This window comes from Microbacterium oleivorans, assembly GCF_013389665.1.
Taxonomy (GTDB): domain Bacteria; phylum Actinomycetota; class Actinomycetes; order Actinomycetales; family Microbacteriaceae; genus Microbacterium; species Microbacterium oleivorans_C.
Genome location: NZ_CP058316.1, coordinates 1,131,294 through 1,360,744, shown reverse-complemented (window position 1 = coordinate 1,360,744; position 229,451 = coordinate 1,131,294). Strand labels below are relative to the sequence as shown.

Here is a 229,451-nt window from a genome sequence, read left to right as displayed (position 1 = left end):
CTTTCCGGTCGGTGGCGGTTCCGGCTCTCCCCGACGGCTCTCGGCACGGGGGAGGCCTTCGTCTCCGACGACTTCGACGACGGCGACTGGGATGAGATCCGGGTACCCGCCCACTGGGTGCTCGAGGAGGTCACCCCCCTCGCGGGCGGTCCCGCCCGGTCGCTGCGCGGCACCGCGGAGGGGCCGTTGTACACGAACACCGCCTATCCCATCCCGCTCGATCCGCCCCGCGTCGCGTCGGAGAACCCCACCGGCGACTACCGCCTCGAGTTCGAGGTCCCGGCGGGTTTCGAGCGTGCCGTCCTCCGGTTCCAGGGCGTCGACTCGTGCGCGAAGGTGTGGCTCAACGGGGTGGAGCTCGGCTGGTCGGGGGGCAGCCGGCTCCCCTTCGAGTTCGACGCCCCGACGCGGCCCGGGCGGAACGTCCTGGCGGTGCGGGTGCACCGCTGGTCGAGCGGCACCTACCTCGAGGACCAGGACATGTGGTGGCTGCCGGGCATCTTCCGCGAGGTCGAGCTGATCGCCCGACCCGACGAGGCCGTCGACGATCACTTCGTGCACGCCGATTACGCCCACGCCACCGGGCTCGGCACGCTGCGCGTCGAGGCCTCCGCCGACGGCGTCGTGGAGATCCCCGAGCTCGGCATCCGCATGCCCGTGGGGCACACGGCATCGGTCCCGGTCGAGCCGTGGAGCGCCGAGACGCCCCGCCTGTACCGCGGCACGCTGAGCTCGGGCGGGGAGCGGGTCGACCTCGCGGTCGGGTTCCGCCACGTCGAGATCGTCGACGGCGTCTTCACCGTGAACGGGCGGGCGGTCACGTTCCGCGGCGTGAACCGCCACGAGCACCACCCCGACACCGGCCGCACGCTCGATCGTGCCACGATGGTGCGCGACATCGTCATGATGAAGCAGGCGAACATCGACGCCGTCCGCACGAGCCACTACCCGCCGCATCCCGAGTTCCTGCGCCTGTGCGACGAGTACGGCCTGTGGGTCGTGGCCGAGTGCGACCTCGAGACGCACGGGTTCATCTACGCGGGCTGGGAGGGCAACCCCCCGGCCGAGCCGGCGTGGCGGGGAGCGCTCATGGACCGCCTGCGCCGCACCGTCGAGCGCGACAAGAACCACCCGAGCATCGTGGTCTGGTCGCTCGCGAACGAGAGCTGGGTGGGCGAGACCTTCGGCGAGATGCGCCGCTGGCTCGACCAGCGCGACCCCTCGCGGGCCGTGCTCTACGAGCGCGACCCCAGCTACCGCGACTCGGACTTCTACTCGCTGATGTACCCCTCGCTCGAGCTGCTCGATCAGATCGGCCGCCGCGAGGAGCCGCGGGGCGGGCGCCTGGGCATGCACGGCCTCGTGTTCGACGCCTCGGGTCGGGACGCGGATGCCGCCGCACCCGCGACTCCGCCGGCGGCGTCGCGCCCGGGGGAGGTCACCGACGCCGACGACGAACGCCGCCGCGGCCTGCCCTTCCTGCTGGTGGAGTACGCGCACGCGCAGGGCAACGGCCCGGGCTCGCTGCAGGACTACTGGCGCATCATCCGCGCCCACGACCGGCTCTGCGGGGCCTTCGTGTGGGAGTGGATCGATCACGGCCTCTCGGCGGCGACCCCCGACGGCATCCCGTTCGTGATGCACGGCGACGACGTCGACTACGAACCGCGCGGCGGCCGCTTCAGCCTGCACGGGCTCGTCTTCAGCGACCGGACGCCCACGCCCGGCCTCGTCGAGCTCGCGAAGGCGCATGCGCCGCTGCTCATCTCGATCGACGACGACGGCGTCGACATCGTCAACGAGAGGCACAGCGCCGACACCGCCGACATCGCCTGGCGATGGATCATCGAGGTCGACGGGCTCGAGACGGACTCGGGGGCGTGGGAGGTGCCGCTCATCGCGGCGGGCGATGCGGTGCGGATGCCGTCGCCCGCGCCCTCGCTCGGTCCGTCGGGCGAGGGCGCCCCGCCGCGCATCCTGACCATCGAGGCCGCGCTCGCGGACGCCACGTCGTGGGCCGAGGCCGGACACGTCATCGCCTGGGCGCAGCACGAACTCGTCACATCCGTCGCGCCCGCGCTCACGCGCCACACCGTCGAGACCTCCGCCACGGCTCAGCCGGCGAGCGGGACCGCAGCCCCGGATGCCGGTGGGATCCGCATCGGCCCAGGCGTCTTCGACGCCGACACCGGTCGGCTCCGGCGACTGGGCGATCTCGAGATCGACGGACCGTGGCTCGATCCGCATCGCGCGCCGACCGAGAACGACCACGGGCAGGGCGATCTCAACGATCTCGCCGCGGTGTGGCGCAAGACGGGGATGAACCGCATGCAGCACCGCGTCGACGAGATCGCCGTCGACGCCGGCATCCTGCGGGTCCGCGGCCGAACCGCGCCGTCGACCCACCCGCACGGCCTGCTGTGGACGATGCTCTGGCGCGCCGACGGCGACGGACTCGCACTCGATGTCGCCGTCGACTTCGACGGGTCGTGGGACGACACCCCGTACCTGCATCGCGACATCTGGCTGCCCCGGATGGGCCTGCTGTTCTCGCTGCCGGGCGGCGCCGACCGGGTGGAGTGGTTCGGTCGTGGGCCGGGTGAGACCTACGTCGACTCCTTCGAGGGCTCGCGGCTGGGCCGGTTCGCCCGGACCGTCGATGCGCTGCAGACCTCGTACCCGGTGCCGCAGGAGAACGGCAACCACATCGCGACGCGGTGGCTCCGCATCGGAGGCGACGCGGCGCCGGCCCTCCGCGTGGAGGGGCGTCCCGTGTTCGACTTCACGGCGCGGCGGTGGACCTCGCTCGACCTCGAACGGGCCGACAAACCCCACGAACTGCGCGACACCGGCCGGGTGTGGCTCAACCTCGACGCCGGTCAGCAGGGTATCGGCTCGGCATCGGTCGGTCCGGCGCTTCCCGAGCAGTACCGCCTGCGCCGGGAGCGCACGGAGTGGTCGCTGCGCCTGTCGGCGGGCTGACCGCCCCGTGCGCTGCCGGGTCTACCAGGCGTAGGCTTCGGGCGCCTGCCCGCCGGGGCCGGGGAACATCTCATCGAGCGCCGCCAGGTCGTCTGCGCTCAGGGAGATGTCGAGCGCCGACACCGCGGACTCGAGCTGCTGCACCGTACGCGGACCGACGATGGGGCCCGTGACGCCGGGCTGGTGCAAGAGCCAGGCGAGACCGAGCGCGGAGGGAGTCCATCCGCGCTCCCTCGCGAAGGACTCGTACGCGTCGAGTTGGGCTCCCCGCTCCTCGCGCTGCGATCTGATGCCCTCGGCCGCCGAACGTGCTTCGGCATCCTTCGATCCGCCGCTCAGGAGGCCGCCCGCGAGAGGCGACCAGGGGAGGATGCCGAGGCCGTAGCTCTGCGCGGCGGGGATGACCTCGAGCTCGATCGAACGCTGCGTCAGGTTGTACAGCGACTGCTCGCTGACCAGACCGAGGAAGTGTCGCTGCGCCGCGATCTCGTTCGCCTGCGCGATGTTCCACGCCGCGAAGTTCGAGCTGCCGGTGTAGACCACCTCACCGCCTGCGACGAGCACCTCCATCGACTGCCAGAGCTCGTGCCAGGAGATGTGCCGGTCGATGTGGTGGAACTGATAGAGGTCGATGCGGTCCGTCTGCAGCCGGCGCAGGGAGGCGATGGCCTCGCGCCGCACCTGCCACGCCGATGCTCCGCGGGCGTTGACGACGCTGCCGCCGCCGTCGCGGTCTCGCATGGGCGAGTGCACCTTGGTCGCCAGGACGAGGTCGTCCCTCACGCCGGGCCGCGCCGTCAACCACCGGCCGATGATCTCCTCCGTGGCGCCGCGTCCGCTCGCACCCCCGTAGGCGTTGGCGGTGTCGAAGAAGTTGATGCCGAGCTCCAGCGCCCGGTCCATGATGGCGAACGCATCCTCCTCGGAGGTGCGGTCGCCGAAATTCATCGTGCCGAGCACGATCCGGGAGACGGAGGTGCCGGTTCGTCCGAGCTGCTCATAGTCCATGGGCGACATCGTCACACGGAGCAGGCGTGTCGGCGACGGGATTGCGCGAACAGCCGAAAGGGCGCAGGGAGTGCCCGCGGGACCTGTCGGTGCGCGGACCCGGGCGCTACGGTGGGTCGACCGGGCGACCGACGAGGGGAGCGGCATGAGCACCGCGAAGATCATCACCGAGCTCGCGGGCCACGAGGTGTTCGTCTTCGGATCCAACGCGGCGGGTGCGCATGGCGCGGGGGCCGCGCGTGCGGCGTACGAGAGGTTCGGGGCGGTCTGGGGTGAGGGGCACGGTCACCACGGGCAGAGCTACGCGATCGACACGATGAGCGGCGCCGATGCGCTCGCCACCGGTGTCTCGCGCTTCTGCGAGTACGCGGCGGCGCATCCGGACCTGACGTTCCTCGTCACCGAGATCGGGTGCGGCATCGCGGGCTACGTGCCCGATGAGGTGGCGCCGCTGTTCGTCGGTGCCCCGGTCAACGTCGAGTTGCCGGAATCGTTCGAGCGCATCGTCGGCCCGGGCGCGCGGGCGGGCGGTGCGAACCGGGCGGGGCGCCGCCGCGATACACCGGAACGCTGACCCGGCCCGGGTGCGTCAGCGGGCGAGGTCCCGGACACGTTCGAAGAGGTCGTCGTCGCCGACCTGGCCACCCTTGAGCAACAGCTCCAGGCCGTCGACCGCCGGGTCGTCGGCGTGGGCGCGCAGCAGCACGACGTTGCTCCACGGGTTCGCGGCGATCGACAGCGAACGCGCGCCGAGTAGCGCCGTCACGCGGCTCGACGTGTCGCCGCCGCACACGATCACCCGCCGCGTCGCCCCCGCTCGGGCCGCGCTGAGCACGACGGATGCGGCGGCTGCAGCGATCGTCTCGAGCAGCGCATCGCCGGCCCCCGTCCCTGCGTCGCCCGTTTCGAGGGCATCGTCCGAGGTCAGCGCGACGCTCCGACCGGACGCGAGCGCGGTCAGCACGTCGTCGACGGTGTCGTGCGCGCCGAGCCCCAGCGGGCGCACCAGCCAGCCGGCGGCGTCGGCCGCGTCAGCCTGCCGGCGGGTGGTGGGCGATCTGCTGCCGGACACGACGAGCACCGGGCCGGTCGCGGTCGACCCCGTTGGGATCGGCTCCGCATCGCGGCGACCCGTGGCACTCAGCCCCCAGCTGAGGCCGCCCGAGCCGATGGCGAAGACCGGACCGTCGACCGAGGCAGCGAGGTGGGCGATCGCCGCACCGACCACCTCGAGGTGAGAGGCGTCGAGCGCGTCGAGAACGACCCCGGCGGCCGAGCTGCCCTCGAGCGCGGCTGCCAGCTCGGGGGGAGAGGTGTACGCCGGGAAGGCGAGGGACGCGATCGGCAGGTGGGTCTGACGCCCGAGGTGCACCGCGAGATCGGACTCCGTCATGGGCGTCGCCGGGTGGGTCGACATCGTCGGCTGGCGATCGAGGCGGTAGACGGTGCCGCGCTCGGCGGCGAAATGATGTCCGAAGGCCGTGTACCTCCCGAAGTCCGGCTGCGCGAACAGCAGCGGAACCGGAACCGCCGTGCCGCCGGCATCCGCGACGACCGACCGGCCGACCTCGATCACCCGGCCGAGACTGCCGATCTCGGGTGAGGAATCCGCGGTCGAGCACGCCTTGTACTGCAAGACGGCGGGATGCAACGACGCCAGCTGCGCGAGCGCCGGACGCAGCTCGGACTCGAGCTCGTCAGGGCGCAGCGAACGTGCGATCCCGGCGATGCCGACGACGTCGCTCGTTGCCGCGGCATCCGCCAGGTCGTCGGCGGAGGGGGTGCCGACGAACAGCCGGCCGCTCCATCCGTTGCGGGCGAACTGCAGCAGGGCGTCGACGCTGCCGGTGAAGTCGTCGCCGTAGAACGCCGCGGCGATCGATGCACCGCGGACATCAGACACGGACCGGACCGAACCTCTCCGCCGCGCGTCGGAGCGCGGACGATGATGCATAGGCGGCGTCGACGTGCTCGCCCCGCTCGGCCGACGCCCATGCCTCGCGCATGCTCGCGACGCCTGCGGCGGCTCCGTCGGGGTGCCCGTGGATGCCTCCCCCGGACAGTACCAGCAGGTCGGTCGAGCCGACCGCGGCGTAGGTCGCATGCGCGAGCCCGGCCCACTGGCCCGACGAGAGCACCGGCACCGTCGGGGTGAGGCCCAGCAGGGGCGTGCGCACGGCCTCGATCGAGTCGAGCACCTGGGCGTCGGATTCGTAGAACTTGTTGCTGATGCCGTTGGTGTGCAGGTGATCGGCGCCCGACAGGCGCGCCAGCTGCTGCCAGGCGCGGAAGGCGATGCCGACCTGCTCGCTGCGGGCGACGGCGCCGAGCATCGCGCGGTGTCCGTGGATCGGCACCTCGGCGTGGCCGCGCAGGAACTCCAGCCCCGCGAGGCCGACCATGTTGATGCAGGCCATGACGCACGTCCCGCCGTGGCGGACGACGAGATCGTGGTTGGCTTCGAGGCGCCCGAGGTCATCGGTGATGTTGAACGCGTACATGGGCTTGCGTCCCGTGCGGTCCGCGTAGCGCTCGAGCACCGGCATGACAGCCTTCACGCGGGCCTCCAGCGGCGTGTACGGGTTGTTGCCCTGCAGCTCGTCGTCCTTGATGAAGTCGATGCCCGCCTCGGCGAGCTCGCCCACCACCTCGGCGAGGTCTTCAGCCGCGAGGCCGATGCTCGGCTTGATGATCGTGCCGATCATCGCGCCCTCGCTCCGGCCCATGAGCTGCCGCGTCCCGGCGACGCCGAACTGCGGCCCGGCGTACCGGTCGGCGAAGGCCGGCGGCAGGTCGAGGTCGACGAGACGGATCGCCGCGAGCTCCTTGAGCTCGAACAGGTTTCCCGCGACGGCGGCGAGCAGATTCGGCAGCGATGGGCCGAAGTTGTCGAGCGGAAAGCGCAGCCGCAGCCGCGCCCGTCGGCGCTCGTTCGGATCGCCGACCGTGCCCGGCAGGGGCGACGCGCCCGTGAGGGGCAGCTCCTCGATGCTCTCGACCTGCGCGGCGAACCGCGCGCGCAGGTCGTCGGACTCGCGCTCGACGCGCACGAACGTCCCGGTGGACTGTTCCCCCGCCAGCACCTCGGCGGCGTGCGCGAGGGGGAGTGAGGTCTCGATGATGTACGTCGCGATGACGGATGCCGCAGCCATGGTCGCGCTCACCAGACCAACGGCAGCCACACCGACATCTCGCCGGGGCCGCGATTGCCCCACGCGAAATACGGGACGAGCCGCGCCGGGAGCGAACGCAGCGGTGCTTGCTCGAGGTCGCCGTAGAGCCCGGCGTCGGCGTCGAGGGGGAGGATCGTCACCTCGGTCTCGAGAGCGGTGAGTCGGGCGCCGTCGATCTCGATCTCCACCGGGGCGAAGGTGCCGCCGCGCCGGAGCGCGACCTGCTCCAGCAGCACGCCGTCCGGCAGGTCGGCGCTTTCGAGGGCGTAGACGACTGGGCCGCGCTGGACCGCGACCTGGTTGGTGAGCTCCTCGGCGAGGCGGTGGCCGCGCAGGACGCGCACCGGCATCGGGAGCGTCAGCTCGACCACGTCGCCGGCCGCCCACTCACGCTGGATGCGGGTGTAGGTCCCGGCGCCCGAGACCGGGACGGGCGTCCCGTTGACGGTGGCGACCGCCCCCGAGCACCAGCCCGGGATGCGCAGGTGCAGCGGGAGGGCGCCCGAGGCCGCGGCCACTGTGAAGGTCACGGTCTCGTGCCAGGGGTAGTCGCTGTCCTCGCGCAGCGCGAGCCGCCCGGCGTCGTCGGCGACGTCGATGTCGCTGCCGCCGTAGAGATGGACGAACAGGCCGTCGTCCGAGAGTGAGGCCGCGCGCTGGTGGAAGCTCGCCAGCGTGCGGGCGATGTTGGGCGGGCAGCAGAAGCACGACAGATAGCGCTCGCGGAGGCGCTCGTCCGAGGGTGGCGGCGGGGGGACGACGGCCTGTCCGGTGTCGCCGGGGCGGCGCAGGTCGTAGGGGAGGTCACGCACCTGTCGCAGGGCGTTGGTGTAGAAGTACTCCGAGCCGGCGAGGCTGACACTGCCGAGCAGGCTGTTGTAGGCGATCTGCTCGATCACGTCGGTGTACTTCGCGTCACCCGTGAGGGCGAGCATGCGCTCGCTCCAGAAGATCATGCCGATGTTCGCGCACGATTCGGCGTGGGCCGTGGTGTGCGGCAGCTGGAACGCCCGACCGTAGGCCTGGTGCACCCGGCTGATCTCGCTCTGCCACGGGTCGCCGTCCGGGGATGCGCCGTCGTAGAGGGCGCCGCAGCCGCCGGTGATGTAGAGCTTCGTGTCGACCACGTCGTGCCACAGCCGCTCGAGCACTCCGGTCAGCTCCTCGTCGCCGGTCTCGGCGACGAGGTCGGCCAGGCCCGCATAGAGGTAGTTGGCCCGCACGGCGTGCCCGGCCACGACGGTCTGGTCGCGCACCGCGATGCGGTCCTGATTGTCGTCGCCGCCCTCGTCGAAGGCGTCGCGGACGCGCACGAACGTCTCCGCCAGACGCAGGTACCGCTCGTCGTCCGTCGCGCGATACAGCTCGATCACGGCCATGTAGTGCGACGGGCAGATGGCGCTGCGGGCGAGTTCGAGCGGCTTCTGCGTCGCGAGGGTCTCGAGGAACGACGCGGCCTTCTTCGCGGCATCCAGCAGCGTCTCGCTGCCGGTGACCTGCCAGTGCCGCACGCCCGCCGTGATGAGGTGCCCGAGGTTGTAGGTCTCGAAGTTGAAGCGATCGGCCAGGGCGACGACGTCCTCGTCGTTGCGCTCCGCGATGACGGTGGGGGTGTGCAGGTAGCCGTCCGCGCGCTGGACCGAGGCGATCAGCTCGGCGATGCGCTGCAGGCGGTCGGCGAGTTCGTCGTCGGGGTCGGTCTCGAGGCGTGCCGTGGCTGCCTCGAACCATTTGTAGAAGTCGCCGTCCATGAAGGGCGGTCCGACGTGCGTGCCCGACTCGAGGCCCGCGGCGAGACGGAAGTTGCGCAGGCCCGGGCTGATCTCGGGATCGCTGAGGGAGTCCCAGATGCGGGGAACGGTGACGTCGCGGGTGCGATCGTGCACGGTCCCCCAGAAGCCGCGCGCCCAGCGGGCCTGCTCGGCGTCGAGCGGCCGCAGCTGTGCATGCGCGCGGAGCGCGGGGGTGACGGACATGGATCTTCCTTCCGAGGTGCGGTCCAGTCTCGTGCCGCCGCGACGGGGCGGCAAGCGAGCCTGCTCACCCGATTCAGCCACAAAGTGAATAGAATTTCAACCCCGACTGTTGACACACGTCGGGTTCGTCCCTACTGTCATCGGTGTACCCGCACCTTTGCATGGTCGTCGTCAAGGAGGACGCTATGAACATCCGCAGCCCGCGGCGCAGCATGATCGTGACCGGTCTCGCGCTCGCCTCAATCGCCTCGCTCGCCGCCTGCGCCGGCGGCGGCGCCCCGGCCGCTTCCGGCGGCGGTGAGGATGCCGGGAGCTTCTCCGGCACCGACCCCGAGACGTTCACCGTCCTCACGGCCAACGAGAACCCGACCCTCGAGGCGCAGCTGGACGCGCTCGCAGCGGATCAGTGCAAGGCCGAGAACGAAGCCCTTCCGCTCGTCCACGAGAAGACGGCGCAGGCCGACACCGTGCAGAAGGTCACCCTGCTGGCCAGCCAGGACGCCCTCCCGGCGCACTTCATCGCCGGAACCGCGATGGTGCGGCCCGACGGCGATCTGGGCGTCGCCGAGCTGGTGCTCGACTACGAGGAGTTCCTGACCGAGGCCGGCGCGTGGGACAACATCCTGCCCGCTGCGTCCTCGACGGTGAACAACGTCTACGGCCAGATGGTCTCGCTGCCCTACCAGTACAACCTCGAGGGCATCTGGTACAACAAGGCCGCCTTCGCCGAGGCCGGGCTCGAGGAGCCGCAGACCTTCGACGAGCTGACCGCCGCGAGCGAGAAGCTCGCCGCCGCCGGCTACCAGCCGTTCGCCCAGGCGGGTTCGCAGGGATGGCCGCTGACCCGCCTCATGGGCATGTACATCTTCCGCAACGTCGGTCCGGAGGCGATGACCGACATCCGTGACGGCAACGCCAAGCTGACCGACCCGGAGTACGTCGCCGGTGCGCAGGCGCTGCAGGACATGGCCGAGGAGGGCTTCTTCGGCGACGGCTTCAACTCCGTCGAGCCGGATGCCGCCACCGCGGCCTTCCTCACCGGCAAGGCCGCCATGAAGTACGACGGCACCTGGCTGCTGAGCAACATCAACGACGAGGAGCAGAACCAGATCGGCGCCGAGAACGTCGGCTTCATGCCGTTCCCGGCCGTCGACGGCGGTGCCGGGACGATCGACCAGTGGCCCGCCAACGCGGGGACGGCCATGGCCGCCAACCCCAAGCTCGCCGGGCCGAAGGTCGCGGACTGGTTCTCGTGCATCGCCGAGAACTACGGGCAGCAGGCGCTGCAGGACGCCGGCGTGCTGTCGGGCTTCAAGGTCAACGGCGAGGTCACCGACGTTCCCGAGACCACGGCCTTCGTGCAGGACAAGATCTCGGAGATCTCCGAGACCGTGCTGTGGTTCGAGGCTCTGCTGGACGCGAAGTCGAACTCGCTCGCATCGACCAACGTCACGCTGCTGACCACGGGGCAGATGACCCCCGAGCAGTACATGGCCGACCTCCAGGCCAGCGTCGAAGCCAACGGCTGATGTTCCCGGGCCCGGCCCCCGTCCGCGGGTGCCGGGCCCCCTCATGATTCCGGAAGGACGGCGCCGATGAACCGCGTCTACGGGGACCGCAAGACGATCCTCATCCTCCTCATCCCGCCCCTCGCCATCTACGTCCTGCTCAAGGTCGTTCCGGTGCTGTGGTCGCTGGGGCTCTCGTTCTTCCAGGGCAACACCCTGCGCGGGTTCGAGTTCGTCGGGTTCGACAACTTCACGACCTTCGCCACCGACGGCGCCGCGCTGCAGTCGCTGTGGGTCACGATCGGCTTCGCCCTGATCGCGACCGTGTCTCAGGTGACGTTCGGGTACCTGCTCGCGCTGCTGTACGTGTTCGTGCTGCGCAAGGGATCGGCGTTCGTGCGCACCGCGGTGTTCTTCCCCATGGTGCTGCCCACCGTCGCCGTGGCCCTGCTGTTCCGCAGTTTCGTGGCCGTGGGCGACAACCAGGGGCCTGTCAACGACGTCATCAACTTCTTCGGCGGCAGCAGCGTGGAGTTCATGGCCTCGACGGCCGGAACCATGGCCACCGCCATCGTCATGACGCTGTGGAGCTCGATGGGCTTCTACGCCGTGCTGCTGTACACGGGGCTCCTCGACATCCCCGACGAGATCATCGAATCGGCTCGCCTCGACGGCGCGGGCGGCCTGCGGCTGGTGCGGAACATCATCGTGCCGCTGTCGGCGCCGATCCTGCTCTCCTCGATCATCTTCAGCCTCAACTCCACGCTCAAGGTGTTCGACAGCCTGCTCGCCCTCAACGGCGGCGGCCCGGGGACCTCGACCTCGCCGCTGACCCTGTACATGTACCGCACCGCGTTCGAGTACGCCGAGTACGGCTACGGCAGCACGATCGCGCTCGTGCTGACCCTGCTGTGCCTCGTGTTCACGCTGACCGTGTTCCGCTCCTCGAGCAAGCGCGTGGAGGACTGAGATGACCGCCACCCAGACCCTGACCCAGGCTCGACCCCGGTCGCGCAAGGTCGCCGCCCCCGGCTCCGCGCCGAGCGCGGCGCGCCGCATCCGCCGCTCCCTGCGCCGCATCCCGGTGTGGCTGGTGGTGACGGTGCTGCTGATCGTCGTGATGTATCCGCAGCTGTGGATGATCCTCGGATCCTTCAAGACCCAGACGGAGTTCTTCGAGAACCCGACCTGGGCGCTGCCGGAGACCTGGACGCTCGACAACTACGTCTCGGCGCTGACCCGGGGCAACGTCGGCATCAACTACCGCAACAGCCTGCTGGTGACCATCCCCTCGGTGGCGCTGATCATCCTCCTGGGCGTGGCCGCGGGCTACGTGCTCGAGGTCATGATCTGGAAGGGCCGCCGCACGGTGCTGCTGTTCATCCTCGCCGGCATCATGGTGCCCGGGCAGATGATCCTCGTGCCGCTGTTCACCGTCTACTTCCGGGCGGGGCTGACCAACTCGCTCTGGCCGCTGATCCTGACCTACACGGCGATGGGCATCCCGCTGACGACGTTCCTCATGGCGGCGTACTTCCGATCCGTGCCGCGCGAGATATTCGAGGCGGCCACGATGGACGGCTCGAGCCCGCTGCGGTCCTTCTTCGTCATCGCGCTGCCGCTGATGAAGAACTCGATGCTCACGATCGGGCTCGTCCAGTTCTTCAGCGTCTTCAACGACCTGCTGATCGCGCTGACCTTCACGACCAAGCCCGACCTCGCTACCATCCAGGTGGGTCTGCTGAGCCTGTCCGACGAATACGGGTCGACGCAGTACGGGCCGCTGTTCGCGGCGATCAGCGTCAACATCATCGTTCTGCTCGTCGTGTTCGTGTTCTTGAACAAGAAGATCATGGCCGGCCTGGCGGCCGGATCGCTGAAGGGATGAGCCCGATGACGCGCATCGCGTTCCTGCACACCGGAGCGGTCAACATCGCCCCGTTCGGCGAGCTGGCCGGGGAGCTGCTGCCGGGTGCGGTGGTGGTGAACTATCTCGACGACAAGATCGTCGCCGACCTGCGCGACCCGCAGCGCTCGGCATCCGTTCCCGGCCGCGTCGATGCGCTCGTGCAGGCGGCGGCGTCCGGCGGCGCGGATGCGGTGATGTTCACGTGCTCGTCGATCTCGGAGCTCGCCGCCCCCGCCGGCGCCGCAGCGGGCATCCCGGTGCTGCGGGTGGACGAGGCGATGGCCGACGCGGCCGTTCGTGCGGGCCGTCGGGTGCGGGTGCTCGCGACGCTCTCGACGACCAGCCGGCCGACGATCGGCCTGCTCCGCGAGCGCGCCGCCCTGGCGGGTCTCGAGCCCGAGATCACCGACGAGGTCATCGACGGGGCCTTCGAGGCCGTGGCGTCCGGTGATCGCGCCACCCACGACCGTCTCGTCGGCGCCGCCATCGAGCGCGCCGCCGCCGAGGTCGACGTCATCGTGCTGGCGCAGGCCTCGATGGCCGGCGCCGCCGATGCGGTCTCGGTCGCGGTCCCGGTGCTCACCAGCCCGCGGCTGGGCGTCGAGCGCCTCGCGGCCGCGCTGACCTGAGCCGACGGAGCGAACCCGTCGACGATCAGTCCGCGAGGTTCTCGGCCGTGCGCAGATCGGTGACCAGGGTCGTGACCCAGTCCCCGGCGAGGGCCCCGCGGATCGCCTCGAGCTTGCGCGGGCCGCCGGCGATGCCGACACGGCGGGGGATGCGGTGCAGGTCGTCGACGGGGATCGCGATGATGCGGTCGTCGATGTCGCCGCGCACGAGGCTGCCGTCGGCTCGGAAGATCCGGTGGCAGATGTCGCCGACGGCGCCCGCGGCCAGCAGCGGCGATCGCTCCTCGTCCGTGAACGCGTTGCCGCTGGTGGCGAGCACGTCGGAGGGCTCGACGCTGCCGATGCCCATGATCGCCATGGTCAGCTCGCGCCACCGACGCGTGACGTCCTGCATCGAGGCTCCCGACAGCAGGCTGTCGCGGATGTCGGGTCCCGCGACGATGCCGGGCGCGGGAACGTAGACCGGCTCGGCGCCGAGCATGCGGGCGAGCTCGCCCAGGATGCGGTTGGAGTGGCTCTGCGCCTCGGCCGCGCCCATGCCGCCCAGCAGCTGCACGACCTCGGTGGCCCCCCGGGTGGGCAGCGGCCGCATCCGATCGACCATCGCGAGGATGGTCTGGCTCCACGACGAGACGCCGATGCGGTCGGTGCCCGAGAGGGTCGCCTCGAGGTAGGCGGCGGCGCCCGCTCCGATCGAGGCGAGGGTCTCGGCCTCGTCGGCCTCGGGGTCGACGTCGACGACGACGACGTCGGTCAGCCCGTACGCGGTCTCGAGGCGCTCCTCGAGCTCGGTGTAGACGCCCGGCGCGACCGTGACGATCGTGCGGACGATCCCGACCGCCTCGGCGCGCTTGAGCAGGCGCGACACCTTCGCCTGCGAGATGTTGAGCGCCTGGGCGATGTCGGCTTGCCGCGCACCCCGCTCGTGGTACATCCGAGCGATCTTCGTCATCAAGCGCACCTGCCCGTCGTGCGGACGGGTGTAGCGGCTCATCGACACGCGTGCTCCGTTCAAGATTCGACCCGGGGGAGGGTGGGGCCGTGTGCATCAAGGATGCCATCTGAGCTCGATGGCGGAGCCGGGCGGGCACCGGGTCCGGCAGTGACGTTCGCCATCCGACCTCCCAGGTAAACAATCTTCACTATAGAATGATTATGCACCGGCGCACCGCGCCGAAACCAGACCGGATCAAGGATGTGGCGATGACGATCGGCGTGACAGGCAGTGGCGGGAAGCTCGGTCGGGCGACGGTCGAGCGGCTGCGCTCGGACGGGCACGACGTGGTGGGGTTCGACACGGTGGGCACCCCTGGGCCCGGCTTCACCCGGGTCGACCTGGCGGACTACGGGCAGACCCTCGACGCGATGCTGGGCGTCACGGCCCGGCACACCGGGCTCGAGGCGCTGGTTCACCTCGCCGCGATCCCCGTCAACGGTCTCGTGCCGGACGCGGCGACGTTCCACACCAACGTCGCGATCACCTTCAATGTGCTCTTCGCTGCCCACCGCGCCGGCATCCGACGGGTCGTGTTCGCCTCGAGCATCACCGCCATGGGCTTCCCCTTCGACGAGGCGCCGCCGGCTCTCCCCGTCGACGAGACCTACAGCTCGGCCAACAACACGTACGGGCTCGGCAAGGTCGTCGAGGAGGCGATGGCCGCACAGATGGCGCGCTGGGGCGAGGACGCCTCGATCACCGCGCTCCGGTTCACCAACGTCGTCGCCCCCGACGAGTACGCCACCTTCGAGCGCGCGGGTGAGCCCGACTACCGCCGCGACCTCCTCGGATCGTGGATCGACGCGCGCGACGGGGCCGCCGCCGTCGCCCTCGCGCTCGCCGCCGCCCGCCCCGGATTCGCCGTCTACAACGTCGCCGCGCCGACCTCGGGTACGCGGGACGCATCGCGCGCGGTGGCGCAACGCTGGTTCCCGGGCACCCCGGTGGCGGACGATCTCGGCGAGTTCGAATCGCTAATGTCGACGCGCAGGATCCAGCGCGAGCTCGGCTTCCGCGCCGAGTACGACTGGCGCTGAGCGGCGTGCCGATGATCGACGCGGCGCGGGTGTACGCCCCCGTCGAGCTGGCGTTCACGGGTCCGGCGCGGCCGATTCCCGCCTCGCGCACCCCCTTCACCCTCGAAGCCCGCCTCGGCGACCGGTGTCTGCGGATCCCCGGGTTCTGGGACGGCGGCACGCGCTACCTCGCCCGCTTCCTCCCGGAGGAGGCCGGGGAGTGGTCGTGGTCTACGGCGAGCGAGGCCGCCGAGCTCCACGGCCGCACCGGCACGGTCGTCGTCGCCGGCACCGCGGGACGCGGCCCGGTGCGCGTGGCCGATCGCTTCCACTTCGCCCACGCCGACGGCACCCCCTACCGGCCGGTCGGGGCCACGGTGTACAACTGGCTCCACCAGGACGACGAGCTGTTCGCGGCGACGATCGATGCGGTGACGCAGGCGCGCTTCACGAAGCTCCGCTTCCTCGTCTTCCCGCAGGCCGGCGACTACGTGGAGCATCATCCCGCGCTGCTGCCCTTCGAGCGCGGCCCCGCCGGTTGGGACGTCGACCGGCCGAACATCGCGTTCTTCCGCCGGCTCGACGCCGCCGTCGCAGTGCTCGGCGAGCGAGGCATCCAGGCCGACATCCTCATCCTCAACGCATACGACGGTGGCCGCTTCGGCCTCGACGGGCTCACCGAGGAGCAGGACGCCGCGTACCTGCGCTACCTCGTGGCGCGGCTCTCGGCGTTCCCGCACGTGTGGTGGTCGCTGTGCAACGAGTTCGACCTCCTCGACCGACCCCGTTCGCGCTGGGACAGGCTGGGGATGCTCCTGGCCGAGAGCGATCCGCACGATCACCTGCGATCGATCCACAACTGGATCGAGCTGTTCGATCACAACCGGCCCTGGATCACCCACGCGTCGATCCAGAACGGCCACGTCACCACCGAGCTCGGGCGCGCGGGCCTGTACCGCGACGCCTACGACAAGCCGGTCGTGCTCGACGAGATCAAGTACGAGGGCGACATCCCCGAACGCTGGGGCCACCTGAGCGCGGCGGAGCTCGTGCATCAGTTCTGGGTCGCGACGGTGTCGGGATGCTACGCCTCGCACGGCGAGAGCTTCGCACTCCCCGGCGGGAGCCTGCACATCGTCGAGGGGGGACCGCTCGTCGGGCGGTCCCCGCAGCGCCTGGCCTTCCTCCGGCAGGTGCTCGAGGACCTGGTGATCCCCGGCATCGACCCGATCGACAAGTGGGACGACCCCGAGCACGTCGGCGGGGTGGCGCGTCGCCAGTACCTGCGCTATTTCGGGCGCTCCGCGCCGGACAGGTGGCGATTCCGGCTGCCGCAGGCGACGAATGTGGGCGAGCGACTCGAACCGGGCGACGCGTTCGCGGTCGACATCATCGACACCTGGAACATGACGGTCGTGCCCGTGGCGCGCCGTTTCGTGCTCGAGGACGTGCAGCGCAACGAGGCGTTCGCTGCGGATGCCGTCGAGCTGCCCGCGGGCGAGGCGATCGCGCTGCGCATCACCCGGCTGTGGGACTGAGCGCGCCGGGTCGTTCGTGATCCGGTGCGCGTGCGCGACACGACCTGGTTGACGCGGGCGCGCCCGATCGCGGGCGCGCCCGATCTGTGCGCATCGGACCCGCCCGATAGCGCTCAGGCGCGCGGAACGGTGCGCAGGTGCACCCCGTGCCCGAGCTCTTCGACCGGGGCCCCGGGCAGCTCGAGGACCGCGGTCGCACCCACCGGAACGGTGAGCTCGACGCGGAGCATCGTCCCCTCGACGCGCCACGAGATGGCTGCCTCGCCGTAGGGCGTCCGGTGGCGTGCCCCGGCGTGCGTCAGCCCGCCACCCGGCTGCGGCGCGAACCGGATGCGGCGGTACCCCGGCTCGGCGGGTGCGAGCCCCGCGACGACGCGGTGCATCCAGTCGGCCACGGCGCCCAGGGCGTAGTGGTTGAACGAGGTCATGGTGCCGGGGTTGACGGTGCCGTCGGGCAGCATCGAGTCCCAGCGTTCCCAGACGGTGGTCGCGCCCATCCCCACCTGGTATAGCCACGAGGGGCATTCACGCTCGAGCAGCAGCGCGTACGCCGCAGCGACCTCCCCCTCCGAGCTCAGCGCGTCGGTGACGTACGGCGTGCCGACGAACCCCGTCGCGATGCGGTTGCCCGAGGCCTCGACCAGTTCGGCGAGGCGACGGGCCGCAGGCCGGCGGAGGTCGGCGGGCAGCAGCTCGAAGCGCAGCGCCACGGCGTAGGCGGTCTGTGCGTCGGAGGTCATCCGACCCTCCGGTTCGACGTAGCGCCCGATGAACGCCTCACGGATCTCGTCGGCCAGGCGACCGTAGCGCTCGGCCGCCCCGGCATCGCCGAGGACGCCGGCCATCCGTGCGACCAGACGCGCCGACAGGGCGAAGTAGGCCGTGGCGACGAGGTACTTGTCGGTCATGCCGGCGGCCGGATCCTGCGGCGGGGCGGCGGGGTCGAGCCAGTCGCCGAGTTGGTAGCCGGTGTCCCACAGTCGCGAGGGGCCGGCGATGTCGGCGATGAGGTCGACCCAGCCCCGTGCGCTGTCGAACTGCGCGCGGAGGACCCCGGTGTCGCCGAAGCGCTCGTAGAGCGTCCACGGCACGACCGTCGCCGCGTCGCCCCACGCCGCGCCCGGGCGCATCGGCGTCCACATGGTGTCGGCCGGGATGACCGGGACGTACCAGGGCACGGTGCCGTCGGGCAGCTGCTCGGCGGCGAGGTCGCGCAGCCACCCCGCCAGCATCCCCGAGCTGTCGAACAGGAACGAGGCGGTCGGGGCGAACATCTGGATGTCGCCGGTCCATCCCAGCCGCTCGTCGCGCTGCGGGCAGTCGGTGGGGATGTCGACGAAGTTGCCGCGCATGCCCCACACGACGTTCTCGTGCAGGCGGTCGAGGTCGGGCTCGGACGAGGTGAACCAGCCGGTGCGTTCCAGGTCGGTGTGGACGACGCGGGCGACCAGGGCGCCCGCGGCGACGTCGGCGTCGAGGTCGCCGGGCCAGCCCTCGACCTCGACGTAGCGGAAACCGTGGAAGGTGAAGCGCGGCTCCCATTCCTCCGCCTCTTCGCGGCCGGCGAAGGTGTACCGGTCGGTGGACGCCGCGTCGCGCAGCGGGCGCCGGTAGAGCTCGCCGTCCTGCAGCACCTCGGCGGTGCGGAGCGTGACCACGTGGCCGGCTGCGGCGCGGGCGCGCAGCCGCACGACGCCGGTGAGGTTCTGCCCGAAATCGAGCACACGGCGCCCCGAGGGCGAGGTCAGGACGCTCACCGCACGCCGCTCCTCGGTGACGCGAACCGGTGGGGCGGTCGGGGCGACGAGGGTCGCCGGGTCGCGGCGGCGCACCTGCACGCGTCCCCAGTCGGCGTCGTCGAAGCCGGCGGCGGACCACCCGGGCTGCTCCTCGCGCGCGTCGTAGTCCTCGCCGTCGTAGATGCCCGAGGAGATGACGGGGCTCGGCGCCGCCCTCCACGAGGTGTCGGTCGCGACCGTCTCGCGCGAGCCGTCGGCGTAGGTCAGCTCGAGCTGCCCGAGGAACGACTGGTCGTCGCCGTAGACGTTGCGGAATCCGCCGCGCCACCCCAGTCGCCCGCGGTACCACCCGTCGCCGAGCCAGGCGCCGATGGCGTTCTCGCCCTCGGCGAGCAGATCGGTCACGTCGTAGGTGTAGTAGCGGAGGCGCTGACCGTACACGGTCCATCCCGGCGAGAGCACGTCGTCGCCGACGCGGCGGCCGTTGATCTCGGCCTGGTAGACCCCGTGGGCGCTGGCGTACAGACGGGCCCGCACGAGACCCGGCCGCACGCCGAACTCCGCGCGTACGAGGGAGGGCCGGCGGGTGTCGGTGAGGGGGTTCTCGTTGCGGATCGACCCGATGGGTCCCGCCGTCCAGTCCGATGGCGACAGGAGCCCGGCCTCGAGTCGGAGCGGCTCGCTCCACGCCGAGCGCTCGCCGTCCTCGCCGACGACGCGCACCCGGACCCGGACCTGCTCGCGCGAGCGCAGCGGCGCGACCGGCCAGGGGACGAGCACCTGGTCGGTCGAGGCGACGAGCCGGGTCTCCTCGGCTCCGTCGCCGCGACGGATCTCGACCTCGTACGCCTCCTGGCGCCAGAGGGCGGGGGCGCCGGTCACGATCCACGACAGGCGGGGCTCGGCCTCGCCGATCCCGATGGGCTCGCGGTGGTGTTCGGCGCGCACCGCGCGGACGGTCGTCGTCATGGCGCTCATCCCTTCACCGCACCGGCGGCGAGACCCTTCATGATCCGCTGGTTCAGGAACAGGTACAGCAGGAGGATGCCGCCCACGGTGATGCAGATCGCCGCGAACAGGGGACCGTAGTTGGTCGACCCGTACTCGCCCGAGAAGTTCAGCAGCCCGACCTGGATGGTGTTGAGGCGTCGCTGGCCGGCGAAGATGAGCGCGAAGAGCAGGTCGTTCCAGATCTGGAAGAACTGCACGATGGCCACGGTCAGGATCGCGTTGCGCATCATCGGCATGCCGATGGCGAAGAACGCGCGCACCATCGAGGCGCCGTCGATCGTGGCGGCCTCGAAGATCTCCCGGGGGATGGCACGGAAGTACGTGGCCATCATGAACACCGTCAGCGGCAGCCCGGACGCGGTGTAGATGAGGATCAGCGGCAGCAGCGAACCGGTCGCCCCGATCGTGAAGGCGGCGGTGAACAGGGGCAGCACGATCATCTGGCCCGGGATCATGATGCCCGCCAGGAACAGCAGCAGGATCGTCGCGCGCCCGCGGAACACCAGCACCTCGAGGGCGTACCCGGCGGCGGTGCCGAGGACGACGAGCAGGACGAGTGAGGGGAAGGTCACGATCACCGAGTTGACGATCGTGGTCGACAGGTTCGCCGTCTCCCACCCGGTGACGTAGTTGTCCCAGCGCCAGGACTCCGGCAGGGCGTAGGAGGGGTTGTTGAGGAAGTCGCTGTTGGACTTCAGCGAGTTGATGAACATCCAGAACAGCGGATACGCCGTGATGAGGATGAGGAACGCGATCGTCAGCAGCGCGGGGATGCGGCGGAGCCCGCGGGCGGCCGCGGCGCCGGCGCCGCCGGGACGCAGCCGGGGCGCACGGGGGGAGCGGACGGCGACGGTGTCGAGCGTGGCGGTCATGTCGGCTCCCTCAGACGGTGATGTCGCGACGCGACGAGCGGAAGATGAACAGGGTGATGACAAGGCACATGACCGTCAGCAGCAGCGCGATGGTGGAGCCGTACCCGTAGTCGCTGTACTGGAACGCGGTGCGGTACATGTACAGCGTCAGCGGCGTCGTCGAGCTGCCGGGGCCGCCACCGGTCAGGGCGAACACCGAGTCGAAGACCTTGATGGTGCCGTTGATCGAGAAGATGAACGACGCGAAGAGGATCGGCAGCGACATCGGCAGCACGATGTGGCGGAAGAGGCTCACGCCGCGCGCGCCGTCGAGGCGCGCGGATTCGATGATCTCGTCGGGGATGTCGAGCAGCCCGGAGAAGATGAGGATGCCGTAGAACCCGATCGAGCGCCAGACGTCCATGATCACGATCACGACGAACGCGGTGGTCCCGGCTCCGAGCCAGTCGACCGAGTCGAGCCCGACGTTGACGAGGAGCTCGTTGACGAAGCCGTCGCTGGGCGCGGACTGGAAGATCTTCTGGTAGAGCAGCGAGACGGCGACGGTGGGGAGCACGACGGGGAAGAAGACCAGGGTGCGCACGAGCACCGACGACTTGCGCAGCACGAAGTTGTAGAGCAGGGCGAGGCCGTAGCCGAGCACCACCTGGAGCAGCGTCACCAGCACCGCGTAGCGGACGGTGAACCAGAAGGCATCCCAGACCGCACTGTCGGCGATGAGGCGCTCGAAGTTGGCCAGGCCGGAGAACTCGAAGCCCATCAGCGGGCTTCCGGAGAAGAACGTGAGCCCGAGCGACCACACCACGGGGGCGAGCATGATCACGGTGTAGACGAGGAGGGCGGGCGTCAGCAGCAGGATGATCGCCTTGCGATCGCCGAGGACGGACTTCATCGCGGACCTTTCGGAGACGAGGAGGAGGGGGATGCGCGGGGGTGCCCTCGGCGTGCGATCACGCCGAGGGCACCGCGTCTCACGGGTTGTCGATCGCGTCCTGGACCAGGCCCATGAACTCCTCGGGGGTCAGCTGGCCGGTCACCAGCAGCGCCGCGTTGGTCGAGGAGATCTGGCTCGCCTTGGCCGGGAACAGCGCTTCGAACCACAGCACGCTGTCGGTGCTCGTGGCGATCGTGTCGGCGACCTTCTGCGAGATCTCGGGCAGGTCGGCCTCCTCGTCGGCGACGAAGCCGGTGATCTGGCCCTCCTGCAGCGCGGCGTTGCCGTAGTTCTCGGCGATGCAGCCGAGCCAGCCGGCCACGTCCTCCGAGTACGCGTCGGCGCTGAAGGTCGCGGGGAGTCCGACGTTCGAGGGGTACTGGTCGATCGACCCGGCCCCGCCGTCGACGGCCGGGAACGGGAAGAAGCTCATGTTCTCGGCGCCCACCTCGTTGCCGTCGCCGTTGATGTTGCCCAGGATCCAGCTGCCCATGTAGATCATGGGGGCCTGCCCGGTGAGGAAGAGGTTGTAGGAGCCGTCGATGTCGAGCGAGGTGACGTTGTCGCCGAAGTATCCCTGCGCGCCGAGATCGGCGATGGCCGCGGCGGCCTCCACGTACTCGGGATCGGTGAGCTTGGCCTCGCCGTCGGCGACCTTCTGCAGCGCGTCGGGCCCGACGGAGCGGAAGAGGTAGGTCGAGACGAGCCGGGTCAGCGGCCAGCCCTGTTCGCCCGACGCCGAGAACGGCGTGAGGCCTGCGGCCTTGGCCTCGCCGGCGATCGTGACGAGGTCGTCCCAGGTCTCCGGAACCTCCCAGCCGTTGTCCTCGAAGATCTGCGTGTTGTACCAGATGCCCTCGATGTTGTACTGGAACGGCAGGAAGTTGAATCCGCCGCCGTAGAGCTTCTCGATCGTCGAGACGGCCCCGGGGGCGATCTTGTCGCGCATGCCCAGGTCGGTCAGCGCCTCGTCGAAGTCGACGAGGGCGCCGGCCTCGGCCAGTCGCGCGCCCTCGGCGGGGTTGCCGCCGGCCGAGAACATCGGCGGCAGTCCGCCCTGGCTCGCCAGCAGCTGGATCTGCGCGTCGAGCTCGGCTTGGGGGACGGAGCTGACCTCGAGCGGCAGCGTCTCGTTCTGCTGGGCGCACGCGCCCTCGATCAGCGAATCGAGGACGGGCTCGGTCGTGGTGTTCTCGGAGTTCTTCAAGAACTCGAACGACGACGGGTTGTTTCCGCCGCCGCCACCGCCGCCGGAACAGCCGGCGAGCGCGAGCGCTCCCACGCTCACCAGACCGAGAACGCCGAGCAGCGGCTTGCGGAGCCGACGCGATGAAGCTGTGGACACGATTCCTCCTTGAACGGTGCGCGTCTCCGGCCGAGGTCGACGTTGAGACGTTTCAAAACAGGATGCTAGGTTGCCGCCGCACCGCTGTCAATAGTCCCGTCGTGGCGGAGAGGCGACCGATAGGACACGTTATTGAAACGTCACAATTTCTCACCGAACTCCATCCGCTGCGTTACTGTCGGATGACTGCGGGAACCGAGGAGGTCAGCGTGTCGAGAGTGGGGATCCGCGACGTCGCGGCGCTCGCCGGCGTGGCCGTCGGCACTGTCTCGCACTACCTGAACCACCCCGACCGGGTCTCCGACGAGAAGGCGCTGCGCATCCGCGGCGCCATCGAGACGCTCGGGTTCGTCCCCTCCAGTGCCGGCCGTCAGCTGCGGCTGGGAGTGAGCGCCGTCGTCGGGTACATCGCCCCGGACGTCAGCAATCCCTACTTCGCCGAGATAGCCGAGAGCGTGGAGCGACGGGCGTCGGAACTGGGCCTGAGCATCTTCCTGGCCAACTCCCATCGCAGCAAGGAACGCGAGGACGCGTATCTGAAGGTCTTCGAGGAGCACCGCGTGCGCGGGCTCATCGTCTCCTCGCACCATCCCATCGAGGAACGGCTCGAGGCGGTTCGGCTGCGAGGCACCCCGTCGGTTCTCGTGGGCCAACGCGCCCACTCCGCGCAGCAGGCCTCGGTCTCGGTCGACGACGAGGAGGGCGGTCGCCTCGTGGCCGCGCACCTGCTCGAGCAGGGGCGTCGGCGGCTGGCCTTCGTGGGCGGACCGCTCGACATCCCCCAGGTCGCGGCGCGCCTCGCGGGGGCGGGCGAGGCCGTCCGCACGGCCGGAGCGGCCACCCTCGAGATCCTGCCGCAGCCCGAGCGCACCATCGAGGGCGGGCGTGAGATCGGCGCGATCATCGCATCGCGTCCCGAGGACCTGCGCCCCCAGGGGGTCTTCGCCGCCAACGACCTCCTCGCCCTCGGCATCCTGCGAGAGCTCGCCCGGGCCGGCATCCGCGTCCCTCACGAGATCGCGCTCGTCGGATACGACGACAACGTCTACGCTCAGGCGTCGCTCATCCCGCTCACGACCGTCCGCACCCGCCACGTCGGATTCGGTGTGGCGGTGGTGGACCTGCTCTCGGACGTGCTGTCGGGTCGCGCGATCGACGAGCCGCACCGGGTGTTCCGGCCCGAGCTGGTCGTGCGGGACAGCAGCGTCTCGCCCGCGAGCTGACCGCGGCCGCTCAGAACTCCCAAACGGCCGGGCGCCCTTCGAGGAAGGCGATCATGTTCAGCACGAGGAAGTTCCAGTTCTGGAATCCGTGCGTGATGAGCGGCTCGCCGTTGTCGGGGTGGTAGTACTCGTGCAGCGAGCCGTTGGCCTCGAGGTCGGCGCCGAACAGCGCGACGGTGCGCTCCGCCAGGTCGTGGGCGTCATCGATGAACCCGTACTTGAGCAGTCCTCGGAAGACGAGGTAGTTGCTGATGCCCCAGACCGGCCCGAGCCAGTTCGAGGGGTTGTTGGAGGCGCGCAGGTCGAAGCCCTTCTCCAGCCGCGACAGCGTGCGGACCCCGTAGTTCGCGCGGAAGGTGCGGGTGTCGCGGTATCGCTCGACCATGCGCTCGGCCTGCGCCTGGGTCGCCAGCCCCGCCCACATCGGGAGGAAGCTCGACCAGTTGTCGACCCGCATCAGCAGCCCGGACCAGTGGCGCGGCGCGCCGCGGTGCAGCCAGTCGTCGGGGTCGATCTCGCGCAGCCCGATGTCGACGCTGTAGAACGTGCCGTCCCGCTCGTCCCATGAGGCGGCGTGCAGGGCGTCGGCGAGGTCTTGCGCCCGGCCACGCCACCGGTTGGCGGCGACGAGGTCGCCGAGCTCCTCGTGCAGGTAGCCTGCGGCCAGCAGCTCCCGGTAGAGCAGACTGTTGAGGAAGATCGCGGCGGTGCTGCGATCGGGGCGGTAGTAGACCGAAGGGTCGTTGTCGACCCCGACGGCGAAGTCGGTCTGCCAGTAGACGAGCCCCGTCGCGGCGTGCCGGTGGCTCTCGAGGTAGCGGTCCAGGAAGCGCTCGATCGTCGTCATGTGCGGGCGCACCCATTCGGCGCTCCCGGCCCGGCGCGACAGGAGCGCGGCGTGCTGGGCGAGCACCGGCTTGTGCATGTTCTGGCGGAACCCGCCCGCTCGTCCGGGCTCGCCGTGCTGGAGCGATCCCGCAGGGCTCAGCTGTATCGGCATCACCCCGTCGCCGTCGGTGTGCTCGAGGAAGTTCAGGATGCTGCCGCGTTCATGGGCGGCGAAGCGCCCGGGCTGGCCGGTGTCGCGTTCGACCTGACCGAGCGCGATGCTGATCGTCCAGGAGTCCCAGTCCCACAGGGCATGGGAGTAGTACGGCGAGTCCGGGTCGCTGGGCACCGTGTACGGGTGCGCGAGGATGCCCTCCGGCTCGCGCGTCATCCGCTCCGACCGGGTGCGGATGAATCCGCTCAGCTCGTCCCGCCAGCGTTCCTGCATCATCGCTCCTCGTCGAGGTCGACGCGGCGCCATGCGCCCGCCGAGAGGTCCAGGGTCGTGCGCCGGCCGGAGATCCGCAGCTCGACGCGGCGGTCGCGTCGATCGAGGTTCGCCGCGAGCACGCACCGGCCCGCGGCGGTCTCGGTCGAGAGCGCCCAGACCAGTCCGTCGGCCGTCCCGCCGCTGAGCGCCTCGCGGCCCGAGAGCGCGGTGATCGCGTCGATCGCCGCGGCGACAGGCAGCGCATCGCCCCTCGCCGTGACGATGCCGCGAGGCCCCCATCGCTCGAAGTAGGTCAGGCTCGCGACGCCGGGGACCGCGAGGGCCGCGGCGCTCGCGATCGTCCATGCCGCGAGTTCGCGGGCGCCCTGCCGCGGGTCGTCCGCGTCGATGAGGTGCGTGCCGTAGCCGCCCGCGAGGTCGGAGGCCGTGGGGCGCGGGGGCGGTGTGGTGGCGACATCGTTGACATGCGGGCGCAGCGTGATGGGTCCGACGTGCACCGGCACGCCGCCGGCGATGTCGACGGCCTGCCGGGCCACGAGGCGCTGCATCGCGAGCGATTCCACGAGCTGCTCGGTGTCGCGGCTGTGGAACAGCGGTGTGATGCTGAACACGATCCCGGCGAGGCCCGGCGGCAGGCGGTGCCGCTCGCGGTTGAGCTCGGTGAAATGGGCCCGTGAGCCGCCCACGACGGGCACGTCGATCCCGCCGTCGGCCAGTGCGCGGCGCAGGAGCGCGAGGGCGGCGGCATCCGAGATGTGACGTGCCGGCCCCGCCGGCTGGAAGGCGGTGATGCGCGCGACGCGATGCGGTGCGAGGGCCGCGACGACGTCCGCGAGCACCGCGCCCGATGCGGCGTCGGGGACGTCCGGCAGCGGCGAACCGGCGGGCGGAGCCTCGGCGGGCAGGACGATCCGCACGTCCAGCGGCGCTCCCGCCGATGCGGCTCGCGCCAGTGCCCGCGGCCACCCCGGCCAGGCGAGGTCGAGCTCGACGAGCGTGGTCGCGACCGCCGCGTCCCGCGGGGCTGCGATGGTCGGCGGCGCCGGGTCGGGTGCGGTCGAGGTCCCCAGCCCGATGGCCGGCAGGGGACCGCACGGCTGCAGCTCGATCCGTGCGTCGTCGGCGGTGGCGGATGCCGGCGCCAGCGCGTCCGCGGTGATCGTGATCGCCTGCATGACGCGTTCGCCGGCTTCGAGGCGGTAGGGGAAGGGCAGCGAGAGGGGCCGGCTGTAGACCTTGAACGAGGCGTCGGTCCAGTTGCGCTGATCCTCCATCTCGAACACGTCGCCGTCGAAGGCCAGCCCGATCGCCGCGCCGTCGTCCCGCCAGCGCAGGGTCGAGATGTCGGCCACCGGCTGGTGCGGGCTGATGGCCGCCGGAAGGATCGCGTCCGAGGTGCTGCCGTCGCCGTGGCCGACGGTCAGGCGCCTGCCGGCGGCGTTCGGGGGGATGAGGGCGACCAGGCCCGTGCGGTTCGTGTCGACCTGCCGCGCCGTCTCGAGATCGCACAGCACGAGGAGGCTTCCGGCGCGCGCCTCGGCCCGCACGCTGCCGCCCCAGTGCGCGCCGTCCTCGCGTGAGCGCACGTGCAGGGTCAGGCTCGTCTCGGTGCACACTGCGCGGTCCACGGCGAGGGCTGTCGTGTTCCAGTCGCGGTCGCGGATCACGGCGCGCACGCTCCGGAGCACGCATCTGCCGCCCCAGCGGATGTCGGCGAACTCATCGTCCCGCACCTCGAACTCCCACGGGCCGATGCGGTGGTGATCGACGCCGTCGCGCGCCCAGGTCGACGTCATCGTCAGAGCGACGTCATGCCGCCGTCGACCGAGAACGTGGCCCCGGTCGCGAACGAGCCCTCGTCGCTGGCGAGGTAGACCATGATCCCGGTGACGTCGGCGGGCGTGCCCGCGCGTCCGATCGGGATGCGCGAGACGATCGCGGCGCGCGACTGCGGGTCGTCGGTGATGGCCGACACGAGGGGTGTCTCGGTGTACGCCGGCTGCACCGTGTTGACCCGGATGCCCCGGTCGGCATATGCCGCTGCGACGGTGCGGCCGAGGCCGTGGACCCCCGCTTTCGAGGCGCTGTAGGCGGTGAAGTCGCGTCCCTCGCCGTTGACGCCCGTCGGGCTGCCGGTGAGGATGATCGACCCGCCGCCGCGAGAGAGCAGGGCCCGGACGGCGTACTTCACGGTGAGGAAGGTGCCGGTGAGGTTGATGTCGATCGTGCGCCGCCAGACGTCGAGGTCGAGGTCGGCGGCGGCCGCGTCCTGCCCGAAGAGCTGAACGCCGGCGTTGGCGACGACGACGTCGGGCGTCCAGTCCGCCGCATCGATCTCGTCGAACGCGGCCGCGACGGCGGTCTCGTCGGAGATGTCCATGGTGACCGCCCGGGCGCGCGGCCCGAGTGCGGCCGCGGCCTCGCGGACGGCGGCCGCGTTGCGGTCGGCGAGCACCACCCGCGCGCCCTCCGACACGAACCGCTCCGCGACCGCGCGGCCGATCCCCGTGGCGGCGCCCGTCACCAGCGCCGTCTTGCCCTGCAGTCGCATCGTCATCGTCGTCGTCCTCAGCGCTCGATGTGGTCCAGGTGCAGCATCCGCGCGAGGTTCTTGTCGAGCTCGTCGTCGCGGAAGATCTTCTTCCAGTCCTCCTTGATGATGCTCTCGCGACCGTAGTCCATCGCGATGAGGCACGCGTCGCTGAACGGGTTGTCGCCGCGCAGCCCGTTCGCGAGGGCCACCTGCGTGTGCCCGTAGAGGATGCTGCGTGCTGCGGCCTCGGGGACGCCCATCGTGTGGATCGCCTCCTCGAGCGCCTCGTTCAGGAGCGACCCGATCATGCAGGCGACCGTCTCCACGAGGGTCGGCTCGAGCTGCGCGAGCTGCTTGATCGTGACCCAGTGCACATCGATGACGGGTGCGTAGATCGCGCGGACCGTCTCTTCGACGATGCGCTGCTTCTCGGGGTCGTCCGACTCGATCGCCGCGATCGCGTCCTGCGGTGCGGCGATGCCTCCGAATGTGTCGGCCCACTCCTCCTTCGTCGTGCGCTCGAGGAAGACCGACGGATGACACGGGTGGGCGACGGCCTGCACGACGTCATCGCGCGTGGTGAGGAGCCCGGCGTATGCGGCCGCGGGGTCGAGCGTCAGCACGATCGCACCGGGGCGGAGCTGCGGCACGAGGTCGGCGGTCACCGGGCCCAGGGCGAGGTCGGGCACCGCGAGCACGACGATGTCGGCGTCGCCGACCGCGTCGGCGGCATCCGTCAGCTCGCGCCCCGCGGCGAGGGTGCGCTCGCGGCCGGCGGGGGAGTTCTCGACGTAGTGGACGGTGTGATCGGTCTTCACCAGGTTGTCGGACACGCGCATGCCCATCTTCCCGCCCGCGCCGATCACGGCGATGGTGTGGCTCATCGAATGCTCCTCAGGTAGTCCAGGGTGGTGCGGGTCCAGTCCCGCTCGGTTCGGATGGTCGTCTCGGGGTCGCCCTGCCAGGGCAGCCAGTGCTCGACGATCTCGTTGATGCCGCGCTCGCGCGGACGCACGGCCTCGAGCAGTCCGGGATAGTCGTGGAGCCCCTCGCCCATGCGGGCGCCGGAGTAGGTGAAGCCCACCCACCCCGGCTGTCGGTCGAACGCGAAGTCCTTGGCGTGCACGTTCACCACCCGCGCGGCGGTCTGCGCGACGCAGTCCTGCGGCAGCTCGAGGCGCGCGACGACATTGGCCGGATCGAGGCAGATGCCCAGGCTCGGGCTGTCGATCGCGGTCACGAGGCTCATCAGGTCGGCGGTGGCGACCTGCTCGTAGGTCTCGAGTGCGAGTGCGACCCCCGCGGCCTCGAAGCGGGGGAGCGCGCCGCGCAGCCATCGGTCGGCCTCTGCGAGGGTCGCGCGTCCGTCGGGGCCCGAGAGCATGCTCCGCACCAGCGAGGCATCGAAGACCCCCGCCAGGTCGAGGAAGCAGGCGAGCCGGTCCGGCGTCACGCCCTTCGTGCCGAGTTCGATGACGAGACCGAGATCGCGCGCCGCGGATGCCGCGTCGGCGAGCTCGGCGGCATCCATCGCCTCGAGCGGGGCGTAGTCGCAGATCTGGAAGAGGTCCGCGCCGAGCTCGCGCGTGCGCTCGAACGCGCCGACGAGCGAGAGCGGCGTGCGGGCGCGCTCGGAGTGCTCCCAGAAGAAGGCGTAGGTGCCGAGCCCGATCACCGTGCGTGCTCCGGTTCTGCTCGGCGCGCAGCCAGGGCGGTCGCCTCGTCGAGCACGCGCCCGAGGGCCGCGGGGTCGTGTGCGAAGCGCCCGAGGAAGAGGCCGTCGACGGCGTCGCCGAGTCGCGTCAGCAGGTCCGGTCCCGCCGAACCGCCGTAGATCACGGCCGAGCCGGCACGTCCCGGGTCGGCGTCGAGCGCCGCCCGCAGCGCCCGGGTCACCACCGTGATGTGCTCGACGGGTGCCGGCTGCGGCGCCCCGATCGCCCAGACGGGCTCGTAGGCCACCACGACCGGGCCTCCCGGCGCTCCGGCCAGATCCGTCCGGAGCTGGTCGAGCGTGGCGGCGGCTGCCGCCCCGGCATCCTGTCGCTGCGCCTCGCCCAGGCACAGCACCGGGGTCAGGCCGTGGCGGAGGGCCGCCGCGGCCTTGGCCGCGATCGTCCCGGCGGTCTCGCCGAAGAGCCGGCGCCGTTCGGCGTGACCGATCTCGGCGTACACGGCGCCCGAGTCGGCGGCCTCTGCGGCGGTGGTCTCGCCGGTGAACGCACCCGTCTCGTGGACCGACACGTCCTGCACGCCCAGGCGCACGCCGGCGTCGTGGAGGTAGCCGCGCGCGTCGTCGAGCTGCAGGTAGGTGGGGGCGACGAAGACCTCGACGGCGCCGCTGCGCACACCGGCGTGGGCGCGGACGAGCTCGGCGACCTCGCCGAACCACACCCGTGCCGAGCGGCGGTCGAAGTACGCCTTCAGGCTCACGCCCACCGTCACCCGCGGCATCAACGGCTTCCGGTGCTCTCGTACCGGTCGATGACGGCGACCTTCGCGGCCGAGGCCGACGCGGTGTCGAAGCGGTACGTCAGCCACTCGCGGACGAGGCGCCGCGCCAGCTCGATGCCCACGACACGCTGGCCCATCGTGAGCACCTGCGCGTCGTTGGAGAGCACGCCCCGCTCGACCGAGAACGAGTCGTGGGCGGTCACCGCGCGGATGCCGGCGACCTTGTTCGCGGCGATCGCGACGCCCAGACCCGTCCCGCAGATGAGCAGCGCGCGGTCCGCTTCTCCGCGGGCGACGCGTTCGGCCGCTTCGATCGCCACCGTCGGGTACGGCGTGTGTCCGTCAGCCCCTACCCCGACGTCGACGACCGAGGCGACGCCGTCGCTGGCCTCGAGATCGGCCTTGAGGATCTCCTTGTAGTCGAATCCGGCGTCGTCGCAGCCGATCACGATGCGCAGTGCGTCAGTCATGGTGTCCGTTCCTCTCCGTGGCGAGCAGGTCGCCGACGGCTGTGGCGATGAGGGCGAGCGAGTGCGCCCCGGGGTCGGGCGTCCCGACGCTGTGCTGCCCGTGAGTGCGGGCGCGGCCGCGGCGGGGCAGCAGATCGGCGGTGGCGGCGGCGGCCGAGGTGGCGGCCTCGGCTGCGGTCCGCCAGGCCTCGGCGAGCGGCGCCCCTGCGGCCACGGCGCGGCCGAGCTCGGAGCTGAACGGCGCGAGCGCATCGACCATGGTCTTGTCGCCGATCTCGGCGTGTCCGTAGGCCACCACACCGCGCGCGCCGGCGGCCACTCCGGAGACCACGGCCGCACGGTCGGGTCGTCCCGTGTCGCCGAGGGCCGTGGCGACCGAGGCGAGGATGACGCCCCACAGGGCTCCCGAGGTGCCGCCGGCTCGGTCGGACCAGGCATCGGCGGCGCAGGCGAGCGTCGTGCCGGCACCGGCACCGGCGGCCACCGCGTCGTGCGCGGCGGCGCGCGCGGCGTGCGCGCCGCGCTGCATCCCGATGCCGTGGTCGCCGTCGCCGGCGATCGCGTCCAGACGGCCGAGCTCGTCGACGTGGACATCGATCGTCGCCGCGACGGCGTCGATGACGCTCGTCACCACGCGGGCGGCCGCGCGCGACGCGTCGTCGCCCGGGGCGATCGGGTGGGAGCCCGCGTCTGCGGTGGCGGTGGCGGTCGCGCGGGCGGCTGCGGTCGCGCTGGCGGCTGCGCTTTCGGCCGCGGCGGTGGTGCTCACCGCCGCGGCGCCGCGGCGGTAGGCGGGTGTGTCGACGGGGGTCTCCCAGAGACCGGCGAGCTCGTCGTCGAGCCAGAAGAGGGTGAGCGAGGTTCCGGCCATGTCGAAGCTCGTGCAGTACTCGCCCACGTGGGGGTCGACGACCTCCAGTCCGGCGTCGCCCAGCAGCTCCGCGATGCGCCGGTAGACGACGAACAGCTCCTCGTACTTGAGCGACCCGAGTCCGTTGAGGATCGGCACGACGCGGCCGTCGGCCCCGGCGGGGCGTTCGGCCAGCAGCGTCCGCACCAGGAGGTCGGCGAGCTCGTCGGCGGTGGGGACGTCGGTCTCCTCGATCCCCGGCTCGCCGTGGATGCCGAGGCCGACCGCCATGCGGCCGGGCGGCACCGAGAACAGCGGCTCGGGGGCTCCCGGGAGGGTGCAGCCGGTGAAGGCCACACCGAACGACCGGGTGCGGTCGTTGGCATGCCGGGCGATCCGTGCGACTCCGGCGAGGTCGTAACCGGCGGATGCCGCGGCGGCCGCGGCGCGGAACACGGTCAGGTCGCCGGCGATGCCGCGGCGCCGCTCGTGCTCGTGGGGCCCCGCGCTGGCGACGTCGTCGGTCACCGTCACCGTCGCGCACGCGATGCCCTCGGCGCGCAGACGCTCTTCGGCGGCCGAGAAGTTCAGCACGTCCCCGGCGTAGTTGCCGTAGGAGAAGAACACGCCGCCCCCGGCGTGTGCGGCGTGCGCGACCGCGCGGATCTGCTGCGCCGACGGCGAGGCGAAGAGGTTGCCCATGGCCGCGCCGTGCGCGAGGCCCGGACCCACGAGGCCGCCGAACGCGGGGTAGTGCCCCGAGCCGCCGCCGACCACGACGGCGACCTGTCCCGCCGGCGTCCCGCCCGCCCGCACGACACCGCCGGTGACGCGGCGCACGTAGCGTCCGTTGGCGGCGACGAAGCCGTCGATCATCTCGTCGGCGAACGCGGCCGGGTCGTTCCACAGGCGCGTCATCGGCAGACTCCCCGCTCTCGGGCGACGGGGATCGCGCGGGGTGCGGTCACCGGCGCGGGCAACAGTGCGGACATCTCGACCAATCGACGGTGACGGAAGCGTGCGCGCCGGGCGCGCAGGTCGATTCTGACAAACCGGTTGACCAATTGCAAGCCGCAGCGCGGACATGCCCGCTAGGTTGTGACCATGCCCGCCTTCCGATCCGACGGCACGCCCGACCTCGCAGCATCCCTCGCCGCGTTGCCGGCGCGGACGCCGGTGTCGGAGGTCGCCCGACGGCTGCTCGACCTGTTCACCTCGGGCGAGGTGGCCCCGGGCACGCGGCTTCCTCCCGAGCGTCAGCTCGCGGCGACGCTCGAGGTCGGCCGGTCGGCGGTGCGCGAGGCGCTCGCGGCCCTCGAGATCCTCGGGATCGTCGACGTGCGCCCCGGCTCGGGCACGTACCTGCGGGGTGCGGCGAGCGAGCTGCTGCCGCAGACCCTCCGGTGGGGGCTGCTGATCGGGGAGCGCAACACGCACGAGCTGATCGAGCTGCGCTCGGGGCTGGAGATCTACGTCGCGCGGCTCGCCGCCGGGGCGGACGACGACGGCGCGGGCCTCGAGCGCCACGTCGAGCGGATGCGCGGGTCGCTCGCCGACCTCGCCGCCTTCGCCCGCGCCGACCTTGCCTTCCACCACGAGCTGGCCCGCGTGGCGGGCAACGCGATGCTGATAGACCTGCTCCACGTCGTCCGCTCGCTGCTGCAGGTCTACGCCGACCGCGCCGTCCACGACGACGAACAGGCCCTCCGGGCGCTCGCCGAGCACGAGGCCATCGCCCGTGCCGTCGTCGCCGGAGACGAGGATGCGGCGGCCTCGGCGATGGCCGCCCACATGGCCACCGCCGCCCGGCGCATCGCCCCCTGAGCAAGCCGCGCCGCCGAGCCCGCCGGGGTGTCACCTCGACCGGGTCGGTACCCCGGTCGGTTCAGTCGCCCAGGCGGGTGAGGCGGACGGCCATGAACTGTCGGCCGGGGAGCTCGACCCGCAGCTGGCCGCGGTGCTCGCCGGGCAGCGCGTCGACCGTCATGTTCCAGGTGTCGACCACCTCGACGCGCCACGCGCCCGCGTCGAGGATGACGTTGCGGAACCGGGGTCGGTTGAAGCCGAAGTATCCGACCTTCACCGCTCCCGCCACACCGCCCCACGGCACGTCCCAGTCGCCGGGCAGCGGGTCCCACACGCCGGTCGGCGACTCCGCCTGGAGCCGGTCGAGGAAGGCGATGCGCTCGGGCGACGACCCGTGCAGCGCCCCGCCCTTCGACCACCAGAGGATCTCGTCGTCGCGTCCCCGGGCGGGCGGGTAGTAGGTCTCGCCGTGCCCGACGTAGCCGCCGCGCACCGCACCCTCCCAGAACCGCCGCGTCATCTCCTCGCCGGTGATGTTCCCCCAGCCCTGGTCGATGTCGCCCTCGTAGGCGCACTCGTCGATGACGACGGGTTTGCGCCACTGCTCGCGCCACTGGTCGGTGTTCTCGGCGGTGCGGTACACATCGACCCGCTGGATGCTGACGTGGGTGATCCAGGGCTTGTCGTAGTCGTAGACCGGTCGGCAGTTGTGGATCGAGTTGAGGTGCTCGAAGGCGTCCTCCTCGCCGACGACGGCCGCGAGCCGCTCCCAGTCCTCGAGATCCTTCGACCAGAGCAGGTCGTACTCGTTGGCCATCGACCACCAGACGTTCGCGTAGCCCGACAGCCGCCGCACGACGTACCGCAGGTACCGCTCGTCGACGGCGGGCCCGAGGTCGGCGAAGCCCCACCGGTCGTAGGCGTGGAACAGGATGACGTCGGCCTCGATGCCGAGCTCGCCGAGCTGGGCGATCCGCCTTTCGAGACGGCGGAAGTGCGCCGGGTCGAAGCGCTCGAGGTCGAAGCCGTCGGCGAGGCTGCCGGCGAAGGGGAAGTCGGCGGGCTCGTCGGAGTTGTAGAGGTACGACTTCGGGAAGACGCACATGCGCAGCTTCGCGAAGGATGTCGCCGCCAGGGTCTCGAGGGTCTGCTCCTGCAGCTCGTCGGGCTGGTGGGTCCACGCGTAGGCCGTCGTCCCGAGCGGGCGGTGCCGCGTGCCGTCGGCATGACGGAAGTGGAACCCCTCGACACGCACCGGCCCGTGGGATCCCGCCCGTGCCGCCACGACCTCGGTGCTCCCGGTGATCCCGTCGAGCGAGCGCGACGTGGAGCGGGTGCGGAACGCCCACGTGCCCTCGACGTCGGCGAGGGCGCGGATGACATAGCTCCCCTCGCCGTCGTAGAAGCCGCCGACGCGTATCTCGCTCCCGTCCCGTTCGAAGACGGCGTCGAGCTCGACGTCGACGAAGGGGTTGCCGTGCGAGGGGCCCTGCAGACGGATCTCGAGCGGATCCCACAGGTGGGTCGAGGCCGGGGCGTGCAGAGCCGCCGACCCGCGGGGCACCTCGTCGCCCTCGTACCCGGCGTCGGGCTGCACCGCCGGAGCGTAGGGCGGACGCGGTGCGCCGTCTCCGACGGCGGCGAGGGCGGCGAAGAACCGTTCGCGCTCGGCCGGGTCCTCCAACGCCGGGACGATCGCCACGAGCTGGCCCAGCCGTCCGCCCCGGAACTGGGTCGCCATCGGCGACGCCGCGACCCCGGGCATGTACCGCTCGAGGATCGCCCGTGCGGCGGGGTCGTCGAGGGCCTCGCCGAAAGTGGTCGCTCGGTCGAACATGGATGCCTCCTCGGGCGGGGTGGGTCGGGTCGGTCGGGATGGACGGGGCGCGGCGGACCGCATCGGCGCGGTGCCGGTCGCGTCGCCGGTCAGCGGGCGGTGGCGTCTCGGATCGCGGCGTCGACGGCGTCGACGAGGTCGGGCGGGGCGAACATGAGCACCGAGGTGACGGTCCGACCCGCGCCCCAACGGGTCTGGTCGCGGACGCCCGGCACCCGGTCGGGGGCGCGTTCGGCGAGGGTGTCGATCAGGGCGCGGTAGGCCCGCGGGTCGTCCACGACGTCGGCCAACGCGGCTCGAATGCCATCGAGCGGCCGGCGTTCGAGCGGCGCGGCGGCGGGGAACCGCCATTCGTGAGAGCCGGAGCCGACCTCGTCGTGCCGGCCGGGGAGGCCGGCCGGCACGGGCAGGTCGACCTCGGCCCGCGTGTTCGGCGGCACGATCGCTCGCACGACGATCTCGTCGCCGTCGCCGTCGCCCCTGCGCACGCGCTGCCACGAAACCGCGGCCTCGCCGTACGGGGTGAGGTGGCGGGCCGATGCGTGGTCGAGCGACTCGAGCGGTCGCGGGGCGATCCGCAGCCGCCGGTAACCGGGGGCGGCCGGAGCGAGCCCGGCGACGGTGCGGTGCAACCAGTCGGCGACCGCGCCCAGGGCGTAGTGGTTGAACGAGGTCATCTCTCCCGGGTTGACGCTGCCGTCGGGCAGCAGCGAGTCCCAGCGCTCCCAGACCGTGGTGGCGCCCTGCGTGACGGGGTACAGCCAGGAGGGGGCCTCGGTCTGGGTGAGCAGCCGCTCGGCCACGGCGAGCCGGTCACCGTGGGCGAGGGCATCGGTGACGAGCGGTGTGCCCACGAAGCCCGTCCCGATGCGGTAGCCGCCCTCGCGGACGAGCTCGGCGAGGCGGGCGGCGAGGGCCGAGCGCACGTCCGGCTCGACCACGAGGCCGAACTCCAGGGCGAGCGCGTAGGCGGTGGGGGCGTCGCTGACCATGCGGCCCGCCGGCGTGACGTATTCGGCGACGAAGGCTGTTCGGCTGCGCTCGGCCATCGCGGCGTAGTGGGCGGCGTCGGCCTCGAACCCCAGCATCGCGGCGGCGTCGGCGACCTGGCGCAGCGACCGCGCGAAGTACGCGCTCGCCACGATGTCGGAGTCGACCTTGGCCTGTCCGGGCTTGTCGGGCGGTGCCGACGGATCGAGCCAGTCGCCGAGCTGCATCCGCCCCGCCCAGAGGCCGCCGTCGCCGGCGTCCGCGGCGACCGCGTCGACCCAGGCGCGCATGCTCGGGTACTGCGCGGCGACGACGTCCCGGTCGCCGAAGCGCTCGTACATGACGGTGGGAACCACCGTGGCCGCGTCGCCCCACGCGGCCGGGCTCACCCCGAACGCCCCGAAGCCGGTGAGGGCCGCGGGCACGACGACCGGCACCGAGCCGCCGTCGCGTCGCTGCTCGTGCGCCAGATCGCGCAGCCACGAGGTGAGGAACCCGGCGCAGTCGTAGAGGAAGGATGCCGTCGGCGCGAACACCTGCAGGTCGCCCGTCCAGCCGAGGCGCTCATCGCGCTGCGGACAGTCGGTGGGGATGGAGAGGAAGTTGCCGCGCATGCCCCATACGACGTTCTCGTGCAGACGGTCGATGAGGGGATCGGACGAAGCGAACCAGCCGGTGCGGGTCATGTCGGTGTGCACGACGACGGCTTCGACGTCGCCGGGATCGACATCGGTCCCGGTGACCTCGGCGTAGCGGAATCCGTAGAACGTGAAGCGCGACTCGAGCACGTCGTCGCCGCCGGACAGGTCGAACGTCGCCGTCGCGGCGGCGTTGCGCAGCGGTCGCAGCGCCAGCTCGCCGCCATCGAGCACCTCCGCGTGCCGGACGATCAGCCGCGTGCCCGCCGTGCCGCGCACGCGCAGCCGCAGTCGTCCCACGAGGTTCTGCCCGAAATCCAGCACGCGTCCGCCCGACGGCGTGGCCAGCACGCGCACCACCGGCAGGGTCTGCGTGCGGCGGACCGGGGGAGCGATGCGCGCTTCGGGAACGGGCACGTGCTCGTAGCCCGCGCGGGCCGCAGCGCCGACGCGGACCGGGGCGAACGACGCGGGTGCACGGCGGAGGTCCTGGTGCTCGCCGGCGTAGATGCCCGACGCGACGATCGGTCCATCGCCGGCCGCCTCCCAACCCGCGCCGGTGGCGGCGACGGTGTCGACGGATCCGTCGTCGTAGGTCACGCGCACCTGGGCGAGGAACGACGGCTGGTCACCGTACAGGCGGTCGGCGAAGGCGAAGAATCCGTACTTCTCGGTGTACCAGGCGCCCGCGACGGTGGCCGAGAGCTCGTTGTCGCCCGCTCGGACGAGGCCGGTCACGTCGACGCTCTCGTGCACGAGGCGGTCGCGGTAGGCCGTCCATCCCGGCGCGAGCACGTCGTCCGAGACCGGGATGCCGTTGACCTCCGGCTCGGCCGAGCCGAGCGCCGTCCACAGCAGCAGCGCACGGGCCACCGGGCGCTCGATGCGGAAGCGGCTGCGGACGACGGCCGGCTGCGCGGGACGGTCGGGGTCGGCCAGGCCCACGGGGAGGGCGACCCACTCGCCCTCCCCGAGGAATCCGGCGGCGACCGCGATCTCGTCGCTCCACGGCGTCACCGTGCCCGACGCGCTGTGCGCGCGCACGCGAACCCGGCGGGTCTCGCCGGTCTCGAGGGGAGCGAACGGCCAGGGCACCAGCGCGCTCTCGCCGCCCTCGACGGCGATCGGCCCCGAGCCGTCGTCGAGCTCGGCACAGGTTTGACGCCAGTCGGGCTCCCCGGTGGCGACGCTCCAGGTCAGGCGGGGCGTCGGCGTGGCGACGAACGGGCTGTCATCTCGCAGTTCGGCTCGCAGGCTCGCGATGCGCGGGCCGGTCATTCGTCGCTCCCGGACACCCGCCACCGCGTCACGGCGACCTCGCCGGTGACCGCGTACGCCCCGATGACGCGCCCGGTGAACGATTCGGCCGTCTCGGACGAGAGGAACCGGCCGTCCACCTCGGCGAGCTCGATCCGCTCGCCGCCCACCGTCGCCGCGAGATGGAACACATCGCTGGTGCGCGCCAGTCCTCCGGCGTCCTCGGGACGCCGCGAGGCGATGTGCAGCTGCAGCGGCATCGGGGCGGAGCCGATCTCGTGCCGCCATTCCTGCACGAGGCCCGCGACGACCGCGCGCGCCCGCACCGCGCCGTCGCCGGCTTCGACCTCGACGTGGAAGCGCTCGTCGTAGCGCACCGCGATGCCGCCCGTGCCGGACGAGACGTCGATGTCGACGGTCACCTCGTTGGTCAGGTGCTCCTGTCTGCGCCCGACGAAGACGGGTCGGGGATCGTCCAGGGTCGCGCCCGTCCCTCGCAGCACCAGACGGCCGTCCGCGACGCGGGCGACCTGCCCGGGCAGGGCGCGGACGGCGATCCATTCGCGGTCGAGGGGGACGTCGAAGGAGATCTCGCGCGCGGTGCCGGGCCGGGGGCTGAGCTGCACCGGGTCGATCTCGGGCCAGCCGTCGTCCCGCCACCGCACGGGTGTCACGAAGGTCTCCCGTCCCAGTGCCGAGAAGGCTCGCGTCATCGATCGCGGCCGGACGCCCAGCAGCACGCACAGCCAGTGACCGTCCGGCCCGACGACCAGGTCTCCGTGACCGGTGTTCTGCACCGGCCGGATCGTCGAGCGTGCCGACACGAGCGGGTTGTGGGGCGCGGTCTCGAAGGGGCCGTCGGGGCGGTCGCCGCGGGCGATGGAGATGCCGTGCCCACGCTCGGTGCCGCCCTCGGCGATCAGGACGTACCACCGGCCCTCGTGCGCGTACAGGTGCGGCGCTTCGGGGAACTGCCCGCCCGTGCCCGACCAGATCGATCGCACCGGCTCGGTGGCCCGGTGGGTGTCGAGGTCGACGCGGGCCTGCTGGATGCCCAGGTGCCGGCCACGCTCGGGCCCGTCGAGGATCAGCCCCGAGTAGGTGATGACGACGGTGCCGTCGTGGTCCCACGCGATGTCGGGGTCGATGCCGTCGAGTGGGCGGATCCCGTCCACGTCCAGGATGGACGCGCCGTCGCTCCACGGCCCCGCGGCATCCGTCGCGGTGAAGTGGAGCATGCCGCGGCCCATCGCGTCGCTGACGACGAGGTGGAAGACACCGTCGCGGTGACGCAGCGTCGGTGCCCACGCCCCGCCGGCGGTCGGAACGTCCTCGACCCCCAGCTGACCGGGGCGCGTGGCGACGTGGCCGATCAGCTCCCAGGTCTCGAAGTCGTGGGAGCGGTGGATCGGGATGCCGGGCAGGTACTCGAACGTGGACGTCGCGAGGTACCAGACGTCGTCCACCCGCACGACCGAGGGGTCGGGGTGGAAGCCGTTCACGAGGGGGTTGTACAGCGTCGTCATCATCGGCTCCGGTGTCGTCTCGGTCGCATGGTGCTCAGGTCAGGATGCGGCCGAGGTCGGCCGCCAGCGCGACGGCCCGCGGGTCGGCACCCCCGGGCCACGGACCCCGGGCGATCGTCCAGGCGAAGGCGAGGTCGGCGTCGGGGTCGACGCAGGCGAGCGCTCCGGCGGCGCCGTCGTGCCCGAAGGAGCGCGGTCCGCCGAACGCGAGCTGCTGCGAGGGCTTCTGGAACACGATCGCGTGCGCGCGGTCGTGCTGGTGGAGCACTTCGTCGTAGCCGCGCACCTGCTGCTGTCCGATCGCGGCGACCGTGTCGGCGCCGAGCACGGGCGGCTCGCCGTCGGCGCCGGTGACCATGACGGCGAATAGTCGGGCGAGACCGCGCGCCGTGCCCGCGCCGCTGCCGGCCGGGTGACCGTACCGCCAGCTGCGCGGGGAGTTGCCGAGGTCGACGTCCGTGCCCGAGCCGCCGAACACCTTCGGCCCGAGCGCCGAGAAGGCGCGGGTCGGCGCAGCCGAGACGGGCTGGATCATCGGCAGCACGTCGGCGCGGCGGTCCTCGAGCCGGGGCGGGAGTCCGAGGTGGAAGTCGATGTCGTGCGGCGCGCGGATCTCGCGCTCGTAGAACTCGTGCAGCGTGCTGCCGGTGACCCGGAACACGAGCTCGTCGCCGAGGTTGCCGATCGTGATCGCGTGATAACCGAAAGCGCTGCCGGGATGCCAGAACGGCGCCGTGTCGGCCAGGCGGGCCGCCGCGGCGTGGTGATCGAGCAGCTCGTCCCATGTCAACGGCAGGTCGGTCTGCGGAAGCCCGGCCTGGTGCGAGAGCAGCTGCCGCACGGTGACGGCGGACTTGCCCTTCGCGGCGAACTCGGGCCAGTAGTGCGCGACGCGTTCGTCGAGGTCGAGCTCGCCGCGCTCGACGAGCAGACCGACCGACAGTCCGATGGTGTTCTTGGTGACCGAGTAGGGCACGATCACCGCGTGCTCGGCGAGATGCGGGCCGCCCCACGCGTCCAGCACCGGCGCGCCGCGATGGAACGCGGCGACCTGGAACGACAGGTCGGGGTCCGCCTCGAGGAACCCCGAGAGTCGCGTGACGACGGAAGCGAGCCGCTCGTCGGCGCGGCCGTGCAGGATGCCGGTGAGCTCGATCATCGCGAGGTCACCTCCCATGCGGTCGTCAGGGGCCGCTCCGCGACCGACGAGCCGGCGCTGAGGGTGTACTCCCCGGGCTCGACGACCCAGCCGTCGCTCCAGTGCGCGAACCGGCGCGCCGCCACCGGGACCTCGACCGTCACGGTCGCGCCCGGCTCGGCATGCGCGGTCGCGAACCCGACGAGCCAGCGCGCGGGGCGTTCGACGCTCGAGTCGGCGCGCTCGGCGTACACCTGCACCACCTGCTTGCCGGCGCGTTCGCCGGTGTTGGTGATGGTCACCGCGAGCGTGTCGCCGCGACGCTCGGCGGCATCCCACCGCCAGGTCGTGTACCCGAGTCCGTGCCCGAACGGGAAGGCGGGCTCGGTCCCCTGGCGGAGCCACGCGCGGTAGCCGATGTGGATCCCCTCGTCGTAGCGCAGGACGCCGTCGGTCGGCACCGCCTGGGTCACCGGCACCTCGGCCAGCGACGCCGGCCACGTCGTGGGAAGGCGGCCGCCGGGCTCGGCGTCGCCCGTGAGGATGTCGGCCAGCGCATGACCGAACTCCTGGCCGCCGAAGTAGCCCTGCACGATCGCCGCGACCTCCCCGGCCCACGGCAGCACGACGGGCGATCCGGCGTTGACGATCACGATGGTCGGCGTGCCGGTTGCCGCGACCGCCCGCACGAGGTCGTCCTGGCGGCCCGGCAGATCGAGGTCGACGCGGTCGTACCCCTCGGACTCGACCTTCGCGTTCGTCCCGACGACGACCACCGCGACCTCCGCCGCGGCGGCCGCGAGCGCCGCGCGCGCGATGAGGTCGTCGGCGTCGGCGCGCTCGGGCGCGATCCCGACGGTCGCCGAGAACGCCCCGGCGATGGCTCCGGAGCCCTCGCGGTCGAACTCCACGCGCACCTCGATCGCGGTGCCCGCGGTCACCGGGACGGGCACCGTGAGCGACGGCGGGTTCAGGAATGCGGCACCCAGGTCCGTGCCGGTGAGCACGGGCGCGTCATCGAGCACCAGCTCGCCGTCGACGAACAGGCGTCCCGGGTTGGCGCCGGCGAAGCCGAGCTCGATCGCACCGGTGGTGTCGGGGGTCAGGCGTGTCTCGTAGACGATCGTCGCGCTCTGCGCGATCGGCGCGTCGCCTCCGAACCACACGAGGGCGGTGGAGCGGCGGTCCTCGGCGAACAGCTCGTCGCCGTCCGCGCCGAGGAAGGAGACGCGCACGCCCGGCTCGCCCGTGACGGGGTTCTCGAGCTGGGCCAGCGGGAGCTCGGCCACCCCCTCCTGCACGACGGCGCCGATCTCGAAACGCACCTCGGCGTCGCCGAGCGCGGCGCGCAGTCCGTCGACGGGCGAGACGACGTGCTCGGGCACGACGGTCGCCGACCCGCCGCCCTGGGTGCGCGCGTCGCGGGCGTTCTGCCCGATCACGGCCACGCGACGCAGCGCCCCGGCGTCGAGCGGCAGCACCCCGTCGTTCTGGAGGAGGACGGTGCCGGCGACGGAGGCCTCGCGAGCGAAGGCGGCGCCGTCCGGTGCGTCGGGCCGGGACGTCCCGTCGGCGTCGCCGAGGGCCCCGACGCGCTCGGCCAGCAGCAGGATGCGCAGCACCTTGCGGTCGAGGTCGGCCTCGTCGAGCCGGCCGTCGCGAACGGCCGCGGCCAGCTCGGCCCACGCCGGCGCGGGCCCGGGCATCGCGAGGTCCTGCGCTGCGGGCACGGCGTCGAGCGAACGCACCGCCGTCCAGTCGCTGACGACGACGCCGTCGAAGCCCCATTCGCTGTTCAACGGGGTCTCGAGCAGGTCGTTCTCGGTCATGGTCACGCCGGCCACGGAGTTGTACGCGCTCATGATCGCCCACGCGCCGGCCTCGACGGCCCGCTCGAAGGGGGCGAGGTACAGCTCGCGCAACGCGCGCTGGTCGACCTGGACGTCGACGGTGAATCTGTCGGTCTCGGAGTCGTTGGCGACGTAGTGCTTGGGCGTCGCCGCGACGCCGTGGTCCTGGAGGCCGCGCACATAGGCGGCGCCGAGCACGCCGGTGAGCTCGGGGTCCTCCGAGAGGCACTCGAAGTGCCGGCCGCCCAAGGGGGTGCGGTGCAGGTTGATGGTGGGCCCGAGGACGACGTCGACGTCTTTGCGGCGTGCCTCGGCTGCCGTGGCGGCGCCGTAGCGGTACGCCAGGTCGGCATCCCAGGATGCCGCGAGGGCCGACCCCGACGGCAGATTGAGCGACGGCTCGCGCTCGTCCCATCGCGGGCCGCGCACACCGGCGGGTCCGTCCGAGAGGGTCATGGCCCGCAGGCCGATGGCGGGCAGGGCGACCGTGGTCCAGAAGTCGGCGCCCTGCACGAGAGCGGCCTTGTCCTCGAGCGACAGACGCTCGAGCAGCGGACGGAGGTGGTCGGTGGATGCGGTCACGAGGACTCCAAGACAGAGGGGGTGGTCGAGGGGAGAGGATGCCGGGGCCCAGGGTCGGGCCCCGGCATCCGTTCAGGCTGCGCCGCGCGCGGCCTCGCCGTCGAGGAACGCCCGGCGGGCGGCCCGACGTTCCTCCTGCCGGTCGGGGTCGGGGACGGGCGCCGCCATGAACAGGCGCTGCGTGTAGGGATGCTCCGGGCGCGAGGTCACCCGGTCGGCATCGCCGGATTCGACGATCTCGCCGCGGTACATGACCGCGACGCGGTGGCTGACGTGACGGACGACGGCGAGGTCGTGGGTGACGAACAGGTAGGCGACGCCGGTCCGTTCCTGGATCTCGATGAACAGATCGAGCACGCGCGCCTGGGTCGACAGGTCGAGCGCCGAGACGGGCTCGTCGCACACGATCAGCCGGGGCCGCAGCGCCAGAGCCCGGGCGATCGCCACTCGCTGCCGCTGGCCGCCGGAGAACTCCCGGGGCAGGCGGCTCCGGGCATCGGCGGGCAGACCCACCTGGTCCAGGAGCTCGCGGACGCGGTCGCGCGCCTCGCGGGTGCCGACCCCGGCGGCGGTCAGCGGCTCGGTGAGGATCTGCTCGATCGTCATCGATGGGTTCAGCGACGAATAGGGGTCCTGGAAGACCACCTGGATGTCGGCGCTGAGGGGGCGGCGCTGTCGCCGGTTCAGATGGGAGATGTCCCGCCCGTCGAAGACGATGGACCCCTCCGTGACGGGGGCGAGGCCGAGAGCTGCGCGTCCGAGCGTCGTCTTGCCCGATCCCGACTCGCCCACCAGCCCCACCGTCTCTCCGGGCAGGATGTCGAGCGAGACGCCCTGCAGCGCCCGGAACGGCTGTGCACGGAGCCCCTTGCCGGGGTACTCGACGACGAGGTCGGTGATGTCCAGCAGCGGAACGCTCATGCGTTCGCCCCCTTCGTGGCCAGTGCGGGGCGGGCGGGACCCTCGTCGAGGATCGCCTCCAGCAGCGCCCGCGTGTACGGATGACGCGCGTCGTTGAAGATCGCACGGACAGGGCCCTGCTCGACGAATCGGCCGTTCTGCATGACGGTCACCCGGTCGCACAGGTCGGCGACGACGCCGAAGTTGTGCGTGACCAGCAGCATGGCCATGTGGTGCTCGGCCTGCAGATCGCGCAGCAGGTCGAGGACGTCGGCCTGGACCGTGACGTCGAGGGCCGTCGTGGGCTCATCGGCGATGATCAGCTCCGGGTCGGTCGAGACCGCGCCGGCGATGAGGACGCGCTGGGCCATGCCGCCCGAGACCTCGAACGGGTAGGCGTCGAACGTGCGCTTGGGCTGCGGGATGCCCACTCGGGCGAGCAGGTCGAGCGAGCGTTCGGTGGCATCCTTCTTCGACAGACCGAGCGTCGTGCGCAGCGGCTCGACGAGCTGGCTGCCGATGGTGAAGGAGGGGTCGAGGTTGCTCATCGGCTCCTGCGGGATGTAGCCGATGCGCTTTCCGCGCACCCCCGCGTAGACGCGGTCCGAGGCGTCGGCGAGCTCGATGCCGCCGTAGCGGATCGAACCGTCGGTCACCCGGCCGCCTCGGGGGAGCAGGCCCAGCACGCCGAACGCCGTCTGCGTCTTGCCCGAGCCCGACTCGCCGATCAGTCCGTGCACCTCGCCCTTGCGCACGTCCAGCGAGACGCCGTGGACGACCTCGATGTGCGATCCGTCGGGCTGGTCGTAGCCCACACGCAGATCCCGGATCTCGAGCACCTTCTCGGAGGCCTTGCTGCGGGCGTCCTCGCGGTGGATGGTGACGCCGGCGCCTTCGACGATCGGAAGCTCGTCGAGGTCCTCGATCGGCTCGCCGCCGCCGGTGGCCACCGAGGTGGTCACCGCTGCGATCGATCCCGTCGCCGTCGTCACGGCACGACGGCGCTTGCGGCGCACCGAGACGGTGCGCTCCAGCTCGTCGCGCATCACGTTGGCCAGCAGGGTCAGCGCGATACAGGTGAGGGCGATCGCGAGCGAGGGCCAGATCATCAGCACGGGCGTCTTGTAGATGTTCTTGAAGCCGTCCGTGAGCATCGATCCCCAGGTGGGCACGTTCACGTCGCCGAGGCCGAGGAACTCCAATCCCGACTGGATCGCCAGGGCGATGCCCGAGATGATCGCGCCCTGGATGATGATCGGCGCGCGGACGACGGCCAGCACATGACGTCCGATGATGCGGCCGTCGCCGAGGCCCGAGACGCGGGCCGCGTCGACGTAGAGCTCGCCGCGCACCGCCGTGACGGCCGCGTAGACCAGTCGGAAGAAGGCGGGCGCGAGCAGGATGCCGAAGATGAACATCGAGATCCACACCGACGGGCCGAGCACCGCTCGGGCCGCCAGGAGCACCACGATGCCCGGGAGGGCCATGTTCAGCTCTGTGACCCAGGTCGCGACGGTGTTGAACCAGCCCTGGTAGTAGCCGGCGATGAGGCCGCTGACCACGCCCAGGACGACGGCGACGACGACGGCGATGAGCGCGGCGGCGACGCTGGTCTGCGTCGCGGCGAGCAGCCGCGAGAGCACGTCGCGACCGCTGCCGTCGGTGCCCAGGAGGTGAGCGCCGCTCGGTCCCGCCAGCACGTTGCGGATGTCCGCGTAGTTCGGGTCCTGGGGTGCGATGAGCGGCCCCAGGATCGCGATCGCCGCGACGAGCAGGAGGAACAGCGCCGACACGACGCCGAGCGGCTTCGTGATGAGCCGACGGAACAGGCTGACCCGCACCGGGGCAATGGGGACGGCGGGAGGCACGTCGATGGCGGTCATGACAGTCTCACCTTCGGGTTCAGAGCGGCCTGGGCGAGGTCGATCAGGAGGTTCACGATGACGACGATGACCGCGAAGGCGATCACGAGCCCCATGACGACGGGGACGTCGCCAAGGGTGGTGGAGCGGACGCTCAGCTGACCCATGCCCGGGATGGCGAAGATCTGCTCGACGACGACCGCGCCGCCGAGAAGACCGACGAACTGCACGGCGAGGACGGCGAGGGCGGGTCCGCCGGCGTTGCGCAGCACGTGCTTGTAGATGACCGAGCCCATGCCGAGCCCGCGCGAGCGGAGCGTGCGGACGTAGTCGCGCGACATCGCGTCGATGACCGAGCCGCGCACTTGCGCCGCGACCGTCGCGATCGCCCCCAGCGAGAGGGCGACCACGGGCAGGGTCACCGATGCGAGCCAGCCCGTCGGCGATGTGGTGATGGGCACGTAGCCCGTCGCCTTGAACCATCCGAGGTTGATGGCGAAGACCAGCACGAGGAGCAGGGCGATGAGGAAGCCCGGAACGGCGAAGCCGACGAGCGAGAGGAACTGCACGGCTCCGTCGATGATGCCGCCGCGACGTGCCGCGAGCACGCCCAGGACGACGGCGAGGACGGCCGAGACGATGGTGGCGCCCAGGACGAGCGAGAGCGTGACGGCGAGGCGTCCGCTGACGCTGACCGAGACGAGCTCCCCGGTGAACCAGCTGCGTCCGAGGTTCCCGGTGAGGGCGGAGACGACCCAGTCGCCGTACTGCGCGAGCAGGGGGCGGTTCAGACCGAGTTCTTCGGTCTTCTTCGCGACGGTCTCGGCGGTCGCGTTCTCGCCGAGGATGCGGCGGGCGATGTCGCCGCCCCCCGCGTAGAGCAGGACGAACGCGAGGAACGAGATCACCGCGATCAGGACGACGCCCGAGAGGAGGCGACGCAGGATGAATGTGAGCATGATGCCTTCCCGAAGGTGGTGCCCCCGGACCGGGCGGCGCGAGACCGCCCGGCCCGGGGGAGTCGGATCAGTTCTTCGGCGAGAAGTCGAAGATCGACGGGTAGGCGTTGGTGGGCCAGAACTCGAGGTTCGTGTTCGCGTCGGTGGCGAACGTGCCCTGCACCCGGAAGAACGGCGCGAACCACGCCTGCTCGACGAGGTACGCGTTCAGGTCCTTGAGGGCCTGGTCCGACTCCTCGGGGGTGCCGAACTGCACGGTCTGGATGTAACCGTCGACGGTGGGGTCCTGGTAACCGAACGGGTTGAACGTCGCGTCGGGTCCGACCATGAAGTTGATCAGCTGCCAGTCGGGGTTCTGCTCGAGCGCCATCCACGTGGCGGGGTACTTCGGAGCCAGCATGTCGGTGATGAAGTTGCCCGTGCCGGGGTCGGTGTACTCGACGGTGATGCCGATGTCGGACAGCTGCTGGGCGACGAGGTCGAAGGTGGTCTGGAAGGCCGGCGTCGACATCATGCTGAGCGTGAAGCCGTCGGGGTAGCCCGCCTCGGCGAGGAGCTCCTTCGCGGCCTCCGGGTCGTAGGCGTACGTGGTGTCGAGCGCGGCGTCGTAGGCGACGGAGGTCTCGGGGAACACCTGCTCGGTGACGGTTCCGTAGCCGCTCTGCGTGGACTGCAGCAGCGCCTCGCGGTCGAACGCCATGTTGATGGCCTGGCGCACCTTCACGTCGGCCAGCTCCGGGGCCATCGTCCCGGCGCGGTCGAGCAGCAGCAGGCCCTGGAAGTCGAGCTCGTTCGACTCGATCGTCCAGCCGGCGCCTTCGACCTCCGAGATCGTGTTGTTGTCGGCGATCTTCGCGCCGTTCGCCTCGCCCGCGCGGATGGCGTTGGTGGTGGCGGTGACGTCTTCGAGGACGTTGATCGTGAGGTTGTCGTACTTGACGGCGTCCGCGTTCCAGTAGTCGGGGTTGGCGGTGTAGTTGTACGTGGTGCCGGTCACCGACGAGGCGGTGTCGAGGATGTAGGCGCCCGAGCCGATCGGGTCGGTCGCGGAGTCGGGGTCGTCGAAGGTCGACGGCGCCTGGATGAGGCCCGGGGCGATCGAGAGCAGGTTGATCAGCGACGGGTCCGGCGCCTCCTGCGTGATCGTCACCGTCGTGGCGTCCACGGCCGCGAACTCCTTGCCCGCCATCGTCGCCGCCTGCGGGGCGGTGCCGTCGCGGAAGTGCTCGAGGCTGGCGACGACGGCCTCGGCGTCCAGCGGCGTGCCGTCGCTGAACTCCACGCCCTCGCGCAGGGTGAGCGTGAGGACGGTGTTGTCGTCGTTGTACTCCCACTCGGTGGCGAGCCACGGCTGGGTCTCGCCGGCGGAGTCCTTCGACAGCAGGGTGTCGAAGACGGCCTGGAAGAACGGGCTGCGGTTGCCCCATTCCGCGCCCTGGCCGATGTCGTAACTGGTTGGAGCGGCGATCGCCGTGAGGGTGAGTCGATCAGCGCGGCCGCTGTCGCCGCCGCCCGATCCGGTGTCGCCGCTCGCGCATCCCGCCAGGGCGAGCGCCGCGACGACCGTGAGGGCTGCTGTGGCCTTCCATCGGAACATCATTGGTCCTTTTCTCGGGAGGCGATACCCCGGTGGATCGCCCTGGCGCTGGACGCTAGCAGCAAATCCGAGCGATGACTAGGTTTTGAAGACGAATTTCTACCGGTCGCTAGGTTTTCGATGCCGGAGCGGGCAGACTGGCCTCGCGATCGCCGACGAGGGCGACGACGGACAGGTGGACGACCATGATGACGACCGACACGACCGCCCCCGCGCGCGGCCGTCGGCGAGGCAGCTACGCCAAGACCGGAGCCACCCGGCAGGCGATCCTGGATGCCGCGCTGGAGGTGTTCTCGCAGTCCGGCTACCGATCCGGATCCCTGCGCGACATCGCCACCCGGGTGGGCATGAGCGAGGCGGGTCTGCTGCACCACTTCCGCAACAAGGGCGCCATGCTCGAGGCCGTCCTCGAGGAGCGCGACGATCGCGCCCGTGCTCTCGTCCCGATCGAATCCGACGACGGTGCGGAGGTGCTGCGCGGCCTCGTCGCACTCGCCGCCCACAACGCCTCCAGTCCGGGCGTCGTCGAGCTCTACACGACGCTGTCGGCCGAGGCGACCTCGTCCGACCACCCCGCCCACGGCTACTTCGTGCGCCGCTACGAGTACACCCGCGGCAACATCGAGCGCTCCTTCCAGTGGCTGCGCGACGAGGGTCTGCTCCGGCACGGCATGACGCCGCGACGCGCCGCGGTCGCGGCGGTCGCACTCATGGACGGACTCCAGGTGCAGTGGCTGCTCGATCGCGACTCGCTCGACATGGCCGAGGAGCTGCGCGCCCTGTTCGCGACCTTCGTCGACATCGACTGGACCCGCTTGCGCGATCAGTCCGACCCGGCGAGCGATCGGCCCGCGCCCGCGGGTCGCGACGAGGAGGTCGGTCCGTGATCCGCACGACCCTGCACGACGGGTGGACCGTCGGACCCAAGCTCGGGCCGTTCGAGACGGCGGAGGGCGACCGGAGTCCGGTCCCCGTCACGGTGCCGCACGATGCGCTGCGCGACCTTCCACGCAGCGCGTCCGACCCGCAGGGAGTGCATACCGGCTACACCCCGGGCGGCGTGTTCGAGTACGTGCGGTCGATCGAGGTGCCCGACGAGTGGCGCTCCCGCACCGTCGTGCTCGAGTTCGAAGGGGTGTACCGCGACGCCGTCGTCTTCGTCGACGGCCAGGTCGTGGCGCACGAGGCCAACGGCTACGCCGGATTCTCCGTCGTGCTCGACCCGTTCCTCGCGTTCGGGTCGGTCAGCCGCATCAGCGTCGAGGCCCGCGCGCACCGTGACTCGCGATGGTACTCCGGCGCCGGCATCTACCGTCCGGTGCACCTCGTGGTGGCCGATCCGGTGCACATCCCGCTCGACGGCGTCCACGTCGAGACCCCCGACATCGACGACGAGCGTGCTGTCGTGGCGGTCGCGACGACCGTCGCGAACACCACCCGCCACACGCGGACGACCCGGCTCCACTGGCGGATCGAGGCGCCCGACGGGGAACTCGCCGCGGCCGGCGAGTCCCCCGTCACGGTGCTTCCGGGGACGGCCGTCGTCGCCCGGGCGCGGCTCGTCCTGGACGACCCGCAGCGGTGGGACATCGACACGCCCGCGCTCTACCGGGTGCGGAGCGCCCTCGTGGATGCCGACGGCCGCCTCCTCGACGAGGACGTCACGGTCTTCGGCATCCGCTCGCTCCAGCTCGATCCGCAGCACGGTCTGCGGTTGAACGGGCGGTCGATCGATCTTCGCGGCGCCTGCGTGCACCACGACAACGGCCCGCTGGGCGCGGCGACCGAGCCCGCCGCGGAGGATCGTCGGGTGCGCCTGCTCAAACGCGCCGGCTTCACGGCGCTGCGCAGCGCCCACAACCCCATGAGCCGCGCGATGCTCGACGCCTGCGACCGGCACGGCATGCTCGTCATGGACGAGCTCACCGACGCCTGGACCCGGTCCAAGGCCCCGTTCGACGCGACCGCCACCTTTCCGGAGCGCTGGCGCGACGACGTCGCCGGCCTCGTGGCGAAGGACCGCAACCACCCGAGCGTCGTCATGTACTCGATCGGCAACGAGATCCTCGAGCTCGGCACCCCGATCGGCGCGACGTGGAGCCGCCGCCTCGCCGAGCGCGTGCGCGAGCTCGACCCCACACGGTTCGTCACCAACGGCATCAACGGGATCATCGCCAACCTCGACCGGATGACCGAGGCGCGCGAGCAGATGCCCGACGCGAACACGATGATGGCCGACATGGGCGAGCAGATGGGGCTGATGAACGCCTCGCCTCTCGTGAGCGCCTCCATCGAGGAGTCCGCCGCGGTGCTCGACATCGTCGGCTTCAACTACGCCGACTCGCGCTACCGGCAGGACGCGCTGGATCATCCCCACCGCGTCATCGTCGGCTCGGAGACCTTCCCCGAGCGCATCGACGTCATGTGGGCGCTCGTGACGGAGCTGCCCCACGTCATCGGAGACTTCACCTGGACGGGCTGGGACTACCTCGGGGAGGCCGGCATCGGCCGCGTCGACTACACGGACACGCCCGGGTACGTCCCGACCGGCACGGCGGGGCCCTACCCGTACCGCCTCGCGGGCTGCGGCGATATCGACATCACGGGGCACCGTCGTCCCATCTCCTTCTACCGGGAGATCGTCTTCGGTCGTCGCCGCGAGCCCTACATCGCGGTGCACCGGCCCGAGCACCACGGGCGCCCCACGGCTACGACGCCGTGGTCATGGACGGACTCGGTCTCCTCCTGGTCGTGGGCGGCGGCGGGAGCCCCCGTCACGGTCGACGTCTACGCCGATGCCGACGAGGTCGAGCTGCTCGTCGACGCGGTGAGTCTCGGCGTCGCGCCCGTCGGCGAGCCGAAGGCCTTCATGGCGCGGTTCGCGACCCGGTACCGTCCCGGTGAGCTCGTCGCGGTGGCGCGCAGGGCCGGCGTCGAGGTCGGCCGCCATGTGCTCGCGACGGCGGGCGAGCCCGCCCTCGCCGCGCGGGCCGAAGCGGCCACGGTCGGCCCGGAGGATCTCGCGTTCATCGCCGTGACGCTCGAGGATGCCGCGGGCGTCGTCGTCTGCGGACGTGACGTCCCGGTCACGGTGGAGGTGAGCGGTCCGGGCACGCTCGCCGGCGTGGGATCCGGGCGCACCGACAGCGAGGAGTCGTTCGCCGGACCGACCGTCACGACCTTCGACGGCAGGCTCCTCGCGATCGTCAAGCCGAGGGGTGCCGGCCGCGTCGTGGTGACGGCGTCGTCTCCCGGTCTCGCCCCCGCCGTCGTCGACGTCGTCGTCACCTCGTGACCCCTCGCGGATGAGAGAAGCCTCATCTGCGATTCCTGAGGCTGCGCATAGGCTCGTCGGAACGCAGGAAAGCGTATTCCGATGGGATTGATTCAATGACGAACAGACTCCGATCCACGCTGCTCGCGAGCCTCGCAGCGGGCACCCTCGCCGCCGGCGGGCTCGTGGCGGTCCCGGCGACGGCGGCACAGCAGCCGCACACGGGCGACGCCCCCGTTCCGCGTCTCGAGGCGCTGGACCGCGGTCTCGTCGCCGTGCCGACGCCTACGGGCGTCTTCCTCAGCTGGCGTCTGCTCGCCGGCGAGGCCGACGGGGCGGCTGAGAGCGGTCTGACCGGCACCGACTTCGTCGTGTACCGCGACGGCGCGGCGATCGCCACCGTCGATGACAGCACGAACTATCGCGACGACCAGGGCACCGCGGCATCCGTGTACCGCGTCGCGCCCGTCACCGCGGGTGTCGAGGCCGCGGCGAGCGCCGAGGCGATCGCGCTGGACGACGGCTTCCTCGACATCCCGCTGCAGCGCCCCGCCGACGGGGTGACCCCCGCGGGTGAGGCGTTCTCCTACGCGGCCGGCGACGTGTCGGTAGGCGACGTCGACGGCGACGGGCAGTACGAGTTCGTGGTCAAGTGGGATCCCTCCAACGCCAAGGACGTCTCGCAGGTCGGCTACACCGGCAGCGTGTACATCGACACCTACGAGCTCGACGGCACGCTGCTGAACCGGCTCGACCTGGGCCCGAACATCCGCGCCGGGGCGCACTACACCCAGTTCCTGACGTATGACTTCGACGGTGACGGTCGTGCCGAGACGATCCTCAAGACGGCCCCGGGGACGAAGTCGATCACCTACGCCGCCGACGGCTCGATCGAGAGCGAGCGGTACATCTCCATGCCCGAGGAGGACCTCGCCGCCGGGTACTCGCACGACGACGACTACCGCCTGAGCGCCGACGACTACTACGAGCACCTCGTCGAGATGTTCCGCGGGTGGGCGACGCGCGAGGAGGTCGTCTCGGGCCAGTGGCCGGCGACCCTCGAGCAGGCCTTCGGCATTGAGGCGCGCTACGACTACCCCCTCTCCGACGCCGACGCCCGCTCGCTCGTCGACCACTTCGTCGACGTCTACGCGCCCGCGCGGAGCAGCCGCAACGCGCTCCGCGCCTTCGAGGGCTTCATCCTCGACGGCCCCGAGTATCTGACGGTGTTCGACGGACGCAGCGGGGCCGAGTTGCAGACCGTGCGCTACGAGCCCGGTCGCGGCGACGACGGTCTGCTCTGGGGCGACTACGCGATGTCGCGCATCGAACCGGGCAACCGCGTGGACCGCTTCCTCTCCGGGGTCGCCTACCTCGACGGCGAGGAGCCGTCGGCCGTCTTCGCTCGCGGCTACTACACGCGCTCGACGATCGCGACCTACGACTGGGACGGTGAGAACCTCGCGCAGCGCTGGTTCGTCGACAGCGGACACGCGCCCATGTCGAACCCCTTCAACGACGGTCCCCACGGCGTGGACGGCACCGACCCGGTGTACGGCACCCTGACGACGCAGGGCTTCCACAGCCTGTCGGCGGCGGATGTCGACGGCGACGGCCGTCACGAGATCGTGTACGGCTCGGCGACGCTCGACGACGACGGATCGCTCCTCTACAGCTCGTTCGCCGAGATGCCCGAGGGATCGGCGACGCCCGGCGAGTCGGCCCGGCTGGGCCACGGCGATGCGATGCACGTGGCCGACATCGACCCCGACCGTCCGGGGCTGGAGATCTTCACCGTGCACGAGGGCGGTGCCTATGCCCCCTACGGAACGGCGCTGCGGGATGCCGCCACGGGCGAGGTGATCTTCGGTGCGTACTCCGGTCGCGACACCGGCCGCGGGATGATCGGCGACGTGCGAGCCGACACGCCGGGCATCGAGGTCTGGTCGAGCATGCCGGGCGGGACGGACGCCTCCGGACTGCTGTCGTCGACCGGTGAGGTGCTGTCGGCCGCCACACCGGGGACGAACCAGTCGATCCGCTGGGCGGGCGATCTCACCACGCAGCTCGTGAACGGAGCCGGTACCGTCACCCCGACGATCGACGACTGGACCCGCGGCACCGTGCTGACGGCATCCGGGACGCTGACGAACAACGGCACGAAGGGCAACCCCGGCCTCGTGGCCGATGTGCTGGGCGACTGGCGCGAAGAACTTCTGGTGCGTACCGCCGACTCGTCCGCGCTCCGGCTGTACACCTCGACCGAACTCACCGAACACAAGCTCTACACGCTCATGCACGACCCGCAGTACCGAGCCGAGGTCGCCCGCCAGCAGACCACCTACAACCAGCCGAGCTACACCGGCTTCTACCTCGCCTCCGACATGGACTTCGGCGCGGTGCCGCTGCGGCCCGCGCCGGCGCCCGTGGCGGCGCCGGGCATCGGCGTCGACACCGCCGGGGTCAACGTCACCTGGAAGGCGGCCGATGCCGGGGCCGCGGTCTCCGGGTACACCGTGTCGCTGCGTTCCGAGGGCGGCGAGACGATCGAGCAGCGGGTCGGTGCCGAGGCGCGGACCGCGCGGTTCGCCGGCGTGGCGCAGGGTCGGTGGACGGCCACCGTCTCGGCCGGAGGGCAGTACGGCACCGGGGCCGAGTCGCGACCCTCGGCGATCGCCGAGGTGCGCGCCGGGCAGCCGGTGCCGCTGAGGGTCAGCGCGCGTTCGCAGTGCGTGAACGGGTCGGTGCACGTCGCCGTCCACGCCGCCAACCAGGCGGACGCGCCCGCCGATGTGCGGCTGGCCGCGGTCGGCGGCGAGCATGCTCAGCAGAAGGTCGCCGCGGGCGACGCGGCGTACAAGCTCTTCACCTCGGGCCGCGACTCGCTCGTGTCGGGGACGGCGAAGGTCACCGCGTACCAATGGCTGGACGGCGTGGGCTACCACGCGACCTACGACGTGCCCTTCCTCGCCCGGATGTGCTGACGCCGGCTCCGGCTCCGGTGCCGGTGCCGGTTCCGGTGCCGATGCTGCGATAACTCCGCAGGATCGGCCTGCACCGGTGGCCGGTAGCCCATCCAGCAGCCGAACCGGGCGATTGTGAGGAGTTCGTGCGGTGCGGCACCGGGGAGAACGGGCCGGACCGGCCGGGGACGGGCGCGGCGGCGTGGGGTGGCGTCAGCGGGCGGGGCGGGCGCGGCGGTCGACGTTCTCCGCTGCGTCCGGCAGGGCGATCGGCGTCGTGCCCGCCACCTCGTCGCTGAACTCCTCGGGAGCCACGACCGAGATGGGCCGGGTCTCGTCGAGTGAGAGGGCGAACCGACGGGTCTCGGAACGGTGGACCCGACCCGACACCAGCATCCAGGTCACCCCGATACCGAACGCCACGAACGCGGCGATGGCACCGAGCCCGATGGCCGCACGGGGGCCGAACTGGTCGGCGACCCACCCCACGATGGGCGCACCGACGGGCGTGCCGCCCATGAGGATCGCCATGTACAGCGCGAGCACGCGTCCGCGCAGCGCCGGGTCGGTGGTGGTCTGCACGTAGCCGTTGGCCGTGGTGAGCGTGGTGACCACGGCGAAGCCCGTGAACATCAGGGTGAGCGCGTACAGCCAGTACGTCGGCATGAAGGCCGACACCGCCGCCGCGGCGGCGAAGAGCCCGGCACCGACGATTACAACCCGGATGCGCGCGCGGTCGCGCCGCGCGGCCATCAGGGCTCCGGCGAGCGACCCGATCGCGAGGATGGAGCTGAGCAACCCGTACCCGTCGGCGTCGCGCCCGAACTCGATCGCCATCGTCGAGGCGAAGATCGGGAAGTTCATGCCGAACGCGCCGAGCAGGAACACCATCGCGAAGGCGACCAGGAGGTCGGGGCGTCCGCGGACGTAGCGGAAGCCGTCCGCCAGCCGCGCGGCGCCGGGCGACTGGACGCGGGGGATGAGCTCGCCCGGTCGGATCAGGAACAGGGCGACGATCATCGCGAGGAACGTCGCGGCGTTGATGAAGAAGACCCACCCCGTGCCGACGGCCACGATCACGATCCCCGCGACGGCGGGGCCGATCATGCGCGCACCGTTGAAGGATGCCGCGTTGAGGGCGACCGCGTTCGCGGCGATCTCCCGCGCGACGATGTCGGAGACGAAGGCCTGGCGCGCGGGGTTGTCGAAGGCAGAGATGAGCCCCAGGGCGAACGCGAAGGCGTACATGAGCGGGAGGGTCATGACGCCCGTGAGCAGCAGCGTGCCGATCACGAGCCCGACCAGCATGAGCGCGCTCTGGGTGACCACCAGCAGGCGCCGACGGTCGAAGCGGTCGGCGACCCAACCCGTGACGCCCACGAGCAGCAGCGGCGGGGCGAACTGCAGCGCCATGGTGATGCCCATGGCGCCCGCGTCGTTGTCGGTCAGGCCCGTGAGCACGACCCAGCTGAGAGCGGTCGCCTGCATCCACGCGCCGACGTTCGAGACGAGGGCGCCGAAGAACCAGACGCGGTAGTTGAAGACCGAGAACGAACGGAACATCGCGGAGCTCATCGGTCGGCCATCCCGCGCATGATCGTCGCTGCGGCCGCGAGGGTCTCGCGCTGGTGGGGCTCCAGATCCTCGAGGGCGTGCTCGAGCCACGAGTCGCGGCGCCGCGTGGTCTCGACCACGACGGAGCGGCCCTCGTCGGTGAGGGCGATGTTGACCTTGCGGCGGTCGGTGTCATCGGGCGTGCGGGTGAGGTAGCCGAGCTCCTCGAGGTGGTTCACGGTGCGGTTCATGGACGGCGCGGAGACGCGCTCGCGCTCGGCGAGTTCGCCGAGCGTGTGCGGTCCGTGGACGTGGAGGTTCGCCAGGACGGCGAACTGCCCGTCGCTCATCGAATCGATCGCACGCTCGGCGCGCAGCCGCCGGGCCAGGCGGAAGGTCGCCATGCGCAGGTCGGTGGCGTCGTGGGCGAGGTCGGCGGCGGGCGGCGGGGCGGTCGTGGACGCGGTGGTGGGGGGAGGGGTGCTCATCGGTGTTATTTAGCATAGCTCATTAGTCTTGCTAAAGGATGGCTCGTCCGGACCCCTCCGGCGCGCCCGTAGAATCGCGACATGCCCGAGTTCACCGACGCGCACGGGGTCGCGATCGTCTACGACGTCCATCCGGCGCCGGGCCCGGCCCGGGGAGTGGTGCAGCTGCTGCACGGCGTCGGCGAGCACGCCGGTCGCTATCTCGAGATCATCGGCGTGCTCACGCGTGCCGGCTTCACCGTGTACGCCGACGATCACCGCGGACACGGCCGCACCGGCATCCGACAGCACGGCGGTCCGAGCCGACTCGGCAGGCTCGGCCGCGGTGGCCTGCGTGCCGCGCGCGATGCCTGCGCGCGGCTGACCCGCATCATCGAACAGGAACAGCCAGGACTGCCCATCGTGCTCCTCGGGCACTCCTGGGGCTCGTTCCTCGCGCAGATGCTGTTCGACGAGAGCCCGGAGGCCTACGCCGCCGTCGTGCTCTCGGGCTCGGCGCTGCGCTGGCCCGGGTCGCTGAACTCCGGCGATCTCAACGCGCCGTGGGCGGGGGCGGGCGCGAACGGCGTGGAATGGCTCAGCACCGACACCGCCGTGCAGCAGGACTTCCTCGACGACCCGCTCACCACCACCACGCCGTTGCTGCGCCTGTTCGGACCGATCGAGACGGCGAAGATGCTCGGACGCCCGCGCCGCGACCTCGGCGTCGACGTTCCCGTGCTCCTTCTGGTGGGGAGGGACGACACCGTCGGCGGACCGCGCAGCGTCCACCGTCTCGCCCACGCCTACCGCTCGCGGTCGGGGCTGCACGACGTCACCACCCTGGTCTATCCGGGCGCGCGCCACGAGATCTTCAACGAGGCCGTGCGGGGCGACGTCCACGCCGACCTCATCGCCTGGCTCGACGCGCGCTTCCCCCGCGCCTGAGCCTGTCGGCGTCGCCCTGGCCCGCTATCGCCGGCGCCGACGCACGACCGCGGCGGGGTCGGGGTCAGCGTGCGGCGCGACGGATCGCGGCGACGAGGGGGCCGGAGGCGAGCAGGGCCAGGGCCACGGCGCCGAACCCCGCGGCGAAGGTGACGGCGATGACCAGCAGCGTGAGCGGGGCGACGACGAGGCTGATGCCCACCACCGGCAGTGCCAGGGCCGCGCCGACGACGGCGCCCCCCGCCGCCGCCCAACGCAGCGGCAGCATCACGGTGATGCGGCGCGCACGGGCGAGCTCGGCGGGCGACATGCCGAGGCGGTCCAGTCCGACGATCAGCTCGCGGTCATCGAGCACCGAGGCCGCCTGACTGACGCCGACCGAGGCCGCGAGCAGCAGGAACCCGGCGCCGAGGGTGACGAGCACGCCGGTGCGGATGTCGGCGAACAGCGTCACGCCGGGCTCCGTCCCGGCCATGTCGGCGATCGCGATCCCGCTGCCGCCGACGACCGCGATGAACGAGATCATCGCGATGCTCGAGACCCGGCGCCACGCGGTCGCGGCATGCGCGGCGAGCTCGCGCCCCGCGATCAGCTGCGCCGCGGTCCGCGCCCGCCGAGCCATCGACCGCCCCCGGGCGGCGACGATCGGTGCGCCGATGAGGTTCACCAGGGCGAGCGCCCCGCCGAACAGGGCGAGCAGCACCACCAGCGCGGCCGCCGGTGCCAGCAGCGAGGCGACGCTGCCGAACTGGCCGACGACGATGCCCACCGCGACGATGCCGACGCCCGAGACGACCAGCGTCCTGACGCGGCGTGGTGGCGCCTGCGTGCGACGGCGGACGCCCAGCGGTGTCAGCCGCACCCGGCGCAGACTGGCCACCGCGCTGAGCGTGGCGATCAGCGCCACGCCCACGACGACGCCGGCGACGATCGGCCAGCCCGCCCAGACGGCGCCCGCTCCGACCGGGCCGCCGAAGAAGGGGAGGAGTCCCACCAGCGGCAGCGCGAGGCCGTATCCGGCGGCGCCGAGGAGCGCGCCCGCAGCGGCGACGACCGCGGCCTCACCGACCGCCATCGCACGGACCTCGGCGTTGGTCGCGCCCAGCAGCCGCAGGGTCGAGAGGCGATCGTTTCGGCGGCGACTCGACAGGCGGGCTGCGGCGGCCCCGAGCGTCGCGGTGGGGATCGCCAGCAGGATGAGCGCCAGCACGCTCAGCAGACCGTACATGAGGGACAGGTCGCCGGTGCGCGGGTCGGTGAGGAACATGCGCGTTCCTCCGGCCACGACGAGCATCAGCGTCGTCGTGACCGCGAAGGCGGCGAGCGGGAGCGCGATCGCGCCGGAGCCCTGCCCCTGGGGCCGCGCGAGCAGCACGGTGAGGGCGGCCAGACGCCGCACGGCGCCGGACGCGCTGCGGTCCGCGATCGGGGGAGCCGCGAGCGGTGCGACGGCGCTCATCGTGCCGCACCCGCACCCCGCGCGCCCGTCCCGCCGGGCGGGACGGCGGGGTCGCCGTCGACGATGCGCCCGTCGCGCATGCGCAGCACCCGGTCGCACCGTCGTGCGACGTCCGCGTCGTGGGTGACGACGACGAGGCTGCGGCCCTGCCCGGTCGTGGCGTGCAGGAGCGCGTCGAGCACCTCCGCCGACGTCGCCGTGTCGAGCGCGCCGGTGGGCTCGTCGGCGAACACGACCGGCGCCCCGGTCACCTGCGCACGAGCGATCGCGACGCGCTGGGCCTGTCCGCCCGACAGCTCGCCGATCCGGCGATTCTCCATGCCGGCCAGACCGAGGGCGCCGAGCCATGCCGCGGCGTGCGCCTCGGCGGCGGCGCGAGCGGTGCCCACCAGCAGCAGCGGCAGGGCGGCGTTCTCGACCGCGGTGAGTTCGGGAAGCAGCAGGTGATCCTGGAAGACGAAGCCGAGTCGATCACGCCGGATCGCCGAACGGGCGTCGTCGGGCATCCCGACGAGCTCCTGCGGCGGCACGCCCGGGGTCGACAGGCGCACCGAGCCGGCGTCGGGGGAGATGATGGCGGCCAGACAGTGCAGCAGCGTCGTCTTGCCCGACCCCGAGGCTCCCATGATGGCCACCGCCTCACCGGTGCCGACGGCGAGGTCGACACCGTCGAGGGCGGTGAGCGACCCGTAGCGCTTGACGAGCCCGCGGGCTTCGAGGACGGATGCGGGGGCGTTGGCGATCTCCATGCCCCCACTCTTCTCGGCGGTCACGGTCGTGGCGTCCCCCGCCGGATGTAGCGGCATCCGTCGCCCGACCGATCTTCGACCCGCCCGTGGTACCGCTCCGTCGCGGCGGTCCTAGGCTGGACCCATGCACGGCGAATACAAGGTGCCCGGAGGCAAGCTGGTCGTCGTCGACCTCGAGGTGCGGGACGGCAGGATCGTCGACTTCCATCTCGCCGGCGACTTCTTCCTCGAACCCGACGACGCGCTCGCCGACATCGACGCGGCCGTGAACGGGTTGCCCGCGGAGTCGGATGTCGCCGCGATCGCGGCCGCCGTCCGTTCGGCGCTCCCCGACGGCGCGCAGCTGCTCGGTTTCACGCCCGAGTCGGTCGGCACGGCGGTGCGCCGGGCGATGATCACCGCGCCCGGGTGGCGGGAGTTCGACTGGGAGGTCGTGCACGACCGGGCCGTCTCGCCGAGCATGAACCTCGCGCTCGACGAGGTGCTCACCACGCGCGTGGGCGACGGGCGGCGCAACCCCACCCTGCGCATCTGGGAGTGGAACGAGTCGGCCGTCGTCATCGGGTCGTTCCAGTCGCTGCGCAACGAGGTCGACCCCGAGGGCGCGGCTCGACACGGCTTCGACGTCGTCCGGCGCATCTCGGGCGGCGGCGCCATGATGATGGCGGCCAATTCGATCGTGACGTACTCGCTGTACGTGCCGGCGTCCCTGGTGGCCGGCCTGACCTTCGCGGACTCGTACGCCTTCCTCGACGACTGGGTGCTCGAGGCCCTGCGCTCGCTCGGCATCGAGGCGACGTATCAGCCGCTCAACGACATCGCCTCGCCCTCGGGGAAGATCGGCGGCGCGGCGCAGAAGCGCCTCGCGAACGGCGGCGTCCTCCACCACGCGACGCTCAGCTACGACATGGACGGCCAGGTGCTCACCGAGGTGCTGCGCATCGGCCGCGAGAAGCTCAGCGACAAGGGGACGGTCTCGGCGGCCAAGCGCGTCGACCCGCTCCGCAGTCAGACGGGTCTGCCGCGCGACGCGATCATCGAGCGGTTCATCGAGGTGTTCTCGAAGCGATACGGCGCCGTCGCCGGGAGCATCTCCGACGAGGAGTACGCCGAGGCCGAAGCCCTGGTCGAGTCGAAGTTCGCCACCGACGCCTGGCTCACGCGCGTTCCCTGAGCTCGCGGCCCGCCGCCGGGCGATCAGGCGATGAGCGCGCGGACCGACGCGTAGCCGTCGGCGTCGAGGGGATCCGGCGTCACGGGCCCGCCGAAGATGCGGGTCGCGCCGGGCCGCTCGCCCCACGCGGGCCAGCCCGGGTCGTGATCGCGCACGAACGACACCGCGGCGCCGTGCATGTCGTCGGCCAGCGATCGCGGCGGGTCCTCACCGGCGACGGCGGCCACGCCCGGAGCGTCCAGACGGTCCCACCAGAACGGCACGTCGAGGCAGTGCAGAGCCCACCGCCGGGTCGGCGACGGCCACGTGAAGCGGTACGCCCACGTCGCCGATCCGCCGCGCGCGTCGGCGACGCGCGGCACCGTCTCGCGGAACAGGCGATCGGTGGCGTAGCGGCCGAGGAAGGCGGCGGTTCCCCGGCGCCGCTGCTCGCCGTTGGCGCGGATGTAGCGCCACCGCGCGCCGTGGCGGACGCCGAGGAGCGCGAGGGCGAGGGCGGCGGGCACTGCGCGCAGCCGGTCGGCGAGGCCGTCGGTGATCATCGTGAACTCGTCGTCGGTGGTGCCGAGCACCAGCTGCTTGTCGGCGCCGACACCGCCCGCGATCGCGTCGAGGGTGGGGCGGGGCACCAGGTCGCCGTCGACGACGGGACCCCACGAGAGGCCGTCGGCCAGCCGCGCGCGCACCCACGAGAGGACGCCGCCGGTCCGCTCCGTCGCCATCTGCTGCTGCGCGTGCAGCACCGCGAGCTCGTCGACGGCTGCGAAGCCCGCGCGGGTGGGGGCGACGCCCAGGCGGTCCGCCAAGCGCGTCGTCAGCGCGGCGGCTCGCGCCGGGGCGACGACGGTGAGGGCTGATGACATCGCCAGACCGCGGCGGAACAGGTGCTGCGCCGCCGGCATCCCGAGAAGAGTCAGCACCGCGCCGCCGCCGGCGGACTGCCCGGCGATCGTGACGTCGTCGGGGTCTCCGCCGAACGCGGCGATGTTCGCACGCACCCATTCCAGCGCGGCGAGCCAGTCGCGCACACCGCGGTTCGTCGGAGCACCCGGGATCAGCCCGAACCCGTCGAAGCCCAACCGGTACGACACGGTCACCACGACGATCCCCGCGCGTGCGAAGGCGGCGCCGTCGTACCACGGGCTCGCCGGCGAGCCCTGCACGAAGCCGCCGCCGTGGATGTACACCAGCACCGGTCGCGCGGCGCTCCCCGGCGCCGTCGCGGCGAACACGTTGACCGAGAGCGTGTCGTCGCCGGGGATCGAGGGCTCGGGGATCAGCGTGGCGCCGTGGTCACCGCGCTGCGGGGTGGCGCCGTACTCGAGCGCGTCACGCACGCCGTCCCACCCGGTGACGGGCTCGGGCGCCCCGAAACGACGAGGTCCGACCGGGGGCTGCGCGTACGGGATGCCGAGGAAGGCGACCGTGCCGTCCGCGCGCCGTCGTCCTCGCACCCGGCCGGAGACGAGCCGGGCCACCGGGGCATCGACGCCCGCGTCGTGGAAGAGCGAACTCACGGCTCGACGGTAGCGCACCCGGGCGGGCGGCGGGCCTCGATGTCGTCCCGTCCGCGGATGGGGGCCGCCGGCGCGGGTCAGGCGATCCGGCGCACCTGCACGGTGATGCGGTCGGCCTCGGGATGCTGCGCCCGGATCTGGTCGGCCACGGCGCGCGCCACGTCGGGTGTGCGCGCGGCGACGCCGACGCTCACGGCCGCCGCGGCGGTCGTCCCGGTGGTATCCGAGGAGACGAACACGCCGTCGGACGGGGGCATGGTGTCGATCCGCAGCGCGGCCGACGCGGCGCCCAGGACACGCGAGAGAGGCGGGCGCGGATCGTGCACGGCGGCCACGCCGGGAAGCTCGGCGAGGGGGCGCGGGGCGGACGAGTCGACGACGGGGTCGGACGCGATCATGCGGGGTCCTTGGGCGGGTAGGGACGGTGGAGATCCTCGACGGTGACGTCGACGGCGACGATGTTGAGCTCGGTGTGCTGCGCCAGCGCATCGGTGACGGCGCGGCGGACGGCGCCGGCGGCGCTCGGGAGCGGCTCGCCCCAGGCGACGGACGCCGTGACGTCGATCGAGATCGGGGCCGCGGGCACCTCGACGTCGCCGACGATCTTGGAGTGACCGATGAACACCCCGTCGACGGCATCGCCGCTGGCACGGATGAGGGCCTGCACGGCGCCCTCGGTGACCGTGATCGACACCGCGGGGTCGGGATGCGACAGCGGGATGGACCGGCCGGCGCGCAGTTCGGCGCGCACCGCGGTCATCACGCCGTGGAACCAGCTCTCGGAGGGCTCGGGCAGGTCCGCGGCGTCGGCGGCGATGAGCTCCCGCGAGAGTCGTCCGGCGCGCGTCAGCGCGTCGAGGGCGTTGAGGCACTCCGGACACGTCTCGATCTCGGGGTCGTAGGGCGAGCGGCCCGACTCGAGGTACTCGCTGACCTCCTCGATCGTCTTCCCGCAGTCCAGCGTGACGTGGTCGGCGTCCATCATCGCCACCCCGCCATCTGGACGGTGATGCTCGCGCGGGCTCGAGACAGGTTGCCGCGAACGGTGCTGAGGGGAAGATTCATCTCTTCTGCGATCTCGGTATAGCTGAGTGACCCGACCTCTCGGAGCAGCCAGCAACGGCGTTGGGCTTCCGGCAGGGCGTCCAGCGCACGGGAGAGAGCAGTCAGCTGTGCGTTGCGGATGGCGGCGGCCTCGGGGAGGAGGCCCGTCTCCGCGGCCCTGTCGAACCCGACCAGTGTGTCATGAGCCGGTCGTTTTCTCAGGTGCGCATACGCTTCACGGCTCGCGATCTTCATGAGCCATGCCTTGACGGCGCTGTGATCGCGCAGTGTCGACAGCTGGCGCCACGCGGTGAGGAACGCATCCTGCACGACGTCATCGGTCTCGGTCAGCGTGCCGACGATGCGATAGACGAAGGCGCGGACGAGCGGGGTGTGCCGGTGCAGCAGCACGTCGAACGCATCGGCGTCGCCGCTGGCCGCACGCGCGGCGAGGATGCCGTCCGGGGCGGCCTGCAGGTCCGCATTCGACGCCTCGTCGTCGGCTCGCATCGTCCCCCCCCCCCCAGAAATCCGTCGAACTTTTTTGTGACGAATCCGAACCGGCCGCCCTCTTATCTGTAGAGCGAACGTAAACGCTCACCGAATGACGAGCCGAGAGCTTGCATCGGACCACGCAGACAGATAAGGAAACATCATGGCTGAGGACCAGAAGAACACGACCGCCGCCGCCGAGACCCCGAAGTCGCCGGCCGCCGCCCAGGCGTCCCGCGTCGACCGCACGTTCTCGTCGTCGCGGGTTCCGGCCGACACCGACGCCGCGGGCAAGACGACCATCTCCGATGGTGTCGTCGCCAAGGTCGCCGGTATCGCGGCCCGTGAGGTCGCCGGAGTGTACGCACTCGGTGGTGGCGGTGCCCGTGCCTTCGGCGCCATCCGCGATGCCGTCAACGCCACCGACCTGTCGCAGGGCGTCAAGGTCGAGGTCGGCGAGACCCAGGCCGCTGCCGACCTGACGATCGTCGTGGAGTACCCCGCGCCCATCCAGGAGGTCGCCGACAACGTGCGCGCCGCCGTCGCCGGTGCGATCAGCCGTCTGGTCGGTCTCGAGGTCGTCGAGGTCAACGTCGAGGTCAACGACGTGCACATCGCCGGCGCCGACGACGACAACGACTCGGAGTCGCGAGTCGCATGAGCGCCACCGTCTCGGGTGCACTGATCGGCGCGATCCTCGCCGCCGCCGCCCTGTTGTTCGGCTTCTGGGGATTCCTCCTCGTCGCCCTCTTCATGGCGATCGGTGCGGCGGTCGGTCGCATCGCGTCCGGCAAGCTCGACGTCCGCGGGCTGGCCGACGTGCTGACAGGTCGGCGCACCTCGTCATGACCGTCGCAGAGGCCATCCGTCCCGGTGGCGGCGTCACGGCCGCCACCGGCGCGACGTCCGGTGTCGCCGGACGGGTCGATGTGCGCGAGCGCGTGGTGCGGAAGGTCTCGGAACAGATCGCATCCCAGGTCATCGGAGTGGACGCCGACCGTGTGAAGGTCGCGGCATCCGATTACCGGGATGGGGTGGCCGTCCGCATCGACACGCCGATGCCCGTCCCGCCGCTGGACGACACCGCCGCGGTCCATGCCGCCGGTGCCGTCATCGACACCGTGCGCGAGATGCAGCGCCGGGTGCAGGAGCAGCTCGCCCAGGTGCTGGGCAAGCCGGTCACCCGCGTCGACATCACCGTGAGCGGTGCCACCACCCCCGTGAAGAGGAGAGTCAGATGAGCAGTCCGGTGCTGCGTCGCGTCGTGCGTCGGGAGACGCACTCGCCGCGCACGGTCGCGATGATCGTCGCGGTCGTGCTCGTGATCCTCGCCCTGGTGTACGTCGGTGTCGAGATCGTTCTGAACCTGCTCGGCCAGCCGGCCCTGCTGCTCGGCCCCGCCGCCTCCCTCGCCTGGGTCGTCGGGCTGCCGACGGAGGTGCCGGTGGGCGCGAGCATCGCCATCGGTGCGGTCATCGCCGTGCTGGGGCTCGTGCTGGTGCTGTTGGCCGTCACCCCGGGCCGGCTGTCCAAGCAGCAGCTGATGCTGGGTGAGAGCGCCGTCGTCGCAGACAACGGTGTGATCGCCTCGGCGATCGCGCAGCGCATCAGCGATGACAGCGGGCTGCCGCGCGATCAGGTGCGCGTGGGCGTCGGGCACCGGGCGGTCGATGTGACCGTCAGCCCGGCCGTCGGCGTCCCGCTCGACGAAGCGCGCGTGCGCGGCGTCGTCGACGACGAGCTGGAGTCGTACCGTCTGGCCACGCGCAAGCGCACCTCGGTGCGCGTCGAGCGTCCCCGTGATGGGGAGGAGAAAGCATGAACAACACCAATCGTGCCGTCAACCGCACGATCCTCCTGATCCTGGGTCTCGTGCTCGTGGCGATCGGCGGCGGCATCGTCACCAGCGCCGTCTGGCCGGCGGCCGCCGAGACGTGGACGAACATCGGCTCGGGTGCCGAGGGCTGGGCGAAGCAGGCGTGGGATGCCACGGTCATCGCCGGAACCAGCCTCACGTGGGTGGCCGTGGCCGTGCTCGCCGCTCTGCTCGTGCTCGTCGTGCTGCTGATCGTCCTCGTCGTCCGCAGCATCCACGGTCGGCGTCGGACCCCGCTGCGCGCGAGCGGCGCCGAGGGCGATCTCGGCCGCGTGACGGTCACCGAGGGGTTCGCCTCGGACGCCCTGAAGAACGCACTCGCCGAGCGCGACGAGATCCTCAGCGCCCGGGTGACGGCCAACGACGTTCGGCACGAGCCCGTGCTCCACATCAGCGTCACACCCCGACAGAACACCTCGCCCGTGCACGTCGCGGAGACCGTCGAGCGCCTCGTTGCCAATCTCGGCGTGCTCACCGGTCAGAAGCTGACCGCCTACATCTCGGTCCATACCGGACTGCGCGCGAAGCTGGCCCACGACCAGCGCCGCCTGTCCTGAGACCGCACCACCCCACCCGCCCCACCGGGGCATCAACCGCAGAGAGGAGCCCATCATGGGTCTCGACGACAAGATCAAGAACGCCGCCCAGGACATCGCCGGCAAGGCCAAGGAGGCCATCGGCAAGGCGACCGACAACGACAAGCTTCAGGCGGAGGGCAAGGCCGACCAGGTCAAGGCCGATGCCAAGAAGACCGGCGAGGACGTCAAGGACACCTTCAAGTAAGCAGCGACGAGAACGGGGGGATGCCGCTGCGGCATCCCCCCGTTCCGTGCGCGCCGGCACCCGACCGACCGGGGACGTCGCCGGGTCAGGACGATGTTTGGGGGATCGACCTGGCCCGACGAGGTCGCTCGGTCGCGCGCCGGCTCAGCCGTCGCGTCGGGCGCCGGCGGAGGGCGTGACGGGGAAGATCGTCGGGGCGGCGAAGCCAGCCGCGGTGAAGGCCTTCTCGACCGCGCGCGCGACAGCCTCGACGGACGCGGTCTCGACGAGGGCGATGGCGGCACCGCCGAACCCGCCGCCGGTCATCCGCGCCCCGATGGCGCCGGCACCGACGGCCGTCTCGACGGCGAGGTCGAGCTCGGGCACCGAGATCTCGAAGTCGTCGCGCATCGACACGTGCGAGGCGTCGAGCAGCGCGCCGATCGCGCGGGGGCCCGACGTGCGCAGCGTCTGCACCGTGTCGAGCACCCGCTGGTTCTCGGTCACGATGTGACGCACGCGCCGGAACGTCACGTCGTCGAGCAGCTCGGCGGCGCGGTCGAGGTCGGCGACCGCGAGGTCGCGCAGCATCGGAACGCCCATCACCCGGGCGCCCTTCTCGCACGATGCGCGACGCTCGCCGTAGCCGCCGGTCGAATGGGCGTGCTTGACGTTGGTGTCCATCACGAGCAGCGACAGTCCGGCCGCGGCGAAACCGAGGTCGACCTCCTCGGTCTGCAGCGAGCGGCAGTCCAGGAAGGTCGCGGCATCCGGTTCGCCGAGCATCGAGGCCATCTGGTCCATGATCCCCGTGGGGGCGCCCACCGCCTCGTTCTCGGCGCGGCGTCCCACCTGGGCCAGCGCGACACGGTCGAGGCCGAGGCCCCACAGCTCGTTCAGTGCCGATGCCGTCGCCCCCTCGATCGCGGCGGACGACGACAGGCCCGCCCCCACGGGCACGTCGGAGGCGAAGGCGAGATCGGCGCCGGTCAGCTTCGCCGGGTCCGCCTCGGTCGCCTGGATGAGCGCCCAGGCGACGCCGAGCGGGTATGCCGACCACTCGGGGACGGCGTGATCGCCGTCGACCGTGGGGAAGAGCGCGTCGAGGTCGGCGATCGCGACCTCGACCGGCACCGCGTCGAACGTCGAGATGACGCGCAGGCGGCCGTCGTCGCGCGTCGCGACGGCGACGTGGGTGCGATGCGGCGTCGCGAACGGGAAGACGAAGCCGTCGTTGTAGTCGGTGTGCTCGCCGATGAGGTTGACGCGTCCGGGCGCCGACCATTCGGATGACACCGCGCTGCCGAGGGAGGTCAGCAGGTCGCGGGCCTCGGCGCGCGGATCGGGCTCGGTCACAGGGTCACTCCTTCTACGGCGTCGCGGATGCGCGCGGCGGCGGTCTCGGGGGGGATGTCGCCGATCCAGGCGCCCATGGCTGCCTCGGAGCCGGCGAGGAACTTGAGCTTGTCGGCGGCTCGGCGCGGGCTCGTCAGCTGCAGGTGCAGGCGTGCGGTCTCGCGGGCATGGTTCACCGGCGCCTGGTGCCACGCGGCGATGTACGGGGTCGGTGTCTCGTACAGGGCATCGATCCCACGCAGTAGTCGCAGGTAGAGCGGCGCGAGCTCGTCGCGCTCGGCGGCCGAGGTCTCGGCGAAGTCGGCGACCTGGCGGTGCGGCAGGAGGTGCACCTCGATGGGCCAGCGTGCGGCGAACGGCACGAAGGCGGTCCAGTGCTCGCCGCGGAGGACGACGCGCGGCCCCGCCTGCTCGAACTCGAGGATGCGGGGGAACAGGTCGGGTGCCGTGCGGTCGATCGCGTCGAGCAGGCGCGTGGTGCGCGGGGTGATGTAGGGGTAGGCGTAGATCTGGCCGTGCGGGTGCGCCAGCGTCACCCCGATGGCCTCGCCGCGGTTCTCGAACGGGAAGACCTGCTCGATGCCGGGCAGCGCCGACAGGGCTGCGGTGCGATCCGCCCATGCCTCGATGACCGTGCGCGCGCGGGTCGCCGACTGCGTGCCGAACGAGCCGGAGTGCTCGGGCGAGAAGCAGACGACCTCGGTGCGTCCGACGCTCGTGCGGGTACGGCCGAGCCCGAGGTGCAGGAGGTCGTCGATGCCGCGCGGGGGGTCGGACGCCGCCGGGGCGCCCTCGAACGGGGTGGCGAGGGCGGGGCCGAAGGACGGCGACCTGTTCTCGAACACGGCGACGTCGTAGCGCGAGGGGATCTCCGACGGGTTGGTCGGGGTCTGCGGCGCGAGCGGGTCGAGTTCGGCGGGCGGGAGGAAGGCGCGGTTCTGCCGCGACGCGGCGATCGAGACCCAGTCGCCGGTGAGGATGTCCTGACGCATCGTCGCGGTCTCCGGGCGCGGGTCGAGCGTGCGCGCGTCGACGGCCCGTTCGGACCCGAGCGCGGTGTCGGGGTCGTCGTAGTAGATGAGCTCGCGACCGTCGTCGAGGCGGGTGGAGCGCTTGACGACGCCCGCGCCGAGCGGAACGGCGGGAGGATCGGGGATGTTCACGATAACACGCTACATTCCGCGCGTGATATCGTCAACACACTGCGGGGAGAGGGGTGGCCATGCGGGTGTCGATGAGTCAGGTGGCGGCTCACGCGGGGGTGTCGGCGCAGACGGTGTCGCGGGTGGCCAACGGCAGCCCGCGGGTCGACCCCGCGACGCGCGCGCGTGTCGAGGCGTCGATGGCGTCCCTCGGGTACCGCGTGCATCGTGCCGCGCGCGCCCTGCGCACCGGTCAGACCCGCACGATCGGCCTCGTCGTCTCGACCCTCGCCTCGGTCGGCAACTCCCGCATGCTCCAGGCCATCGCCGAGGCGGCAGGCGCCCGTGACTACGCCCTCGCGGTCGTGACGGTCGGCACACGCGAGATCGCCGAGGCCTTCGCGCGGCTGCGCGATCAGGGCGTCGACGGCGCCGTCGTCCTGAACGAGGCCACCCGCCTCGCCCGCGACACGACCCCGCCCCCCGACCTGCACCTCGTCGTGGTCGACTCGCCCCCCGACGACCGGTTCGCGATCGTCCAGACCGACCATGCCGCGGGGGCTCGGCTCGCGACCGAGCACCTGCTCGCGGCCGGCCACGCGACCGTGCATCATCTCGCCGGCCCCGAGACCTCGTTCGCTGCGCGCGAGCGCGAGCGCGGCTGGCGTGCCGCGCTCGTCGATGCGGGCGCGACGCCGCCCCATCCCGTGCGCGGGGACTGGACGTCGCGCACCGGGCACGCCGCGGGGGCGGCGCTCGCCGAGGCCACCGCCGTCTTCGCCGCCAACGATCAGATGGCCCTCGGCCTGCTGCGCGCCCTCGCCGACGCCGGACGACGCGTGCCGCACGACGTGGCCGTCGTCGGTTTCGACGACGTGGTGGATGCCGCGGAGTACCTGCCGCCGCTCACCACGATCCGGCAGGACTTCGACGTCCTCGGCACGCGCGCGGTCGAATCGCTCGTCGAGATGATCGAGAGCGGGGCGGCCGCGACGCTGCAGACGGTGCCCACCCGGCTCGTCGTGCGCGCCAGCTCGACCCGCTGACGCATGGCGGTCCGGTCAGGCGTTCGCCCGGCGGGCCTCCCACCCGGTGCGGACCATCTCGTCGACCGAGTAGCGGTTCGCCCACCCGAGGTCGCGTGCGGCCAGCTCGCCCGTGGCGACGATGCGATCCGGGTCGCCGGCGCGGCGCGGGCCGATCCGCGGGGTGAAGCCGATGCCGGTGACCCGGGCCATCGCATCCATGATCTCGCGGACCGACAGGCCGTTCTGCGAACCGAGGTTGTAGGCGGGCTCGATGCTCTCGCCGGCGGCGAGGCGCTGAGCGGCCACGACGTGCGCGGCGGCGATGTCGGCGACGTGCACGTAGTCGCGCACGTTGGTGCCGTCGGCTGTGGCGTAGTCGTCGCCGTTGATCTGCGGGATGTCGCCGGCGAGGAGCTTCTCGAAGACGATCGGGAACAGGTTGTGCGGGCTCGTGTCGTAGACCGACGGGTCGCCGGAGCCGACGACGTTGAAGTAGCGCAGCGAGGTGTGGCGCAGCGGCGCGAGGGAGTCGGCGGTGGCGACGGCCTGATCGCGCAGCAGCCATTCGCCGATGAGCTTGGACTCGCCGTAGGGCGAGGCCGGACGCTTGGGGAGATCCTCGGTCACGAGCGGCACGTCGGGGGTGCCGTAGACGGCCGCGCTCGACGAGAAGACGATCTTGTCGACCCCGGCCGTCGACATGGCCTCGAGGACGATGCGGGTGCCCTCCACGTTCTGCGCGTACGTGTGCAGGGGCCGGGTCACCGAGACGCCCGCGTACTTGTACCCGGCGACGTGGATGACGCCCTCGACGCCGTGCTCGCGAAGCGCGCCCTCGACGAGGGGTCGGTCGAGGATCGAGCCGCGGATGAACGGCACGCCCTCGGGCACGAAGCCCGCGTGTCCGCTCGACAGATCGTCGAGGACGACGGGTGCCAGACCCGCCGATGCGAGGGCGCGCACGACATGCGCGCCGATGTATCCGGCACCACCGGTGACCATCCAGCTCATGGCATCCATCCTGCCCGATGCGGGCGTCGGCCGATCACGCTCACTCCTCGCGGTGTCCGAGCTCGGGCCCGGCGACGAAGGCGGCGACGGGATCGACGACGTGCTCGAGCTCGACGACGACGATCTCGTTCGCCCCGGCGCGCGTCGCCGGTGCGGGGACGTACAGGGTGCGCTGCGGGCCGTTGCGCCAGTAGCGGCCGAGGAAGAACCCGTTGACGAACGCGTATCCCTTGCCCCAGGCATCGGTGTCGAGGAAGAGGTCGACGGGCTCGCCGAGCTCGAACGCGCCCACGAGGCCGGTCCGGCCGGCGCTCGCGTGATCCGCCGTGCCCGCGCCCGAGATCGCCGTCACCGTCTGCGGCAGCTCGACGGGGTGTGCCGACCATCCGGTCAGCTCGCGCCCGCCCAGGGTCACCGGACCGATGAGGCCCTTGCTCTCGCCGAGGCGGATGTCGTAGTTGACGCGTCCCTGGTCCTCGACGAGCACCGTCAGGCGCGATCCTCGGGGGACCGGCAGCGATCGCTCGTGCAGCGCGCGCTGCAGGCGCCCGATGGGCGCTCCGTCGACCGCGACCCACGCGAGATCGCGGACCTCCCCGAAGGCCAGCACGGCGGCATCGGCGTCTCCGAAGGCATCGGCGGGCAGCTCGACGTCGTAGCGCACGAGCGGTCCGAGCTGGCCGAGCTCCTCGAAGCTCGGCGGATGCGGCGCCGCCTCGGCGGCCTCGTCGCCGTGGTCGTGCCCCTCGACCAGCCAGTCGCCGGTGGGTCGCAGCGGCACCGAGAAGGCGGGGGCATCGGGGCGGGCGGGCGGAGCCTCTCCGGGCACGTCGGCGTAGCGGGCGATGACCTCGCGGAACGCGTGGTATTTCTCGGTCGGATGTCCCGACTCGTCGAGCGGGGCGTCGTAGTCGTACGAGGTGACGATGGGGGCGTAGCGGCCCTTGTCGTTGGCGCCGTTCGTGGTGCCGAAGTTCGAGCCGCCGTGGAGCATGTAGATGTTCACCGACGCTCCCGCGGCGAGCAGATCGTCGAGCTCGGATGCCGAAGCTGCGGCATCCGTGGTGTGGTGCACGCCGCCCCACCAGTCGAACCAGCCGTCCCAGAACTCCGAGCACATGAGGGGCCCGGTCGGCTGGTGCTCGCGGAGCGTCGCGAGGCGCGCGGTCGCGCGCGAGCCGAACGACCCGGTCGTGTGCAGGTCGGGGAGCGTGCCGGCCGCGAGCATGTGCGGCTCGGGCTGGTCGACGGTCGTCAGCGGCACCGTGATGTCGCAGTCGCGGGTGAGCTCGGTCAGCGTGCGGAGGTAGTCGTGGTCCGACCCGTAGGCACCGTACTCGTTCTCGATCTGCACCAGCACGACGTTGCCGCCGCGATCGATCTGTCGTGGGGCGACGATCTCGTAGACCCGGCGCAGGTAGGCGCTCACCGCCTCGACATACCGGGGCTCGGAGCGGCGCAGCCCGATGCCGGGCATGCTCGTGAGCCACACCGGCAGACCGCCGTTGTGCCACTCGGCGCAGATGTAGGGACCGGGACGGACGATCGCGTGCATGCCCTCGGCCGCGATGAGGTCGAGGAAGCGACCGAGGTCGTTCCAGCCCGTGGCATCCCACTCGCCGCGCACCGGCTCGTGGGCGTTCCAGGCGACGTAGGTCTCGATCGTGTTGAGCCCCATCAGCCGCGCCTTGCGGATGCGGTCGGTCCAGTGATCGGGATGGATGCGGAAGTAGTGCAGGGCACCGGCGATCACGCGGTGGGGGCGTCCGTCGAGGAGGAAGTCCGTCTCGCCGATGGTGAAGGTCGTCACGATGGTTCTCGATTCGTTCCGGGGCCGGGCGCGGTGAAAGCGCGTATGTTGACGTTAACACGGCGGCGCGCGCGGTGCCGGACCGCCCGGCGATCTGAGGCCGATCGCCGCTGCGACCGCCGCCCCGAGCGGGACGACGGTCGCAGCGGCCGGCTCTGTCGGCGCACGACGCCGGTCAGCGCACGACGACGGTCACCGGTCGCGACCGGGTGGCTCCCGCGTCGTTGGTGAACTCGGCGACGTACTCGTAGGTGCCGGGGCCCCGTCCGGTGACCGCGGTCTGCGCCCGTTGCGCCCCGGGCGAGGCGACCGTCAGCTGCTGCGTGTCGATCGCCTCGCCGTTCTCGTACAGCGTGTAGCCCGAGGCGTTGGTGCCCCACCACAGGTCGGTCGTCAGCGTGTAGGCGCCGTCGCGGTCGTGGTTGTCGTGCGAGACCACGGGGCGGCCGGGGGCGGCATCGGACACCGTGACCGTGGTGGACGCGGTCTGCGTCGTGCCCGCGGCGTTCACGAGCTCGCCGGTGTACACGTAGGTGCCGTTGGACCGTCCGGCGACCTCCACCGACGCCACCTGGGCCATCGGCGTGGCGGCCGACAACAGACGCGTCGCGATCAGCTCGCCGTTCTCGTACAGCCGGAACACCGACCCGTTCGTGCCCCACCACAGATTCATGGTGACGGTGAACGTGCCGTCGTGCAGACCGTCGTCCCAGCCGCTGGTGTTGTGCAGCGAGCCGCGGGCGGGGGCGCCAGTGGCCCCGTCGTCCTCGAAGACCACCACGCGCGTCTGCGCGGTGGCGACGAGGCCGTCGTGGTTCACGGCCCGCACGGTGAGCACGTGCTCACCGGTGAGGCCCGCGAGCTCGAGCAGCTCGTCCGCCGCGACGGGCTCGCCGTCCCAGGCGACATCCAGGGTGCGCACGCCCGATTCGGGGTCGTCTGCGGTGATGGCCAACGACAGCCGGTCGCTGTCGGCCAGGAGCAGCCCGTCCGCGGGGAGCCCCGAGATGACCGGGGCCGTCTCGTCCGTCGCTCCCGAGGAGTCGCCGGTCACCGCGATCGACGGCATCGGAGCGGGGGCCATGCCGTCGCCGATGAAGAAGCTCGGATGCGGGGGCTGGTTGTACCCGGTGTTCTGCCACGCGACCGCGACGCGGTACTGCATGTCGTGCATGAGCGTCGGGATGCGAAGCTCCGTCTCGTCGGTCGTGGCGTAGATGCGCAGCTCCGAGGAGTCGGCCGAACGCCACACGATCTCTTCGCGCCAGTCGCCGAACAGGTCGGCCTGCAGGTTGGGCGTGCCCTTCGTGCCGTTGTTCGAGCGCGCGCCCTCGTCCGAGAGCAGGAGCTCCTCGGCGCCCTCCTCCCAGTTCCACTTCGAGACCGTGGGGGTTCCCTGCGACGTCGCGGCGTTCCAGGAGTGATCGACGATCTCGCGCAGCGGGTCGCCGTCGAACCAGGCGAGGAAGTTCGCCGCGGGGATGCTGTCGCCGATGCGCTCGCCGGCGGCCGACATCAGATGCCCCTCGCGGGAGTTCCACGCGGCGTCGCCGCCGACGGCCCACCCCTCGGCTCCGGGATGCCGGGGATCGATGTCGCCCGACGCCGCTCGTCCGGTGTCGACGGTGGCGGGGATGTCCCACAGGATCTCGCCGGTGGCCGCATCGCGGAACGTCGCGCCGCGGTTGCCCGAGGCGGACATCGTCTCGTGGGCGGCGAAGACCTCGAGGCCGGGGCGCGCGGGGTCGAGGTCCGACACGTGCAGCGCGTCGCCGTGGCCGAGCCCGGTCGAGTACAGCACCTCGCCGTCGTCGTCGATGGTCGCCGAGCCGAAGACGATCTCGTCCTTGGCGTCGCCGTCGACATCGGCCACCGACATCGAGTGGTACCCCTGGCCGTAGACCGACTCCGACCCCTCGTCCTCGGTGTCGAGGACCCAACGCGTGCTGAGGGTCTGGCCGTCGAAGTCGAACGCGCCGATCACCGCACGGGTGTAGTACCCGCGGCTGAAGATCGCGCTGGGGCGCTCGCCGTCGAGGTAGGCCACCGAGGCGAGGAACCGGTCGACCCGGTTGCCGTAGGTGTCGCCCCACGACCCCACGTCGCCCCGCTGGGGGACGTAGTCGATCGTGTCGACGGCGGCGCCGGTGAGCCCGTCGAAGACGCTGAGGTACTCCGGTCCCTGCAGCACGTAGCCCGAGCTGTTGCGGTGGTCGGCGCCCGCGTTGCCGATGGGTCGGCCGGTGCCGTCGATCGTGCCGTCGGCCGTGCGGGTGATGAGCTCGGCCCGCCCGTCCCCGTCGAAGTCGTAGACCATCAGATCGGTGTAGTGGGCGCCGGCGCGGATGTTCACCCCCAGATCGATGCGCCACAGCCGCTCGCCGTCCATCCGGTAGGCGTCGACGTAGACGTTGCCGGTGTAGCCCGCCTGCGAGTTGTCCTTGGCGTTGGAGGGGTACCACTTGACGATGAGCTCGTAGGTGCCGTCGCCGTCGACGTCGCCGACGGTCGTGTCGTTGGCGGAGTAGGAGTACGGCTGGCCGTCCTTCGTGTAGGCGTCGGCCGGCTTCTGCAGGGGGACCGAGCGGTAGGCAGCGGTCTGCACCGAGACGGCATCCGACTCCGTCGTCTCGCGCTCGCCGTCGGCGCTCAGCCGGGTGACGAGGTAGGTCGCGTCGTCGGTCCCCTCGGCGTCGAGCAGGTTCGTCGTCTCGGTGACCGGCGCCTCGGTGATGCGCTCGCCGTCGCGGTAGACGTGGAACGCCGCATCGGCGGGGTCGGTTCCGAGCAGCCGCCACGACACGAGCACGCCGCCGTCGGTGCGGACGGCGGCGAGACCCCGGTCGAGGTACTCCGCCTGTCGCTGCAGCACCGTCGGTGCCGCCGTCTCGAGCTGCGCGGACGGTGTGCCCGCGCCTCCCGCGTTGACGGCGACCACGGTGTAGAAGTAGGGCACGGTGGTCAGCACGCCGCCGTCCACGAAGCGCGGCGCGTCGACGATCCCGACCAGCTCCCCGCGCTCGCCGGCGGTCTCGGAGCGGAAGACGAGCGTCGCCACGGCGTCGCCGGGGACCGTCCACGACAGTTCGATCTCGCGTTTGTCGATGCGTTCCGCGGTGAGGTCGGCGGGTGCCGCGGGCGCGGCGACGGCGGCGTCGATGAGGCTCGTCTCGACCGTCGCGGACGGGACGGACTCGAGGTCGGTCTGATCGATCGCGGTCACGTGGTAGGCGTAGTCGAGGCCGACCCGGGCGGTGCGGTCGACGTAGCCCGGCTCGGTGCTCGAGCCGATCAGCGCGGGGGCGGGGTCGAACTCCGAGCTGCGGTAGACGTTCCACCGCACTCCCGTCTCGGGCTCCCACGCGAGCGAGACGGTCGGAGCGGCGGGGTCGGCGTCGACGCCCGTCACGACCAGCCCCGACGGTCCGAGCAGGATGGGCGTGACCTCGAGGCCGTTGAGGCGGGTGCCGGCGGCCGCACCGTAGGCCTCGATGCTCAGCTGCCCGTCGGTGACGAGGAAGGGTCCGCGCAGCACCGCGGCGACCGACCCGCGGCCGGCGTTGCCGGAGCCTGCCTCCTTGCCCTCCACCCGGAAGCTGGTGCGGGTGGAGCCGATCCAGTCGCCCGAGAAGGTCTTGACCGAGTAGGTGCCGTTGGGCACGTCGAGGGCGAACGTCGAGCTGTCGCCGGGGAGGACGAAGTCGCGCACGAGGTCGTTCGACCCCTCGGCGGCGCCGCGGTCGCGTCCCGCGTTGGCGGGGAGCGTGTTCGTGAACCCGTAGCCGCGCTCGGCCGTGTAGCCCAGCGCCGGAGTGACCTCGGTGTATCCGGCGGCCAGCGGGTTGCCCGGCAGCTGGAAGTCGAAGCGGTACGCCGCCTGCTTGGTGGTGAACTCCACCGGCGCCGAGGGCTCGGACTCGCCGCGACCGTTGACGGCGACGACGCGGTAGCGCACGGTCGCCCCCTCGGGCAGGCCCTGCGCGAGGGTCGTCGGCTGGGTCACGGTTCCGACGAGCGTCCACGCGTCGGGGTCGTCGCCCGCCTGCTGGCGGAAGACCCGGTAGATGTCGGCCGTGGGCACGGCATCCCACTGCAGCGTCGCACCGGCGTTGCTGATCGCGCCGGCGACCAGGTTCTGCGGGGCGGCGGGAAGGTCGTCGGGCTGATCGGTGTCGGTGACCTTCTCGGCGAGCGGGTCGTCGAGTGCGGCGATGCCCTGGGCGACGAGGCGCGCCATCTGGATCGCGCCGTACTCCTGGAAGTGCGTGTCGTCGACCGTGCCCGCCGGGCGGTTGGGGAAGACGCCCGGGTCGACGTGCAGGAAGACCGCCTTGGCGGCCTCGGCGCCGATGCCGTCGAGGTACGCGCGGCTGGAGGCCGAGAGGTCGACGAGCGGCACGTCCTCCTCGGCGGCGAGCTCGGTCATCTTGGCGACGTACTCGGGGAAGCTGACGCGGAACAGGCCCGTGGCCGGGTCGACATCGCGCCGGGAGACGGGTGTGACGAGCACCGGGGTGGCGCCGCGCTGGCGCGCGCCGTCGACGTAGACGCGCAGATACTCCTTGTAGTCGGCCGGCGAGGCGTACCGGTCGTCGACGCCCTGCGTGGCGTCGTTGTGGCCGAACTGCACGAACAGGTAGTCGCCCGGGCGGATGGCGAGGAGCACCTCGTCGAGGCGGCCCTGCGTGATGAAGTTCTTCGAGGAGCGCCCGCCGATCGCGCGGTTGGTCACGGCGACGTCGTCGGCGAGGAACCGGTCGAGCATCTGCCCCCACCCCGCTTGCGGGGCGTAGGCGGTGGCGTCGTAGGTCTGCACGGTCGAGTCGCCGGTCAGGTAGGTCGTGGGGATCGATCCGGCCGGGCGTTCGCCCAGGCGCGTGATCGTCAGTGCGGCGAGGGATGCCGCGGTGCCGCCGACCTGCACGGTGAGGCGGCCGTCGACCAGAGCGATGGGGAAGGCCATCTCGAGGAACTCGCCGGCCGGCTTGGCGGTGGGCTGGACCTTCACGATGCCCTCGACGGTGAGGGTGATGTCGGTGGCGCCGCCGGCATCACCGGCGATGAGGGCGACGGAGTAGTCACCGGCGCCGAGGTCGACCTCGAACGTGCCGCCTTGAGCGGCCACGAAGTCCGACCGCAGCGCATCGTCGCCGCCGCGGTCGACGTCGGGTGTCGCCGCGGTCGGGGGTGCCGAGAAGCCGAAGCCCTGCTCGGGGTCGAACGCCGCGCCCGAGGTGACGCCGATCGCGTCCGCCGCGACCGCGCCCGGGCCGAAGTCGAAGGCGACCGCCTCGCCGGGGGCGAGGGGGCTCACCAGCGGCGACGCCGCGGAGACCGGGACGTCCTCCTCGGCGGCGGCAGCCGCGGCCGGGAGCAGCGTGCTGACGAGGACGGCAGCCGTGGTGACGGCGAGGGTGCGGTGGGTGGAGCGTCGGCGGGCGGGGACGGGGGGATGGCTCGCAGTCACGTTTCCTCCTGGACTTCATCGGCGAGAAGGGCATGCCGGACGACCTTCCCGAGAGCGGGAAGGGCGACAGGCGACCGGGGCGTCCGGAGGCGACCACGGGGCGGGGGATCGCGCTGCCGTCGATGGAAAGCGCATTCCGTACCGCGTGGACCGATCATCACACGTCGGCGGGCAAACGGCAACCGTCGGTGTCAGCGGGCGTCGAGGCGACCCCGCCGCCCGCTGCTCACGACGGGCGTCGCCAGGAACCCCGCACGCGCACCGACGCCTCGAGGCGCGTCGTCGCGGCATCGGCGCGTCGGGCCGCCGCCGCTGCAGCCAGGGCGACGGTCGATTCCGGGGCGAGCGCGAGCACCTGCACCGACACCTCGGTCCGATCCACGATCCCGACGTCGTGCAGCGACACCGACCAGCGCGTGCCGTCCCAGAAGCGGTCGTCCGCGATCGTGCCGTCCACGCGGAGCAGGCCGACGTCTCCGGCCCAGTCGAGGTCGAGCACGGCGTCGGCGTCCGGTTCGAGCGCTGCGGCGGGGATCCGCAGCCGGTACAGGGCCGCGCCGCGGTCGAGCGTCCCGGGGTCGGGTGCGCGGTGCCGCGGACCGGCGAAGCCGTAGTCCCGCGCGGCCGGACCGGCATCGCGGACGAGCTCGACGACGACGGGCATCCGCTCGGTCTCCGCAGGTCCCGTCCCGAGGTCGGTCCACCGGCGCGCGTCGGGGTCGTATCGGTCTGCGGCGGTGGCTCCCCGCAGCAGGGCGCCGTCGGCATCCCACGTCAGCTCGCCGTCGGTGAGCCACAGCTCGGGCCGCGCACCGGGGCGGACCCACAGCCGCTCGGCATCCGCGGCGCGGATCACGACGACGTCGAGATCGGGGTGACCGCGGTCGCCACCGGGCGCATCGCGCCCCGGCTCGACCGCTCGCGCGACGCCGTCGAGGCAGACCTCGACCGGCACGCCGGCATCCTCGAGCAGGACGAGCGTCGGGCGCTCACGACCCCGAAGCAGAGTGACCAACGACGCCGTCGCCCAGTCGACCCGGACGCCGCCGATCTCGAGCCCGACCGGCCAGCGGGCGAGGGTCCCGGGCGGCACGGTGATCGGGGTGCTCGGAAAGGCGGTCTCGCCGCCGTCGCGGCGCACGCGCAGCTGCACCCCGGACACGGCCTCGACCTGTTCGAACGGCTGGTGGTGCGAGATCACGACGACGCCCTCGTCGCCGTCGCATCGGAGCGCCCACCGGAGGGTCGTCCGGTCATCGAGCGACGCCGCGCGCACGTCGGGCAACGACGACGTCATGCGGGCGAGTCGATCGCCGAACGCTTCGAGGAAGGCGTGCTGGACGCGCAGCAACGGCGCGGACTCGGCGAGGTCGCCCGATTGGCCGATGGGCGCGTGGAAGTCGTACCCGAACTCGGGCATGTCGTTGGGGTAGCCCGTGTCGATGCTCTCCTGCAGCGCCGGCTCGGGGTTGCGACCGCCGACGAACATGTAATACCCCTGCCAGGCGGATCCGTTGCCGATCTTCAGGTGGGCGAGCGCTGCGACATCCCGGCCCGCCAGCACCGGGCGCCGATGGTAGGCGGTCGCCATCCCGCCGCCCAGCTCACAGGTGGCGGGAGGGAAGCCGTGCAGGTCGGCGGCGGCGCTCGCTGCCGCGAAGCCCTGGCTCGCCCGCACGTCGGCGCCCACCCCCGGGTCGTCCCAGTCGTGCGACGGGAAGTAGTGCGCGCGGAACGTCGGATCCCACGGTGCGTCCGGGTCGACCCAGAATCCGTCGGCGTACCCGCCGAAGACCGGGAGCACCTCGCCGTCGGGCAGCTCGGCGCCGCCCCAGGCGGTCGCCGTCCACAGCGGCGCCGACATCCCGGCCTCGCGCGCCAGGCGCTTGAGGGTGCGGAGGTGCTCGGGCCGGTCGTACAGCTCGTTCTCGAGCTGGATGCCGATGACCGGGCCGCCCGGGCGCGCGCGTCCGTCGAGGGCGGACCCGAGTTGCGCGAACCATTCGCGAACGAGCGTCAGGTACGCGGGGTCGTCGGTGCGGTGCGCGACCGGGGCGGCCTGCACCCAGTCGGGGAAGCCCCCGTTGCGCGACTCGCCGTGCGCCCAGGGACCGATCCGCAGCACGACGTCGAGCCCGGCGGCGGCGGCGACATCGACGAACGCGCCGATGTCGAGGTGCCCGTCGAATCGCGGGCGCCCGCGCTCGGGCACGTGATGGTTCCAGAACGCGTAGGTCGCGGCGATGCCCACCCCGGCGGCCGCGAGCTGTCGCATCCGCTCCTCCCAGCGGTGCCGGGGGAGGCGGCTGTAGTGCACCTCGCCTGAGACGGGGACCCAGCCGCGGCCGTCCCGCGAGAGCGCGCGATCGGTGACGGTGATGCCCCGCGCGCGCTCCGCCGGCTCGGGCAGCGCGGCCGGGGTCTCGGCCGTCGGCCAGCCGACGTGGGTGACCTCGTGCACCCCGCTCACAGGGCGCCGATGATCGCGTTGTCGAGTTCGTCGGCGTCGACGCCGGGTCGGAGTGCGCGGTTGGTCAGCAGCACCCAGGCGATGCCCGCGTCCGGGTGCACCCAGAACTCCGTCCCCGCCCAGCCGCCGTGACCGTACGCGTCCTGGGCGATGAGGCCCGGGGCGCGGCTGCGCAGGTTCCACGCGAAGCCCCAATCCTGTCCGCGCTCGGCCGGGTAGGGGTCGAGCCGGGGGATGTCGCCGGTGAGCGGGCGCAGCATCATCGCCAGGGTCGCGGGCGAGAGGATGCCGTCGCGGGCGCCCCCGTGGATGCGCAGCAACTCGGTGCCGAGGGCGAGCAGGTCGCTCGCCCGGCCCGCGAGGCCCGCCCCGGGGTTGCGCTGGGTCGCGAAGACCGCCATGTCGACCCCGGCGTCCGCGGCGTCGACCACGGGCGCGGTGCCGTCGAGATCGAGCGAGAGGCCGTCGGCCCCGATCGCGCCGGCCCACTCGGCGACGTCCTCGTGCCAGGGACGACCCGTCGCGTGCTCGACGAGGGCGGCGACCCCCTCGAAGGCGATCGTGGAGTACCGCGAGACCGAGCCGGCCGCGAAGTCCCGTCCGCGCCCCAGCAGCTCCTCCCGCAGCGGACGTGCGGTGTCGAGCGGCGGGTCGGCGATGCCGCTGGTGTGGCTGACGAGGTGCGCGAGCCGGACGACGTCGTCGCGCGCGGTGCCGAACTCCGGCAGTGCCCGGGTCAGCGGCGTGAGCGGGGTGAGCTCTCCGCGTTGCACGCTTCGGGCGGCGGTGATGCCCAGGAGCGCCTTCGTGATCGAGAACAGCGCGTAGCGGTCGTGCACGTCCGCCGAGACGGCGTCGAGGGCGAGAGTGCCGTGGGCGTCGGCGACGCCCAGCACGGCCGAGGGGAGGTTTCCGGCGGTCACGTGGCGGCGCGCCCAATCGAAGGCGGCGTCGAAGGTCGGCGTCATGCTCAGAGCCTACGGGAAGCGCTTTCTGCCTCGCCGTCGGGTGCTCGAAAGCGCAGGCCGAGGCCGACGTGGTCGCGCTCCCGTGCCCGCCCCCCGGCGATCTCGACGGGGGAGGCGTCGCGCAGCGCGCCGAGGTCGCCGAACCCGGCGTCCTCGACGTCCTCGACCCACGGCTCGGCGGCGGGGTCGGTGAGCGTGAGCGCGAGCTGCGTCGACAGCTCGGGCAGCAGGTGCGGGTGCACCGGTACGCCGGCATCCGAGGCGAGGGCGGCGATGCGTCGAAACGGCGTGATGCCGCCGACCCGCACGACGTTCGGCTGCACGATCTGCGCGGCGCCGCTGCGCAGCACCTCCGCGAAGCGGTGCTCGGTGTGCAGGTTCTCGCCCACGGCGATGGGGATGCGGGCGCTGCCCGCGAGCCGACGGGCGAGCTCGACGTGGCCGGCGATGTCGTCGGCGCGCAGGGGCTCCTCGATCCAGGCGGGACCCACGGCCGCGAGGACCTCGAGCGACCGGGTCGCGCGGTCGAGGTCCCACCGCTGGTTGGCGTCGATCATCAACTCGCGGTCGGGCCCGATCTGCTCGCGTACGGCCCGCAGCCGGTCGAGGTCCTCGGCGACCTCCGGTCTCCCGACCTTGACCTTGACGGCGTCGAACCCGCGGTCGATCCACCGCCGGGTCTGCGCGACGAGCTGATCGATGTCGTAGTGCAGGTTCACGCCGCTGCCATAGGCCCGCACACTCTCGCGGGTGCGCCCCAGCAGTGCCGACACCGGAGCTGCTGCGGCGCGCGCCTCGGCATCCCAGATCGCCAGATCGAGCCCCGCGAGGGCGATCGTCGTCACGCCGCCCCCGCCCGCCTCGTGGAGGTGCTCCCACATGCCCTGCCAGGCGGCGCCCGGCACGGCCGAGCGTCCCACCGCGGCGGGGGCGATGTCGTGTCGAAGGAGCGCGAGCACCGCCTCGGCGCCGATCTGCGGGGTCCAGGCGAACCCCCATCCCTCGGCGCCGTCGTCGCGCCTCAGGTGGGTCTGGATCACCCCGACCGAGGTGACATCGGGGCCCCAGGGGCGGGACAGCGGCACCCGGAGGAGGCGGGCGTCGAGGGCGGCGACCGCGCTCACAGCAGGGCGCGCCCGGCGTCGAGGATGTCGGCGAGGCGGCGCTCCTGGTCGGGCGTGGGGTCGACGAGCGGTGCTCGCACACCGCCGACGGCGGTGCCGCCCAGGCGAAGCCCGGCTTTGATCAGCGAGACCCCGAACCCGGGGGTCTCGTCGCGGAGCGCGACGAGGGGGGCGTAGAACCCGTCGAGCAGCTCGTGGCGGCGATCCTCGTCGCCGGCGACGTAGGCCCGGTAGTAGGCCACCGCGACCTCGGGGATCATCGCGAAGGCGGCCGACGAGTACAGCGGCACGCCGATGCCGCGGTAGGCGGCCTGCGTGAGCTCGGCGGTGAGCAGCCCGTTGAAGAACGCGAAGTCGTCTCGTCCCGCCGCGGTGACCGCACGCACGATCAGCTGGGTCGTGCCGATGTCGCCGGCGCCGTCCTTGAAGCCCACGACCCGCGGGTTCTCGGCGAGGTGCCGCATGGATGCCGGGGTGAACTGCGCGTTCGCCCGGTGGTAGACGATGACGGGCAGGTCGGATGCCGCCGCCACGGCCTCGACGTACGCGACGAGCCCGGCCTGCGGCCCGCCGACCAGGTACGGCGGCAGCACGAGCAGCGCGTCGGCACCCGCTTCGGCGGCGCCTCGTGCGGTCGCCACGGCGTGTCCGAGCGGGCCGCCGGTGCCCGCGACGACCGGCACCCGGCCGGCGACGGCGGCGACCGAGGTCTGCACGACCGCCGTCGCCTCGGACGCCGAGAGCGCGTGGAACTCTCCCGTCCCGCAGGCCGGGAACACCCCGCCGGCGCCGTGGGTCACCCCGCCGGCGACGTGTGCGCCCAGCAGGTCGTGGTCGATCGATCCCGTGGCCGTGAAGGGGGTGACGGGGAAGAAGAGGATGCCGTCGAATCTCATGCCGGCACGTCCTTTCGGGTGTCGGGCGGCGAGAGCGGCGCGGCATCCGCGAGCTCGGTGCGCCACGAGTGGCGAGGGGACCAGCCCAGCAGTCGTCGGGCCTTGGCTGAGGAGAACGCCGGAGCGGTGCCGGTGAGCACGGCGGCGACGCTCGTCGTCCCGGGGTGGAAGCGTGGGATGAGGGCGGCCAGCGGCTCGCGCGCGAGCGCGTCGTCGGCGCCGACGAAGAAGGTCTCGGCGTTCGGGATCGTCGGCAGCGCCGTCAGCAGCGCATCGACGAAGGACGCGACGTCGCGGGCGTCGACGTAGTTGAACAGGGCCGGGGCGGCGAGGCTCGGGTCGTCCAGTCGCTCGCGCACCGTGTTGCCCTGCTGCGTGGGGGCGCCCGCCCACTCCTCGGGTGCGATGACGTAGCAGGGGCGGAACGCAGCCCATCGCACGTCGTCGCCGGTCTGACGGTGCAGCATCCCCATCGTCTGCTCGATGACGAGCTTCGACAGCGCATAGCTGTTCCACGGCGCGGGCGGTGTCTGCTCGTCGAGGGGGAACCGATCGGGCACCCAGCCCCGCGGTGCGCCGTAGCCGAGGACCGTGGGGCTGGAGGCCGCGACGATCTTCGGGATGCCGGCGGCGACGGCGCCCCCGAGCACCGACACCGCGAGCGCGGAGTTCGTGCGCATGATGACGTCCTCGGGGGCGCTGAACGGCACCGCGATCGCCGCGAGGTGCACGAGCGCCCCCGCATGCTGGGCGCGGAGGGCCGACACGGTCGCCTCCGCATCGAGGAGGTCGATCGCGACCTGGTCGGCTCCGCGCAGCTCGGGCGCGTCCGAGAGGGCGCGGTCGAACGACACGACCCGGTGCCCGGCGGCGAGGAGCCCCGCGACGAGGCTGCGTCCCAGTCGACCGGCGCCGCCGGTGACGACGATGCGGGTCATCGCTCGCGGTCGAACAGGCGGATTCCGAGCTCGGAGGTCGCGACCGGCAGCCCCGAGGCGAGCGAGAGGTTGCCGGCGATGCCGACGGCGATCGACCGGATGCCGTCGCGCCAGCCGGCCGGCCGGCCGAGCGGGTCGTCGCCGGGTCCGACGAAGACATCGGCGAGGAGCAGCTCATCGCCGCCGCCGTGTCCTCCGGGGCCGCCCGCGATCGGCACCTCGACGGCGTCCTCCCAGTGGCGCTGCACCAGCAGCCGTTCGCCCTGCGGGCGCAGCGATGCGGGGCCCGTGGCGGCCACGGCCGAGGGGTCGAGCACCGGGTGCAGCGCCTCGTCGGCGAACACCGCGCCGCGTTCGACGACGTCGAGTTCGGCGCGGCCCTCGGTGCCGTTGACCGCGACCCGGTAGCCCTCCCAGGGTGCGTGGGCGTTGAGGGAGTACGACATCGTCGCGCCGCCGGCGTAGTCGACCACGAGGGCGAGGTTGTCCTCGATCGTGATCCCCTCACCGAAGACGTCGCGATCGCGGAGGTACCCGTCGTGCCGCTCGGCGTCGAGGTACAGCGAGCGCAGACGGTCGTCGTCGCGGAGGTCGAGCTCGAACGGGTCGTGGCTGCCGTCGTGGGTGCCCCGGTCGGGGCGCTCGCCGAGACCTCGTGCCCGGGCGTTCTCCGCGCCGTAGAAGCGCAGGCCGCCCGAGGCGAAGACGCGACGCGGCTCGTCGCGGAGCCACCAGTTGACGAGATCGAAGTGGTGGCTCGCCTTGTGGACGAGGAGGCCGCCCGAGTGCTCCTTCTCGCGGTGCCACCGCCGGAAGTAGTCCGCGCCGTGCTTCGTGTCGAGCATCCACGAGAAGTCCACCGACGTGACCCGTCCGATGCGGCCGTCCTGGATGACCTGGCGCAGCGCGCTGTTGCGGGGGGAGTAGCGGTAGTTGAAGGTGAGCACGACCGAGCCGCCGGTGCGTTCCACGGCGGCCTCGATCGCGGCCGCACTGGGGGCGTCGATCGTCAGCGGCTTCTCGACGACGACGTCGGCGCCCGCGTCGAGGGCTCGGACGATGAGCGGCGCGTGCAGGTCGTCGCGGGCGGTGATGACGACCCGGTCCACGCGGGCGTCCCGGATCGCCGTCTCGAGGTCGTCGGGCGCCCACAGCGTCGGGGCCGAGGATCCCCGGGCGACGGCGCGATCGCGGGCGAGCTCGGCGCGCACCGGGTTCGGCTCGCAGATGGCGACGAGTTCGGCGCGATCGGCGTACGTTCCGGTGATGGCGTCGACGTACATCTGGGCACGGTGTCCTGCGCCCACCAGGGCGTAGCGCGTGCGGGTCATGGCTCTCCTCCGGCGTGGGGTCCGAGAGGCGTCGGTGAGGTCGTGCGCTCTCAGGAAACGTTTTCTCACGGTAGCACGCGGCCTGTTCGGCGACCAGGGTGCAGACGCACCTGCGTCGTCCGGCAGGGTCGCCCGCGTCCGCGGGGTGCTTCGCCGATGGGCCTCCGGATGCGGGCGTCAGCGAGTCGGCTCGTGCGGGCCGAGCGCACCGGTGCTGCCGCGCACGACGACCTCCGGCGAGAGCACGAGAGCCGGGGCCGGGGTGCGTCCCTGCAGCAGGTCGCGCAGTGCCGCCCATGCTCGGGCGCCGAGCTCGCCCATCGGCACCGCGGCGGTGGTGAGCGCAGGCGAGGTGTACCGGGCGAACGGGATGTCGTCGAACCCGGCGATCGAGAGGCGGCCGGGTACCGCGACGCCTCGTTCGCTCGCGGCGCTCAGCAGCCCCATCGCCGACAGATCGTTGAACGCGAGCACGGCGGTGGCGCCGGAGGCGAGCACGTCGTCGAGGGCGCCGGCGCCGCTGGCGAAGTCGACGCCCGCCGGGATCTCGATGATCGTGCAGTCTGCGAGCTCGCTGCGCGCGGCTTCGAGGGCCTGGCGGCGCTGGGCGCTGGACGCGCTGTGCGGGGCGCCCGCCAGGTAGGCGAAGCTGCGGTGTCCTCGGTCGTACAGGTGGTCGACGATCGCGCGCAGCGGCGTGCGGTAGTCGGCTGCCACACTCGGGGCGCCTCCGGTCCGGTTGACCAGGACGACGGGGGCGACCTCGCGCACCACCTCGGACAGCTGCTCATCGCTCATGCGCGGCGCGCAGAGGATGAGCCCGTCGGAGCGGCGACGTGATTCGAGCGCGAGCAGGCGCTCGTCCTCGACGCGCTCGTCGGAGTCGGCGATCAGGACGTGGTAGCCGTCCGCGACGGCGGCGCGGCTCAGTCCTCGGAGCATCCCCTGGAACGTGGGGTTCGCGAGGTCGGGCACGACGACCGAGATCGTCTGGGTCCGTCCGAGCACGAGACTGCGCGCGAGCGGGTTGGCGGAGTAGCCGAGCTCGGCGGCCGAGGCGCGCACGCGCGCCGCCAGGGCGGGATCGACGGTGGCGTTTCCGTTCATGACGCGCGAGACGGTCGCGAGCGACACACCCGCGTGCGCGGCGACGTCGGTGATCGTCGTCTGCCTGGTTCCGGCCATCGTGATCGCCACCCCCTCAGCGTGTCGCCATACTATGCGAGGAAACGTTTTACGACGGGGGACGAAGATGTCGGCGACGGGTGCGGCGATGCCGGCAGAACGCGAGATCAAGCAGCGCCGGGTCGCCGCCGTCCGAGAGCGCGCCGGCGCCGACGCCGTCGTGCTCTCCTCGCACGAGGCGCTGTCGTGGTATCTCGGCGGCGTCCGGACCCACGTGTCGCTGGCGGGTCCGCCGGTGCTCGCCGTGCGAGCCGCGCACGACGGCGACACTCTCTTCGTCTCGGACAACGAGGCCGATCGCCTCATCGCCGAGGAGTTCGCCGCCGGTGACGGTGACCGCGTCGTGCGTGTGCCGTGGCACCGTTCGGTGAGCACGATGGCCGGCGAGGCGCCGGGCGCGGTAGGCGAGGCGGCGCTCGGCGACGCGCTGCGGGCTGCGCGCGCGGAGCTGCTCCCCGTCGAGGTCGACCGCTATCGCGCGCTCGGGCGCGAGGTCGCCGAGGTGCTCACCGAGGTGGCGCGGGAGGTGCGGCCGTCGACGAGCGAGCGGAATGCGGCGGCGATCGCGGCACAGGGACTCGTCGAACGGGGGATCGATCCGTTGGTCGTGCTCGTCGCCGGCGTGGACCGGCTGCCGCATCGGCATCCGCTTCCCACGACCGGGCCGCTGGGCGATCGCGCGATGCTCGTGGTGTGCGGGCGGCGCCAGGGGCTCATCGCCAATGCCACGCGCTGGGTGGGGCGTGCGGGCGTCGACGACGAGCGGATCCTCGCCGTCGAGGCGGCGTTCCTCGCCGCGACGCGCCCCGGGGCGCGTCTGGACCGCGTGTTCGCGGCGGGCTGCGATGGCTACGGTGCAGCGGGCTTCGCCTCGGACGAGTGGGAGCGGCACCACCAGGGTGGGCCGACGGGATACGCGGGCCGCGACCCGCGTGCGACCGCCGAGACCCGCGACGTCGTGTCGGCGCGACATGCTTTCGCCTGGAATCCGAGCGCACCGGGCGCCAAGGTCGAGGACACCGTCATCGTGTCGGAGACGGGTGTCGAGGTCGTCACGAGCGACGCGGATTGGCCGGTGACGACCGTCGCGGGTCTCGCGCGTCCTCTCGCGCGTCCGTACGACTGACCGCCGGACCGCAGCGCACGCGGGCTGCGCCTTCTGCGGCCGCTCGCTGGCGTGCGGGCGGTCGTCGGGGCAGATGGCCCGCGGGCTGCGCCTTTCTGTGGTCGCTCGCGTGGCCGTGCGATTGACCGCCGGGCCGGACGGCGCGGGCGGAGCCTTTCGCGGTCGCGCACCTTCGATATGACAGCCGTGCTGTATCTCGGCGCAGGCGGGCCCGTGGCCGCGGGTGACCCGGTGGGGTCGGACGAGCCCGCGGGGCGGGCGCGCGAGACGACGCGGATCCGCGACCGTGGTGGTACCGGATCAGTCGTTCGTCGGAGCCACGTGACCCCCGTCAGAAGGGTGGGTGAGCGGAGGGCGCGTTGGGCGGCGAGAACGTCGGCCCGTCCTCCCCGGACGGCATCGGACCGCCGGGTGGCTCGGAGTGGTCGGCTCCCGGCCGTGGTGGGGTGAAGCCGGGTGGGGTGAAGGTGACGAGGGGTGGTGGTGCGTTGTCTTGGTAGGTGCGGCCGGTGGGGGAGGTCCAGGTGAGGGTTCCGCCGGGGAGTTGTCGTACGCGCCATCGGGTGTGGTGTTTGGTGTGGTGGTGTCGTGTGCAGAGGTTGGCGAGGTTGTGGAGGTGGGTGGGTCCGCCGTGGGATGCGGCGATGGTGTGGTCGTTTTCGCAGCGGATGGCGGGTTGCCGGCATCCGGGGAATCGGCAGTGTCGGTCCCGTGCCCGGAGGAGCCGTTTCATGGCTGCGGTGGGAGTGTAGGTGTCGCATTCGAGGACGGTTCCGGTGACGGGGTGGGTGAGCAGCCGGTCCCACCCGGTGTTCTCGCCCGCGAGAGCACGTGCGGTGGCGGCGTCGATGGGGGAGCGGCCGACGAGGTCGGCGGGGTGCTCGTCCTGTCCCGCCAGGGTCAGCGCTGAGACCACCACCTGCACCTTCGCGCGGATGGCGCCGAGGGTCCCGTTGCCGTCTCCGGTGTCGGTGGGGTCCAGGCTGGGTGTTCCGGCGAGGAGGAGGTCGGAGAACACGTCCGCACGGACCTGATCGATGGTGCGCTCGTCGTCGGTGAACGACGAGCCTGGCGGGTCGATTGGCTCGGTCGCACCCGCCCGGTCTCTGGCGTGGACGATCTCCCGCGCCTGCTGGGTGAGGCGGTCCACGATCCCCTCAGCGATCACCGTCGGGACAGTCGCGACCACATCTGACATCCCGTCCGCCCCGGGCTGCACCCGAACGCACCGTCCCGCGGCTGCTTCCCGGTGCCGTTCGGTGAACGGGCGGGGGTGGAGGCGTTCGGCGAGCATCCGCAGGCGTTCCCGCACCCGGTTCGGGGTCTCACCCTGGCACAGGTCAATGGCCTGCCGTTCGAACTCCGCCCGCACCTCACGCGGCACGATCGCCCCGGCATCCTGAATCACCAGCACATGCCCCCGAACGAGCAGGCCCTCCTCCCACGCGACCATCGTCGCGGGATAGTTCTCCACCAAATCCCGTGCCTCATCGATCCGCCGCTGCAGCGTGCGGTCGGTCGCGACGAACACCCCCGCCAGCTCCGCGGCGATCGACCGGAGCGCCATCTCGTGGGCCTTCACCCGCTCCGATGCGCCCGCCGTCTGCCGCTCGGCGAGCTGCCCGGCTGCGGCGAGTACCCGCACCTCACGGATCTGCCCGAACCGCACAGCATCCTTCGCGGCCTCGGCGTCTCCGACGAGCGCGGCCAGCGTGGCGACGTCTGCGTCGCTGCCGTACCCCACGTTCGAATGCATGTTCGAATGATGTCACGGACCTCCGACATCGCCTCAGGTATCCGGGCAGACATGCGGGCGCAAGGCCTTCTGCGGGGTCTCCGGCGTTCACCCCGCCGCGCGGACCCCACGCCACTCCGCCGCACTGCCACGCCGGGCTCCACCGCACCACGCCCCGCGCGCTCCCGCTTCCGTCCGGCGCTCCCGCTCCCGGGCCCGGCGCTCGCGCTTCCGCGCCCGCGCTTCCGCGCTCAGCGCTTGGCAGGCCCCGCCGGTCGCACCATCGCCGTCGCGTCGGGGGCGGCGAAACCGAACTCGCGGTAGAGGGTGTGCGCATCGCGTGTGAAGAGAGTCCAGCGGAAGTCGCGCCCCGGGCCGTCGTCGATCATTCGGCGCAGCATCCGTCGTGCCACTCCGGCGCCCTGGTGCTCCTCGAGCACGAAGACATCCGCCAGGTAGGCGAAGCTCGCGCCGTCGGATGCCGCCCGCGCGAACCCGACCTGCTCGCCCGTGTCGACGCGGTACGCGCCGACGACCCGCCAGGCGGCGTCGAGCTGCGCCTCCAGCACGGCGCGTTCCCGCCACCTGCCCCAGTAGGCGGCCGAAGAAAGCCATCCCCACACCACGTCACGCTGGATGCGGGCGGGCGAATCGTCGATCTCGTACTCCACCTGATCATTGTGCGACGAGCGTCTGGCGGCCCGGGGCTGGTAACACGATGCCAATCTCGAGACGGTGGACCGGCGCTGTGACAGGCTGAAGCAATGACCCTCGATCCGTCGGCAGCACCGCGCCCTCCGCACGGTCCGCGCGATCCCGGTGACGCCTGGGTGGTCGCCCCGACCGGGGAGCGCTACTGGGGTCGGTTCGGGGCTGCCGGCCTGCTCGCCGTCGACCCCGAACGCGGCGTGCTGCTGCAGCATCGGGTGTCGTGGAGTCACTTCGGCGACACCTGGGGTCTTCCCGGCGGCGCCCGCCACGCGGGCGAGTCGGCGCGCGACGGGGCGTTGCGCGAATCGGCCGAGGAAGCTGGCGTGCCGGCCGCGGCCGTGTCGCCGCGGCTGCTGAGCGTGCTGGACGTCGGGGTCTGGACCTACGGCACGCTGCTCGCCGACGTCACGACCCCTTTCGAGCCGGTGATCAGCGACCCCGAGAGCCGTGAGCTCGCGTGGGTGCCGGTCGCCGAGATCGAGACGTATCCGCTGCACCCGGGATTCGGCGCCGCCTGGCCGCGGCTGCGCGCGCTGCTGCCGGTGCGCCCCACGATCGTCGTCGACGTCGCGAACGTGGTGGGATCGGTGCCGGACGGCTGGTGGCGTGATCGTGCCGGTGCGGCCGATCGCCTGCTCGCCTCGCTCTCCTCCCTCGCCGCGGATGGAGTGGATGCCGCCGACCTCGGCCTCGAGACGGGGACAGGGCACGACACCTGGTTCCCGCGGCTGATCGCCGTCGTCGAGGGCCAGGCCCGGGCCGTCGGGGATCCGGCGGGGATCGAGCTCGTGCGTGCCGCAGGCTCGGGCGACGACGCGGTGGTCGGCGCGGTCGAGGCGGCGGCCGCGGTCGGCGAGAACGTCAGCGTGGTGACGGCGGATCGCGAGCTGCGCGGCCGCATGGAGGCTCACGGAGCCCGGGCTCTCTCGCCGACATGGCTCCGCGACCTCCTGTGACCTCGCCCGACGCCGACGCCGACGCCGACGCCGACGTCCGGGCCTCGGACGACCGCGCCGCGACAAGACACGCCGACCCCGCCGCCGGGTGGGTCGGTGATCGTCGCCGCGCGTTCCGGCGGCGCCTCGTCGCCCTGGTCGGTGCCGGAATGACGATCGCCGCGGGTCTCCTCGTGCATCGCGTGCTGCCCGACACCGCGGCATCCGACATCGCCGGCGATGCCCTCTATGCCCTGCTGGTCTACTTGCTCGTCATCGCGGTGGCGCCCCGTCTGCGCATCCGGCTGGCAGCTGCGATCGGTGCGGCCTGGTGCGTCGCGGTGGAGCTGCTGCAGCTCACCGGCCTCCCCGCGAGCGCTGGTGCGTCGTTCCCGCCGGCGATGCTCGTGCTCGGCACGGTCTTCGACCCGCGCGACCTCGTGGTGTACCTCGTCACGATCGGGTTCGCCGCCGGTACGGATGCCGCGCTGCGCCGCATCCGCACCGATCGCGCGCTCACCGCACGATCAGCTCGCTGAAGCGCGTGCGAGGGAGCCCCTCGAGGCTCGGCGGGGCGCCTCGTGCCGGGCCGCAGCGGGTGCCGGCGGCGCGGAACCGCTGGAGCGCCCATCGGCGCACCCCCCGTTCGGCCAACAGGTCGGCCAGGGCACCGAGTCGTCCGGGGTCGATGAGGTCGGGGTGCACGGTCGTGCGCACCTCGACCTCGAGCGGGCGAGCCGTCGCTGCCCTTCGCCGCTGCTCGTCGAGCACGAGATCGAGCGAGCGCAGTGCCGCCGCTCCGCTCGGCCCGCGACCGGTCACCGTCTCGTAGTCGTCGGGAAGCGCCTTGATGTCGAGGCCGATGCCATCGAGCCGGGGCAGGAGCGGTTCGAGGAGCCCGGGGTAGGCGCCTCCGGTGTGCAGTCCGGCGCCGAAGCCGAGGCCGCGCACCCGGTCGAGGGCGTCGGGCAGTCCCCGCTGCAACGTGGGCTCGCCGCCCGAGAAGACCACACCGTCGAGCATGCCCACGCGGCCGGCGAGGAACCCGCCGACCTCCGACCACGGCATCCGACCCGGCGCACGCGGATCGATGAGCTCCGGGTTGTGGCAGTAGTGGCAGTCCCACGGGCACCCCTGCAGGAAGACCGTCGCCACGAGCCGGCCGGGCCAGTCGACCGACGAGAACCGCGAGAGCCCGGCGATCCGCAACGCATCCGCCCCGTGAGGGCTCATGGCGCCTCGCCGCATCACCGGACCGCCGGCTGCGCCCGGTCGTACGAGAACGACAGCCGTTCTGCCGCCTCGCCCTTCTTGCCGATGTTGAACGAGTCGACGGGGCGGAAGTAGCCCATGACCCGCGTCCACACCTCGCAGGTCGCACCGCACTCGGGGCACAGCGCGTGATCGCCCGACAGATAGCCGTGCTCCGGGCAGATCGAGAACGTCGGCGTGATCGTGATGTACGGGATGCGGTACCGCTCGAGCGATCGGCGGACGAGCGCCTTGCACGCCGCGGCCGACGGTGCCGCCTCCCCCATGTAGAGGTGCAGCACAGTGCCGCCGGTGTACTTCTGCTGCAGACCCTCCTGCAGGTCCATCGCCTCGAACGGGTCGTCGGTGAAGGCGACGGGCAGCTGCGAGGAGTTGGTGTAGTACGGGTTCGAGGTGGTGCCCGCGTGACGGATGCCGCGATCGCCGAAGCGCTCGATGTCGCTGCGCGCGAACCGGTAGGTCGCGGACTCCGCCGGCGTCGCCTCGAGGTTGTACATGTGCCCCGTCTGCTCCTGGAACTCCACCATCCGTGAGCGGACGCGGTCGAGCAGCGCCTCCGTCCACCGCATGCCCTCGGGGGTCGTGATGTCGTGGACGTCGGCGGTGAAGTTGCGCACGGCCTCGTTGAGCCCGTTCACGCCGATCGTCGAGAAGTGGTTGTCGAGGGTGCCGAGGTAGCGCTTGCTGTAGGGGAAGAGCCCTGCCTCGAGGTGGTGCCCGATCACCGCGCGCTTGGCTTCGAGACTGTCTCGGGCGATCTCGAGCAGGCGGTCGAGCTGCGCGTAGAGCCCGGCCGTGTCGCCGGCGTGCACGAAGCCGAGCCGCGCGCAGTTGATCGTCACGACCCCGATGGAGCCGGTCTGCTCGGCTGAGCCGAACAGGCCGTTGCCCCGCTTGAGCAGCTCGGTCAGGTCGAGCTGCAGGCGGCAGCACATCGAGCGGATCATGCCGGGGTCGAGGTCGGAGTTGACGAAGTTCTGGAAGTACGGGAGGCCGTACTTCGCGGTCATCGCGAAGAGCGCGTCGGCCTCGGCCGAATCCCAGTCGAAGTCCTTCGTGATGTTGTAGGTCGGGATGGGGAAGGTGAAGGCGCGACCGTCGGCATCGCCCTCGGTCATCACCGACAGGAAGGCACGGTTGATCATCGCCATCTCGGGGGCGAGCTCGCCGTACGTGAACTCGGCGACGCGGCCGCCGACCAGCGGCCGCTGATCGGCGAGGTCGTCGGGGCACGTCCAGTCGAAGGTGAGGTTGGTGAACGGGGTCTGGGTCCCCCAGCGCGACGGGACGTTGAGGTTGAAGACCAGCTCCTGGATGCCCTGACGCACCGCCGCCTCGTCCAGCGCGTCGAGCCGGACGAACGGCGCCAGGTAGGTGTCGAACGAGCTGAACGCCTGTGCTCCCGCCCATTCGTTCTGGAGGGTCCCGAGGAAGTTCACGATCTGCCCCAGCGCGCTCGTGAAGTGCCGCGGGGCTGCCGAGGCGATCGCCCCCGGCACCCCGTTGAACCCCTGTTCGAGCAGCGTTCGCAACGACCATCCGGCGCAGTACCCCGCGAAGACGTCGAGGTCGTGGATGTGGATGTCGCCGTCGCGGTGGGCGGCGCCCGCCTCGTGCGCGTAGACCTCGTCGAGCCAGTAGTTCGCGATCAGCTTTCCGGAGGCGTTGAGGATGAGGCCGCCGAGGCTGTACCCCTGGTTCGCGTTGGCGTTCACGCGCCAGTCGCGTCGCTGCAGGTACTCATCGACGGTCGCGGCCACGGGGATGGAGCGCGGAGCGGTGGGCGAGGTTGTCATGCGGATCCCTTCACGATTGCGAACCCCAGATATGGGGCGCGGAATCGATTCAGGCACTACATGATGTGGTGACTCCACCGGACGCGCCGGGAATAACCCCGCGCCCGGGGCGTCAACGCGAGAAGCGGAGGGTGACGATCTCGAACGGTCGCAGCGAGAGTTCCGCATCGATCCCGTCGTCGCCGATGGTGAACGACGACAGCGCAGATGCCTCGACCTCGCGCTCCAGCAGATCGGTCTGCGTCGCCCCTCCCGACCGGAACGAAGCCCGCAGCCGCGTGGCGGTGCGATGGCCGAGCGCTTCGTACAGACGCACCACTACGTCCCCCGAGCCGTCCTCCGCGAGCTTGACCGCTTCGATCACGACGCCGGGATCGGCGATCCCGATCAGCGGCTCGATCGTGCTGGTCGATCCGGTCACCGTGCGTTCGGGAAGATTGATGCGGTATCCCTCGGCGACCGCGTCGGCCACCTCCGCGCCCACGACGAGACCGACCCGCAGCCGGTACGAGCCCTGATCCTGCTCGGGGTCGGGGAAGAGCGCCGAGCGGATGAGTGAGAGCCGGACGATCGAGACCGTGCCCCCGCCGACGGAGCGCTCGGCGCGCGTGATGTCGTGCCCATAGGTCGAGTCGTTGACGACGGCCACCCCGAAGCCGGGCTCGGCCACGCGTACCCAGCGTTGCGCGACGGTCTCGAAACGTGCGGCATCCCACGAGGTGTTGGTGTGGGTGGCTCGCTCGATATGGCCGAACTGCACCTCGGATGTCGCCGAGTCGGTGTGCACGTCGACGGGGAAGGCCAGCTTGAGCAGCTTCTGCGACTCGTGCCAATCGAGGTCGAGCTCCACCGTCACGGTGCGCGAGCCTGAGGCCAGCGCGATGCGCTGCACGACGCGGGACGACCCGAACGAGCGCTCGACGACGATGGCGCTCTCCGTCGCGCTCACACGGTCGACCTCGGTGAGATCGGTCACGGTGTTGCGGTAGTGGACGTCGACGTCCCACGCGTCCCATTGCGTCGGGGTGTCGCGGTGGAGCTGCAGCAGCGCCGAGGCACCGCCCGGGGGCACGCTCTCGCGTCCCGTACGCAGGTCGCGAGCCGAGGTGATGAGCCCACGGGCGTCGACGACGACTCGGATGACGCCGTTGTCGAGCACCCACCCGTCGGCGTCCTCCTCGGGCCGGGTCTCGGACGCCGCCGGCGACCCGGCGTCCGCGCCGAGTGCGGGGACGCCGTCGCGCGCGTGCGGTGCGGCGTTCACCCGCAGAACCCGCTCGTCCCCGTCGTCCGTGCCCGGCGCTCCGGCGAGCGCCGACAGGGCGTCCGCGATGACCTCCTCGAGCTCGCGTGCGATCGCCGCGTAGTTGCGCTCGGCGTCGCGGTAGACCCACGCGATCGAGGATCCGGGGAGGATGTCGTGGAACTGCTGCAGCAACACGGTCTCCCACGCGCGCCGCAGCCGCTCGGCCGGATACTCCGCCCCGACGCGGACGGCGGCGGTGGCGGCCCACAGCTCGGCCTCGCGGAGGAGGTGCTCGCTGCGGCGGTTGCCCTGCTTGGTCGCGAGCTGGCTCGTGTACGTGCCGCGGTGGAATTCGAGGTAGAGCTCGCCCACCCACACCTCGGGATCGGGATACTCCGCCTCGGCGGTCTCGAAGAAGCGGCGCGGCGAGGAGTGCTCGACGCGCGGCGAGCCCTCGAGCGAGGACGCGCGGGCGATGGCCGCGGTCATCTCGCGCGTGGGACCGCCGCCGCCGTCGCCGAACCCGTAGGGAAGCAGTGACACGGTGCCGCGTCCCTTGTCGGCGTAGTTGCGCTCGGCGTGCGCGAGCTCGGCGGCCGACACGACGGAGTTGTAGGTGTCGACGGGCGGGAAGTGCGTGAACAGGCGGGTGCCGTCGATACCCTCCCACCGGAACGTGTGGTGCGGCATCCGGTTCGTCTCGTTCCACGAGGTCTTCTGGGTGAGGAACCAGCGCGCCCCGGCGGCGCGTGCGATCTGCGGGAGGGCGCCGGTGTAACCGAACGAATCGGGCAGCCACACCTCGGGGGTGTCGAGGTCGAACTCGCGCTGGAAGAATCCTTTGCCCGCGACGAACTGCCGCGCCAGCGCTTCACCGCCGGGAAGATTGGTGTCGGACTCGACCCACATGCTGCCCACGGGGACGAAGCGACCTTCCGCGACGCGGGCGCGGATGCGCTCGAACAGGTCGGGGTAGTACTCCTTGACCCACGCGTACTGCTGAGCCGATGATGCGGCGAAGACGAACTCGGGGTCCTCGTCCATGAGCGACAGGACGTTCGAGAACGTGCGGGCGACCTTCCGGACCGTCTCGCGCACCGGCCAGAGCCAGGCGGAGTCGATGTGGGCGTGTCCGACCGCGTGCAGGGTGTGGGCGCTGGCTGCCGCCGGCTTGGCCAGCACGTCTGCCAGAGCCGACCGCCCCGAGGCCGCCGTGCCCGCGACGTCGTCGGGGTCGACGATGTCGATCATCCGCTCGAGGGCGAGCAGAATGTCGGCTCGCCGGGGGGAGCCGGCATCGAGCTGTCCGGCGAGCCCGCGCAGCGCGGCCGTGTCGGCCAGCAGCGACGTGACCTCGAGGTCGCGCAGCCGGACGTCCACGGTGCGCAGCACGTAACCGGGGGCGTCGCCTGCGGTCTCGCGGTCTCCGACGGGCGTCGGCTCGAAGGTGAAGAGGCTCCCGACGTCGGGGTTCGATGCTCCTTCGATGAACACGTCGACGGATCCGTCGCCGGCGACCGCCTCGGCGACCGCGTTGTTCAGAGGCGCGATGCCCCGGAGCGGGCGGCCGTCGGCGGACCATACCATCGCCTCGCATTGGAACCCGGGCTGGCCGATGGTGAAGCCCAGGTCGACCACCACTTCCAGTCGTGCCCGCTCCGTGGCGGCGACCTCCACCCACGCCCGTGGCGCCTCGCCCGTCACGCGGAACCAGGTCGTGCCCCAGGGGCGCCCCCAGGCGTCACCGGCCGTGATCGGACGGTAGTCGCCGCTCGCCGCATCGGCGAAGGGCACGGGTTCCCCCGGCGCCTCCCAGTGGGTCACGGTCAACGGCCGGGAGTCGGGATGGACGGCCGGCGCGAGTCGTTCGCGGATGAATCGGTCGATGCGCAGCAGAGCGAGTGCGGAGCGGTCGTGCATGGAGGAGCCTTTCGAGATCGAGCGGAGGTCAGCCCTTGACGGACCCGGCGAGGGCGAACGCGCCGCCGGAGAACCGCTGGACGAGCACGTACAGCACCACCATCGGCGCCGCGTAGAGCACCGAATAGGCGGCGAGCTGCCCGTAGGCGATGGAGCCGTACTGGCCGAAGAAGTTGAAGATCGACACCGCGGCCGGGAACTTCGACGAGGTGAACAGGAGCACGAAGGGGACGAAGAAGTTCCCCCACGCGGTGGTGAACACGAAGATGAAGACGACGCCGACCCCCGAGCGCATGAGGGGGATGACGATCCGCGCGAGCGCCTGCATCGAGCTGGCGCCGTCCACCCATGCCGCCTCTTCGAGCGAGATGGGCACCGAGTCCATGAAGTTCTTCAGCATCCAGATCGCCATCGGCAGCGAGGTCGCCGCCATGAAGACGACGACGCCCCACACCGAGTCGAGCAGACCGAAGGAGACGAAGAGGGCGTAGACCGGCACCATCATCGCGGTGATCGGCAGCCCCGTGCCGAAGAGGATGCCGTACATGAACGTCTTCTGGAACCGCATCGTGTACCGCGACAGCGGGTACGCCGCCAGGATGCCGACCAGCACGGTGATGACCGCGGTGCCGAACGAGATGAGGATGGAGTTCAGGAGCGGTTGCCATGTCAGCTCCCAGGTCATCACCTGGGTGTAGTTGTCGAGCGTCCACGTCTCGGGGACCTTCATCGTGACGGTCGCCTCGCCGTCGAACGAGGCGAATGCGATCCACAGCAGGGGGACGAGGAACAGCACGCCGATTCCGGCGAGGATCAGGGAGGACAGGACGGTCTGCCCGCGCTTGCGCGGCGCGGCGACCGAGACGATCGCGGCCATGTCAGTCGACCTCCGGCTTGAGGATGCGGATGTACACCGCGGAGAAGACGGCACCGATCAGCAGTGTGACGACGGCGATGGCCGTCCCGTACCCGACCTGCGCGAACTTGAACGCCTCCTGGAACGCCAGCACCGGGAGCGTTGAGGACTGCGTGCCCGGTCCGCCGCCGGTCATCACCCAGATCAGGGTGAACACTCCGAGGGTCTGCAGAGTCGTCAGCAGCAGATTGGTGGAGATGGAGCGGCGGATGACGGGGATCGTCACCCGGATGAACCGCTGCCATGCGTTCGCCCCGTCGATCGTCGCGGCTTCGGTGAGCTCGGGCGGTACCTCGGACAGCGCGGCGTTGTAGACCATCATCGAGAAGGCCGTGCCGCGCCAGATGTTCGCGAGGATCACCGCGAGCATCGGGAAGTAGTACAGCCAGCTCGTCCCCTCGAGACCGAACCACCCGAGGAACGTGTTCATCGTGCCGTCCGTCTGAAAGAACGCGTACAGCGCGAAGGCGGCCACGATCTCGGGCAGCACCCAGGCCAGGACGACCAGTCCGCCGACGATCGACTTCAGGGGCTTGACGGCGGAGCGGATGAGCACCGCGAGCAGCATTCCGAGGACGTTCTGGCCCACGACCGCCGATGCGAGGACGAAGACGACGGTGAGCCCGAGCGACAGCCAGAATTCCGAGGAGCCGAACAGGGCGGCGTAGTTGTCGAGGCCGATGAACTGCGGGTCGGCGGCGCGAGGCCCGGTCATCGCCCGATCGGTCAGCGACCCGTAGAGGGCGTAGACGATCGGGCCCAGCATGAACGCAAGCAGAAGGAGCGTGGCGGGAAGGAGAGGCAGCAGTCGGAAGGCGGCCCGGGCGGCGGTGGACCGCCCGGGCCGAGGGGTGGACCCCCGGCCCGGGCGGTGCCGACCGCCGGTGACGAGCGTGGCGGTGGCGGTCATCGTGAGCTCACTCGGCCTGGGTGTTCTCCTCGCCGACGATGCCGACGAGTGCGGTGTCGTACGCGGCCTGAGCGTCGGCAGGGGTGGCCTGGCCGGTGAAGACCGACTCGGTCGCCACCGGGATGTTCGACGAGATCTGCGAGTAGTCCGGGGTCGCGGGGCGGAAGTGCGTGAACGGCACGAGCGAGGAGAAGAACTCGAACGACGGGTTGTAGTCGAGGTACTCCTGACTCTCGGCGACGTCCGTGCGCACGGCGATCTGACCCGCCTCCTGGTGGTACGACAGCGCGTTCTCGAACGTCAGGGCCTGGGCCATGAAGTCGAACGCGGCGTCGGGGTTGGTCGCGTTCGCGCCCATGGCGAGGGTCCAGCCGCCCGACATCGACGTGAAGCCGTCGCCACCGCCGTCCTGCGTCGGCATCGCGGCGAACGCCATCGTGTCCTGCCACTCCGGCCAGGCGTTCTCGCCCTCTATCCATTGGCTCGGCAGCCACGATCCGTCGATCGCGATGGCGAGGCCGCCCTGGGGGATGAGCTCGGTGCTCACCTTCGTGCCCCAGCCGGCGTCGAGGGCCTGGGCGGGGTCGGGCCCGAGCTTCTCGTCGGCGAGCGTCTTGTAGAACTCGAGCGCGTCGAGGAAGCCCTGCGATCCGGTGATCCACTTGTTCGAGTCGGTGTCGAGCAGCTCGTCCTCGGTGCCGTACAGGAGCATCTCGAAGCCCTGCATCGATGTGGCCTCGCCGAGCGCCTGCGAGGCGTACAGGTTCAGCGGGATGACGTCGGGGTTGCTCTCCTTCACCGTGCGGGCGGCGTCGAGGATGTCCTCCCAGCTCGTGGGCGCCCAGTCGTCCGGGAGGCCGGCGGCGGCGAAGATCTCCTTGTTGATGTAGATGCCGCGGGTGTCGGTGCCCAGCGAAACGCCGTAGGTCTTGCCGTCGTCGCCGAGGCCGGCCTGACGGGCGCCCTCGTCGTACTGCTCCCACTCGTCCCAGTCGGCGAGATAGTCGTCGATGGGCTGAAGGTATCCCGCAGCGGCATCCGATCGGATCTGGAAGGTGTCCTCGTAGATGACATCGGGCGCGGTGTCCTTCGACCCGTTCATCAGAGCGAGCTTCGTGAAGTACTGGTCCTGCTCGGCCTCGATCGGGACGAGCTCGACCGTCATGCCGTCGTTCGCCGCTTCGTACTCCTCCTTGGCCTTCTTCACGAGGGTGTCCATCGCCGTGAAGGACGTGGTCTTCTGGTAGGCGACGCGGATCGTGTCGCCCGCGGCTTCATCGCCCGCCCCGGCGCCGCAGCCGGTGAGGACGAGGGAGAACGCGGTGATCCCGATGACCGCCAGGGTCGCGGTGGATCTCTTCATGGTCGAAGCTCCTTTGCTTGGACGGGTGCGCAGGTGCGTGCGCAGGTCTTTTATAAACCAAATGGAATAAAACGGCAAGAGTCGCCGGGGCGGTCTCGTCTCCGGGTCAGCCCGGGACGTTCGCGATCATGAGGTCGGCGGGGCGCGCCGTCATGGCCGCATCGAGCACGAGACACGCGGCGCCGACGGCGGCGGCATCGGTGGCGAGACGGCTCCCCAGTACGCGGATGCCGCGCACCGTCGCCGTCTCGGTGCTCGCAGCCACGGCGCGCGCGAGAGCGGGACCGGCCGTCGGCGCCAGCAGCGCCCACAGCGGGCCTCCGACGACGACCACATCCGCATCGAGCAGGTTGTTGATCTGGACGACGGCGCGCGCGAGATTCGCGCCGGCGTGCTCCACCGCGGCACGCGCACGGCCGTCGCCCGAGACCGCCTGCGCGGCCAGCTCGCGGAGGTGCGCGCGGAGGGACGGAGCGGCCACCGGCGCCCCGGGCGCGGTGATGCCCCCGTCGACGAGCAGCCGCTCCGGTGAGATCGCTACCCCGAGGCAGCCGTGCTGGCCGCAGCCGCAGGGCGGACCGCCGGGTTCGACGACGAGATGCGCGACGTCACCCGCGTTGCCGGTGCGTCCGCGGATCGGGGTGCCGTCGACGGCGAGACCGGCGCCCACCCCGGCGCCGTAATAGACGACGATCGAGTCCTGCAGCTCTTGCGCGGTGTCGCGCCAGAGCTCGCCCACCATCGCCGCCACGACGTCCTTCTCGACGGTCGTGGCCAGGCCCGTCGCCTCGTGCAGGAGGCGCCCCAGCGCGAGGCCGTGCCAGGCCGCGGGCAGCAGCGGGGGTTCGTACAGAACGCCCCGCTCGGCATCGAGGGGGCCGGGAGCGGCCACCCCGATCCCGAGCACCGACGCGCGGGTGCGTCCCGCCTCGGCCAGGAGGGCCTCGACGGCGTCGGCGAGGTCGGCCACGATCTCGCTCGGGCTCCCGCTCTGCCGCGGCTCGCGCTCGATGTTCCCGACGACGTCTCCGAGCAGGTCGACCACCACGATCGTGTCGACGGCGGGGTCCAGATGGATGCCGACCGCGCATCGGGCGGTCGGGTCCAGCCGCAGGGGGGTGCGCGGCTTGCCCGGCCCGGAGGCGACGGGCGTGCCTTCTCGGACCCACCCCTCGGCGACGAGTCTGCGCGCCACGTTGCTCAGCGTCTGCGCCGACAGCCCTGTCTGCTCCGCGAGCTCGATGCGGCTGATCCCGTCGGGGGACCGGCGAATCAGGTCGAGCACGAGCGTCTGGTTGTAGGTGCCGACGGCCGGCAGGTTAGAGCCGCGTCTCATGGTTCCTCCCGTCGCACCCTAACGCCCCGGAGTCGGCGGGGACGACGAAGGCCGCCCGGCGGACCGGGCGGCCTTCGTGCGGAGCAGGCTGCGTCAGTTGTTGCCGCGAAGGATCGCGAGGATGCGCAGGATCTCGACGTACAGCCACACGACGGTGACCATGATGCCGAATGCGCCCATCCAGCCGAACTGGCGGGGGGCGCCGTTGCGGACGCCCTGCTGGATCTGGTCGAAGTCGAGCACGAGCGAGTAGGCGGCCATGATGACGACGAAGACGCCGACGATGACACCGAGCGGGATGCCGGCGATGGTGATGTCGGTGCGGAGGCCGAAGGCGCTGTCGGTGCCGCCGAAGAACATCAGGCCCACGTTGATCAGCGAGAACACCAGGTAGCCGACCATCGCCACGAGGAAGATCTTGGTGGCGCGCTTCGAGGCGCGGATCTTGCCGCTGGCGAACAGCGCCAGGGTCACGCCGACGACGGCGAGGGTTCCGAGGGTGGCCTGCATCACGATGCCGGGCCACTGGAACTCGAACACCGCCGAGATGCCGCCGATGAAGAGTCCTTCAGCCGCCGCGTAACCGAAGATCAGCGCGGGTCGGATCTTCTTGCGCGAGGTGAAGATGACCACCATGGCCAGGACGAAGCCGACAAGGCCGCCGAGGATCACGGGCATCATCGACATCGACTGCGCCGCAGCCGGGTCGAGGACGCCGCCGAGGGTCCACATCCAACCGGCGACGGCCGTCGCGACGAGGATCGCGAACAGGCCCACCGTCTTGGCGACGGTGTCTTCGACCGTCATGCGGTCGGTCTCCTGGGCACCGGCGGCGGGGGAGGCGTAGAGGCCCTCGAGGTGGGCCTGGGTCGCGGCGTTCACGCCGGCGTGCTGCGCCGCAGCGGTCTGGGTGCCGGCGGGCGGCGGCGTCAGACCCGGCCGCTGCTCCTTGAAGGCCGGGCTTTCGAATGCGGGGTTATTGAGGGCCACTGCTCTCACACTCCAAGTCGAGGGGTCGACGCAGCGTACGTGCTGCGTTGAACCAGCCTAGGGGAACCGGTTCCCCGCCGGAGCGTTCGGCGCTGTGAGCAGGCTATGAACGCGATCGCCCTGAGCGGAATCCGCCTCGGATCCGCGTGCGCGGCGCCCTACGCTGAGGACGTGTCCCGCCCCCTCGTGATCGGTCATCGCGGTGCGCCCGGCTACCGGCCGGAGCACACGCGCTCGTCCTACCTGCTGGCCCTCGACAGCGGTGTCGACGCGGTGGAGCCCGACGTGGTCTTCAGTCGGGACGGCGTCGCCATCGTCCGGCATGAGAACGAGATCGGATCGACCACCGATGTCGCCGATCACGCCCGCTTCGCCGACCGGCGCACGACCAGGGCGATCGACGGCGCCGAGGTGACGGGATGGTTCGCCGAGGACTTCACCTGGGATGAGCTGTCGGAGCTGCGGTGCCGCGAGCGCCTGCCGGAGCTGCGGCCGCACAGCGCGGCCCACGACGGCACCGAGCCGATCATGCGGCTGCGCGACCTCTTCGCCCTGGTCGACGACCACGCCGCCGCCGCGGGTCGCGCCATCGGCGTCGTCGTGGAGGTCAAGCACGCGACGGTGCTCGAGGCGGCCGGATTCGACGTCGCCGGACGCGTCGCGGACGAGCTGCGTGACGCGGGATGGGATGGCGGCGCGCATCCGCTGTGGCTCGAGTCGTTCGAGCCGACCGTTCTCGACCGCCTGGGGGCGCTCGGCGTCGGGGGCCGGCGGGTCTTCCTCCTCGAAGCCGAGGGCGCCCCGTACGACCTCGTCGTCCGGGACGGCCGGCGAGCTCGCACCTACGAGCAGTGGGCGACGCCGGAGGGGCTCGCGTCGCTGCGCGGGCGCTTCGACGGCATCAGCGTCGACAAGCGCATGATCCTCGCCCCGCGAGGCGAGCGCCGCGCCGCCGGTGGTGCGCAGCTGGTCGCCGATGCCCACGGTCGCGGTCTCGACGTGTTCACCTGGACCGCGCGACCCGAGAACGCCTTCCTCGTCCGACGGCACCGCGGCCCGGGCGGCCCGGCGGCGCGGGGCGAGTACGCGGCCGAGTGGACCGAGCTGGCGGCATCCGGCGTCGACGGGGTCTTCGTCGATCATCCCGATCTGGGCATGCGGGCCTTCGCCGGCTGACCGACTCCGATGCGGAGTCGGCGTCCGACTTGACAGGGGCGAGTGCTCCTCGGGAGGGTGATCGTCACCGGGCGGGTGCACGTCCGCAGACGAGGCGAGATGCTCAGCAGACCCCAGATCCAGCCGTACGCGCAGTTTCTCATGGGCGGCTCGGTGACGATGATCACCGCCACCGTGGGCATCGTCGCACCTGCGCGCCTCTCGGCCGCTTACCTCGGCGGGGTGGGCGTCATCCTCGCCGCGTGCGTCGCGATGGCGCTCGTGTGGCATCACAAGCCGACCCGCGGCACCGTGTGGGTCAGCGTCGTGCCGCTGGTGTCGATCCTCGCGTGCGCGCCGGTGCGCGGTGCGGCCATCGACCTGCTCCCCGTCACCGGCATGCTGGTCATCTTCCCCATCGCCTGGCTCGCGTTCGCCTTCCCGCCGCCGGTCGCGGCGGCCGGCGTCGTCATCGCCGGCCTGCTGCCGCTCGCGTCGTCCCGGACCGTGCCCGCCACACCGGGTGATTGGATGTCGCTGATCACCGTGCCCGCGCTCCTGGGCATGTTCGCCGTCGGCAGCCGGTTCGTCGCGGCCGATCTCCAACGCAACCGTTCACTCGCGCAGCGGGCCCACCATCGGCTCGCAGCCGCGCTGGAATCGTCCCATCGGGCCGATGCCGCACTCCGTGAGCTGCTCGACACGAGTCCGGAGGCGATCGTCGTCCTCGGTGACGACGGCACCGTGCTCCTGGCCAACGCCCCCGCCCTCGCGCTGTCGCAACGCGCCGGCATCTCGATCTCGCTGCGCCAGGACCGTCGGGCTCGGGTGTTCGGCGAGGACCGCACGACCCCGGTCTCGGTCGGGCCCGAGCTGTATGACGACATCCTCGCGGGCCGACTCGCCGAGCCGCGCCGGGTCTGGGTGGGGGAGCCCGACGAGCAGACCGCCCTCCGCTTCGTCGCCCGCCCGATCGTCCTCGACGGCGAGCCCATCGGCGTCATGGCCGTCGCGCAGGACATCACCGAGCTCGTCGAGGCCATCGACGTGCGCGACCGGTTCCTGGACACGGTCGGTCATGAGCTGCGCACGCCGTTGACCGTCATCCTCGGCAATGCCGAGCTCGCTCTGGCCGGCGCGATGCCGGAGCACCGGGACCGGTGGGAGACGATCCAGCGCGCGGCGGAGCGTCTGGAGCACACCGTCGAGCTCATGCTCGCGACCGGTCGCGCGCACGTCGCCCCGCGCTCCGGCCGCTCGGACGTACGACGGGTCGTGGATGCCGTCGTCGCTGGTCTGGACGATGCGCGGGACGACGTGGAAGTCGACGTCGTCGGAGACCCGGGCGCGGCGATGATCGGCGCCGGCGATCTCGCGGCGATCATCGCGGAGCTGCTTCGCAACGCCCGGCAGGTCTCCCCGCACGGTGCGACCGTGCGGATCGACATCGACGCCGTGGCCGACACCGTCCGTGTCACCGTCTCGGACGAGGGCCCCGGGATGACCTCCGCCGAACGGCGTCAGGCGTTCGACCGCTTCTACCGCACCGTGTTCGCACGCCGTAGCGCTCATCAGGGCCTCGGCCTCGGGCTCTCGTTGGCGCGCAGCCTCGCGGGCGCCCACGGCGGTGAGGTGGTGCTGGAGCCCGGCACACCCCGGGGCACGACGGCGAGGGTGACCCTGCGCCGAGCCCCGACCGACGGCGCCGAGGCGACGCGGCTCGATGACGTCACCGGCGTCGCCTAGGGTGTCGGGCATGGTCACTGCCGGGATCACCGCCGTCGATGTCCGCCGCTCCTTCGGAGGTGTGCACGCCGTGCGCGGCGTGACCCTCGAGGCCCCCGTCGGGGCGGTGACCGGACTCGTCGGACCCAATGGCGCGGGCAAGACGACGCTCCTCCTGATGCTCGCGTCGTTGCTGGCGCCCGACGGCGGCAGCATCCGCATCGCCGACATCGACCCCGTCGCCGATCCCGCGGCGGCGCGGTCCCGGCTGGGCTGGATGCCCGACGCGCTCGGAGCATGGCCGTCGCTGACGGTGCGCGAGACCCTCGCGATCACCGCCCGCCTTTACGACCTCGATCGTGCCGCCGCGGCGCGCCGCGCCGAGGAGCTGCTCGACGAGGTGGGACTGCGCGAGCTGGCCGACGCCCACGCGCGCGTGCTCTCGCGCGGTCAGAAGCAGCGTCTCGGCCTCGCCCGCGCGCTCGTGCACGACCCCTCGGTCCTCCTGCTCGACGAACCCGCGTCGGGTCTCGATCCGCAGGCGCGCATCGACCTGCGCGGCCTGCTGCGCCGGTTCGCGGCCGCAGGCAAGACGGTGCTGATCTCGAGCCACATCCTCTCCGAGCTCGAGGAGGTCGTCGACGACGCGGTCTTCCTCATCGACGGCGCGACCGTCAGCGCGGAGCGCGTCGCCGAGGCGGCGCGCCGCAGCCGCACCTGGCGCGTTCGCGTCGCCGGCCGCGACGCCACGGCAGCGGTGATGCAGGTCGCCGATGCTCTCGGGCTCGATGTTGCGCGCGTGCCCGTCGACCGACGCGACATCCTCATCCCGTTCGCCTCCGAGGACGACGCCGCCCGGGGACTGAACACCCTCGTGGCCGCGGGCGTCGCGGTCGCCGAGTTCTCGGCCGCGACCGGGCTGCTCGAACACACCTTCCTCGATCTCGGCTCATCGGACGGAGCACGCTCGTGAACGCCGCTCGCCTCTGGGCCGTCGCCCGCCTCGAACTCCTCCAGCGCGTGCGGACCGTGTCGTGGTACGTGCTGCTGGGGATCTTCGCCGTCCTGCTCGTCGGCGTGACCGCGCTGTCGTTCCTGTCCTTCGGCGGGATGGTCTCGGCGGGCGACCAGCGGGGGGCGGGCATCTACTCGACGATCGTCGTGGTGACCCTCCTGCTGGTCGTGCTCGTCTCGCCGACGCTGAGCGGGAACTCGCTCAACGGCGACCGGGATGCCGCGACGCTCGCGCCCGTGCAGGTGACGCTCGCGCGCACCTCCGAGATCCTGCTCGGCAAGGTTCTCGCCGCGTGGATCACGGGGCTGGCCTTCGCCGCCGTCGCGGCTCCCTTCCTCGTCATCGCGACCTTCGCCGGCGGAGTCGACCCGGTGGTGGTGCTCATCTCCCTCGCCGTCCTCGGCGTCGAGATCGGCATCATCGCGGCGATCGGCGTCGGGCTCAGCGGCATCCTCGCTCGCCCGCTGTTCTCGGTCGCCTCGACCTACCTCGTCGTCTCGGCCCTGGTCTTCGGCACCCTGATCGCCTTCGGCCTCGGCGGTACGGCACTGTCGAGCCAGGCGACGACGACCTATCGGGGGATGCAGTACAACACCGATGGTTCGCCCCAGTGCCGCGACGGCTCGTCGGACTGCTGGAACGATCCGGAACGCATGGTGTGCGGCGAGCCCGAGCAGTCGACCTATACCGTGCCCCGCTTCGACCGGGTGTGGTGGGTGCTCGCCGCCAACCCGTTCGTGATCCTCGCCGACGCGACCCCGGCGGAGTACGACAGCCAGGGGTACCCCGTCGACCTGTTCGGGCAGATCACCACGGGCGTGCGGGGGTCGCAGCTCGCGCCCGACCTCGACTCCGGATACGACGATTGCGCGGCCGTGCAGCCCGGGCCCGGGCCCACACCCGAAGAGATCCGGGACGCCACCGTGCCGAGCTGGTTCGTGGGACTCGGGGTGCAGCTGCTCATCGCGGCGGCCCTGCTCTCGGGCGCCTGGTCTCGAACGAGAACGCCGGCACGCGCCCTTCCGCCCGGAACCCGGATAGCGTGACGGCCATGGTCTCTCAACTCGACATCACCCGCCGCGAGGCCATCGACGCGTACCACGTGATCGGTGAGGCGCCTTCGCCCGATCTGCAGGGCATCGTGCGCCTGGCTGCGACGGTGTGCGGCGTCGACACCGCCGTCATCAACATCATCGACGACCGCTCGCAGCACCAGATCGCGGCCGTGGGCTTCGAGCCCGCCGTCTGCTCCCGCGAGGACTCGATGTGCGCGGCGGTCATCGCGCGCCCCGGACGGGTCGTGGTGCCCGACGCCCGGCTCGACGAACGGTTCGCGACCAACCCGTTCGTCACCGGCGAGGTCGCGCATGTGCGCTTCTACGCCTCGAGTCCGCTCATCACCCCGGCCGGCGTCGCCATCGGAACCCTGTGCGTCTTCAATGAGTCCGTCGGCGACCTCGACGAGTCCCGTCGCGAGGCTCTGGATCTGCTCGCCCACCAGGTCGTGGACCTGCTCGAGCTGCGCCGCATCAGCCGCCAGCTGAGCTCGTCGAACGATCAGCTCTCCCGTTTCGCCGGGCAGATCAGTCACGACCTGCGCAACCCCCTCACGGCGCTCAGCGGGTTCCTCGAGCTCGCGATCGACAGCCCCGACATGGACAACGCCCCGGATGTCGCGCGCGTGCTCGCCCGCGCCGAGTCGGCCGCCGAGCGGATGAACGACATGATCTCGGACATCCTCGCCTACGCCCGGGCCGGCGGCGCGAGCCCGCAGCGCTCGCGCATCGACCTCGCCGCCGTCGTGAACGCGGTGATCGAGGACCTCGACGCCTCGATCGCCGGCTCGGGTGCCGGTGTCCGCGTCGACGTCGACATCGAGCCCGTCGGCGATGCGACCCTGCTGCGCGCGGTGCTGCAGAATCTCGTCGCCAACGCGTTGAAGTTCACCGCCGCCGCCGGGAGGGTGCCCGAGGTCGCCGTGGTCGCGCATCCGGTGCACGGCGGCTGGCGCATCACCGTCGACGACAACGGCCCGGGTGTGCCGGTCGCCGACCGCGAGCGGGTCTTCGCTCTCATGGAGCGGGGTGACATCGAGGCCGAGGGCCTCGGCATCGGCCTCTCGACGTGCCGCCGGGTGATCGAGGCCCATGGCGGACGCATCGGACTCGACGAATCGCCCGCCGGCGGGGCGCGCGTGTGGATCCTGTTGCCCGATCAGTCCGAGCAGACGCCGCCCCGCTCCGGCTGAGCCCCCCGCCGATCAGGCGCGAGCGTCAGCGGCGCAGCGTGTGCGAGGGATGCTCGCCGTACATCGCGGCGTAGAGCTGGGCGAACCGGCCCGTGTGGGCGAAGCCCCAGCGCATCGCGACGTCGCGCACCGTGGCCGAACCGGGGTGGGCTGCGCGCAGCTCGTGATGCGCGCCTTCGATGCGCAACCGCCGCAGATAGGTGCTCGGCGGGATCTCGTACGCCTTGTGGAACGCGCTCTGCAGGGCCCGCACCGACGTGCCCGCGGCGACGGCGATGTCGCCGATGCTGATGGGGTTGCCGACGTTCTCCTCCATGAACGCCACGGCCCGGCGCACCGCGCGAGCTGTCGGGCGCCGCTGGTCGGTCTCGTCGGCATCGATGAGCGGGAACGCGGTGACGAGGGAGGCGACGGCCTGATGCATGAGCTGCGAGCGCATCAAGGGCGAGGCGGCCACCTTGCCGTCGGCCAGGGCGGTCGCCTCGAGGAAGCGCAGCGTCTCGGCTACCAGTCGCGGGTTGCCGGCCCGCTTGTTGAGTCCGGAGAACTGGATGCGTCGCGGCTCGTCGCCCAAGAGCGCACGGAGCACGTGCTCGATCACCTCGGTGGTGACACTGAACGTGCGCAGGTGCAGGTGTCCGAACTCGGCCGAGAACTCGGTGTCCGGGGGCACGATGAACGCTGTCCGGCCGTCCCCCGACTCGCCCCCGATCTGCCAGCGGTGCCGGCCCTGGGCGGCATGGGCGGCGATGAGCCGCGGGAACGACCGCGTGGAGGTGCGCATCGTGCCGGTGAAGCGCACCGCCGCCGTGGCGGCCGTCGGGTGCGCGAGGGCGGCCATCTCGTAGCGGAACGACGTGGCGGAGTCGACCGAGAGCGAGAGCTCCGTCTCGTAGAGGGAGCTCATGGACTGCTGGGCGCGGTCGGGGTCGTCTGTCTGCAGCCCCCGGCGCGCCGGCTCGCTACTCAATAACCAGCTTGTCGGTCGGGGTCTCCGCGGGCTCGGGGACGACGTAGAGTCCGGTGGGCGAGTTGGCCGTGTACATCAGCGCCTCGAGCCACGCTCGATTGATCGCCGGGGTCCGGCTGCCGTGGAACGTGAAGACGAGGGATGCGCCGGCGTGCATCCACACCGTCGTGCGTCCCTTGCCGACGCTGGTGTCGTCCTTCCACGTGAAGAAGAAGGCCTCCCCGCGGCGGAGCTTCGCACCGATCGTCATCTGAAGGTGCGCGAGGGTGCGGTCCTCAATCTCGACCCGGTTGCTGCCGTCGTAAACGAACCTGCCCAACATTCCTCCTTGCGCGCCCGTATGCGGCGCGACCACAAGCTTCCGCGATCCGATCGCGGGGCCGCGTGGAACTGTCCGTTCCGCGCGCGCACAGGCCGCGACGCGCACAGCTCTCCTGTGCGATCGCAGGATCGGTCGATTCAGCCGGATGGAGGGAGGGGGTTGACTTTCGCGGCCACGATCCGAACCGTCACCTGTCCCGCGCCCTCGGGCCGGGGCTCAGGCAGCGTCGCCGGGCAGGGCGGCGAGGGTGATGTCCACGCCCGGCGTGATGAGGAGCTCGGTCGACTGGGCGACGCCCTCACCGTCGTTGACCGTGAGCCACCCGTGTCCGCGCACCAGGGCATCGCCGATCTCGGCCCGGATGTCGTCGATATCGCGACCGCCGACACTGTAGAGACGCCCGCCATAGAAGACGTCGACGCGTTTGGCCACGGCACCCGCCCTTTCGTTCCGACGACACAACCGGCCGTGCCAGCCGAGACTACCCACCCTCGGCCGGGACGCAAGGGGCGTTCTCCCGGGTCGCCGACTTCACTAGGGTCGGGAGGGAGACGGGAAGGAGTTCCGATGGGCCGCTTCATCTACGAGAACCAGATCCGAGCCGATTTCGAGGATCGCACTCTCGCCCACTTGCAGACGGTGATCACCACCAAGCTGCGTCGCGGCGAGGCCTTCACCCTCACCTGGAAGGACGACGTCAGCATCGGCGACGGTCGCACCACGGTGTGGCTGCATCCGGGCTGCGGTCTCGTCTTCAAGTACTACGGCGGGCGCACGCCCTCGCTCAACCGGGCGTGGCTCGGTGCTTTGACCCACACGGCGAACTCGCCCTCCGGCCTCTACGTCGTGCCCGAACCGCCCGACACGCCTCGCGGCGGGGGCGTCTTCGACGCGGGCTGAGGAGTTACCGTACGTTGCCGGGGAGTCCGCCCATATACCGCAGCGGCGATGAGCCGCACCGTAGTGTGAGCCTCAGTCGTCGGCATCCGCTCGCGGCTCCCCGACCTCACCGGTCTTGATCGAGTCAGCAGGTGCTCCCATCGCTTCAACCGTCGTCGAGTCGCGTCTCGGCCCCATCCGCCGTACGTATGCCGGAACCGATGAGTTCCCCCCGATGGCGAAAGCGTTCACCGATGTGTCGCGGGTGGTCCGCGAGTCGGGCCTGCTCCGACGCACTCCCTGGTTCTACGGCCTGGTGGGGTTCGCTCTGCTGCTCGCCCTCGGCGGGTGCGTGACGGGCTTCATCCTGCTCGGGGACAGCTGGTTCCAGCTGCTCATCGCCGCAGCGCTGGGCATCGTCTTCACCCAGGTCGCGTTCCTGGCCCACGAGGCGGACCACCGTCAGGTGCTCGCGTCGGGTCCGGCGAACGACCGCCTCGCCCGCATCCTCGCCGTCGGCGTCGTGGGCATGAGCCTGTCGTGGTGGACCACCAAGCACGCCCGGCATCACTCCAACCCGAACAAGGTCGGCAAGGACCCCGACATCGAGATCGACACCATCTCGTTCATCGAGGAGGATGCGGCCACCGCTCGCGGCGTCCGCCGATTCATCACGCAGCGTCAAGGGTGGTTCTTCTTCCCCCTGCTGCTCCTCGAAGGCCTGAACCTGCACGCGCTGTCGGTGCGCCACCTCGTCAGCCGTGGCACGGTCAAGAAGCGCTGGCAGGAGGTCGGCCTGATCGTCGCGCGTTTCACCATCTTCGTCGCGCCGGTGTTCGTCTTCCTCCCACTCGGCATGGCATTCGCCTTCTTCGGTGTGCAGGTAGCCGTGTTCGGGCTCTACATGGGGGCCTCGTTCGCCCCGAACCACAAGGGCATGGCGATCATCGCCCCCGACGCCAAGCTCGACTTCTTCACCAAGCAGGTGCGGACCTCGCGCAACATCGGCGGCGGCTGGTGGGCCACCTGGCTGATGGGTGGACTGAACTACCAGATCGAGCACCACCTGTTCCCGAACATGCCCCGCCCCGCGCTGGCGCGCGCACGCGAGATCGTCAAGGAGCAGTGCGACACGCTGAACGTCCCGTACACCGAGACCAGCCTGTGGCGCTCGTACGCGATCGTCATCGACTACCTCAATCGCGTCGGCCTCGCCGCGCGCGATCCGTTCGACTGCCCGATGCGCGCGGAGTACCGCCCCGTCTGATCGAACGCCCACCACCGACATCGGCCACCGCTCATACTGAGTGCGTGGCCGATGTCGATTCCGGGGACGACTCCGAGCGCTGGCTCGTCGTCGACGGACGGCGGTGGCGGCGCACCGATCCGTCGTTGCCCGCCGAGGTCGTCGCGGCACTGACGTCCCACCTCGACCGAGGGCGATCGGCGGTCGGGGCCGCGAAGCGACGCGGGGACGACGACGCGGTCGCGGCGGCGCGCGAGCGCGTGGGGCTGGCCAAGCACGGGCTGGGGGAGCGCGGTCCGTACTGGTGGGACGAGCCCGAGGCCGATCGGCTCGAGCGGGCGCGCGAGGCGCTGCGCCGGCTCGACGAGCTGGACGGGTGACGCGCTGCGCGGCGATGCACGCTGCGTTCACGGTAGACGCGACGGCGGGAGTCGAACCCGCCGTCTGGCCCAGCTGCTGAGGCGGGCTGAGCGGAGTATCCGCGTAATTACGGGCAGTTTGGGGGTGCTACGCACTTGTGGGATCTCGGTGGGGGTGGCACGGTTGTGGCCAGGTGGTGGCCACGGTGTGTCCGGCGCTCAGGCGTGGACTTCTCCGTGGATGGGGCAACGCCGGCTATCGAAGGGCTCCGCGGGGTGCTCGCGAAGGTACCGTCCGTGGTCGTTGCGGGTCGGGTCAAGCACCCGCCCGAGGACGATGATGCGCGCGGCGACGCCGATGCGTTCGAATGCCGAGGCGACGGAGTGGGCGTGACCGCCGGTGACCCAAGAGTCGTCGATGACCAACACTCGATCGACGCCATGGGCGGGGGGAGCCACCGACCAGTTGTCCGGATTCATCTGCCGCCGAGCATTCCGGTCTGTCTCTGGCGGTCCAACGAACACGGGGACTGTGCGGGGGATTTCATTCGACAGCATCGGAAGGAGCAGGGTCTCAATGGGATGCGGGCCTGGACGTGTGCCGCTCGTGCTCGGCACGTGTGCGACACCGAACGGGCGCCCGGGGATCGTGCGGACGATGCACTCGCGGTGATGCGTGAGCGAGAGCCCGAACAGCGTCCGAAGTCGCCCGACCTGGTCGGGCGTCGCCCCGGGCTCCTTGTACTGACGTAGATCTTGGTACCCCTGGGAGTCCATCGGTGCCCAGCTCAGCGCGATGGAGCCGCCGGTGGCACGCGGGTATGGCTGCGCCATGTGCCCGTCACATGCGACGCATCGCAGGTAGTCCGGCGAGGTGGTGGGAGCCGTGCAGTCTCGACAGAGACCTGGATGGAACTGCGGGACGTTCCGGTACGCCCCTCGGATGGTCCTCTCGAGGTCGTCGAGGAAGGGCGCCGTCACGCTGACAGTAGGGAGCCGAGCGACCAGCCGGCCGCAGTCTCGCTTCGCCGCCTGTGGAGCTGGAGAACGAGCTGTGCGGCGTCTGCGGCGTCCTGAGCTACCGAGACGTCGTAGCCCGTGGAGATCAGCTCGCGTGCCCACGCCACACTGTCGGCGACGCGCTCGCTCAGAATCAGGGGCCGACCATGCTTCACCGCAGCCCGCGCCTGGATGCGTGTGCCTGACGTCTCCCCGGCCTCAGCGATGACCGTTGCGGACGAGAAACCGGACATTACGACGTTCCGCATCGGGAAGGTCTTCTTAGTCGCGGATGACCCCGGAGCGAACTGAGAGAGGAGCAGATGGGACGCAGCGATCTCGTCCTGTAGTGCTGTGTTCTCGCGGGGGTAGTAGACGCCGTGGCCAGTGCCGATCACACCGATGGTGCGACCTCCCGCGCGAAGGGAGGCGCGCATGGCTTCGGTGTCGACGCCTCGGGCGAGGCCGCTCACGACTGGTATGTGCTCCGCAGCGAGGTTCGATGCGAGATCTCGAGCGAAGGTGGCTCCGGCTGACGACGGGGCCCGTGTCCCGACGATGGCGACTGCGTTGGCGTCGAGAGGTGAAAGCGAGCCCTGCCAGTACAGGACGGGCGGTGCATCGTGAACCGTCCGCAGAGCGGCCGGGTAGTCGTCCCCCCCGATCACTGCGACGTGGATTCCACGCTCACTCAGATTGGCAAGCTGCTCTGCCGCAGCGTGTAGCTCTTCCTCACGGTCGCTGACGACAAGCTGGCCGTCGTAGGCCGCATCGAGGACGGCCAGCGGTGACCCGAGCTGCTCTATCCGCAGACGCGTCTGCGCCCAAGAGAAGCCTGGGCGCATCGCCAGCGCGAGCAGCGCCAGGTCGTCATCGTGAGCCCGCATGATCACAGGTTACCTCCGACCACCCACATGGATCTTGGTGGTTGTCATCATCGTGGTGCAAGGCGGGTGCCGGAGTGAGGCGCGCCAACATTTCTTGGGCGAATCGGCATCATCGCGTTCGACCGCCGTGGCGCCCCAGGATCTCAGTCTCGAAGCGGCGGCTCTCCGTCGTCCAGCCGGAAGGCACGTTTCTCGGACTGCAGCAGAGGCCGGTCGCCTGTCTCGAGTTTGTAGATCGCGACCACGACGGCCTGCAAGACCTCTTGCATGCCGTTCAAAGCTGCCTCGATCTTCTTGGGTGATGGCCTCATAGCCCCCACCTCGTTGACGATGCGCTCGCGGATCACCGCGAGCTCGTAGGCGATGGGCGCGAGACTTTCCTCGACCTGTGGTGGGTCTTGAGGGGATTCGAAGTTCATGTTTCCGACCACGGGTGCCGTTCTCTTGTGTTTGTACCTACGTTTGGCGTTACGCTATCAGCTGTGTCGAAGAAGCCGATGACCTCCCGCAATGTCCGAGTGTCGGACTCTCTCTGGGCGGCTGCCAAAGCGGCGGCAGAGGCCAATCAAGAGAACATCAGCGACGTCATTCGGCGAGCGCTCAGCAACTACGCGCAGACGAACAAGCGATGAAGCGCGCAGCTCACGCGGCCACAGCCGCTGTCCTGGTCGCCGTGCTGGGAGGGTGCTCCGCTCCCGCCGTTGACGAGCCGATCGAAAGCGCGGAGCCGTTGATCGCCGAGGCGCCTTCCGCTGAGGCGTCGTCGCCCCTCGCGACTGACAGCCCTGCCCACTGGGGCGACATGACCGCCCAGGAGTTCTACCTCGCGAGCCTCGCGGGCACCTGGTGGGGCGGGGGCGAGCCGAACGATACCGAGTGGCTCGCCGCTGGCTACACCGCGTGCGAGGAAATCGCAGCGGGCGCCGACCCCGCCGACGTGCGCCCGCTCGGCGGCGAAGGTGAGGACGCTGACGAGAACAACCGAGTCCTCGTGAAGGTCGCCGAGAACTCGCTCTGCTACCTCGACTAGAGGATGCGCTGTATGCGGCCAGTCGCCGGATCAATGTAGGCGTTCGACTCGACGCCGGTCACGGTATCGGTTCGATCAACGGTGGTGGCGCCCGTGACGCGGAGATCGCTACTCACCGTGACGCCGTTCGGGTCGTTGATGGTGGTCCCGCCCTCGGTGATGGTCAGGGTTCCGCCGCCGGCGAGCTGCACGGCGACGATGCCGTCGCCGACGTAGACCTTGTTCCCGGACCCGGCCGCGAGGCGGACGCCGCCGGATGCTGCGTCGGCCTCGACCTTGCCGCCGGTCGCAAACGACATAGCTCCGTCCCGGAGGGTGGCGGGGGAGTCGCCGCCCTTGACCTGGATCTCGCCGCCGTCGACGGCCATAGTGCCCTTGAGTGACACGTCGCCGGCGATGGTGGTACTGCCGGTGATGCTCGTCGGGCCGGTGAGGCCGATGGCGCCCGATGCGATGAGCCGGCCCTGCACCTCGAGCGTGCCGGTGACCCGCTCGGTGCCGGTGACGACGAGCCACCCCTCGACCTTCTGCGATCCCTGGACGAGTAGCGATTCGTTGCCGGCGAAGCGAAAGCGCCCCCGGGTCACTGAGGATGAGCGTCCGTAGACCATGGTCTGCAGGTCGAGGATGGCGTTCCACAGCTGCCTGACGTTCTTTTCCGGCTGATTCATGTTGACGCGGTTGACCAAGAGGCGGGGCTCCTTTCGGGTGCACGGTGGCTCGTAGCGGACGAGCCCCCGGTCAGGTGGGATTTTCGAGACGGCGGTCGGCGAGACTGTACGGGTTTGACGGCATAGAGCATGAACGGGGGAACCCGTACGGAGCTTTTTTGCCATCCCCGGCGGTCCTGACCGGAGGGGCGCGAGGGGGTGCCCCCACCCCTCCGGGGAGGGTCATCAGGCGCGGCCGCCAGTCACGGCGTGGGAGCCGTGATCGATGATCCAGTCGACGAAGGCGCCGGCGTGAGGAGCGTCGGGGGTGCTGTGGAGACGAGTCCACGCGGTGTACGCAGACCCGAAGTCGTTGGCTCGGATCGCCGCGATGAGAGTGGCTTTCAATGTCTCGTAGTTGTCCATTGGTCACTCCGGTGGTGTCGGTTAGATGAGGGGTCCACGCTGGGCGCAGGCGGGTCGTGGCGGTGAAAGGAACGCGCTCGCTGCCTTCGATCCGTGGCCCTCGCTCATGGCGCACGAGGCGGTGACGTTCACGCCCAGCGTGGAGGTTCACGGGGTCAGTCCTGCTGCGGATTGAGCTCGGACACGCGGCGCCCGTCTGGCCCGGTCGCCTCGACGTCGATTCGCACCTTCGTGCCGTCCGGGGCGGTCTGAGTGCGGAGGCCGGTGGGCTGCAGTGTCATGTCCAGGTGTGGGTAGTCGCCGTTCGGGCCGGGGTCGAGCGCGTCGATCGCCATCACTCGGCCGCTGCCGTCTTGGCCTGCTCGTAGTTGCCGACTGCCATGCGGAGGTTGCCCTTCGCCACGGCTTCATATTTCGCCCGGTCGTCGGCCTTGTCTGAGTCCCGCAACTGGATCAGGCGCTCCATCTGCGGATTCTCCTTGAAACTTCTCGCCTTCCCGCTCACCCAGTCGGGCACGCTGGTCGGCAGCTTGGTGCGGTCGCCGATGACCTCAGGGAGCTTGGCAGGGTCTTTGACCCAGCCCTTGATCGTGCTGTCGTAGAAGCCGACTCCGGCTCGATATTCGCCGTGCTGAGGCATGGTCAGTGTCCGTTCTTCTTGAGAAGGTTCTTCCACTCGCGCTGTGCGTTGGAGCCCTCGTTGCCGGTGGGGATGGTGAACCCGATCCCGTCGTATGCGGCGCCCTGCTTGACGCCGGTCATCGCCCCGCCCTGATCGGGCTGGGCAAGCTGTGTGCCGTCAGGCTTGTACGCGGCGTGTGCGCCGCAGTCGACGCAATGCAGGGTGGTGATGTCCTGCTCTTCGTGTTCGGTCACGTCCACACGGTCCGCGGCACAGTCGTCCGCGGTGTGGGCGAGGAACTCGGTCGGTTCGGTCATGATTCTTCTCTCGGGGTCGGACACCCTCGGCGAGCGCCATGGGTGGTTAGGGCTGGTCATTGAGGTCGAGCGGGGGTGTGGTGGTCCGGAGGGCGTCGGTGACGCCGCGTGCGCCGCACAGGACGCATATCCGGTCCGCGGTGATGACTTTGTGTCGGCGAGCGCGGCAGTCGTACGGTGGCGGCTCCTGAGGGTCGGTGATGGTCATGCGGTCAGCACCTCGGGGGTGAGGGTGAGGGTGAGGTCGTCGGGTCGGATCTCGCAGTTGATGCAACTGCCGTCACGGGTGGGGACGTGGGGGCGGTTGTCGCAGACGCGGCGGCCGTCGATGATGCGGTGCTTGAGTGCGGCGGGGCGTGCGCGTCGACGGGCGGCGCCGTCACGGCGCGCGTGGTCTTTGCGTGCCTCACCGCACGCGAAGCACGGTGACGAGTTCGGTCCGTTCTGGTGCTTCTCGCACTGCGTCGGATAAGCGGGGGAGTCGAGGCCATCGAGGGGAAGGGTGGGGGTCGCGCGTGCGCGTAGCTCCTCCTCTTTTTCCTCTTCCTCCTCGGGGGACCGGTGAGCGGTCCCCTTTGGACCGGTGAGCGGTCCCCTTTCTGTCGCTGAGCGGTCCCCTTTCTCGGAGGAAGGGGACCGCTCAGCGGTCCCCAGTGTGGATAACAAGGGGGTCGTTGAGCGGTCCCCTTTGGGGGTGAGTGAGCTGCCTGCACCGTCGCGCATGAGGTACCTCGCGGACATGCCTCGGTGGGCCTGGTTGTCAGCGGTGATGAGCTCGGCCGTCGTGAGCTCCTGGATGGCTCGCTTCACCGCAGAATGGCCGGCGCCGCCGCTCTTACCGATCGCCTGGGCGAGGGCATCGCGCCCGCCCCAGAAAGCGGGCGCAGCATCGCTGTCGATCGCCACCGTCGCCATGTAGACGTAGAGGCGGGTGGCAGGGTGCCCGAGGCCGACGCGATCGGCGACGGCGAACGCCTGTAGCGCGAGACCTGCGCCCATCATGACTCCTCCGGCGTGCAGACCTCGGCGAGCGCAGCGTTCGCTCGTGCGCTCGCCGAGGGGATGTGTCTGTTCGTCATGCCGTCGCATCGATCGGGTCGGGGGAGGCGGGTGTGATGAGCATCCATCGGCGTGCTCGTCGCCCGTGAGGGCCGCGGCCGGCGATGGAGTCGTACGTCACGTAGCCGGCCTGGTGGAGGTGGCTGACGGCCCATCGCACCCAGTCCTCGGCGAGGCGGGGGTGCGCGGTCGTTTGGACGTAGGCGGCGTAGATCTCGTTGTGCGTGCTGGGTCCGTTCTCACGGAGCACGAACAGGATCGCGGCGAGGTCGGCAGGGGGAAGGGAGGGGGCGGGCTGTGCGGCTTCGAAGCGTGCTCGGATGACTTCGACAAGCGAGCCGGCTAACCGGACCGCGCTGGCGGGCGTGATTGCTTCCACGCCGCTCTCTACCGCAGCGAGGCGACCCGGAGTCACGCCTGCTGCCCGTGCGGCCTCCTCGAGTGTCAGGCGGGCGCGGGAGCGCAGCCACAGGAGCTCAGCGCCGACGTGAGTCATGCCGCGCCGCTCAGCCGACCCGCCGCGCGCGCCTGGTTCAGCTTCTCTCCCATGCGCTGCAGATCGGCGATGAGAGCGGCCGCAGCGACCTGGTCGCCGGCGAAGTCGTCGATGTAGACGACGAGACGGTACCCCTCCTCGTCGTCGTCCATGACGGGCTTCGAGACCTCCATCTGGTAGGTGCTGAGGTCGCCGAACGAGCGATGTGCCTGAGCGATGATGTGGCGGTCGTGGATGCCGTGCCACACCTCAGCGCAGCCCTCCTCGGTGCAGGGCTGCACCGGGTCGGGGTCGATTGTCGCGACGTCGCCAGACTCGAGGGTGAGCTTGTACACGAGGGCGCGTCCTTCCCGAGGCAGACTGACCTCTTCCCAGCCGTCCGACTTCTGTCCGTCACGGATGAGCCGGGCCGCTTCCCGAGCACGTTGCAGGTCGCCGGTCGTGGCGCCGTGAGCGAGCACGATGATGATCGCGCGGTGTCGCGGGTCGAGGTTGACGCGAAGCCCCCATGCTTCCCGGTAGGAGTCGTGCGCGCCGACCTTGTACGTCTGGACTCCGAGCTGACTGGTGGTGTGGGAAACGCGGACGGGCAGGCTTCGAAGCTCCTCAGGGGAGATCGCGTCGTGCAGGCGGACCATGCTCGCGGTGGGCGCGAGGTGAAGTCGTCTGGGCTCGGGCGTGCCGTTCGAAGGCGTGGAGACAAGCGCGTCGACGTACCGCGAGGTGTCGGTCCGGTGGTCTACTGTGGTCATCGTCGGTTCCTCTCGAGGGTTATCGATCTCAGGCCCCGGCTCGACCCCGGGGCCTTTTTCTGTGGTCACGCCGTCGCCTTGAGCGGGGCGTCGGTGCGGGTGTGGCCAGAGCTCTCGACCCACGTCATGAGGTCGCGGCGCTTGTAGACGATCGTGCGGGCAGTGAGTCGACGGAACACAGGGCCCCCGCCTCGGTAGCGCAGCTGAGCGAGCGCCGGCACGTTCATGCGCAGCAGCTTCGCCGCCTCGGCCGGGGTGAGAAGATCGTCGTCGTTCATCTGAGGTCCCTTTCATGTCCATGACACGGGTATGTAAGGACGACGATAGGCCGACTTTCATACTCATGTCAACAACATGAACCCTGGTACGGTAACGAAATGCCTGAGCAGAACATCGACCGAGAGGGCGAGCCGATCACTGTCGCTCCTGGATTGCGCGTCTTCCCAGTCGTGCGCGGACGATGGCGGCTCGGCCCGGACACCGTTTCCGCGCTGGCCGAGGGCCAGGTGATCGAGGCGAATGTCTCGATCGAGTACAGCGCGAATGCTGGCCGCTACCGGCTCACCGCACTCGACCTGCGTGCTCCGCTCGACGGGCCCGAGATTACGGGTGCTCTTCTGCGCACCGTGCGCGTGCAGGAAGTCGTCAGGGCCACCGCGTTGAGCGCGATGGAGCCAGCCGAGCGGATGGTGAGGTCGGATGCAGTCGATGCTCTCTCGGCCGCACGCGAAGCGTCCCCGATCAGCGACTTCGCCGTGCCCGACGCTGTCTCGCTGCTGAACATCGCGATGCTCTACAGGTCGGCCGAGATCGCATCGGACAACCCTGGCCAAGCCGTGGCAGAGTTCTTCGGGATGCAGCGGCGGACCGCTGCCAACTGGATAGCTCGAGCGCGCCGAGCTGGTTACTTCGACCACGTCGTGTCAGAGGCGGAGCTTGCTTCCCTGGTTCGACGCGTTGTGCAGGCGGCTCGGGATGCGACCGCCCCTCGAGAGAGGCCACAAGATGGGGACGGTTGAGGCGTACCCGACGAGCGAAGGCCGGCGTTATCGCGTTCGATACCGGACGCCAGAGCGGAAGCAGACGTCAAAGCGGGGCTTCAAAACGAAGCGGGACGCTGAGCTGTTCCTGGCCAACGTCGACGTGTCGATCGCGCGGGGCGAGTTCATCGACCCGGCGAGCGCGCGGGTGACGGTCGGTGATCTGGGTCGAGACTGGTTGGCGTCGAAGTCGGCGACGTTGAAACCGTCGACGTTCCGGGCCGTCTCGGATGCGTGGCGCGTGTACGTGGAACCGCGGTGGGGTGTGGTGCAGGTGTCGGCTGTGCGGCATTCGGCGGTCGTCGAGTGGGTGCGTCAGTTGTCGGCCGGGACGGCGCCGGAGTCGCGGACGCCCGGGAAGCGCGGCGAGGCACTCGCGGGGCGCCCGAAGAGCGCGACGGTGGTGACGCGAGCGCACAACGCGTTGGCATCGGTGCTCGAGGTGGCGGTTAGGGACCGGAGGATCGCGCACAACCCTGCCAGGGGCGTCGCTTTGCCCCGGAAGGTGTCGAAGCCTCACCGGTACCTCACGCACGCGGAGGTGGACCGTCTGGCGGCTGCTGCGGGTCGGGGGAGCGCGGAGCGGGCGACGGTGATTTACGTGGCGGCGTACACGGGCATGCGGTGGGGTGAGCTCACGGGGCTGAGGGTGCGTGACGTGGACACGCTGCGGCGACGCCTGTCGGTGTCGGAGAACGCTGTGAGGGTCGGCGCTGAGGTTCACGTCGGAACGCCGAAGACGCACAAGCGCAGGTCGGTGAGCTTCCCGCCGTTCCTCGTGATGCCGATCGCGAAGCTGTGCGAGGGGAAGCCCCGTGACGCGCTCCTGTTTGGTGGTGGTCTCGAGCACCTGCAGCGGCCGCGCACGTCGGGTGCGTCACGTTCGTGGTTCGTCGCTGCGCTCGCCGAGGCGGGCCTCGAGCGGATGACGATCCACGATCTTCGGCACACGGCTGCGTCTTTGGCGATCGCATCGGGAGCGAACCCGAAAGCGGTGCAGAAGCTCCTCGGACACGCCTCCGCGGCCATGACGCTGGACGTGTACGCGGACCTGTTCGATGACGACATCGATGCCGTTTCGATGGCCCTCGATCAGGCACGCATTGCTGCGGTTGTGTCCAAATAGTGTCCACAGTGTGTCCACGAAGTCAGGTCGGCGAGCGCTCTGCCAGTCATAGAGCGGGAACGAGACCAGTTCCGGTTGGACGCGACGGCGGGAGTCGAACCCGCAACGCGATCGGTTATGAGCCGATGCCCGGGACCACCCGGATCGCCGCGATGATCCCCACGCTACGACGCCCCCGCGGACGAGCGCCAGCGTTGTGAAGGCCGGGGTCGCCGTGCTACCGCGTGTGACGCCGCCTCGTCACCCGGCGTCGTGGACGGTCGTCCGAAGCCAGTCCTGCGCACGCGCTATCAGCGCTTGCGCCACCGGCGCCTTCCTCCCCCAGTTCTCGAAGCCGTGCGGCGCACCGGTGACCACATCGGTCGTCACCGGGACGCCGGCGGCCCGGAGGGCGTCGGCGTACGCGCGGTCCTCCTCGGCGAACAGCTCGATATCGCCCCACGTCAGGAAGGTCGACGGCAGGCCCGACAGGTCGCTGCGCCGAGCCGGTGACGCCGAGGCCGGCACGTCGGGAGACCCGGGCGGGCTCCCGAGATACGCCGTCCAGCCCTCGCGGTTCGATGCGTTGTCCCACACGAAGTGCCGCCGGTCGTCGAGCTCCGACCGCGCCGCCGTGCGGTCATCGAGCATGGGCGCGAACAGCCACTGGCCGCGGGGCTGCACGCCGGCCTCGTCACGCACCCGCTGCACCAGCGCAGCCGCGAGCCCGCCTCCCGCGCTCTCGCCGCCGATCACGAGGCGGTGCGGGTCGACGCCGAGCTCACCGGCGTGATGCACGAACCAGGCCCACGCCGCGGCCACGTCGTCGTGCGCGGCGGGGAAGGGGTGCTCGGGCGCCAGCCGGTAGTTGACCGACACGACGACCATTCCCAGGCGCTCGGCCGTCGACAGGCAGAGCGCCTCGTCCTGCCGTGCGTCGCCGAAGAGGAGCCCGCCGCCGTGGATCCACAGCAGGCCCGCGCCCGACCGTGCGCCGCGGGGGAGGTACACCCGGAGTCCCGCCGATGCCGCGCGTGCTCGAGACACGCGCACGCTGCGGGAGCGGGGTACCGGCATCACCCGGACCGCGAGGCGCACCAGCCATCGCGGCGCGGTGAGCTGAGCGCGCCGCATCGGCTCGCGCAGCTCGGGCAGAACGAGCTCGATGTCCACGCCGCGAACGTCAGGCCAGCCCGGCGTCGCGCATGAGCTCGACGCCGAGCGGACCGGGGTTGTACGCGATCTCCCAGCGGAACCCGTCGGGATCGGCGAAGTACCCCGAGTAGCCGCCCCACTCGCGGCGGGCCGGCAGCGCGACGATCTCGGCACCCGCTGCCGCGGCATCCGCGATCACCCGGTCGACTCCGGCTTCGTCGGGCATATTGTGCGCCAGGGCGACCGGGGGGACGCCGGGGCCGGTCTGGGTCGCGCCGATCTCGGCCTCGAAGGCCGCCCGGTCCCAGAGCGACAGCATCACGGCAGGCCCCACGCGCACGAACATCACCTCGCCGGGGGCCTCGAACGCCGGCTCCCAGCCGAGCCCGTCGACGTAGAACCGGCGCGTGGCCGCGAGATCGCGGACGCCCAACGTGATGAAGGTGACCCGTGCATCCATGCCGCCGACGCTATCGCCCGGCGGCGACATCGGCGAGGGGAGGCAGCGTCGGTGCCCGCGCCTAGAATTGCAGGGCCATGCCAGAGCCCATCAAGCCCGTCATCGTCGGCTCGTCCGCGACCGTTCCCTCCGACGCCGGCCGCCCCGACGCCGATCTCCTCGAGGGGCTCAATCCGCCTCAGCGCGAGGCGGTCACCTACCGCGGTCCCGCGCTGCTGATCGTCGCCGGCGCCGGCTCGGGCAAGACCCGGGTGCTGACCCACCGCATCGCCTCGCTGCTGCGCGGACGCGAGGCGTGGCCGAGCCAGATCCTCGCGATCACCTTCACCAACAAGGCGGCGGGGGAGATGCGCGAGCGCGTGCAGCAGCTCATCGGCGACAGCGCGCAGGGCATGTGGATCTCGACCTTCCACTCGGCGTGCGTGCGCATCCTCCGCCGCGAGGCGCAGCAGTTCGGCTTCACGAAGAACTTCACGATCTACGACTCCGGCGACTCGCGCGCGCTCATCAAGCGGCTGGTCAAGGAGCACGAGGCCGATGCGTTCGGGCTCACCCCCGCGGGCGTGCAGAGCCGCATCTCGAAGCTCAAGAACGAGCTCGCCGACGCCGACTCGTACGCGCGCCAGGCCAACATGTCCGACCCCGCGGAGCGCGTCTTCGTCGAGATGTTCGCCGCTTACCAGTCGTCGCTGCAGCGCGCGAACGCGTTCGACTTCGACGACCTCATCGCCCAGACGGTGTACCTCTTCCGCGCCTTCCCGAACGTCGCCGACGTCTACCGCAAGCGGTTCCGGCACATCCTCGTCGACGAGTACCAGGACACCAACCATGCCCAGTACGCGCTCATCCACGAGCTGACGCGGCCGGTGCAGGGCTCCGCGGGAGACTCGTTCTCCGCGGGCGGCATGATGATCTTCGAGCCCGAGACGGCGCCCGAGATCGACGGCGCCTCGTTGACGGTCGTCGGCGATTCGGACCAGTCGATCTACGCGTTCCGCGGGGCAGACATCCGCAACATCACCGAGTTCGAGCGCGACTACCCCGGGGCGAAGGTCGTGCTCCTCGAGCAGAACTACCGGTCGACGCAGAACATCCTGTCGGCGGCCAACGCGGTCATCGCGAACAACTTCGACCGCAAGGACAAGAAGCTCTGGACGGATGTCGGCGCGGGCGACGCGATCGTCGGGTTCACCGGCTACTCGCAGCACGATGAGGCGCAGTTCGTCGCCGACGAGATCGAAGCGCTGCACCGCTCCTCGGTGCCGTATTCGCAGATGGCGGTGTTCTACCGCACCAACTCGCAGTCGCGCGCGCTGGAGGAGATCTTCATCCGCGCCGCCATCCCGTACAAGATCATGGGCGGCACGAAGTTCTACGACCGAGCCGAGATCAAGGACGCCCTGGCCTACGTGGTGGCCGTGGCCAACCCGGCCGACGAGCTCGCGGTGCGCCGCATCCTGAACCGTCCCCGCCGCGGCATCGGCGATGTGACCGAGACGTCGATCGCGCGGTACGCCGCCGACCAGCAGATCACCTTCCGCGACGCCCTGGCCAATGCCTCGGCGTTGGGCGTGGGCCCGAAGATCCAGGCGGCGATCAGCCAGCTCGACGCGGTGCTCGCCGAGGCGACCGAGATCATGCTGCCGAGCTCGGGGGAGGTGGCGCCCCCGACGGCGGTGACCGAGGGCCTGAACGTTCTGCTGAACAAGTCGGGGTACATGGACGCCCTGCGTATGAGCCGCGACCCCCAGGACGAGGCCCGTCTCGAGAACCTGGACGAGCTCGTCGCCGTGACCCGGGAGTTCGCGCGCAACAACCCCGACGGCACGATCCTCGACTTCCTCACCGAGGTGGCGCTCGTCGCCGATGCCGACGACCTCGACGACGCGTCGGGCACGGTCTCGCTCATGACGATGCACACGGCCAAGGGGCTCGAGTACGACGCGGTCTTCGTCACCGGCGTCGAGGAGGACCTGATCCCGCACCGGATCTCGGCCGGTGAGCCCGGGGGCCCCCAGGAGGAGCGCCGGCTGTTCTACGTCGCGCTCACACGCGCACGCAAGCGCCTGCACCTCTCGCTCGCGATGACCCGCGCCCAGTTCGGCGAGGTGTCGGCGGCGATGCCCAGCCGGTTCCTCCAGGAGATCCCGCATGACCTCATCGACTGGCGGCAGTCGCCCGGCGACGTGAACTCGCGCGGCGGGATGCAGTCCCGTGCGCTCAACGCACGTCGCGCCCCCGGCTCCGGCGGCGCGGGCAAACGCTACGGTGACGACCTCGTGCCGCTTCCGCGCCGCGAGCCCTCGAGCGACATCGCCAAGTTCGCCAATCGCATCCCCGCGAAGGTGCGCGACAACGGCGACCTCGAGCTCGCACCCGGCGATCGCATCCGGCACGACGACTTCGGAGAGGGGCGGATCGACGCCGTCACGGGGGAGGGCGCCAAGCGCGTAGCCCACGTGCGCTTCGACTCGGCGGGGGCCAAGAAGCTGCTCATCAAGATCGCACCCATCGTCAAGCTCTGACGCCCGCCGAGCTCCCGGCGGGCCCGCGGGTTAGGCTCGACGCATGGCGATCTTCAAGCGCTCTGCGCGAGACACCACCAGCCAGCCTGCAGCAACCGACGCGGTCGACGACGAGGTCACCGGTGCCGAGAACGGCGGCGCAGCAGACGTCGTCGAGCCCGCGCCGGAGGTCGTGCCCCACGTCGGCATCTCGATGTCGACGTTCGGCGCGCCCGCGCGGCCGGCCCCGCCCGCGCAGCCGCAGCGGTCGACGACCCGCCCGCCCGCCGAGGCCCCGGCGCGCACCGAGACGGTGAGCGGGATGCCCGACAACACCCTCGTGCAGGCCGCGCTGACGGTGCTGCCCGAGCAGCCGGGCAACGTCGACGTCATGAACGTCATGCGTCAGAGCATGCAGGGGACGCTGTACGTCCGCGTCCGGGGTGACGCTCGCGCGCTCACGGCGGAGGGAAAGCCCATCACGCTCGCCGTCTCCCACGTCGACGGCGCGCGCTTCCTGCTCGCCTTCACGGGCGGTGCCTCGCTCCGCGCGAGCGTCGAGGCGGACGGCGACCGCGACACGTCGGCGCTGGGGCTCCCCGTGGCGGGCGTGTTCCGCAACGCGATCGAGGGGCCCTACGAGGGTCTCATCATCGACCACGCCGTCGCCGGCTCGCGCATCGTGCTCCCGGCCCCGCTCATCAAGAAGGCCTTCGAGGAGGGCGACCCCGCTTTCACGATCAAGAACCTCCTCGCCGGTCCGCGCGACGCGCAGACCCCGGGCGCCGTCGGGACGGCTCTCGCCGCCGCGCCGTTGTGGGTGGCGGCCGGAACCGCGGCGGACAGCGGGCAGATCGGTCTCGCCGAGTCGCGCACGGCGTCGGGAGAGCGTCGCCTCGAGGTCTACTCGCACCCGCTCGAGGTCCTCGTCCTGCAGCGCGGCGACCGGCCGGTGCCGGTGACCGCAGCGCAGATCGCGCGCGCGCTGATCGGCAACCCCGAGCTCACCGGCGTCATCGTCGATCCGGGCGGCCCGTGGATCCACGTCGACCGAGCCGACCTCGGTCCGGTGCTGGTGCGGGCGGACGATCCCGAGGAGGCCCCGGCGGCCGCCACGACCCCCGCCGACGGCGGCTCCGAGCCCGCGCCGGATTCCGACTCGGACCGCTGATCCCGAGGGGATCTCGCATTCTGCGGATGCTGCGCGCTGCGGCATCCGCCGGATCGTGGATCTCCGCGTGATCGCCTCGCGGCCTGTCCAGGGGGTACCTCGGGTGCGCGCCGACCCCTAGGGTCGGGCCATGGCGAGCGAGCGCATCACCCTGACCGTGCCCGGACCCCACGGCGACCGTGAGGTCGGCGTATCGAGCCCGAACCGCGTGCTGTGGCCCGATGAGGGCATCACCAAGCACGAGTACGCCGACTACGTGCTGGCGGTGTCGGAACCGTTCCTGCGGGCGAACGGGCATCGACCGATCTCGCTCGAGCGTTTCCCCGACAGCATCGACGGCGAGCGCTTCTTCTCGAAGAACCCGCCCAAGGGGGCGCCGGACTATGTCGACCAGGTCGTCTGCACGTACAACAGCGGCAGGCGTCATCCGCAGGTCGTGATGAACGAGGCGGCTGCGGTGGTGTGGGCGGTGCAGATGAACACCGTCGTGTTCCACCCCTGGGCCTCGCTCGCGCGCGACACCGACAACCCGGTGGAGTTGCGCATCGACCTCGATCCGCAACCCGGCACCGATTTCGGGGATGCCGCCGCGGTGGCTCCCGCGCTGCGCGACGTGCTGGCCGAAGCGGGGCTCACCGCCTTCGTGAAGACGAGCGGGAACCGGGGGCTGCACGTGTTCTGCCCGATCAAGCCCAGCCACGAGTTCCTCGACGTGCGGCACGCGGTGATCGCGGCGGCGCGTGAACTGGAGCGGAGGATGCCCGATCGGGTGACGACGAACTGGTGGAAGGAGGAGCGCGGCGAGCGCGTCTTCGTCGACTTCAACCAGGCCAACCGCGACCGCACCATGGCCGGCGCCTACAGTGCCCGAGCGCTGCCCGCCGCGCCCGTGTCGACGCCGCTGACGTGGGACGAGCTCGAGGCGGGCGTGGAACCGTCGTCGTTCACGGTGCGGACCGTGCCCGGACGCCTCCGTGAGCTCGGCGACCCGTGGGCCGGTCTGCAGGACGCCCCGGGGCGGGTCGACACGCTGCTGGACTGGTGGCAGCGCGACCTCGACGCCGGGCTCGGCGAGCTGCCGTTCCCCCCGGAGTTCCCCAAGATGCCGGGCGAGCCGCCGCGGGTGCAGCCCAGCCGCGCCCGGCATCCGGAGGCCTGAGACGCGTCGTCGTCAGTTCGCCGACGGGCGCAGCCACTCGCGTTCGGTCACGACGCGGGCGACGGTGAGCCCCACGGCGAGGGCGACGACGACGAACACGGCCGTCACGCCGTATTGCACGGCGCTCAGGGTGTCCGACTCGATCGTGGCGACGATCGCGCGGTACGCCGATGCGCCGGGAACCATGATGAGGACCGCCGGCACCGTGAGGGTGATGCGCGGCGAGCGGACGAAGCGCGAGACGGCGAACGCCCCGAAGCCGACGGCGACACCGGCCGCCGCGGCCGCCACCGGCTGCATCGCGCCGTTGTCGATCATCAGCAGGCGCCCGACGTTGGCGACGGCGCCGATCGCGGCCGCGGCGAGGGCGGTGCGCCACGGCGTCGAGAAGAGCAGCGCGAAACCCATCACCCCCACGAATCCCGCGACGAGCCGCCCGAGCGAGAGGAACGGCTCGCCGAGTCCGGGGGTCGCGACGGCCACGGCGCTGGTCTGGAAGATCGCCGCCACCGCCCAGACGGCGCATCCGGTCGACAGCAGCACGAGACCGGCGTAGACGACGCGGTTGACCCCCGCGTTGAGGTCGAGGCGGGCCAGATCGAGGGCGCCGGTGACCAGCGGGAAACCCGGTACGAGATAGAGCACCGCGCTCGTGAGCGCTGCGCCGTACTGCGGAGAGGGGGCGCCGATGGATTCGATGAGGTGCGAGGCCCCGAGGAAGGTCAGCAGGGCCGTGGCGGCCGAGAGGAAGACGAGGAGGAACTCGTTCACCTGCAGCCGGGCCCCGCGGATGCGCACATACTGGCCCAGCGCGACCGCCAGCGCCACGCTCAGGCATTCGGCCCACCCGCCGTTGTTGAGGAAGGCGAAAGCCGTGCACGCCGCGGCGGCGGCGAGCACCCGCACCGCGGTGGGGTAGCGCGGCGGCATCCGTTCGATGCGGTCGAGCTCGCGCTGCAGCTCGTCGGCGGTGACGCCGTCGGCGACGCGGTGAGACAGGTGCATGACCTCCGCGATGCGCTCGGAGTTGACCACCGGATGCCGCACCTCGGCCACGCGCGTGCGGAACAGCTGCCCCCGCTGCGCGGTGATGACGATGTCGGTCATTCCCACGCGCGACTCCAGGCGCTCGAGACCGAGAGCCCGTGCGGTGCGGTCCATCGTGTCGCGCACCCGTGCGGAGGACGCGCCGGCTCCCAGCATGAGCATCCCCAGGCGGAGCACGGCGTCGGTGCGGGCGATGAACCGGACCGGTTCGAGGTGCAGCTCGGCGGTGCCGTCGGGCACCGGGTCGCTCTGGTCATCCCGCATGGTTCGATCCTCCCACCCGCATCGGGTGCGGGTGGGAGGATCGGCCGGGCGTATCCGGGCGTGGACCGTCAGTGCTGGACGGGACGCTTGCGGCGCGAGACCAGCACGAGCGCGCCCGCCGACACGAGCAGGATGCCGCCGATGAGCGCGCCGGTCGGCGCGCCGTCGCCACCGGTACGGGCGATGCGCTCGCCGGTGGGTCCGGTGGCAACGGCCTCTCCCGCCTGCGCGCCGCCGGGGCCGCCGGCGGTGTCCGCGTCCGGCCGGGCGCCGTCGCCGGGGACGTCCGGAACCGCCGGGGTCGTCGGAGCCCCCGGTCCTTCCCCGTCGGGGGTCTCGCCGGGAGCCGTGACCACCGGAACGAGGTAGACCCCGTCGGTGCGGTAGTCGAGCTCACCGTCGAACCCGGCGGGCGCCCCGGTGATCTCGACGGCGTCGAAGGCCGATCCAGCGGTGACCGAGCCGTAGGCGATGAGGCGGTGGGTGGCGGCGGGCGTCGCGCCGGCGAGGTCGACGCGCAGCGTGCCGTCGAGGGTCGCCTCGCCCGCGACGCTGAGGGCCGGCTGACCGCCCGAGGGAGCGAGCTCCAGCGCGGCCTCCCCGGCCTGCCGGTAGTCGCCGCCGACCACGAGGCCGTCGGTGGTCTCCGCCATCCGCCCCGCAGCCAGCGTCACGTCGCCGGTGCCGAGCGCGCCCGGGGAGCCGGCGACGACGGCGCCGGCTGCGATGACCGTGCCCCCGGTGTAGGTGTTCTCACCCGAGAGTGTGAGCACGCCGGTGCCGTCCTTGGTCAGCGACCCGGCGCCGTCGATGTCGTTGCGCCACTCGTCGGCGGCCGATGCGCCGCCGGCGGCGGCATCCATCGTCACCGTCAGGTCGGTGTCGAACGCGCCGAATCCGTTCGAGGCCTCGAAGAGGTTGAGCCGGCCCCAGCCCTCGGCGTCGTCGAGCACGGCGTGCCCCGAGGCGACGGCCGTCGAGTGCAGCACCCACCGCAGCTGCTGCTGGTCGAGGTAGGGCAGCCGGTGCTCGATGAGCACCTCGGCGCCGGCGGGGACACGCGCGGGCAGGGTCGTGTCACCGGTCGCGGGCAAACCGTAGGTCATGCGGTCGAGGTACTGCGCGGCGAGCAGGTCGTAGTCGTCGGCGGCGCCGTCCGCCGGGGGCAGGGTGGCCAGGAGCTCCTGGGCCTCGGCAGCGGCGCTCGCGCGGAGCGCGGCGTTGGCCGGGTCGTTCAGGCTCGCGGCCGTGAGCGCCGTGGCGAGGATGCGGCCCCCGATGACGTCGAGCGGGGAGTGCATCCCCGCGACGATCCGGCTGTCGCCGATCTCCGCCGCGTTCGCGATCAGCTGCGACTGGTACTGCGGTGCCGCGTCGGCGAGGGCCAGCGAGGCCAGGTAGGCCGCGTTGGTGTGACCGCTGGGGAACCCCCCGTCGCTCTCGGCCTCGGTGTCGGGCTTGCGCACCGGCAGCAGCGCGGGAACGATGAGCGCGTCGTCGACCCAGCGGAACGGACGCTTGTAGCTGTAGAAGTTCTTCGACGGGTTGGAGGAGGCCGACGGGCCGCGCACCGTGTCGACCAGCTCGACCACTGCTCCGAGGGGCGCATCGCGGTCGGCCCACGCGCCGTTGCCGTTGCCCGCATCGTCGTAGCGCACGGAGGTGGCGTCGGCGGGGACCTCGGCCGGGATGGTGGTGCCGGCGTTCATCGCCGCGCGGAACGCGGGGGCGGCCGAGCCGAGGCCGTCGAGGGCGCTGTAGCTCTGGTGGCGGCGGTCGAAGATCCACGCCGCCGCCTCGTCGGCGTCGGTGCGGGTCTGGGCGACCCGGACGTTGTGGGCGATGTTGGCCTCCAGCACGGCCGCGCCGACAGGGGTCGCCCGTCCGGAGTCCCAGCTCGCCCCGGGCTGCCAGAGCTCGAGCATTCCCGACAGCACGCCGATGGCCGGGTTCGTCGTGGGGGTGCCGTTGTCGGAGCTGTTGGCGAGGTAGGTCTCGACGAAGGTGCCGTAGGCGGCGGGGTGGGGCGCGATCGCGTCGTCGGCGAGGAGGTCGTCGCCCGCCGCGGCAGCGGGGAGCGCGCATCCGAGGGCGAGGCTCGCGGCGGTGAGCGCGCCGAGGGCGGCTGCGGGGGCGAGGGCGTGTCGTCGCGCCGGACGGCGACGGGGGGCTGCGGAGGGCATGCGTGTCCTTCGGGTGGGGGAGGGATGCCGCACCCGAGCGACGCAGCACGAGCCGCGCCCCTGGGCGACTCCCGCACGCTAGGCAGGACCCGGCAACACCCGATGTCCACGGCGTGAACGCCCGGTGACAGGCGGCGACTCAGTCGAGCACGTCGGCCAGGTCGTAGGCCACGACCGTCTCGAGCTGATCGAAGGTGCAGGATCGCGCGTCGCGGTCGGGCCGCCACCGTTCGAACTGGACGGTGTGCCGGAATCGGCGGCCTTCGAGCTGGTCGTAGCGCACCTCGAGGACGCGCTCCGGGCGCAGCCGCACGAACGAGACGTCCTTCGATGCGGCGAACCGCGAGCGGTCGGACTCTCCGGTGATGGCGGCGCCGTCGGCATCGCGTTCGACGAGGGGCTGGAGCTCGTCGACGAGGTCGAGCCGACGCTTGTCGCTCCAGGCGGCCACCCCGCCGACCCCGTGCAGGTCGCCGTCCTCGTCGAAGAGCCCGACGAGGAGCGAGCCCACCCCCGAGCCGGACTTGTGGATGCGGTACCCGATCGCCACGACGTCGGCGGTGCGAGCGTGCTTGATCTTGTACATCGCGCGCTTGCCGGGCGCGTAGGGCGCCGCGAGCGGCTTGGCGACGACGCCGTCCAGCCCCGCACCCTCGAACTCCGCGAGCCAGCGGCGCGCGGTCTCGACATCGTCGGTGGCGCGGGTGACGTGGATCGGATCGGGCACGGCGCGCAGCAGGTCGACCAGCTCGGCGCGCCGCACGGCGAACGGCTCGGCCAGCAGGTCGCGCTCGCCGCGGGCGAGGAGGTCGAAGGCGATGAACATCGCCGGCGTCTGCTCGCTCAGGAGCGCGACGCGGGATGCCGCCGGGTGGATGCGCTGCGACAGCGCCTCCCACTGCAGGCGGCGCCCGTCGCCGTCGTCGCGAGCCACGACGATCTCGCCGTCGAGCAGGCAGGGCTCGGGCAGCAGCCGCGAGAACGCATCGACGAGCTCGGGGAAATACCGCGTCAGCGGCTTCGATCCCCGGCTGCCGATGACCACGTCGCTGCCGTCCCACGCCACGATCGCGCGGAAACCGTCCCACTTGGGCTCGAACGAGAGCCCGCAGTCGGTGAGGTCGGGGTCGGGGACCGCGGGAACCGACTTCGCGAGCATCGGCGCGGGGATGTCGTAGACCATGAGCCGATCCTTCTCGCGAGGACGCCCTTCAGGAAAGGGGCTTGTGCTTGGGGCGAGCCCAGCGGGCCGGCAGATCGGGCCCGTCCCACACCTGGATGATGCCCCACACCACGGCCGTGATCGGCACGGCGAGCAGCGTGCCGAGAATGCCGCCGATCGCGGTGCCGGCGGCGAGGGCGACCAGCACGACGAACGAGTGGAGCTTCATCGTGCGGCCCATGAGCACCGGCTGCAGGAAGTTGCCCTCGAGCTGATTGACCAGGACCACCGCGCCGACGACGAAGAGCGCGTTGACCGGGCCGTTGGCCACGAGCGCCACGAGGGCCGCCAGGATGCCGGCGAGGGTGGCACCCACGATGGGGATGAAGGCGAGGAGGAACACCAGCACCGCGAGGGGGATCGCCAGTGGCACGTGCAGGATGAGCAGGAAGATGTAGATGCCGATCGCGTCGACCGCGGCCACCGCGGCGGTGCCCCGGATGTACGAGCCGAGCACGACGACGGTCTTGTCGCCGACGCGGCGGGCACGGTCCTCGTTCGAGCCGCGGAAGGGGCGCAGGAGGAACTCCCACATGCGCGGTCCATCTTTGAGGAAGAAGAACAGGATGACCACGAGCAGCACGGCGCCGGTGATGAAGGTCGCCACGGCGCTGACGCCCGCGATGGCGCCCGAGCCGAACTGCGCGCTGGTGACGAAGTCGCCGAGCGCATCGAGCCATTCGTCGATCTGATCCTGGTCGATCGAGAACGGCAGCGTCTGCGCCCAAGCGATCAGCTGCTGGAAGCCCCTCTCTGCCTGCGAGTACAGGTCGTCCCACTGATCGCGGACCGCCCACACGATGAGCCACGACAGACCCGTCAGCAGCACCACGATCGTGAGCAGTGTCAGGATCGTCGCAACCAGCGAGGGCACGCCGCGCCGCCGCATCGCGTTCATCGCCGGAGCGAACGCGCACGCGAAGATGAGGGCGAGGATCAGCGGGATCGCGACCACCGACACCTGGCGCAGCACGTAGACGATGCCGATCGCGATGATGACCAGGATGATCACCTGCACGGCGCGGATCGCGAGGCGTCCGAAGCCGTCGGCCCACAGGCTCGCCGGAGGTCGTTCGGTGCTGCGGTCGATGGCGTCGGCCACCGCGGTCTGGGGCGCGGGGCTCCGGCGGAACAGGGTCATGCTCCGACGCTAGCGGACCGGCCCGCCTGCGGGCGGGGGTTGCGCTCGCGGTCGGGGTGGCGCATGCACGCGCCCGCCGGCCGGTCACGCGCGCGGCGACCGTTGTTCACCCGCGGGTCACGGCGGCGTCGGTCCTCGGTCATCCGCGGCGGCGAGCGTGGGGTGGCCGCTGTCAGCGGCATCCGATCGTCCCCCGCGATACGAAAGAGGAACCTCCATGCACCGCAGAGCGCACCCGCGCCTCCGCACCCTCACGGCCACCGGCGTCGCCGCCGGACTCGTGGCGGCAGCCCTGCCCGCCGTGGCCGCGACCGCGACCGACGAGGCGGCGCCCTCGACGCCGAAGAACATCATCCTGCTGATCTCGGATGGCGCCGGCTACAACCAGTTCGATGCCGCGAACCTCTACGAGAGCGGCACGAGCGCGCACCAGGTGTCCGTCGACCCGGCCACCGGTGCCGTCTCGCATGCACCGTCGACACCCGGTCAAGGGTACGAGCAGTGGCCCGTCCAGGTGGGGCAGTCGCACCACTCCGCCTCGGGACGCGCCGAGTACGTCACCGAGCAGGCCTGGGGCGATTTCGCCTGGGTCGCCTCGGGCGCCACCGACTCCGCCGCCGCCGGTACAGCGCTCGGCACGGGCGTGAAGACGAACAACGGTGTGCTCGGGCTCACCCCCGGCGGCGACCGCCTGCTCACCGTCGGCGAGCAGGCCCAGGCCGTCGGTAAGAAGGTCGGGCTCGTCACGTCGGTGCCGTTCAACCACGCCACCCCCACGGGCTTCATCGCCCACAACGCCGACCGCAACGACTACCGGGGCCTGGCGACGGAGATGATCGACAGCGGGGTGGACGTGCTGATGGGCGGGGGACACCCCCTCTACACCGACGCGCACGAGCCCCGGCCGGCCGACTGGACCTGGATCTCCCAGCAGGACTACGAGCGGGTCTCGACCGGCGGCACCGACTACGCCTTCGTCGAGGATCGGGCCGACTTCGAGGCGCTGGCTGCGGGCACGGACGTGCCCGAGAAGGTGTTCGGGCTCGCCCAGGTCGCCGAGACACTGCAGTACAACCGTCCGGGCCTGGCCGACGACGACGTGCTGCCCGGTACCGACCCGGCCAACGACGTCGCCGACCTCGACACGCTCGCCCGCGGCGCGTTGAACGTGCTCGACCAGGGCGAGGAAGGCTTCTTCCTCATGATCGAGGGCGGTGCGGTCGACTGGGCCGGTCACGCCAACCAGACCACGCGCCTGATCGAGGAGCAGATCGACTTCAACGACGCCGTCGAGGCCGTCGAGCAGTGGGTCGAGCAGAACAGCTCCTGGGACGAGACCCTCGTCGTGGTGACCGCCGACCACGAGACCGGCTACCTCGCCGGTGCCGGTGCGGGACCCGAGGCGGGCTGGACGCCCATGACCGGCGCCGCGGGACAGCTGCCCGACCTCACCTGGCACTCGGGCGGCCACACCAACGCCCTCGTGCCGCTGTTCGCCAGGGGTGCGGGAGCCGACGTCCTCGACGCGCGCGCAGACCAGTGGGACCTCGTGCGCGGCGCCTACCTCGACAACACCGCGGTCGGTGAGACGATCTTCGACTTCCTCGGACACGGCGAGCGCAGCTCGGCGGATGCCGTCGCGCTCGAGGCCACGGTCGCGGGGCAGCACGCCGACGGTGCGCTGAGCCTGAGCGTCGCCGGTGACGGCGAGCGGGTGTCGTTCGACGGCTCCGGAGCGAACCTCGACGCGACGCTGCCGCTGGTGACCGTCGCCGACACGCGCAACGAGGTCCGCGCGCAGGGCCGCGGCTGGACCCTGGCCGGGTCGGCATCCGACTTCGCGGCCGGCAACCGCGCGCTCGCAGCGAAGAACCTCGCCTGGACGCCGCGCATCGTGCGCTCGGAGTCGGGCGCCGCCGCGGGTGGCCGCGCGACGCTCGAGGCTCCCGCGACGCTCGCCGCGGCCGACCGGACCTCGCGCCTGGGCGCGACGGTCGTCGGCGCCGACCTCGACCTGTCGATCCCGGCCGAGGCCGCCGGGGGTCGCTACGGCAGCGAGATCACCCTCACCCTGTTCGCGCAGGACTGACGCATCGGTGGGGGCGGGCCGGTGTGCCCGCCCCCACCACCCCGATCCGGAGATCCCCCCATGCCCCGCTTCCGTTCCCGTCGCGCCGCGCTGCCCGCGGCCGGCGCTTTCGCCGTTCTCACGGCGCTCCTCGTCGGCCACGCCGCCGTCCTTCCCCCCGCGGCCGCCGCCACATCGACCGTCGCCGCGCCCGTGTCGAGCTCGGCGCTCGAGGGGGCTGAGGCTGCCGAGGCCGCCGAGCCTCCCGCCACCGAGTGGGGCGTCGTCCCGGCGGACGCCGCGGGTCCCGATGGCCGCGTGTCGCTCCGGCACGTCGTCTATCCCGGCGCGAGCGTGAGCGATGCCGTCGCGGTGACGAATCACTCAGCCGAACCCGCCGTGTTCGCCGTCGCGACCGGCGACGGTGTCGTGGGCGCCGACGGCGCCTTCGACGTGCGCACCGACGATCCGGCGTCGGGCGGGGCCTGGGTGCGGGTCGAGGGCCTCGACGGCGGGGCGCTCGCGCTCGCGGCCGGGGAGACCCGGGTGCTGCCCGTGACCATCGCCGTTCCCGCCGACGCCACGCCCGGCGACCATCCCGCCGGCATCGTGGTCGCCCTGTCGATCGAGGACGCCGGGGTGACGCTCACGCACCGCGTCGGGGTGCGCGTCCACCTGCAGGTCGCCGGCGAGATCGCGCCCGCGCTGCGCGTCGACGCGGCGACGGCGACCTTCACGCCGTCATGGATGCCGTTCGCCTCGGGAACCTTGAGCGTGGAGTACCGCGTCACCAACACCGGCAACGTCCGGTTCGGCGCGAGCGCGGCAGCCGACGCGTCCGGTCCCCTGGGGCTGCTGCCCGGCGAGGCCGGGGGAGAGGCGTTCGAGGTGCTCCCGGGAGGAACGGCCACGCAGCGCATCGAGATGCCGTTGGCCCCGCTCTTCTTCGCGGCGGGCGAGATCACCGTCACCCCCGTGTCGCTCGGCGACGACCGGGTGCCGCTGCCGGAGGCGGCATCCGCGGGCTTCTCGACGCCGGCCGTGCCGTGGTCGTCGCTCGCGGTCGTCGTCCTCGGCGTGGGAGTCCTCGGGCTCGTCGCGATCCTCCTCGTCCGCGGTCGAGGCCGCACGCAGCGCCGTATCGACGAGGCGATCGCCGCCGACCGCGCCCAGCGCTGACATCCGGCACGAATCCGGGCGGTGGGTCGGCGGCATCCGCCCGCGGCGGGCTCAGGCGAACGCGCCGACGCCGGTGATGTCGCGTCCCAGCAGCAGCGCCTGCACGCTCTCGGTGCCCTCGTAGGTGTGGATCGCCTCGATGTCGGTCATGTGCTGCATGACGCCGTTCTCGAGCAGGATGCCGTTGCCGCCCAGGAGGTCGCGCGCGGTCTGCGCGATCCGTCGCGCGGCGCGCGTGTTGTGGTACTTCGCCAGGGAGGCCTGGGTCGGGCGCAGTCCGCCCGCGGTCTCGAGGTCGGCCAGGCGGCGGCAGTACAGCTGCATCGCGGTGAGCTCGTCGAGCATCTGGGCCAGCCGCTCCTGCACCATCTGCGAGTGGGCCAGGGGGCGACCGAACTGGATGCGTCGGCCGGCGTACGTCACCGCTGCCTCGTAGCAGGCGGTCGCGTGACCGAGCGCTGACCACGCGACTCCGGAACGGGTGGCGTAGAGGACGGTCGAGGCATCCCGGAACGACCGCGTGCGCTCGAGCACCGCGTCCGCCGGAAGACGCACGTCGCGCAGCGCGATGTGGGCCTGATGGATGCCGCGGAGCGAGCCCTTGCCGGTGATGACGGTTCCCGTATAGCCGGGGCGATCCTGCTCGACGAGGAAGCAGCGCACGGCGCCGTGGAGCTCGTCGCCCTCGTCGTCGACGCGGGCCCAGACGAAGGCGATGCCGCCCGAGGCGCCGTTGCCGATCCACTTCTTCGCTCCGCGCAGCACCCAGCCGCCAGCGTCGCGACGGGCGACCGTCTCGAGCGAGACCGAGTCCGAGCCGTGGTCGGGCTCGGTGAGCGCGAAGGCGCCGAGCACCTCGCCGCTCGCGAGGGGCCGCAGCCAGCGCTCCTGCTGGGCGGGGGATCCGAAGAGGGCGAGCGTGCGCAGCGCCAGGCCGCCCTGAACGGCATGAGCGGTGCCGAGCGAGCCGTCGCCGCGCGAGATCTCCATCGTCACCAGGCCCGCCCCGAGCGGGGTGATGCGGGTGAGGTCCGGGTGCTCGATCCCGTCGACCAGCAGGTCGAGCTCGCCCATGCGGCGGACGAGGTCGAGGGGATACTGCGCGGTGTCCCAGGCCCGCTGCATCCGGTCGCCCACCTCGTCGACGAACGCGCGGGCGCGGTCCCACGCGGCACGGTCCTCGCCGTGAACGTCCGCGAAGGCGCCGTAGTAGTCGGTGTCGCGGCGGCCCGTCAGCTCGTATGAGGTGACGCGCTCGCCGGGGAGGACGTCGGTGTCGTGGTCGGCTTCATCGCTCATGGCATCCAGTATCGCCGCGAATGGAACTCGGTGTCACGCCTGGGGCCGATCAGCGCACCATCCGCGCGTCGGTGATGAGCGGAGCGGTCGGATCGATCTGCTCGATCCCGTCGAAGGCGAACCCGTTGCGACGGTAGAAGGCGATCGCGCGAGGGTTCTCCCTCGCGACCCAGAGCTCGGCCGGCCCGGTGCCCAGGACCGCGTCGAGCAGAGATTGACCCGCGCCGCTCCCGTGGTGGGCCGCCGTCACGTAGATCGCGTACAGCTGGCGCTCCCGACGCGGCGGGGCAGCGCCGCTCGTCACCGTCGGACCCGCCCAAGCGAATCCGACGAGGGTGCCCTCCGCATCTGCGACGCGGACTGTCATGTCTGTTCGTGCGTCCGCCAGCACGTGCGTCCACATGCGGTGCCGTCCCTCCACGAACTCGGGCGTGAAGAAGCCCGCCGGGAGCAGGTGGCCGTAGGCCTCGCGCCACGTCTGAACGTGCAGGTCGGCCAGGCCGCCCGCGTCGGCGGCGCTCGGCTCGCGGATGGTGATGCCCATACCTCCATCCTCGCCAGCCACCGGACGTCGTGCGCCAGCCACACCGGCGCGGGAGCCTGCCGGTGTCGTCACTCTGCGTCACGGAACGCCCCGCAGGGCCTCGGGCCCGCAGCGTGCGTCCACCTCAGGAGAGGTCGTTGCGCAGGCGCCGCGTGATCTCGGCGAGCGGCATCCGGCGCGGGAAGACCGCCACGACCACGTCGTCGTGCGCCGGCTCCTCGCCGTCGGGGTGCACGCCGAAGCGGTGCAGGAGGTCGTCGAGGGCGACCTCGAGGGTGGCGCGGGTGACGCCGTCCTCACCGCGGATCACGCGGCGCAGCACGTGGTTGTGCACGGCCGTGACGGCGGCGCTGAAGGCCACCGCGTCCGCCGGGTCGAGGTCGGGCAGACGCCCGCGCAGATGCTCGGCGAACAGGCGCTCGTACCGGAACACCGTGACGATCTCGCGGTCGCGCAGGGCGGCCACGCCGCGCACGACGCGATATCGGCGGCGCGCCAGTCCGACATCGGCCGCGAAATGGTCGAACGCGGCCAGGACGGCGTCGCACACGGCCCGCCACGGACTCTCGTGGTGGGCCGCGAGGACATCGCGCAGAGTGGCGATCGCGACGTCGTGGTCGGCGAAGACGACATCGTCCTTGCCGCCGTACTGACGGAAGAAGGTCGACCGCGACATACCGGCGGCTCGGGCGATGTCATCGACCGAGGTGCGCTCGTACCCCTGCTCGTCGAACAGGGCGACGGCTGCGGCCACAAGGGCGCCACCGGCGGTGCGGGAGGCCTCGCTCATGGGCACCGAGCCTAGTGTCAAGGCGTTGCCGCCGTCCCCGGGACGGCGTTGGATGCCGTCATGACGCCGCTGTGGAAATCCGACGTGTCCCTGCCCGCGGGAACGCCCGTCGAACCCGGTCGGCGCCACGACGTGGTCATCGTCGGGGCGGGTCTGACCGGGCTCGCGACGGCGCTGGAGCTCGTGCGGGCCGGCATGGATGTCGCGGTCGTCGAGCGCGGGAGCATCGGCGAACTCGCTTCGGGCTCGAACACCGGCAAGATCTCGCTGCTGCAGGGCACGACCCTGTCGTCGCTGCGCCGTCACCATCCGGCATCCCTCGTGCGCGCGTACGCCGATGCGAACCGCGACGGGTTCGAGTGGGTCACCCACGCAGCGGACGAGCTCGGCGTGCCGACGACCGTCCGAACCGCGATCACCCACGCTCAGGGCGCGGACGGCGTGGCGGCGGTGACTGAGGAGTATCGGGCCGCCCGCGAGGCGGGGCTCGGCGTCCGGCTCGCCACTGCCGACGAGCTCGCCGCCGGTCCCGTGCACATGGCAGCGGCGGTGGCGCTCGACGGTCAGCGCGCGATCGACCCGATGAGCCTGTTGACGGCACTGGCCTCCGCCTTCGTCGCGGCGGGCGGGCGGCTGCACCTGCACACCGCGGTGCGCCGGGTGCGCGTCGTGCCGAGGCCGCGGGTCGAGACCGACGCGGGCCCGCTGTTCGCGGCGAACATCGTGCTGGCCACGGGCGCCCCCATCACCGACCGTGGACTGTACTTCGCGAAGATCAGCGGGATGCGGTCGGCGTGCGTGTCGTTCGACCTCGAGGGCGACGTACCCGACGGCATGTATCTGTCGGCCGACAGCCCGACCCGGTCGGTACGGACCGTGACGGCCGGAGACGGCGCGGGAGCCGATGGGGCGCCGCAGCTGATCGTCGGCGGGGCGGGACACCCGGTCGGGCGGACCGAGAGCGAGCTCGGCATGCTCGAGGAACTCATCGCGTGGGCGCGCGAGACGTTCCCCGTGGGCGCCGAGACCCATCGTTGGTCGGCACAGGACTACACCTCGCACAACCGCGTGCCGTTCATCGGGGTCATGCCGCGCACCCTCGGGCGCGTGCGCTTCGCGACCGGTTACGCCAAGTGGGGGCTGACGAACGCGCCGGCGGCGGCGCTGCGGATCGCCAGCGAGCTGCGCGGCGAGAAGCTGCGGGAGCGCACGGCATGGATGAAGGTCATCGGCACCCGGCTCACCGTCCCCGCCGACCTCGCCCGCGGTGCGAAGGAGAACGCGAAGGTCGGCGCCGTCGCGACGCGTGGCTGGGCCGAGGCGGTGTCGCGGTCGACGCCGGTCGCACGCCCCGCGGAGGGCGCGGGGACGGTCGCACAGCATCACGGACGCCCGGTGGGCGTGTCGACCGTGGCCGGCGAGACCCGGGCCGTCAGCGCGGTCTGTCCGCACCTGGGCGGAGTGCTCGAGTGGAACGACCTCGAGTGCACGTGGGACTGCCCCCTGCACGCCTCGCGGTTCACCGCAGAGGGCGCCCGCATCGAGGGTCCCGCCTCGACCGGCCTGCGCCGCCTGCGCTGAGCCGGATGCCGGGGCTCGACCCGGCTCCCGGTCAGTCCGCGGCGAGCAGCTGCTCGCGCACCTGGCGGCGCAGCACCTTGCCGATCAACGAGCGCGGCAGGTCGTCCACCGCGACGATGCGCCGGGGTACCTTGTACGCCGCGAGGCGGGTGCGGCAGAAGTCGCGCAGGCCCTCGACGTCGAGCTCGGCTCCCTCGCGCAGCACGACCGCGGCGACGACCTCCTCGCCGCCCGAGGATCGCGGAGCCGCCACCACTGCGGCCGACTCGACGTCGGGGTGGGCGTGGAGGGTGTCCTCGACCTCGCTCGGCGAGACGTTGAAGCCGCCGGTGATGATCAGCTCCTTGAGCCGGTCCACGATCGTCACGAAACCGTCGGCCCCGACCACGGCGATGTCGCCGGTGCGCAGCCAACCGCCGGGCAGCAGCGCGTCCGCCGTCTCCTCGGGCCGCCGCCAGTACCCCGAGAACACCTGCGGTCCGCGCAGCAGCAGCTCGCCCTCCTCGCCCGGCTCACGATCGACCGTCGGATCGTCCGGGTCGACGACGCGGATCTCGGTGCTGGGGAACGGCACCCCCACGGTGCTCGGGCGGCGCGACGGGCCGATCGGGTTTCCGAGGGCGACGGGGGAGGACTCGGTCATGCCGTAGCCCTCGACCAGAAGTCCGCCGGTGGCCTCCTCCCAGCGGGTGACGGTGGCGACGGGCAGGCTCATCGCGCCGGAGATGGCGAAGCGCACCCGCGAGAGGTCGATCGTGCCGCGCGATGCCGCGCGGGCGAGCTGGTCGTAGATCGGGGGCACGGCGGGCAGGAACGTCGGCGGGCTCTTCTTCGCCGCATCCGCCATCAGGCCGACGTCGAACTTCGGGAACAGCACGAGCTTGGCCCCGATGCTCATCGCGAACGTCAGGCACAGCGTCATCCCGTACGCGTGGAACAGCGGGAGCACGCCGTAGAACGTCTCCTCGCCCGGGGTGAGTCCGGGCACCCACGCGCGCCCCTGCATCGCGTTGGCGCGGAGGTTGCGGTGGGTCAGGACGGCGCCCTTGGGGATGCCGGTCGTGCCGCTGGTGTACTGCAGCAGCGCGACGTCGTCGAGGGTCGGGCCGGCGACCCGATCCGAGATACGGCGCCCCGCGGTCAGCTTCGACCACGGCAGGGCCGCTTTGGTCCGCGGCCGGGCCGTCAGCTGCTGCCTCGACGCCCGGGCCTTGGCGACCGGCAGGCGCAGCAGCATCCGCTTGCCCCACGGCAGCGCCTCGGTGACGTCGACGCTCACGATCCGCTCGACCCGGAGGTCCTCGGGGAAATCGCCGATCGTGTCGACGATCTTGTCCCAGACGACGGCGAAGCGCGCGCCGTGGTCTTCGAACTGGTGCCGCAGCTCCCGAGCCGTATAGAGCGGGTTGTGCTCCACGACGATCGCCCCCAGGCGCAGTGCCGCGTAGAAGGCCACGACGTGCTGCGGACAGTTGGGCAGGACGATGGCGACGCGGTCGCCGGCGGTGACGCCGAGCCGACGCAGCCCCTCGGCGGCTCGATCGATGTCGTCCCCGAGCTGGCGGTAGGTCGTGGCGGAGCCGAAGAATTCCAGGGCCGTGCGCTGCCCGTGCTCGGCGACGCTGGCCGAGATCATCTCGGTGAGGGTCTGGGTCACCTCGTCGATCTCGGAGGGGACGCCGTCGGCGTAGGCCGACAGCCACGGGCGGGACTCGAGGGCGGTCATGCCCCCCATCCTGCATTCCGTGGCATGCCGGCCGCTGAATACGGCCAGGGGGTTGCGCTCAGGTGGCCACGTAGAGCACGCCGGTGATGAACAGCGTGATGATCGTGGTCCACAGCACGATCGCGGCGCCCTGCCACGCCAGGACCGTCCGCGGCGGAACGCCCGTGGCGGTCAGGGCGGCGGCGGTGAACTGGGTCGGGAGCAGAAGCGGACCGAGAAGGCTCACCCCGGGGGTTCCGTAGCGGTGGTACGCCTTCTGGAACTTCTCGCTGCGCGCCGACTTCGGCTTCTCGGGCGCCCCGCCGCGGGTCGTGACGGCGGTCCGGACGCGAGAGGACACGAGAACCACGACCGCGACGCACAGGAAGTTGCCGATCGCGCCGGCGACGGCGGCGACGGCCGGGTGGATGCCGCCGACGATTCCGATCGCGGCGGCGCCCTCGCCCTCGATGAAGGGGACGGCGCCGGCGAGCGCGACGATGACGGGGCGGAGCAGGTCGGGCATCTGGGCCACGAGGTCCTGGAAGCCGAGAACGAGGTCGGAGAACCGGTTCGACATGACTCCATCACAGCGGCGCCCGCCCGGTCGCGGGAGTGCCGGAGCGTCACCTCTCATCGGGAGCTTCCGCAGGCCGGGGCATGACAAACGTCATGGTCGTACCCTGGCCACGTGAGCCCCCGCCAATCCCGCACCCCGTCGGCGTCGAGTCCCGCGACGCTCGCCCGGGAGGTGGTGGCCACCTCGTGGTACATCGCCGTCTCGATCGTCCTCTTCACGATGTCGGCGCTCGCCGTCTGGGCCCTGTGGGTGTTCATGGTGACGCGGCGCCTCGACCAGCCGCTTCTCACGGTGGGGTACGCCGCCGGAGCCGTCGCCGTCCTGGTCACGACGATCATCCTGCTCGCCCGATATCGCCGCGACGGCGATGTCAGCGACGCGGACCGGGTGCCGCGCCTGCGTCGCTTCACGTCGTGGCCGGTGGTGCTCGGGATCTTCGGGGCCGTCGTGATCGGCGTCACGACCACGTCGTTCCTCTTCGCCGGGTCGGTGCTGGCGACCGTGCTGTGCCTCGTGCGCTGGGGGCCGGGAGTGCGCTGGCGAGGCGTGGTACTCGCCGAGATCGCGCTCGTCGTCCTCTGGTTCGCCGAGAGGTCGCGGCTCGCCGCGACGGTGCCGGGCGCGGAATCGATGGGCTTCGCGCTCGCGACCTTCGGCATCGCGCTTCCCGGCACGATCGCGCTCTCGCTGTGGTCGTGGGACGTGGTGCTCGAGCTCAACCGCGCCCGCGCCACGGAGTCGCGTCTCGCCGCGACGCAGGAACGTCTGCGTCTCGCGGGGGAGCTGCACGATCTGCAGGGCCATCATCTGCAGGTGATCGCGCTGCAACTCGAGCTCGCCGAACGGATGCTGGCGCGCGATCCGGATGCCGCGGCGGAGCAGATCCGTCTGGCGCGTGCGTCCGTCGATGCGGCGCGCACCGGCACGCGCGAGCTCGCGGGACGCTTCCGCGGCGTGCCCTTGCCCGACGAGCTCGCCAACGCCGCCGACCTGCTGCGTGCGGCGGGTCTGACCGTCCGGCTCGACGTCTCCGCCGACGCCGTACTCGCGCCCGCCGACATCCTCGGTCCCGTCATCCGCGAGTGCACGACCAACGTCCTCAAGCACGGCGGCGGTGCGTGGGCGGAGCTGCGGCTGGGCCGTGACGACGGGTACTGGAGGCTGAGCTTCGCCAACGACCGGGGTCCGGGTTCTGCGCTCGGCGAGGGCTCGGGCCTGGAGAGCATCGCCCACCGCGTCGGGGTGGTCGGGGGCGACCTGCGCACCGGCCGTCACGACGATCGTTTCGATGTCGTCGTGACCGTGCCGGCGGTGTCGATCCTCCCTGCGTCCACGCCGCGGCCCGCGACGGGCGAGGGGATGCCGCGATGATCCGGGTGCTGATCGCCGACGACGAGGACATGATCCGCTCGGCGCTCGCCGCGCTTCTCCGTCTCGAGGACGACCTCGAGGTCGTCGCGGAGTGCCGGGACGGCGAGAGCGCGGTCGAGCGGGCGCTCGAACTGCGACCCGACGTCTGCCTCCTCGACCTCGAGATGCCCGGAATCGACGGGGTCGAGGCGGCCGCCCGCATCCGTCAGCGCATACCTGCGCGCTGCGTCGTCGTCACCCGGCCCGCTCGACCCGGCGTGCTGCGGCGTGCGCTGAGCGCCGGCGTCGACGGCTTCGTGCCGAAGTCGCGCCGCGCGGACGACGTCGCCGCCGTCATCCGCGAGGTGGCCGCGGGACGCCGCTACGTCGACCCCGAGATCGCCGCCGATGCCCTCAGCGACGAGCGCAGCCCCCTCACCGACCGCGAGCTCGATGTGCTGCGCGCCGGGGCCCGCGGCGAGACGATCGCCGAGATCGCGGCATCCCTGCACCTGTCGGCCGGGACGGTGCGCAACCACGTCTCCTCGGTGCTGGGCAAGCTCGGGCTCGCCACGCGTCAGCAGGCCGCGATCCTCGCCCGCGAGCGCGGCTGGATCTGACCCGGACCCCCTCCCTTCGGCGGGGGCCGGGCACGGGCGCGCCAGGTGCGGGTAGTAGGCTTTCCGATCGGGCGATATCTCGACATCGAGATTGTTCCCGCCCGTCACCCCACCGTCGCCCAGCGAAGGATTGCAGTGGACCTTTACGAGTACCAGGCCCGAGACCTGTTCGAGAAGTACGAGGTGCCGGTGCTCGCCGGCATCATCGCCGACACCCCTGAGGAGGCGAAGGCGGCGGCCGAGAAGATCGGCGGCGTCGTGGTCGTCAAGGCTCAGGTCAAGACCGGAGGTCGCGGCAAGGCCGGCGGCGTCAAGGTCGCCAAGACCCCCGACGAGGCCTACGCGGCAGCCGAGGCCATCCTCGGTCTCGACATCAAGGGCCACGTGGTCCAGCGGGTCATGATCGCCCAGGGCGCCGACATCGCCGAGGAGTTCTACTTCTCGGTGCTGCTCGACCGCGCCAACCGCTCCTACCTGAGCCTGTGCTCGGTCGAGGGCGGCATGGAGATCGAAGAGCTCGCCGTCGAGCGTCCCGAGGCGCTCGCGCGCGTCGAGGTCGGCCCGCTGCAGGGCATCGACAAGGCCAAGGCCGTCGAGATCGCCCAGGCCGCGAACTTCCCCGCAGACCTCGTCGAGAAGGTCGCGGACGTGTTCGTCAAGCTCTACGACGTCTACAAGGGCGAGGGCGCGACCCTCGTCGAGGTGAACCCCCTCGTCCGCACGGGCGCCGGCGACATCGTCGCCCTCGACGGCAAGGTCTCGCTCGACGAGAACGCCAGCGAGGTGCGTCACCCCGAGCACGAGGAGCTCGAGGACAAGGGCGCGGCGGACCCGCTCGAGGCCAAGGCCAAGGAGTCGGGCCTGAACTACGTCAAGCTCGACGGCCAGGTCGGCGTCATCGGCAACGGTGCGGGCCTGGTCATGTCGACGCTCGACGTCGTCGCCTACGCCGGCGAGAAGCACGGCGGCGTCAAGCCCGCCAACTTCCTCGACATCGGCGGCGGAGCCAACGCTCAGGTCATGGCCTCGGGACTCGACGTCATCCTCGGCGACGAGCAGGTCAAGAGCGTCTTCGTCAACGTCTTCGGCGGCATCACGTCGTGCGTCGCGGTGGCCGAAGGCATCGTCAAGGCGCTCGAGATCCTCGGCGACTCGGCCACCAAGCCGCTCGTCGTGCGCCTCGACGGCAACCAGGTCGACGAGGGCCGTGCGATCCTCGCCGACGCGAACCACCCGCTCGTCACGCTCGCCGCCGGTATGGACGAGGGCGCCGACAAGGCCGCCGAGCTGGCCAACGCCTGAGCCCCGGACGCGAAAAGGACCAACGACATGTCTATCTACCTCAACAAGGACTCCAGGGTCATCGTCCAGGGCATCACCGGCGGTGAGGGCACCAAGCACACCGCGCTGATGCTCAAGGCGGGCACCAACATCGTCGGCGGCGTGAACGCGCGCAAGGCCGGCACCACCGTCTCGCACACCGACGCCGACGGCAACGCCGTCGAGCTGCCCGTGTTCGGCTCGGTCGCCGAGGCGATCGAGAAGACCGGCGCCGACGTCTCCGTCGCGTTCGTGCCCCCCGCGTTCACGAAGGACGCCATGGTCGAGGCCATCGACGCCGAGATCCCGCTGCTGGTCGTCATCACCGAGGGCGTGCCCGTCGGCGAGTCGGCCGAGGCCTGGGCCTACGCCAAGTCGAAGGGCAACACGACCCGCATCATCGGGCCGAACTGCCCCGGCATCATCACCCCCGGTGAGGCGCTCGCGGGCATCACGCCCGCGAACATCACCGGCAAGGGCCCGATCGGCCTCGTGTCGAAGTCGGGCACCCTGACCTACCAGATGATGTTCGAGCTGCGCGACCTCGGCTTCTCGACCGCCATCGGCATCGGCGGCGACCCCGTCATCGGGACGACGCACATCGACGCCCTCGCGGCGTTCGAGGCCGACCCCGAGACGAAGGCGATCGTCATGATCGGCGAGATCGGCGGCGACGCCGAGGAGCGCGCGGCCGAGTACATCAAGGCGAACGTCACGAAGCCGGTCGTCGGCTACGTCGCCGGCTTCACCGCGCCCGAGGGCAAGACGATGGGCCACGCAGGTGCCATCGTCTCGGGCTCGGCCGGAACCGCGCAGGCGAAGAAGGAGGCCCTCGAGGCCGCCGGGGTCAAGGTCGGCAAGACGCCGTCCGAGACCGCCGCGCTCATGCGGGAGATCATCGAGAAGCTCTGACGCTTCACCGAGAGACGAGGGGGCGGATGCTGCGGCATCCGCCCCCTCGCTGTTCCCCGCACCGGGGCGTCAGGCCCCGAGAAGCGTCTCGAGGGGGCCGCGGGCGAAGAAGACCACGAAGCCGCCGGCGACGACCCACAGGAGCGGGCTGACCTGCCTGGCGCGACCCGACAGCGCGTTCACGAGCACCCACGACACGAACCCGGCGCCGATGCCGTTGGCGATCGAGTAGGTGAGCGGCATGACGGTGGCCGTGAGGAACACCGGGAGCAGCACGCGGAAGTCGGTGAGGTCGATGTGGGCGATCTGCGACATCATCATGGCGCCGACGATGACCAGAGCAGCGGCGGCGACCTCGGTCGGCACGATCGAGGTCAGCGGGGTGAAGAACATCGCCAGGAGGAAGACCAGGCCGGTCACGACGTTGGCCAGGCCGGTGCGGGCGCCCTCGCCGATGCCCGAACCCGACTCGACGAACACCGTCGCCGACGACGAGCTGGTCGCGCCGCCGGCGATCGCGCCCACCCCCTCCACGATGAGAGCCGACTTGATGCGGGGGAAGTCGCCCTTGGCGTCGGCGAGGTCCGCCTCCTTCGCCAGGCCCGTCATCGTGCCCATCGCGTCGAAGAAGTTCGAGAAGACGAGGGTGAAGACGAGCATCACGAGCGTGACGATGCTGACCTTGCCGAGATCGAACCCGAAGTCGACCGCACCGATCAGGCTCAGGTCGGGGATGCCGACCGGCGACCCGTCGAGCGCGGGCACGGTCAACCCCCATCCGCCGGGGTTGTCGGTGGCGGCGCCGAGGTGCCAGATCGCCTCGACGACGATCGAGAGCAGCGTCCCGGTGACGATGCCGATGAGCATGCCGCCCTTGACCTTGCGGGCGACCAGGATGCCGGTCAGCAGCAGGGTGATCACGAACATGAGCGTCGGCACCGAGGCGATCGAGCCCCCCGTCCCGAGCCCGACGGGGGGAGAGGCTTCGCCCGTGGCGGTGACGAAGCCGGAGTTCACGAAGCCGATGAAGGCGATGAAGAGGCCGATCGCGACGGTGATGGCCAGCTTGAGCTGCACAGGGACGGCGTCGAAGATCATCTTGCGCAGGCCGGTGGCCGCGAGGAGCACGATGATGACGCCGTTGATCATGACCAGCGCCATGGCCTCGGCCCAGGTGACCTCGCCCACGACGCCGAAGGCGACGAACGCGTTGATGCCCAGCCCCGCGGCGAAGGCGAAGGGCAGCCGGGTGATGAGGCCGAAGAGGATCGTCATGACACCGGCCGTCAGCGCGGTGGCCGCGCTGACGGCGGCGAAGTCCAGCGTCGTGCCGTCGACGTCGGGCTTGCCCGAGAGGATGATCGGGTTCAGGATCACGATGTAGGCCATCGTCACGAAGGTGACGAGGCCGCCGCGCACCTCGGTTCCGACCGTCGAGCCGCGGCGGCTGATGTCGAAGAAGCGGTCGATGGCGCCGTGGGGTGCGCGTTCCTGCGTAGTGTTCACAAAATCCTCCGAGACGACGCTAGTGCCCCGCGCGCGTCCGGTCCGACACGCACAGACTCGCTGGGTAGGGTCGATCAGGCATGAATCGCCTGCTCGTCGCCCTCCTCTCCGCCTTCGACGCCCTCGTCGCGGTGGCCGTCGGCGTTGTCGCCGCACTAGCGCCGCTCACCGTGCTGTGGGCAGCCGCCTTCGCGGGCGGAGCGGACTGGGCATCGCTGTGGCCGGCCGCCGTGCGCCTGTGGCAGTTCGGCAACCTCGTGCCCGTCACCGTCGTGCTCCCGCAGGAGTACACCGTCGCCACCGGCATCGCCGCGGATGCCCTCGCGATCCCGGTGTCACTCGCCCCGCTCGCCGTCGCGGTGTTCATCGCCCTGTTCGCGGCGCGTTCCGGCGGGCGAGCGGCCGCCGCGGGGGCCGGCTTCACCGGTGTCGCGGCGGGTGCTGCCACCGTGGCCGCGCTCTCGGGCGTGCTCGTGGCCACCGCGACGACGCCGTTCGCGAGCGTCGAGGCGTGGCAGGCCGTGCTCTTCCCGACCCTGGTGTTCGGGGTTCCCGCCCTCCTCGGCGCCGTCGTCCGAGCCTGGCGCGACGGCGACGACGGACCGGTCGACGCCGTCTTCGTGCGGCTCGATCGCGGGGGATATGCGAGTGCGGTGTCGGCTGCCGGCCGCGGTGTCGCCATCGCGGTCCTCGGTTTCGTCGCCGTGGGCGCCCTGCTGGTCGGCGTCGCCGTGCTCGCTCGCGGCGGCGAGATCGTCACCCTCTTCCAGGCCGCGAACGCCGACGCGGTCGGAGCCACCGCCATCACGCTCGGCCAGCTCGCCTATCTGCCGACGCTCGTCATCTGGGCGGGCTCGTTCGCCGCCGGGCCGGGCTTCACCCTCGGCGCGGGTGCGACGGTGGCCGCATCCGGCACCCAGCTCGGCGTCCTCCCGGGGATCCCCGTGCTGGGGGCGATCCCGCCGTCGACGCCCTCGATCGCCCTGCTTCTGGCCCTGCTGTTCGTGGCCGCCGGCTTCGTCGGCGGGCTCGCCGCTCGCCGCCGTCTTCCCGAGCCCGCCTCGCGCGCCGCCGCCGAGCCCGTCGCGCCCCGACTGGTCGCGCTGGGTGCGATGGTCGTCGTCGGCGGCCTCGTCGCCGGTGGTCTGGCGACGCTCGCGTCCGGGGCGCTCGGCCCCGACCGGCTCACTCAGATCGGACCTCCCGCCGGCGCCGTCGGGCTCGCCTTCGCGGTGGAGATCGGTCTGGGCGCCGCGATCGCGCTGCTGGGTCCGCGCACCTCGCGCCGCGAGCCGTCCGGCGCTGCGGAGCCGGACGGCGTCGACGCCTCCGGGCAGGCTCGGGGCGCGGACGCCGCCCCGATAGAGTAGGACGGTGCTGACGGTCGCGGTCCTCATCTCCGGCGGCGGCTCGAATCTGCGGGCTCTGCTGGATGCCGCCGCCGAGCCCGGATTCCCCGCTCGCGTCGCGGTCGTCGGGGCCGATCGCCCCGCCGACGGGCTCGCTCACGCGGACGCCTACAACATCCCCACGTTCGCCGTCCCGTTCCGCGAGTTCGCCACCCGCGAGGAATGGGGTGAGGAGCTCGCACGACAGCTCGCCGCCTGGCGACCCGACCTCATCGTCCTGAGCGGGTTGATGCGGTTGCTTCCCGCGGCGGTCGTCGACGCCTGGGCCCCCCGCATCATCAACACCCACCCGGCGTACCTGCCCGAGTTCCCCGGGGCGCACGGCGTGCGCGACGCGCTGGCCGCCGGGGCATCCGAGACCGGCGCGAGCGTCATCGTCGTCGATGCCGGCGTCGACACCGGCCCGATCCTCGCGCAGGAGCGCGTGCCCATCCGCAGCGACGACGACGAGTCCGCGCTCCACGACCGCATCAAGCCGGTCGAGCGGCGCCTGCTCATCGACGTCGTCCGCCGCATCGCCACCGGCGAGCTCGACCTCGCCGCCCCCGCTTTCCCGACCCCCACCGCGCCCACGGCCTGACCGCGCCGCAGGCCCCGCACCCGTACCGAGGAGAACCGCCATGGCCGGACCGAGCCACGACCCCGCCCTCTACCGCTCGCGCGACGTCGTCGCCGTGCGCCGCGCCCTCATCTCGGTGAGCGACAAAACCGACCTGCTCCCGCTGGCCCAGGCGCTGTCCGACGCCGGTGTCGAGATCGTGTCGACCGGCGGGTCGGCGGCCCTGCTGCGAGAGGCGGGTCTCGCCGTCGTCGACGTCGCCGAGGTCACCGGATTCCCCGAGTCGCTCGACGGCCGGGTCAAGACGCTGCACCCGGCCGTGCACGCGGGGCTGCTCGCCGACCTGCGCCTCGAGAGCCACGAGACGCAGCTCGCCGACCTCGCGATCGCGCCCTTCGATCTCGTCGTCGTCAACCTCTACCCCTTCGTCGAGACGGTCGCCTCGGGGGCCACCGGCGACGACGTCGTCGAGCAGATCGACATCGGTGGACCGGCGATGGTGCGTGCCTCGGCCAAGAACCACGCCAACGTCGCGATCGTGGTGTCTCCCTCGTCCTACCCGGCCATCATCGAGGCGGTCGCCGCGGGCGGCACGAGCCTCGCGCAGCGCCGCGACCTGGCCGCGCGCGCCTTCTCGCACACGGCCGAGTACGACCGTGCGGTGGCCACATGGTTCGCCGAGGCCACACTCGAGGGTGATGAGCTGCCGCAGCACCTGACCATCCGCGCCGAACGCATGGCGACACTTCGCTACGGCGAGAACTCGCACCAGCGCGCCGCGATCTACACGCGCGCGGGGGGCCACGGCATCGCCCAGGCGGAGCAGCTCCAGGGCAAGGAGATGTCGTACAACAACTACGTCGACGCGGATGCCGCGCTGCGGGCGGCGTTCGACATGATCAAGCCCGCCGTGGCGATCATCAAGCACGCGAACCCGTGCGGGATCGCCGTCACCGCGCCGCAGGCGCTCGACCCGATCGCGTCGGCGCACCTGCGGGCCCACGAGTGCGACCCCGTCTCGGCCTTCGGCGGCGTGATCGCCGCCAACCGCACCGTGACGCTCAAGATGGCGGAGAATCTGCGCGACATCTTCACCGAGGTCATCGTCGCCCCCGACTTCGAGCCCGAGGCCCTCGAGGTGTTCAAGCTCAAGAAGAATCTGCGCGTGCTGCGACTGCCGGCCGACTGGCGGCAGGAGCGCATGGACGTCCGGCTCGTCTCGGGCGGGCTGCTGCTGCAGGACGCCGACCGCTTCCCCGACGACATCGAGTCGGTCGCGAAGGACTGGCAGCTGGTCTCGGGCGAGCGCCCCGACCCCTCCGAGCTGGAGGGCATGATCTTCGCGTGGAAGTCGTGCCGCGCGGTGAAGTCGAACGCCATCGTCCTCGCACAGGGCTCGGCGACCGTGGGCATCGGCATGGGGCAGGTCAACCGGGTCGACTCGTGCCGGCTGGCGGTGGAGCGGGCGGGCGATCGCGCGTCCGGGTCGGTCGCGGCATCCGACGCCTTCTTCCCCTTCGCCGACGGCCCCCAGGTCCTCATCGACGCCGGCATCAAGACGATCATCCAGCCCGGTGGGTCGGTGCGCGATCAGGAGGTCGTCGACGCGGCCCGCGCCGCCGGAGTCACGATGTTCTTCACCGGCGAGCGGCACTTCTTCCACTGAGCTCCCGGTCCTCGACCGGGAGGGCCGCTCTTCCGCCCCGGAACGGCGGCCGGAGTCAAGAGGTGAACGGCGGACGGGCGCCGGGCGATAGGGTCGCTTCGGTGAGTGAGCCGTTTCGGGGAGGAACGTGTGATCTGGGAGATCGATGAGCGCGCTCGGACGATCGAGGGCCTCGACGCCGACGGGCGGCCACGGCCGGAGTACGCCGCATCGCTCGGATTGATCCGCGCCCCCTTCGGGCGGCGGGTGCTGGCGACGATCATCGAGGCGCTGGTGCTGCTCCTCGTGCAGACGCCGATGCTCGTCGTCGTGCTGCCGGCACTGCTCACCGTCGCGCTCGACCCCGACCCGGTCGCCGCTCTCGCCGGTCGCGACGACATCGTGCTCCTGATCGTCCTCGGTGCCGTCAGCTGGGCCCTCTCGACGGCATTCGTGCTCGTCCAGCTCATCCTGCTGGGCCGTCGCGGCGTGACGCTCGGCAAGGCCTTCACGGGCCTGCGGGCGGTCAACGTCCGCACCCTGGAACGCCCCGGCTTCTGGCGCGGCGCCGTCGTGCGCTACCTCGTCCTGTGCGCGAGCCTGGTGGTGCCGCTGGTGGGACCGCTCCTGGTCATCGCTCTGTCGCCGCTGTTCGATCGCGACCGCCGCGGACGCAGCTGGCCCGACCTGGCCGCGGCGATCTGGCTCGTCGACGTGCGCCGCGGGCTCCACCCGTACGACGAGAAGCGGATGCGCATCGCCCGCAAGACCGTCTCCACCGACCTCCTCGACGTCAAGACGGAGCTCCCCTCGCTCGCCACGCCCCGCGTCTCGTCGGGCTCGGAGGCCTATGTGCCGCTCGCCCGCAACAAGGGCGGCGTCCTCGGCGCGGTGCGGTCCCGCCCCGGCAACCCGGTCGTGGGCGAGACGGGCGACGAGGCCGCGGAGGAGCCCCGCCCCGGGATCCCGACCACCGTCGCGGCGACGCCTTTCGCGGCCGCGGCTCGCCCGCAGACGCCGGCTCCCGCCGCTGCCGCGATCGCGCCCGGAGCGATCGTCGACCCCGGCCCGGGTGCGGCCGCCTGGACGCCGCCGCCGCTGCTCGAGGACCGCGTGCCCGACCCGGGGCCGGCCCCCGCCGCATCCCCCGCCGCCGAGTCCGAGCCCGAGCCGGCCCCCACCGCGGTCCCTGCCGCCGAGCCCGAGCCGGCCCCCGCCGCGGCTGCCCCGGCACCGCATCCCGTCACGGTCGAGCTGACCCTCGACTCCGGCGAGACCGTGACCGTCGGCGGGGGAGGGGTCGTGCTGGGTCGCGCGCCCGGGACCGGGCCCGACGACGTCGAGGTCACCCCGGTGCCCGTGGTCGATCCGACCCGCTCGATCTCCAAGACCCACTGGGCGCTGCTGCGCCACGACGACCGCGCCGTCGCCGTCGAGCGCGGCTCCACCAACGGCAGCGTGCTGGTGCGCGGCGGCTCGGAGCAGCCGCTCGAGCCCGGCCGCCCCGTCGAGGTGCGCCACGGCGACACCATCCGCTTCGGCGACCGCCACGCGGTCGTGACCATCCGCTGACGTCGTCGCACCCGCTGACAGGAGCCCTCGTTGAGACTCAAGCTGACCCTTCAGCGCCGTGACCACACCGACACCGACATCGTCGTGACGTCGGATTCCACGGCCACCGTCCACGACGTCGCTCGCCGTATCGTCGACAGCGATCCGCGCCGCGAGGTCTCCGCCGGGCCCGACGACGTGCTGACCCTGACGGTCGCCCCGCCGACGTCCCCGGACTTCATCATGCTCGACCCCCACATGCTCGTCGGCGATGCGCCCGTGGGGTCGGGGTTCGTGGCGTCGGTGACCAACCTGGGGCCCGACTACGTCTCGAGCCGGGGCGCCGGCGGACCCGTCGCCGCGATCCTGCACGTGGTCGGCGGCCCCCTCTCAGGTCGCGAGTTCTCGCTGACCGAGGGGCATTTCACGATCGGACGGGCGCAGGGCAACGACATCGTGCTCGACGACCGGCTCGTCTCCAAGCGGCACGCCCGCATCGAGGTCGGCGCATCGGTCGAGCTCGTCGACCTCAACTCCGCCAACGGCATCGTCATCGACGGTGGCCTCGTCCAGCGTCTGCGGGTGATCCCGGGGCAGCGCTTCCAGCTCGGCGACAGCGAGCTCGTGGTCTCGATGGTCGAGGGCTTCGCGCCCGTCGAGCAGGACCCGGTGCTCGAGCGCGGCGGCAGTCTCCTGTTCAACCGCAGCCCCCGCGTCGAGCCGCGCTACGTCGGCGAGGAGCTCGAAGAGCCGCGGATGCCGAAGGATCCCGTGTCGCGGCTGTTCCCCTGGCCGATGCTGGTGGCTCCGATCATCCTGGGCATCGCGCTCTTCTCGATCACCAATCAGCCCCGCACGCTCCTCATCGTCGCGATGACGCCGATGATGCTCCTCGGCAACTTCATCTCGCAGCGCACCCAGGTGGGTCAGCGCCAGCGCAAGGAAGCAGAGATCTTCGAGCGCACCTTCGAGGAGCTCGAAGAGAAGCTCTACCGGTTGCGTCCGCGCGAGCGCGAGGTGCGCAACACCGAGGTGCCGCCGGTGGCCGTCGTGTTCGAGGAGGCGATGCAGCTGGGACCGATGCTCTGGACGCGGCGTCCCGAGCACTGGAACTTCCTGGCCGTGCGGATGGGCACCTCGGAGGCGCCCTCGCGCACGGGCGTGAAACGCGCCGACAACCCCGACGCGCTGCAGGAGTACGTCGAACGGGTCGATCGTCTGCGCGATCGCTACCGCATGATCGACGGCGTCCCCGTCCTCGAGTCGCTGCAGAGCGTCGGGGTCATCGGCGTCGCCGGCGGCGCCCGCGAGGCCGCCGACGCCCTGCGGGGCCTGTCGGTGCAGCTGTTCGGGCTGCACTCGCCGAACGACCTGGCCGCCGTCGCCCTCACCGAGCCGGAGTGGGCAAAGGAGCTCGAGTGGCTCAAGTGGCTGCCCCACACCTCGAGCGAGCGCAGCCCGTTCCGCGAGATGCCGCTGTCGGACTCGGCATCCACCGGAGCCGCCATGCTCTCGGGCCTCGAGGAGCTCGTGATGCGCCGCTCGAAGGCGGCGGCCGCCCCACGGCTGCCGTTCGACGACGACTGGGATCCGATGCGATACGGCACCGACGTGCGCCGCGCCGCCGAGGAGTCGACGTTCCCCGGGCAGACCGCGGTGGTCGTCATCGTCACCTCCGACGCGCCGGTCGACCGCGCCCGGCTCACGCAGGTGCTCGAGCGCGGCGCCGACGTCGGGGTGTACGGGATCTTCGTCGCCCCCGTCGTCGACGCGCTCCCCGCTGTGTGCCGCACGTTCGTCGATGTCACGGCCGGTCTCGACCGGGCGCGGGTGGGCACGGTGCGCAGCGGTGTGGAGTACCCGGTCACCGAGGTCGAAGGCGTCTCCAACGAGCTGATGACGGTGCTGGCGAAGCGGCTCGCACCGGTGACCGACGCGAGCACGATCATCGAGGACTCGTCCGACATCCCGAACTCCGTGATGTTCCTCTCGCTCGTGGGGTCGGAGCTCGCGTCCGAGCCGTCGTTCGCCGTGGAGCGCTGGCGCGAGAACAACACGATCCTCGACCGCTCCGGTGCCGCCATGCCGCGACTGAAGAAATCGGGCAACCTCCGCGCGATCGTCGGTCAGGGGGCCACCGACGCGATGACGCTCGACCTGCGCACCCAGGGACCGCACGCCCTCGTGGGCGGCACGACGGGTGCCGGCAAGTCGGAGTTCCTGCAGGCGTGGGTGCTCGGCATGGCCGCGGCGCACAGCCCCGACCGCGTGACCTTCCTCTTCGTCGATTACAAGGGCGGGTCGGCGTTCGCCGACTGCGTCGAGCTGCCGCACACGGTGGGCCTGGTCACCGACCTCAGCCCGCACCTCGTGCGCCGCGCGCTGACGAGCCTGCGCGCCGAGCTGCACCACCGCGAACACCTCTTCAACCGGAAGAAGGCCAAGGACCTCCTCGAGCTCGAGAAGCGCCGCGACCCCGAGACGCCCCCGGCGCTCGTGCTCGTCATCGACGAGTTCGCGGCCCTGGCGGGCGAGGTGCCGGAGTTCGTCGACGGCGTCGTCGACATCGCCCAGCGCGGGCGCTCGCTCGGCATCCACCTCATCATGGCGACGCAGCGTCCCGCCGGCGTCATCAAGGACAACCTCCGCGCCAACACGAACCTCCGCGTCGCACTGCGCATGGCCGACGAGTCGGACTCGAAGGATGTCGTGGACGACCCCGTCGCCGCCCGGTTCGACCCGAGCATCCCCGGGCGGGGCATCGCCAAGACCGGCCCCGGCCGACTCGTCCCGTTCCAGTCGGCGTACGCCGGTGGGTGGAGCTCCGACGAGGTCGTCGCCGCCGATGTCACCATCGCGGAGCTGCGCTTCGGGTCGGTGCAGCGCTGGGAGGTCGACGAGATCCCCGAGGACCCTGCGGCCGAGGTCGATCCGGGTCCCAACGACCAGAAGCGCATCGTGGCGACGCTCGTCGCGGCCGCCAACCAGGCGCGCATCCCCGAGCCCCGCCGGCCGTGGCTGGACGACCTGGAGACCACGGTCGACATCCGGGCGCTCCCGTCGGGTCGCGGGGGAGCGATCCTCATCGGCAAGAGCGACATCCCCGAGCGCCAGCTGCAGGAGGCCGTCTACTTCGAGCCCGACCGCGACGGCTCGATGCTCGTGTACGGCACGAGCGGGTCGGGCAAGTCCACCGTCCTGCGCACCATCGCGATCGCCGCCGCGACGACGGGGCGGCGCGCCGAGAACATCGAGGTGTACGGGCTCGACTTCGGCTCGGGGTCGCTGAAGAGCCTCGAGATCCTGCCGCACGTCGGATCGGTCATCCCGGGCGACGACGCCGAGCGGGTGCAGCGCATCATGCGGTCGCTCGGCGCCGTCCTCGACGACCGCGGCAAGCGCTTCAGCGCGGCGAACGCCTCGACGATCGGGGAGTACCGCGAGCTGACCGGCCGGGATGAGGCGCGCATCGTGCTGCTCCTGGACGGCCTGCCGCAGTTCCGGGCCGAGTGGGAGTCCACCTCCGCCCGGATGCCGTTCTACCAGGCCTTCATGCGGATCCTGGGCGAGGGGCGCCCGCTCGGGGTCCACGTGGTGGCCACCGCCGACCGGTCGGGATCGGTGCCGACCGCGGTGAGCTCGAATATCTCGCGCCGCATCGTGCTGCGCCTCTCGGACGAGAACGCCTACGGGCTGCTCAACGCCCCCAAGGACGTGCTCGACGAGCGATCGGCCCCGGGCCGCGCGATCGTCGACGGGTTCGAGACGCAGATCGCGGTGCTGGGCGGCACGCCCAACGTCGCGGAGCAGACCAAGCTGCTGGGCCAGCTGGCCGACGAGCTGCGTGCCCGCGGGGTCCGCGAGGTCGCCGAGATCGGCTCGCTGCCCACCCGCCTGGCCGTCGCCGACCTGCCGGCGCGCATCGGGGAGTTCCCCGTGCTCGGCGTCGCCGAGGACACCCTCGCGGCTCGAGGGTTCGATCCCGTCGGCACCTTCGTCGTCGCGGGCCCGCCGATGGCCGGCAAGACGACGGCGATGAAGGCGATCGTGACAGCGATGAGCCGTCTGGACCCCGAGGTCACGATGTTCCACTTCGGCGGACGCCGCTCGCAGCTGCGCGATTTCGCGCCGTGGATGCGCAGCGCGACGACCCCCGACGACGCGAAGGAGCTCGCGACCGAGCTGACCGAGCTCGTCGCCGACGAGGCGCTCGGACGCCGCATCCTCATCGTGGTCGAGGACGTGCCGCAGTTCGCCGACTCGTCGGCCGAGCGGGCGCTCAAGGGCCTGTTCCAGGCCGTGAACCGCAGCGACCATCTGCTCGTCGGCGACGCCGATGTGACGCAGGTCACCAGCGGCTTCGGTCTGGTGGGCGACTTCAAGGGTGGACGCAAGGGCATCATCCTCAAACCCGATGCCTTCGACGGCGATGCGGTCTTCAAGGTGCCGTTCCCCAAGGTCAAGCGCAGCGACTTCCCCGAGGGGCGGGGCATCTTCGTGCAGGCCGGTCGCGCGGTCACGGTGCAGATGCCCCTGGTCGACGCTGCGACGCTGCCCCGTGTGCCGGACGCCCCGTCGTCGCGTGCCGGGGACTCCGCGGATGCCGCGACCTCGGGCGATGCCGCGGCGGTGCCCGTCGACACCATCGTGGAGTCCTGAGCGTGGCCTGAGGCCGTATACCAGACCCCGGAGTGGGGAGTTCTCCCCATCGACTGTCCGGGGGCGCCGTCGGTAGGTTTCTGGTATCGGCTCCGGAGGGGGGTCGGACCAAAGAACGAGGAGGGCCGTCATGGCTGATTTCGGTGCGTCTTATGGCGAGATGGAGCAGGTTGCGAACTCGCTGTCGCAGGCTCGTGATGACATTCAGGGGCAGCTGGACACCCTGAAGTCGCAGGTCGACACGCTGCTGGGTGATGACTTCAAGACGCAGCACGCGTCGGGCAAGTTCGGTGAGGGGTACTCCGAGCTGACGACGGGTCTGAAGAACGCGGTCGACGGCATCAACGACATGTCCGACTCGCTGCTGGGCATGATGCGCGCGATCCAGGACCTCGACCAGCAGCTCGCCGGCGGCTGATCCATCGCTCTGCGACAAGCTCGCGCGTTACGCCGAGGACGCCGGCGCCGGACTCGAGGGGATCCTCGAAGCGTTCCAGCAGCTCGACACCGAGCTCGGCGACAGCATGGTGCCGCAGGAGGGGCGGGGTCATGACCGACTTCTCCGCTCTCGGCTTCGACCCGGCTCCGGGTGACGTGGCGACCCTGTCGGGCTACGTCGACGCGCTCACCACAGGCTGCGACGGCGTCGTCGACGCCCTCGCGACCATGGACGGCTCGGATGACGCCGCCTGGATCGGTGAGTCGGCGACGGCTTTCCGCGCCGCACTCAGCGAGGAATTCCGGCCCCGCACAGTCAGGCTGAGGCGGGCAAGGACGCCCAGGACGCCGACCCGGATGCCGTCTCGAACGCCGCCTCGGCGCTCTCGAACGCGGAGGGGCAACTCGCGTCGATCCGCGCCCGGGCGCGGCAGCTCAAGGACGAGGTCGATGCGGACGCCGCCGTCGCGGCCGGCTCCCTGCTGGCGGCCAGCGACACGCTGAGCTCCTACAGCGGCAACGCCTTCACCAACTTCCTGGGGTCGGCCGCTGAACGTCAACCTGCCGAACATGGTCGCCAACACGTACTGGACGATGAACACCGCCATGGACGCGCACAGCAAGGGCACCGACTTCGTCGACAGTCTCACCGGTCCGTGGCAGAACCCGGCCGAGCGCTTCGACAACACCGTCCACGGGCACCGTCACGCTCGGGGCATCCGATGACGGCGGGATGGCGCATGTCACCGCCGTCGGCGAGATCGCGCTCCCGGGCGGCGCCGGCAACGCGGTCGTCATGGGCCTGTGCTCGGATCCGTCCCAGGCCGCCGGGCTCGCCCTGCACGTGGCCTTCGCGCTGACCACGACGCAGGCGCTACCGGTGGGCGTCGAGCCGGCCGAGCCCACCGAGCCCGAGCCCGCCGCGCCGTAGCATTCTCCGCATGGCGTTCGCACTGATCCAGACCGCGTCCCGGCCCCTGCTCTCCGATGATGGGGTCGCCGCCGCGTCGCCTGCCGAGGCGGACCGCGCCGTGGCGACCCTGCGGGCGGACTACGAGCGCTGGTCGCGCTGGGCACTGGGGGTCGCGGCGTTCGCCGCGACGGCGGGCGGCCTCTTCGTCGCCGCCGGGCTGGCTGCGACCATGGCCGCTCTCGGGATCGTCTCGCCCGCCGACGTCGCGGTCGTCGTCGTCGCCGCCCTGCTGGCGGCCGCCGGCGTCGCACTGCTGGTCGCCCTGTGGCGCAGCGGCCGTGCGCTCACTCGTGGCGCATCGAGCTGGGTGCGCGCCCCGTACGCGAACGGCGCACGTGCGCCCCGAGGCGCCGGGTGGGTGCAGGCCCGCACCGTCAACCTCGAGCCCCGCATCCTCGTCCGTCTGATCACGGCGACGCTCGCGCTGCTCATCGCCGTGGGCGGTCTGGCGTTGTTCGCGCGCGACGTCGCGGCGGGGTTCTCGCTGATGACGGTGCCCGCGCTGCTCGTGGGACTCGCGGCCGGTCTCAGCGGCGTCGGACAGATCGGCGGTGTGATGCGGATCGGGGGCGGGATGAGCGCCGGCGATCCGCTGTGGTCACGCCTCACCGGGACCGCCCGGCGGTCCTGACCGCCCCGGTGCAGACGCAGGCGCCGGGTCTCAGACGGTGGGCCGGCCGTAGGTCTCCAAGAACCGCAGCCACACCTCGCTGAGTGTCGGGTATGCCGGCACCGCATGCCAGAGCCGCGTGAGCGGCACCTCGCCGACGACCGCGATCGTCGCCGCATGCAGCAGCTCGCCGACGTCGGCCCCCACGAACGTCGCCCCGATCAGGACGCCATGGTCTTCGTCGACGATCGCACGTGCCTGCCCGGCGTACGCGTCAGACCGGGTGGAGGCGCCGGCCACCCACGACAGGTCGTAGTCGAGGACGCGGATGCTGCGCCCCGCAGCTCGCGCCGTCGCCTCGGTCTCGCCGATCGAGGCGACCTCGGGGTCGGTGAAGGTGACCTGCGGGACGGCGGCGTGGTCGGCGGTCGCCACGTGCGTGCCCCAGGGCGCGTCGTCGACGGCGCCGCCCGTGGCCCGGGCGGCGATGACGTCGCCGGCGGCCCGCGCCTGGTACTTGCCCTGATGAGTCAGCAGGGCGCGGTGGTTGACGTCGCCGACGGCGTAGAGCCAGTCCGAGCCGCGGACGAGCATCGTGTCGTCGACGTCGAGCCACGAGCCGGGTGTCAGCTCGACGGCATCCAGGCCGAGGTCGTCGGTGCGGGGCACCCGTCCGGTCGCGACGAGCACCTCGTCGGCGCGCACCCGGGTCCCGTTCGACAGCTCCAGCTCGACCTGCCCGTCGACCCGCTGGGCCGAGACGAGGTCGGTGTGCAGCAGCACCCGCGCACCGCGTTCGGTGAGCGACTGCGCGACGAGGTCGCCGGCGAACGGCTCCATCGGGCCGAGCAGTCGACTGCGTGCGATCAGCGTCACCTCGCTCCCGAGGTCGACGAAGGCCGTCGCCATCTCGGCCGCGACCACCCCGCCGCCGACGATGGCGAGCGAGCCCGGCACCTCCTGGACGGCGGTGGCCTCGCGGCTCGTCCAGGCCCCGACCTCGGCCAGCCCGGGCACGTCCGGCAGGAGTGCCGCCGAACCGGTGCACACCGCTACGGCATGGCGTGCGACGAGCTCGGTGACGGCGCCGTCGGCATCCGTCACGCTCACCCGCTTGCGACCGGTGAGCCGGCCGTGACCGCGGACCAGGTCGACACCGGCTCCCTGCAGCCACTCGACCTGGGACGAGTCGTTCCAGTCGGAGGTGAGGGTGTCGCGACGGCGGAGCACGCCGGCGACGTCGACGTCACCCGTGACGGCCTGCTTCGCCCCGTCGACGGCGCGTGCGGCGCGGAGGGCGGCACCAGCGCGCAGCAACCCCTTCGAGGGCATGCACGCCCAGTAGGAGCACTCACCGCCGACCAGCTCGCTCTCGACGATGGCGACGGTCAGGCCGCCCTGCACGGCGCGGTCGGCGACGTTCTCGCCGACGGGACCGGCTCCGATCACGATCAGGTCGTAGGTGCGTTCGCTCATGCCGCGACGCTAACGCCGTCGGTCGGCTGATGCCAGGCCTTGCGCCGGAGGGGAGTTCTCCCCATCGACGCGTCGCTGGTCGTCTCGCTACGTTGTGACGGTCGGCCCGGAGGGGGTCGACCGGGTGCGAGGGGTCGTCATGTCCGACGTCGAGATCTTCTACCACGCGCTCACGAGCGCGGCGGAGGCCGTGCAGACGCGGTCGAGCGACGTGGTCCTCGACAACGCCGACATCCAGGGAGACGACACCGGGGTGGGCAACCCCGCGCATCGCGCGACCCTGCGCCTGGAGATGCACCGGCGGCTGAGCGCTCTGCATGCCGCCGTCCTGGACCGATCCGGCGACGCCTCGGCGGTGGCGGCGTCCCTCTCGGGCATCGCTTCGCGCTACGGCGACCTCGACCGGGAGCTGACCGGGAGGAGCGAGCCATGACGCTGAGTTCTCCGAACCGGGCGTTCCCGCTGGAGCGCCTCGAGGGCAACACGGGATCGATGAGCTGGTGGAGCGGCGCGTTCGGGCGCGTCGCGGGCTCGCTCGACGAGCTGCGGACCTCGGTGCAGGCGGTGACGGACGTCGACGGTGTCGGCGCCGCCGTCACTGCGGCGCGCGCGGACGCGCAGGACGTCGTGAGCGCCCTGGCGGCCGAGATCGCCGAGGCAGAGCTGCTCGCCGGAGTCCTGCAGCGGTACGCCGATGCCTTCTCAACCTCGGCCGAGCAGGCGAACGGCCTCATCGACGACATCGAATCGGCGCACGAGACCTGGCAGAGCGCGGCCGACGAAGCCGAGCAGGCGGGGCTCCTCGCGCTGTGGACCTCGCGTTCGGGAGAAGCGGACGACGTGCGCCGAGCTAACGACGACGCGCAGGATGCCGTCGCCGTCCGCGACGCGGCGGCGCGCGACCTGGCCGATCTGTGGGAGCAGTACGAAACGCACTACGCCGCGTGGGACACCGCCTACGACGCAGCGCTCGCCGAGCTCGCCGGGGCGGGCAGCACGATGACGGCGGCGTCGCGCTCGCTGCTCGACGAGCTGCTGGCAGCCGACGGTCCGGCCGAGGTGCTGGCGTTGTGGCTGGCGAATCCGGAGCTGCACGAGGAGATCGCCGCGGCCCACCCCGAGATCATCGGCAACCTCGACGGAATCCCGTACGACGTGCGTGCGCGGGTGAACCGGGATCGGCTCGAAGACCTCTACAACTCGCACCCCACCGGCGAGCAGGGCGAGCAGATCGAGGCACTCTGGAACGCCCTGACGCAGGGGGCGCCGCCGCCCGATCTCATCTCGTTCGATCCCGACGGCTCCGATCAGGTCACCGCCGCGCTCTCGTACGGCGACCTGGACGCGGCCACCGACATCAACGTCCTGGTTCCGGGCATGAACTCCAACGTCACCGGCATCGGCGAGTGGGGCGACTCGGCGCGCGCCCTCAACAGCGCCGGCCCGGGCCTGGCCACGGCGGTGTGGTTCGGATACGACTCGCCCAACGAGCTCGAGGAGCCGGCGATGGACCGGGCCGAGGACGGCGCGGCGGCGCTGCGCTCCTTCCTCCTCGGTGTGGATGCCGTGCACCCCGACGCGGAGACCGCGGTGATCGCCCACTCCTACGGGAGCACGACGGCTGCGCTGGCGATCGGCTCGCAGGCGGATGCCCTCGGGGTGGACCAGTTCATCGCCGTCGGCTCGGCGGGCTTCCCGAGCTACCCGCGGGTGCTGTCGAACCTCGAGAACGCGGACGGGTTGCAGATGTACGCGACGCTGTCGGAGGACGACGCGTGGGCACGGATCGGCCGGGACACGAGCTTCGGCGGCGGTCACGGGACGGTGCCCGAGACGCTGCCCGGCATGACGGAGTTCGGCAGCGACGGCGGGTACGGCGCCGACGGCGAGCACCTCACGCCCACCGGGGGGCACTCGGCGCACCAGGGCGGCAACGGACCGCTCCCCTCGGGTGACGGCGACGGCTATCTCGTGGAAGGATCTGAGTCGTTCTACAACATCCAGCAGATCGTGCTCACGGGCGAACCGGGCACCGAGATGGACGGCGAGGGGAGCCAGAGCGGCTTCTGGGATCTGCCGGACTGGCTGGACTGGTTGCCCGTGAATCCCTATCGGACGTGACGTGACGATGAAGACGACCCCGCGAAGGACGACGATGACGGCGCTCGCCGTCGGATTGGCGCTGACCATGACTGGATGCGGCGGACAGGCGGTCCCCGGGGCGACGGAGCAGGCCGGGAACGAGCCGGAATCGTACGCTCAGGCCGAGGAGCGCTTCCTGACGATGGCGGACGGCCTGCACACCCTCATCATGGCCATCGAGCCGACCGAGTGGGTCGTCGTCGACGGCGCCTACGGCGCGCACCCGACCGGCTGCCAGCTCGGCGTCAGCGACGAGAGCGGCTACCGGCTCTCCGCGGTGCGCGGCATCGAGCTGCCCGGTCGCGACCCGGACCAGATCGCCGCGGCAGCCTCGGCGGCGTTCACGCAGCTGGGCGTCGAGAGCGAGACGGTCGATCGCGGTGACGGCGACGCGCGCGAGGTGACGGTGGTCGGCGAGGGGACGATCGCCGAGCGCACCGTCGTCACGATCCGCCCCGCGAGCGGGCAGGTGCGCGTATCGACCGAGACCCCGTGCGTCCCCGGCTCGGCCCACGACCTGGCAACCGAGGTGTTCGCCGAGGAGCGCCTGCCCGCCGACGTCTGGCGACGCCTGCCGGCGTTCGAGGGACCCGAATCGCAGCCCTCCTTCTCCTTCCCCGCCGGCGGTCCGCTCCACTACGACGAGTCGGGCGCGCCGCTGCGTCCCTGACCCGCGGGGCGCGTGCCGCGATGTCCGATTCCCGCGAGCCGGCGGCTGGCGGACGTGTCAGGCTGAGGGCATGACCGACCCGGCGATGAGCTTCGACGAGCGGTATCGCGCCATCGATGCGCGGGACCGCCGCTTCGACGGCCAGTTCGTCACGGCGGTGCGGTCGACCGGGATCTATTGCCGGCCGAGCTGCCCCGCCCGCACCCCGAAGCCGGCGAACGTGACGTTCTACCCCACGAGCGCCGCGGCGCACGAGGCGGGATACCGTGCGTGCAAGCGGTGCCTGCCCGAGGCCACGCCGGGGTCGCCCCGATGGAACGTGCGAGGTGACCTGGCGGCACGATCGATGAGACTCATCGCCGACGGCGTCGTGGATCGGGAGGGCGTGCCGGGACTGGCGAGCCGCCTCGGCTACTCGTCGCGCCACCTCACCCGCCTGCTGACGGCCGAGCTGGGGGCCGGGCCCCTCGCCCTCGCGCGGGCCCACCGGGCGCACACCGCCCGCACCCTGCTCGTCGACACCGATCTGCCGATCGCCGACGTCGCCTTCGCCGCCGGGTTCGCGAGCGTCCGACAGTTCAACGAGACGATCGCCGACGTGTTCGCGCTGGCACCGGGCCAGCTGCGCGCGCAGCGCCGACCGGGGGAGCGGCCGGCGGGGCGCATCGACCTCGTGCTGCCGGTGCGCGAGCCGTTCGACGCGGTCGGGCTGTTCGGCTGGATGCGCGCCCACGCCATCCCGGGGGTCGAGGCCGGCGACGACCGGTCGTTCGCCCGCGTGATCCGTCTCGCCGGCGGCCCGGCCTGGTTCGAGGTGCGTCAGGACGACGGTGGCCGGGTGCGCCTGCGGGCCGAGCTGACGGCCCTGTCGGATCTGTCGGCCCTCATCGCCCGGGTCCGTCGCCTGTTCGACCTGGATGCCGACCCCGTCGCGATCGACGAGGCACTCGCGACGCACCCCGAGCTGGCACCGTTGGTGGCCCGGATCCCCGGAGTGCGGCTGCCCGCCGCCATGGACGCGGACGAGATGCTGATCCGCGCCATGATCGGGCAGCAGATCAGCGTCGCCTCGGCACGCACCGCCATGGGGCGTCTGGCGGCGGCGCTCGGCGACCCGTTCGAGACCTCGGTCGGTCCCGCGACGCTCTTCCCCACCCCGGCGGTCATCGCCGAACGCGGCGCCGAGGTGCTGCGCGGACCCGGGGCGCGCATCCGAGCCATCGTCGGCGCGGCCACGGCGCTCGCCGACGGCACACTCCGGCTCTCGGCCGGCGACGACACGCACGAGCAGCGGGCGGCACTCCTCGCCCTCCCGGGCATCGGTCCGTGGACGGCCGACTACGTGCGGATGCGCGTCCTCGGCGATCCCGACGTGCTGCTCCCCGGAGACGTCGCGGCCCGCGCGGGTGCGGCGGCCGCAGGCATCCCCGCCGGCCCGTCCGAGCTGGTCGCCTGGTCGACCCGCGTGTCGCCCTGGCGCAGCTACCTCATGGCTCACCTCTGGTACGCCGCCCCCGTCACCCAGGCCTGGCGCTCGGCGCCGACCGCCGCCCCGTCCCGGAAGGCATGATCATGACCCCCGCCCCCGACGCGCTCGTCGAACCCGCCGTCGTCGAGACGGTCGACACCCCCGACGGCCCCTTCACGATCCTCGAGGACGACGGCGCCGTACTCGCCTCGGGATGGACCGCCGAGCACTCCGCCATCGTGGGACGGTTGCGCGCGGCCGACGTCCCCGACCGGATCCGCGCGGGCCGAACGGATGCCGCGGCAGCCGTCGCCGCCTATTACGCAGGCGACCTCGCCGCGATCGACTCCGTGCCCGTCCGCCAGCACGGCACGACGATGCAGCGCGCCGGGTGGGAGCAGCTGCGCCGGATCGTGCCGGGCGCGCCGCTGACCTACACCGGCTTCGCCGCTGCGCTGGGGTCGCCGGCTGCCGTGCGGGCGGCGGCATCCATCTGCGCACGCAACGCACCCGCGCTCTTCGTCCCGTGCCATCGCGTGCTGCGCACCGGGGGCGCGCTGGGGGGATTCGCCTGGGGCCTCGAGGTCAAGCGCAGCCTGCTCGCGCGCGAAGCGCTCGCGTGAGCGAGCCGCGGAACGCGGATCTTCTCCGACCCTTGCACCCAGCGAATACCCAGGTATAGCCTGGAGGGCTCGCGCACCAGACGCGGGCGTCCGCCCGCTCGATCTCAGGAGGAAGCCATGCACTCGGCCATCGTTCTCACGAAGTCCGTCGTCTTCCCCGCCGCGATCGACGTCTTCTCCGCCCGCCAGCGATAACGATCCTCCGGGAAGCGCAGCGCCGCTCCCGTCGTTCGTCCTCGACAGGCCCCTCGGGGCCGTGAACCGTCGCGCTTCGCGCGCTCCCCGCCGCCTCCGGCACCGCTCCCACCCTGCAGGATCATGACCTCTCCGACGACTCCCCGTCTGTCCACCGTCCGTTCGCTTGCGCGTCTGCTGCCCTTCGCCAAGCCCGTCCTCCCGCGCCTCGCCCTCGGCGGCGTCAGCGCCCTCGTGGCGAGTCTGCTCGCCCTCGGCATCCCGCTCGTCCTGGAGGTCATCGTCGCCGACGGCGGGCCCATCGACTCCGGCGATCCCTGGCTCATCGCGCTCGGCGCCGGGGCGATCCTCCTCCTCGGCCTCGTCGAGGCGCTGATGGTGTGGGCGCGCCGCTGGTTCGTCCTGGGGCCTGCGACGCGGGTCGAGTACGAGCTGCGGACCGACTTCTTCTCACGGCTGCAGCGCCTGCCGGTGTCGTTCCACGACCGCTGGCAGTCGGGGCAGCTGCTGAGCCGGATGATGCAGGACATCAGCCTCATCCGGCGGTGGCTCGCCTTCGGCATCGTGCTGCTGATCGTCAACATGCTCACGATCCTCGTCGGTTCGGTGATCCTCTTCAGCTGGCATTGGCTGCTCGGAACGATCTTCGTCGTCGTGTCGGCGCCGCTGTGGATCTCGGGCTATCTGTTCGAGAAGCAGTACGGCCTGCTCTCGCGGCAGAGCCAGGACCAGGCCGGAGACCTGGCGACGGCCGTCGAGGAGTCGGTCCACGGCATCCGGGTCCTGAAGGCCTTCGGCCGGGGCAGCCACGCGCTCAAGAAGTTCACCCGGCAGGCCGAGACGCTGCGCCAGACCGAGCTCAGCAAGGCGAAGGCCGTCGGCTGGATATGGTTCTGGCTCGTCCTCCTGCCCGACATCGCGTTCGCGCTGTGCCTGGGCGCGGGCATCTATCTCGTGCAGGCGGGCGAGATCGATCGCGGTGCGCTCATCGCGTTCTTCGCGATGGCGACGATCCTGCGGTGGCCGGTCGAGTCGATCGGCTTCCTGTTCTCGTTCCTCGTCGACGCGCGAACGGCCACCGACCGCATCTTCGAGGTGTTCGACGAGCAGAACACGATCACCGATCCCGACCGTCCGGCCACGATCGCCGAGCCTCGCGGTGCCCTGGTTTTCGAGGGCGCCCGCTTCCGTTACCAGGATGCGGCGAGCACCGAGCGCGATCTGCTCGACGGCGTCGACCTGTCGCTCCGCCCCGGCGAGACGATGGCCCTCGTCGGGTTGACCGGCTCGGGCAAGACGACCCTGACGACGCTGCCCGGACGCCTCTACGACGTCACCGGCGGGCGCGTCACCCTCGACGGCGTCGACATCCGCGACCTCTCGATCAGCGAGCTGCGACGTCATGTCGGGATGGCGTTCGAGGATGCGACGCTGTTCTCGCAGACGGTCCGCGAGAACGTGCTGCTCGGCCGCGAGGATCTCGCGGGCGGCGGCGACGAGGCCGAACGCGTCCTCCGCGAAGCGCTGCAGGTCGCGCAAGCGGGCTTCGTCGACACGCTTCCCCACGGGGTCGACACCGTCATCGGCGAGGAGGGGCTGAGCCTGTCCGGCGGGCAGCGGCAGCGGCTCGCTCTCGCTCGGGCGGTCGCAGCGCGCCCCGCGGTCCTGGTGCTCGACGACCCGCTGTCGGCTCTCGACGTCGACACCGAGGCCCTCGTCGAGGACGCGCTGCGCGAGGTGCTCGCCGACACGACGGCGCTCATCGTCGCCCATCGGCCCTCGACCGTCACGCTCGCCGACCGCGTCGCGCTGCTGCAGGACGGACGCGTCACGGCCGTCGGCACGCACTCCGAGCTGCTGCGATCGAGCGAGCACTACCGCTACGTCATCTCGAGCCTCGAGGACGAGCAAGAACGTCAGAACAAGCGGGAGGCGACCCTGTGAGCACCGTCACCGGAACCAGCGGCGAGGACCGCTCCGACTACACGCGCGCCGAGAGTCGCGAGATCCGGCGTCGTTCGCTGCGCCTGCTCGGCTCGCTCGTCTCGCCGCTGCGCATGCAGCTCGTCCTGGCGGCGATCGTACTCGTCGTCTCCACGGCGCTGCGGGTCGCCGGCCCCGCCCTCGTCGGCTGGGGCATCGCGAACGCCCTGCCGGCGGTCACCGAGCGCGCCGACTGGATGCCGACGATCATCGTGGTCATCGTCTTCCTCGTCACCGCGATCGGCGGTGCCGCGCTGATCGGGTGGTACGCCGTCGTCGCGGCCCGCCTGACCCAGGCGGTCATGATCGACCTCCGCAAGCGCATCTTCCTGCACACCCAGCGCCTCAGCCTCGAGTTCCACGAGTCCTACACGTCGGGACGCATCATCTCGCGTCAGACGAGCGATCTCGACACCATCCGCGAGCTGCTCGACGGCGGGCTCAACGAGCTCGTCTCCGGCCTGCTCTACGGCGGGTTCACCCTCGTGGCACTCCTCCTGCTCGACTGGCAGTCGGGCGTCATCCTGGCCCTCATGGGCATCCCGCTCTACCTGCTCATGCGCTGGTTCTACCTGCGGTCGCAGGTGGTCTACCGCGAATCCCGCGTGGTCAGCGCCAAGGTCATCGTCAAGTTCGTCGAGTCGATGACGGGCATCCGTGCCGTCAAGGCGTTCCGCAAGGAGCCCGCCAACGACGCCGAGTTCGGGCAGCTCTCGAGCGACTACCGCGACGTGAACATGCGCTCCATCCGGCTGTTCGGCACGTTCGAGCCGGCTCTCATGGCCGTGGCATCCGTCTCCCTGGCCGTCGTGCTGCTGTGGGGCGGGCTCCGTGTCGTCGACGGCGCGCTCGAGCTCGGCTTCCTGCTCTCCGCCGTGCTGTACGTGCGCAACTTCTTCGCGCCCATGCAGGAGGTGGCGTTCTTCCTCAACTCCTACCAGTCGGCCACGGCCGCCCTGGAGAAGGTCTCGGGCGTGCTGGAAGAGGACCCCACGGTGCCCGACCCGGTCGACCCGGTCGATCTGCGCCAGGCCCGGGGGCACCTGAGGTTCGAGGACGTCACCTTCGGCTACTCGGCCGACCGTACGATCCTTCCGGACTTCGCGCTCGACATGCCCGCGGGTCAGACGATCGCCCTCGTCGGCACGACGGGCGCGGGCAAGACGACGCTCGCCAAGCTCGTCGCCCGCTTCTACGACCCCACCAGGGGCCGCGTCACCCTCGACGGCGTCGACCTGCGGCAGCTGCATCCCCGCGACCTGCGCCGCGCCATCGTGATGGTCACGCAGGAGGCGTACCTGTTCAGCGGCACGGTCGCCGACAACATCGCCCTGGGCAAGCCCGACGCCACGATGGACGAGATCGAGGCCGCCGCGAAGGCGGTCGGTGCCCACGCGTTCATCGAGCGCCTGCCCGACGGCTACGGCACCGACGTGAACAAGCGCGGTGGTCGTGTCTCGGCGGGGCAGCGCCAGCTGATCTCGTTCGCCCGCGCCTTCCTCGCCGATCCGGCGGTGCTCATCCTCGACGAGGCGACCGCATCGCTCGACATCCCCAGCGAACGACAGATCCAGGAGGCGCTGGGCACCCTGCTCTCCGACCGGACCGCGATCATCATCGCCCACCGTCTCTCGACGGTCGCGATCGCCGATCGCGTACTCGTCATGGAGCACGGGCGCATCATCGAGGACGACACCCCCGATGCACTGATCGCCGGAACGGGGAAGTTCGCCCAGCTGCACAGCGCCTGGCGCGAGTCGCTGGTCTGAGGCGGGGCTCTCGCGGCGGGTCAGATGACGCCGGCGCGGTGCGTCGCGAGCGACAGCGGGTGGGTGTCGTCGAGATCGGCGAGAGCCATGACGCCGTCGATGCCGACACCGAGCGGATCGACCAGGCGCACCGAGTCGTCGCGCGCGTGCAGGTCCGCCGTGAAGGCCTCGAGCAGCGGTGCCGAACCGAACACACCGCCGAGGGCGCACACCGCGAAGGTCTCCTCAGCGGTGCGTACCTGCGCGATGGCGGCGCGGACGCTCTGAGCCAGCTCGTGCGCCGCGCGCACCGAGATGTCCTGAGCCACCGCGTCGCCGCCGGCCGCGGCACGTGCCACGACGGCGGCGAAGCTCGCGACGAGCCGGACGCGGTCGGGGTCGGCCTGCAGGCTCATGTACGCCTGCGACAGGTCCGGCCACAGGGCGGACACCGCGGCGGTGAGCTCCGTCGTCGGCCCGCGGCCGTCGTAGGCCCGCATGACGGCGTCGAGCGCCTCGCGTCCGATCCAGTACCCGCTGCCGGCATCGCCCATGATCCAGCCCCACCCGTCCACGCGGGCGGTGGTCTCGGCGCCCACGGCCAGGGTCACGACGCCGGTGCCGGCGGCGACCACGGCGCCCGCCCGGTCGCCGAGCGCTCCGAGGAACGATGTCGTCGAGTCGTGCGCGAGCACCACGCCCCGGACGCCCGCGGATCGCGTCAGCTCGAGCATGGCGCCTGCGTCGGCGTTTCCGTCGGTGAGGCCCGAGACCCCGGCGACGACGACATCGACGGGCGCACCCGTGCGCTCGACCGTCTCGGCCACGACGGCCGCGAGCTGGGGGAGGAGGGGTTCACCGGTGCGGATGCCGGGAGAGACGAGGTCGCCCCCGGATGCTGCTGCGGTGCGGACCTTGATGCCGCTCTGGCCCGCGTCGATGCCCAGGACGCGCCGCTGGCTCATGCGTTCCGCTCTCCGTCTTCGGCCGAGCCCAGCACCTCGCGCAGGAAGCCCGCCTGCGCTCGCCACTGGTGGCCCTGGCCGCCCTCGTGCTCGTTGAAGGGATACACGGTGATCTCCTTGCGGATCTCCTCGCGGGTGCCGCCGTACGCGTTGAACGCCGCGTAGACGGTCGACGGCGGGCAGACCGGATCGAGCAGCCCGACCGAGAACAGGGATGCCGCGTCGGCGCGACGCGCGAAGTTCACGCCGTCGAAGTACGAGAGCGTCTCGAAGACCCGGGTCTCGGCACCGCGGTGCACCGCGAGGTAGCGCACGACCTCCTGGTACGGGTCGCTACCGGTGAGCCCGATCGCCCGCTCGAAGTGGCAGAGGAACGGAACGTCGGGCATGACGGCGACCAGGCCGTCGCTGAGGCCCGCCGCGGCCAGCGCGATGCCACCGCCCTGGCTGCCTCCGCACACCGAGACGCGGGCGGCATCCACTTCGGGCAGGCTGCGGACGGCATCCACGGCGCGCACGGCGTCGGTGAAGACCCGACGGTAGTAATAGGTCTCGGGCGTCTCGATGCCCCGGGTGAGGTAGCCGGGGAACGCCGGCCCCGAGCCGTGCGGATCGGGGGTGTCCCCACCGCTGCCCCATGCGCTGCCCTGCCCGCGGGTGTCCATGACGAGCGACGCGTAACCGGCGGCCGCCCAGGCGAGCCGTTCGGCGGGGAGCCCGCGCCCGCCGCCGTAGCCGACGAACTCCACGACCGCCGGGAGGGGGCCGTCGCGGTGCGTCGGCAGGATCAGCCACGCCTTGACGGGCTCGCCGGCGTACCCGGGGAACGTGACGTCGCGGACCTCCACGGCCGAGAACAGGTCCAGCGGCGCCGAGACCGCGACCTCGCCCCCGGCCTCCCGGGATCCGGCCACGGTGGCGGCCCAGAACTCGTCGAAGTCTCGGGGTTCGCTCACCGCCGGGTGATAGTTCTCCAGTTCGGCGAGCGGCAGATCGAAGCGCGGCACGCGCTCACCCTAGCGCGAAGCCCGCCCACGGGGAGATATCTCGACATCGAGAGAACCGACCCCGTGCGATACGCTGAACACCGACCCTCGACGCGCTTTTGGAGAGACGACACGTGCCCGACTCGACCATCATCTACACGTACACCGACGAGGCGCCGGCACTGGCCACCGCCTCCTTCCTGCCCATCGTCGAGGCCTTCGCCGGCAAGGCCGGTGTGGCCATCGAGACCCGCGACATCTCGCTCGCCGGCCGCATCCTCGCGGCCTTCCCGGAGCGTCTGACGCCGGAGCAGCAGGTCGGCGACGCCCTCGCCGAGCTGGGCGGACTCGCGACCCTCCCCGAGGCGAACATCATCAAGCTGCCGAACATCTCGGCGTCCATCCCCCAGCTGAAGGCCGCCGTCGCCGAGCTGCAGGCGGCAGGCCACGACATCCCGGATTACCCGGACGAGCCGAAGGATGCCGCCGAGATCGAGGCGCGCGCCCGCTACGACCGCATCAAGGGCTCGGCCGTGAACCCGGTGCTCCGCGAGGGGAACAGCGACCGACGCGCCCCGCTGTCGGTGAAGAACTACGCGCGCAAGCACCCGCACCGCAACAAGGCGTTCGCCGAGGGGTCCAAGACCCGGGTGGCCACACTCGGGCACGATGACTTCAAGTCGAACGAGATCTCGACGGTGCTCGGCGCCGATGACGTCCTCTCGATCCGCTTCACGGCCGAGGACGGCACGGTCACCGAGCTCAAGTCGGGGCTGAAGGTGCTGCGGGGGGAGGTCGTCGATGCAACGTTCCTCTCCGCCGCAGCTCTCGACGCCTTCCTCGCCGACACGGTCGCCCAGGCCGCCGAGGAGAACGTGCTGTACTCGGTGCACCTGAAGGCGACGATGATGAAGGTCAGCGACCCCATCATCTTCGGGCACGTCGTGCGCGCGTTCTTCGCCGATGTCTTCGCCCGCTTCGGCGACGACCTGACGGCCGCCGGGCTCACGCCCGACAACGGCCTGGGCGCCATCCTCGCCGGGCTCTCGCAGCTCGCGAACGGCGACGAGATCCGCGCCGCGTTCGAAGCGGCCATCGCCGCCGGGCCGCGGCTGTCGTACGTCAACTCCGACAAGGGCATAACGAACCTCCACGTGCCCTCCGACGTGATCGTCGACGCCTCGATGCCGGCGCTGATCCGCAACGGCGGCAAGCTGTGGGGCGCCGACGGCGGCGAGGACGACACGATCGCCGTCATCCCCGACTCGTCGTACGCGGGCGTCTACCAGGCGACCATCGACGACGTCATCGCGAACGGGCCGCTCGACCCGGCCACCATCGGCTCCGTCCCCAACGTCGGCCTCATGGCTCAGGCGGCTGAGGAGTACGGCTCGCACGACAAGACGTTCGAGCTCGCCGCGGCGGGCACGGTCGAGGTCGTCGACGCGTCGGGTGCCGTGCTGCTCTCGCACGATGTGCAGGCAGGTGACATCTGGCGCGCGACGCAGACGAAGGATGTCGCCGTGCGCGACTGGGTCAAGCTCGCGGTCACCCGTGCACGCGCCACCGGCGTGCCCGCGGTGTTCTGGCTCGACGAGAGCCGCGCGCACGACGCGAACCTCATCGCGAAGGTGCACGAATACCTCGCCGACCACGACACCGAAGGCCTGACGATCGAGATCCTCGCGCCCGCCGAGGCGACGCGCTACTCGCTCGAGCGCATCCGCCGGGGCGAGGACACGATCTCCGTCACCGGCAACGTGCTTCGGGATTACCTCACCGATCTCTTCCCGATCCTCGAGGTCGGCACGAGCGCCAAGATGCTCTCGATCGTGCCGCTGCTCGCCGGCGGCGGGCTCTTCGAGACCGGTGCGGGTGGGTCTGCTCCCAAGCACGTGCAGCAGCTGGTTTCGGAGAACTACCTGCGGTGGGACTCGCTCGGCGAGTTCTTCGCCCTGGCCGCCTCGTTCGAGCATCTCGGCGAGTACACCGGCAACGCGCACGCGAAGGTGCTCGCCGACACGCTGGATGCCGCGACGGGGACGTTCCTCGAGCAGGACAAGTCGCCCGGCCGCGCACTCGGCACCATCGACAACCGCGGCAGCCACTTCTACCTCGCCCTGTACTGGGCGCAGGAGCTGGCGGCTCAGACCGTCGACGCGGAGCTCGCTGCGGCGTTCACCCCGATCGCCGACGCCCTCGCCACGAGCGAGTCCACGATCGTCGACGAGCTGGTCGCGGTCCAGGGCTCGGCGGCCGAGATCGGCGGCTACTACCGTCCCGATGCTGCGCTGGTCGCATCGGTCATGCGCCCCTCGGCGACGCTGAACGGCATCATCGACGGCGTCTGACGCATCGACGAACCAGAACGCCCCGGCCGCTCGCGCGACCGGGGCGTTCTTGCTGGAACGGGGTGATCAGAACCGGATCTCGGCGACGACCTCGCCGTACTCGGTCTCGCCGACGGGGGTGAAGCCGACACGCGTGAAGAAGGCCTCGGGGCCGCCTTCGCCGGCCTCGTAGATGACGTCCAGGCAGTCGAAACCACGGGCCTGGGCCTCGTCGACGAGCTTCTCGACAGCGTACCGGCCGACGCCGCGGCCCTGGTCGTCGGCGTCGACGTTGATGCGCCACAGGACCGAGCGGAAGTGCTCCTGGGGTGCCTCGTGGTCGAACCCGGCGCTGACGAATCCGACGACCTCGTCCCCGTCGAGGATGACGCGCTGCCAGGAGGTCGCGGGGTTGACCACGGTGGCCGCGACCGCGTAGCTCTCGGGCGCGACGAATCGCTCCTGTCCCGGCTTCAACGACAGGTTGTTCACGGCGACGATCGTGGACGCCGACAGTTCTTCAACGCGGAGCTCAGCCATGAGCACAGGCTAACGGTGATCGGTGCGGGGCGCACGAGGCGATCCCGACCTCAGGGCATCGCGCTCAGGCGTGCACCCAGACGTCGGTGCCGGCGACGGCCCACTCGTAGATCTGGGCGGCGCGGGAGTCGGGCATGCCGACGCAACCGGCGCTCATCCGGTTGCCCCAGTTGCTGTGCCAGTACACGCCGTGGAACGCCTGGTCGCCGTTGAAGTACATCGCCCACTTCACGTCGGGCTGGATGTAGCTCACGCCCGAGTCCGCCGCGGTGCCGCGCATGTCCTGGAGCGGGGTCTTCCAGCCGATCGTGTAGTAGCCCGTCTGGGTGTCGGCGCCGGGGCGGCCGGTGGAGACGAGCCAGGAGTCCACGACGGCGCCGTTCTCCTTGAGGTACAGGCGCTGCTCACCGAGATCGACCTCGAGCATCCTCGTGATCGTGTCGGTCGTCACGGGAACGACGTCGACCGGGAGGCGGTAGACGGCGTCGCCGGTGGCGAGCTGATCGGCGAAGCCCGCGGCGATCCCGTCGGTCGACTGCAGCGTCCGGCCGTCGAGTCCGGCGTCGGAGTCGTCGATGATCGTTCCGGCGGCGTTCGCGAAGACGACGCCGTTGACCGGAGCCCGGTCGACGAGCCCGGGCAGCGTGTCGACGAGCGGCTGGATGAGCGCCGCGTCTGCGGTGACATCGAACGAGCCGTCGTCGGCGGTGCCGACCGTCAGCCAGCTGGCGGCGACGGCGCGATCGACGGGGACGGTGCGCTCGTCGCCGACGTAGAAGCCGACGTTCTCGAGCATCGCGTTGAGGGTGGCGGCGGTCTCGTCGGCAGCGGCCGTGGTCGTCAGTGAGGCGACCGGCGTGAGCTCGGGGTCGATCACCGTGGCGGTCTGCCCGGCATCGAATGCGCTCTGAAGCCCGGCGCGTGCGGCTTCGGGATCGATGCCCGCGCCCGGGACGTCGGGGCTGACGACGTAGGACGAGCCGTCGAAGGCGACGCCGGCCGCGGTCGGCTCGACGTAGAGATCGCCGGCTGCGCCGCGCAGGGCGGCCGTGGCAACGTCCGCCTCGAGGGTGACAGGCGCGGAGATGGGCTCGCCGAACCACTGCGTCACGTTCCACGCGGGTCGGGAGTCGAAGGCCGTGGAAGCGAGGGCGGTGCTGTCGACCTGCGCGCCGAGCTCGGCACCCGAGACGGACTCTCCGCCGTCGCCGAGCGTGATGGTGGTCTGGTCGAGGCGGTCCTGCACGGCGGCTGCCGCGGCGCCGGGCGTGAGGAAACCGACGGGAACCCCGCCGATGGTCGTGCCGGGCGCGATCAGGAACAGGGACGCGGCGGCTGCTCCGAGCGCGACGACGCCGACCGGGATTCCGATCCACAGGCCGAGGCGGCGCTTCTTGCGTGTCGGCTCGGCCGGGGCCCATTCGACGCGCTGTTCAGCATCGCTCGCGAGCGCGGCGTGTTCGGCCGTGCCCTCGTGATCGTGCTTCGACGCGACATCCGTCACCGCTGTACCCCCGTCTGCGCGTGGACGCGCACTCGTGGATCATGGTACGCGACGCCTGTGCCGAAGCGGCCTGAGTGAAACCAGAGCGTTATGCAGCGCCGGGGAACGGACCTGTCCGAGCCGGATCAGCTGGCGCCGCAGAGCTCGGTGTAGCGGCCGATGCTGTCTTGAACGTCGGTCAGGGCGGTGTTCAGTTCGGACGCGCGCTCGGTGTCGCCGGCGGCGACGGCCTCCATGGACTCGGCAGCCGACGCGAACGCGGTCTGCAGATCGGGCAGGATGCCGGCGATCTCGGAGTTGGTGACCGCGTCGGCGGCGTCTCCCATGCCGTCGGAGATCGTGCGGAGGGCGGTCGCCGCGGTCGCGGGGTCGGAGGGGTCGATCTCCTGCAGTCCCGCGGTCGCCTCGGTCATGACGTCGTTCACCTGCGTGCAGGCGTCTTCGACGGACTGGGTGCTCTCGGCGGCGTTGCCGCCCTCGGGGGAGTCGTTGCCGCCGGTGCAGCCGGTGAGCGCGAGCAGTGCGGCGGCGGTGATGGCGAAGGCGGTCAGGCGGCGGTTCATGGCGGTCTCCTCGGTGCGTCGACGCTCCCCACCTTAGGAGAGCCCGCGCTCCAGAGTTCCCTCTTGACATCCGCCGATCGGCGACGAGGGGACAGTACCGGAACGGAGGCTGCTTCCAGGCCCCGGCCCGTCAGAAGGGTGGTGGCGCGTCGGGTGGTGCGCCGGCACCTCGGCCGGGTGGCCCGGGTGGCCTGGGTGGCCTGGGTGGCCCGGGTGGTGGTGGTGTGGCGAGTTCTGGTGTGAAGCAGACGGTGGGGATGGGGACGTCTTCTCGGTAGACCCTGCCGTGGGGTGAGGTCCACACGAGCACTCCGCCGCCGATCTGCTTCACCCGCCACGTGGTGAATTGCTTCATGGAGTGGTGTCGTTGGCAGAGGTGGGCGAGGTTGAGGATGTGGGTGTGGCCGCCGGTGGCGTGGTCGATGGTGTGGTCGATCTCGCAGCGGATCGCGGCTCTGCGGCATCCGGGGAACCGGCAGTGCTGGTCGCGGGTCTGCAGCAGCCGCCGCATCGCGGGCAACGGCCGGTAGGCGTCGGTTTCGACCGGTGTGCGGGTGATCGGGTCGATGAACATCCGGTCCCACGTCCCCGTCTGTGAGGCGAGCTCCCGGACCGTGTCGGCGTCGATGAGTCCGGTGCCGGTCGCTTCGGCGGGGTGTTCGTCTTTCCCGGTGAGGGTGTCGGCGGTGATCACGACCTGCACTTTCGCGCGGATCGCGCCGAGCGTCCCGCGCCCGTCGGTGCCGGTGGTCGGGTCAACGACCGGTGCACCGCCGAGGACGAGGTCCGAGAGAACATCCGCGCGGAGCTGATCCATCGTCCGGGTGTCGGGCGCGGTGGCAGCACCATCGCGTGCGGCATCCACTGCACCCGCATCCGCGCCTACGGCATCCGCTCTCGCGTCCTTCACGGACTGCGCCATCTGCGTCAACCGGTCGTAGATCCCCGCGGCGATCACCATCGGCACCGTCGCGGAGAGATCGGCCATCCCGTCCACGCCCGGCGACAACCGCACGCACCGTCCGGCGGCGGCCTCCCGGTGACGCTCCGAGAACGATCGCGGGTGCATCCGCTCCGCCAGGTTCTGCAACGCCCCGGCCACGCGCGTCGCGATGTCCCGCTGGCACACGGCCACTGCGGCGGCGTCGAACTCCGGTCGTACCTCCTCCGGCACCGCCCGCCCGACCTTCACGACGACATCGACGTGCTCGCGCGTGACGAGGCGCTGCTCCCACGCCGCGAACATCGCCGGGTACTCATCCACCACCGTCATCGCGTGGTCGATCTCCCACTGCACCCGCCGGTCACCCCGCCGCGCGATCCCCGCCGCCTCGGCGGCGACCGACCGCAGCTCCATGTCGGAGGCCATGCCCCGGACTCCGCCGCGATGCGCCTCGCGCAGGGCCGACCGCCCCAACTCGGCGAGGGCTCGCATCGCGGCGACCTCGCCGGCGTGGAGGAGGCGCAACGACTCATCGAATCCGGCGAACGCGGCCGCGTGCGGAGACCCGCCCGCCATGGCCTCGGCCTCGTTGTTCGCTTGCATGTTCCTATTTTCGCAGCAGCCACCGACATTGCAGGGGAACATGGCTACGAACCTTGAGACTCCCGATGGGCATCGTTTGGGGAGGAACCGGCGCCATCACGTGCCGCCCGCGCAGGCCACCCGCCTGCCCGCCGCGCTCCCGCCGGCCGCCCGCGCGCTCGCCGGCCCGGGCTGCCGTCTCGCGATCAGCGGGTGCGACGCAGCTTCGTCGTGAGCTGCTCCAACTGCTCGAGTTCATCGGTCGACAGCACCGACATCCGCTCCGCGATCGACCGGCCGTGCTCGGCGGCGAGTCGGCGGAAGGCCGCGACGCCCTCGTTCGTCGCAGTGATCATGGCGCCGCGGCCATCGGTCGGGTCGCTGCACTTGCCGATGAGGCCGCGCGCGACCATCCGGTCGACCAGGCGAGAGACGCTCGGCTGACTGATGAGCATGTTCGCGGTGATGTCGCGCAGGCGCGCTCGGTTGCCGGGTCCACGGGTCACGGTGAGCAGGACGTCGTATTCGGCCTGGCTGAGCTCGTCGCGAGCGAAGTCACCGCTGATGTCGTCGAAGATCTCGTGCTGAGCGCGGAAGAGGCTCTCCCAAGCGGCTACCGCGCGACGACGATCGTTCATGGCGACAACTTTAATGCCCGCCTAAGCTGGTCGGCATGATCCGGCGAACGCGTTCGGCGCTCGCGCTCGTCGTCGTATCCGTCATCGGATGCCTGTTGCTGTGGGCGCTTCCGTCCGCGGCGAGCGCTGCTTCCTCCACCTCTGCTCCGATCACGACGACGGTTCCCCCGGCACTGCGCGGCGTGGTGGCATCCGATGTCTCCGGCGATCTCGACGCGTTCGTGTTCGACTCGCTCGCGGTCGACTACACCATCACGCGCGACGCCGACGGCACGGCTCGGATGCGGGTCGTCGAGACCTTCGTCGCCGATTTTCCCGATGCCGATCAGAACCGCGGGATGCGGCGGCTGCTGCCCGAGACCTACAACGGCCAGCCGCTGCATCCCGAGCTGGTCTCGGTGACCGACGAGGACGGCCGGGCCTGGCCGGTGGAGACCGACAGCGACGACGGCACCTTCGGCATCCTCGCCCGAGGCGACGACTACCTCCACGGCCGCACCAGCTTCGTCTTCACCTACGACCTGGAGAACGTCGTGTGGAGCTTCCCCGACACCGGGCTGGAGTTCTACTGGGACGTGAACGGCACGGATTGGGAGCAGCCGTTCGGTGAGGTCTCGGCGACCGTCCACCTCGATGCGGCGCTGGCGCAGAGTCTCGCCGGCCGGCAGGCCTGCTACGTCGGCGGCGACGGGGCGACCGACGCCTGCCCCGACATCACCGCATCCGCCGACGGGTCGATCATCACGGCCAAGGCGAACGACCTCGGTCCGCGAGAGACCCTGACCGTCGCGATCGGCTTCGACGAGGGGGCGTTCGAGACCTTCGACTCTTCCTTCGCGTCGTCGCCGTTCGGATGGCTCCAGGCGGGCGGCGCCATCCTGCTGCTCGGCGCGACGGGCTGGGCGGTGCGCAACCGGCGCACGCTGCTGCGTCACGAGCCCGGGCGCGCCACGATCATCGCCGAGTACGAGCCGCCGCCGGGCGTCGACGCCCTCGAGTCCGCCGTGCTGCTCGGCAAGACCACGAAGGCGATCCCGGCCGAGGTGCTCGAGCAGGCCGTGGCCGGCTCGATCCGCATCGTCGAGGGGGACAAGCCCCGGTGGGGCAAGGCGAAGCTCCGAGCCGAACTCGTCGACCCCTCGCTCGCCGACGGTGACGGTCGGATGCTCCTGGGCGGGCTGTTCCCGGCGGGCCGGCCCGGCGACGTCTACGAGTTCGGGTCGACCGACACCCGCTTCTCGACCGCCGCGCAGAAGATCCTCAAGACCGCCGGCGACGAGCTCAAACAGCGCGGGATGTACCGTTCGGTCCCGGTCGGCGCCCGGGCGTGGCCGCTCGCCGTATGGGGGCTCGCGGTCGCCCTCGTCGTGGTCTTCGGTGTGCTCGCCCTCACCAGCTACGTGCACCCCGCCCTTCCGATCGCGCTGCTCGTGGTGGCGTTCCTGTCGTTCTTCGTGGTGATCTTCGCGATCGCAGCCGTTCCCCTGTCGACGCGCGGCGCGGAGGTGCGAGATCATCTCGCCGGGCTGAAGACCTTCATCGCGTGGGCGGAGGAGGACCGCATCCGCACCCTCCAATCGCCCCGCGGCGCGGAGCGTCGCGCCATCGACACCGATGACCCGCGGCAGATGCTGCACCTGTACGAGCGCCTGCTGCCCTACGCCGTGGTGTTCGGCCTCGAGAAGGAATGGTCGCAGCGCCTCGTCGCGCTCTATGCGGCGGCCGGGGTGGCGGCGCCGGTCTGGTACGCCGGGTCCGGCGCATTCGATCCATCCTCGTTCGCCGCCGGCATCGGGACGCTGTCGGCCAGTGCGTCCTCGTCGTCGTCGACCTCGGGAGGCTCCAGCGGCGGGGGAGCGGCCGGCGGCGGTGGCGGCGGCGGTGGAGGCGGAGGCGCCTGACCGATCCACCCGCCGACGCCGGACATCACGACGCTCCGCCGAAACGGGTCTCCGAGACGCAGTTGAGGGTCCGACCGAAGAGGCATTCGGTCGGACCCTCGTCCCTTTGCACCAAGAGTTTCCTGCAATCACATGCCGGTAGCCGCCACAGCAAAACAGCTACCGTGCGAGCACTCTATAACGACGAGATAACGATGAGCAAGGGTTTTCCGTTATCTCTTCGTAATCATCGGGGAGGCCCGGAAACCCGGGTGTCACGGTCGAGATAGCTCAGGTGTTCGGCGTTGTAGCGCTCGCCTCGAACAGTGATGCGCTCGGTGAGACCATCGAGGTCGTCGCGCTCGTCGGCTGAGAGGGGCACGACCGTCGCCGCGGCGTTCTCGCGGATCCGCGCGGTGCTTCGGGTGCCGGGGATCGGGACGATCCCGGGCTGCTGTGCGAGGAGCCACGCGAGGGCGATCTGCCCCGGTGTCGTCGCTTTCGCCTCGGCGAGCCTCACGACGTGATCGACCAGCGCGCGGTTCGCCGCGAGGTTGCGCTCCTCGAAGCGAGGGACGCGTCGACGGATGTCGTCGTCGCCGAACGCCGTCGCGGCGTCGATGGTGCCGGTGAGGAATCCCTTGCCCAGCGGGCTGAAGGGGACGAAGCCGATGCCGAGCTCGCGGAGGGCGGGCAGCACATCGGCTTCCGGGTCGCGGGTCCACAGCGAGTACTCGCTCTGGACGGCGGTGACGGGGAAGACGGCGTGGGCGCGGCGGATGGTCGCCGCGGACGCCTCCGACAGGCCGAAGTGCCGCACCTTGCCGGCGGCGACGAGCTCGCCGACGGTGCCGGCGACGTCCTCGATGGGGACGTCCGGGTCGACGCGGTGCTGGTAGAACAGGTCGATCGCGTCGGTGCGCAGTCGGCTGAGCGACTCGTCGGCCACCCGACGGATCTGGTCCGGACGACTGTTCAGCCCGACGCTGCCTCCGGCTGCGATGTCCCACCCGAACTTCGTCGCGACGACGACCTCGTCGCGCAGCGGCTCGAGGGCCTCGCCGACCAGCTCCTCGTTGACGTAGGGGCCGTACACCTCGGCGGTGTCGAAGAAGGTCACGCCCAGGTCGACCGCAGAGCGCAGCACGGCGATCATGTCGCTCCGGTCACCCGGATTGGGGCCGTAGCTCTGCGACATCCCCATGCAGCCGAGTCCGACGGCGGACACCTGCAGGCCTTGTCCGAGAGTACGTGTGTGCATCGTGAGCTCCTCAGTGGTGTGGATGGCGTCGTCGTCAGCGGGAGTGGTGCTGGGCCTCGCCGGCGGTGGCGGGCTCCGCGAGATCGCCCGTGGCCTGCCAGCTGGCGAGCAGGCGCATCCGCTCCTCGCTCGGCGACCCGGGTTCGGGGACGTAGACGAGGAACGTGAGTCCGGGATGCTGCACGAACTGCATCTCTTCGTAAGCGAAGGACAGCTCTCCGACAGCCCGATGGATGAATCTCTTCGCGCCGCCGCCGTGCTGTCGCACCTCGTGCGCATTCCACCGGGTGCGGAACGACTCGCTGCCGCCGGAGAGCTCGTCGACCAGGTCGTGCATCGCGGCGTCGTGAGGATCCCGGCCGGCTTCGGTGCGCAGGATCGCGACGACGATGTCGGCGGCGGAGTCCGGGTCGGGGTAGAAGTCCCGCGCACGCGGGTCGAGAAAGGTGTAGCGGGCGATGTTGCCGCGTGCCGGCGCATCGAGTGTCTCGGCGTGAAGACCCCTCGCGAGCGGGTTCGTCGCGAGGATGTCCATCCGCCCGTTCCGCACCAGGGCCGGTCCGCCCGTGATCGCATCCAGGATGGTCTGCATCGGACGTGGCATCGAGGTCACCGCGCCGGCTCTCGTCCGTGACACGGTCGCGACCGGCGCGTGCGCGCCCCGTGCGAGATCGAACAGGTGCGCCCGTTCTGCGTCGCTCAGGCGGAGGGCGCGCGCGATCGCACCCAGCACGGCGTCCGAAGCGCCCGCGATGTCGCCGCGCTCGATCTTGCCGTAGTACTCCACGCTGATTCCGGCGAGCATCGCCACTTCTCCGCGTCGAAGTCCGGGAACTCGCCGGTTCCCGCCCGCGAGGATGCCGGCCTGCTCCGGCGCCACTCGAGCACGGCGCGAGGTCAGGAACCCGCGCACCTCGGTCCGGTTGTCCATGACGGCGACGCTACGCGCCGAGCCGGCACGGAGGAATCCTCTGTCAGTACACCGTTGGCACATGCCTACCCGGCATCGGCCGCGTGCCGGTGACGACCCGGGGTCTGCGAGGATGAGCGCGTGCACGGCAACGGTCGAGACACCGCCAGCGGGCCCTTCGTGGTCACGCTCGTCGTCGACCTGCCCATCGCCAAGCCCGACGCTCTCGAGGTCGTCGCCTTCGTCTCGGACGGGTCGGTCGAGAACGCCGGCACCGCGTACCCGCGTGTGGGCCTCGGGCGCGGCGTCTGGGCCGAGGTGCAGATCCCGAAGTTCGCCGATCCGCCGCCCTTGGCCGTCGACGTCTGTTCCGACGTCTCCTGGGATGCCGCCGCCACCGAGGCGGCTCGGCTGGCCGATGCCCTGCGACGCGTCGGCTGGACGGTGCGCGCGCCCCGCGGCGACGAGGTCTGACCCGGTCAGCCGGCGACGGCGAAGAGCCCGGCGATGCCGGCGCCGTACAGGACGAGCACGATCAGTGAGTCGACACCCATCCCGGCGATCCTCCGCTGGGGTCGGAAGAGCAGCCCGACGACGTAGACGAGGGTGAGCAGAGCCCCCAGAGCGGTGAGGTAGATGTCGGTGCCGCCGGCCCGTGGCAGCACCGCCTCGCCCGAGATCAGCGTGGCGACGAGGAACAGCACGGGCAGGAAGGCGTTGCCGCCGAAGATGTCGCTCATCGCGAGGTTGTCATCGCCTTGACGGATGGCCTGCAGCCCCGTCGAGATCTCGGGCAGAGCGGTCGCCAGTGCGAGCACGGTCGCACCGAAGAGCACTCCCGACAGCCCGATCTCGTCGGCGACGGCATCGCCCACCCGCTCGAGCACGACGCCGGCACCGAGCGTGGCGAGGGCCGAGAGCGAGAAGATGGTCACGACCTTCGCCGTCGCCATCGAGTGATGGGGATGCTGCGGCTTCGCGCGTCGGTGCCCCGGTCTGTGGTCGCTCGCCCCGGGTGAGACGCCGTCGTCGTGCCACGGAAGGTGCTTGCCGGCACGCTGCACGAGCACGAGCCCAGCTATCCACAGCGCTGCGATCATCGCCACGTCGGGAGTGAGGCGGGCGACGACCAGCTCTCCGGGCAGCTGGCTGCCCGCCACGACGACGGTCAGCACGGCGACGACGGCGAGGGCCTCGAGGACGAGGACGAGGGATGCCGCACGGTAGGTCAACGGCTTCACTCCGCGTCCCCGTTTGCCGAAGACGTCGAGGATCACCAGGACGACCGTCTGCAGGGCTATCCCGCCGAGGATGTTTCCCACCGCGACCTCGAGATTCCCGGACGCCGCCGCGCTGACCGTGATCGCGATCTCCGGGAGGTTGGTGGCGACGGCCAGCACGATGAGGCCGCCGAAGGCGCTGCCGATGTGCCAGCGTGCGTCGAGCACGTCGGTGGTCTTCGAAAGCTGGATGCCCGCGATCCACACGACCCCGGCCGCGCCGGCGAACATCAGGAGGAGCAGCCACAGGGGCAGTGACGACATGCCCTCAGTGCACACCCAACCGGGCGCGCGCGCGCACCTCTTGCGCTCGCGGGGAATCGGCCTCGTCCGGTGCCCGGGTCGGAGCGGCCGTGCTCAGCGCAGCCAGCTCGACCGGCCGAAGCGCTCCCAGCGCTCGACCACCCGCACGTCGCCGTCGTCCGCGGCCTCCAGCACGGTCACCCCGCCGATCACGACGTGATCGACGCGGGACTCGACCGCGAGCGGGTCGCCCGACCAGATGACGATGTCGCCGTCGCGGCCGGCCTCGAGCGCACCGACCCGGTCGTCGAGCCGGAGGATCGACGCGGGATTGACGGTGAGCGCCGCGAGGGCGACGTCGGCAGGCAGTCCTTCGCGCACGGCGAGGATCGCCTGCAGCCGGATCTGGTCGATCGGCACGACCGGGTGGTCGGTGGTGATGGCGACGGTCACCCCCGCCGCGGCGATGAGTGCGAGCGCGCCGATCGCGCGATCGCGCAGCTCCACCTTCGAGCGCGAGGTGAGCATCGGCCCGAAGATGACCGGGATGTCCTTCTCGGCGAGGACGTCGGCGATCTTGTGCCCCTCGGTGCCGTGGTTGACCACGAGGCGGTATCCGAACTCCTCCGCCAGGCGGATGGCCGTGACGATGTCGTCGTGGCGGTGGCTGTGCTGATCCCACAGCAGCGTTCCGTCGAGCACCTGCGCCAGCGTCTCCTTGCCGAGGTCACGGTCGAACGGATCGCCCTTGGCCGCAGCGGCATCCCGCTTGGCCACGTAGTTCTGCGCCTCGACAAAGGCCTCGCGCAGCACCGAGGCCACGCCGAGCCGGGTCGAGGGGGTCTGCTTCTTGTCGCCGTAGACGCGCTTGGGGTTCTCGCCGAGCGCCGACTTGACCGAGACGTCCGCGGCGATGACCTGCTCGTCGACGGTCCGTCCGCCCCAGGTCTTGATCGCCACGGTGCGGCCGCCGATCGGGTTGCCCGATCCCGGCTTGACGACCACCGAGGTCACTCCGCCGCGCAGCGCGTCGCGGAAGCCCACCTCATCGATGTCGATGCCGTCGAGCGCGCGGAACCGGGCTCCGTTCGGGTCGGTCATCTCGTTGGTGTCGTTGCCCGACCAGCCCTCGCCGTCCTCATGGACGCCGAGATGCCCGTGCGCCTCGACGAAACCCGGGAGCACCCAGCGCCCGGCGGCGTCGATGACCTCGGCGCCCTCCGGCACGACCGTGTCGGCTCCGCCGACGGCGGTGATGATCCCGTCCTCGACGACGATCGTCCCGCCCTCGATGACGGGGGCGGATACGGGGACGATGCGACCGTTCACGACGGCGAGGATTCGGGCCATGCCCTCGAGCCTATGTCGGGCCGCCGGCGCCCGCCGAACCCGGCCCGGCCGGGGAACCTGCACCGCACCGGCCGACTCGATCCCGGCGGGTACACCCGTCGCGCAGGCAGGGCAACCGGGGTGACGCGGCATCCCGGCGACCCTAGCGTGGGGCCTTCCACACCATCAGGAAGGAAGACGCCATGAGCCTGAACAACAACATGCCGATCGTCCCGCCCGGAGCCCTGGCCGGAGACGCCGACGACACCGCACCGACGCGGGAGGTCGACGGCGAAGAGGTCCTCGACGACGACATCGACGCCGCGCAGGTGTCGAGCATCGACGCCGACCGCGCCGCCGCCAGCGGCGACTGAACCAGAAGCGCCCGTCGGCACGCCGCGTGAGCGGGTCGTGTCGGCGGGCGCTTCTGCGTCAGCGGATGTTCAGTACCAGCCCACCGATTGCGAGTGGTCCCAGGCGCCGCAGGGCGAGCCGTATCGGCCCGAGATGTAGCCCAGGCCCCAGCGGACCTGCGTGACGGCACTGCTCTGCCAGTCGCCACCCGCGGACGCCATCTTGCTGCCCGGGAGGGCCTGCGGAATGCCGAACGCTCCGCTGCCGCTGTTGTAGGCCTGGTAGTTCCAGCCCGACTCCTTGTTCCACAGCGAGACGAGGCACGAGAACTGGTCCTGGCCCCAGCCGAAGTCGCCGAGCATGTTGCTCGCGGCCTGCTGGGCGGCGCCGGGGGAGTTGTCGCCGGTCGAGGCGACCGCGCTCGCGGTGGGAGCGGGCGCAGCCGACGACGAGGAACGGGGCGCGCTCTGACGCTGGGCTGCCGCGGCGGCCTCCGCCTCGGCCTGTGCCTTGGCCGCGGCCTCGGCAGCAGCGGCCTCCTCGGCCGCGATCCGCGCGGCCTCTTCTTCGGCGGCTTTCTGCGCCTGAGCAGCTTCGAGACGCGCGCGCAGATCGGCGGTGGCGGCCTGCACGTCGTCGGTCGCATCGGCGAGCTTCTCGGTGAGACCGGGAAGCAGCAGCGTGGGGATCACGTCCGCGTCCTGCAGGCCGGCGATGCGTTCGCGCAGCTGGGCGGTGTCGACGGTCGTGTCGCCCTCGATCGGCAGCGCCGCCGCCGAGACGTCGGCAGTAGCGGTCGCGGCGTCGACGACGGATGCCTCGGCCGCGGCGACCGCATCGCTCGTCTCGCGCTCGATCGTGCTCAGCGGCTGAGCCGGCGACGAGACGGCGGCCGTCACGAGGGCGGCACGCTGCATGACGGGAGCGGAGGCGGATGCGGTGGGAACGGCAGCCGACGCCGTCGTGCCCACCATCGCGGTGATGCCGAGCGCGACCCCCAGGGTCAGGGCGACGGGGCGGATGGCTCGGCGGGTGCTGCGGGGCGAACGCCGCAGATCGCGACGGGTGGGCTGGCTCGACGGAGAAGTCATACGAACAGGGGCGGTCCTTCGATGTTGCGGGCACCGTGAAACGACGGCGGGCGTCGCGGGCAGACGCACAAAACTCCCCGAGTCTGCGCCGTGAGTCTGGACGAGTCCCGCACAGGTGCTGAACGTAGCCTGTGAGCGGCGGCGATCCGACCCCGGCCGGGACGGGCTAATCTGGCCCCAGAACGCGGGCGTCGTCAGGCGCTCGGCACCGTCGAGCCGAGGAGGATCGCATGGCCGAGATCGAGAGCTTCACGCTGGACCACACCGCCGTGATCGCCCCCTACGTCCGTCGCATCGGCGTCGAGCACGGGCCCGATGGCGGCACCATCACCAACTTCGACGTCCGCCTCGTGCAGCCCAACGCGGGTGAGATCCCCACCGCCGGGATCCACACGATCGAACACATGCTCGCCGGCCTCCTGCGCGACCGCATCGACGGCGTCATCGACATCTCACCGTTCGGATGCCGTACGGGGTTCCACCTGTTGATGTGGGGCGAGCCCGAGGTAGCCGACGTGGTCGCGGCTCTCACCGGCAGTCTCCGCTTCATCGCCGACGAGGCGGTCGAGACCGACATCCCCGGCGTCTCGGCGCTCGAGTGCGGCAACTATCGCGACCACTCGCTGCACTCGGCACGCGAGTGGTCGAAGACCGTGCTCGACCAGGGGATCAGTCTGGACGCGTTCGCACGCGTCGGCGTCTGATCCGCGACGCGAGCCGGTGACCCCGCCCCGTCAGCAGCGCGCGCTGCGTGCGAGCGCGGCGGCGACGCTCGCGACCTTCGTCGCGCTGCTGTCGCACGTCTCGGCCGGAGGCGCTCCGCCGTCCCTGCTGGGCGTGCTCCTTCCGTGGGCGCTGTCGTTGCCGCTGACGCTGATCGTCGTCGGGCACCGCCTCTCGATCGCGCGCCTCGGCGCCGGTGTCGCCTCCGCCCAGCTGATCTTCCACGCGATGTTCGCCCTGGGCGTCGTGCCGTCCGTCGGCTCGGCCACGGTCGCCGTCGACGCGGCCGGCGACCGCGGTCTCCAGGCGCTGCACGCGGCACATATGTCGCTGCCGGCATCCTTCTCGTCACCCGCGTCGCCCGTTGCGGCCCTGCCGGACGCAGCGATGCTCGGCGCCCACCTTCTTGCCGCGGTCGTGACCACTCTCCTCTTGCACCGGGCCGAGTGCCTCATGGCAGCGCTCGGCGGGCTCGCGCAGCGCATAGCACTCCGGTTGCGGGCCGTCGCTCGCGACATCGTGCCGCCCGTCCGCACGCCGCTGCGCATCCGGCTCGCCGCCGCCGTCCGCAGGCGGCATCCGCGCCCGCTGATCGCAGCGCCGTCTCGACGCGGCCCGCCCCGGCTCCTCGTCCTCTGACGCCCCGGCGCCCGTCGGGGCGCTTCGCCGCGCGCGCATCCCGGCGCGCGTCGGCACCCCGACGACCGAGGAGACCCATGTCCATCACCGATTCCCGCGCGCCCGGCGGCGCCGTTCCCGATCCCTCCGACGCGGGCGGCGCCTCGCCCGATGACCAGGCGCCGCCGCGGCGGCGCCGCGGCTGGCTGGTGCCGATGCTGCTGCGCATCCACTTCTTCGCCGGCATCCTCGTCGGCCCGTTCATCCTGATCGCGGCGATCAGTGGAGCGCTGTACGTCGTGACGCCTCAACTCGAACGCGTGGTGTACGCGCACGAGCTGAGCGCGCCGGTCACCGGCACGACCCTGTCGCTCGGCGACCAGGTCCGCATCGCCGAGGACCGCGTCGGCGCATCGGCCGCGCTCGCCGCCGTGCGGCCCGCGCCCGCTCCTGGAGACACGACGCGCGTGATGTTCGCGCAGGACGGTCTCGGGCCGAGCGAGACGAGAGCGATCTTCGTCGACCCCGGCACCGGCGAGGTCCGCGGCGACCTGACCGTCTACGGCACGAGCGGTGCCCTCCCGCTTCGCGCGTGGGTGAGCGACCTGCATCGCACGCTCCACCTCGGCGAGCCCGGCCGCCTGTACAGCGAGCTCGCGGCATCCTGGCTCGGCATCGTGGTGGTGGCGGGCCTCGGGCTGTGGATCTCTCGCCTGCGTACGGCGCGGGCCAAACGCGACCTCGTGCGCCCGAAGCGCGGCGCGCGCGGATACCGGCGGGTTCTCGGCTGGCACGCCTCACTGGGCGTGTGGCTCGTGGTGGGGGCTGTGTTCCTCTCGGCGTCGGGCATCACGTGGTCCACCTACGCCGGCGCGAACGTCTCGGGTCTGCGCGCTGCGCTGTCGTGGCAGAACCCGACCCTCGACACCGCCGTCGGCGGCGCCGGATCGACCGACCCCCACGCCGACCACGGCATCGTCGCGCCGCCGACCGCGGCGGTGTCGCCCGACACGTTCGACGAGGTGCTCGGCGTTGCGCGCGGCGAGAACATCAACGTCGGCCTCGTCGAGATCCGTCCTCCCGCCGCGACGGGCCAGGCGTGGGTCGTCCAGGAGATCCAGCGCAGCTTCCCCACCGAGGTCGACGCGGTGGCAGTGGACGGCGACACCCTCGCGGTGGTCGACCGCGTGGACTTCGGCGACTACCCCGCCATGGCGAAGATCGCGCGGTGGGCGATCGACATCCACATGGGCTCGATGTTCGGCGTCGTCAACCAGATCGTCCTGTTCCTCGTGGCATCGGGCATCGCCGCGATGGTGGTGATGGGGTACGCGATGTGGTGGAAGCGCCGGCCGACCCGGGATCCCGCACGCCGTGTCGGCTCCGCGCCGCGCGAGGTGCTCCCGCAGGCGCCGGTCGGAGGGATCGCGCTCGTCGTCGGCGGGGCCATCGTCGTCGGCTTCTTCCTTCCCCTGGTGGGTGTGACGCTGGCGGCGTTCGTCATCGGCGATGCCATCGTGCAGTCGTCGCGGGCTCGCCGAGACCGCAGTCCCTCCTCCGGGGGAGGGGAAGAGACTGTGGTCAGGCCATAGCCGGTCAAGGCCTCGTTCTCGGCGAACTCTCAGAGTAGAGTGCCGGGCGAGGACTTCGGCCCCCGGCCGGAGACAGGAGGAGAGTCATGGCGACCAGTCCCGCCGAATCGATCGTCGACGCCGTCGGCGGTCCCGGCAACATCGAGAGTCTGACGCACTGCGCGACCCGATTGCGGTTCCAACTGCGCGACTCGTCGAACGTCGACCAATCGACGGTCGAGGCCATCCCCGGCGTCATGGGCGCCGTCCCGCAAGCGGGCAACCGCTTCCAGGTCGTCATCGGCGGCGCCGTCCAGAACGTCTACAACGACATCAACGCCCTGCCGGCGATGTCCGGAGCCGGCGGGGGCGCGGTCGACGAGGACGACGCGGACTCGATCAAGGCGCGCGAGCGCGCCAAGGGTCCGCGCGGCAAGGTCGCCTGGCTCGACTCGCTCTTCGAGTTCCTCTCCGACTCGTTCCGCCCCATCCTGGGCGCGCTGCTCGGCGCCTCGCTGTTCATCACCTTCATGGCGCTGATGGCGACCCTCGGCGTGATCCCGGCGTGGAACGCCCCGGGCGTCGTGCTCGAGCCGTCGTGGCAGTTCGTCAACCTGATGTGGCAGTGCGTCTTCATCTTCCTGCCCCTGATGGTCGCCTACAACGCGGCCAAGAAGGTCGGCGCCGACCCGTGGGTCGGCTTCGCGATCATGGCGGTCGTGATGCTGCCGGGCTTCACCGGACTCGCTGACCAGGAGGGCGCGCAGCAGATCACCTTCCTCGGCTCCGACATCACGACGATCTCGGTGTTCGGTCTGCCGCTGACGATCTTCGACTACAGCTCGCAGGTCTTCCCGCCGCTGCTCATGGCCGGCGCGCTCGGGCTGCTGTGGAAGGGCCTGCGCAAGGTCATCCCCGAGAACATCCAGCTGATCTTCGTCCCCTTCCTGGCGATGCTCGTCATGATCCCGCTCACCGCCTTCCTCATCGGACCCATCGGCGTCTACGCCGGTGCGGGACTGGCGAACCTCCTGAGCTCGATCAACTCGTTCTCGCCGTTCATCTTCGCCATCGTCATCCCGCTGGCCTATCCCTTCATGGTGCCGCTCGGCCTGCACTGGCCGATCAACGCGATCATGCTGCTGAACATCCAGACCCTCGGCTACGACTTCATCCAGGGCCCCATGGGCGCGTGGAACTTCGCGTGCTTCGGCGCGACCGCCGGCGTGCTGTGGATCGCGTGGCGCGCGCGTGACAAGCAGATGCGGCAGACGGCGACCGGTGCTCTGGCGGCGGGCCTGCTCGGCGGCATCTCGGAGCCCTCGCTCTACGGCATCCACCTGCGGTTCAAGCGGATCTACCCGCGGATGCTCGTGGGATGCCTCGTCGGCGGTCTCATCATCGGCATCGGCGGCGGCGTGAAGACCCAGGCCTTCGTGTTCACGTCGCTCCTGACGATCCCGGCGTTCGACTCGGTCGTCCTGTACGGCATCGCCGTTCTCGCTTCCTTCGTCGTCGCCATGGCGCTCGTCATCATCAGCGACTACCGCACGCCGGAACAGCGCGCCGAGTTCGAGGCGCAGCGCGACAAGGCCGAGGCGAAGCTGCAGTCCGGGTCCCCGGCCGCCGCGACCGCGACCTCCGCCGCGGCATCCGGATCGGCGACCGAGGCTCCGGCCGAGGCGCGGCCCGGCACGGCGACCGCCACCCTCGACAAGCCCGGTGCGACCGACGAGGTCTCGGCCGCGTTCGAGATCGCCTCGCCCCTCGACGGCACGGCCGTGGCCCTCTCGGAGGTCCCCGATCCCGTCTTCGGCGGTGGGGTCATGGGCCCGGGTGTCGCGATCGAGCCGACGGGCGACACGGTCGTCTCGCCGGGTGCCGGCACTGTAGCGGCTGCCCAGCCGACCGGTCACGCGTTCGGGATCGAGCTCGACAACGGCGTGGAGCTGCTGATCCACGTCGGCATCGACACCGTCAACCTGAAGGGCGAGGGCTTCGAGGTGCACGTCAAGGCCGGCGATCGCGTCGAGCAGGGCACACCGCTGGTCACCTTCGACCGGGCCGTGATCGAGAAGGCGGGCTACCCGCTCATCACGCCGGTCATCGTGCTGAACGGCGATGCGTTCGCCACCGTCGATCCCGTGGGTCTCGGCCCCACGACCGCCGGCTCACCCCTCCTGATCGTGGAGAAATAAGTCCCTCCGTTCCGTTTCAGGCGTGGCGGCGGAGCAGCAGGATGCCGTCCGAGAGGTGGTGCCCGGCCGACAGGCTCCGCCGCGCGCGGATCTCCTCGCGTTCGACGGTCCACTCCGTCGGGTCGAGGTCGAGCGCCGCACGCTCCTCGGCGGGGGTCGCGAACGGCGGATGGTCATGCTCCCCGGCCGAGGGCGGCGCGCCGACGTGCGTCACGACGAGCAGCCTGCCCCCGGGAGCGACGTGCCGGAGTGCGGTGCGCAGCAGCGGGATGCGCGAGAACTCCGCGTCCCACGAGTGGAGGAAGCTCGTCGTCACCAGGTCGAACGTGCCGAGCTCGATCGAGTCGATCTCTCCGGCCAGGAAGGTCGCGTCGAGCCGGGCGTCCCGCGCAGCCGCCTGCGCGCGCGACACGGCGGTGGGGGAGAGGTCGACGCCCGTGACCGTCCATCCGCGCGACGCGAGCCAGAGCGCGTCGCCGCCCTCGCCGCAGCCCAGGTCGAGCGCCGTGCCCGGAGAGAGTGCGCCGGCCGACTCGAGGTCGGCGATCACCGTCGACGTCGCCTCGTTGACGCGGCCCGACCAGACGCGTTCGGTCTCGGCGTAGCGCGCATCCCAGTCGGCGGCGTGACCGCGACGGCGCTCGACCGCCGCTGCCGCATCGAGGGCGACGAGAGCGCCGTTGACGGCGGCGCCCGCCATCGAGCCCGCACCCATCGACAGCGGGACGTTCGCCATCGGCACGACGACGTTGCCCGCGGCCCAGACGAGCGGATGGCTCGTCGCGCCGGCCGGGTCGACGGCGATGAACGACCCGACGGGGCCATCGGCCCGCGCGAGGTCGAGGCCGGTGAGGAAGGCGTCGTGCGGCTCGAGCCGGCCCCCCGTGAAGATCGCGTCGACCGTGTACCGTCGTCCGTCGGAGGTCACGACCGCGCCGATCGCGGCCTCATCCGCGTCCGCCCCGTCGGGGCCCTCGACGGCGACCACGGGGGACGTGACCACCCGGATGCCGCGTGCCGCCAGCCGTTCGCGGATGTCGCCTCCGAGCTCGCCGAGCGCCGCGGTGAAGGCCACGACGTCGGGACTCCACTGCCGGACGAGCTCGATCTGGTGCAGGCTCATCGGAGAGGTGGCGAGCACGCCGATGCGGCGCCCGCGCACCTCCCATCCGTGGCAGTACGGGCAGTGGAGCACGGTGCGGCCCCAGCGCTCCGCGAGACCGGGCACATCCGGCAGCCGATCGGCGACGCCCGTCGCGACCACGAGGGCCCGCGTCGCGATCGTGTCGACGTCGTCGGCGAGGACGATCTCGAGTCCGCCGTCGACCTCGCCCACACGCTCGACCCGAGCCCCGCGGAAAGCGACGCCGTATGCCTCGGCCTCGATGCGTCCGCGGCGGCGGAGTTCGCCGGGCGAGACCCCGTCGAAGCCCACGACGGCGTGCATGTGCTCTGCGAAGCGGTTTCGCGGACGCTCGGAGTCGAGGACGAGTGTGCGTCGCCCGGCGCGCCCGAGCATCTGTGCGGCGCTGAGGCCCGCCGGGCCCGCGCCGACGATGACCACGTCATGATCGAAGTTCTGCATGCCCACAGCATCCGCTCGCGGGACGCAACCCAGCAAACCAGTTTGCCGAAATGGCAAACTGTTGGAATGACCGGACTCGAACAGATCGGCCCGCGGCTGCGGGCGGCACGGCAGGAACGCGGGCTCACCCTCGACGAGCTCGCGAGCCGGGCGGGGATGTCGGCGAGCACGCTGTCGCGGCTCGAGTCCGGCAAACGCCAGGCGAGTCTCGAGCTGCTCGTTCCCCTCACCCGGCACCTCGGCATCCGCATCGACGATCTCGTGCCCGCCGAGCAGCCCGACCCCCGCGTGCGACGGCCCGCGACGACGCGGCACGGGCACGTGATCGCGCCGCTCACGCGCGAGAGCTCGCCCGTGCAGACCTACAAGGTGACCTATCCCCCGAGCGACGCAGCGCCCGAGCCGCGGGTGCACGACGGCTTCGAATGGTTCTACGTGCTGAGCGGGCGTGTACGCCTGGTGCTCGGCGAACAGGAGATCACCCTCGCCCGCGGCGAGGCGGCCGAGTTCGACACCCGCACCCCGCACTCCATCAGCGCCGTCGGGGCGCGGCCGGCCGAGGTCATCAGCATCTTCAACGCGGCGGGCGAGCGCATGCACACCCTGACCGCGCCCGACTGACGTCCCACCGACGCCAGGAGGGGAGGGGCGGGTCAGGCCTGGCGGTGGGAGCGGTAGTAGGCGAGAAGGGCCTGCGTCGAGGCGTCCTGGGCCCCGAGCGCCGCCTCGTCGCCCTCGATCGCGGGTGCGATCTGCAGGGCCAGCTGCTTGCCGAGCTCGACGCCCCACTGGTCGAAGGAGTTGATGCCCCAGATCGTGCCCTGCGTGAAGGTGATGTGCTCGTAGAGCGCGATGAGCTCGCCCAGCACCTTCGGCGTGAGCGCCGGCGCGAAGATCGACGTCGTCGGGCGGTTGCCCGCGAACGTGCGTGCGGCGACGAGCGCTCCGGTCGTGCCCTCGGCCTCGACCTCCTCGGCCGTCTTGCCGAAGGCGAGCGCCTTGGTCTGGGCCAGGAAGTTCGCCAGGAACAGCCCGTGCACGTCGCGGCCGCCGTCGGTGAGCGGGTGCGCGGGGTTGACGAAGGCGATGAAGTCGGCCGGGATGAGCCGCGTGCCCTGGTGGATCAGCTGGTAGAACGCGTGCTGGCCGTTGGTGCCGGGCTCGCCCCAGAACACCTCGCCGGTGTCGGAGGTCACCGGCGAGCCGTCCCAGCGCACCGACTTGCCGTTGGACTCCATCGTCAGCTGCTGCAGGTAGGCCGCGAAGCGGTGCAGCTGCTGCGCATAGGGGAGCACCGCGTGGGTCTGGGCCCCGAGGAAGTTCGTGTACCAGACGTTGAGGAGACCCATCAGCACGGGCACGTTCTGGTCGAGCGGGGTGGACGCCACGTGCTCGTCCACCGCGTGGAAGCCGGCGAGCAGGTCGCGGAACGCCGCGGGGCCGAGCTCGATCACGAGAGACAGGCCGATGGCCGAGTCGACCGAGTAGCGGCCGCCCACCCAGTCCCAGAAGCCGAAGGCGTTGGCGGGGTCGATGCCGAAGGCCTCCACCTTGTCGAGCGCGGTCGAGACGGCGACGAAGTGGTGGGCGACGGCATCCGTCTTCTTCGCGTCGCTGTCGTCGATCGCGCCCGCCTGCTGCAGGCCCGCCCACAGCCAGTCGCGCGCGAGACGCGCGTTGGTGAGCGTCTCGAGCGTCGTGAAGGTCTTCGACGCGACGATGAACAGCGTCGTCTCGGGGTCGAGGTCGGCGGTCTTGTCCGCGATGTCGAAAGGGTCGATGTTCGAGACGAACCGCGCCTGAATGCCCGCCGTGGCGAAGGGCCGCAGTGCCTCGGAGATCATCACGGGGCCGAGGTCGGAGCCGCCGATGCCGATGTTGACGACATGGGTGACCTTCTTGCCGGTGATGCCGGTCCACTCGCCCGAGCGCACGCGGTCGGCGAACGCCGACATCTTCTCGAGCACGGCCTGCACGTCGGCGTCGATGTCCTGCCCGTCGACGACCAGCGCGGGCTGGGCCCCGGCGGGACGGCGCAGCGCGGTGTGCAGCACCGCACGGTCCTCGGTGGTGTTGATGTGCTCTCCCGCGCGCATGGCGGCGTAGCGCTCGGCGACCCCGGTCTGTTCGGCGAGGTGTACGAGGGCGGCGACGATCTCGTCGGTGACGAGGTTCTTCGACAGGTCGACGTGCAGGTCGGCCAGCGGCAGGCTCAGGCGCTCGACACGGCCGGGGTCGGCGTCGAACCACCCGCGCAGATCGGGGGTGAAGCCCGTGTGCAGCGACTCGAGGTCGGCCCAGGCGGCGGTGGAGGTGGCATCGATGGGAGCAGCGGTCACGCTCTCACGCTAGCCGTGGCGCGGTGCCCCGTCCACGCGGCGCGTCGGAAGAAGTCGCCGTAGCTCGATCGGCCCCTGCCAAGCCGGCGGCGGACGATGCGGCGATGCGCCCGTCGTCGATCCGGCAGACCCGGTCGACGGCGCCGAGCTCCCCGAGGTCGTGCGTGACGACGATCACGGCGACGCCGGCCGCGGCGACCGTCGTCAGGGCGGATGCCGCGGCGCCCCGCGACGGCGCATCCAGTCCGCTCATCGGCTCGTCGAGCAGCAGCAGGTCGGCGTCCTGAGCGAGCGCCTGGGCCAGGTAGGCGCGCTGGCGCTGCCCGCCCGAGAGCAGCCCGAGCGGGCGGCGGGCGAGATCGGCGAGCCCGACGGTCTCGATGGCGTCCGCGATGCGGATGCGGTCGGAACGGCGCAGCGGACGGAACGCCCCGCGTTCGCGCCACCGTCCCATCGCGACGAGGTCGGTGACGGTGAGGGGCAGGCGGGCCCCGTCGTTGGTGGCCTGCGGCACGAGGGCGATGCGCGTGCCGGGAGGGCGGTGGACGGAGCCTGCGGTCGGGGCCAGGAGTCCCGCCGACACCGCGAGCAGTGTCGACTTGCCCGACCCGTTCGCACCGACCACGGCGACGACCTCGCCGCGCTCGACCTGGAGCGTCACGCCGCGGAGGGCGACGTGACCGTCGAAGGCGACGACCACGTCGCGGAGGTCGAGCACGCGATCGCAGAGCGGAAGCGAGAGGTTCGGCATCCGTCGATTATTGCAAATGAAAACCGTTCTCACTTTCATGTAGGGTCGTCGATCGTGTCCCTCCTCCTCGATCCGTTCGCCGTCGCGTTCGTCCAGCGCGCCCTGCTCGGCGGTGTCCTCGTGGCGATCGTGTGCGGCATCGTGGGCACCTGGGTGGTGCTGCGCGGCATGGCCTTCCTCGGCGAGGCGATGGCGCACGGGATGCTGCCCGGCGTGGCCGTGGCCACGCTCACCGGATTCCCGCCGATGGCCGGAGCGGCTGTCAGCGCGGCCGCCATGTCGCTCGGGGTGGGGGTGCTCCAGCGCCGCGGACGTCTCTCAGCCGACACGAGCATCGGGCTGCTGTTCGTCGCGAGCCTCTCGCTCGGCATCATCGTGATCTCGGCGTCGCGCAGCTTCGCGACCGACGCATCGGCCATCCTCTTCGGCGACATCCTCGCCATCGGCACGCCCGAGCTCGCCGCGCTCGCCGTGGCCCTCGTCGTCACCGTCGCCGTGGCCACCGCCGGCCACCGCTCCTTCGTCGCCCTGACCGTCGATCCCCGGCAGGCGCAGCTGCTGGGGCTGCGGCCGCGGGTCGCGCACATCGTGCTCGTCGGCCTCGTGACGCTCGCCGTGGTGTCGGCCTACCAGGCCGTCGGATCGCTGCTGGTGGTGGGGATGCTCCTCGGTCCTGCGGTGGCGGCCGGCCGCTGGACCCGCCGCATCGTGCCCACGATGATCCTCGCGGCCACCATCGGGTCGCTCTCCGTGGCCGTGGGCCTCCTGCTGTCGTGGCACCTCGGCACCGCCGCCGGGGCGACCGTGGCCTTCACCGCCATCTGCTCGGGGGCGGTCTCGACCGTCGCCCATGCCCTCGCCCGCGCGGTGCGCCCGGCGGAGGCCGGGGCGCACTCCGACGCGCACACCCTCCCGACCGTCCCGGAAAGGACCCCATGACTCCTCGTGCACCTCTCGCGCTCGTCGCCCTGAGCAGCGTCGCGCTGCTGGCCGGCTGCCAGACATCCGCGACGGCCGAACCCACCCCCGAGGCCAGCGCGCTCGGCGACGGCCACGGCGCCGTCGCCGGGGCGCGCGAGCTCGCCGAGCCGGCATTGCACCTGACGAGCATCGCCGCCGACGGCGGCATCCACCATCTCGACCTGATCGACGAGGAGTCCGTGACGCTCGGCGACATCCCACCGGCGAAGACGCTCGACAGCGAGGGGCGCTTTCTGTTCGCGGGCCGCGACGGTGCCGTCTCGATCGTCGACAGCGGGGTGTGGACCTGGAACCACGTCGACCACTTCCACTACTACGAGGCCCCGGCCCGCATCCTCGGCGATCTCGAGGGCACCGGCACGCCCCGCACCGTGACGAGCGACCTCGGCGCCGGCGTCTACTTCGACGGCGGCGATACCGGCGAAGCGGTGCTGCTCGATCTCGACGCGCTCAAACGCGGCGATGTCATCGAGAGCTTCCGCCTCGACCTCGACGCTCCGGGCTCGTTCGTCGTCCCCCTCCCCTCGGGCGCCCTTCTCGCGGATGCCGTCGCCGGGGAGCTCCGCCACGTGGACGCGGCCGGCGAGGAGCTCGACGCGACGACGTGCCCCGAGCCGTCGGGCTCGATCGCGACGAACGTCGGGGTCGTCGTCGGCTGCGCCGACGGCGCTGTGCTGGCGGTCACGGATGCCGCGGGCACGGTCCTCGAGCGCATCCCGTACCTCGAGGGCGGACCGGAGCGCGCCGTGTCGTTCGCCGCGCGGGAGGGCCGCCCCACGGTGGCCGGTCTCACCGCCTCGACCGCCTTCTGGTTGCTCGACACGCGGGAACGCTCGTGGACCGCTCACGACGCCGGGGAGCCGATCGCGCGGGTGACCGCAGTCGACGACGCCGACGAGACCGTCGTCGCGCTCGCGGCGGACGGCTCGGTACTGGTGCTGTCGGGGGCGACGGGTGAGATCCTGGCCCGGACCGAGCAGCTCGTGGCCGGCTCGCTCGCCGACCCCGCACTGGCCGCCGGCGTCGAGCTCGTCGCCGACCAGCGACGCACATACCTCAACGGGCCCGCCGAGCGCACGCTGTTCGAGCTCGACCCCGCCGACGGGGCGCGCGTGGCGCGGAGCTTCGAGACCGGCCACGCGCCGATGCTGTTCACGGAGACCGGACGATGAGGCGCGCCGCCCTCGCCGTCGCCGCGACCGTGGCCGCCGTGCTGTCGCTCGCGGGATGCGCCGCGCCCGGCAGCGACCGCCCCACTGTCGTGGTCACCACCAACATCCTGGGCGACATCGTCGAGACGCTCGCCGGCGACCAGCTCGAGGTCGTCACGTTCATGCCCCGCGACGCCGATCCTCACTCCTTCGAGCTGTCGGCTCAGGACGCTGCGACGATGCGCGGCGCCGACCTCGTGGTCTCGAACGGGCTCGGTCTCGAGGAAGGCGTGCAGCACCACGTCGATGCGTCCGCCGACGACGGCGTCGCGCAGTTCGTCGCCGGCGACCACGTCGAGGTTCTCGGCTACCTCGACTCCGACGCGGTCGACCCGCATTTCTGGACCGATCCGACCCAGACCGCCCGCGTCGTCGACGCGCTCGCGCCGGCGCTCGTCGACCTCGCCGGCGAAGAGGGCGGGGCGGTGACGGATGCCGCCGCGGCGTACCTCGCCGACCTCGAGGCCCTCGACGCCGAGACGTCCGCCGGGCTCGCCGCCATCGCGACCGAGCATCGTGCGCTCGTGACCAACCACCACGTCTTCGGCTACCTCGCCCGGCGATACGACGTGCGCATCCTCGGCGCCGCCGTGCCCGGGGGCACGACCCTCGCGGCGCCGAGCGCCTCCGATCTGCAGGAACTCGTCGACGCGATCGACACCGCGGGCGTCCGCACGATCTTCGCCGACTCGTCGCAGCCCGACCGTCTCATGCAGGTGCTGGCCGATGAGGCCGGCCGAGACGTCGACGTCGTACCGCTGCTGACCGAGTCGCTCGCGCCCGTCGGGTCGCCCGGCGACACCTACCTCGACATGATGCGCCAGAACCTTCAGCGCATCTCCGACGGCCTCACCCGATGAGGCATTTCCCTGGAAAGGAAACACACCCCATGAAGAGAACCCTGCAGATCGGCGCCCTGGTCGGCGCCGCCGCCCTCGTGCTGGCGGGCTGCTCGTCCACCCCGGCGCCCGCGTCGAGCCCGACCGGTGACGCCGGTGGCGAGACCTCCGCCCCCGAGGGCCCGCGGGTCGCGATCGGCTACGAGGGCGGCGTCCTCGTGCTCGGCGGCGACGACCTCGACGTGCTCGGCGAGTTCGAGTCGGAGGAGTTCATCCGTCTGAACGCCGCGGGCGACGACCGTCACGTGATGGTCACCACCTCGGCGGGCTTCCAGCTGCTCGACGTGCAGCAGCCCGAGCTCACCGACCTCCTCGTCCCGGCGGCGACCGCCGGGCACGTCGTGGTGCACGGCGGCAAGACCGTGCTCTACGACGACGCGACGAGCGACACGACGATCTTCGAGACCGCCGACCTCGCCTCCCTCGACGGCGCGCTGCCGGACGCCGAGGTCATCCCGGGCGTCGAGGCGCACCACGGGGTGTCGGTCGAACTCGAGGACGGTACGCTGCTGACCACCGTCGGAGGCGAGTCCGGGCGCACCGGCATCCGTGTCCTCGACGCCGACCGCACCGAGATCGCCGCGAACGCGGACTGCCCCGGCGTGCACGGCGAGGGCACGGCCGAGGGCGAGCGCGTGGTGTTCGGCTGCGAGAACGGCGCCCTCATCTACGCCGACGGCGAGATCACCAAGGTCACCTCGCCCGATGCGTACGGCCGGATCGGCAACGCCTACGTCTCGGAGTCGAGCCCGCTCGTGGTCATGGACTACAAGGACGACCCCGACGCCGAGGGCTACCTCCTGCGCAACATCGCCCTGGTCGACACCGAGGCGAAGTCGCTGACGAAGGTCGCGCTTCCGGCGGGCGTGGAGTACACCTTCCGCGGCGTCGCGCGCGGTCCCGCCGGTGAGGCCGTGCTCATCGGCACCGACGGCTCGCTGCACTGGATCGACCCCGCCACCGGCGAGATCACGAAGTCGCTGCCGGTCATCGACGCCTGGGAAGGGCCGGCCGAATGGCAGGCGCCGCACCCCGCCGTCAAGGTCGCGGGCGACATCGCCTACGTGACCGACCCCGCCGACAGCGAGCTCGTCGCCGTCGACCTCACCACGGGCGAGGTCGTGCAGACGGTCCAGCTGCCGCACGTCCCGAACGAGATCGCCGCGATCTCCTGACCCCCGCGCGCGGGGTCGGGACCGCCGGTTAGCCTGATGCGGTGCCGGCCGTCTCGACCTCGCAGCGCACCTACCGCTACCTCCGCCTGGCCCTGGCCGGGGCGCCCGTCGCGCTCCTGGTCTCCGTCGCCCTCGCGGTGCCCGACGCGGGGGTGCTGCCGAGCCTGAGCCACTACTTCTACACCCCGGCGCGCACCGTGTTCTCCGCCGCCCTCGTCGCGGCCGCGGTGTGCCTGCTGGTCCTGTCGGGCCGCGGCCCGCAGCGGGTACTGCTGGATGTCGCCGCACTGCTGGCCCCGCTCGTGGCGATCGTCCCGACGCCGGTGGCGCCAGGCGAGGTGCCGGGTCTTGCTCTGGACTGCGCGGCTTCCTGCATTCCCGCGCCCGTCGTCGCCGACCTCGCCAACGCGGTGACGACCTATGTCGTGGTCGGCGCGCTCGTCGTCGTGGTCGGAGTGGTGCTGGGCTCGCGCGGCGACATCGAGCTCGCCGCGGCGGCGCCCACCCTCGCGATCGCCGTCGGGGTGCTCGCGGCGGTGGCGCTGTTCGCCACCCGTGCTCCGGCTGGGCTCGGCCGCCTCCACGTCGTCGCCGCGGTCGCCTTCTTCGCGCTCATCGCCGGGGTGGCGCTGGCCGAGGCGATCCGTCCGTCGGTCGAGCACCCGCCGTCCCGGCGCCTGCGGATCGCGTACGTCGGGCTCGCCGTCGCGCTCCCGGCCGACCTCGTCGCCACCTTCCTGCTCGGCGTGGTGGCGGGGCTCCCGGTGGTGCTGATCGGCGAGGTGATCGCGCTCGTGATCTTCGTCGCCTTCTGGCTCATGCAGACCGCGCAGAAGTGGTCGCTCGCCGACCCGTCGCTCCGCGCCCGGCCGATCGGGTGACGACGCCCCTTCTGCGTGTCTTCGGCGGTGGCTCCTGGGCGGAGGTGATGCGCGCGGTATCGCGCTCGCCTTCGTCGCCGCCAGCGCGGTCATGCTCGTGCTGGTCCTGGTGGCGTTCGCCTCGCCGCAGTACCGTCACCTGTCGCGGGCCTACGCTCTCGCCCCGCCGCCCGAGCCGCAAAGCGACGAGGACGCCGCCGCGCTCACCCCGGAGAGCGCCGACCCCGCAGCCCGATGAGCGCGAACACGGCCGCCGCCGCGATCATCGCCAGGACGCCGCCGGCGACGCCGTCCCAGCCGAGCCCGTGGAACGCGTACCCGAGCAGCCACCCGAACAGGCTCGATCCGCCGTAGTAGCCGAGGTAGTACAGCGAGGCCGCCTGCGCGCGAGCGTGCGGCGCGGAGATGCTCGGCGCCCAGCCCGACGCGACGGCGTGGGCGGCGAAGAAGCCCGCCGTGAGGACGAGCAGCCCCACGAGCACGGCGATCAGCGAGGGCACCGCCGTCACCGCGACGCCCGCTCCCATCACTCCGAGCGACCCGAGCAGCACCGGCAGGCGTCCGAAGCGACCCGCCAGAGAGCCCGCCCACGGAGAGGTGACCGTCCCCGCGAGGTAGGCGAGGAAGAGGGAGCTGACGACCCACAGCGGCAAGGAGTACGGGGGTTCGACGAGGTGGAAGCCGAGGTAGTTGTAGACCGCCACGAATCCGCCCATGAGCAGCAACCCCTGCGCGTACAGCGCGAGCTGGCGTCGATCGCTCAGGTTCGCAGCCAGACGGGCTGCCGCAGACGGGCCGCGGACCTCCCGGCGGCGCCCGGGCGTGAATCCGCGGGCGCGCGGTGTCAGCCAGACGAACAGCGCCGCCGATGCGGCGCAGACGGCGGCCACGGCGAACACGCCGCCCCGCCAGAGCCCGATGTCGCCGAAGGGCCCGGCCACGACGCGCCCGAGCAGGCCGCCGATCGTCGTCCCGGCGATGTAGCTCCCGGCGGCCGTGGCGGTGTGAGCGGGGGCGACCTCCTCGGAGAGATAGGCCAGCGCGATCGCGGGCACCGCGCCGAGCGCAATGCCCTCGAGCAGGCGTGCACCCAGGAGCAGGGGCAGTGCGGGTGCCAGAGGCGCGAGCAATCCCATCACGGTGGCGGCGATCACGCCCAGGGCCATCGCCGGCACGCGTCCGATCCGGTCGGCCACGACCGACCAGGGGATGACGGCGACCGCCAACCCGAGTGTCGATGCCGACACCGCGAGTGCGGCCGTGGCGGGCTCGACCCCGAACTCCGCTCCGACGAACGGGAGCACCGCCTGCGGCGAGTACAACTGCGCGAACGTCGCCACACCCGCGAAGAAGAGTCCGGCGATCACGCGGCGGTAGGCGGGCGACCCGGGCAGATGACCGGTGAACGCACGCACCCGGCCAGCCTAGGGCGCGTCGTGGCACCCGGCGGAAACGCGAGAAGGGCCGGCCGACGAGATTCGTCGGCCGGCCCTGTCATCCCTTGCACCAGAGATCACACCGCGCAGTCGGGGGGAACTGCGTGATTCGAAGTTATAACGGACCGGTAACGGCGCGCAATCGGAGACGGGTGTTCATCGGTGCCGCATAGTGATCTTCCAGGATCGCCGGGGCTCGCCTCACCGCGACGGGTTCAGCACCACCGACCCCGCCGAGACGGTGACCTCGACGCGGTGAGCGGATGCCGGATCCTCCAGGAGTCGGCTGCTGAACGACCCCGCCTCCTCGCTCGCGCTCACCGCATAGCGCGCGGCCGGCAGGGTGAGGTCGACTCCACCCGCCTCGGCGTCGACGGTGACCGATCTCGGAGCCGTACCGGTGAGGGCCCCCGAGACCCGGCCCGCGCTGAGCTGGACCACGGCGTCGCGTACCCCGTGGAGCTCGATCGATGCTCGCCCGGCGGAGACGGTGGTGCCGACCGTCTCCGCCGTGCCCGAGGCGTCGATCGAGCCGGCGTCCACCGTCAGCTCGAGGTCGCCGAACTCGCCCGCGACGCGCATCGAGCCCGCGCCGACGCGGAGGTCGGCGTCGACGCCCGCGAGCGTGTCGGGCAGCACGAGCGTCGCCCGGGCGCTGTCTCCCCACAGGCTCCAGCTTCCCCACCAGTCGCGATCGGAATCGACGACGAGGCGGTCGCCCGATCGAGAGAGCTCCCAGCTGTCGGCGCCGCGCGAGCCGGTGACGGTGAGCGTCGCCTCGTCGACGGACGCGAACGACACCTCGACCTCCGCCGCCGCGGTGTCGACCTCGAGCGCGGTGACACCGCTCGTCGAAGCCGTGAGGGTGGCGGTCCGCTCGGCCCCGCTCGTGACGGTCGAGATCACGCCGGTGCCGGCGGCGAAGAGGATGAGCGCGCCGCCGGCGGCGGCGCACAGGACCGCGATGGCGCGGGACCCGGATGACGGGGCCGCCGGCTGCGGAGAGGTGCCGACCGGCGCGTCCGGCGGGCCGGCAGGCGTCTCCGGGGGCGTTGCGGGGGGCGGGGTCAGGGTCGTGCTCATCGGACTGCTCCGTTCTGCGGCGACGGGCCGCCGTGTTCGAGATGGACGAGCGCGGCGAGCACCCGGCGGTTGCCGTGCTCGTCCTGCTCGAGGTGGAGCTTCTGGAAGAGCGAGGTGATGTGCTTCTCGACGCTCGCCTCGCTGAGGAACATCGCCGCGGCGATCGCCTGGTTGCTGCGTCCTTCGGCGATCAGCGCGAGCACCGTGCGTTCGCGCTCAGTGAGATGCGCGAGCCGCTCGTCCCGCGATCGGCGCGTCAGCAGCTGGGCGACCACCTCGGGGTCGAGGACGGTCGCTCCGCCAGCGATGCGCTCCACGGTCGAGACGAACTCGCCCACATCGGCCACACGATCCTTGAGCAGGTAGCCCAGCGCCGCACCGTGCGAGGTGATGAGCTCGCTCGCGTAGCGCTCCTCGACGTACTGGCTGAGGACCAGGATCGGCAGCGCGGCGTACTCGGCCCGCAGCGCGAGGGCGGCACGGATGCCCTCGTCGGTGAACGTCGGCGGGAGCCGCACATCGAGGATGCAGAGGTCGGGCCGGGTCCGAGCCACCGTGGCCCCGATGCCGTCGGCATGGGCGACGGCCGCGACGATCTCGTGCCCCGAGTCGGCCAGAAGACGCACGAGCCCCTCGCGCAGCAGCGCCGAGTCCTCGCAGATCAGGATGCGCATGGGACGCTCACCTCCAGGGCGGTCGGCCCGCCGGCGGGGCTGTCGAGGCGCGTCGCGCCCCCCGCGGCGGTGATGCGGTTGATGATGCCGTCGAGGCCGCCGCCGGCGATGACGCGGGCGCCACCGACACCGTTGTCCTCGACCCGGGCCCACAGGCTGTGGTCGTCGCGATGCCGGACGACGACGCGACACTCGGCCGCGCGGGAGTGCTTGGCGGCGTTGGTCAGCGACTCGGCGATCGCGAAGTACACCGCGGCCTCGGCGGTGCGACCGCATCGCTGGTCCACGCGTACATCCAGGTGGACCGGGACATGCGACCGCGCGGCGAGGGCCGACAGTGCCGCGTCGAGACCGCGGTCATCGAGCACCGAGGCGTGGATGCCGCGGGCGAGCTGGCGCAGCTCGGTGATGGCCGCCTTGGTCGAGGTGTGCGCTTCGGCGAGCAGCTGCTTGGCGGCATCCGGGTCGTCGTCGATCTTCTGCTGCGCGAGCCCCAGCGTCATCCCCACCGAAACCAGCCGGGGCTGGACGCCGTCGTGCAGGTCGCGTTCGATCCGGGTCCGTTCCAGCTCGCTCGCCCGCACGGCGCCCTCTCGCTGCATGCCCGCTGTGCGGGCGGCCTCGACCAGCTGCGCCTCGCGGGAGGGGACGAGGATCGCCTGCACGAGAATGCCGTGCAGGAGCGCGATGCCCGCCAGCACCGCGGCGGAGACGAGCACCGCCAACGCTCCGACGAGGACGGCGGCATCGACCGGTACCGCGATCCCCGTGCTCGCGATGCCGACCTCGCCGGTGGCGTAGAGGGGAGCGAAGATCAGCGCGATGCCCGAGGCCAGGATGCCCGCGAGCCAGAAGACGACGATGCCGAGCACCGTCGAGATGCCGGCGTGGGCGACGCCGCGCCACATCCGGCCGTCGACGAACTGCAGCCACACCGTACGCAGCCACCCGCCGAACCCGGGGCGTCCGCTGCGACGCGGCTCGAGCGCGGGGAGGTCGAGGCGGTACAGGCCGTCGACGCGGGCGTACTCGAGCCATCCGGTGAGCCACAGTCCGTAGACGAACGCCACGAGCAGGGGCAGCCCGAGCCCGAGCACCGGGGCCAGCCCGATGCCCGTGGCCATGAGAGTGAGGAGCACGGTGAAGACGATGGTCCCGGCGAGCCCGATGGCGGCGAGCTGGAGGAGCGCGACGATCGGGCGCAGCACGCGCACGGCGCGTGCCGGCGGGGCGGAGGAGGCGACGGCTGTGGTCATGACTCCACGCTAGGACCGCCGCGCCCGCGGTACAGGGGAGCGGGCCGGAGACCACCGTTCGGGTTAACCCCCGATTCTCGCCGACGGTGCCGGGGCCCGCCGTCGGCGAGGATGGAGCTGTGACCTCTCCCGACATCCGTCTGATCGCCGTCGACATGGACGGCACGCTCCTCGACGCGGACGGGCGCATCCCCGACGGGCTGTGGCGGTTGCTGCCACGGCTGCGCGACCGCGGCATCGCGTTCGCGCCGGCCAGCGGGCGTCAGCTCGCGACACTGCAGCGTCAGTTCGCCCCGGCGGACGTGGAGCTCGACTACATCGCCGAGAACGGCGCGTACGTGATGCGCGACGGCGTGGAGGTGAGCTCGGATGCCGTGGCGCCGGAGTTCGCGCGGGCGGTGATCGAACGCGTGCGCGGGCTCGCCCGTCTCGACATCGGTCTCGTGGTGTGCGGCAAGCGCTCGGCCTACATCGAGCGCTCCGATGCGGCGTTCCTCGCCGAGGCCGACCGCTACTACGCGCGGCTGGAGGTCGTCGAGGATCTCACCGCGGTCGACGATCAGGTGCTCAAGCTCGCCGTCTTCGACTTCGCGCTGGCCGAGCAGTCGGTGGCACCCGAGCTGTTCGACCTGCGCGAGACCCATCAGGTCGTCGTCTCGGGCAGGCACTGGGTCGACATCATGAACACGGGTGTCGACAAGGGGCGCGCGCTGGCGCGCTTGCAGGATGCCCTCGGCATCGGTCCGGAGCAGACCATGGCCTTCGGGGACTACCTCAACGACCTCGAGCTGCTCCGCGGAGCGCGGTGGTCGTATGCGATGGCCGAGGCTCATCCCGAGGTCGTGGAAGTGGCGCGTTACCGTGCGCCCTCGCACACCGAGGGCGGTGTGATCACGGTCATCGAGGAGCTCCTGGCCCGCTGACGGGCGGAACGCAACCCCGTGCGCGCGCGATCCGCGCGGGCGTAGCGTGGCGGTCATGGTCACGATCCCCACCGTTTCGCTCAACGACGGCTCCGATTTCCCCGAGCTCGGGCTCGGCACCTACAACCTGCGCGGCGAGGACGGCGTGGCCGCGATCGCCGCGGCGATCGACACCGGATACCGGCTGATCGACACCGCGGTGAACTACGAGAACGAGACCGAGGTGGGCGAGGCGGTGCGCCGCAGCGGCATCCGCGACCAGCTGGTGATCACCACGAAGGTACCCGGGCGCGATCACGGCTTCGACGAGACGATCCGCAGCGCCGAGGGATCGCTCGCGCGACTGGGCGTCGAGACGATCGATCTCTACCTCATCCACTGGCCGAACCCCAGTCAGGGCAGATACCTCGAGACGTACCGTGCGATGCTCGCGCTGCGCGACGAGGGACAGGTCGGTTCGGTGGGGGTGTCGAACTTCACCGAGCCCATGCTGGCGCGGCTCATCGACGAGACCGGCGTGGCGCCCGCGGTGAACCAGGTCGAGATGCACCCCTACTTCCCGCAGGCGGCGCTGCGCGCGTTCCATGCTGCGAACGGCATCCGCACCGAGAGCTGGAGCCCGCTGGCACGCCGCAGCGAGCTTCTGAGCGAGTCGGCCGTCAGCGAGATCGCCGCCGCTCACGGCGTCACCGGAACGCAGGTGGTGCTGCGCTGGCACACGCAGCTGTCGTCCACGCCGATCCCCAAATCGGCCGACGCCGCACGTCAGCGCGAGAACGCGGATGTGTTCGACTTCCTGCTCTCGGGTGATGAGATCACCGCGATCAGCGCGCTCGAGCGCGGCCGTCTCTGGGACGGTGACCCCGACACACACGAGGAGATGTAGCCCGCGCCGGATAGCGTTGAGGCATGCCGACGACTCCGTTCGACTCTCTCGACGACTACTACGCCCTTCCGCGCATCGATGCCGCGGCGACCTCGCCCGACGGATCGCGCGTCGTGCTGACGGTCGCGACCCTCACGAAGGATCGCACCGGTTACGAACGCTCGCTGTGGTCCGTGCCCGCCGACGGCACGGGCGCGCCGCGTCGCCTCACGCGTTCGACCACCGGCGAGTCCGGCGCGGTGTTCACATCCACCGGCGATCTGCTGTTCGTCTCGGCGCGCCCCGACAACGACGCGGCGGACGGGGCGCCCGCCCAGCTCTGGCTGCTCCCGGCCGCCGGAGGTGAGGCGCGTCCCGTGACCCGACTCGCCGGCGGCGTCTCCGCCGTCGTCACCGCCGCGGAGTCCGACCGCATCGTGATCGCGTCGTCGCTGCTTCCCGAGGCCGCCACGATCGAGGCCGATGCGAAGCTGCGGGCGGAGCGGAAGAAGCTCAAGGTCTCGGCGATCATCCACGACACGTACCCCGTGCGGTACTGGGACCACGATCTCGGTCCGCACGAGCCCGCGCTGCTCACGCTCGATCTGGACGAGCTGGCCGATGCGCCCGCTGTCATCGCGACCGCCGACGAGGCCGTCGACGAGGTCGTCGGCGCCGCCGCGGGGACGGCCGAGGTCGCGGAGGAGCCCTACCCTGCGGGCCTCCCGCGTCCGCGCATCCTGCTCCGGGGCCGCGCGGCATCGACGGCGGGGATGGCGCTCACTCCGGATGGCACCACGCTCGTCGTCTCGGTGCCCGAGCCGCAGGGGCGTGACGCCCGGCACCGTCTCGTCGCGATCGACACCGTGACCGGCGCGCAGAACATCCTCCGCGACGAGGTCGACGTCGACGTCGAGATGCCCGTCATCAGCCGTGACGGCAGCCGCGTCGCGTACGTCCGCAGCGCGAAGTCCACGCCCGCCGGGCCCGCCGACCAGGAGCTCTGGGTGAGCGCCCTCGGGGGCGACGACGTGCAGCGTCTGGCGTCGGACTGGGACCGGTGGCCGAGCAGCATCCGCTTCTCCGATGACGACGCCGCCCTCATCGTGACCGCCGACCACGACGGTCGCGGCCCGGTCTTCACCGTGCCCCTCGACGGCGCCGCCGTGACGCAGACGACGCACGACGACTTCGCGTACACGCACGTCGAGTCGGTCTCCGGAACCTCGGACCTCATCGCGCTGCGTTCGAACTGGATGACGCCGCCGCATCCCGTCCGCGTCGCCGCCGACGGAGCGGTGACCCCGCTGGCGAACCCGGCGCCCTCACCGGCGACGACCGCGTCGATGGTGGAGGTCGAGACGACGGCAGCCGACGGCGCCCGCGTGCGCGGCTGGCTCGTGCTGCCCGAGGGAACGGATGCCGCGACCCCCGCGCCGCTGCTCCTGTGGATCCACGGCGGGCCGCTGAACAGCTGGAACGCATGGAGCTGGCGATGGAGCCCGCTGCTGGCCGCGGCCCGCGGCTACGCCGTGCTGCTGCCCGACCCGGCCCTGTCGACCGGCTACGGGCTCGACTTCATCGCGCGCGGGTGGGATGCCTGGGGTGCGGCACCCTTCACCGACCTCATGTCGATCACGGACGCCGTCGTCGCGCGCGACGACATCGACGAGGCCCGGACGGCCGCGATGGGCGGATCGTTCGGCGGCTACATGGCCAACTGGGTCGCGGGCCACACCGACCGCTTCGACGCGATCGTGACCCACGCGAGCCTCTGGGCGTTCGACCAGTTCGCCGGAACGACCGACTTCGCGCCCTACTGGCAGAGCATCTTCAGCCCCGAGGGCGTCATCGCCAACTCGCCGCACCGCTTCGTCGCCGACATCCGGACGCCGATGCTCGTCATCCACGGCGATCGGGACTACCGGGTGCCGATCGGCGAGGGCCTGCGGCTGTGGGCGGACCTCAACGAGCACCACGCGGCCGAGGACGGCACGAGTCCGCATCGGTTCCTGTACTACCCCGACGAGAACCACTGGATCCTCTCGCCGCAGAACGCGCGGGTCTGGTACGAGACGGTCTTCGCGTTCCTCCAGGAGAAGCTGCCCCCGCGCCCCTGAGCGGTCGCACCCTCGCGGCGTTCGACCGACCGAAATGGTCCCTTCCCTGCTCAGGAGGGGACCATTTCCGTCAGGTCGAGGTTCACGCTGGCGCGGGCGGCAAGAGGCGGCGGAGGATGAGGCGCTGGGCCAGCGTCCAGGCAACCGTCACCGCGAGGTAGAGCCCCGCCGCGAGCGGCACGAACACCGCGACGACCGCGGTCGCGAACTGGGCGACCCCGAGCACCCCGGACAGCGCGGCCGATGCCTCCGTCACTCGGAATGCGCGACGTGTCAGCTCGCCGACGAGCGCGATCGCGGCGATGACGGTGCCGAACACGACGATCGAGCCGAGGGACGGGGCTCCGGCGACGACGGTGCCCGCGAGGCTCGAGCCCAGCGGGACCCCGAGGAGGGTCTGCGCGAGCAGTCCGTTGGGGTGCCCGGCGATCGTGGGATGGATGAAGACGCCGTACAGCAGCCCCACGACCGGTGCCTGGACGAGTAGCGGCAGGCACCCGGCCGTCGGCGAGACGTCCTCGTCGCGATACAGCTTCAGCGTCTCGCGCTGCAGCCTCTCGCGGTCGGTCCGGTAGCGCTGCTGGAGCTCGCGCAGGCGCGGGGCCAGCCGCGCGCGGGCACGGTCAGCTCGTGCCTGCGCGACACCGGCGGGGATGAGGGTCGTGCGTACGACGACGGTGACGAGGATGACGGATGCCGCGGCGGCGAGGCCGCCGAACGCGGGTTCGAGTGCCGCGGTGGATGCGGCGAGGAGCGAGGCCACGGCGTCGAGCGCGGCGGCGAGGGGCGGGAAGGAGAACAGGTCCACGGAGAGTCCGATCGTCGATGCTGAGCACAGGGCATCAGCCGCGAAGGGACGCCAGGCGGCGCGGTCGGCCTCCCGGGTGTGGCTACGCGGCTGCGGCCGCGATGCCCGGCGCACGCGGACGGCGCCGACCGGGAGCATCGGGATCGCTTTGCGCGAGCAGCGTCGACGGCGAGATCGACCGCCGCGGGTCGGGCCTGCGCGAACCCGGCGCCGTCGTGGCCACGGTGGCGGTCGCGGCGGCGATCACGCCGATCGCGAGCACCAGCAGCGCCACCGCGGTGGCCGCGGCCATCGAGTCGGAGTCGCCGAGCGCCATCGCACCGAGGACCGACAGCACCAGCGGGAGCACGCTCACGCGGCCCACCCGTTCGCGCAGCGCGTGCAGGCGCGCCAGCATCCGCCGTACCGCCGCCCCCCGTGGCTCGGGCGGCCGCGGTGCTCCGACGCGGGCCTTCATCCCGCGATGCTAACCCACCGGTCGCGAAGAGGGTGCTGCGTCCGGTGGCCCGACCGCGCGGCTCAGTGGGGCGCGTGATACTCGGGCTCGCCGCGCTTCCAGTAGCCCTTGACGATCACCCGCTCGGGGTCGAGCTGCCAGCGGTCGAAGAGCAGCCGGCGTCCGGCGCGCACGATCGACTGCTCGGCGGCGATGAAGCCGAACACGGCTCCCGGGGGCCGCTCGGCCTCGCCGAGAGCGTCCAGGCGCGTCGACAGCGCCGAGCCCGCAGCCGCGGCACCACGGTAGATGTGCTCGACGACGATCGCGGGCGGCGCGGTGATCTCGATCTCTCGCTCGGGGGTCGGCACCTCGATCAGCACCCGGCCCACCGCGTCGGCATCCATGAGATGAGCGAACCGCCGGATGGCGGGCACGGCCGTCTCGTCGCCGGCGAGCAGCCAACCGTCGGGGCGGCCGGTGAGTACGGCCGAGCCGCGCGGACCGCCGATGCCGACGACCGAGCCGATCTCGGCGGTCGCCGCCCACGTCGCGCCCACCCCGGCATCCCCGTGGAGTGCGAACTCGAGGTCGAGCCAGGCCTCGTCGGGATCCCAGGCGAGCGGGGTGTACTCGCGGCTGGGTGCCGCGCGCATCTCGTCGATGCTCTCGGGTGGCAGCTCGGGGAAGAAGACGCGGATGTGATCGTCGCAACCGGGGGAGTCGAATCCGCGCAGGTCGACGCCCTCGAGCCGCACCCGGACGTAAGCGGGGGTGATCCATTGTCGAGCCGCGAGCCGGACGGTTCGAAAGCGCAGGTCGAGGGGACGGCGCACGATCTGGAACGCGGAGGTTGCGGTCGACTCGGTCATGAAGGTTAGGCTAACCTACATACCGCGCCGAGGGCTGAGGCGGTCCCGGCATCCGATCGCTCATCGAGCGACGCCTCTCGATCCGCACCGCACGCACCGCACCAGGAGATACGTCCCGTGACCCATGCATTCCGCCGCTCCGTCCTCGTCCCGATCGCCCTCGTCGCCGCCCTCGGCATCGCCGGCTGTGCGCAGGCCGCGAGCCCCGCAGCCGAGGAGACCGCCGCAGCGCCGTCCACGGTGACGGTCACCGACAACCACGGCGAGATCGAGGTCCCCGTCGCGCCCGAGCGTGTCGTCGCCCTCGACAACACCACCTTCCAGACGCTGAGCGACTGGGACATCGAGCTGGTCGCCGCGCCGAAGCCGCTCATGTACGACCTGTGGCCGAACCTCTCGGGAGGTGACGAGGTGCTCGATGTGGGGCTCCACCGCGAACCCGACCTCGAGGCCGTCATCTCGGCCGAGCCCGACCTGATCGTCGGCGGCTACCGCTTCCGCGACATCTACGACGACCTCGCGGCGATCCAGCCGGCGACGATCGAGACGAGTGCGCGCGACGGCGAGGAGCAGATCGCCGAGCTCAAGCGCCAGGTCGAGATCCTCGGCCAGGTCTTCGACCGCGAGGACGACGCGGCCGAGCTCGCCGACGCTCTGGACGCGGCGGTCGAAGACGCGAAGTCCGCGTACAACGGCACCGACACCGTGGTGGGGCTGCTGACCTCCGGCGGCAAGATCTCGTTCGCAGCGCCGGGGGAGGGTCGCGGTGTCGGCGCCGTCTTCCCGACGCTGGGGCTGGTGCCGGGCATCGACCGGGGCGCGGAGGACGCCTCGCACGGCGACGACATCAGCGTCGAGGCGATCGCGGCCGCGAACCCCGAGTGGCTGATCGTCCTCGATCGCGACGCGATGTTCGGCGAGGACGGGTACGTCTCGGCAGCAGAGCTGATCGAAGGGTCGGAGGCGCTGCAGAACGTGCCCGCTGTGCAGAAGGGCCAGATCGTCTACCTCGCGCCGAGCTTCTACCTCGACGAGGGCATCCAGGCCTACACGCAGCTGTACGCCGACATCGCGACGGCCTTCGCTGCCGCGAACTGACGGATCGTGAGCCGTCCCGGCCTTCCAGCCGGGGCGGCTCCCCGTGTCATGACCGACCTCATCGCCCCCGCCCGCACCCGGCGCCGCCTGGCGCTGCCGGTCGCGACCGCCGTCGTGGCCGCCCTCGTCGTGTGCTCGCTGTTCGTCGGGGTCTACGACCTGGCCGAGGGTGAGCTCGGCGCCGAGATGATCTGGATCACCCGCGTTCCGCGCACCGTCGCGCTCGTCCTCGCCGGGTGCGCCATGGCCGTCTCGGGTCTGGTCATGCAGCTGCTGACGCAGAACCGATTCGTCGAGCCCACCACGACGGGGACGACGGAGTGGTCGGCTCTCGGCCTGCTGGCGGCTGTCCTGCTGCTGCCCGAATCCCCGCTGTTCGTGCGGATGCTGCTCGCCAGCGTCGCGGCCTTCGTCGGCACCATGGTCTTCCTCGCGATCCTCCGCCGCATCCGGCTGCGTACCTCGCTCATCGTGCCGCTGATCGGCATCATGCTCGGCGCGGTCGTCTCCTCGTTCACGACGTACCTCGCCGTCAGCACCAACACGCTGCAGATGCTCGGCACCTGGTTCATGGGGAGTTTCACCGCGGTCGTCCGGGGGAGGTACGAGGTGCTGTGGGTGGTGGGCATCGTCGTGGTGCTCGTCGCGATCTTCGCCGATCGCCTCACCGCCGCGAGCCTCGGCGAAGACATCGCGACCACCCTCGGGGTGAACTACGGCCGTGTGCTGCTCCTGGGCACGGCGCTCGTCGCCGTCGCCACCGGAGTGACGACCGTCGTGGTCGGTTTTCTGCCGTTCCTGGGTCTGATCGTGCCGAACCTCGTGTCGATGTGGCGTGGTGACAACCTGCGGGCGAACCTGCCCTGGGTCTGCCTGGGTGGGGTCGCCATCATCGTCGTGTGCGACATCGTGGGGCGCGTCATCCGCATGCCGTTCGAGATCCCGGTCTCGATGATCCTCGGTGTGCTGGGCGCCGCTGTGTTCATCGTGCTTCTGCTGCGGCAGCGTGCGCATGTCTGACGCCGTCCCCGCCCGCGTCTCGGAACCCGCCGCCGTGGTGTCGCGCTCGCCGCGCCCCTGGCTGCGCTTCACGGTGCTCGGCGTCGTCGTGGTGGCCGCCGCCGTCCTGCTGCTGACCTGGAACATCCCGCTCGATCCGGGCCAGCGCGGATACTGGCTCGCCGTCGACCTGCGGGTGACCACCGTGGTGACGGTGGCGATCGTCGCCTGCTGTCAGGCGGTGGCGACCGTGCTCTTCCACACCGCCACCGGAAACCGCATCCTGACGCCGTCGATCATGGGGTTCGACGCCCTCTACGTCGTGATGCAGACCGCGCTGGTCTTCTTCTTCGGCGGGGCGGCGCTCGCGGCCACCGACGGCTTGGCCAAGGTGGCGCTGCAGAGCGCGCTCATGGTGGGGTTCGCGACGCTGCTGTACGGGTGGCTGTTCGCGGGCAAGCGCGGCAACCTCCACATCATGCTGCTCATCGGCATCGTGCTGGGGGTCGGCTTCAGTTCGCTGTCGACGGTGATGCAGCGCCTGCTGACCCCGAGTGAGTTCGATCTGCTCTCGGCGCGGCTGTTCGGCAACCTCAGCAACTCCAATCCCGAGTACCTGCCCTGGGCGGCGGGCATCGTGGCCGTCGTGCTCGTCAGCGTCTGGCGGCGTCGACGGCGGCTCGACGTGCTCACCCTCGGGCGGGAGATCTCCACGAACCTCGGTCTCGCGTACAAGCGCGAGGTGATCGTCCTGCTCGTCCTCGTGGCGGTGCTGATCTCGGTGTCGACGACCCTGGTGGGGCCCATGACCTTCTTCGGCTTCATCGTCGCGACCCTCGCGTATCAACTGTCGGGCTCGTCGCGTCACGCCGTGATCCTGCCGTTCGCCGCGCTGCTGGGGATGGCGACCCTGCTCGGAGGGTACTTCGTGCTCCGTCACGTGTTCTACGCCGCCGGCATGCTCACCGTGATCATCGAGTTCGCCGGGGGTCTGTTCTTCATCGTCTACCTGCTGCGGAAGGGCGCACTGTGATCACCCTGACCGATGTCACCAAGACCTACGGCGGACTGCGGGTTCTCGGACCGGTCGACCTTCGCATCCCTGCCGGGGGAGTGACCGCGCTGGTGGGGCCCAACGGGGCCGGGAAGTCGACGCTCCTGACCATCGTGGGGCGGCTGACCGAGCCGACGACGGGCCGCGTGACGGTGGGGGGTCTCGACGTGGCGAGCACGCCCAGCCGCGAGCTCGCCCGCGTGGTGTCGATCCTCCGCCAGGAGAACCACTTCGTCACCCGGCTCACCGTGCGCGACCTCGTGGGCTTCGGGCGCTTCCCGCACTCGGGAGGACGCCTCACGGCGGCCGATCGCCGCCACGTCGATGACGCCCTGCGATTCCTCGACCTCGACCAGCTCTCGCACCGCTACCTCGACCAACTCTCGGGCGGACAGCGGCAACGGGCGTACGTCGCGATGGTGCTGGCTCAGGACACCGACTGCATCCTGCTGGACGAGCCGCTCAACAACCTCGATATGCGTCACGCGGTCGGGATGATGCGCCAGCTGCGCCGCGCCGCCGACGAGTTGGGTAAGACGGTGGTCGTCGTCATCCACGACATCAACTTCGCCGCCGCCTACGCCGATCGCATCGTGGCGCTGACCGGGGGCACCGTCGCGTGCGAGGGGAGCCCCGCCGAGATCATGCGGCCCGAGATCCTCGAGCCGATCTTCGAGACGCCCATCGCGGTCCGCGACGACGGGCCGTACCCGCTGGCGGTGTACTTCCGCTGAGGCGTCGTGCCGCCGGGTGGGTTTCGCTGGGCAGGTGGTTTTCGCTGGGCAGGTGTGGCCCCTTCGTGGCGGTGGAGGGGGCGGGAGGTGCCAGGTGGAGCGGTTCCCTCGAGCCGGGACGGCTCAGGATGCCGTGACGGTGAGGCCCGGCCGGACCGGGGCGCGCGGAGCGGCCACCTGGAGCCCGACGCGCACCGTCTGCCCAGCCGCGAGCGAGCTCGCCCAGCCCGACCCGGTGCAGGTGATCGTCGAGCCGCTGAGGCTGCACGCCATGCCCCACGCGTTGGTGACCGACGTCGCGCCCGCCGAATCCCATGACACCGTCCAGTCGGTCACGGCCTTCGTTGCGGTGACCTCGAACTCGGCGACATAGCCCTCGCCCCACGAGCTCTGCAGGATCCAGGTCGCCGACGGCTTCTGCGACGGGGTGGGCTTGGACGTGGCGGTGGGCTTGGGCTTGGGCGTGGCTGACGGCTTCGGGGTCGCGGTGGGCTTGGGCGTGGCGGTGGGCTTCGGGGTCGCGGTGGGCTTGGGCGTCGCGGTGGGCTTCGGGGTGGCCGACGGCTTCGGGGTCGCGACCGGCGCCAGGATGGGACGCAGCACGTCGAGCTTCGCCGTCTGCCGGGTGCGCCAGTCGTCGGCGACGAGACCGCCCGTGTCACCGCTGTTGGGGTTGTACGACCAGTAGGCGTAGCTCATCCCGGTCTTCGCCAGGTACGAGACGAGTGTCGTCAACCACTTCCGGTCGCGGTCGGTCTCGAGCTTGGTTCCGAACTCGCCGAGCAGCACAGGGGCGATGCCCTCGCGCGCGATGTAACCCCAGTTGGCGTCCCACACCCCTTCGAGGTTCGCCGGGTAGTCCGGCGCCGAGAACCAGGCCTGGGTGAAGATCGACGCGGGGTAGTCGTGCGGCGAATAGACCACCCGGTTCGCAACGGAGAGGCGCACGGGCGCCGTTCGCACGTCACGCAGGCCCCCGCCCCACCAGGTGGCCGTCCCATCGCCCTGTCGCTCGACGCCTTCGACGATGATGAGCAGTCTCGGATTGACCCCGAGCACGGCGTTGCCCGCACGCGTCGCCGCGGCACGCCAGTCGCGCGCGGCGTCGCCGCAGTTCCAGCAGGCGGGTCCATGCGGCTCGTTGTGGAGATCGACGCCGATGACGGCGGGCTCGTTCTTGTAGCGGGTCGCGAGCATCTTCCAGTCGTCGATCCAGCGCTGCTCGCTGTAGCGAGCCGTGTACCAGAGCTCGCTCTGCGCATCCGATCCCGGGCGGTGCCGGTCGAGGATCACCGAGAGTCCGTGCGCTTTCGCGCGGGCGATCACCGTGTCCATGATCTGCAGCGGCGTGAGCGAGACCAGGCCGGGATTGGCCTGCGCGTCGACAGAGCTCGCCGAGCGCGCCGCGAGGCACTCGTTCGAGAACGGCAGCCGGATGGTGTTGAAGCCCATCGACGCGATGTCGGCCAGGCCATCGTCGAGGGGGATGGACCACAGTCCGTGCGGCGCGCAGTTCGCCGTCTCCATCCCGAACCACGACACGGCCTTGATCGTGTGTGTCGCGCCGGAGGACGTCACGATCGACGACCCCTTCGTCGTCAACCATCCCGGAATGGCCGGGGCGGCTGCGGCCGGGGTCGCACCCGAGACCACGCCTCCCGCGACGATGAGTCCGAGCGCGGCCCACGCCGCCACCCAGCGCGTCCGCGCGCGCCACCACGATCCGCCCATCGAGATCCCCGTTCCACCTCGGCTCATGCTAGCCCTGCGGCGTCCCCGGGATGAGCGCGGGTCGGTCAGAGCTGGGCACCGTCGTCGTCGCGGTCGTACACGCCCTCGTTGCGTCCTCGACGCGACTCGTACGCGATCAGCCAGCCGACCGAGATCGCCGCCGCCAACACGAGACCGAGCCACACGTTGTTCATGACGAGACCGAAGAGGATGCCCAGTGCGAAGACCAGCACGGCCCCGAGCGCCCAATAGGTGTGTCCCCGCTGCCAGCCCCGTGTCGCCATGTCGGCCAGCCTACGGGCCCAGGCTGTCGGTTCCGTCTCTCAGCGGTCGCGGTGATCCTCGGGATGCAGCCGGGGGCCGCGGCGGGGCTCGAACACACCGCCGGCGTAGATCAGCCGGATGACGCGCTGCCGGTGCCCGCGCCAGGGCTCGAGGAGCTCGAGCATGCCGTCGTCGTCGACCCGGTGCCCGGTGAGGGCGTAGCCGACGGTGTGGCTGAGGTGGTAGTCGCCGACGCTGACGGCATCCGGATCCCCGAACGCACGGATGCGCGTCTCGGCGGAGGTCCAGGGGCCCACTCCCGGGAGCGACGTCAGGATGCGCTCGCGCTCATCGCCGTCTCTCGCGGCGGCGAGGGCACGTTCGATCGACGCCCGACGCCGGGCGGATGCGACCACCGTGCGCGACTGGGGCGGTTCGAGGCCCGCGCGGTGCCAGGCCCAGCTCGGGATCAGCTGCCAGTGCGCGGGGGGCGCGAAGAGAGGCTTGGGCGTGGGACCGGGGGCGCGTTCGCCGTACCAGGTCACGATCGCTCGCCACGCTCCGAACGCCTGCAGCCCGGTGACCTTCTGCTCGAAGATCGCGCTCGCGAGATCGTCGAAGACGAGGTCGGTGGCACCCAGGCGCAGGTCGCGGTGGCGGCGATGGATCTCGGCGATGAGCGGGTGGCGCGCGTCGTCGAACCCGGCGGGATCGTCCCCGGATCCGCACAGTCGGGGGAGCTGATCGAGGGCCCAGCGTGCGCCCGGGCCCCACGCCGCTGCGAGCACCCGGTCGCGGCGGGCACGGAGCGCGAGGGTGGCGATGCCCTCCGGGGTCCGGCTGACGCGCCAGAGCACATCGCCGGACGAGGTCATGGTCGGGTCGTGGGCGCCGTGTTGCTGGTGGCGCACGGCCCGCAGCGCGTCGATCGGCTCGCCGGGACGGTACTCGGCCTCGATCGGGCGACCGGTGTCGGGGCGGGGGTCGCGTTCCGGCGACCTCGGCGGGCGTCTCGGAATCCGCCCCGTCGTGACCGCGCTCATGCCGACACCCTACGTCGCGACCTCCGACATCGGCGCCCGTGGCCGCGGATCAGAACCGGTCGGGCGAGGGCGTGCCGTGCCCGTAGCGGATGACGACGTCGGCGTGCCGATCGAATCGGTAGCCCACGCCGCGGACGGTGCGGACGATGTCCTCGTAGCGGCCGAGCTTCGCGCGCAGCCGACGCACGTGCACATCGATCGTGCGCTCTCCCGGCACTTCCTCCTCGCCGCCGTTGTTCCACAGCGACTCGACGAGCTCGGAGCGCTCGATCGTACGCCCCTCGCGCAGCACGAGGTACTGCAGCAGCTCGAACTCCTTGAAGGTGAAAGCCGCCGACTCGCCGTCGATGAAGACGCGCTTGCGCGAGATGTCGACGGTGACGCCACCGGGCACGTGGTCCTCGGCAGGCTCCTCCTGCTTGGTGCGCGCGACGGCGCTCGGCTCGTGGAGAGCCAGGCGGACGACGTCGACGTCGCGGCCCCCGGCGCCGGCGGGCGCGAGAGCGACGGTGGCATAGGTCTCGGCGTGCGGTGCGAGCTCGCCGAGGGTGCGGCGCAGGGCCTCGACGAGCGTCGAGAGCGACACGCCGTCGGCGGCGGCCTTGCCCTCGTCGATGCCGACGTACAGGGCGAAGCCGCGGGGCGCGGTGGAGGTGCTCGGTGCGGGGGCCGCGACCGGAGCGTCCTCGACGGCGCGCAGGTGACGGGCGGGGGCGGCGGGGGTCAGGAGTGCGGTGTTCGACATGAGAGGTTCGTCCTCGGAACGTGAACCCGGGCGAGAAGCCGGCGATCGGGTTCGGGTGTGCGTTGCGTGCGGGCCCAGCGGGGCCGGTGAGCGAGCGGACGGCTGGAGGCGTTGTGGGCCGGAGCGCCGGGCTCGGGGATCCGCGGCCGCGTTCAGAAGCGGCGGTGGATCAGGCGGGGTTCACCTGTCAGCGGCACATTCGGCAACACATGACAGCACGCTGCGACATCATCATGATGTCAGCAGTTCCGTTCGCCTCCCGGGCGGACAGAGTGCGTGCAAAGTCAGTCATGGGCTCGATTATGACGATGCGTGTCCGTGTGTGTCAAACAGACCAGTCGACGAGGCGTCTTCATGACGGAATGTGACAGATTGCTCAGTCGTGGCGACGCGCATCCGGATCGTGGGGACATCGGGCTCCGGCAAGAGCGTCCTCGCGGACCGCGTGGCCGCCCGCACCGGCCTCGCGCGCCTCGATCTGGACGCCGTCTTCTGGGATGCCGGATGGCGGATGCGCGATCTCGCCGATGCGCGCAGGATCGTCCGGGAGTTCGTCGCCACGCACCCGGACGGGTGGGTGGCGGACGGCAACTGGACCTCTCGCCTGGGCGAGATGCTCGATCCCGGATCCCCCGGGGGAGCCGACGCGGTGGTCTGGCTGGATCTGCCTCGGCGACGAGTCATGCGGCAGATCATCGCGCGCACGCTGCGGCGCGGCATCCTGCGGGAGGAGCTCTGGCACGGCAATCGCGAGCGCCTGGGGAACCTGCTCCGACGCGACCCGGAGCGGAACATCGTGCTCTGGGCGTGGACCAACCACCCCGTCACGCGCAGCCGCATGCTCGCCCGCATCGCCGCGGGGGAGGAGATCGTGCGCCTGCGTGGGCGCGCCGAGGTCGAGGAGTGGCTCGCCTCGCTGCCGGCGCGCGGGCGTACCGTGGGGTCATGAGCGATCTGACCTTCACCGACGAGAAGGATGCCTCGCGCTACACGCTGCACCGCGGTGGCGACCTCGTCAGCGTCCTCGACTACCGCGACGACGGTCGCACCGTGGCCCTCACCCGGGCGTACACGATCCCGACATTCCGCGGCCACGGCTACGCTGCGGCGATCGTCGAGCGCGCAGTCGCCGACATCGAGGCTCTCGGCGACCGCGCGATCAGCCCGGTGTGCTGGTACGTCGCCGATTGGTTCGAGGCCCACCCGGAACGGGCCGGCCTGCTCCAGCCCCGCAACTGACCGACCCCGGTTCGCGTTCCGCGCACCGGGGCGCACCGGGGCGCACCGAGGCGGCGCCTACGCCGGGAACCCGCTGGACGATCCCGGCGCACGCGACTCCTCCCGGGGCCGACGGCGGGGCGGGCTCCGCGGGGTGGTTTGTTGGCTGTTGCGCGAAAAGGCTTGCGCGGGTGGTGATCGAGGGTTATCTTCATGTCGAAGCGTTTCGACTTCATGTCGAAGCGTTTCGACGAAGCGCCTCGCGCAGCGCCGACATCGGCTGCGAGTGCGGCCGGACGATGGAGTCAACATGGTGAAGATCGATGAGGTGGCCCGCGCCGCGGGTGTCTCGATCAGCACGGTGTCGTACGCCCTCAGCGGTAAGCGCCCGGTCTCGATCGAGACCCGGCAGCGTGTCGAACGGGCCGTCGCCGACCTCGGCTACAGTCCCAACGCCCGCGCCCGGATGCTGGCCGAACGGCGTACGCAGATCTTCGCCCTGACGGAGCCCCTGCGCGACGACACGCACGCGCCCACGCACATGGCCTTCGTCCTCGCCACCTCGATCGCGGCACGACGCAAGGAGTACGACATCCTGCTGCTGACCGAGGCCGAGGCGTCGGCGGGCATGCGCCGGGTCGCCGACAGCGGATTGGTCGACGCGATCCTCGTGCTCGACGTGGCCCCCGACGACGAGCGCGTCGGTCTCTCACGCGCCATCCGCACCCCCACCGTGTTCATCGGGGTGCCTTCCGACGCCGAGGGCCTCATCTGCGTCGACCTCGACTTCGTGGCGGCCACCCGTCGCGGCGTGGACGCTCTCGTCGAGGCCGGGCACACCAGCATCGGACTGCTCGGGCACACCCCCGAGGCCTACGAGCTGTCGAACTTCCCGCCACGTGTGCGCGACGCCTTCGTCGCGCACACCGCCGAGCGCGGCATCCAGGCACGTATGAGGATCCCCGACGGACCGGGGGCCGCGGCCGAGCGCTTCCGCCGAGCCGCCGGTGATCTGATCGACGCCGGAGCGACCGGCATCCTCGTGCAGGGCAACGAAGAGGCCCATCTCAGCGTGCTCGCCGAGGCCGAGCGGAGGGGTCTGCGGATCCCGGCCGATCTCTCGCTGCTCTCGCTGGCGTCGACCCACGACACCGGTTCGTTGCCGGTCCCCCTCACCGCGATCCCGCTGGTGCCGCAGGACTCATGCGATCTGGCGGTCGAGCTCGCGGCGCGACGGGCCGCCGGCGAGAACGTCGCCCCCGGCATCCGTCTCATCGACCCTCTCTTCGTCGACCGCGGCTCGATCGCCCCGCCCGCTGCCGCGGCCCCTCCCGCCTTCGCGGCGATCCGCCCGACCGCCTGATCGACACCGCCGAAGGACGCTGACCCATGAGCCGCATCGAAACGCTTCGACTGGACGTCGACGGGATCTGGTTCGGCGGCGACTACAACCCGGAGCAGTGGGACACGGCGACCCGAGCCGAGGACATCGAGCTCATGCACCGCGCCCGCGTCGACACCGCCACCGTCGGCGTGTTCGCGTGGTCGTCGATCGAGCCGCGGCCCGGTGAGTACCGTTTCGCGTGGCTCGACGAGGCCATGGACCGCCTGCACGCCGCGGGCGTGCGGGTCATCCTGGCCACGCCCACCGCCTCGCCGCCGCCATGGTTCTCGCGGCTGCACCCCGAGGCGCTGCCGGTCACCGCCGACGGGGTGCGCCTGCTCCACGGCAGCCGCGACACCTACAACCCCGCCGCGCCGGCCTACCGGGCCGCGGCGGAGCGCATCACCCGCGTGCTCGCCGAGCGCTACGGCCATCACCCGGCGCTGGCTCTGTGGCACGTCCACAACGAGTACGGCACCGTCTCGCACGGCCCCGAGACCGACCGCGCCTTCCGCCGGTGGCTGCGAGAGCGTTACGGAGACCTCGACACGGTGAACTCGACGTGGAACACCGCCTTCTGGTCGCAGGGGTACGGCGAATGGGACGACATCCACGCACCGCAGCGCACGCAGTACCTCCCCAATCCGTCGCACCTGCTGGACTTCCGGCGGTTCAGTGCCGACATCCTGCTGAATTGCTTCCGCGACCAGGCGCGCATCCTGCGGGAGATCACCCCGTCGGTGCCGCTGACGACCAACTTCATCCTCCCGACCTGGAACAACTACGACGGGTGGGCATTCGCGGCCGAGGTCGACGTGGTCTCGATCGATCACTATCCGAGCGACATCGGACCGCGGGGCGAGGCGCAGGTCGCCTTCGGCGCGGACCTGGCACGCTCCTACGCCGGCGGTCGTCCCTGGCTGCTCATGGAACAGGCGACGAGCCTCACCTACGACTATGCGGCGGGGCGTTTCGTGCCGAAGGAGCCGGGTCGGATGCGGCGCAACACGCACCAGTACCTGGCTCGGGGCTCGTTCGGCTCGCTGTTCTTCCAGTGGCGGGCACCGCGGGTGGGCGCCGAGTTCTTCCACTCGGCGATGGTGCCGCACGTCGGCGCGGACTCGCGCGGGTTCCGAGAGATCTCCGCCCTCGGCGCCGAGCTGGCCGGCCTCGCCGAGCTCGCCCTCGCCCCGCACGCGGGGAGGGTCGTCGATGCGCGCATCGCGATCGTCTGGAGTGCGGATGCCTGGTGGGCGAGCGAGACGCGCGCCCTGCCGTCGGACGACACCGGGTTCCTCGCGGCCGTCACCGCGGTGCACGAGGCCCTGTGGCGGTCGGGGCATGCGGTCGACCTCATCTCACCCGACGGGGATCTGGCCCGGTACGACGTCGTGCTCGTGCCCAGCCTCATCCCGGTCTCGGATGCCCAGGCCGATCGTTTCGCGCGGTTCGCCCGTGCCGGTGGGCATCTGGTGCTGTGGTACCTGGCCGGCACCACCGACGAGCACCTGCGGGTGCGTACCGGCTCGTTCGCCGCCGCCTTCGCCGGGCTCGCCGGCATCCGCGTCGAGGAGCACGTGCCGATGCACGCGGGGCGGACCATCACCCTCGACGACGGCTCGCGGGGCGAGGCGTGGAGCGAGGTGCTGCAGGCGGTGGACGCCGAGGTCGTCGCCGCCTACACCGCCGATGCGCACGCGGTGCTGTCCGCCGGGTCGCCCGCGATCACGCGCCGCCGTGTGGACGACGGCGTCGTGCACTACATCTCGACCCGTCTGGATGACGCCTCGCTCCGCGACCACCTGGGGCGCATCCTCCGCGAGGCCGGGGTCGCTCCGACGGCGGCCGTCGCCGGCGACGGTCTCGAGATCGTCAGGCGCCGTGCCGGCACCCACACCTACCTCTGGATCCTGAACCACACCGACGAGGAGCGCGTCGTCCCCACCCGGGGCGTCGACCTGCTCACCGCCGTCGAGGTGGACGGCGAGATCGCCGTCGCCGCGGGCGGGCTCTGCATCATCCGAGAACACCGAACCGAATCCGACATCGAACCCGCGGCCGACGACGGCCGCTGACAGGAAGGAGTGCCGACGATGGCACACATCCGACGCACCACGCGCGCTCCGCGCACGATCGCCGCGCTCGCCGCCGGCACGGCGGCAGCCCTCGCCCTCGCCGGCTGCACGGCCGGCGACGGCGGCGGCAGCACCGCCGACGGTCCGGTGACCCTGCAGTTCTGGGGCTGGGTCCCGGGGCTCGAGGACGCCGTCGCGGAGTGGAACGGCGCCAATCCCGACATCCAGGTCGACTTCTTCCGGATGACCGGCGACGACGGCGACAAGATCCCCGCCGCCATCGACGCAGGCACCGCGCCCGACGTCGTGCAGATGTCGAGCCACTCGCTGCCGGGCCACATCATCAACAACCGCCTGACCGACATCACCGAGTGGGCGGGCGACCTCGAGGGCGAGTTCACCGAGAGCTCGTGGGGAACCGTCACCTTCGGCGACAGCGTCTATGCGATCCCGCAGGACTCCGGCCCGACCGGGCTGCTGTACCGCGCCGACATCTTCGAGCAGCACGGCATCGCCGTCCCCACGACGTGGGACGAGTACCTCGAGGCCGGGCGCGCGCTCAAGGCCGCCGCCCCGGAGATCTACCTCGCGCAGTTCTCGCCGAACGAGGCGGGGCTGTGGATCGAGACCGTGTGGCAGAACGGCGGCAGCTTCTTCCAGATCCAGGACGACGCGTGGCAGGTCACGGTCGCCGACGAAGCGAGCCAGGAGGTCGCCGAGCTGTGGCAGACCCTTCTCGACGAGGACCTGGTCAAGGTCGTCGAGATGTGGACGCCGGAGTACTGGGCCGAGGTCAACGCCGGCACGATCGCGACGATCAACTACGCGGCCTGGTTCCCGGTGCTGCTCGAAGAGAGCGCCGCCTCGACGGCGGGTCTGTGGCAGACGGCGCCCACCCCGACGTTCGGCGACACGGCCAGCGCCGGTGAGTCCGGCGGCAGCGTGAACGTCGTGACCGCCAACTCCGACCACCCGGCCGAGGCGGTCGAGTTCATCTCCTGGCTCAACGCCAGCGACGGCGGCGTGGAGCACCTCATCACCGGCGGCGTCTTCCCCTCGGCCACGACCGGTCTCACCAACGCGTCGTTGCTGCAGCCGAGCGAGTTCTTCGGCGGTCAGGTCATCAACGAGGTGTTCGCGGAGGCGGCCGAGCGCGTCCCGGGCACCTGGACCGCCGGTCCCACCCACGACCTCACCACCAACGCCCTGAAGGACGCCTTCGGTCGTGTGGCGAACCGTCAGATCACCTTCGCCGAGGCCCTCGATCAGGTGCAGCAGCTAACGGTCGACGAGCTGACGGCGATGGGACTCGACGTCGTCTCATGAGCGCCACCGTCGCCCGCCCGGGCACGCCCCGTCGCCGCTCCCGCGGCGGCGCGGGCGTGCGCCTGGCGCCGTATCTGTTCCTGCTCCCGTTCATCGCGCTGTTCATCGTCTTCCTG

The 229,451-nt window shown here is 71.5% G+C and carries 201 protein-coding genes and 1 tRNA gene (2 of these 202 cut by a window edge); 91 read left to right on the top strand and 111 right to left on the bottom strand.

Annotation, left to right across the window (positions count from 1 at the left end):
- Positions 1–2,982 carry the 3' portion of a glycoside hydrolase family 2 TIM barrel-domain containing protein gene (locus tag HW566_RS06540; RefSeq protein ID WP_178011413.1) on the top strand. The gene continues 84 nt to the left of window position 1, outside the view, so the window shows 2,982 of its 3,066 coding nt (coding positions 85–3,066); its start codon lies off the left edge, out of view; its stop codon occupies positions 2,980–2,982.
- Between the two features lie 21 nt (positions 2,983–3,003).
- Here HW566_RS06540 and HW566_RS06535 read toward each other — a convergent pair whose 3' ends face one another.
- Positions 3,004–3,990 (bottom strand): aldo/keto reductase, encoded by a 987-nt coding sequence (locus tag HW566_RS06535; RefSeq protein WP_178011411.1) that lies wholly within the window; start codon positions 3,988–3,990, stop codon positions 3,004–3,006.
- Positions 3,991–4,135: 145 nt separating this feature from the next.
- On the opposite strand from HW566_RS06535, the gene HW566_RS06530 reads away from it, so the two are divergent.
- Positions 4,136–4,564 (top strand): A1S_2505 family phage non-structural protein, encoded by a 429-nt coding sequence (locus HW566_RS06530; protein ID WP_218621655.1) that lies wholly within the window; start codon positions 4,136–4,138, stop codon positions 4,562–4,564.
- Between the two features lie 15 nt (positions 4,565–4,579).
- On the opposite strand, the gene HW566_RS06525 is transcribed toward HW566_RS06530, so the two are convergent.
- From HW566_RS06525 to HW566_RS06515, 3 genes are read right to left on the bottom strand one after another with little or no spacing between them, the layout of a single operon-like run.
- The gene (locus HW566_RS06525) at positions 4,580–5,893 is read right to left on the bottom strand and encodes a four-carbon acid sugar kinase family protein (protein WP_256728904.1); all 1,314 of its coding nucleotides are present in this window, start codon (positions 5,891–5,893) and stop codon (positions 4,580–4,582) included.
- Positions 5,886–7,154, bottom strand: a complete 1,269-nt coding sequence (locus HW566_RS06520) for a RuBisCO large subunit C-terminal-like domain-containing protein (protein ID WP_256728903.1) — start codon at positions 7,152–7,154, stop codon at positions 5,886–5,888. The genes HW566_RS06525 and HW566_RS06520 overlap by 8 nt, the downstream gene beginning before the upstream one ends.
- The gene (locus HW566_RS06515; protein WP_178011407.1) at positions 7,151–9,139 is read right to left on the bottom strand and encodes a glycoside hydrolase family 127 protein; all 1,989 of its coding nucleotides are present in this window, start codon (positions 9,137–9,139) and stop codon (positions 7,151–7,153) included. The genes HW566_RS06520 and HW566_RS06515 overlap by 4 nt, the downstream gene beginning before the upstream one ends.
- A gap of 185 nt (positions 9,140–9,324) precedes the next feature.
- On the opposite strand from HW566_RS06515, the gene HW566_RS06510 reads away from it, so the two are divergent.
- The 4 genes from HW566_RS06510 to HW566_RS06495 all read left to right on the top strand — a co-directional run bounded on the left by HW566_RS06510 (position 9,325) and on the right by HW566_RS06495 (position 13,185).
- Entirely contained in the window at positions 9,325–10,668 is a 1,344-nt protein-coding gene (locus tag HW566_RS06510; protein WP_178011405.1) for an ABC transporter substrate-binding protein, read from the top strand.
- Between the two features lie 66 nt (positions 10,669–10,734).
- Complete coding sequence (locus tag HW566_RS06505; protein ID WP_178011403.1) at positions 10,735–11,616, top strand: carbohydrate ABC transporter permease; 882 nt, start codon at positions 10,735–10,737, stop codon at positions 11,614–11,616.
- Between the two features lies 1 nt (position 11,617).
- The gene (locus tag HW566_RS06500; protein WP_178011401.1) at positions 11,618–12,535 is read left to right on the top strand and encodes a carbohydrate ABC transporter permease; all 918 of its coding nucleotides are present in this window, start codon (positions 11,618–11,620) and stop codon (positions 12,533–12,535) included.
- Positions 12,536–12,540: 5 nt separating this feature from the next.
- Positions 12,541–13,185 (top strand): aspartate/glutamate racemase family protein, encoded by a 645-nt coding sequence (locus HW566_RS06495; protein ID WP_178011399.1) that lies wholly within the window; start codon positions 12,541–12,543, stop codon positions 13,183–13,185.
- Positions 13,186–13,210: 25 nt separating this feature from the next.
- Here HW566_RS06495 and HW566_RS06490 read toward each other — a convergent pair whose 3' ends face one another.
- A complete protein-coding gene (locus tag HW566_RS06490) occupies positions 13,211–14,179 on the bottom strand; it encodes a sugar-binding transcriptional regulator (protein WP_178011397.1) in 969 nt (322 codons plus the stop codon).
- Positions 14,180–14,388: 209 nt separating this feature from the next.
- Here HW566_RS06490 and HW566_RS06485 point away from each other — a divergent pair, with 209 nt between their 5' ends.
- Both HW566_RS06485 and HW566_RS06480 read left to right on the top strand, forming a co-directional pair.
- Positions 14,389–15,219, top strand: a complete 831-nt coding sequence (locus tag HW566_RS06485) for an NAD-dependent epimerase/dehydratase family protein (protein WP_178011395.1) — start codon at positions 14,389–14,391, stop codon at positions 15,217–15,219.
- 11 nt (positions 15,220–15,230) lie between these two features.
- The gene (locus HW566_RS06480) at positions 15,231–16,736 is read left to right on the top strand and encodes an apiosidase-like domain-containing protein (protein ID WP_178011394.1); all 1,506 of its coding nucleotides are present in this window, start codon (positions 15,231–15,233) and stop codon (positions 16,734–16,736) included.
- Positions 16,737–16,849: 113 nt separating this feature from the next.
- Here the strand turns inward: HW566_RS06480 and HW566_RS06475 are convergent, their stop codons facing one another.
- The 4 genes from HW566_RS06475 to HW566_RS06460 all read right to left on the bottom strand — a co-directional run bounded on the left by HW566_RS06475 (position 16,850) and on the right by HW566_RS06460 (position 22,637).
- Positions 16,850–19,444 carry a glycoside hydrolase family 78 protein gene (locus tag HW566_RS06475; protein WP_178011392.1) on the bottom strand — a complete coding sequence of 865 codons (2,595 nt, stop codon included), beginning with the start codon at positions 19,442–19,444 and terminating at the stop codon, positions 16,850–16,852.
- Positions 19,445–19,449: 5 nt separating this feature from the next.
- A complete protein-coding gene (locus tag HW566_RS06470) occupies positions 19,450–20,358 on the bottom strand; it encodes a carbohydrate ABC transporter permease (protein ID WP_178011390.1) in 909 nt (302 codons plus the stop codon).
- Between the two features lie 10 nt (positions 20,359–20,368).
- Positions 20,369–21,250 carry a carbohydrate ABC transporter permease gene (locus tag HW566_RS06465; protein WP_178011389.1) on the bottom strand — a complete coding sequence of 294 codons (882 nt, stop codon included), beginning with the start codon at positions 21,248–21,250 and terminating at the stop codon, positions 20,369–20,371.
- Between the two features lie 79 nt (positions 21,251–21,329).
- Positions 21,330–22,637, bottom strand: a complete 1,308-nt coding sequence (locus tag HW566_RS06460; protein ID WP_178011387.1) for an ABC transporter substrate-binding protein — start codon at positions 22,635–22,637, stop codon at positions 21,330–21,332.
- A 209-nt stretch (positions 22,638–22,846) separates the two neighbouring features.
- Here HW566_RS06460 and HW566_RS06455 point away from each other — a divergent pair, with 209 nt between their 5' ends.
- Positions 22,847–23,860 (top strand): LacI family DNA-binding transcriptional regulator, encoded by a 1,014-nt coding sequence (locus tag HW566_RS06455; RefSeq protein ID WP_178011385.1) that lies wholly within the window; start codon positions 22,847–22,849, stop codon positions 23,858–23,860.
- A 10-nt stretch (positions 23,861–23,870) separates the two neighbouring features.
- Here the strand turns inward: HW566_RS06455 and HW566_RS06450 are convergent, their stop codons facing one another.
- The 8 genes from HW566_RS06450 to HW566_RS06415 are packed head-to-tail and all read right to left on the bottom strand — an operon-like array spanning position 23,871 to position 32,364.
- Positions 23,871–25,139: an MGH1-like glycoside hydrolase domain-containing protein gene (locus HW566_RS06450; RefSeq protein WP_178011383.1), complete on the bottom strand. Its 1,269-nt coding sequence runs from the start codon at positions 25,137–25,139 to the stop codon at positions 23,871–23,873.
- The gene (locus HW566_RS06445; RefSeq protein ID WP_178011381.1) at positions 25,136–26,935 is read right to left on the bottom strand and encodes a hypothetical protein; all 1,800 of its coding nucleotides are present in this window, start codon (positions 26,933–26,935) and stop codon (positions 25,136–25,138) included. The genes HW566_RS06450 and HW566_RS06445 overlap by 4 nt, the downstream gene beginning before the upstream one ends.
- A 2-nt stretch (positions 26,936–26,937) precedes the next feature.
- Positions 26,938–27,696, bottom strand: coding sequence for an SDR family NAD(P)-dependent oxidoreductase (locus tag HW566_RS06440; RefSeq protein ID WP_178011379.1), 759 nt, complete (start codon positions 27,694–27,696; stop codon positions 26,938–26,940).
- 11 nt (positions 27,697–27,707) lie between these two features.
- On the bottom strand, positions 27,708–28,556 hold the full coding sequence (locus tag HW566_RS06435) for a phosphogluconate dehydrogenase C-terminal domain-containing protein (protein WP_178011377.1): 849 nt from the start codon (positions 28,554–28,556) through the stop codon (positions 27,708–27,710).
- On the bottom strand, positions 28,553–29,347 hold the full coding sequence (locus HW566_RS06430) for a sugar phosphate isomerase/epimerase family protein (protein ID WP_178011375.1): 795 nt from the start codon (positions 29,345–29,347) through the stop codon (positions 28,553–28,555). The genes HW566_RS06435 and HW566_RS06430 overlap by 4 nt, the downstream gene beginning before the upstream one ends.
- Positions 29,344–30,105, bottom strand: a complete 762-nt coding sequence (locus HW566_RS06425) for a triose-phosphate isomerase family protein (RefSeq protein WP_256728902.1) — start codon at positions 30,103–30,105, stop codon at positions 29,344–29,346. The genes HW566_RS06430 and HW566_RS06425 overlap by 4 nt, the downstream gene beginning before the upstream one ends.
- Before the next feature lie 20 nt (positions 30,106–30,125).
- Positions 30,126–30,596 (bottom strand): ribose-5-phosphate isomerase, encoded by a 471-nt coding sequence (locus HW566_RS06420; protein WP_178011372.1) that lies wholly within the window; start codon positions 30,594–30,596, stop codon positions 30,126–30,128.
- Complete coding sequence (locus HW566_RS06415) at positions 30,589–32,364, bottom strand: dihydroxyacetone kinase family protein (RefSeq protein WP_178011370.1); 1,776 nt, start codon at positions 32,362–32,364, stop codon at positions 30,589–30,591. The genes HW566_RS06420 and HW566_RS06415 overlap by 8 nt, the downstream gene beginning before the upstream one ends.
- Before the next feature lie 186 nt (positions 32,365–32,550).
- Between HW566_RS06415 and HW566_RS06410 the strand changes: the two genes are divergently transcribed.
- Entirely contained in the window at positions 32,551–33,270 is a 720-nt protein-coding gene (locus tag HW566_RS06410; protein WP_178011368.1) for a FadR/GntR family transcriptional regulator, read from the top strand.
- Positions 33,271–33,331: 61 nt separating this feature from the next.
- Here the strand turns inward: HW566_RS06410 and HW566_RS06405 are convergent, their stop codons facing one another.
- From HW566_RS06405 to HW566_RS06365, 9 genes are all read right to left on the bottom strand, one after another.
- A complete protein-coding gene (locus HW566_RS06405; RefSeq protein WP_178011366.1) occupies positions 33,332–35,089 on the bottom strand; it encodes a DUF5605 domain-containing protein in 1,758 nt (585 codons plus the stop codon).
- Positions 35,090–35,178: 89 nt separating this feature from the next.
- The gene (locus HW566_RS06400) at positions 35,179–37,995 is read right to left on the bottom strand and encodes an alpha-L-rhamnosidase (RefSeq protein ID WP_178011365.1); all 2,817 of its coding nucleotides are present in this window, start codon (positions 37,993–37,995) and stop codon (positions 35,179–35,181) included.
- Positions 37,992–39,503 carry a glycoside hydrolase family 43 protein gene (locus tag HW566_RS06395; protein WP_178011363.1) on the bottom strand — a complete coding sequence of 504 codons (1,512 nt, stop codon included), beginning with the start codon at positions 39,501–39,503 and terminating at the stop codon, positions 37,992–37,994. The genes HW566_RS06400 and HW566_RS06395 overlap by 4 nt, the downstream gene beginning before the upstream one ends.
- Positions 39,504–39,534: 31 nt before the next feature.
- Positions 39,535–40,659, bottom strand: coding sequence for a serine hydrolase domain-containing protein (locus HW566_RS06390; RefSeq protein WP_178011361.1), 1,125 nt, complete (start codon positions 40,657–40,659; stop codon positions 39,535–39,537).
- On the bottom strand, positions 40,656–42,944 hold the full coding sequence (locus tag HW566_RS06385) for a beta-glucosidase (protein WP_256728943.1): 2,289 nt from the start codon (positions 42,942–42,944) through the stop codon (positions 40,656–40,658). Before HW566_RS06385 ends, HW566_RS06390 begins: the two co-directional genes overlap by 4 nt.
- 198 nt (positions 42,945–43,142) lie before the next feature.
- A complete protein-coding gene (locus tag HW566_RS06380; RefSeq protein ID WP_178011357.1) occupies positions 43,143–43,991 on the bottom strand; it encodes an ATP-binding cassette domain-containing protein in 849 nt (282 codons plus the stop codon).
- On the bottom strand, positions 43,988–45,853 hold the full coding sequence (locus tag HW566_RS06375) for a dipeptide/oligopeptide/nickel ABC transporter permease/ATP-binding protein (RefSeq protein ID WP_178011355.1): 1,866 nt from the start codon (positions 45,851–45,853) through the stop codon (positions 43,988–43,990). Before HW566_RS06375 ends, HW566_RS06380 begins: the two co-directional genes overlap by 4 nt.
- Positions 45,850–46,791 (bottom strand): ABC transporter permease, encoded by a 942-nt coding sequence (locus tag HW566_RS06370; RefSeq protein WP_178011353.1) that lies wholly within the window; start codon positions 46,789–46,791, stop codon positions 45,850–45,852. The genes HW566_RS06375 and HW566_RS06370 overlap by 4 nt, the downstream gene beginning before the upstream one ends.
- A 67-nt stretch (positions 46,792–46,858) precedes the next feature.
- Positions 46,859–48,391 (bottom strand): ABC transporter substrate-binding protein, encoded by a 1,533-nt coding sequence (locus HW566_RS06365; protein ID WP_256728901.1) that lies wholly within the window; start codon positions 48,389–48,391, stop codon positions 46,859–46,861.
- Positions 48,392–48,573: 182 nt separating this feature from the next.
- On the opposite strand from HW566_RS06365, the gene HW566_RS06360 reads away from it, so the two are divergent.
- The 3 genes from HW566_RS06360 to HW566_RS06350 all read left to right on the top strand — a co-directional run bounded on the left by HW566_RS06360 (position 48,574) and on the right by HW566_RS06350 (position 54,646).
- Complete coding sequence (locus tag HW566_RS06360) at positions 48,574–49,275, top strand: TetR/AcrR family transcriptional regulator (RefSeq protein WP_178011351.1); 702 nt, start codon at positions 48,574–48,576, stop codon at positions 49,273–49,275.
- A complete protein-coding gene (locus tag HW566_RS06355) occupies positions 49,272–51,683 on the top strand; it encodes a glycoside hydrolase family 2 TIM barrel-domain containing protein (RefSeq protein WP_178011349.1) in 2,412 nt (803 codons plus the stop codon). The genes HW566_RS06360 and HW566_RS06355 overlap by 4 nt, the downstream gene beginning before the upstream one ends.
- Before the next feature lie 95 nt (positions 51,684–51,778).
- Positions 51,779–54,646, top strand: coding sequence for a rhamnogalacturonan lyase (locus HW566_RS06350; protein ID WP_218621654.1), 2,868 nt, complete (start codon positions 51,779–51,781; stop codon positions 54,644–54,646).
- 192 nt (positions 54,647–54,838) lie between these two features.
- Here HW566_RS06350 and HW566_RS06345 read toward each other — a convergent pair whose 3' ends face one another.
- A complete protein-coding gene (locus tag HW566_RS06345) occupies positions 54,839–56,188 on the bottom strand; it encodes an MFS transporter (protein WP_178011348.1) in 1,350 nt (449 codons plus the stop codon).
- 8 nt (positions 56,189–56,196) lie between these two features.
- Complete coding sequence (locus HW566_RS06340) at positions 56,197–56,667, bottom strand: MarR family winged helix-turn-helix transcriptional regulator (protein WP_256728900.1); 471 nt, start codon at positions 56,665–56,667, stop codon at positions 56,197–56,199.
- 81 nt (positions 56,668–56,748) lie between these two features.
- On the opposite strand from HW566_RS06340, the gene HW566_RS06335 reads away from it, so the two are divergent.
- Entirely contained in the window at positions 56,749–57,594 is an 846-nt protein-coding gene (locus tag HW566_RS06335) for an alpha/beta hydrolase (RefSeq protein WP_178011346.1), read from the top strand.
- A gap of 64 nt (positions 57,595–57,658) precedes the next feature.
- On the opposite strand, the gene HW566_RS06330 is transcribed toward HW566_RS06335, so the two are convergent.
- Both HW566_RS06330 and HW566_RS06325 read right to left on the bottom strand, forming a co-directional pair.
- Complete coding sequence (locus tag HW566_RS06330) at positions 57,659–59,053, bottom strand: FtsX-like permease family protein (RefSeq protein WP_178011344.1); 1,395 nt, start codon at positions 59,051–59,053, stop codon at positions 57,659–57,661.
- A complete protein-coding gene (locus HW566_RS06325; RefSeq protein WP_178011342.1) occupies positions 59,050–59,802 on the bottom strand; it encodes an ABC transporter ATP-binding protein in 753 nt (250 codons plus the stop codon). Before HW566_RS06325 ends, HW566_RS06330 begins: the two co-directional genes overlap by 4 nt.
- 124 nt (positions 59,803–59,926) lie before the next feature.
- On the opposite strand from HW566_RS06325, the gene HW566_RS06320 reads away from it, so the two are divergent.
- Complete coding sequence (locus HW566_RS06320; protein WP_178011340.1) at positions 59,927–60,976, top strand: lipoate--protein ligase family protein; 1,050 nt, start codon at positions 59,927–59,929, stop codon at positions 60,974–60,976.
- Between the two features lie 23 nt (positions 60,977–60,999).
- On the opposite strand, the gene HW566_RS06315 is transcribed toward HW566_RS06320, so the two are convergent.
- The 4 genes from HW566_RS06315 to HW566_RS06305 form a co-directional block, all read right to left on the bottom strand.
- A complete protein-coding gene (locus tag HW566_RS06315; RefSeq protein WP_256728899.1) occupies positions 61,000–62,493 on the bottom strand; it encodes a carboxylesterase/lipase family protein in 1,494 nt (497 codons plus the stop codon).
- A 77-nt stretch (positions 62,494–62,570) separates the two neighbouring features.
- On the bottom strand, positions 62,571–62,891 hold the full coding sequence (locus tag HW566_RS16040; RefSeq protein WP_256728898.1) for a hypothetical protein: 321 nt from the start codon (positions 62,889–62,891) through the stop codon (positions 62,571–62,573).
- Complete coding sequence (locus HW566_RS06310; protein ID WP_256728897.1) at positions 62,888–63,478, bottom strand: Asp23/Gls24 family envelope stress response protein; 591 nt, start codon at positions 63,476–63,478, stop codon at positions 62,888–62,890. Before HW566_RS06310 ends, HW566_RS16040 begins: the two co-directional genes overlap by 4 nt.
- Positions 63,475–64,047: an RNA polymerase sigma factor gene (locus tag HW566_RS06305; RefSeq protein WP_178011334.1), complete on the bottom strand. Its 573-nt coding sequence runs from the start codon at positions 64,045–64,047 to the stop codon at positions 63,475–63,477. Before HW566_RS06305 ends, HW566_RS06310 begins: the two co-directional genes overlap by 4 nt.
- 145 nt (positions 64,048–64,192) lie before the next feature.
- On the opposite strand from HW566_RS06305, the gene HW566_RS06300 reads away from it, so the two are divergent.
- The 6 genes from HW566_RS06300 to HW566_RS06275 are packed head-to-tail and all read left to right on the top strand — an operon-like array spanning position 64,193 to position 66,688.
- On the top strand, positions 64,193–64,690 hold the full coding sequence (locus HW566_RS06300) for an Asp23/Gls24 family envelope stress response protein (RefSeq protein ID WP_178011332.1): 498 nt from the start codon (positions 64,193–64,195) through the stop codon (positions 64,688–64,690).
- On the top strand, positions 64,687–64,878 hold the full coding sequence (locus HW566_RS06295; RefSeq protein WP_023952539.1) for a DUF2273 domain-containing protein: 192 nt from the start codon (positions 64,687–64,689) through the stop codon (positions 64,876–64,878). Before HW566_RS06300 ends, HW566_RS06295 begins: the two co-directional genes overlap by 4 nt.
- Complete coding sequence (locus HW566_RS06290; protein ID WP_178011330.1) at positions 64,875–65,270, top strand: hypothetical protein; 396 nt, start codon at positions 64,875–64,877, stop codon at positions 65,268–65,270. The genes HW566_RS06295 and HW566_RS06290 overlap by 4 nt, the downstream gene beginning before the upstream one ends.
- A complete protein-coding gene (locus tag HW566_RS06285) occupies positions 65,267–65,851 on the top strand; it encodes a DUF6286 domain-containing protein (RefSeq protein WP_178011328.1) in 585 nt (194 codons plus the stop codon). Before HW566_RS06290 ends, HW566_RS06285 begins: the two co-directional genes overlap by 4 nt.
- On the top strand, positions 65,848–66,462 hold the full coding sequence (locus HW566_RS06280; RefSeq protein ID WP_178011326.1) for a hypothetical protein: 615 nt from the start codon (positions 65,848–65,850) through the stop codon (positions 66,460–66,462). Before HW566_RS06285 ends, HW566_RS06280 begins: the two co-directional genes overlap by 4 nt.
- Before the next feature lie 55 nt (positions 66,463–66,517).
- Entirely contained in the window at positions 66,518–66,688 is a 171-nt protein-coding gene (locus HW566_RS06275) for a CsbD family protein (protein WP_178011324.1), read from the top strand.
- Positions 66,689–66,832: 144 nt separating this feature from the next.
- Here the strand turns inward: HW566_RS06275 and galK are convergent, their stop codons facing one another.
- The gene (gene galK / locus HW566_RS06270) at positions 66,833–68,023 is read right to left on the bottom strand and encodes a galactokinase (protein WP_178011323.1); all 1,191 of its coding nucleotides are present in this window, start codon (positions 68,021–68,023) and stop codon (positions 66,833–66,835) included.
- Positions 68,020–69,180, bottom strand: coding sequence for a galactose-1-phosphate uridylyltransferase (gene galT / locus HW566_RS06265; RefSeq protein ID WP_178014741.1), 1,161 nt, complete (start codon positions 69,178–69,180; stop codon positions 68,020–68,022). The genes galK and galT overlap by 4 nt, the downstream gene beginning before the upstream one ends.
- Before the next feature lie 77 nt (positions 69,181–69,257).
- On the opposite strand from galT, the gene HW566_RS06260 reads away from it, so the two are divergent.
- Positions 69,258–70,211 carry a LacI family DNA-binding transcriptional regulator gene (locus HW566_RS06260; protein ID WP_178011322.1) on the top strand — a complete coding sequence of 318 codons (954 nt, stop codon included), beginning with the start codon at positions 69,258–69,260 and terminating at the stop codon, positions 70,209–70,211.
- 15 nt (positions 70,212–70,226) lie between these two features.
- Here HW566_RS06260 and galE read toward each other — a convergent pair whose 3' ends face one another.
- The 10 genes from galE to HW566_RS06210 all read right to left on the bottom strand — a co-directional run bounded on the left by galE (position 70,227) and on the right by HW566_RS06210 (position 87,393).
- Positions 70,227–71,204, bottom strand: coding sequence for a UDP-glucose 4-epimerase GalE (gene galE / locus HW566_RS06255; protein ID WP_178011321.1), 978 nt, complete (start codon positions 71,202–71,204; stop codon positions 70,227–70,229).
- 40 nt (positions 71,205–71,244) lie between these two features.
- Positions 71,245–73,014: a glycoside hydrolase family 35 protein gene (locus HW566_RS06250; RefSeq protein ID WP_178011320.1), complete on the bottom strand. Its 1,770-nt coding sequence runs from the start codon at positions 73,012–73,014 to the stop codon at positions 71,245–71,247.
- Between the two features lie 175 nt (positions 73,015–73,189).
- On the bottom strand, positions 73,190–78,481 hold the full coding sequence (locus HW566_RS16185) for a rhamnogalacturonan lyase family protein (RefSeq protein ID WP_178011319.1): 5,292 nt from the start codon (positions 78,479–78,481) through the stop codon (positions 73,190–73,192).
- 226 nt (positions 78,482–78,707) lie between these two features.
- Positions 78,708–80,951 carry a beta-galactosidase gene (locus HW566_RS06240; RefSeq protein WP_178011318.1) on the bottom strand — a complete coding sequence of 748 codons (2,244 nt, stop codon included), beginning with the start codon at positions 80,949–80,951 and terminating at the stop codon, positions 78,708–78,710.
- Positions 80,948–81,919: a serine hydrolase domain-containing protein gene (locus tag HW566_RS06235; RefSeq protein WP_178011317.1), complete on the bottom strand. Its 972-nt coding sequence runs from the start codon at positions 81,917–81,919 to the stop codon at positions 80,948–80,950. The genes HW566_RS06240 and HW566_RS06235 overlap by 4 nt, the downstream gene beginning before the upstream one ends.
- 2 nt (positions 81,920–81,921) lie before the next feature.
- Positions 81,922–83,043 carry a mandelate racemase/muconate lactonizing enzyme family protein gene (locus HW566_RS06230; RefSeq protein WP_256728895.1) on the bottom strand — a complete coding sequence of 374 codons (1,122 nt, stop codon included), beginning with the start codon at positions 83,041–83,043 and terminating at the stop codon, positions 81,922–81,924.
- Positions 83,040–83,939 (bottom strand): 5-dehydro-4-deoxyglucarate dehydratase, encoded by a 900-nt coding sequence (locus HW566_RS06225; RefSeq protein ID WP_178011316.1) that lies wholly within the window; start codon positions 83,937–83,939, stop codon positions 83,040–83,042. The genes HW566_RS06230 and HW566_RS06225 overlap by 4 nt, the downstream gene beginning before the upstream one ends.
- A complete protein-coding gene (locus HW566_RS06220; RefSeq protein WP_178011315.1) occupies positions 83,936–84,877 on the bottom strand; it encodes an NAD-dependent epimerase/dehydratase family protein in 942 nt (313 codons plus the stop codon). The genes HW566_RS06225 and HW566_RS06220 overlap by 4 nt, the downstream gene beginning before the upstream one ends.
- The gene (locus tag HW566_RS06215) at positions 84,874–86,208 is read right to left on the bottom strand and encodes a Gfo/Idh/MocA family protein (protein ID WP_178011314.1); all 1,335 of its coding nucleotides are present in this window, start codon (positions 86,206–86,208) and stop codon (positions 84,874–84,876) included. Before HW566_RS06215 ends, HW566_RS06220 begins: the two co-directional genes overlap by 4 nt.
- 177 nt (positions 86,209–86,385) lie before the next feature.
- Positions 86,386–87,393 carry a LacI family DNA-binding transcriptional regulator gene (locus HW566_RS06210; protein ID WP_178014736.1) on the bottom strand — a complete coding sequence of 336 codons (1,008 nt, stop codon included), beginning with the start codon at positions 87,391–87,393 and terminating at the stop codon, positions 86,386–86,388.
- A gap of 88 nt (positions 87,394–87,481) precedes the next feature.
- On the opposite strand from HW566_RS06210, the gene HW566_RS06205 reads away from it, so the two are divergent.
- Positions 87,482–88,519 (top strand): M24 family metallopeptidase, encoded by a 1,038-nt coding sequence (locus HW566_RS06205; RefSeq protein ID WP_256728893.1) that lies wholly within the window; start codon positions 87,482–87,484, stop codon positions 88,517–88,519.
- A 331-nt stretch (positions 88,520–88,850) separates the two neighbouring features.
- Here HW566_RS06205 and HW566_RS06200 read toward each other — a convergent pair whose 3' ends face one another.
- The gene (locus HW566_RS06200) at positions 88,851–90,275 is read right to left on the bottom strand and encodes an HNH endonuclease signature motif containing protein (RefSeq protein WP_178011313.1); all 1,425 of its coding nucleotides are present in this window, start codon (positions 90,273–90,275) and stop codon (positions 88,851–88,853) included.
- Between the two features lie 230 nt (positions 90,276–90,505).
- Positions 90,506–90,925: a GNAT family N-acetyltransferase gene (locus HW566_RS06195; protein WP_178011312.1), complete on the bottom strand. Its 420-nt coding sequence runs from the start codon at positions 90,923–90,925 to the stop codon at positions 90,506–90,508.
- A gap of 93 nt (positions 90,926–91,018) precedes the next feature.
- Here HW566_RS06195 and HW566_RS06190 point away from each other — a divergent pair, with 93 nt between their 5' ends.
- Together HW566_RS06190 and HW566_RS06185 are read left to right on the top strand one after the other, a co-directional pair.
- Entirely contained in the window at positions 91,019–91,921 is a 903-nt protein-coding gene (locus HW566_RS06190) for an NUDIX domain-containing protein (RefSeq protein ID WP_178011310.1), read from the top strand.
- On the top strand, positions 91,918–92,439 hold the full coding sequence (locus tag HW566_RS06185; RefSeq protein ID WP_256728892.1) for a DUF2809 domain-containing protein: 522 nt from the start codon (positions 91,918–91,920) through the stop codon (positions 92,437–92,439). Before HW566_RS06190 ends, HW566_RS06185 begins: the two co-directional genes overlap by 4 nt.
- Here the strand turns inward: HW566_RS06185 and HW566_RS06180 are convergent.
- The 8 genes from HW566_RS06180 to HW566_RS06145 form a co-directional block, all read right to left on the bottom strand.
- On the bottom strand, positions 92,417–93,133 hold the full coding sequence (locus tag HW566_RS06180) for an anaerobic ribonucleoside-triphosphate reductase activating protein (RefSeq protein WP_178011308.1): 717 nt from the start codon (positions 93,131–93,133) through the stop codon (positions 92,417–92,419). The genes HW566_RS06185 and HW566_RS06180 overlap by 23 nt on opposite strands.
- A 14-nt stretch (positions 93,134–93,147) precedes the next feature.
- Entirely contained in the window at positions 93,148–94,968 is a 1,821-nt protein-coding gene (locus tag HW566_RS06175; RefSeq protein WP_178011306.1) for a ribonucleoside triphosphate reductase, read from the bottom strand.
- A gap of 112 nt (positions 94,969–95,080) precedes the next feature.
- Entirely contained in the window at positions 95,081–98,134 is a 3,054-nt protein-coding gene (locus HW566_RS06170; RefSeq protein ID WP_178011304.1) for an alpha-mannosidase, read from the bottom strand.
- A gap of 28 nt (positions 98,135–98,162) precedes the next feature.
- Positions 98,163–99,011 carry a carbohydrate ABC transporter permease gene (locus tag HW566_RS06165; protein ID WP_178011302.1) on the bottom strand — a complete coding sequence of 283 codons (849 nt, stop codon included), beginning with the start codon at positions 99,009–99,011 and terminating at the stop codon, positions 98,163–98,165.
- A 1-nt stretch (position 99,012) separates the two neighbouring features.
- Positions 99,013–99,960, bottom strand: coding sequence for a carbohydrate ABC transporter permease (locus HW566_RS06160; RefSeq protein ID WP_178011301.1), 948 nt, complete (start codon positions 99,958–99,960; stop codon positions 99,013–99,015).
- 7 nt (positions 99,961–99,967) lie between these two features.
- Entirely contained in the window at positions 99,968–101,323 is a 1,356-nt protein-coding gene (locus HW566_RS06155) for an extracellular solute-binding protein (RefSeq protein WP_178011300.1), read from the bottom strand.
- 106 nt (positions 101,324–101,429) lie between these two features.
- Positions 101,430–102,659: an ROK family transcriptional regulator gene (locus HW566_RS06150; protein WP_178011299.1), complete on the bottom strand. Its 1,230-nt coding sequence runs from the start codon at positions 102,657–102,659 to the stop codon at positions 101,430–101,432.
- 93 nt (positions 102,660–102,752) lie between these two features.
- On the bottom strand, positions 102,753–103,649 hold the full coding sequence (locus tag HW566_RS06145) for a Bax inhibitor-1/YccA family protein (RefSeq protein ID WP_178011298.1): 897 nt from the start codon (positions 103,647–103,649) through the stop codon (positions 102,753–102,755).
- Positions 103,650–103,820: 171 nt separating this feature from the next.
- On the opposite strand from HW566_RS06145, the gene HW566_RS06140 reads away from it, so the two are divergent.
- The 5 genes from HW566_RS06140 to HW566_RS06120 all read left to right on the top strand — a co-directional run bounded on the left by HW566_RS06140 (position 103,821) and on the right by HW566_RS06120 (position 109,792).
- The gene (locus HW566_RS06140) at positions 103,821–104,825 is read left to right on the top strand and encodes a glycerophosphodiester phosphodiesterase family protein (RefSeq protein ID WP_256728891.1); all 1,005 of its coding nucleotides are present in this window, start codon (positions 103,821–103,823) and stop codon (positions 104,823–104,825) included.
- Between the two features lie 99 nt (positions 104,826–104,924).
- Positions 104,925–106,550 (top strand): PAS domain-containing sensor histidine kinase, encoded by a 1,626-nt coding sequence (locus tag HW566_RS06135; protein WP_178011296.1) that lies wholly within the window; start codon positions 104,925–104,927, stop codon positions 106,548–106,550.
- A 10-nt stretch (positions 106,551–106,560) separates the two neighbouring features.
- The gene (locus HW566_RS06130; RefSeq protein ID WP_178011295.1) at positions 106,561–107,502 is read left to right on the top strand and encodes an ABC transporter ATP-binding protein; all 942 of its coding nucleotides are present in this window, start codon (positions 106,561–106,563) and stop codon (positions 107,500–107,502) included.
- Positions 107,499–108,590, top strand: a complete 1,092-nt coding sequence (locus HW566_RS06125) for an ABC transporter permease (protein ID WP_178011294.1) — start codon at positions 107,499–107,501, stop codon at positions 108,588–108,590. The genes HW566_RS06130 and HW566_RS06125 overlap by 4 nt, the downstream gene beginning before the upstream one ends.
- Positions 108,591–108,595: 5 nt before the next feature.
- Positions 108,596–109,792, top strand: a complete 1,197-nt coding sequence (locus tag HW566_RS06120; RefSeq protein ID WP_178011293.1) for a sensor histidine kinase — start codon at positions 108,596–108,598, stop codon at positions 109,790–109,792.
- Positions 109,793–109,817: 25 nt separating this feature from the next.
- On the opposite strand, the gene HW566_RS06115 is transcribed toward HW566_RS06120, so the two are convergent.
- The 3 genes from HW566_RS06115 to HW566_RS06105 all read right to left on the bottom strand — a co-directional run bounded on the left by HW566_RS06115 (position 109,818) and on the right by HW566_RS06105 (position 111,516).
- Positions 109,818–110,699 carry a helix-turn-helix domain-containing protein gene (locus tag HW566_RS06115; RefSeq protein WP_178011292.1) on the bottom strand — a complete coding sequence of 294 codons (882 nt, stop codon included), beginning with the start codon at positions 110,697–110,699 and terminating at the stop codon, positions 109,818–109,820.
- Positions 110,700–110,754: 55 nt separating this feature from the next.
- A complete protein-coding gene (locus tag HW566_RS06110) occupies positions 110,755–111,081 on the bottom strand; it encodes a DUF7882 family protein (protein WP_178014730.1) in 327 nt (108 codons plus the stop codon).
- A gap of 219 nt (positions 111,082–111,300) precedes the next feature.
- Positions 111,301–111,516, bottom strand: a complete 216-nt coding sequence (locus HW566_RS06105) for a hypothetical protein (RefSeq protein ID WP_178011290.1) — start codon at positions 111,514–111,516, stop codon at positions 111,301–111,303.
- A 135-nt stretch (positions 111,517–111,651) separates the two neighbouring features.
- Between HW566_RS06105 and HW566_RS06100 the strand changes: the two genes are divergently transcribed.
- From HW566_RS06100 to HW566_RS06090, 3 genes are all read left to right on the top strand, one after another.
- Positions 111,652–111,984 (top strand): DUF7882 family protein, encoded by a 333-nt coding sequence (locus HW566_RS06100; protein WP_178011288.1) that lies wholly within the window; start codon positions 111,652–111,654, stop codon positions 111,982–111,984.
- A 115-nt stretch (positions 111,985–112,099) separates the two neighbouring features.
- Entirely contained in the window at positions 112,100–113,230 is a 1,131-nt protein-coding gene (locus HW566_RS06095) for a fatty acid desaturase family protein (RefSeq protein ID WP_372955790.1), read from the top strand.
- 44 nt (positions 113,231–113,274) lie between these two features.
- Complete coding sequence (locus tag HW566_RS06090) at positions 113,275–113,589, top strand: biopolymer transporter Tol (RefSeq protein ID WP_178011284.1); 315 nt, start codon at positions 113,275–113,277, stop codon at positions 113,587–113,589.
- A gap of 198 nt (positions 113,590–113,787) precedes the next feature.
- Here HW566_RS06090 and HW566_RS15950 read toward each other — a convergent pair whose 3' ends face one another.
- The 3 genes from HW566_RS15950 to HW566_RS06080 form a co-directional block, all read right to left on the bottom strand.
- Positions 113,788–114,402, bottom strand: a complete 615-nt coding sequence (locus tag HW566_RS15950; RefSeq protein WP_218621652.1) for a hypothetical protein — start codon at positions 114,400–114,402, stop codon at positions 113,788–113,790.
- Positions 114,403–114,545: 143 nt separating this feature from the next.
- On the bottom strand, positions 114,546–115,454 hold the full coding sequence (locus HW566_RS06085; protein WP_178011282.1) for a DNA-processing protein DprA: 909 nt from the start codon (positions 115,452–115,454) through the stop codon (positions 114,546–114,548).
- 143 nt (positions 115,455–115,597) lie between these two features.
- Positions 115,598–115,873: a hypothetical protein gene (locus HW566_RS06080; RefSeq protein ID WP_178011281.1), complete on the bottom strand. Its 276-nt coding sequence runs from the start codon at positions 115,871–115,873 to the stop codon at positions 115,598–115,600.
- Between the two features lie 63 nt (positions 115,874–115,936).
- On the opposite strand from HW566_RS06080, the gene HW566_RS06075 reads away from it, so the two are divergent.
- Both HW566_RS06075 and HW566_RS06070 read left to right on the top strand, forming a co-directional pair.
- Positions 115,937–116,086, top strand: coding sequence for a hypothetical protein (locus tag HW566_RS06075; protein ID WP_178011279.1), 150 nt, complete (start codon positions 115,937–115,939; stop codon positions 116,084–116,086).
- Positions 116,083–116,484 carry a hypothetical protein gene (locus HW566_RS06070; RefSeq protein WP_178011277.1) on the top strand — a complete coding sequence of 134 codons (402 nt, stop codon included), beginning with the start codon at positions 116,083–116,085 and terminating at the stop codon, positions 116,482–116,484. The genes HW566_RS06075 and HW566_RS06070 overlap by 4 nt, the downstream gene beginning before the upstream one ends.
- Here the strand turns inward: HW566_RS06070 and HW566_RS06065 are convergent.
- The 9 genes from HW566_RS06065 to HW566_RS06030 all read right to left on the bottom strand — a co-directional run bounded on the left by HW566_RS06065 (position 116,481) and on the right by HW566_RS06030 (position 121,084).
- Positions 116,481–117,155 carry a hypothetical protein gene (locus tag HW566_RS06065; RefSeq protein WP_178011275.1) on the bottom strand — a complete coding sequence of 225 codons (675 nt, stop codon included), beginning with the start codon at positions 117,153–117,155 and terminating at the stop codon, positions 116,481–116,483. The genes HW566_RS06070 and HW566_RS06065 overlap by 4 nt on opposite strands.
- Before the next feature lie 225 nt (positions 117,156–117,380).
- Positions 117,381–117,560 (bottom strand): hypothetical protein, encoded by a 180-nt coding sequence (locus tag HW566_RS15945; RefSeq protein ID WP_218621651.1) that lies wholly within the window; start codon positions 117,558–117,560, stop codon positions 117,381–117,383.
- A 155-nt stretch (positions 117,561–117,715) separates the two neighbouring features.
- The gene (locus HW566_RS06060; protein WP_178011273.1) at positions 117,716–117,895 is read right to left on the bottom strand and encodes a hypothetical protein; all 180 of its coding nucleotides are present in this window, start codon (positions 117,893–117,895) and stop codon (positions 117,716–117,718) included.
- Positions 117,895–118,200, bottom strand: a complete 306-nt coding sequence (locus HW566_RS06055; RefSeq protein ID WP_178011272.1) for a hypothetical protein — start codon at positions 118,198–118,200, stop codon at positions 117,895–117,897. The genes HW566_RS06060 and HW566_RS06055 overlap by 1 nt, the downstream gene beginning before the upstream one ends.
- 2 nt (positions 118,201–118,202) lie before the next feature.
- The gene (locus HW566_RS06050; protein WP_178011270.1) at positions 118,203–118,499 is read right to left on the bottom strand and encodes a hypothetical protein; all 297 of its coding nucleotides are present in this window, start codon (positions 118,497–118,499) and stop codon (positions 118,203–118,205) included.
- Positions 118,500–118,703: 204 nt separating this feature from the next.
- Positions 118,704–119,501 (bottom strand): hypothetical protein, encoded by a 798-nt coding sequence (locus HW566_RS06045; RefSeq protein ID WP_178011268.1) that lies wholly within the window; start codon positions 119,499–119,501, stop codon positions 118,704–118,706.
- Between the two features lie 73 nt (positions 119,502–119,574).
- Complete coding sequence (locus tag HW566_RS06040) at positions 119,575–120,054, bottom strand: helix-turn-helix domain-containing protein (protein ID WP_178011266.1); 480 nt, start codon at positions 120,052–120,054, stop codon at positions 119,575–119,577.
- Entirely contained in the window at positions 120,051–120,806 is a 756-nt protein-coding gene (locus tag HW566_RS06035; RefSeq protein ID WP_178011265.1) for a hypothetical protein, read from the bottom strand. Before HW566_RS06035 ends, HW566_RS06040 begins: the two co-directional genes overlap by 4 nt.
- A 65-nt stretch (positions 120,807–120,871) precedes the next feature.
- Positions 120,872–121,084, bottom strand: coding sequence for a helix-turn-helix domain-containing protein (locus HW566_RS06030; protein WP_178011263.1), 213 nt, complete (start codon positions 121,082–121,084; stop codon positions 120,872–120,874).
- Between the two features lie 99 nt (positions 121,085–121,183).
- On the opposite strand from HW566_RS06030, the gene HW566_RS06025 reads away from it, so the two are divergent.
- Both HW566_RS06025 and HW566_RS06020 read left to right on the top strand, forming a co-directional pair.
- Positions 121,184–121,825 (top strand): hypothetical protein, encoded by a 642-nt coding sequence (locus tag HW566_RS06025; protein ID WP_178011261.1) that lies wholly within the window; start codon positions 121,184–121,186, stop codon positions 121,823–121,825.
- Positions 121,782–122,972 carry a site-specific integrase gene (locus HW566_RS06020; RefSeq protein WP_256728890.1) on the top strand — a complete coding sequence of 397 codons (1,191 nt, stop codon included), beginning with the start codon at positions 121,782–121,784 and terminating at the stop codon, positions 122,970–122,972. The genes HW566_RS06025 and HW566_RS06020 overlap by 44 nt, the downstream gene beginning before the upstream one ends.
- Before the next feature lie 76 nt (positions 122,973–123,048).
- On the opposite strand, the gene HW566_RS06015 is transcribed toward HW566_RS06020, so the two are convergent.
- The 3 genes from HW566_RS06015 to HW566_RS06005 all read right to left on the bottom strand — a co-directional run bounded on the left by HW566_RS06015 (position 123,049) and on the right by HW566_RS06005 (position 124,566).
- Positions 123,049–123,124, bottom strand: a tRNA-Met gene (locus HW566_RS06015).
- Positions 123,125–123,212: 88 nt separating this feature from the next.
- Positions 123,213–124,124 (bottom strand): alpha/beta hydrolase, encoded by a 912-nt coding sequence (locus tag HW566_RS06010; protein ID WP_256728889.1) that lies wholly within the window; start codon positions 124,122–124,124, stop codon positions 123,213–123,215.
- A gap of 10 nt (positions 124,125–124,134) precedes the next feature.
- Positions 124,135–124,566 carry a VOC family protein gene (locus HW566_RS06005; protein ID WP_178011259.1) on the bottom strand — a complete coding sequence of 144 codons (432 nt, stop codon included), beginning with the start codon at positions 124,564–124,566 and terminating at the stop codon, positions 124,135–124,137.
- A gap of 77 nt (positions 124,567–124,643) precedes the next feature.
- Between HW566_RS06005 and HW566_RS06000 the strand changes: the two genes are divergently transcribed.
- The 3 genes from HW566_RS06000 (at position 124,644) to ligD (ending at position 129,400) form a co-directional block, all read left to right on the top strand.
- Positions 124,644–127,091, top strand: coding sequence for an ATP-dependent helicase (locus HW566_RS06000; RefSeq protein WP_178011256.1), 2,448 nt, complete (start codon positions 124,644–124,646; stop codon positions 127,089–127,091).
- A 43-nt stretch (positions 127,092–127,134) separates the two neighbouring features.
- The gene (locus HW566_RS05995) at positions 127,135–128,241 is read left to right on the top strand and encodes an SseB family protein (RefSeq protein ID WP_178011254.1); all 1,107 of its coding nucleotides are present in this window, start codon (positions 127,135–127,137) and stop codon (positions 128,239–128,241) included.
- 130 nt (positions 128,242–128,371) lie between these two features.
- The gene (gene ligD, locus HW566_RS05990) at positions 128,372–129,400 is read left to right on the top strand and encodes a non-homologous end-joining DNA ligase (protein ID WP_178011252.1); all 1,029 of its coding nucleotides are present in this window, start codon (positions 128,372–128,374) and stop codon (positions 129,398–129,400) included.
- 12 nt (positions 129,401–129,412) lie between these two features.
- On the opposite strand, the gene HW566_RS05985 is transcribed toward ligD, so the two are convergent.
- From HW566_RS05985 to HW566_RS05970, 4 genes are all read right to left on the bottom strand, one after another.
- The gene (locus tag HW566_RS05985; RefSeq protein ID WP_178011250.1) at positions 129,413–130,711 is read right to left on the bottom strand and encodes a threonine/serine ThrE exporter family protein; all 1,299 of its coding nucleotides are present in this window, start codon (positions 130,709–130,711) and stop codon (positions 129,413–129,415) included.
- A gap of 68 nt (positions 130,712–130,779) precedes the next feature.
- Positions 130,780–132,894: a phosphatase PAP2 family protein gene (locus tag HW566_RS05980; protein WP_256728888.1), complete on the bottom strand. Its 2,115-nt coding sequence runs from the start codon at positions 132,892–132,894 to the stop codon at positions 130,780–130,782.
- A gap of 139 nt (positions 132,895–133,033) precedes the next feature.
- Positions 133,034–134,077 (bottom strand): ATP-dependent DNA ligase, encoded by a 1,044-nt coding sequence (locus HW566_RS05975; RefSeq protein ID WP_178011248.1) that lies wholly within the window; start codon positions 134,075–134,077, stop codon positions 133,034–133,036.
- 28 nt (positions 134,078–134,105) lie between these two features.
- Entirely contained in the window at positions 134,106–135,257 is a 1,152-nt protein-coding gene (locus tag HW566_RS05970; protein ID WP_178011246.1) for an AI-2E family transporter, read from the bottom strand.
- 217 nt (positions 135,258–135,474) lie between these two features.
- Between HW566_RS05970 and HW566_RS05965 the strand changes: the two genes are divergently transcribed.
- A complete protein-coding gene (locus HW566_RS05965) occupies positions 135,475–137,346 on the top strand; it encodes an alkaline phosphatase (protein ID WP_178011244.1) in 1,872 nt (623 codons plus the stop codon).
- 60 nt (positions 137,347–137,406) lie between these two features.
- Complete coding sequence (locus HW566_RS05960) at positions 137,407–138,504, top strand: COG1470 family protein (protein ID WP_178011242.1); 1,098 nt, start codon at positions 137,407–137,409, stop codon at positions 138,502–138,504.
- 51 nt (positions 138,505–138,555) lie between these two features.
- Here HW566_RS05960 and HW566_RS05955 read toward each other — a convergent pair whose 3' ends face one another.
- From HW566_RS05955 to HW566_RS05945, 3 genes are all read right to left on the bottom strand, one after another.
- A complete protein-coding gene (locus tag HW566_RS05955) occupies positions 138,556–139,803 on the bottom strand; it encodes an acyl-CoA dehydrogenase family protein (RefSeq protein ID WP_178011240.1) in 1,248 nt (415 codons plus the stop codon).
- 49 nt (positions 139,804–139,852) lie between these two features.
- Complete coding sequence (locus tag HW566_RS05950; RefSeq protein WP_178011238.1) at positions 139,853–140,347, bottom strand: GNAT family N-acetyltransferase; 495 nt, start codon at positions 140,345–140,347, stop codon at positions 139,853–139,855.
- A gap of 124 nt (positions 140,348–140,471) precedes the next feature.
- Entirely contained in the window at positions 140,472–141,137 is a 666-nt protein-coding gene (locus tag HW566_RS05945) for a TetR/AcrR family transcriptional regulator (RefSeq protein WP_178011236.1), read from the bottom strand.
- A gap of 60 nt (positions 141,138–141,197) precedes the next feature.
- On the opposite strand from HW566_RS05945, the gene HW566_RS05940 reads away from it, so the two are divergent.
- A complete protein-coding gene (locus HW566_RS05940) occupies positions 141,198–142,718 on the top strand; it encodes an FAD-dependent oxidoreductase (RefSeq protein ID WP_178011234.1) in 1,521 nt (506 codons plus the stop codon).
- A gap of 31 nt (positions 142,719–142,749) precedes the next feature.
- Here the strand turns inward: HW566_RS05940 and HW566_RS05935 are convergent, their stop codons facing one another.
- Both HW566_RS05935 and HW566_RS05930 read right to left on the bottom strand, forming a co-directional pair.
- Entirely contained in the window at positions 142,750–144,444 is a 1,695-nt protein-coding gene (locus tag HW566_RS05935) for a long-chain-fatty-acid--CoA ligase (RefSeq protein ID WP_178011233.1), read from the bottom strand.
- A 58-nt stretch (positions 144,445–144,502) separates the two neighbouring features.
- On the bottom strand, positions 144,503–145,003 hold the full coding sequence (locus HW566_RS05930; RefSeq protein WP_178011231.1) for a small multidrug efflux protein: 501 nt from the start codon (positions 145,001–145,003) through the stop codon (positions 144,503–144,505).
- A 111-nt stretch (positions 145,004–145,114) separates the two neighbouring features.
- Between HW566_RS05930 and HW566_RS05925 the strand changes: the two genes are divergently transcribed.
- The 4 genes from HW566_RS05925 to sucD all read left to right on the top strand — a co-directional run bounded on the left by HW566_RS05925 (position 145,115) and on the right by sucD (position 149,205).
- Positions 145,115–146,374 carry a sensor histidine kinase gene (locus HW566_RS05925; RefSeq protein WP_256728887.1) on the top strand — a complete coding sequence of 420 codons (1,260 nt, stop codon included), beginning with the start codon at positions 145,115–145,117 and terminating at the stop codon, positions 146,372–146,374.
- Positions 146,371–146,973, top strand: a complete 603-nt coding sequence (locus tag HW566_RS05920) for a response regulator transcription factor (protein ID WP_178011229.1) — start codon at positions 146,371–146,373, stop codon at positions 146,971–146,973. Before HW566_RS05925 ends, HW566_RS05920 begins: the two co-directional genes overlap by 4 nt.
- Positions 146,974–147,108: 135 nt before the next feature.
- Entirely contained in the window at positions 147,109–148,275 is a 1,167-nt protein-coding gene (gene sucC / locus HW566_RS05915) for an ADP-forming succinate--CoA ligase subunit beta (protein ID WP_178011227.1), read from the top strand.
- A gap of 27 nt (positions 148,276–148,302) precedes the next feature.
- Entirely contained in the window at positions 148,303–149,205 is a 903-nt protein-coding gene (sucD, locus tag HW566_RS05910) for a succinate--CoA ligase subunit alpha (protein ID WP_178011225.1), read from the top strand.
- Between the two features lie 69 nt (positions 149,206–149,274).
- Here sucD and HW566_RS05905 read toward each other — a convergent pair whose 3' ends face one another.
- Positions 149,275–150,711, bottom strand: coding sequence for an NCS2 family permease (locus HW566_RS05905; protein ID WP_178011223.1), 1,437 nt, complete (start codon positions 150,709–150,711; stop codon positions 149,275–149,277).
- An 80-nt stretch (positions 150,712–150,791) separates the two neighbouring features.
- Here HW566_RS05905 and HW566_RS05900 point away from each other — a divergent pair, with 80 nt between their 5' ends.
- From HW566_RS05900 to HW566_RS05860, 9 genes are all read left to right on the top strand, one after another.
- Positions 150,792–152,081 (top strand): cell division protein PerM, encoded by a 1,290-nt coding sequence (locus tag HW566_RS05900; RefSeq protein WP_178011221.1) that lies wholly within the window; start codon positions 150,792–150,794, stop codon positions 152,079–152,081.
- 4 nt (positions 152,082–152,085) lie between these two features.
- Positions 152,086–152,700 (top strand): phosphoribosylglycinamide formyltransferase, encoded by a 615-nt coding sequence (gene purN / locus HW566_RS05895; RefSeq protein WP_178011220.1) that lies wholly within the window; start codon positions 152,086–152,088, stop codon positions 152,698–152,700.
- Between the two features lie 40 nt (positions 152,701–152,740).
- Positions 152,741–154,345 carry a bifunctional phosphoribosylaminoimidazolecarboxamide formyltransferase/IMP cyclohydrolase gene (purH, locus tag HW566_RS05890; protein ID WP_178011219.1) on the top strand — a complete coding sequence of 535 codons (1,605 nt, stop codon included), beginning with the start codon at positions 152,741–152,743 and terminating at the stop codon, positions 154,343–154,345.
- Between the two features lie 105 nt (positions 154,346–154,450).
- A complete protein-coding gene (locus tag HW566_RS05885; protein WP_178011218.1) occupies positions 154,451–155,896 on the top strand; it encodes an RDD family protein in 1,446 nt (481 codons plus the stop codon).
- Between the two features lie 30 nt (positions 155,897–155,926).
- The gene (locus HW566_RS05880; RefSeq protein ID WP_178011216.1) at positions 155,927–160,534 is read left to right on the top strand and encodes an FtsK/SpoIIIE domain-containing protein; all 4,608 of its coding nucleotides are present in this window, start codon (positions 155,927–155,929) and stop codon (positions 160,532–160,534) included.
- Positions 160,535–160,664: 130 nt separating this feature from the next.
- The gene (locus HW566_RS05875; protein ID WP_178011214.1) at positions 160,665–160,952 is read left to right on the top strand and encodes a WXG100 family type VII secretion target; all 288 of its coding nucleotides are present in this window, start codon (positions 160,665–160,667) and stop codon (positions 160,950–160,952) included.
- A 590-nt stretch (positions 160,953–161,542) separates the two neighbouring features.
- Entirely contained in the window at positions 161,543–161,698 is a 156-nt protein-coding gene (locus HW566_RS05870) for a hypothetical protein (protein ID WP_178011213.1), read from the top strand.
- 7 nt (positions 161,699–161,705) lie between these two features.
- Complete coding sequence (locus HW566_RS05865; RefSeq protein WP_178011211.1) at positions 161,706–161,903, top strand: hypothetical protein; 198 nt, start codon at positions 161,706–161,708, stop codon at positions 161,901–161,903.
- A gap of 10 nt (positions 161,904–161,913) precedes the next feature.
- Positions 161,914–162,576, top strand: coding sequence for a hypothetical protein (locus tag HW566_RS05860; protein ID WP_178011209.1), 663 nt, complete (start codon positions 161,914–161,916; stop codon positions 162,574–162,576).
- Positions 162,577–162,606: 30 nt separating this feature from the next.
- Here HW566_RS05860 and HW566_RS05855 read toward each other — a convergent pair whose 3' ends face one another.
- Entirely contained in the window at positions 162,607–164,031 is a 1,425-nt protein-coding gene (locus HW566_RS05855; protein ID WP_178011207.1) for a dihydrolipoyl dehydrogenase family protein, read from the bottom strand.
- A 139-nt stretch (positions 164,032–164,170) separates the two neighbouring features.
- Here HW566_RS05855 and HW566_RS05850 point away from each other — a divergent pair, with 139 nt between their 5' ends.
- The 7 genes from HW566_RS05850 (at position 164,171) to HW566_RS05820 (ending at position 172,881) form a co-directional block, all read left to right on the top strand.
- Positions 164,171–164,464 carry a hypothetical protein gene (locus tag HW566_RS05850; RefSeq protein WP_178011205.1) on the top strand — a complete coding sequence of 98 codons (294 nt, stop codon included), beginning with the start codon at positions 164,171–164,173 and terminating at the stop codon, positions 164,462–164,464.
- Positions 164,461–166,152, top strand: coding sequence for an alpha/beta hydrolase (locus HW566_RS05845; RefSeq protein ID WP_178011203.1), 1,692 nt, complete (start codon positions 164,461–164,463; stop codon positions 166,150–166,152). The genes HW566_RS05850 and HW566_RS05845 overlap by 4 nt, the downstream gene beginning before the upstream one ends.
- Positions 166,153–166,186: 34 nt before the next feature.
- Entirely contained in the window at positions 166,187–166,843 is a 657-nt protein-coding gene (locus tag HW566_RS05840) for a hypothetical protein (protein ID WP_178011202.1), read from the top strand.
- Positions 166,844–166,913: 70 nt separating this feature from the next.
- Positions 166,914–168,413 carry a DNA-3-methyladenine glycosylase 2 family protein gene (locus HW566_RS05835; RefSeq protein WP_178011200.1) on the top strand — a complete coding sequence of 500 codons (1,500 nt, stop codon included), beginning with the start codon at positions 166,914–166,916 and terminating at the stop codon, positions 168,411–168,413.
- 2 nt (positions 168,414–168,415) lie between these two features.
- On the top strand, positions 168,416–168,934 hold the full coding sequence (locus HW566_RS05830; protein ID WP_178011199.1) for a methylated-DNA--[protein]-cysteine S-methyltransferase: 519 nt from the start codon (positions 168,416–168,418) through the stop codon (positions 168,932–168,934).
- A 318-nt stretch (positions 168,935–169,252) separates the two neighbouring features.
- Entirely contained in the window at positions 169,253–171,073 is a 1,821-nt protein-coding gene (locus HW566_RS05825; RefSeq protein WP_178011197.1) for an ABC transporter ATP-binding protein, read from the top strand.
- Positions 171,070–172,881 (top strand): ABC transporter ATP-binding protein, encoded by a 1,812-nt coding sequence (locus tag HW566_RS05820; protein ID WP_178011195.1) that lies wholly within the window; start codon positions 171,070–171,072, stop codon positions 172,879–172,881. Before HW566_RS05825 ends, HW566_RS05820 begins: the two co-directional genes overlap by 4 nt.
- 20 nt (positions 172,882–172,901) lie before the next feature.
- Here HW566_RS05820 and HW566_RS05815 read toward each other — a convergent pair whose 3' ends face one another.
- Together HW566_RS05815 and HW566_RS05810 are read right to left on the bottom strand one after the other, a co-directional pair.
- Complete coding sequence (locus tag HW566_RS05815) at positions 172,902–173,825, bottom strand: N-acetylglucosamine kinase (RefSeq protein ID WP_178011193.1); 924 nt, start codon at positions 173,823–173,825, stop codon at positions 172,902–172,904.
- Positions 173,822–174,832 carry an acetylxylan esterase gene (locus HW566_RS05810; protein WP_178011191.1) on the bottom strand — a complete coding sequence of 337 codons (1,011 nt, stop codon included), beginning with the start codon at positions 174,830–174,832 and terminating at the stop codon, positions 173,822–173,824. Before HW566_RS05810 ends, HW566_RS05815 begins: the two co-directional genes overlap by 4 nt.
- Before the next feature lie 113 nt (positions 174,833–174,945).
- Here HW566_RS05810 and HW566_RS05805 point away from each other — a divergent pair, with 113 nt between their 5' ends.
- Positions 174,946–177,162, top strand: a complete 2,217-nt coding sequence (locus HW566_RS05805; protein ID WP_178011189.1) for an NADP-dependent isocitrate dehydrogenase — start codon at positions 174,946–174,948, stop codon at positions 177,160–177,162.
- Between the two features lie 66 nt (positions 177,163–177,228).
- Here HW566_RS05805 and HW566_RS05800 read toward each other — a convergent pair whose 3' ends face one another.
- From HW566_RS05800 to HW566_RS05780, 5 genes are all read right to left on the bottom strand, one after another.
- Positions 177,229–177,681 (bottom strand): GNAT family N-acetyltransferase, encoded by a 453-nt coding sequence (locus tag HW566_RS05800; protein ID WP_178011188.1) that lies wholly within the window; start codon positions 177,679–177,681, stop codon positions 177,229–177,231.
- Positions 177,682–177,745: 64 nt separating this feature from the next.
- Entirely contained in the window at positions 177,746–179,185 is a 1,440-nt protein-coding gene (locus HW566_RS05795) for a L,D-transpeptidase family protein (protein WP_256728886.1), read from the bottom strand.
- A gap of 125 nt (positions 179,186–179,310) precedes the next feature.
- A complete protein-coding gene (locus HW566_RS16025) occupies positions 179,311–179,748 on the bottom strand; it encodes a hypothetical protein (protein WP_178009305.1) in 438 nt (145 codons plus the stop codon).
- A gap of 130 nt (positions 179,749–179,878) precedes the next feature.
- Positions 179,879–181,294 carry an HNH endonuclease signature motif containing protein gene (locus HW566_RS05785; protein WP_256728885.1) on the bottom strand — a complete coding sequence of 472 codons (1,416 nt, stop codon included), beginning with the start codon at positions 181,292–181,294 and terminating at the stop codon, positions 179,879–179,881.
- A gap of 185 nt (positions 181,295–181,479) precedes the next feature.
- Positions 181,480–181,911 carry a MarR family winged helix-turn-helix transcriptional regulator gene (locus tag HW566_RS05780; protein WP_178011186.1) on the bottom strand — a complete coding sequence of 144 codons (432 nt, stop codon included), beginning with the start codon at positions 181,909–181,911 and terminating at the stop codon, positions 181,480–181,482.
- Positions 181,912–181,946: 35 nt separating this feature from the next.
- Here HW566_RS05780 and HW566_RS05775 point away from each other — a divergent pair, with 35 nt between their 5' ends.
- On the top strand, positions 181,947–183,812 hold the full coding sequence (locus HW566_RS05775; protein WP_178011184.1) for a DUF2207 domain-containing protein: 1,866 nt from the start codon (positions 181,947–181,949) through the stop codon (positions 183,810–183,812).
- A gap of 226 nt (positions 183,813–184,038) precedes the next feature.
- On the opposite strand, the gene HW566_RS05770 is transcribed toward HW566_RS05775, so the two are convergent.
- Positions 184,039–185,052: an aldo/keto reductase gene (locus HW566_RS05770; RefSeq protein ID WP_178011182.1), complete on the bottom strand. Its 1,014-nt coding sequence runs from the start codon at positions 185,050–185,052 to the stop codon at positions 184,039–184,041.
- 34 nt (positions 185,053–185,086) lie between these two features.
- Entirely contained in the window at positions 185,087–185,983 is an 897-nt protein-coding gene (locus HW566_RS05765) for a helix-turn-helix transcriptional regulator (RefSeq protein ID WP_178011180.1), read from the bottom strand.
- A gap of 120 nt (positions 185,984–186,103) precedes the next feature.
- On the opposite strand from HW566_RS05765, the gene HW566_RS05760 reads away from it, so the two are divergent.
- Entirely contained in the window at positions 186,104–186,436 is a 333-nt protein-coding gene (locus HW566_RS05760; protein WP_178011178.1) for a hypothetical protein, read from the top strand.
- A 5-nt stretch (positions 186,437–186,441) separates the two neighbouring features.
- Here HW566_RS05760 and HW566_RS05755 read toward each other — a convergent pair whose 3' ends face one another.
- Positions 186,442–187,506 (bottom strand): sodium:calcium antiporter, encoded by a 1,065-nt coding sequence (locus HW566_RS05755; protein WP_178011176.1) that lies wholly within the window; start codon positions 187,504–187,506, stop codon positions 186,442–186,444.
- Between the two features lie 93 nt (positions 187,507–187,599).
- Complete coding sequence (locus tag HW566_RS05750; protein WP_178011175.1) at positions 187,600–188,835, bottom strand: amidohydrolase; 1,236 nt, start codon at positions 188,833–188,835, stop codon at positions 187,600–187,602.
- A 182-nt stretch (positions 188,836–189,017) separates the two neighbouring features.
- Between HW566_RS05750 and HW566_RS05745 the strand changes: the two genes are divergently transcribed.
- Positions 189,018–189,188, top strand: coding sequence for a hypothetical protein (locus HW566_RS05745; RefSeq protein ID WP_178011173.1), 171 nt, complete (start codon positions 189,018–189,020; stop codon positions 189,186–189,188).
- Between the two features lie 69 nt (positions 189,189–189,257).
- On the opposite strand, the gene HW566_RS05740 is transcribed toward HW566_RS05745, so the two are convergent.
- Complete coding sequence (locus tag HW566_RS05740; protein ID WP_178011171.1) at positions 189,258–190,259, bottom strand: lytic transglycosylase domain-containing protein; 1,002 nt, start codon at positions 190,257–190,259, stop codon at positions 189,258–189,260.
- 230 nt (positions 190,260–190,489) lie between these two features.
- Here HW566_RS05740 and HW566_RS05735 point away from each other — a divergent pair, with 230 nt between their 5' ends.
- The 4 genes from HW566_RS05735 (at position 190,490) to HW566_RS05720 (ending at position 195,369) form a co-directional block, all read left to right on the top strand.
- Positions 190,490–190,963 carry an S-ribosylhomocysteine lyase gene (locus tag HW566_RS05735; protein WP_178011168.1) on the top strand — a complete coding sequence of 158 codons (474 nt, stop codon included), beginning with the start codon at positions 190,490–190,492 and terminating at the stop codon, positions 190,961–190,963.
- A 16-nt stretch (positions 190,964–190,979) separates the two neighbouring features.
- Positions 190,980–191,621, top strand: coding sequence for a hypothetical protein (locus tag HW566_RS05730; protein ID WP_178011166.1), 642 nt, complete (start codon positions 190,980–190,982; stop codon positions 191,619–191,621).
- A gap of 77 nt (positions 191,622–191,698) precedes the next feature.
- Complete coding sequence (locus HW566_RS05725) at positions 191,699–193,192, top strand: PepSY-associated TM helix domain-containing protein (RefSeq protein ID WP_178011164.1); 1,494 nt, start codon at positions 191,699–191,701, stop codon at positions 193,190–193,192.
- Between the two features lie 86 nt (positions 193,193–193,278).
- Complete coding sequence (locus HW566_RS05720; protein WP_178011162.1) at positions 193,279–195,369, top strand: glucose PTS transporter subunit IIA; 2,091 nt, start codon at positions 193,279–193,281, stop codon at positions 195,367–195,369.
- Between the two features lie 16 nt (positions 195,370–195,385).
- Here HW566_RS05720 and HW566_RS05715 read toward each other — a convergent pair whose 3' ends face one another.
- On the bottom strand, positions 195,386–196,954 hold the full coding sequence (locus tag HW566_RS05715) for a bifunctional NAD(P)/FAD-dependent oxidoreductase/class I SAM-dependent methyltransferase (protein ID WP_178011160.1): 1,569 nt from the start codon (positions 196,952–196,954) through the stop codon (positions 195,386–195,388).
- 66 nt (positions 196,955–197,020) lie between these two features.
- On the opposite strand from HW566_RS05715, the gene HW566_RS05710 reads away from it, so the two are divergent.
- Complete coding sequence (locus HW566_RS05710) at positions 197,021–197,575, top strand: helix-turn-helix domain-containing protein (RefSeq protein WP_178011158.1); 555 nt, start codon at positions 197,021–197,023, stop codon at positions 197,573–197,575.
- 32 nt (positions 197,576–197,607) lie between these two features.
- Here HW566_RS05710 and pgi read toward each other — a convergent pair whose 3' ends face one another.
- Together pgi and aztA are read right to left on the bottom strand one after the other, a co-directional pair.
- The gene (pgi, locus tag HW566_RS05705) at positions 197,608–199,293 is read right to left on the bottom strand and encodes a glucose-6-phosphate isomerase (RefSeq protein ID WP_178011156.1); all 1,686 of its coding nucleotides are present in this window, start codon (positions 199,291–199,293) and stop codon (positions 197,608–197,610) included.
- Between the two features lie 4 nt (positions 199,294–199,297).
- Positions 199,298–200,044 (bottom strand): zinc ABC transporter ATP-binding protein AztA, encoded by a 747-nt coding sequence (gene aztA / locus HW566_RS05700; protein ID WP_178011154.1) that lies wholly within the window; start codon positions 200,042–200,044, stop codon positions 199,298–199,300.
- A 54-nt stretch (positions 200,045–200,098) separates the two neighbouring features.
- On the opposite strand from aztA, the gene aztB reads away from it, so the two are divergent.
- From aztB to HW566_RS05670, 6 genes are all read left to right on the top strand, one after another.
- Complete coding sequence (gene aztB, locus HW566_RS05695) at positions 200,099–200,983, top strand: zinc ABC transporter permease AztB (protein ID WP_178011152.1); 885 nt, start codon at positions 200,099–200,101, stop codon at positions 200,981–200,983.
- Positions 200,980–202,197, top strand: a complete 1,218-nt coding sequence (locus tag HW566_RS05690) for a hypothetical protein (protein WP_178011151.1) — start codon at positions 200,980–200,982, stop codon at positions 202,195–202,197. Before aztB ends, HW566_RS05690 begins: the two co-directional genes overlap by 4 nt.
- Complete coding sequence (locus tag HW566_RS05685) at positions 202,194–203,096, top strand: metal ABC transporter substrate-binding protein (RefSeq protein ID WP_178011148.1); 903 nt, start codon at positions 202,194–202,196, stop codon at positions 203,094–203,096. Before HW566_RS05690 ends, HW566_RS05685 begins: the two co-directional genes overlap by 4 nt.
- A gap of 29 nt (positions 203,097–203,125) precedes the next feature.
- Positions 203,126–204,310: a zinc metallochaperone AztD gene (aztD, locus tag HW566_RS05680; RefSeq protein WP_178011146.1), complete on the top strand. Its 1,185-nt coding sequence runs from the start codon at positions 203,126–203,128 to the stop codon at positions 204,308–204,310.
- Between the two features lie 41 nt (positions 204,311–204,351).
- A complete protein-coding gene (locus HW566_RS05675; protein WP_178011144.1) occupies positions 204,352–205,191 on the top strand; it encodes a hypothetical protein in 840 nt (279 codons plus the stop codon).
- Positions 205,192–205,282: 91 nt separating this feature from the next.
- Entirely contained in the window at positions 205,283–205,429 is a 147-nt protein-coding gene (locus tag HW566_RS05670) for a hypothetical protein (RefSeq protein ID WP_178011143.1), read from the top strand.
- Here HW566_RS05670 and HW566_RS05665 read toward each other — a convergent pair.
- From HW566_RS05665 to HW566_RS05650, 4 genes are all read right to left on the bottom strand, one after another.
- Positions 205,395–206,606 (bottom strand): MFS transporter, encoded by a 1,212-nt coding sequence (locus tag HW566_RS05665; protein ID WP_256728884.1) that lies wholly within the window; start codon positions 206,604–206,606, stop codon positions 205,395–205,397. The genes HW566_RS05670 and HW566_RS05665 overlap by 35 nt on opposite strands.
- Positions 206,607–206,828: 222 nt before the next feature.
- Positions 206,829–207,710, bottom strand: coding sequence for a hypothetical protein (locus tag HW566_RS05660; protein ID WP_178011141.1), 882 nt, complete (start codon positions 207,708–207,710; stop codon positions 206,829–206,831).
- On the bottom strand, positions 207,707–208,384 hold the full coding sequence (locus tag HW566_RS05655; protein ID WP_178011139.1) for a LuxR C-terminal-related transcriptional regulator: 678 nt from the start codon (positions 208,382–208,384) through the stop codon (positions 207,707–207,709). Before HW566_RS05655 ends, HW566_RS05660 begins: the two co-directional genes overlap by 4 nt.
- Positions 208,372–209,640 carry a sensor histidine kinase gene (locus HW566_RS05650; RefSeq protein ID WP_178011137.1) on the bottom strand — a complete coding sequence of 423 codons (1,269 nt, stop codon included), beginning with the start codon at positions 209,638–209,640 and terminating at the stop codon, positions 208,372–208,374. Before HW566_RS05650 ends, HW566_RS05655 begins: the two co-directional genes overlap by 13 nt.
- A 155-nt stretch (positions 209,641–209,795) precedes the next feature.
- Between HW566_RS05650 and HW566_RS05645 the strand changes: the two genes are divergently transcribed.
- From HW566_RS05645 to HW566_RS05635, 3 genes are read left to right on the top strand one after another with little or no spacing between them, the layout of a single operon-like run.
- The gene (locus HW566_RS05645; RefSeq protein ID WP_178014716.1) at positions 209,796–210,563 is read left to right on the top strand and encodes a Cof-type HAD-IIB family hydrolase; all 768 of its coding nucleotides are present in this window, start codon (positions 209,796–209,798) and stop codon (positions 210,561–210,563) included.
- A gap of 55 nt (positions 210,564–210,618) precedes the next feature.
- Positions 210,619–211,449, top strand: a complete 831-nt coding sequence (locus tag HW566_RS05640; protein WP_178011136.1) for an aldo/keto reductase — start codon at positions 210,619–210,621, stop codon at positions 211,447–211,449.
- A 23-nt stretch (positions 211,450–211,472) separates the two neighbouring features.
- Entirely contained in the window at positions 211,473–213,548 is a 2,076-nt protein-coding gene (locus HW566_RS05635; RefSeq protein WP_178011134.1) for a S9 family peptidase, read from the top strand.
- Positions 213,549–213,630: 82 nt separating this feature from the next.
- On the opposite strand, the gene HW566_RS05630 is transcribed toward HW566_RS05635, so the two are convergent.
- The 3 genes from HW566_RS05630 to HW566_RS05620 all read right to left on the bottom strand — a co-directional run bounded on the left by HW566_RS05630 (position 213,631) and on the right by HW566_RS05620 (position 215,664).
- Positions 213,631–214,356, bottom strand: a complete 726-nt coding sequence (locus HW566_RS05630) for a YidC/Oxa1 family membrane protein insertase (protein WP_178011132.1) — start codon at positions 214,354–214,356, stop codon at positions 213,631–213,633.
- A gap of 82 nt (positions 214,357–214,438) precedes the next feature.
- Positions 214,439–214,813 carry a DUF6412 domain-containing protein gene (locus HW566_RS05625; RefSeq protein WP_178009303.1) on the bottom strand — a complete coding sequence of 125 codons (375 nt, stop codon included), beginning with the start codon at positions 214,811–214,813 and terminating at the stop codon, positions 214,439–214,441.
- 62 nt (positions 214,814–214,875) lie between these two features.
- Positions 214,876–215,664 carry a siderophore-interacting protein gene (locus HW566_RS05620; protein ID WP_178011130.1) on the bottom strand — a complete coding sequence of 263 codons (789 nt, stop codon included), beginning with the start codon at positions 215,662–215,664 and terminating at the stop codon, positions 214,876–214,878.
- Between the two features lie 117 nt (positions 215,665–215,781).
- Here HW566_RS05620 and HW566_RS05615 point away from each other — a divergent pair, with 117 nt between their 5' ends.
- From HW566_RS05615 to HW566_RS05600, 4 genes are read left to right on the top strand one after another with little or no spacing between them, the layout of a single operon-like run.
- On the top strand, positions 215,782–216,762 hold the full coding sequence (locus HW566_RS05615) for a siderophore ABC transporter substrate-binding protein (protein ID WP_178011128.1): 981 nt from the start codon (positions 215,782–215,784) through the stop codon (positions 216,760–216,762).
- A 48-nt stretch (positions 216,763–216,810) separates the two neighbouring features.
- Positions 216,811–217,782: an ABC transporter permease gene (locus HW566_RS05610; RefSeq protein ID WP_178011126.1), complete on the top strand. Its 972-nt coding sequence runs from the start codon at positions 216,811–216,813 to the stop codon at positions 217,780–217,782.
- A complete protein-coding gene (locus HW566_RS05605; protein WP_178011124.1) occupies positions 217,775–218,794 on the top strand; it encodes an iron chelate uptake ABC transporter family permease subunit in 1,020 nt (339 codons plus the stop codon). The genes HW566_RS05610 and HW566_RS05605 overlap by 8 nt, the downstream gene beginning before the upstream one ends.
- Complete coding sequence (locus HW566_RS05600) at positions 218,791–219,549, top strand: iron ABC transporter ATP-binding protein (RefSeq protein ID WP_178011122.1); 759 nt, start codon at positions 218,791–218,793, stop codon at positions 219,547–219,549. The genes HW566_RS05605 and HW566_RS05600 overlap by 4 nt, the downstream gene beginning before the upstream one ends.
- A gap of 123 nt (positions 219,550–219,672) precedes the next feature.
- On the opposite strand, the gene HW566_RS05595 is transcribed toward HW566_RS05600, so the two are convergent.
- From HW566_RS05595 to HW566_RS05580, 4 genes are all read right to left on the bottom strand, one after another.
- Positions 219,673–221,280, bottom strand: coding sequence for a cellulase family glycosylhydrolase (locus tag HW566_RS05595; protein ID WP_178011120.1), 1,608 nt, complete (start codon positions 221,278–221,280; stop codon positions 219,673–219,675).
- A gap of 65 nt (positions 221,281–221,345) precedes the next feature.
- Entirely contained in the window at positions 221,346–221,564 is a 219-nt protein-coding gene (locus tag HW566_RS05590) for a hypothetical protein (protein WP_178011118.1), read from the bottom strand.
- A gap of 39 nt (positions 221,565–221,603) precedes the next feature.
- Positions 221,604–222,587, bottom strand: coding sequence for a DNA-3-methyladenine glycosylase family protein (locus tag HW566_RS05585; protein WP_178011116.1), 984 nt, complete (start codon positions 222,585–222,587; stop codon positions 221,604–221,606).
- Between the two features lie 49 nt (positions 222,588–222,636).
- Complete coding sequence (locus HW566_RS05580) at positions 222,637–223,332, bottom strand: winged helix-turn-helix domain-containing protein (RefSeq protein ID WP_178011114.1); 696 nt, start codon at positions 223,330–223,332, stop codon at positions 222,637–222,639.
- Between the two features lie 382 nt (positions 223,333–223,714).
- Here HW566_RS05580 and HW566_RS05575 point away from each other — a divergent pair, with 382 nt between their 5' ends.
- The 6 genes from HW566_RS05575 to HW566_RS05550 form a co-directional block, all read left to right on the top strand.
- A complete protein-coding gene (locus tag HW566_RS05575; protein ID WP_256728882.1) occupies positions 223,715–224,281 on the top strand; it encodes a toxin in 567 nt (188 codons plus the stop codon).
- The gene (locus HW566_RS05570) at positions 224,278–224,571 is read left to right on the top strand and encodes a GNAT family N-acetyltransferase (protein ID WP_178011110.1); all 294 of its coding nucleotides are present in this window, start codon (positions 224,278–224,280) and stop codon (positions 224,569–224,571) included. The genes HW566_RS05575 and HW566_RS05570 overlap by 4 nt, the downstream gene beginning before the upstream one ends.
- 289 nt (positions 224,572–224,860) lie before the next feature.
- Positions 224,861–225,913, top strand: a complete 1,053-nt coding sequence (locus HW566_RS05565) for a LacI family DNA-binding transcriptional regulator (protein ID WP_178011108.1) — start codon at positions 224,861–224,863, stop codon at positions 225,911–225,913.
- Positions 225,914–225,939: 26 nt separating this feature from the next.
- Positions 225,940–228,009 carry a beta-galactosidase gene (locus tag HW566_RS05560; protein WP_178011106.1) on the top strand — a complete coding sequence of 690 codons (2,070 nt, stop codon included), beginning with the start codon at positions 225,940–225,942 and terminating at the stop codon, positions 228,007–228,009.
- An 18-nt stretch (positions 228,010–228,027) separates the two neighbouring features.
- On the top strand, positions 228,028–229,335 hold the full coding sequence (locus HW566_RS05555) for an ABC transporter substrate-binding protein (RefSeq protein WP_178011104.1): 1,308 nt from the start codon (positions 228,028–228,030) through the stop codon (positions 229,333–229,335).
- On the top strand, positions 229,332–229,451 hold the beginning of the coding sequence (locus HW566_RS05550) for a carbohydrate ABC transporter permease (RefSeq protein WP_178011102.1). Its footprint extends 822 nt past the window's final position; only the first 120 of its 942 coding nucleotides appear in the window; its start codon is at positions 229,332–229,334; the stop codon falls past the right edge of the window. The genes HW566_RS05555 and HW566_RS05550 overlap by 4 nt, the downstream gene beginning before the upstream one ends.

Bases quoted from the DNA above. Each gene is read 5' to 3' on its own strand.
- HW566_RS06220 (WP_178011315.1), bottom strand. From the start codon at position 84,877: ATGACCCGCATCGTCGTCACCGGCGGCGCCGGTCGACTGGGACGCAGC.
- HW566_RS06285 (WP_178011328.1), top strand. From the start codon at position 65,267: ATGAGCAGTCCGGTGCTGCGTCGCGTCGTGCGTCGGGAGACGCACTCG.
- HW566_RS05750 (WP_178011175.1), bottom strand. From the start codon at position 188,835: ATGGCCCGAATCCTCGCCGTCGTGAACGGTCGCATCGTCCCCGTATCC.
- HW566_RS05715 (WP_178011160.1), bottom strand. From the start codon at position 196,954: ATGCAGAACTTCGATCATGACGTGGTCATCGTCGGCGCGGGCCCGGCG.
- HW566_RS05565 (WP_178011108.1), top strand. From the start codon at position 224,861: ATGGTGAAGATCGATGAGGTGGCCCGCGCCGCGGGTGTCTCGATCAGC.
- HW566_RS06025 (WP_178011261.1), top strand. From the start codon at position 121,184: ATGCCTGAGCAGAACATCGACCGAGAGGGCGAGCCGATCACTGTCGCT.
- HW566_RS06415 (WP_178011370.1), bottom strand. From the start codon at position 32,364: ATGACGCGCCTGTGGAACGACCCGGCCGCGTTCGCCGACGAGATGATC.
- HW566_RS06335 (WP_178011346.1), top strand. From the start codon at position 56,749: ATGCCCGAGTTCACCGACGCGCACGGGGTCGCGATCGTCTACGACGTC.
- HW566_RS05670 (WP_178011143.1), top strand. From the start codon at position 205,283: ATGCTCGTGCTGGTCCTGGTGGCGTTCGCCTCGCCGCAGTACCGTCAC.
- HW566_RS06215 (WP_178011314.1), bottom strand. From the start codon at position 86,208: ATGACCCGCACGCGCTACGCCCTGGTGGGCGCAGGACACCGTGCCCAG.
- HW566_RS06055 (WP_178011272.1), bottom strand. From the start codon at position 118,200: ATGCCTCAGCACGGCGAATATCGAGCCGGAGTCGGCTTCTACGACAGC.
- HW566_RS05605 (WP_178011124.1), top strand. From the start codon at position 217,775: ATGTCTGACGCCGTCCCCGCCCGCGTCTCGGAACCCGCCGCCGTGGTG.
- HW566_RS06070 (WP_178011277.1), top strand. From the start codon at position 116,083: ATGAAGCGCGCAGCTCACGCGGCCACAGCCGCTGTCCTGGTCGCCGTG.
- HW566_RS05595 (WP_178011120.1), bottom strand. From the start codon at position 221,280: ATGGGCGGATCGTGGTGGCGCGCGCGGACGCGCTGGGTGGCGGCGTGG.
- HW566_RS05835 (WP_178011200.1), top strand. From the start codon at position 166,914: ATGACCGACCCGGCGATGAGCTTCGACGAGCGGTATCGCGCCATCGAT.
- HW566_RS06065 (WP_178011275.1), bottom strand. From the start codon at position 117,155: ATGAATCAGCCGGAAAAGAACGTCAGGCAGCTGTGGAACGCCATCCTC.
- HW566_RS06120 (WP_178011293.1), top strand. From the start codon at position 108,596: ATGGTCTCTCAACTCGACATCACCCGCCGCGAGGCCATCGACGCGTAC.
- HW566_RS16025 (WP_178009305.1), bottom strand. From the start codon at position 179,748: ATGAACCGCCGCCTGACCGCCTTCGCCATCACCGCCGCCGCACTGCTC.
- HW566_RS05965 (WP_178011244.1), top strand. From the start codon at position 135,475: ATGCACCGCAGAGCGCACCCGCGCCTCCGCACCCTCACGGCCACCGGC.
- HW566_RS05985 (WP_178011250.1), bottom strand. From the start codon at position 130,711: ATGCGGGATGACCAGAGCGACCCGGTGCCCGACGGCACCGCCGAGCTG.
- HW566_RS06275 (WP_178011324.1), top strand. From the start codon at position 66,518: ATGGGTCTCGACGACAAGATCAAGAACGCCGCCCAGGACATCGCCGGC.
- HW566_RS06480 (WP_178011394.1), top strand. From the start codon at position 15,231: ATGATCGACGCGGCGCGGGTGTACGCCCCCGTCGAGCTGGCGTTCACG.
- HW566_RS06295 (WP_023952539.1), top strand. From the start codon at position 64,687: ATGAGCGCCACCGTCTCGGGTGCACTGATCGGCGCGATCCTCGCCGCC.
- HW566_RS06465 (WP_178011389.1), bottom strand. From the start codon at position 21,250: ATGAAGTCCGTCCTCGGCGATCGCAAGGCGATCATCCTGCTGCTGACG.
- HW566_RS06060 (WP_178011273.1), bottom strand. From the start codon at position 117,895: ATGGCGATCGACGCGCTCGACCCCGGCCCGAACGGCGACTACCCACAC.
- HW566_RS05590 (WP_178011118.1), bottom strand. From the start codon at position 221,564: ATGGCGACACGGGGCTGGCAGCGGGGACACACCTATTGGGCGCTCGGG.
- HW566_RS06375 (WP_178011355.1), bottom strand. From the start codon at position 45,853: ATGACCGCCATCGACGTGCCTCCCGCCGTCCCCATTGCCCCGGTGCGG.
- HW566_RS06345 (WP_178011348.1), bottom strand. From the start codon at position 56,188: ATGTTCCGTTCGTTCTCGGTCTTCAACTACCGCGTCTGGTTCTTCGGC.
- HW566_RS05825 (WP_178011197.1), top strand. From the start codon at position 169,253: ATGACCTCTCCGACGACTCCCCGTCTGTCCACCGTCCGTTCGCTTGCG.
- HW566_RS05740 (WP_178011171.1), bottom strand. From the start codon at position 190,259: ATGACTTCTCCGTCGAGCCAGCCCACCCGTCGCGATCTGCGGCGTTCG.
- HW566_RS05625 (WP_178009303.1), bottom strand. From the start codon at position 214,813: ATGAAGGCCCGCGTCGGAGCACCGCGGCCGCCCGAGCCACGGGGGGCG.
- HW566_RS06475 (WP_178011392.1), bottom strand. From the start codon at position 19,444: ATGACGACGACCGTCCGCGCGGTGCGCGCCGAACACCACCGCGAGCCC.
- HW566_RS06320 (WP_178011340.1), top strand. From the start codon at position 59,927: ATGCACGGCGAATACAAGGTGCCCGGAGGCAAGCTGGTCGTCGTCGAC.
- HW566_RS05640 (WP_178011136.1), top strand. From the start codon at position 210,619: ATGGTCACGATCCCCACCGTTTCGCTCAACGACGGCTCCGATTTCCCC.
- HW566_RS05725 (WP_178011164.1), top strand. From the start codon at position 191,699: ATGTCCATCACCGATTCCCGCGCGCCCGGCGGCGCCGTTCCCGATCCC.
- HW566_RS06360 (WP_178011351.1), top strand. From the start codon at position 48,574: ATGATGACGACCGACACGACCGCCCCCGCGCGCGGCCGTCGGCGAGGC.
- HW566_RS06445 (WP_178011381.1), bottom strand. From the start codon at position 26,935: ATGACGTCGACCTGGGCGCGCGACGGCGTCGATCACCACCGCATCGGC.
- HW566_RS06260 (WP_178011322.1), top strand. From the start codon at position 69,258: ATGAGTCAGGTGGCGGCTCACGCGGGGGTGTCGGCGCAGACGGTGTCG.
- HW566_RS06515 (WP_178011407.1), bottom strand. From the start codon at position 9,139: ATGTCCGTCACCCCCGCGCTCCGCGCGCATGCACAGCTGCGGCCGCTC.
- HW566_RS06325 (WP_178011342.1), bottom strand. From the start codon at position 59,802: ATGGAGATCGCCAACGCCCCCGCATCCGTCCTCGAAGCCCGCGGGCTC.
- HW566_RS05645 (WP_178014716.1), top strand. From the start codon at position 209,796: ATGGACGGCACGCTCCTCGACGCGGACGGGCGCATCCCCGACGGGCTG.
- HW566_RS06170 (WP_178011304.1), bottom strand. From the start codon at position 98,134: ATGCACGACCGCTCCGCACTCGCTCTGCTGCGCATCGACCGATTCATC.
- HW566_RS05955 (WP_178011240.1), bottom strand. From the start codon at position 139,803: ATGAGCGATGAAGCCGACCACGACACCGACGTCCTCCCCGGCGAGCGC.
- HW566_RS05720 (WP_178011162.1), top strand. From the start codon at position 193,279: ATGGCGACCAGTCCCGCCGAATCGATCGTCGACGCCGTCGGCGGTCCC.
- HW566_RS06350 (WP_218621654.1), top strand. From the start codon at position 51,779: ATGACGAACAGACTCCGATCCACGCTGCTCGCGAGCCTCGCAGCGGGC.
- HW566_RS06510 (WP_178011405.1), top strand. From the start codon at position 9,325: ATGAACATCCGCAGCCCGCGGCGCAGCATGATCGTGACCGGTCTCGCG.
- HW566_RS05865 (WP_178011211.1), top strand. From the start codon at position 161,706: ATGGCGCATGTCACCGCCGTCGGCGAGATCGCGCTCCCGGGCGGCGCC.
- HW566_RS05800 (WP_178011188.1), bottom strand. From the start codon at position 177,681: ATGGCTGAGCTCCGCGTTGAAGAACTGTCGGCGTCCACGATCGTCGCC.
- HW566_RS05765 (WP_178011180.1), bottom strand. From the start codon at position 185,983: ATGGACAACCGGACCGAGGTGCGCGGGTTCCTGACCTCGCGCCGTGCT.
- HW566_RS06450 (WP_178011383.1), bottom strand. From the start codon at position 25,139: ATGATGCAGGAACGCTGGCGGGACGAGCTGAGCGGATTCATCCGCACC.
- HW566_RS06435 (WP_178011377.1), bottom strand. From the start codon at position 28,556: ATGAGCCACACCATCGCCGTGATCGGCGCGGGCGGGAAGATGGGCATG.
- HW566_RS06150 (WP_178011299.1), bottom strand. From the start codon at position 102,659: ATGAGACGCGGCTCTAACCTGCCGGCCGTCGGCACCTACAACCAGACG.
- HW566_RS05780 (WP_178011186.1), bottom strand. From the start codon at position 181,911: ATGAACGATCGTCGTCGCGCGGTAGCCGCTTGGGAGAGCCTCTTCCGC.
- HW566_RS06235 (WP_178011317.1), bottom strand. From the start codon at position 81,919: ATGACGCCGACCTTCGACGCCGCCTTCGATTGGGCGCGCCGCCACGTG.
- sucD (WP_178011225.1), top strand. From the start codon at position 148,303: ATGTCTATCTACCTCAACAAGGACTCCAGGGTCATCGTCCAGGGCATC.
- HW566_RS05560 (WP_178011106.1), top strand. From the start codon at position 225,940: ATGAGCCGCATCGAAACGCTTCGACTGGACGTCGACGGGATCTGGTTC.
- HW566_RS05935 (WP_178011233.1), bottom strand. From the start codon at position 144,444: ATGACCGCCCTCGAGTCCCGCCCGTGGCTGTCGGCCTACGCCGACGGC.
- HW566_RS06400 (WP_178011365.1), bottom strand. From the start codon at position 37,995: ATGACCGGCCCGCGCATCGCGAGCCTGCGAGCCGAACTGCGAGATGAC.
- HW566_RS06050 (WP_178011270.1), bottom strand. From the start codon at position 118,499: ATGACCGAACCGACCGAGTTCCTCGCCCACACCGCGGACGACTGTGCC.
- HW566_RS05785 (WP_256728885.1), bottom strand. From the start codon at position 181,294: ATGCAAGCGAACAACGAGGCCGAGGCCATGGCGGGCGGGTCTCCGCAC.
- HW566_RS06165 (WP_178011302.1), bottom strand. From the start codon at position 99,011: ATGGCCGCGATCGTCTCGGTCGCCGCGCCGCGCAAGCGCGGGCAGACC.
- HW566_RS06490 (WP_178011397.1), bottom strand. From the start codon at position 14,179: ATGAGCCGCTACACCCGTCCGCACGACGGGCAGGTGCGCTTGATGACG.
- HW566_RS06045 (WP_178011268.1), bottom strand. From the start codon at position 119,501: ATGATGGGCGCAGGTCTCGCGCTACAGGCGTTCGCCGTCGCCGATCGC.
- aztD (WP_178011146.1), top strand. From the start codon at position 203,126: ATGAAGAGAACCCTGCAGATCGGCGCCCTGGTCGGCGCCGCCGCCCTC.
- HW566_RS06410 (WP_178011368.1), top strand. From the start codon at position 32,551: ATGCCCGCCTTCCGATCCGACGGCACGCCCGACCTCGCAGCATCCCTC.
- HW566_RS15945 (WP_218621651.1), bottom strand. From the start codon at position 117,560: ATGGACAACTACGAGACATTGAAAGCCACTCTCATCGCGGCGATCCGA.
- HW566_RS06115 (WP_178011292.1), bottom strand. From the start codon at position 110,699: ATGAGCTCCCTCTACGAGACGGAGCTCTCGCTCTCGGTCGACTCCGCC.
- HW566_RS06300 (WP_178011332.1), top strand. From the start codon at position 64,193: ATGGCTGAGGACCAGAAGAACACGACCGCCGCCGCCGAGACCCCGAAG.
- HW566_RS05830 (WP_178011199.1), top strand. From the start codon at position 168,416: ATGACCCCCGCCCCCGACGCGCTCGTCGAACCCGCCGTCGTCGAGACG.
- HW566_RS06380 (WP_178011357.1), bottom strand. From the start codon at position 43,991: ATGAGCGTTCCGCTGCTGGACATCACCGACCTCGTCGTCGAGTACCCC.
- HW566_RS05650 (WP_178011137.1), bottom strand. From the start codon at position 209,640: ATGACCACAGCCGTCGCCTCCTCCGCCCCGCCGGCACGCGCCGTGCGC.
- HW566_RS06200 (WP_178011313.1), bottom strand. From the start codon at position 90,275: ATGCATTCGAACGTGGGGTACGGCAGCGACGCAGACGTCGCCACGCTG.
- HW566_RS05855 (WP_178011207.1), bottom strand. From the start codon at position 164,031: ATGAGCGAACGCACCTACGACCTGATCGTGATCGGAGCCGGTCCCGTC.
- HW566_RS05875 (WP_178011214.1), top strand. From the start codon at position 160,665: ATGGCTGATTTCGGTGCGTCTTATGGCGAGATGGAGCAGGTTGCGAAC.
- HW566_RS05770 (WP_178011182.1), bottom strand. From the start codon at position 185,052: ATGCACACACGTACTCTCGGACAAGGCCTGCAGGTGTCCGCCGTCGGA.
- HW566_RS05900 (WP_178011221.1), top strand. From the start codon at position 150,792: ATGAATCGCCTGCTCGTCGCCCTCCTCTCCGCCTTCGACGCCCTCGTC.
- HW566_RS05655 (WP_178011139.1), bottom strand. From the start codon at position 208,384: ATGCGCATCCTGATCTGCGAGGACTCGGCGCTGCTGCGCGAGGGGCTC.
- HW566_RS05660 (WP_178011141.1), bottom strand. From the start codon at position 207,710: ATGAGCACGACCCTGACCCCGCCCCCCGCAACGCCCCCGGAGACGCCT.
- HW566_RS06535 (WP_178011411.1), bottom strand. From the start codon at position 3,990: ATGGACTATGAGCAGCTCGGACGAACCGGCACCTCCGTCTCCCGGATC.
- HW566_RS05570 (WP_178011110.1), top strand. From the start codon at position 224,278: ATGAGCGATCTGACCTTCACCGACGAGAAGGATGCCTCGCGCTACACG.
- HW566_RS06160 (WP_178011301.1), bottom strand. From the start codon at position 99,960: ATGACCGCCACCGCCACGCTCGTCACCGGCGGTCGGCACCGCCCGGGC.
- HW566_RS06290 (WP_178011330.1), top strand. From the start codon at position 64,875: ATGACCGTCGCAGAGGCCATCCGTCCCGGTGGCGGCGTCACGGCCGCC.
- HW566_RS06305 (WP_178011334.1), bottom strand. From the start codon at position 64,047: ATGCGAGCCGACGACGAGGCGTCGAATGCGGACCTGCAGGCCGCCCCG.
- HW566_RS06100 (WP_178011288.1), top strand. From the start codon at position 111,652: ATGGGCCGCTTCATCTACGAGAACCAGATCCGAGCCGATTTCGAGGAT.
- HW566_RS05845 (WP_178011203.1), top strand. From the start codon at position 164,461: ATGACGCTGAGTTCTCCGAACCGGGCGTTCCCGCTGGAGCGCCTCGAG.
- HW566_RS05815 (WP_178011193.1), bottom strand. From the start codon at position 173,825: ATGAGCCAGCGGCGCGTCCTGGGCATCGACGCGGGCCAGAGCGGCATC.
- HW566_RS06440 (WP_178011379.1), bottom strand. From the start codon at position 27,696: ATGACGATGCGACTGCAGGGCAAGACGGCGCTGGTGACGGGCGCCGCC.
- HW566_RS05580 (WP_178011114.1), bottom strand. From the start codon at position 223,332: ATGTCGAACACCGCACTCCTGACCCCCGCCGCCCCCGCCCGTCACCTG.
- HW566_RS06225 (WP_178011316.1), bottom strand. From the start codon at position 83,939: ATGAGATTCGACGGCATCCTCTTCTTCCCCGTCACCCCCTTCACGGCC.
- HW566_RS06340 (WP_256728900.1), bottom strand. From the start codon at position 56,667: ATGAGCACCCCTCCCCCCACCACCGCGTCCACGACCGCCCCGCCGCCC.
- HW566_RS06420 (WP_178011372.1), bottom strand. From the start codon at position 30,596: ATGACTGACGCACTGCGCATCGTGATCGGCTGCGACGACGCCGGATTC.
- HW566_RS05620 (WP_178011130.1), bottom strand. From the start codon at position 215,664: ATGACCGAGTCGACCGCAACCTCCGCGTTCCAGATCGTGCGCCGTCCC.
- HW566_RS05975 (WP_178011248.1), bottom strand. From the start codon at position 134,077: ATGGTCTACGACATCCCCGCGCCGATGCTCGCGAAGTCGGTTCCCGCG.
- HW566_RS05685 (WP_178011148.1), top strand. From the start codon at position 202,194: ATGAGGCGCGCCGCCCTCGCCGTCGCCGCGACCGTGGCCGCCGTGCTG.
- HW566_RS06085 (WP_178011282.1), bottom strand. From the start codon at position 115,454: ATGCGGGCTCACGATGACGACCTGGCGCTGCTCGCGCTGGCGATGCGC.
- HW566_RS06395 (WP_178011363.1), bottom strand. From the start codon at position 39,503: ATGATGACGACGCTGTACAACCCCCTCGTGAACGGCTTCCACCCCGAC.
- HW566_RS06005 (WP_178011259.1), bottom strand. From the start codon at position 124,566: ATGGATGCACGGGTCACCTTCATCACGTTGGGCGTCCGCGATCTCGCG.
- HW566_RS06130 (WP_178011295.1), top strand. From the start codon at position 106,561: ATGGTCACTGCCGGGATCACCGCCGTCGATGTCCGCCGCTCCTTCGGA.
- HW566_RS06030 (WP_178011263.1), bottom strand. From the start codon at position 121,084: ATGAACGACGACGATCTTCTCACCCCGGCCGAGGCGGCGAAGCTGCTG.
- HW566_RS15950 (WP_218621652.1), bottom strand. From the start codon at position 114,402: ATGGCGCAGCCATACCCGCGTGCCACCGGCGGCTCCATCGCGCTGAGC.
- HW566_RS06135 (WP_178011296.1), top strand. From the start codon at position 104,925: ATGCTCAGCAGACCCCAGATCCAGCCGTACGCGCAGTTTCTCATGGGC.
- HW566_RS05950 (WP_178011238.1), bottom strand. From the start codon at position 140,347: ATGGGCATCACCATCCGCGAGCCGAGCGCCGCCGACGCGGGCGGCCTG.
- HW566_RS05980 (WP_256728888.1), bottom strand. From the start codon at position 132,894: ATGCCCTCCGCAGCCCCCCGTCGCCGTCCGGCGCGACGACACGCCCTC.
- aztA (WP_178011154.1), bottom strand. From the start codon at position 200,044: ATGCCGAACCTCTCGCTTCCGCTCTGCGATCGCGTGCTCGACCTCCGC.
- ligD (WP_178011252.1), top strand. From the start codon at position 128,372: ATGGCGAGCGAGCGCATCACCCTGACCGTGCCCGGACCCCACGGCGAC.
- HW566_RS05945 (WP_178011236.1), bottom strand. From the start codon at position 141,137: ATGAGCGAGGCCTCCCGCACCGCCGGTGGCGCCCTTGTGGCCGCAGCC.
- HW566_RS06040 (WP_178011266.1), bottom strand. From the start codon at position 120,054: ATGACTCACGTCGGCGCTGAGCTCCTGTGGCTGCGCTCCCGCGCCCGC.
- HW566_RS05610 (WP_178011126.1), top strand. From the start codon at position 216,811: ATGACCGACCTCATCGCCCCCGCCCGCACCCGGCGCCGCCTGGCGCTG.
- HW566_RS05870 (WP_178011213.1), top strand. From the start codon at position 161,543: ATGGTCGCCAACACGTACTGGACGATGAACACCGCCATGGACGCGCAC.
- HW566_RS05755 (WP_178011176.1), bottom strand. From the start codon at position 187,506: ATGTCGTCACTGCCCCTGTGGCTGCTCCTCCTGATGTTCGCCGGCGCG.
- HW566_RS06530 (WP_218621655.1), top strand. From the start codon at position 4,136: ATGAGCACCGCGAAGATCATCACCGAGCTCGCGGGCCACGAGGTGTTC.
- HW566_RS05995 (WP_178011254.1), top strand. From the start codon at position 127,135: ATGGCGATCTTCAAGCGCTCTGCGCGAGACACCACCAGCCAGCCTGCA.
- HW566_RS06175 (WP_178011306.1), bottom strand. From the start codon at position 94,968: ATGACAACCTCGCCCACCGCTCCGCGCTCCATCCCCGTGGCCGCGACC.
- HW566_RS05635 (WP_178011134.1), top strand. From the start codon at position 211,473: ATGCCGACGACTCCGTTCGACTCTCTCGACGACTACTACGCCCTTCCG.
- HW566_RS05710 (WP_178011158.1), top strand. From the start codon at position 197,021: ATGACCGGACTCGAACAGATCGGCCCGCGGCTGCGGGCGGCACGGCAG.
- HW566_RS06180 (WP_178011308.1), bottom strand. From the start codon at position 93,133: ATGAGCCCTCACGGGGCGGATGCGTTGCGGATCGCCGGGCTCTCGCGG.
- HW566_RS06405 (WP_178011366.1), bottom strand. From the start codon at position 35,089: ATGTTCGACCGAGCGACCACTTTCGGCGAGGCCCTCGACGACCCCGCC.
- HW566_RS05970 (WP_178011246.1), bottom strand. From the start codon at position 135,257: ATGACCCTGTTCCGCCGGAGCCCCGCGCCCCAGACCGCGGTGGCCGAC.
- HW566_RS05735 (WP_178011168.1), top strand. From the start codon at position 190,490: ATGGCCGAGATCGAGAGCTTCACGCTGGACCACACCGCCGTGATCGCC.
- galE (WP_178011321.1), bottom strand. From the start codon at position 71,204: ATGAGCTGGATGGTCACCGGTGGTGCCGGATACATCGGCGCGCATGTC.
- HW566_RS06500 (WP_178011401.1), top strand. From the start codon at position 11,618: ATGACCGCCACCCAGACCCTGACCCAGGCTCGACCCCGGTCGCGCAAG.
- HW566_RS16040 (WP_256728898.1), bottom strand. From the start codon at position 62,891: ATGATCGCGTCCGACCCCGTCGTCGACTCGTCCGCCCCGCGCCCCCTC.
- HW566_RS05745 (WP_178011173.1), top strand. From the start codon at position 189,018: ATGAGCCTGAACAACAACATGCCGATCGTCCCGCCCGGAGCCCTGGCC.
- HW566_RS06080 (WP_178011281.1), bottom strand. From the start codon at position 115,873: ATGAACTTCGAATCCCCTCAAGACCCACCACAGGTCGAGGAAAGTCTC.
- HW566_RS05960 (WP_178011242.1), top strand. From the start codon at position 137,407: ATGCCCCGCTTCCGTTCCCGTCGCGCCGCGCTGCCCGCGGCCGGCGCT.
- HW566_RS06190 (WP_178011310.1), top strand. From the start codon at position 91,019: ATGACCCTCGATCCGTCGGCAGCACCGCGCCCTCCGCACGGTCCGCGC.
- HW566_RS06495 (WP_178011399.1), top strand. From the start codon at position 12,541: ATGACGCGCATCGCGTTCCTGCACACCGGAGCGGTCAACATCGCCCCG.
- HW566_RS06020 (WP_256728890.1), top strand. From the start codon at position 121,782: ATGCGACCGCCCCTCGAGAGAGGCCACAAGATGGGGACGGTTGAGGCG.
- HW566_RS06310 (WP_256728897.1), bottom strand. From the start codon at position 63,478: ATGATGGACGCCGACCACGTCACGCTGGACTGCGGGAAGACGATCGAG.
- HW566_RS06035 (WP_178011265.1), bottom strand. From the start codon at position 120,806: ATGACCACAGTAGACCACCGGACCGACACCTCGCGGTACGTCGACGCG.
- HW566_RS05585 (WP_178011116.1), bottom strand. From the start codon at position 222,587: ATGAGCGCGGTCACGACGGGGCGGATTCCGAGACGCCCGCCGAGGTCG.
- HW566_RS06505 (WP_178011403.1), top strand. From the start codon at position 10,735: ATGAACCGCGTCTACGGGGACCGCAAGACGATCCTCATCCTCCTCATC.
- HW566_RS05555 (WP_178011104.1), top strand. From the start codon at position 228,028: ATGGCACACATCCGACGCACCACGCGCGCTCCGCGCACGATCGCCGCG.
- HW566_RS06485 (WP_178011395.1), top strand. From the start codon at position 14,389: ATGACGATCGGCGTGACAGGCAGTGGCGGGAAGCTCGGTCGGGCGACG.
- purH (WP_178011219.1), top strand. From the start codon at position 152,741: ATGGCCGGACCGAGCCACGACCCCGCCCTCTACCGCTCGCGCGACGTC.
- HW566_RS05930 (WP_178011231.1), bottom strand. From the start codon at position 145,003: ATGTCGAACCGGTTCTCCGACCTCGTTCTCGGCTTCCAGGACCTCGTG.
- HW566_RS06330 (WP_178011344.1), bottom strand. From the start codon at position 59,053: ATGAGCGCCGTCGCACCGCTCGCGGCTCCCCCGATCGCGGACCGCAGC.
- HW566_RS06210 (WP_178014736.1), bottom strand. From the start codon at position 87,393: ATGGCCGGAACCAGGCAGACGACGATCACCGACGTCGCCGCGCACGCG.
- HW566_RS05860 (WP_178011209.1), top strand. From the start codon at position 161,914: ATGGCGTTCGCACTGATCCAGACCGCGTCCCGGCCCCTGCTCTCCGAT.
- HW566_RS06390 (WP_178011361.1), bottom strand. From the start codon at position 40,659: ATGATCGAGCTCACCGGCATCCTGCACGGCCGCGCCGACGAGCGGCTC.
- HW566_RS06365 (WP_256728901.1), bottom strand. From the start codon at position 48,391: ATGATGTTCCGATGGAAGGCCACAGCAGCCCTCACGGTCGTCGCGGCG.
- HW566_RS06385 (WP_256728943.1), bottom strand. From the start codon at position 42,944: ATGACCCTCTCGGACGGACCCGCCGGTGTGCGCGGCCCGCGATGGGAC.
- HW566_RS06470 (WP_178011390.1), bottom strand. From the start codon at position 20,358: ATGACCGCCACGCTCGACACCGTCGCCGTCCGCTCCCCCCGTGCGCCC.
- HW566_RS06205 (WP_256728893.1), top strand. From the start codon at position 87,482: ATGCCGGCAGAACGCGAGATCAAGCAGCGCCGGGTCGCCGCCGTCCGA.
- HW566_RS05850 (WP_178011205.1), top strand. From the start codon at position 164,171: ATGTCCGACGTCGAGATCTTCTACCACGCGCTCACGAGCGCGGCGGAG.
- HW566_RS06000 (WP_178011256.1), top strand. From the start codon at position 124,644: ATGCCAGAGCCCATCAAGCCCGTCATCGTCGGCTCGTCCGCGACCGTT.
- HW566_RS05775 (WP_178011184.1), top strand. From the start codon at position 181,947: ATGATCCGGCGAACGCGTTCGGCGCTCGCGCTCGTCGTCGTATCCGTC.
- HW566_RS05940 (WP_178011234.1), top strand. From the start codon at position 141,198: ATGACGCCGCTGTGGAAATCCGACGTGTCCCTGCCCGCGGGAACGCCC.
- HW566_RS06280 (WP_178011326.1), top strand. From the start codon at position 65,848: ATGAACAACACCAATCGTGCCGTCAACCGCACGATCCTCCTGATCCTG.
- HW566_RS06370 (WP_178011353.1), bottom strand. From the start codon at position 46,791: ATGCTCACATTCATCCTGCGTCGCCTCCTCTCGGGCGTCGTCCTGATC.
- HW566_RS05840 (WP_178011202.1), top strand. From the start codon at position 166,187: ATGACGGCGCTCGCCGTCGGATTGGCGCTGACCATGACTGGATGCGGC.
- HW566_RS06155 (WP_178011300.1), bottom strand. From the start codon at position 101,323: ATGAAGAGATCCACCGCGACCCTGGCGGTCATCGGGATCACCGCGTTC.
- HW566_RS05920 (WP_178011229.1), top strand. From the start codon at position 146,371: ATGATCCGGGTGCTGATCGCCGACGACGAGGACATGATCCGCTCGGCG.
- HW566_RS05690 (WP_178011151.1), top strand. From the start codon at position 200,980: ATGACTCCTCGTGCACCTCTCGCGCTCGTCGCCCTGAGCAGCGTCGCG.